The following is a 230,686-nucleotide window of genomic DNA, read 5'->3' on the forward strand; positions in this document are numbered from 1 at the left end:
GGGCTGACAATACCGTCAGCAGTCGTATCGATAGGGCGAGCATCGTCTTTTAGTTCACGAGTAAAAAAATCATTGAAACTTTCATAGGCATTAAAGCTCTGGCGCTCATACTCGTCCAAACTGACATGATAAGCTTTAGCAAAGCTACGGATAAATGCGCGTTTGACGTAAGGGTGGCGACTTGCGGCTAGACGGCCTGCAACTTTACTTAGCTGCTGCTGCGGGACAAGCTGTTGCAAGGTGGTGAATAAATTCATAATGAGGTTACCAAAGTAAAGTTCAATGTAATAATTAATGGGCAAGTGAATGGCTGCATTTTATCATGGACAGCATGTTATTGTATGAGCATAATCTGTAAGGAGTCAGTAAATGAAAGCGCTTATACAACGAGTGAAGGGTGCGAGTGTCACCATTGATGAACAGTGTGTCGGTACTATTGAGCAAGGTGTGTTGGCATATATTGGTTTGGGTCACGATGATACGCTACAAAGCGCGCAGAGAATGGTCGATAAAATCTTGACTTATCGCATCTTTGAAAATGATGATGATCCTGCCAAATATGGTAAATTAGATAAAAACGTCCAGCAAGTAGCCGGCGGATTACTATTGGTATCACAGTTCACTTTGATGGCAAAAACCGATAAAGGCCGTCGCCCTGACTTCGGTGGTGCAATGGCACCCGATATGGCACAGGCATTGTTCGCACAATTGGTTGCTTATGCCAAAACCCAGCATGCCAATGTGGCCACTGGTCAGTTTGGCGCTGATATGCAGGTCTCAAGTATTAATGATGGGCCGCTGAATTTCTTATTAGAGGTAAAGTAAACAATCGGATTCAATATTAAGGATAAGGCATTTCAAACAAATGTCATTAAGCTGTCATAATTAATCCGTTTAATAGATAAAATATAGCGAGCACCTATCGCCTTTTTTATAAGTTGAGTTTTGTCATCTAACGCTGAGAATACCGTATGTATAATGAGCAAATTTTGATTGTTGAAGATGAACCTGCGATTCGTGAGATGATCGTAATGACACTAGAAATGGCTGGATTTGATAGCTTACAGGCAGCCGATGTGTCAGAGGCGCATCAGCAAGTCGTCGATCATAGGCCTGCGCTTATTTTATTAGATTGGATGCTGCCCGGAGATAAAAGCGGTGTTGATTTTTGCCGTATGCTCAAAAATGATGAGATATTGTCCGAAATCCCCGTCATTATGCTGACGGCCAAAGGTGAAGAAGATAGTAAGGTTCACGGCCTTGATGCGGGTGCTGATGACTATATGACCAAGCCCTTTTCGACACGTGAATTGATATCAAGAATCAAAGCAGTGTTGCGCCGTAGTAGTGCGCTCAGTAGTGATAAGCCTATCGAAATAGGCAATCTAAGCCTAGATACAAAGAGCCAGCGTGTGACAGCCACAGGCAAAGTCATCGAGGTTGGCCCCACTGAGTATCGATTATTAGCATTCTTTATGAGTCACCCAGAGCGTGCTTATACGCGGACCCAACTGCTAGATCAAGTATGGGGTGGCAACGTCTATATTGAAGATAGAACCATTGATGTACATATCAAACGTCTGCGTACATTACTGCGCCCACATGACTGTGATAAGTTGATACAGACGGTTCGTGGTACAGGCTATCGGTTTTCTAGCTTTATTGAACCCAGTTAGTTGACCCTAAAAGTGCCTTGGCAATCGTGGCCCAATATAGCGAATAGTGGTAAGGATAATAAATGAGCAATACTATGCCAATAGACAATAACCAGCAGGGCACGTTAAAGCCAACCTCTCAGAAGCATGCAACGGATCAACTTAAAAAAATCAGCAGCGCCGTACAAGCATTAAAAGATGCGGTGATTTTAATCAATGATGATGATGGTTTGGAGTGGTGGAATCAAGCGGCAGAGGATTTGCTGCTATTGCAAGTAACGGATAAAGGTCAAAGTATTTTTGACTTCATCAGTGCCCCTGAATTCCGTCAATATTATCAGTCTACGACGATACCTAACGATGGTGTTCATATAGAATCATGGCGAGATGCTAAGCGCTATCTAAAGTGTGAAATTACACCGTTTGGTGATGAAAAGCTGCTCATTATTTATGACGTGACACGATTGCATAATTTAGAAGAAATGCGCCGCGATTTTGTCGGGAATGTCTCGCATGAATTGCGGACGCCATTGACCGTAATGATGGGGTATTTAGAAAACTTCTCACATCAGCCAGATATGCCGCCGCATTGGCGTCGTGGTTTTGAGTTGATGACTCAGCAAACAGCTCGCATGAATAGAATTGTAAATGACTTGCTCCTGTTATCTCGCATTGAAATCGAAGAAGCTCATGAGCTGACTTATATTGATATGACCAAGCTGTTGACTCATGTCTATGATGATGCGCAAGCTTACAATCAATCGTATGGTCATACCATTCATTTGCAGATAGATACTTATGACGGGCTACAAGGTTCAGAGATGTACCTAAATAGTGCATTGTCGAATTTGGTGATAAATGCTATTAAATATACCCCAAAAGGTGGCGATATATCCATCAGCTGGACCAAGACATCAGAAGGCTGCAAGTTCGCTGTTGAGGACAATGGCATTGGCATTGCACCGCAGCATATTGAGCGTTTGACGGAGCGTTTTTATCGTATTGATAAAGGCCGTAGTCGTGCCACAGGTGGTACAGGTTTGGGCCTCGCGATTGTAAAACATGTCCTATATCAACATGAGGCAAAATTACAAATTGACTCGGTAGAAGGGGTCGGCTCCACCTTTAGCATGGTATTCCCAGCAGCTTATGTTCGATCTGCTCCTCCGAGTTAAGACCGAAAATATTACTAATTTATAGACGGATAATATGCCCTAATTCTTTTGCAAAAATGGATACGGGTTCACAGCGCTACCATTGATGTATATCCCATAATGGACATGGGGCGGTGTCCCTTTTGCATTGCCACTATCACCAACGTAACCAATGATATCACCAGCATTCACCCAGTTGTTGGGAGCAATATCGGCATAATCTTCTAAATGCGCATAGTAGTGTCCTGCGCCGCCAGGTCCAACGATGACCACCACGCGACCACCCAAATTATTTTCACCTACTTTGCGGACGATACCTTGCGTTGTCGACTGTATCGGTGTGCCTCGCGCTGCAAAAATATCAATACCTTCATGCGAGCGGCCTTGACTACGCGCAGCACCCCAAGTATCCGTTAGATTCTGCTCTGGTAACGGCGAGGGTAGGCTGTCTTCTGTGGGCAGTGCTTGCTGCAATAGACTCAACTGTTGCCATTTTGATACAACGAATGACTGTGTTTGTTGGCTGATACTTGGCAGTAGTTTGTCTAATATAAACAATAGCATCACCAACACAGCAGCTCTAATGAGTACGCTTAGTACACGGCGTAAAAATGTGGGTTTGGCTCGCTGATGTTCATCGACAGGTAGCATAGGTCTCTCTTAAATTTTCTATATTATTGAATACTATATTGTAGAAGTTCTATCCTTTACTTTCTGTATGAGCTTGTTATATTTGGTTTTTATCCCAATAACTATAAATGTAGCAAGCATGTTTTTATTCACTATAACGCTTCTGTTAGGCTATTTCAGCCACTATTGATGATCCATATTCTATGACTGATTTCGACACTGCACTGATTATCGACACCGAAACAGATCAAGGCCGTGATCCACGACCTATTCAAGTTGCGACTATTAATGTGGCGACAGGGTTTGAGTGGATGAAATACTTTAACAGTGGTCGCGCCATATCACCAGTTGTCATCAAGGTACATGGTATTACTGATGAGGATGTGGCTGGACTTGAGCGTTTTGAATTAGACCAATTTGAACTGCCTGAGTATTTGATTGGTCACAACGTACGTTTTGATTGGCGAGTGATTGGTAGCCCCTCTGCCAAGCTGATATGTACGGTGCGGCTGGCGAGGGCAGCCTTTCCAGAATGGAGTGCTTATGGTCAGTCCAAGTGTATCGAGCAGTTATTGGGGAAGTCTGAAGCAAGTAGAATGACGGTGGCTGCTCATGATGCACTAGGTGATGCACGCATGTGTTATTTGCTGTATCAGGCTTGCTGCGAACGTCTAGAGATTGCTCCGACGGATTTTGCAGCGGCGTATGCTATTTCTAATAAAGCGACCCCTGTGAGTAAAATGCCGTTTGGCAAGCATAAGGGCAAGCCCATTAAAGAGGTACCTATCAGCTATGTGAAATGGATGATAGGCAATATTCATAACATGCAGCCGTCGCTTTATTCCGCATTAACCAAGCGTATCAAAGCAGAAGAGAGCGAAAGCTCAGAAAAGTAAATATCCTTCTTAACGTAAATATCCCTCTTAATGCTGCTTACTCAGCCAATCAACTGCCATCTGCCAAAGCTCTGGCGCTTTGGCATTGGTTTTGCTACTAAAATAACGCATGTGACCGATATGATTTAGCCCGAAATCTTTGGGTTCTAAAAAGCGCTTTTCTACTGGCATTTTTGTAAATACGCGAATCATATCATCCATGTTTTTGCTATTGGCAATCTCGTCATCGCTAAAGCCCAACCAAAGCGCTGGCATGCTCAGTTCATCATAGAAATGCGTGTGTATGCTCTTGCCAAAAGCGGTCTTGATATAGCCTGCACCATTACACCAATCACGCCACTGTCGAGCCACACCGCGCGGTAATGGCTCACCCATGCCAATCTTGTCCGATGGTGTGTAGCCTAGCGTCAAGTTAGTGAGTGGGATAAAGGCATCCATAAAGCCCATTGCTTTGAGCTTATATGGCATATTCATGTTTTTGATACGTCCTGATGAGCAGGCAACGTTGAATACGGATTTGATAGCCTTATAATTTGGCATCAAACCAATGAGCTGACCGCCTGCGCTATGACCAATCAGATGATAAGTCGCGTCAGAAAACTCATCTTGTAAAGCATCAAGGACGGCTGGCATGTCATGGCGACCCCAGCTAATCAGAGACGCATCACATTTAGATAACTCAGAAGAAAGCGATTCGCCAATGCCTTCATTCTCAAACGTCAGTACCCCAAAGCCATGCTCTGCTAAGTAGGTCGCAAAGCTATGGTAAAACTGGCGTTTGATACCAGTGGCTGGCGCTATCATAATCGCTGTTTTTATTGTTTCTGCAGGGCGATAAACGGTCGCTACTAATGCCTTATTACGGTCTGTCATGATGCTCAGAGAGTAAACCTCTATTTGAGAGTCAGTATTTATTTGATTATTGATAGGGCTATTTTCCATGGTTTGGCCTTAGGATGTTTTATCGTTTTTATAAGTGCGTTTGATGAGTAAATAAGAGCTAACCGTCTCGGGCATGTAGTCATTGCGTAGTGATAAATCGTTGCTGATATCTGACAGGGTTGCTTATGTTAAAATAAATCTTAGTGAGGAAGGCACTCGAAGATGACTTCCAAGTTCTATTTTTTTTATTTTAAATGCTATTATCTATCAAGGTTTTCATACAAATCTATTTTTGACTTGAGGGTATGCCCCAGTATACATACACTTTTTAATAACTAAATTTTTAATCAATAGACATTCAATAAAAACAATCGATGTAACATTAAGGAAGCTATATGCAAATGAAGATTAACAACGATACGTATGAAGTTATCACTAGCCAAGACATCACTAACATTGAGCAAGCAGTGAATAAATCAGCATTGACGATGCCATTAGTGGCAGTGTATTGCGGTTCGCGTCTCGGTAATAAAGAAGTTTACGAGCAAGCAGCACGCGAGCTGGGTCGTGCGTTAGCAGATAACGGTATGGGTTTGGTCTACGGTGGCGCTAGTATCGGGCTGATGGGTGCCGTTGCAGATGAAGTGATCAAGGGCGGTGCACAAGCGATTGGAGTGATTCCAACCTTTATGCTCAAACATGAGATTGCTCATGAACAGCTAACTTGTCTACACTTGACCGATACCATGCACACCCGAAAAACAGTGATGGCAGAGTATGCGGATGCATTTATCACACTGCCTGGTGGTCTTGGTACATTAGAAGAAATCATGGAGATTGCTACTTGGCGTCAGCTATATCAGCATGAAAAGCCGATGATCATCCTCAATATCAATGGTTTTTATGATCGTATGATTGAACATTTAAAATATACTACTGACCAAGGTTTTATGAAGCAAGAAGATCTTGAGCGTTTGGTGGTGTGCAATACCATTGATGAAGCCATTGACCTATTAAAAACCGTAGTAACCATCGATAGTGCTGTCGATACAGAAAAAATGGCTGGTAATTAAGTTCGAGCCTATGCGGTATTTAGCTTGTAATCGATTCAAGTTATAAATAGCACAAAGCAATCAAGCGTAGATGCATAAAAAAAGAGAGAGTGGCTAATAATATGCCACTCTCTCTTTTTTTACTCAATTTTTAAATAGCCAATGATAAAGCTTAAGATAAGCCTGATACCATATCTCATTTATATGTATATGAGATTGACTATACCGTATCTAAGTCCTTCTTAGGAATACTATGGTTCACGCCCGCCATCGCTATGGGAAAGCCACGTTCTTCAGCCAAACTACGAGCGACTCTATCAATAGTCATACTATCGTTATGTACTAAATAAGACCACTCATGAGCATCACGGTTTCGATTCGCAGGCGTATCAGAATTAACCAAGCCAAGTTTGGTCAGCTCGTCAACGATTTGATCAGCAGCGATTAGAGTCGATGACGCTTTGACGTTTTCAGCACGCGCATAACGTATATTGGAATACAGGCTCACATCAGCGACTCGCAAGGTGTCATCTTGCCCGGGTATTTGCTGACCACCATATAGCGCATTACCAACTGTACGCGCGCTATGAAATGTCGGTACAAACTCAGCCACATAATCAATCGATTGCTGACTGCGTGCTTGTAGCGGTGCCTTGTCCCAGCCATCTTCGATATAGTGCACATATTGTGGTGGCAATTTGGGTTGGGCGCTGTCTTTGCTAGAAGCGACCAATCCGTCGTCAAACAAAGTAATGAATTTACTCATGCCATGTATTTGAAAGTAGCCACCTGGATAAGGGGTCAGCTGTGCCATGCCTTCTGGTGTACCTCGATTACCATAGACGATAATCTCTGGTATCTGTCCACCAGCATTGTCCCAATGCGTAATATAAGAGGATTTAAACTCGACCATGCGAGTCACTTTGACACCGACCATATCGTCGATTACACCAGTACGAAAGCCACAAGCATTGATCAAGTAATCCACTTCGATAGACTCAGTTTGAGGCCTTGATTCAAGGGCTGATTCGAGATTTGATTCGTAACCAGCCGCTTGTTGATAGTCGATACGCCATTTGGTGACATGATGATCCGCGTTTGAGCAGTTTTCGCAGTCGACAGGCATGACTTGCTGTACTTGAGTATCGGTAAAGACATGGGCATGGTCATAATCTGCTAGTGCCAATTGTGCAGAGGCCGCTAAGCGAAATATATTCCAGCCGTACTCTTGTACGACGATTAATGGAAATTTGACTTTGTTCAGATCCAGATATTTAGCGACTGGTATCATCCATTCGTCAACGGTCGTTGGTACAGCAACTTGCTCACGCTCGGACAGCTCAATCAATTGCTCATGGCTATAGAGCTGATAGTAGTCTTCTGGCTCACCCAGTACTTTATTATTGTCATCCTGAGCGATAAGCTCCCGATAGGCATCGGTCAATATATCGAGGCGTGGGAGTAAGTCTTCGGGCAGGCCACCATCTCTTGTCGGCACGGCAAATACGGTTGGACGTACGTCGATGGTGTAAGGATAAAGACGCAAAATATCGATGCATTGTTTTAGTAGGGCGACACAATCCTCGTCAGGTATCTCGCGATATAGATTGCCCCCTGCATGTAGATGACACATCGGCGGGCCATCAATCAGTGATTTGTTTTTTTCAAATAAATACGTCTCAAGTCCTAACGCTGCAAGGCGAATAGCAATAGTTGCTCCGGCCGTACCACCACCTAGAATACCGACGCGTTTGGTAGGATGCGTTTGATTTTTGATAACAGATTGAGTCATTGTCGTTGTTGTATCCTTAATAGCATTCACAGCAAATAGTGCTCGATGTATTCATTAACTATCTTGTGTCTAAATAACTTATAACTGTTGATATGCGTGCAAAGTTGCCAAGTTCAATATGTATATTGGACCGCAATGGTAATATTTTCTATTGTTTAGTAACTCTTAAACTCTATAGCGTTATTTTACGAAAAACTACAACTGATATGATGGCAAATAAGTAAGTGAATACATGAGTTTTGTCAACGAGTAGGTAGGACTGTCTGTCCAGTGCGATGGATTTGTTGGCTTGTTCCGTAGGATATAAGCAGTTTTGTAAAGACCACTCTGTATAAAAACAACTGTCTATATGCCCATGCTATATTGAATAGCTTGAAGTCAGGATTGGGTCATTTTTGCTTTTACTTAAATCACATGTAATCAAAGCACATGTACTCAAGTCGTATGATCGTAAGCAAACTCTAAATAAAATTAACCATGACAATAACAAGGACGTTATCATGAAACGTATGCTCATATTATCGGCGTTGACAGGTGTTTTGACGCTCACTGGTTGTTCAACTTTAAACAATGTAATGGGGAAAGATGGTTCTGGCATGCATGAAGTGCAGGCTACTAATAATAATACGGCACCTATTACGAGCAAAAACGGTATGTTGGTCGATGCGAACAATCACATGACCTTATATACTTTTGATAAAGATGCTATGGGGAAATCAGAATGTGGCGCTGCGTGTTTGTTAGTATGGCCAGCATTTTTAGCACCTGATAATGCGAAAGCCTCAGGTCAGTTTGCTGCATTTCAGCGCGAAGATGGTAAGTATCAATGGTCCATGAATGGTAAGCCTTTGTATTTCTATGCCAATGACACTAAGGTGGGCGACAAAGATGGCGATAACAAGTTAGGTGTTTGGCACATTGTTGAAATGAAATAAACACACTTAACCTTAAGTCAAAAAAAGCAGCCATCATCGTGGCTGCTTTTTTGTTTGCTAATACTTGCTGAGAGTTAGTGAGTCTGCTTATCACACACTTACTAGAGATTCAGTGCCTTCAACTTCCAATACCGTTTCTTTGGTTGGCTCTTTTCTATACAAAGGGAAAAAATCTGAGCTTAAATCGTTTTCAGTAAACCAATTATTCGCAATCAACGCGGCATATTTGGATGAATTGACAACGAGTCTATAGGTTTTAAACAACAGCTCTTGTGAGCTAAATCCTTTTTTGTATTCATATAACGAATCTAGATTGGAGCCTAGGCCACCACCAAGATGGAGTAAGTTATAATTATTTTCTCTACCCCAATTACGAGCAACATGGGTAATAAGTTTAGACGGTTGTAGATGTATATATGCGTTAAGCGTGCCACCGAGATGGAACTGCATAATACCTGACTCTCTACAGATTGTGTATATCGATGAACCAATGGCTTTGCCGTCTTGATAAGCGGTTATTAGTAGTATTCTGTCTTGAAGGTTTTCAAATAAATTGAAAAAATAGTTGTCATCAAAAAAGTAATACTGGCTAGCGTTAACATGTTCCATCGTTTCTTTATAAATGTTTGAGAACACCATGGCGCTTTCTTTGGTTAGGGACTCAATTTTTGTGACAACCTCCATTTTCATGGCTTTTTTAATGCCTCGACGATGACGGTTTTGAGTCTCGCTCCAGTGTTCTTCTTCTGATTTTGTTAAGTCAGACATTAATGTCAGGCCGTGAGTAAGCGCTTTTCCAACGGTAGGCAGCCATTCTTTATTGATGATTGGATGCAGTCGCATGAATAATGACACACAACCTTTTTCAAAGAGAAAAGCTCTTATGCCTTCTAGTATGAGATCGAGCTGGGCATCGGTTAGCGTCTTGTCCATCACAGGACCGCCGTAGCCGTACGTAGAGGTAGCATCCCAATGCTCTGAGTCTATCTCTCGTATGATAATAGGTAAAAACACTTTCTTATCTTTATAGTGAGCGACTATACCTTGAGGCATGCCTTTATCGACGACGGCTGATGCCGCAATCCAGCCAGATAAATGGTATACGTCAAAATGATAGTCTGATATTTGCTTATCCCATTCTTTATCTATATCTATAAAATCAACTTTTATTGTATCCATTTTTCTGCTTCCTCAGTGTTATGTACTATATTCGTAAATTCACATATATGAATATAACAATAAATTTCGAGGTTAACAAGCCTATCAAAAGCTTTTATGCGTTTTATTGAATATATAGTCCAACAATAAAGCCGTTATTTTTATATCAATAAAAAAAGCAGCCATCGAGTGGCTGCTTTTAGCTATTTTGGTAATAGTCTTGGTGCTTATTTTAGTATGCAGATTTAAGTCTAAATCTCATTTTTTGATAGTTTGTGAGTGATAGGTTTTGGTTGAGGATGCTTTAAATTCAATAAACCATACAAGAGTAGTGTGCCCATTGTCACGACCGCTGCTGATAGATATAGACCAGGGTCATAACTTCCATAAATTTTAACAATATAACCGGTACAGACGGGTGCAATGATTTGAGCTGCACCATACGATAACGTCATTGTTCCCATGAATTTAGCAGGATCACTGGGGAAGAATTTACCAGCCATCGTCAATACTAAACTCACACAAGCAATGAAAGTACCGCCAAATAACACTGCACTGATTATGACCGTCGGTAAGCTGTTATTGAGGGCAGGCAATATGATGCCGATTATTTGCACAAGATAAGCGGCGATTAGTGTCCTAAGATAACCAAACCTCCGAGCAATACGATCCCATACAAGTGCAGCTGGGGTAGCAGCTAAACCAATCAATAAAAAGACAAAACCTCCTTGTCCTTGTAAGCCTTTTGTACTCTCTACGATATCGACGATAAAGGTAGAGCTGACTGCATAACCATAACCTGCACAAAAATAAGCCAGCATCATTAATGATTTGAAAGTCTTGCTTGGTGGATTGTCCTTAATCACTTCTTGATTCTTACTGTCGATGGAAGGGTGTGGCATCCATAACCATGCAGGCACAGCAAAAATGATCGCTAACACAGAGAGTGCTAACCACTGCTGTTGCCAATCTGCTGATAGGGCTTGCATTGCCTCAAACAATAACGACGTAATCACAATGCTCAAGCCTGCACCTGCGAAATGAATCCCGAGCTCAGCACGGTGGTTATTCTTTACCAGCCATTTCAATATCAATCCTGAAGCAATAATAAATCCGCCTGAAGCACAGACGCCAGCGAGGAACCTTAATATCGCCCAAGTGGTTATATCTGTGGTCAGAACCATAGCTGCAGAGGTGACTACACTTAAAACAAGGTAAACACGATGTAAGTTATATTTGTAATTCAGATTATGCATGCTCGCAGCAATCAAAACGCCAAACATATAACCCATAAAGTTCGTGCTGGCTAACCACCCGCCACCTAACTCTGTCAAGCCAGCGCCTTCTTGCATGACTGGTAGCAATAGACTATACGAAAATCGAGCAACCCCTACGGTCACTATCAAGCTGCAAATTCCAGCCATGTATACACGGACTTTCGTGAGTTCTATAGACATTTTTATTACTTCATATCGGAAAGTTATTAACAAAGAATACGTGACTCTGTTAATCTTAAAAATTGAATTATCTAGAACAAAGTATTCTCATTATAAGAACTGTTTAATAAGTGAATAAGGATTTTCACATGGAGATTTTGACGTTAAAGACGTTTAAAGCGGTTGTTGATGAAAACGGTATTAAAGGGGCTGCTGAAAAACTGCATACCGTTCAGTCAAATATTACCAACCGTATCAAAAAACTCGAAAGGGAGTTGGATACCAAATTATTCAATATCATTGGTCGAAAGCTGCAATTAACCCCGAGTGGGCGACAGCTGTGCGATTATGCTGATCAAATTTTACAACTAGAGTATCAAGCCACATCGGCTATGCTGCGAAATAAAGACAGTTATGAATTAATAATCGGTATGCCTGAGACATTTGCTGCTGTCCATATGCCATTGGCACTGAAGCAACTGAAGTTAAACCACTCTGAAATCCGTGCCAAAATCTATACAGATACCAGTGATAGGTTGGTCTTGGCGGTTTTAAATAATAAAGTAGACTGTGCGGCAATTGGCAATGCACCCAAACATCAAGATCTGGTGGTGATTCCTGTTGTCAGAGAAGAGCTGATGATGGTGACGCCATTAGATAGTGAGCATGACCCTGTCTTATTCGTACGCGATGAAGGTTGTGGTTACAGGACACAGGCCATTATTTGGCAACAAGAAGCAGGCAGAGGGTGTGATGAGCTAATGCTGATGAGCAGCGCTGACGGTGTATTGGGGTGTGTCGCTGCGGGATTAGGCTACACCATCATTGGTAAAAATATGGTAGTCGGTAGTCGATATGAAAAATCATTGGTCATGACGCCACTCAATCATGGGTCAAAGCAAGTTCAGCTATCGATTGTTTATCGTAAAGACAGCCCTTTGGCATCAGGCGTATTGACGCTAGCCAAATTGCTAACGGAATAATATGGCATGCTATGGTCTATTCACTATATAACTATGATGCAACTACTACGATATTCATCTCACTCACTACTCTAGGGTATCGACTGCTACCGCTTTTACTACCATTGACACACTATCCTTTGGTGTTCTAGAACTAATTGGTCTTTATCAAGATTGTATTGGCATATCATTACAGTCTTAGCGCCCGACTAACTTGCATCGGACGTCGAAAACCGTTAAAATCGCGGTTTGATTTTCCCGCTGGGGAAAGGCTAAGTGAGCAGAGGAATGGTGTTGGGTGCTGGAATAAGCCAGTGATGCAGCTGCCATACTTATAAATGTCCTTAGTGCCTCAGTTACGTATGCCATTGTTGATTTGGCACATCATTTAAGATGTTGCTCAAAAGCACTATACATACATCGGACATAGAGAGTTTATTATGCGTAAAGATATCCATCCTAATTACCAAGAAGTTTTATTCCACGACACTAACGCTGACGTTTTCTTTTTGACTCGTTCAACTGCTAAAACCAAAGCTACTCGTGAATACGAAGGTACAGAATATCCATACTACCCACTTGATATCTCAAGTGCGTCGCATCCATTCTATACTGGCGAACAACGCAAAACTTCTACTGAAGGCCGTGTTGCTAGCTTCAACAAACGCTTTGGTGCGTTTGGTGGCCGTAAGAAAGCTGCTGATACTGACGCTGCAGAATAATTTACACTTATTGTGTAAATATATTTCGCAAAGCAATAAAAAACCGCTGAATATTCAGCGGTTTTTTTTGTTTGAATTTTAGAGTAGTGTTTTTGAAAGGTGAAATTAAGGCAAGCCCTAAGCAGTCGGCGTGTCTAGGACCTGTACTATCAGCTCTGACAACTGCTGTGCCCAATAGCCATACATGAGGCTGCTAGGGTGAAAGCCATCACTGGCAAACATCACGGCGATATCGACAGGTTTGCCATTAAAGTGCTCTTCTATCATCTTTGCAAAGTCAGTGTCCATATAAGTGACACTGTCATGCTCGGCACAGACTTGCTGCAGTATCCTATCCAAAGTAGATGCTTTGGCACCAATAAAATTATTGAGCGGGGTAGGTATTGCAGGCATTTGTGCCATTGGTGGTAGACTTGAAAAAATCAATTCTCGCACACCAAATTTACGCTGAGCAATAGCAATAATCTCTTCAATCTGCTGCTGCCATTTACGCACAGAGACATTGGCAGTGGTGTCATTGACCCCAACACTTAGCACCATGACATCAATCGCTTGGCTAGGAGTGGGTAGGATATAAAGCCGACGCAAGATATCAAAGCTAGTGTGACCCGTAGTTGCTTGCAATGACCATGTCAGCTCATCAAACTGAGTATGAATAGCAGACTGCTGCTGCAGAGCAGGGATCAGCTTGCCTACTAATGCTTCTTGCTGCGTTTGACTACCAACACCAGCGGCGGCCGAGTCACCAACCACCATGACATTTAGCGTTTTTTGGATGCCATCTTTTTGTGTATTAGCAGACAGGGTATTAGTAGATTGGTTTAATTGAACATGACCATATCTCTCACCATGTGGCTCAGGCAAGCGAACCGTGTCACGCTTAATCCTACGACCTTGATAAAGATAAACAGGGGCAAGGAGGACATCTCTTGCCACTGTCGCCATTTTATTACTATTTATCATATTGCTACCATCCAGCACGCTCTCGAATAGTCGTTAGGTTATCTTCAATTAGCAATTGACCATCGACATAAACGTCACGCAACAGGTTTTCTGCATCAGCAGATAAGTCATCGGCTTTGATGGTTTTAAGCTGTCCGTTGCTGTCTTTGACCAAAGCCAATCGACCTTTTTTTGAGCGTTTCGAGCGGCTAGTAATGGGATCTTTATAGATATCTTTCCATGCACCATCGATAGAGATAGAACTGGCTTTCATCGCCCAGCTCATGGTGTCACGGTTGACTTGCTGTAGTAAGCCACCGCCCATACCAAAGGTTACGTTTTCAGCGCTGAAGCCTGCTTTTAGTATGACATCAATAATCTTGGTTAGGCTTTGTGGGCTGATACCATCACCTTGGATGACTCGTACATAATCTGGTAATACCTTATAGCCTTTACTATTGAGGGTCGTACCGAATTTCACTGCCAAGCGCTCTAATGCTTCGCGGACAACTTTGGTAGGCTCGCCACTGTCTGGTCTAATGACCAATGTGCCGCCCATATTTTTTACGTCGTCTTTTAGGCTGCCACCCCAAATATTATCAATGGCATTCCATAAGTCATAACTGTCTGAGACCACTGAAAAGCTTTTACCTTCGCCACCAAACTGTTCAATCATATTGGCAAAGGCTGCTGTCTCACCGTCACGGCCCCATGCAGTCATTGTACTGTGTTCAGCTGCAGGGATAGAAAACGCTGGCATGTCTTTATCCATTTGATACCAGCGACTGGCAGCTACTAGTGCCGTCATTGAGTCAGTGCCCGCAAAGTTCACCAAATGTGCCAAGCTGCCGAGCGCCACAGATTCCTGACTAGATGCACCGCGTGAGCCAAAATCATGCAGTCTGAACGTAAGCGATTCGGTGTTGTCTGCTGATTTTTCTAGCGCTTTACGAATGATGTCTTTGCAATAATGCGAGACACTGGCGACCGTTGATGGATACCAAATAGCACGTAATAGTGCAGTTTCGATATAGCTTGGTAGCCAGTAAAATTCAGGATCGGTATTGATGACTTGGCAGACGACGTTGGACACGGGCACGATGCTGCCTTCGGGTACGGCTTGGATACGTAATGGTAGATAACCATTGTGTTTGTCCACCAAATGCTCCCAACCAGCACGATTGAAAGTCAAGCCGTGCGCTTGAACGACCATTTCGGCTTCGTCGATATCTTGGTGGGTAATAGGGGTGCTCAGGTATTCTTTGATAAAGGCTTGCAGACCAAAAAATACCACATCATAGTCGCCTTTACGCGCTTCAATGTAGCTTGACAGATACTCACTACCGCTTGGGTATTGCACCCAATGTGAGGTTTTATAGCTGTCGCTGTTAAGAATTAAATTATTTAGATTACTGGTATACATCACAGAACTCCTCTGCTTTGAAATGCTGCAGCTGCTTTTATGAAAGAGCAGTTGCAGCGGTGGACCCTTGCCGTCTATCGACTCGGGCGGTGAAAGCTGTTGTACAGAAACGTGTGCAAAAATGATAAATTAGGTTTAAAAATAAAAAACTAAGAAAATAAATTATATAGACTATAGTCGATTATAAGGTTGTAAATCATGTACTAGTCGGTCAACGTTATGTAAATTTACAATCCAACCATCTTGGTAATAATCGCATAGTGGTCTTCGAACATCATGGTGGCATCAAGCTCTGCCAGCGGTAACCAAAAAGCTTTGGCTGCGTCATCGCCACCTTTTACTTTTGGTAGACCTTTTGGGTCATTTTTAAGCTGAAAGTAAAACGCTTGGGTAATCGTACGACCACGTGCCGAGCGATATGGGTCATCAAAGGTATGCTGACTGTGACAAGAGCCACGCAATACTGGCTCAGGAACTTTGAGACGTGTTTCTTCACGCAGCTCACGAATACAAGCATCAAATAAGGTCTCTTTCGGATTTAAGAACCCACCTGGGAGTGCCCACAATCCACGCCCTGGCATACTACGGCGCTCTACCAACAAGATATGTCCAGACTGTACAATCAAAGCATCAGCCGTCATAAATGTAGGCGGATAGGGGGCGGATTCCCACTGTCTTTTATACTTATCAATGAAATCTGCTTCTTCATGCAGTTGATGATAGTCGTCAGTTTTTTTGAAGTCATTCAGCACTTTACGGGTTGATTCAGGCGTGCGCTCGGGTGTCGGCGTGGCACCCATTAGATAGCTATCTCTAATAGGTGTGGCTGACAGATTGTGATAATTGGGTACTGAGACCGAGTCCCAGTTGGGGAATAGCGATAAGTAATACGATGAGCTGTCTTTTGAGTGACCAATCAACCCAATATCGCTCTGCAAGTCACCAGTGACAGACTTGACGCCTGCTTGCACATACTGTAGCCAGCGGGTGTCGTTGTAGAGTGCATCGTCTAGACCCACGCAGTGAATACGTGCTGCTTCCTCTGCTGAGTAGGCGTCTTTAATCATGGCCGCACGCTCAGCGACGCTGAATGGATTGCGTAAGCTACGTGGCAGGTTGGCTGAGCCAATGAGCATAATCACATCATCCGAGCGCTTTAATGCTTCGTCGATGACGGCTTTATGTCCACGATGGAACGGCTGAAAACGCCCAATGAAAACCAAATAACGATAGTGTTTACTGCTTTTCTGATCAGGGGTTTGTATGTCTGAACTTTGCTCTGATAATTCACTCATAGACGCCAATTTCCTACGACTTATATTTCATTGGTAAAAAATTAATAATGCCAATACTGACACAGCCGATGACTCGCTGACAAGTGGAAAGATGTTTGGGATAGTATAACGGTCAATGATGATGTGACGAGTCCAGATAAATACACCCATAATTTTAATGGGAGTGCTTTTCAATCCAAGCAGTCACTGTTGGCTAGATTTCTTTGGCAGCGTTACGGCTAATCATAATGCAGCCATGAGTATAGTCGTCTAAATCACCATGGCTGAGCGCGTATTCACAAAAGACATTGGCAGGATTTTTAAAGTTACTAGGGCGTGTCATCAATTAGCACATTAATACATTTAGTGGCCTTAAAATGGCTAAATTTTGCTAAACATCGTCAGTAATTTTGTCAATATGTTCATATTAACGGCAATTTCTTCCTTGTTTATCTACAATTTTTCTCATTTTAAGCCTCAAAATCTAATTGATGACACACCCTAGCTTGAGTGCTATATCACAAAATTTTTGGCTACATCTCTATACGGACAGCAGCCACGGTTTTATGGTTTAGCATGTTCTCAAGATTTATCCAAACGGCATGATAGCCAAATCCACCAGCGACCATCTCTTGCTTAGCGTGTTCAATAGACCATTCTTGTTCAATGATTCTATACATAGCGATAATCAGTCCCGTACGGTCAGCACCATGATAGCAATGTACCAGTACGTTCTTATTTTGTGCCTGTAAATCTTTTATCGTATTTAAGGCTTTAGCGATTTCTTTTGGAGTAACATACCACGATTTAAGCGGTTGATTATATAAGTCTAAGGACGTCTCATTAACAATATCAGCTAGTAATTTTTCATCATCATTTCGATCAAAAAAGCGTAAATTAAGGATAGCGTCAATACGATTGGCTTTAAGTAAAGGGATATCAGCTGCACGTAACTGCTCACTTCGAAACAGTAGCTTATCAACTTGATATAAATTGGTCGCCTTATTAATCAAGACTGCATTTTGCGGTAAGGATGGGGGAGCCTTAAGTTGCGTAGCAGCAGTTGACTGGCAGCCGATCATCAGGCTAGTTAGACTCATAGAGCCTGCGACTAATATTGACTTGTAACGCTGTTGCCAGCGATGGTTATGGTCTAAGACAGCTTTGTTCGACCTAGTGCTCAAAAGCTGGTTCATAAGCATAATTCTCATACCATTAGTTTTGATTGGTTATCATTCTACCGCTACAGACTATTTGATAGCCATTATCAGCCATAATAGTTTCAACCCTTGCAGTTGTTGTACATAATAAAGCGCTCATTATAGTAAGTGGCTAAGTGGCATAGCAACTATTGAGTATGACGCTCAATCCAGTCGGTCACCGTTGGCCAAATCTCTTTTGCAGCGTTACGGCTGATCATAATGCGGCTATGATTATAGTCGTCTAAATCACCATGGCTGAGCGCGTATTCGCGAAAGACATTGGCAGGGTTTTTAAAATTATCAAAGAGCATCTGACAACCATGGGTAGGGGAGATAAAGTTGTCCCCTCTAGCACTGATGGCATAGACGGGTATCGTAATATTCGGCATCTGTTGTCGATAGTCTAAAGGCTCGTTGTCAGTGGCAGTTGTATCAGTGCTCGCTTGATTAACAATACTTACATTAAATGCACTTTCATTAAACGTGCTTTGTTTTATGAAACTACTTTTAAAGTTTTTTTGTAGATTCCAGTCGTACCACTGATTCATCGTATAGTAACTTTCGTCACAAGCGCCCATCTTTAATTTTCTGGCCGGAATACTGCCAAGCATTCGCGTGAGTATCTTGGCTGCAATAATTTTCGCATGACTGATAGGCTTTGACGCTGCACCATAAGCTTGGCAGGCGAACATACTGATGCTGTTTATTTTATCGATATAGCGTGGGTTTTGAACTAAAAACATAATTAATCCAATACCGCCGCCACTGTGAGTAATACAATGCACATTATCGAATGTTAATTCGTCAAAAAAATAGCGGAAAGTCGCTTCATAGTCATAAGTAGCCACCGTCTCGAAATTGAATTTTTTTTTTGGCATTGAGCTGTCACCATGACCGCGCCACTCCATGATATAGCAGTGATGTCCAAGGTCAGCTAGATATTCAGCAATTTTTAAGCAAGTTTGTTTGTCCGAAAAGGTCCCGTGAGTCAAAAATATATTTTGAGGTTTTATAATAGGCAAGCTATTTTCTAACGGGTTGGCTATCGTACTGTTTTCTAGAGTATCAACTACTTTCCAAACGGCAATTTTCTCATCATCCTTGGTAGTTATTAGGTGCAACGTCCGTGTCATCATAAAAATAATCCTATCCGAAATATACGTAATATTTGTACAAGGCAATCAAAAGCTACCATGCTCATAAAGCCAGTGCACAAAGTTATTCAAACTATCAATACTACGTCAAAACTAAATGACTTGCTCAGACGAGATGTGAACGGTATCGCATAGCGAAAATGCTGAGTATGCTTGATAAATGGTATAGCTGTCTTTATATAGAGAATAGCTTGGCAGCCAACACAACTATTAAACATGTTTATTTTTCATTGTCTGAATATTGAGTTACTTTGCCAGTAGGTAGCATCATTAAAAAAACCAATGACAACCATTTGCAGCGGCCACCGTTCAATTCACAGTAGCGTGGTCGGAATTGATGCTTGATTCAGGTATAATGAGTGCTATAGATGAATTAAACTTTATACTCATGGCGGGCAGCGTCATACAATAATAAATCTCAAATATTGCTAGCCTGCATATTTTATACAAGCCGTAAAAATTTTAAACATTCAAATTCACGACACAGTAGCCATAATAGATATAGCGTTTGTGTCATAACGCATAGGAAACATTATGAGTGAGCATGACCAAGTTGATAGCCCAGTAGCGCCATCAGCAGACTATGAATCAGCGCTAGATACTGATCAGACTGAAGCAAAAAGCAATATTACGATCACTGAGTCAGCCCAAGGGTACTTAGCGGATTTGTTATCTAAGCAAGATACAGATGGTATCGGTGTACGTATTTTCGTTGAGCATCCAGGTACACCACGTGCAGAGTGCTGTATGGCGTACAACCAGCCAGGCGAAGAAGACAGCGCTGATCTACGTTTTACGTATGACAGCTTCTCTGCATTTATCGAAGCGGCGTCAGTACCTTATTTAGAAGATGCAGTCATCGATTATAATAAAGACCGTTTCGGTGGTCAGCTGACTTTCCGTGCACCAAACTCTAAAGTACCAAAGGTAGGTGCGGATGCCAGTGTGGAAGAGCGCATCAACTACGTATTGCAGTCAGAGATTAATCCAGGTCTAGCAGCGCATGGCGGTGACGTACAGTTGCTGGAGCTGATTGACGAAGAAGGCGTTGGTCTTACAGCCGTATTGAAATTTGGTGGTGGTTGCCAAGGGTGCTCAGCTGTTGATATGACTTTGCGTCAAGGTGTTGAAGTGCAGCTTAAGCAGCAAATACCAGAATTAACCCAAGTCATTGATGAGACAGATCATACTCGTACTGAAAACGCTTATTACAAATAAAAGTCTAGCTGCAAGTTGTAGACTTAAGTGCTAGCGAAGAGTTATTTTAATTAAAAAGCCAAGTTTTGATGAACTTGGCTTTTTTTATTGCTATGATTTGGTAGATTGTTTTTTAGCTGAATTTTCAGTGGTAGATTGTTGATTAATAATTTGTTGATTAGTCATTTATTGATTAATAGCTTTTATCGAAATAAAGGAATATATAATGAGTGACGGACAAGCAGACCAGCAAACAGCACAAAAATCAGAGACCCCTCAACGTCTTGAAACTTTAGCAATTCATGCGGGTTATAGCGTTGAGCCAACGACCAAAGCGGTCGCAGTACCTATCTATCACACCAGCTCGTATGCCTTTGATAATACTCAGCATGGCGCAGACTTGTTTGATTTAAAGGTCGCAGGTAATATTTATACCCGTATCATGAACCCGACCAATGCAGTTTTAGAGGAGCGCGTCGCAGCGCTAGAAGGTGGTATCGGTGCACTTGCCGTCGCATCTGGTATGGCTGCCATCACTTATGCAATTCAGACCATCTGTGAAGCGGGTGACAATATCGTTGCTGTGTCGACCTTATATGGTGGTACTTATAATTTATTTGCCCATGCATTGCCGCGTCAAGGTATCGAAGTACGCTTCTTTGACCACAAAAACCCTGAAGCGATTCGTGATTTAATTGATGATAAAACTAAGATGGTCTTCGCAGAAAGTATCGGTAATCCATTGGGTAACATCGTGGATATTCAAGCACTAAGTGATATTGCTCACGAATACGGCGTACCAGTCGTGATTGATAGTACAGTTGCGACACCTGCGCTATGTCGTCCTTTTGAGTTTGGTGCAGATATCGTCATTCATTCGTTGACCAAATACATGAGCGGTACAGGTACTTCGATTGGTGGCGCAATTGTCGATAGTGGTAAATTCGCATGGGGTGATTATCCTGAGCGTTTTCCATTATTAAACACACCAGATCATAGCTATCACGGTGTGAACTTTGTCAAAGACGTGGGCGCAGCGGCATTTATCGCTCGTGCTCGTGTGGCACCGCTGCGTAATACTGGCGCGGCACTTAGCCCATTGAATGCTTTTAGTATTTTACAAGGCTTGCAGACACTGGGTTTACGTATGGAGCGACATGTACAGAACGCCCAAGCCGTTGCGGAATATCTAAGTGACCATGAGAAAGTTGCCTGGGTGAAATATGCGGGTTTACCGGATCACCCTGAGCATGAGCTTGCTAAAAAGTATATGAAAGGCACGCCATCTGCTATTTTGACCTTTGGGGTTAAAGGTGGTTTGGAAGCAGGTGCGCGCTTTATCGATGCGCTGCAACTGATTACGCGTTTGGTCAATATCGGTGATGCCAAATCACTAGCCTGCCATCCAGCGACGACCACGCATCGCCAGTTGAATGAGCAAGAGTTAGAGAATGCTGGTGTCAGTACTGATATGGTACGACTGTCGATTGGTATCGAACACATTGAAGATATCAAAGCAGATTTAGAGCAGGCACTAGCTTCAGCTTAATACTCTAAGACTCTCATTGAACTGAGTAACTTGCTTATTGAGTGACAAACAAAAAGCCCATAGCGAATTCGCTATGGGCTTTTCTTATTAGCATCAAAAACGTCTATTTATATCACGCTGATAATACACGCTGAGCAATATCTCTATAATCTTGTGAATCTAATCTTGGTCCAAATTGCTGGATAACTTGTGCTGATATTTCGCTGGCAAGTCGACCACATTCTGGCAAGCTATAATGCTGCGATAATGCATACAAGAATGCACCTGAATAGTTATCACCTGCACCATTGGTATCTATAACGTTTGCTACCACAGGTGTAGCAACTTCATAAATTTCAATCTCTGATTTGTCGTCAAGTTTATGGGCGATAGTCGCACCATTAGGGCCATCTGTCACTACTGCTGTGTGACAGTACTCAAGTAGCGCACGTGCGGCGGCTTTGACTTGTTTTTTATCCGTAAATAGCTTGGCTTCTTCGCTATTACAGAATATTACTCCAACTTTATTGCCTAGCATATTGAGTAAGCCGTCTTTGGCAAATTGCACCACCGCAGGATCAGCAAAGCTCACCGCGATTTTCGCATTATGAATACCAGCTTGTTGACGTAATTGAGTCATCGCGGGTTGGATGCTCTCAGACATCGCCAGATATCCTTCTAGATATAGCCAGTCTGCTTGCGTCAACGCATCAAAATCGACATTGTCGGCGACAATCTCACTTGAGGTGCCAAGATAAGTCTGCATGGTACGCTCGCCATCTTCGGTGACGGCAACCACACATGTGCCGGTCACACCGCCTGCATGGATAGATTTATCAGAGGTTGCGACACCTGCTTCGTGCAAGTCTCTGAGGTAAAACGCTCCTTGATCATCATCACCGACACGGCACGCATAAAAAGGCTTACCACCTAGACTGGCAAAGGTATACATCGCATTAGCAGCTGAGCCACCGCCTGCTTGTTTTGACGGGTCAATGTTAGCAAGTTTAAAATACGCGAGTAATTGTTGTTGTTCTTCGATACCAGCCAGCGTCATATGACCTTTGGTCAGTTCTGTCTCATCTAATGCTGCATCAGACAGCACATATTCGTGATCAACCAACGCATTCCCTATCGCCATTACATCGTACATTGCTTACTTCTCCTCAATTAAGTGATAAACGCACATTTTTATATTTAAAAGCTATTCAGCCTGTAGTTCAAGTAGGCGTTGATATAGCGCATTCTTTTTGACGCCTGTGATATCAGCGCCTAATGCCGCGGCTTTTTTGACCGATAAATCCTCTAACAGTCTTTGCAATAATTTGTCATGGATAATGATATCGTCTGAATCCTGAGCGACATTCACGCCGGCGACCACTACGACTATTTCACCGCGTTGTTGATTGTCATCTGCTTTGACAAACTCCACCAACTCGCCAAGTGTACTCTTACGTACTGTCTCAAAGGTTTTGGTTAATTCACGGCAAAACGCGACTTCGCGATCTGCACCAAATATCGTTGCCATATCTTCTAAGCTAGTGATAATACGATGCGGTGCTTCATAAAATATCAACGTCTCAGTACGTGAGTTTAGGGTAGCGAGCTGTTTTTGACGACCATGTGTTTTTGCTGGCAAAAAACCAATAAAGCTAAAGCGATCTGATGGCAATCCTGCGACTGACAGTGCAGCGATGGCAGCAGAGGCACCAACGATAGGGGATACGGCGACGCCAGCAGCATGTGCTGCTTGTACCAATTGATAACCTGGGTCGCTGACTAATGGCGTGCCAGCATCGCTAATCAAAGCGACCGAATAACCTTGCTCAATCATCTCAATAATCTTTGGTGTTTGAATCGCGCTATTGTGCTCATGATATGCCCACAGTTTATTGTGGCCTTTTTGCTTTGAGGTGGTATCCGTATCGTCTACAGCGCTGTTTTCATTATGATTAGGAAATGCTGTTTTTGCATCGTCGGTTTTGCTGCCTTTGGTATCAATACCAAAGTGTGACAGCAGCTTACCTGAGGTACGGGTGTCTTCACAGGCAATGATGGCGACTTGCTTTAGGACATCAATTGCATGCGGCGTCATATCGCTCATATTACCAATCGGCGTGGCAACGATATATAGACAAGCTGGCATCGCGGTAGGGCTAGACATGAAAACCTCGGAGTATTAAAAGCGGGAATGAAAATATAATGTGGCACGGTTGCCCATATCATCATCTATTGTATTTTTCAGTCAAATAATGAGTGAGTAAATATCTATCAATGACATAGCTAGGGCGTGCGAAAGTGGTTAGTTTAGCATGATGTGCTATGATAATTCTGAAATGTTAACCAGACCAATCGACATCATGGCGAACCATAAACCTTTGACACTCACTTCACCAAAACAGCGCCAAGGCAGCCTGTTTGAGCAGCACGCGTGTGAGTTTTTACTGGCACAAGGATTAAGGCTGATTACGCAAAATTGGCAGCAGCCAAAAGTGGGCGAGCTAGATTTGGTCATGATGGAAATAGGACAGGCGTGGTCAACGTTGGTATTCATCGAAGTTCGCCAACGCAAGCAGTCAGAATTTGGCGATGCAGCCATTAGCGTGACAGCGAGTAAGCAACGCAAAGTTATCAATACCGCTCGCTATTTTTTGCAGCAGCATCCTGAATATAGCGATTATGAATGCCGGTTTGATGTGATTGCTTATAATACGGCTAGCAATGTAAGCCAAACAAGCCAGCAGGTAGACATTCAACCAGAATGGTTTCAGGGTGCCTTTGTGGCAGATGCATGGTGACAATATATAGAAGCGGTAGGGCATCAGACTATCGTTACTAAAAACATAACCGCCACCAGCAAAAATTCAGTAAAGTAGCTATGTTATAAGTAGCTGTATTACAAGTTGTTATAAGCAGCTATGTTAAAAGCCGCTAGATAAAAATCGCTCAACCCATTAAATTTATATAATTGTCACAATCATGTTCTAAGAGGTAAATCATGACACGGATGCATCTGCGCACTGCTATTTTTGGCTCATCACATCGTACAGCGATTGGCATGATATTGCTGTCGAGTATCGCTGTTACTGGCTGCACGACCAACTACCTGACCAATAGCACAGAAGGCACGTATGGCGTGCCGATGACAGAGCGCACTATTCCGCAGCGTCTGCTTGATCGCAGTATCGAACACACTGCCAAAATCAACGTCTATGGCTTACAAGAAAATCTACAACAAACCAGCCGTATGGACATTGATAGCTTCAACAGTGAAGTGCTATTGACAGGTGAAGTACCTACTGAAGCCATCAAAACAGAAATAGAAAAAGTCGTCAGCTCTATGCCTGATGTACGCCGCGTTTATAACGAATTGAACGTCAGTGCCTCAAAAGGTTATAGCTCTACCGTGCAGGATGGTTATATCACTTCCAAACTGTTAGCAAAAGTGGCCGCTAGTGATGGTGTTAGTTCTTCACAGATTAAGGCAGTGAGCGATAACGGTGTGGTTTATATTATGGGACGTATGACCCCCACTCAACAGAGTAATCTCATTGATATTGCCAACACTACGGTCGGTGTGACGGAACTGGTATTGCTTACGACGGTTGTAGACGATAGAGGGGTGAAGATAAACGAAGACGACATTATGACTGACAACAATTTGGGCAATGCTGATTCAGTGCCAGTCGTTGAAGGCGCTGTTGCTAACATTGATAGTACTCGTACAGCAACGCCAGTTATAGTGACAGAAGAGGGCACAACAGGTGAGCAGCCACAGTCTAGTCCTTATATCGATCTGTATCAGGGACAGTAGTAGCCATCGCCATTATTTACGAATCAGAATTTATGAATCAGATAGATAAGTGATGGCTGTTAAGTGATTGGATTTTAATGACAAGAAGACTAAACAGTACTAACAGGAAAAACACGATAAATCCTTAGTGAACCAGTAATATATAGACAGTCAGCAATATAACAGCCCGCCAAATAATAAATGGTACTCTTAATAAATAATGGTAATTTTAGTGAATGATATTTTATAAAGAGGCTGTGATAGTGCTCATCATTGTTTATAAATATAAGAGGGATACTGGTAAATGAAGAATTTAGAGAAACACGCACAACAGAGCGCAAACAGCCATAGCAATACATTCAATGAACAAGCCTCTAATAGCAAAGCGTCTTATAAAAAGCCACGCACGCTCAAATTTACAGGTGCGGGATTAACCGCAGTGCTAGCAATAGGTGGTATCACGCTAGCATCACAGAGTGCACAAGCTGTATCCCCGCTAGCTATCGTCAATGGCATTACATCGAGTGGTGGTGTTGGCGTTAGTAAAGACATCCTCTACGGTGATGAGCCCTCACAAGATTTAGATATTTATTATCCCAAGCCTTTGGCACAAGCAATGAAAGCCCAGACCGCGATTAACGATACTTATCCGATGGTCGTGTTCGTCTATGGTGGATCATGGGAAAACGGTACCAAAGAAGACTATGCTTTCGTTGGTAAGAGTCTGGCGCGAGCAGGCTACGTGACCGCAGTGATTAACTATCGGAAGGCACCCGAACACCCATATCCTGATTATGTAAAAGATACGGCAAAAGCGATTGCATGGAGCTATGACAATGCCAAAAGCCTGCATGCAGATCCTCAGCGTATGGCTGTCATGGGACAATCGGCTGGTGCGTTTAATGCTGTAGCAGCAGTGTCTAATGAAGACTTTTTAGCACCTTATGGTATCAAACCAAAAGATATCAAAGCAGTTGTTGGCATCGCAGGTCCTTATAGTTATGATTTTAGGAAGTTTGATAGCGCCACTGCTTTTCCTGCTGATGCTACTCCTGACCAAGTCATGCCCGACAGACAGTTAAAAGGTGAGCAGCCACCTTATCTATTATTGACTGCTGAAAATGACAAGATTGTCTATGATACCAATACCATTAATATGACCAAAGCACTTAAAAATTATGGCGCAAGAGTTGAAAACGGTGTTATCGAAGGCGCAAGCCATGCCACTAGTATCGGTGCGATGGCACCACCATTGCGTTGGTTGAACGATGTGCGCTCGCAAGTGCTGACATATTTGGATAAAGAGCTGAAATAGCTCATTCTCTGACTATAACTCTACAAAAGGTTAGTATCACTATTTACAAGTACCACTGTTTATAAGTGACATTGCTTAAGTATCAAAAAATAAATCCTCAACTGGCATAGCGCTCGTTGGGGATTTTTATTGTGTAGGGCGTGTCATCAATTAGCACATTAATACATTTAGTGGTCTTAAAACGGTTGAATTTATTAATACTATAATAAAACCTGTCAATTCAATGCGCTATTCCCTTATGATAGAAAACAGACATTATCGAATATATAGTAAAAACGAAAAGTTCTAAGACAACGTTTAAAGCGGTGAAACACCCACTGAACCCAAAGGACGATTATCATGACTATATTTATGCGACCACTCAAGATTGCACTACTAAGCTTAACGTTAGCAGTACCTTCATTAGCATTTGCCATCGGTGGCAATGATCCTGTTCCAGGAATTGATATTATCATTAAAAAAAATCCTGGCTCAAAACCTATTGCTAATATATCGTTAACTGATTCAGAGATGAGTCAATACAATGCGCTCAAAGAGAGTGATCGTCCTGTTTATTTAAGCAAGGTTATAGTGCCAAAGTTAGAGCAGGTCAATAAAAAATACAATTATGATATTAAATGGGATGACATTATCGAAAAAGGTGTTAATCAAGATTGGTGCACACCAGAACGATGCAATATGAAGACGAGAGTCGTCATACAGCTTGAGATTCCAAAGAGCTTGAGTCAATCTGATGTTAAGTTTAGCTTGGCGAGTCAGTCAGATACCCTGATAGAAAAACGTACCATAAGGCGAGTTACTCAAATGGAAAGACGTTAAAATTTTGGTATATCATTTAGCCTCTTTTATCGTCCAAGCAACCATTACGATGACTGTTTGGGCAGTGCTATTTATAGTCAGTGCTTATAGCCGATGCGCGACAGCAGGCTGAAAGCGCCTGATATTGTATCCAGTCTATGTAAAATTGATGATATGTATATGTCATGTGCGCTTATACACAGACAGTGCTGTAAGATGTTCAAACTCTTGTTATAATGTTGCCATTCAAATAATACCCATTTATATAAGACAGGATATTTTATGAGCATGAACGCTGACGATTTGATTGCATTTTTACAGACTCACTTTCCAGACGCTTTTATTCAAGCAGCCAATCAAGGCAATAAGTTTGATGTGCGTGTGGTTGATGCCAGTTTTGAGGGCAAGCGTGCCGTTCAACGTCAACAAGCAATTTATGCATTGGTCAATGATAAGATTGCGAATGGCGATATTCATGCGCTCAATATTCAAGCATTAACGCCTGCTGAATGGGATATCCAGTCAAAAGGCTAAACCATTATATATATGATTGAACATTTTAAACTAACCATTTAGGTGGTTGGTTATAAGTTCAATTTTCACCATTTTTTACACTCATCGCTAGGTTGTCACTTCTATGGATCAATTTTTAATCACTGGTAGTAGTCGTATCGCAGGGGAAGTTACTATCTCAGGCGCCAAAAATGCCGCGTTGCCGTTACTTGCGGCTATGATATTAGCCGAGACTCCAACGACATTACACAATGTGCCATCGCTACAAGATGTGCGCACATTGATTGAATTGATTGGCGGCATGGGTATCAAAATCCAAAAACAGGGCGATACTGTTACGTGCGATACCAAAGATATCGATAATTTTTATGCACCGTATGATTTGGTTAAAACCATGCGTGCCTCAATTTTGGTATTAGGCCCATTGCTGGCACGTTTTGGTGAAGCAGAAGTGTCATTGCCAGGCGGTTGTGCCATTGGTTCACGCCCTGTCGATCAGCATCTAAAAGCTTTTGAGGCGATGGGTGCTACGATTAGCGTAGAGAATGGTTATGTCATAGCACAGGCACCAAAAGGTGGCAGGCTAATAGGTTGTAACTTCTCATTTGATATGATTACCGTAGGCGGTACTGAAAACGTAATCATGGCAGCAGCACTTGCCAAAGGGACGACCGTTTTAGGTAATTGTGCTCTAGAGCCAGAAGTGGTTGATTTGGCCAATATGCTGGTCGCGATGGGCGCTAAAATAAGCGGTATAGGTACATCAGTCATGACCATTGAAGGTGTCGAACGCTTACATGGTTGTGAGTATTCAGTTGTACCAGATCGTATCGAGACAGGTTCTTACCTTGCTGGCGCGTTGATGACTCGCGGTGATGTATTGACCAAAAATACATCTGCATTACTATTAACACCAGTGTTAGAAAAATTTGAAGCCATGGGCGCCGTGATTACTACTGGTGATGATTGGATTCGTGCGCAGATGATGGGTCGTCCAAAGGCTGTTGATATTCGCACCCAACCACATCCAGGTTTTCCGACTGATATGCAGGCGCAATTGATGGCAATTAGCTGTCTTGCGGATGGCACGAGTACTTTTATCGAAAATATCTTTGAAAATCGCTATATGCATGTTCCTGAGCTTAATCGTTTAGGCGCCTCTATTCAGGTTGATGGTCATACCGCTGTGGTAAAAGGTGTTGAAAAATTTACTGCTGCACCAGTAATGGCGACTGATTTGCGTGCTTCTATGTCATTGGTCATGGCGGCGGCGACTGCTGAAGGCGAAAGCTTAATCGACCGTATTTACCATATTGATCGTGGCTACGAAGACGTTGAAAATAAATTGCGCGCGCTAGGTGTGAATATCGAACGTACTAATACTAACGATTAATATTAACTGGCTTATCCAGCATCAGTCCATCCATTACGGATGTGATTGGTGTTAGCACGAAAAGCTTAGTAATATATAACTAAAAGTCCCTTTCAGTGGGGCTGTCAACTGTACATGGATACGATGTCATTATGACTGAAGCAACCAAAGCCTTACCAATCAGCGATGTATTAAACGAAGTAAACGATGAGTTTTCAGGCTTAACATTGGCGTTATCAAAAGGCCGTATTCTAGAAGAAACCATGCCACTGCTACGCGCAGCTGGTGTTGAGTTGTTAGAAGACCCTGAAGCCTCACGCAAGCTTATTTTCCCAACCTCAAATCCTAATGTACGTGTATTGATTTTGCGTGCCAGCGATGTGCCGACTTATGTAGAACACGGTGCAGCTGATTTTGGTGTGGCAGGTAAAGACGTCTTGCTTGAGCATGGTGCCAATCATGTTTATGAGTTGTTGGATTTGCAAATTGCTCAATGTAAGCTGATGACCGCTGGCGTAAAAGACGCGCCACTGCCAAATCGCCGCCTACGTATCGCCACCAAATACGTCAATGTGGCACGTGCCTACTTTGCAAGCCAAGGTCAGCAAGTCGATGTGATTAAGCTATATGGCTCGATGGAACTTGCCCCATTGGTCGGCCTAGGCGATTTGATTGTGGATGTGGTCGATACTGGCAATACCTTACGTGCGAATGGGCTTGAAGCTCGTGATCACATTTGTGATGTCTCATCTCGTCTTATCGTCAATCAAGTCAGCTATAAGCGTAAATTCGCGCTACTTGAGCCGATTTTAGATAGCTTTAAAAACAGTATTGCTAGTGCATCGTAAGCCACTGGCAATCATTGGTAATATAAAGCATGGTTATGCAAATTTTTAAACCAGTTTAGTGCTCTATGATAGATATAGCGTGCTAAACTGGTTTTTTCATCTTTGCTTGTCAGAGAATAAAAGCCCAGTATAATCTGATGTATAAGTCATCAAATTATTGTTAATATTTAATACACGCTACCATTACATTATTAATTTCAGCCATAGGATTAGGTCATGCGCCAACTAAGTACTCAAGATGCCGATTTTGACAGTCAATTAACAGAGCTGCTTGCTTTTGAAACCGTTAATGATGCCGACTTGTTGAAGACCGTTGATGACATCATCGCGCAAGTACGCCATGAGGGCGATAGTGTGGTGCTAGCCTTGACTCAGCAATTTGATCAGCATCCAGCGACGACGATGCAAGAGCTAGAGCTATCCAAAGAATCACTTGCTGAGGCATTTGCCAATCTTGATGAGACCGTCAAGACGGCATTGACGACAGCGGCCACACGGGTACAGACATTTCATGAACGCCAAGTACAAGAGACGTGGCAATATGAAGATGAGCTAGGCAATCGTCTAGGCCAAAAAGTCACACCGCTTGATCGTGTGGGTATCTATGTCCCTGGTGGACTTGCCTCTTATCCATCGTCAGTACTGATGAACGCCATTCCTGCCAAAGTAGCAGGCGTCGCCGAAGTCATCATGGTCGTGCCAGCACCCAAAGGTGTACTAAACCCATTGGTATTGGCAGCAGCGCATTTGGCACAGGTTGATCGTGTCTTTACTATTGGTGGCGCACAAGCTGTGGCCGCATTGGCCTATGGCACCGCGACGATTCCAGCAGTGGATAAAATTACGGGGCCGGGCAATAAGTATGTGGCAGCCGCCAAACGTGCAGTATTCGGTCAAGTCGGCATCGATATGATTGCGGGTCCCTCTGAAGTATTGGTTTATGCAGAGGGTGAAGCGCAAGATCGTGCAGATTGGTTGGCGATGGATTTATTGTCACAAGCTGAGCATGACCGTATTGCCCAAGCTATTTTTGTGACGACCAGTGAAGAGCAGCTAGCTGAAGTTGCGGCTGAGATCGAAAAAGCATTGGCAGAATTACCAAAAGCTGATATCGCTCGTGATTCATTGCAAAACCGTGGCGCGCTTATCTTAGTTAAAGACCGTCAGGAAGGTATTGCCGTGATTAATCGGGTGGCACCTGAGCATTTAGAGTTGTCAGTAGATAATCCTGATGAGCTGCTCAATGACATTCGTCACGCTGGCGCGATCTTTATGGGTCGTCATACTCCTGAAGCGATTGGTGACTACTGTGCAGGTCCTAACCATGTGTTACCAACTTCAGGCACGGCTCGCTTTTCTTCACCGCTGGGTGTCTATGACTTCCAAAAGAAATCATCTATTATTTATTGTAGTGAAGCAGGCAGTAAGCCGTTGGCCGAAACAGCAGATATTTTAGCGCAGCGTGAGGACTTAGATGCCCATGCGCGCTCAGCTCGTTATCGTTATCAGTAATATATTTTGAATACTGTAAAATTTAATTTTGTCATCTTTTTTAATAATTTTTGTGGCTAATAGTAGGATAACTTATGAGTGAATTAAAGATAGACACGAGACTTTGGTCATCTAAAGCACGAAATTTGTCACCTTATACACCAGGTGAGCAGCCGCAACACGACAATTTATGCAAATTAAACACCAATGAAAACCCATTTCCACCTTCTCCAAAAGTAGGGGAAGCCATCGCTAAAGTGTTGGAGCGTCAAGCAGATGATTTGCGCTTGTATCCAGCACCTGAGTCTGATGAGTTACGTAGTGCATTGGCAGGATTATATAACCTCGATGTCAATCAAGTATTCGTCGGTAATGGCTCAGATGAAGTATTGGCATTGGTGTTTGCCAGCTTTTTCCTAAAAGAGCGTCCTGTTTTAGCACCTGATATTAGTTATAGTTTCTATCCGGTATACGCGCATACCTTTGGTATCGAGCTGGTACAAATCGCCTTAGATGCTGATTTTAGTATCAGCCCAGATGCGTATCGTCAGCCCTGTAGCGGTATCATTATCGCCAATCCTAATGCCCCAACTGGATTGCTACTATCACTTGCGGATATCAGCAAATTAGCGAGTGAGCATTCTAATTCAGTGATCGTGATTGATGAAGCTTATATTGACTTTGCACAGATAGAAGCGGATAGCTCAGATACTACTGTCTCAGCCATAAGCTTAATCAATGATTATGACAATATTCTTGTGACGCAGACTTTTTCAAAGTCTCGCTCGCTCGCTGGATTGCGTGTCGGTATGGCCTTCGGTAATGCCTCATTGATTGAAGCATTGACCCGTATGAAAAACAGCTTTAATAGCTATCCATTAGACAAGTTAGCGCAAGCGGGTGCGACTGCCAGTGTTTTAGATGTTGAATATTTTGAGCAAACGCGTCAGCAGGTTATTGACCTGCGTGAGTCAATCACAGCAGATCTAGTAGCCTTGGATTATAAAGTGCTGCCGTCACATGCCAACTTTGTATTTGTGCGTCCAAAAGAGGGCAACGCGAGTGCTGTGGCCAGTGCGTTACGTGAGCAAGGCATTATTGTTCGTCATTTTGACAAACCGCGCATCAATGATTATTTGCGTATTACGGTTGGTACTGCAGAGCAGAATGAGCGTTTGATCAATGCATTAACTACGCTGCGAGCGATGAGCATATAGATGAAAAATCTGAATGTGATTCGTAATCGACCATTGATTTGTACTATTGATCACGTTTTCAATGAGCTGGAATGTGAGAAACTCATTGAAAAAAGTGAAGTGCAGCAGTATGAACAGGCACAAATTACGGTCGGCAACGATCAGTTTCGAACAGATACGAGTGTCCGAAATAATGACCGTATCATATTTGATGATGCTGACTTAGCAAAAGAACTCTTTGACCAAGTAGCGTGTTATTTGCCAAAAACATGGGATGAAGGTTTATGGGAGTTGTCGGGGCTGAATGAGCGTTTTCGTTATTATCGTTATGGCGAAGGCCAAACGTTCAAACCACACTTTGATGGTGCTTATGAGCAAGGTAAGTTTCATAAAAGCTTCTTAACGCTATTGTTTTATTTGAATGACGACTTCGAAGGTGGCGAGACAAAATTTTATCAATGGCAAGGTGGTTGGTATAATAATGATACGCCAACTTATATTGTTACACCGAAAAAAGGCCAAGCATTATTGTTTGCACATCTACAGCTTCATGAAGGTGCACCAGTGATATCAGGTGTTAAATATGTGTTACGAACGGATGTCATGTATCGAGCAATATGTCTTTAATAAATGATTTAATAACATTACATGCTGATACTGAAGTTGCTGTGGATTGACTAATCGTCCCTGTTGTATTAATACCGAATAATAAAAGTAAAGCCTGCCAACATTGTGTTGAGCAGTCTTTATTTTTTACTTCTTAAAACAATATCTATAGTCAAAGAAGTCTAAAGTGGATACAAGGCAGCCGACCGAAGATTGTACAAGTAGTACATTTAGGGAGGGTAACGCTGGAGCCATTTAGTGGTTTTCTGACTATCATTCTATTTTCTCAGATTCTCTTGGGCAAGAACTGATAGCAAATTACCCACTTTATCCAAACATTCTTGGTATTCAGCATCGCAGTCAGAAGCGATAGTAATACCACCTCCAGCCCATAAGCTGATGTGTTTTTCTCTATTCAAATCGTTATGTGATGAAGCGTTGGCTTGCAGCGTACGAATCAGTACATTCCATTGACCACTGCCATCAAAATTCATATAGCCCATGGTGCCACAATACGCGCCACGCGGTGTTGTCTCTAATTCAGCGATAATCTCAACAGCACGTTTTTTTGGTGTGCCAGTGATGGAACCTGCGGGCAAACTGCCAAACAATACTGCCAACGGATGGGTATTTTCTTTGAGCTCAGCAGTGATAGTGCTGACCATGTGATGTACATTGCTAAAGCTTTCTATTGCAAATAACTGTGGTACTTTTACGCTACCAATTTTGGCATATTTGCCCAAATCGTTACGCAATAAATCGACAATCATGACATTTTCAGCACGATCTTTTTCACTATCACTGAGTTGGTTTTTATAGCGGTTGTCTTGTTCGCTCGTTGCACCACGCGGCATCGTACCTTTGATAGGTTTAGTAATGATGTGATGTTTGCCAGTGTTGGTATTTTTTTTGAAGGTAAAAAACAGTTCAGGTGAGCAGCTTAATAATTCAAACGAATTCGTAAGTATATCAGGAGCGTTTAGACTGTCATTCATGCTATTAACTGACAAGTATCCTGCAAAGGGCGCCTGAGTATTACGATATAGCATAGGCAAATAATCAATCAAATTAGATGTCGATTGGACATTGCTTGCCTTATGAGAGAGCTGACCATGCCATTCTTGCGTCAGATTGATTTGATAGCAGTCGCCTTGTTTCAGATAGTCCTGAGTGCGGTCAAATGCTTGCTGATAATCATGCTTGCCCCATCGTGCTTGCAATATTAAAGGAGCAGGTTTTGATGATTCAAGGTATTTTTGACTCAGACATGTGTCAGACAACGTTTTATCTAGTCTGTCTAGATATGAGATAAGCGCTACGACAGCTTTATCGCTCAACTCATCATCAATAGTTTTATCTGAGCTGTTAGATGTTGTATTAACAGTTAACTGCCAACCAGTTTTGCTATTTTCTTTAGGTGACAGATAAATATCGTAATGACCCAATACCGCACAAGGCTGTGCTGCCAGTTCAATATTGGCAGCTGGACTTAGCTCATGAGCCGCAATGTCATAACCGATAAAACCTATTAGGCCATGATGGTACTTAGGGTTTTCATGGATATCAGTTGTCGATGTTCTGTCATAATCATTAGTCTCATAAGCTTGACTATAAGTCGTTAAGCTGTTTTGCCATTCCGCATAGCTCATATAGGCCGTTGTTGTGGCATTACTATTATCAGCATCGTTAGTCGTTTCAATATCACGGCACTGTCGAATAACTTTATAAGTAGCCAGTGGCGTATCAGGTAATTGATTATTAGTAGTATTAAAATAGACAGACCAGCTCATTTTAGGAAGTAAGCCAATAACAGGCCGTCCATCGTTATTTAGCCAAACCAGCTGCCAATTTGCTTTAGCATCTTGTGCTAGCAGATAACGCTGTAAATGCGGCATTAATTCTGCGGCAGGCAGCTCACCAAAACGCCAGCTAGGATTAGTAGCTGGCGATAGGGCAGAATCAGTCTTCTCAGTAGTCTTGTGATTTTTTTCGTGCATCGGTTACGCGTCGAACTTTTTGATGATTAGCGTTGCGTTCGTACCACCAAAGCCAAAGCTGTTACTCATAAGTGTCTCAAGTTTCGTTTCACGCATTTGGGCGACGATATCAAAGCCTTCAGCAGCAGGGTCTAATTCTTCGATATTGATACTTGGTGCGATAAAGCCTTCTTGTAGCATCAGTAAGCAGTAGATTAACTCTTGTGCGCCAACTGCACCTAAGCTATGACCAGTCATCGATTTGGTTGAGCTGATAGCAGGGACTTTACTGACATCACCACCGAACACTTTAGCAATTGCTTTAAGCTCAGTGATGTCACCTAAAGGCGTGCTGGTACCATGAGTGTTGATATAGTCGACGCTCTCTAATCCAGCCTCGGCTAATGCTTGCTGCATACAACGTACGGCGCCTTCACCGCTTGGCGCAACCATTTCAGCACCATCAGAGCTAGCACCATAGCCAACAATTTCAGCCAAGATATTAGCACCGCGCGCTTGTGCATGCTCTAAACTTTCTACGACGACCATCGCGCCACCCGCTGCAATCACAAAGCCATCACGGTCTTTGTCATACGCGCGCGAGGATTGTTTAGGCGTGTCATTATATTGAGTACTCATCGCACCCATTGCATCAAACATACAAGACTGGGTCCAATGCTCAGCTTCACTACCACCTGCTAGGACGACATCGGCTTTGCCTAGTTGAATAAGCTCAGCAGCATGACCGATACAATGCGTAGAAGTCGCACAAGCAGAGGAGATAGAGTAGGAGATACCGTGGATTTTTAGACCTGTTGCGAGCGCTGCTGATACTGAGCTGCCCATAGTCTTAGGTACTGCCATTGCACCAACACCGCGCAGACCTTTTTCACGCATGGCGTCGACAGCAGCGACTACATTTTCTGTTGAAGCGCCACCAGAGCTGGCAACCACACCAACGCGTGGGTTTTGGCTAATAACATCAAGTGACAATCCAGATTGTTTGATGGCATCTAACGCACTAACATAAGCATAGAGACTGGCATCACTAAAAAACCTTTTAAGCTTACGGTCGATAGCAGACGTGTCCAGTACTGATTTATCAATACTACCACTTACCTGTGACTTAAACTCATGCTCAGCATAAGAGTCATTGAACGTAATACCAGACTGTCCTTGCTTAAGAGCAGCAGTAACAGTGGCTAAATCATGTCCGATACAAGAGACAATCCCTGCTCCAGTGATAACAACGCGGCGCATATTCTATTCCTTATAAATAACGATTTTTTGATAATTACTGTTAATAAATTATTTCTAATAACCGTTTTTAATATCTACTTCTATTATTTGATCTCAAACGTACCACTCTCTTATAACCACAATGTGTCAAAATAGTGTGTTAAAGAATATGTTAAAGAAAGCGTATTTTTGACTATCAAATGCTTTTGTTGCAGCTATAATTGCTGTCATAATTAAATGATGTATGGTCTACCTATACTGTCTAGATGTACTGTATAAAGGGTATTTTATAAATCCGAGTACAACTGTACTGTGAATTATGGCATATGATAACGTATCAGGCGTCCAAAATCTTTGTACAAGTGCAAAATAACGACAAAATAGCACTTAAGGTTAGTGGTTATCCAAAAACTAAATACATAAAAGGTAGTATGAATAGGGCAGTCGTCGATACATCGACCAGAGACATATGAGGCTGTGCTTGAATATAACTGAACAAATAAACTTTAACATAGCATCAACTATCGATTAAGTTATACTTTTAGATACAAAGTTTGTAATGGCGATAACATTGTTCGCACTGACACTGAATATAGTCATTCGATAAGATAGCATATCAATTATAAGTAAAAATCTATTACTATAAAATCAATCACCACATTAAGGACATCACGATGGCAAAGCGTAGCATTCTTTCTAAAAGCATTAAAACAGTTGGCTCTCTGACCCGTAATAATCTAGAGCGCATGGGTGCAATCATTGACGGTGTCAACGCCAAGACAAGCAAGCCGCGTCAATACAAAGCGGTCAATTTGGGCGACGAAGATTATCAGCAAGACTTGTTTCGTGAGCAAACACTTAAAGCAACTCAGCAATTGCTAGGGCCACGTTTTGCTACTTATGGCAAATATGCCAAAAAAGTAGTGCCAAACAGTTTTTTTCAGACAACCGTTGATGGTGCTTTTGCGCAAATAGCAAAGCTTGCGTCTAACTGGAGTCAGATTGATTTGCCTAGTGAGCATCGTTTTGCCAATATCGCTAGTTTAGATGACGAAGAGCGTTACGCATTAGCTACTGATATCGCCAATCAAAACCGCGCACTTGCGACAATAGGTGGTTTGACAGGTTTAGCAGGTCTGCCCGGATTGCTAGCTGATACGTTGTGGTTGTTACTAGTATCATTACGTACCGTCTATCAATTGGCGGCAGTTTACAACAAACCACTGACAGGCAGCCAAGGTATTAAGATGGCTTATGAATTGCTATCAAATGCTGACCTAAGCAAGATGCAAGAAAAACAAGCATTGCTTGCTGGTATTGGTATCGGCAAAGGCTTGCTTGATAATGCACAAAATAGTGGTTTGCATAACGAGCTCAAAAACCTAGGCCTAAAAAACAAAAACGTTAATTTTTATGCAGAACAAGTTGATAATATCGCCAGTCAGGTTGGCATTGATTTGGATCAAATCAACTTATCATGGGTACGCCGTTTCTTACCAGCCACAGCGGTCGTCATTGGCATGCACTATAACAGCCAGTTAATTGATGAAGTAATCGGCGTGGCTCAAGCGACTTTCGCACCAGAAGCGAAGCTGGCAAATCGTGCAATTACGGATGATAGCAGTAGCGAAGCAAAAGTAGATAAGTCTGCTAGTAGCGATGATCAAGAAGGTACTGATAACCATACCAAAGATAGCACTACTGAAGATAAGGATGGCACAGATGAGAAGGATGAATCATCTAATAGCTCGTCAAGCGCCGCAACAGATAAGTCTGCTGATAAGCAAAGTAAATAAAGACAATTTGAACATCTCTCTATTTTTTAGTTTTCTATATAAGGTTGCGTTTATAAGTCATTATAGGCCAATCGCTAATTATTAATATTGGTGGTATTATATTTTGACTCTTGAAAATTTAGATAATATCGCCATTTACTTACCATAGATGTCCATTTATCATCAAACATCTTATTCAGACCACATGTGATATTGTTTTTATGCCACGTTTAGTGACTTATTTTCTAGTTGGCTTTTAATTAAAGGCAGCTAAGTGGGTACAGCAACAGGCTGAATGCATATCTATCAAATGTTGTAAAGTACAATCACTCATAAGTGGTTGAAATAGCAGCAACAACTCTTTATAATACACTGTCCTAAAAATGGGTGCTCCGAAAATCTGTCATTAACGTCAGATGGATGGTGCGTTACCCCATTTTTTTGTTTTATACCAAACGGGAGAAGGATGCCTCATGGCAACAACTAACCAATTGATTCGTAAAGGTCGCAAAACCATCAAGGAAAAGTCAAAAGTTCCTGCGTTGGAAGCGTGCCCACAGCGTCGCGGCGTATGCACTCGTGTATATACTACGACTCCTAAAAAACCCAACTCAGCCATGCGTAAAGTATGTCGTGTACGTTTGACTTCAGGCTATGAAGTATCAAGCTACATCGGCGGCGAAGGTCATAACCTACAAGAGCACAGTGTTGTTCTTATCCGTGGTGGTCGTGTAAAAGATCTACCAGGTGTACGTTATCACACCGTTCGTGGTGCATTGGATTGCGCAGGCGTTAAAGACCGTAAGCAAGGTCGTTCTAAATATGGTGCTAAGAAGCCTAAAGTTTAATAACTAATCGTTATTAGATAAGATTTTTTATACCAAACATTAACTGTGCATGGGTCTGGTGTTGACAGTATTATTAAATTAGTAATTCACTGTTAAAACATACCGCCGTGCAGTAAGGCTGACTGACAACTCGATATAACGCCACCTGATTAATAACTGGTGCGAGATTGTGAATGTCAGACACTCCTGAAGACAAGGAAATTTATTATGCCAAGACGTCGCGTCGTTGCTACCCGTGAGATCCTACCGGATCCTAAGTTTGGTAGCCAAACTGTTGCAAAATTCATCAACCATGTAATGAGTCATGGTAAAAAATCTACTGCTGAGCGTATCGTTTATGGTGCACTTGAAACAGTAAGCGAAAAACGTAAAATCGAAGATCCAGTATCTTTCTTCGAAGACGTTTTAGAAAATGTACGTCCAATGGTAGAAGTAAAAGCTCGCCGTGTTGGTGGTGCAACCTACCAAGTACCAATGGAAGTACGCCCCTCCCGTCGTACTGCATTGGCTATGCGTTGGATAGCTGAAGCTGCTGCTAAGCGTTCTGAGAAATCAATGGCTTTGCGTTTAGCAGGCGAATTGAATGATGCTGCTGATGGCAAAGGCGCTGCTATGAAAAAGCGTGACGAAGTTCACCGCATGGCAGATGCTAACAAAGCATTCTCTCATTACCGCTTCTAAGCTACTGTTTACTAGTAGCTTTAGACTGGTCGGCTAAAGTCAGCCAGTCTTACACTGTTATTTATTCTATTGATTGCCGCCATCATTTATTTAGTTGCCAATAGTCAAAAGCTATTTACGACTAAGATGGCGGACATCTATCAAGATGCTTCTCTAAAAAGACACTATTTAACTATTAACTAGGTTTAACGAGAGAGTATCCCAAATTTGATACCACACTATTCTTAGTATTTGCTCTTTTTTTGTCCGTATTAGGCTTAATAATCAGTAAGTAATATTACGAAGCTGTCCGCTTTGTCATAGAGTATGAGGTAGAGACACAATACATTATTATATACACGACTTTTCCTAGGAAAACACTATGGCTCGTAAAACTCCCCTAAAACGCTATCGCAATATTGGTATCTCAGCGCACATCGATGCTGGTAAGACAACCACTACCGAACGTGTTTTATTCTATACCGGTGTTAGCCACAAAATTGGCGAAGTACATGATGGCGCAGCCACCATGGACTGGATGGAGCAAGAACAAGAGCGTGGTATTACTATCACCTCAGCGGCAACTACTTGCTTTTGGTCAGGTATGGCAAAACAGTTTGATGAACATCGTATCAATATCATTGACACCCCAGGTCACGTTGACTTCACGATTGAAGTTGAACGTTCTATGCGTGTACTTGATGGCGCTTGCATGGTTTACTGTGCAGTAGGCGGCGTTCAGCCACAGTCTGAGACTGTTTGGCGTCAGGCGAACAAATATAAAGTTCCACGTCTTGCATTCGTAAACAAAATGGATCGCGTTGGTGCTGATTTCTATCGTGTAATCGAGCAAATCAAAACTCGTCTTGGCGGCAAGCCAGTACCATTGGTTATCCCAATTGGTAAAGAAGAAGATTTTGAAGGTGTTATCGATCTAGTAACCATGAAAGCTATCTATTGGGACGAAGCGTCTCAAGGCATGGAATACGACGAGCGCGATATTCCAACTGAACTACAAGACAAAGCCGCAGAATATCGCGAGTATCTAGTAGAAAGTGCTGCTGAAGCAAACGAAGAGCTCATGAATGAGTATCTAGAAAACGGTGAATTGACTGTAGATCAAATTAACAGCGCTATCCGTGATTTGACTATTGACAACCAAATCATCCCATTGCTTTGTGGTACTGCCTTTAAGAACAAAGGTGTACAGAAGATGTTGGATGCGGTTATTCAGTATCTTCCAGCACCAATGGATGTACCTGCTATCCGCGGTATCCTTGATGACAAAGATGAGTCAGAAGGCTTCCGTGAAGCATCTGATGATGTACCGTTCTCAGCTTTAGCATTCAAAATCATGAATGACAAATTCGTTGGTAACTTAACCTTCGTTCGTGTTTATTCAGGTGTTTTGACTCAGGGCAGCAGTGTATATAACCCAGTTAAGATGAAGCGTGAGCGCGTTGGCCGTATCGTACAGATGATGGCTAACTCTCAAGAAGAGTTACAAGAAATTCGTACTGGTGATATCGCTGCATTGGTTGGTATGAAAGACGTAACTACTGGTGATACGCTATGTGATGAGCAAAATGTTATCACGCTTGAGCGCATGGAATTCCCAGATCCAGTTATCAGCCTAGCGGTTGAACCTAAGACCAAAGCTGACCAAGAAAGAATGTCAATTGCTCTAGGTCGTTTGGCTAAAGAAGATCCATCGTTCCGTGTACACACTGACGAAGAATCTGGTCAGACAATCATCAGTGGTATGGGTGAGCTGCATTTAGAAATTCTTGTTGACCGTATGAAGCGTGAATTCAACGTTGAAGCTAACATCGGTGCACCACAGGTTGCTTATCGTGAAACGATTCGTAACACTGTTGAACAAGAAGGCAAATTCGTACGTCAAACAGGTGGTCGTGGTAAGTTCGGTCATGTTTGGTTACGTCTTGAGCCACTTGATCCAGCTGGCGATACTGAGTATGAATTCGCTGAAGAAGTTGTTGGTGGTACTGTACCAAAAGAATTCCATGGTGCCGTTGATAAAGGTATCCAAGAGCGCATGAAAAACGGCGTACTTGCTGGTTACCCAGTAGTTGGCGTAAAAGCGACTTTGTATGATGGTTCTTATCATGATGTCGATTCTGATGAATTGTCATTCAAGATGGCTGGTTCTATGGCCTTCAGAAAAGGTTTCATGGCAGCTGACCCAGCACTACTTGAGCCAGTAATGAAAGTAGAAGTTGAAACGCCTGAAGATTATATGGGCGACATCATGGGCGATCTTAGCCGTCGTCGTGGTTTAGTACAGGGTATGGAAGACTTACCTGGCGGTACTAAACAGATTCGTGCTGAAGTACCATTAGCGGAAATGTTTGGTTATGCCACGCAAATGCGCTCAATGTCACAAGGCCGTGCTACTTATTCAATGGAATTCCAAAAGTACGCTGAGATTCCAAAATCAGTTGCTGCTGAAATCATCTCTAAGTTCAACAATAAAGATGATGACGAGTAAGTAAAAATTTATTAAAGATGGCAATATAGCTAATATCATTATATCGTCATCGAAAAATACGCCAATAACTTGTTAAAAGACTTGTTATTGGCTGTTATTTTCTTATAATATCTGCACATTAGTATGTGTGATTTTTTAACAATTATCTTAATGAGGTCAAGATTGCCTTAGTTGTCGTATTTATACGAGCCAAGCATTTGATCCCAAAAAAAGAGGAAATACCCATGGCAAAGGCCAAGTTTGAACGTCTAAAACCGCATGTCAACGTTGGTACCATCGGACACGTTGACCACGGTAAAACAACCCTAACAGCTGCTATCGCAACTGTAGCTGCAATCACTTCAGGTGGCGAAGCCAAAGACTACGCGTCTATTGACTCAGCCCCAGAAGAAAAAGCACGTGGTATCACCATCAACACCTCACACGTAGAATATGACACAGATGCACGTCACTATGCTCACGTAGATTGCCCAGGTCACGCCGATTATGTTAAAAACATGATCACTGGTGCTGCCCAGATGGACGGCGCAATCCTAGTAGTATCTGCAACTGACGGCCCTATGCCACAAACACGTGAGCACATCTTGCTTTCACGTCAGGTTGGCGTACCGTACATCATCGTATTCATGAACAAATGTGATGTTGTTGATGACGAAGAATTGCTAGAACTAGTAGAAATGGAAGTACGTGAATTACTTTCTGACTACGACTTCCCAGGTGATGACACTCCAATCATCCATGGTTCAGCGACTGAAGCCCTAAAAGGCTCACAAGAAAAATATGGCCAACCAGCTGTCGTAGAACTATTGAAAGTTCTAGACACCTACATCCCAGAGCCAGAGCGTGACGTTGACAAAGCATTCCTAATGCCAATCGAAGACGTATTCTCAATCTCAGGTCGTGGTACCGTTGTAACTGGCCGTGTTGAGTCTGGTATCGTACGCGTTGGCGACGAAATCGAAATCGTTGGTATCCGTGACACTCAAAAAACCACCTGTACTGGTGTAGAGATGTTCCGTAAACTGCTTGACGAAGGTCGTGCAGGCGAAAACTGTGGCGTACTACTACGTGGTACTAAGCGTGAAGACGTACAACGTGGCCAAGTACTTGCTAAGCCAGGTTCAATCACTCCTCACACCAAGTTTGACGCTGAAGTATATGTGTTGAGCAAAGAAGAGGGTGGTCGTCACACACCATTCCTAAACGGCTATCGTCCACAGTTCTACTTCCGTACTACTGACGTAACTGGCGCAATCCAATTACAAGACGGTACTGAAATGGTAATGCCTGGTGATAACGTTGAGATGGGCGTAGAGCTTATCCACCCAATCGCTATGGACAAAGGTCTTCGCTTCGCTATTCGTGAAGGCGGCCGTACTGTAGGCGCTGGTGTTGTTGCTAACGTTAACGTTTAATACTGATCCTAGTATTTAACGCGTTAGTCAAAAGCCGTTCTCTTTATTGAGAACGGCTTTTTTTATGGGGGTTTATAACTCAAGAAAAGTTATGGATTTAGCTATATATAGACATACTCATTATAGTATTAAGATCCTAAATAAAGCCTATTGCTTACAGGGTCAATTTATTTCTATTCTAGACTATTGTAATCTGCAGTATAGCTTGATATATTAACGCAGCTTCTTATCAGGTACTCAGATTATCAGCCTAATTAAACGGTCAGTTAATGGAGTAGTTATACTGAATAAGAGAAAACTAGGTAAAAGTAACAATTTTACCGCTAAAGGCTTGCATTTTATGCTCAATATTGTATAATGCTGTCCTTTACACCCATAGGCGATTGGCTCAATTGGTAGAGCATCGGTCTCCAAAACCGAGGGTTGTAGGTTCGAGTCCTACATCGCCTGCCATCTTCTTATCACATCTTTGTTGTACCCCACCATCTCCGAAGCGAGTTCTTTATGAGCAATAATCAAGATAACCTCGAGACTAAGTTATCTGATGCCAAGGCGGTTGCTGGTGGAATGCTGTCTAAAGATAAGCACATCTCAGCGGTCAATACTTCTGCTGTTGAAGTTGCTAAGACTGGCTCAATCAAAGATTTGATCTTGTGGCTATTTGCTGCAGCAGTTTTAATTAGCGCGACTCTAGTCAACCAGTATTTACCTGGCTATTGGCAACCTGCCAATGATGTTTGGGTACGTATTAGTATCATTGTCGCTCTTATTGTATTTGCATTAGTATGCTTGGCATTAACGCATCAAGGCCGCGCTTTTAAAATATTATTAAAAGATGCCGCTGTTGAGCTACGCCGAGTAACATGGCCAGGTAAAGACGAAACCTTTCAATACACATGGCAAGTTATTGTCGTGATTGGTATTGCTGGGCTTTTTGTTTGGCTGTTAGATAATTTTTTCAATTGGTTCGTTGGCATATTTATCGGTTAAATGTTTGAAGTTGAGCAGACTATCGTGTATTACGATTCGCTCTAACTTAAATATTGTAACTCAACATTTTACTTATAACGATTAGGAGCGTGACATGCGTTGGTATATTGTCCAAGCGTTTTCAGGATATGAAAAGCAAGTACAGCGTTCATTAACTGATCGTATCAATCGTAGTGACTTCGCTGAATCATTCGGTGACGTATTGGTTCCTACTGAAGAAGTCGTCGAAATGAAAGACGGCAAAAAGCGTAAGAGTGAGCGTAAATTCTTTCCAGGATATGTTTTGATCCAAATGGAAATGAATGACAATACTTGGCACATCGTTAAAGAGTGTCCACGTATTATGGGTTTCATCGGCGGTACGCCTGAAACACCAGCGCCGATTACGCAAGTAGAAGCAGATCGTATCTTAAATCGTTTGAATCAGACTGAAACCGATCCACGTCCTAAAACGCTATTTGAGCCGGGCGAAGAGTTATTGGTTATCGATGGTCCATTCACTGACTTTAAAGGTATGGTGGAAAAAGTCGATTACGAAAAGTCTAAACTACATTTGACAGTAAACGTATTTAATCGACCGACTCAGGTTGAGCTTGAGTTTAGTAAAGTTGAGAAGCTAGACTAAACCCACAAAAATTCATCAACCGGGGAGCTTTTAGTCAATAAGCTTATATAGCATATTGATTTAGCGTTATTACCCATTTAGGAGAGTATCATGGCTAAGAAGATTGATGGTTACATCAAACTGCAAGTGCCTGCAGGCAAAGCAAATCCTTCACCACCGATTGGTCCAGCATTGGGTCAAAAAGGCGTGAACATCATGGCGTTCTGTAAAGAATTTAACGCTGCGACCTCAAACCAAGAGCCGGGTCTACCGATTCCTACTGAGATCACTGTATACAGCGATAAGTCTTTTACCTTCATCATGAAGTCACCACCAGCTTCATACTTACTACGTAAGGCTGCTGGTGTTGCTAAAGGTTCAGGTACACCTAACACTGCTAAAGTCGGTAAAGTTGACCGTGCACAGTTAGAAGAAATCGTTAAGACCAAAGATAAAGATCTAACTGCAGCTGACCTTGACGCTGCTGTTCGTACCATCGCTGGTACTGCACGTTCAATGGGTATTACCGTGGAGGGTGTGTAAATGAGCAAGCTAACCAAACGTCAAAAAGAAATTCAAAGCCGTGTTGATAACGAAAAACAATACACTATGGAAGAAGCCGTTCAAATCTTAAATGATTTGCCTGCGCTAAAATTCAAAGAGTCTATTGATATCGCAGTAAACTTGGGCGTTGACCCACGTAAATCTGATCAAGTGGTTCGTGGCGCTACCAACCTACCTGCTGGTACTGGTAAAACCAAACGCGTTGCTGTATTCGCTCAAGGCGCTGCTGCTGAAGCCGCTAAAGAAGCTGGTGCTGACATCGTTGGTTTTGAAGACCTAGCAGAATCAATCAAAGCCGGTAACATGGACTTTGATATCGTTATTGCTGCTCCTGATGCAATGCGTGTTGTTGGTCAATTAGGTACTATCCTAGGTCCACGTGGCCTAATGCCTAACCCGAAAGTTGGTACAGTAACGCCAAACGTTGCTGAAGCTGTGAAAAATGCTAAAGCTGGTCAAGCACAGTATCGTGTAGACAAAGCAGGTATTATTCATACTACTATTGGTCAAGTTGGTTTCACTGCTGAGCAAGTTATTCAAAATGCTGAAGCACTAATCACAGATCTAAAACGTGCTAAGCCTGCTACTTCTAAAGGTACTTTCATTAAGAAAATCACCTTGTCTAGTACTATGGGTCCAGGTATCACTATTGATGCTGTTCCTTATCGCACTGCTAAATAATTAAGTATTCACTCTTCAAATATTATTGAATAATGAGTACAAACAAATTCTAAAAAATTAGGTCAGCGTAGCATATGCTACGCTGTCTAAGACCGTAGGTAGAGAGTGGTTTAGCGTCATAGATAGCAATTTTCGAATGGTTAAATATGATAACAAGCTGCTTTTTTTAATCGGCTACAGATGAAAATCTCAGTTGTCCTACGCAGACGGTGATCCACCCAGTTGTTGATAAGAGCCGATAGTTCAATCTATCACTTGATGTCATTCTGATAACGGTGCCGTAATCAGTCGTTACTAATAAAATCTATTGCTATAGAGTTTAGAAGTAACGTGTCGTATCAAGTCAGTCTAATTTAGTCGTTTAATAATTGAAAACTTCGGTTTTTAAGAATTAAAATACTGAGCAGATTGATAAGATTAAAGGAGTCAACTTATGGCATTAACGCTAGAGCAAAAACAACAAGTTGTGGCTGAAGTGTCTGAAGTTGCTGCTAATGCTTACTCAGCAGTAGCTGCCGAATATCATGGTATTGGTGTTGCAAAGCTTACTAAGCTACGCGAACAAGCCCGTGAAAAAGGCGTTGTTTTGAAAGTGGTAAAAAATACACTAGCAAGACGCGCTTTTGAAGGCACTAAGTTTGAGAGCATGTCAGACCGTATGACTGGTCCACTACTTTTGGCTTTCTCTATGGAAGACTTGGGTTCTGCTGCTAGAGTCGTTTTCGACTTCAGCAAAGAAAACAAAGCTTTAGAGACCAAATTGGTATCAGTTGGTGGTGTTGTTTATGGTCCAGAAGAGCTAGAGCGCGTATCGAAGCTACCAACTCGCGACGAAGCACTCTCTATCTTGATGGCTACTATGAATGCACCAGTGACCAAGCTTGTCCAGACTATGAACGCAGTTCCTGGCAAGTTCGTTCGCACTGTCGCAGCAATCAAAGACGCAAAAGAAGCTGCTTAATTGCTTGTTTTAACGTAACTTTGACATCGTTGATTGCACTATATTGCCAACACTATTTGAAAATTTGGCAAGCAATCCAAGCGATATTAAAATCAATTAATTTTTATCAGATAACGGAGAGTTCTCATGGCACTATCTAAAGATGATGTGTTAAACGCAATCGCTGAAATGTCAGTAATGGATATCGTTGAATTAATCAGCGCTATGGAAGAAAAATTCGGCGTAACAGCTGCTGTTGCTGCTGCACCTGCTGCTGCTGGCCCTGCTGCTGCTGCTGCTGAAGAAAAAGACGAGTTTGACGTAGTTCTTGCCAGCTTTGGCGAGAAGAAAGTTGGCGTAATTAAAGCCGTACGTGAAGCTACTGGTCTTGGCCTGAAAGAAGCGAAAGATTTGGTTGAAAGCGCTCCAGCTCCAATCAAAGAAGGCGTTAACAAAGCTGAAGCTGAAGAGTTGAAAAAGAAACTTGAAGAAGCTGGCGCAACTGTTGAACTAAAATAAGTTTAACAGCTGTACGAAAAAAAGCTGGTAATGCCTTGCATTGCCAGCTTTTTTTTACTATAATTCGTAGCTTGACCTTTTGTGTCTGCCAACATACGTATGCAACAACACGGTGGATACCCATCAAAAGGACAGACGATATACATGCAAGCACACATGCCAGTTATTAAAATCAGTTAATATGAGCTAAACGTCCGTAGATGTTTGGCATTTTTTTGTGTCTGCATGCTTTCCTATTAACACTATAGTTTATACTGATTCTGAAAGTTATAGTTACCCCGATTATTGTTATTTCTGAAAAGCTATTGATCTTAGGTTATCCATATAGAATGATTTTACTGTCAGTATGTAGGCTCGTAGACGGTATATATCAGCGACGATAACAGTTTTGATGATGAATTTTAAACCGCAGTACAAGATATTTTAAATGTATTTGTAAATTGAGCCATAAGGGCAATGTATTGTAGATTATATGATATTGAAATTGTCAGTTTGAGTAGGCATATAGACTGACCTAGATACCAATTCCAAGATTGAATGAAGTGTGCTAAATAAGTATTGATTAGTAAAGTAGTAGTTGACCAAAAGACATGAACTGAACACGAACACCCGTTTTATATTATCGTTTACGTCGCCAAGATACATAATATCTATGCATCATGGCCTCGATTTTAATTTGTTTCCACGTTTACTGTAAGGACTCTCGATGGCATATTCTTATACTGAAAAAAAGCGTATTCGCAAAAGTTTTGCTGAATTGCCCACTGTGATGGACATTCCCTACTTATTGTCTATTCAAGTAGATTCTTACGAGCAATTTTTGCAAGAGCACAAAAAGCCAAAAGCTCGTGAGAATACTGGTTTGCAAGCTGCGTATTCCTCTATTTTCCCAATTGAGAGTCACTCTGGTAATGCTGAGTTACAATTTGTTGAGTACTATTTAGGCACGCCTGAATTTGATGAGCGTGAGTGTATCTTACGTGGTTCAACATTTGCTGCGCCGATGCGTGTCAAAATTCGTTTGATCATCAAAGACAAAGATAGCAAAGATAAAGACAGCAAAGCTGCGATCAAAGATATCCGTGAGCAAAGCGTCTATATGGGCGAAATGCCATTAATGACTGCTAACGGTACCTTTATTATCAATGGTACAGAGCGTGTTATCGTATCACAGCTACATCGCTCACCTGGTGTATTCTTTGACCATGATAAAGGTAAGTCGCATTCAAGTGGTAAAGTGCTTTACAACGCACGTATCATTCCTTACCGTGGTTCATGGTTAGATTTTGAATTTGATGCAAAAGATTTAGTATTTGCTCGTATTGACCGTCGTCGTAAGCTACTTGCTTCAATCATTCTACGTGCACTAGGTCTGACCACTTCTGAAATCTTAGATCTTTTCTTTGATAAAGTAGCTGTGTATAAAGGCGAAGAGACGTTTGAGATTGATCTGGTTGCTGATCGCTTGCGCGGTGAGATGGCTCAGTTTGATATCGTGTCGCCTGAAGGTGACGTTATCGTAGAGCAGGGCAAACGTATCAATGCACGTCGTATCCGTCAGCTAGAAGAAGCTGGTATGACGAAAATTGCTGTGCCTGATGAATATTTATATGAGCGTATCTTAGCTGAAGATATCGTGGTTAATGATGAAGTTATCGCTCGTGCTAACACCTTAATTGATCATGAATTATTGGTTAAATTGAGTGCATTTGAAGCCAGCGAATCTATCAAAGAATTCAGCATTCTGTTCACTAACGATATCGATCAGGGTAGTTATATTGCTGACACGCTACGTGCTGATAGCACATCAAGCCGTGAAGAAGCATTGATCGAAATCTATAAAGTGATGCGTCCAGGTGAGCCACCAACGGTCGAAACTGCTGAAAAACTGTTCGAAAGCATGTTCTTCAATGCAGATCGTTATGACTTGTCAAACGTCGGCCGCATGAAGTTTAACCGTCGTCTAGGGTTAGATTTTGATAATACAGATGATCCAGATATTCAGCGCGCACGTAGTGTCCTGACCAATGCTGACATCGTGAATGTATTAAAAGAATTGATTGAGATTCGTAACGGTCGCGGTGAAGTCGATGATATCGATCACTTAGGTAACCGTCGTATTCGTTCTGTAGGCGAAATGGCAGAAAACCAGTTCCGTGTTGGTCTAGTACGTGTTGAGCGTGCGGTCAAAGAGCGTTTGAGCTCAGCGGAATCTGATAACTTGTCACCACAAGATTTGATTAACTCAAAGCCTGTTGCGGCTGCGGTTAAAGAATTCTTTGGTTCAAGCCAGTTGTCACAATTTATGGATCAGAACAACCCGTTGTCTGAAGTTACCCATAAACGCCGTGTATCAGCACTAGGACCTGGTGGTCTGACTCGTGAACGTGCAGGCTTTGAAGTACGTGACGTACATGATACCCATTATGGCCGTGTATGCCCGATTGAGACTCCTGAAGGTCCAAACATTGGTCTTATTAACTCATTGGCAACTTTTGCTAAAACCAACAGCTTTGGCTTCTTAGAAACGCCATATCGCCGTGTGGTTGACGGCAAAGTAACGGATATCATTGAATATCTATCAGCCATTGAAGAAGTCGGTACTGTCATTGCACAGGCTGACTCACCATTGACTGAAGATGGTGCACTAAGTGACGAGATGGTCAGTGTACGTAGCTATGGTGAATTCGTCCGTATGCCGCCAGAAAAAGTGACGCATATGGATGTGTCGCCAAGTCAGGTAGTATCGGTCGCAGCAGGTTTGATTCCGTTCCTAGAGCATGATGATGCTAACCGTGCCTTGATGGGCTCGAACATGCAGCGTCAGGCTGTTCCTACGCTACGTGCTGATAAGCCGTTAGTAGGTACTGGCATGGAGCGCTATGTTGCTCGTGATTCTGGTGTTTGTGTGATCGCTAAGCGTGGCGGTGTGATTGAAGATGTTGATGCATCACGTATCGTTGTTCGTGTAAACGAAGACGAGATGACTGCTGGTGAAGCGGGTATCGATATTTATAACTTAGTCAAATACACGCGCTCTAACCAAAACACTTGTATCAACCAACGTATCATCGTTAACCAAGGTGACGAGATTGCTTTGGGTGATATCTTGGCTGATGGTCCGTCAACGGATCTTGGTGAGCTAGCACTAGGTCAGAACATCCGCATCGCATTTATGCCGTGGAATGGTTACAACTTCGAAGATTCGATCTTGCTATCTGAGAAAGTGGTTAAAGAAGATCGTTTTACCACCATTCATATTCAAGAATTGACTTGTGTGGCGCGTGATACCAAATTGGGTACAGAAGAGATTACTGCTGATATTCCAAACGTTGGTGAAGCGGCATTATCAAGTCTTGACGAAGCAGGTATCGTCTATATCGGTGCTGAAGTTGACGCTGGTGATATCTTAGTTGGTAAAGTGACGCCAAAAGGTGAAACGCAACTAACGCCAGAAGAGAAATTGCTCCGGGCTATCTTTGGTGAAAAAGCAGCTGATGTAAAAGACACGTCTTTACGTGTTCCTACATCAAGCAAAGGTACGGTTATCGACGTACAAGTCTTTACTCGTGATGGTGTCGAGAAAGATGCACGTGCAAAAGCGATTGAAAAATCACAGCTTGATAGCTATCGTAAAGATTTAAAAGAAGAGCTACGTATCTTCGAAGAAGCAGCACGTGGTCGTATTGGTAATCTATTAGATGGCCAAAAAGTCAGTGGTGGTTCTGGTCTAAAAGCCGGTACGGTTATGGCCTTGGCTGATATGAAAGATATGAGCCTTGAGACCTTGCTTGATATTCAGCCAGTTGAAGAAGAAATCTCTGAGCGTCTAACGCAAATCGCTGAGTACTTAGTTGATAAGCAAAAAGACATCGATGTTAAATTTGCTGAGAAAAAACGCAAATTGACCGCTGGTGATGATTTACAACATGGTGTTCAAAAAATCGTTAAAGTTTATCTAGCGGTTAAGCGTCGTATTCAGCCTGGCGATAAAATGGCTGGTCGTCATGGTAACAAAGGTGTGGTATCACGCATCATGCCAGTCGAAGATATGCCTTATGATGAACATGGTAATACCGTTGACATCGTATTGAACCCGCTTGGTGTACCATCTCGTATGAACATCGGTCAGGTTCTAGAGACACATTTGGGTATGGCAGCCAAAGGTTTGGGCGAGAAAATCGATGGTATGCTCAAATCGCAAGCAGCGATCAAAGAGCTACGTGGTTTCTTGGACAAAATCTATAACCAAGTAGGCGGCGAGCAAGTTGATCTTGATAGCTTGAGTGATGATGACATCATGGCATTATCAGATAATCTACGCGGCGGTGTACCAATGGGTACTGCAGTGTTTGATGGTGCAAGAGAAAGCCAAGTCAAAGACTTGCTAGAGCTTGCTGGTATGGACCGTGATGGTCAGCAGACATTGTATGATGGTCGTACTGGTCAGAAGTTTGACCGTAAAGTGACCGTTGGTTATATGTACATGCTCAAACTTAACCATTTGGTTGATGACAAAATGCATGCACGTTCTACCGGTTCTTACTCACTAGTTACGCAGCAGCCATTGGGCGGTAAAGCTCAGTTTGGTGGTCAGCGCTTCGGTGAGATGGAAGTCTGGGCACTAGAAGCTTATGGCGCGACTTACACGTTGCAGGAAATGCTGACTGTGAAGTCGGATGACGTTGAAGGCCGTACACGTATGTATAAAAACATCGTTGATGGTGAGCAGTATATGGATCCAGGTATGCCTGAATCGTTCAACGTACTGACCAAAGAAATCAAATCATTGGGTATTAATATTGAGTTAAAGCAAACCCATTAAGCACGGCTGACTGAGGCTACCTTTAACATAGCTTCAGTTAATTATTATCCTTAGTGGTCAATCTAAAAGCAGTACGCGCATAGCTGCTGCTTTTAGTGATTTGTCTCAACCCTATTCATTGCCTTCATTCATCTTATTTGCGTCAACTATACGCTATCAGATGATTATAAAGATAACGGAGAAGCAACTTGAAAGATTTACTCGATATCATGCAAAGCCCTACCGGCAACGGTAACCAAGAGTTTGATAGCATTCAAATTACTTTAGCCTCACCTGACGTCATCAAGTCATGGTCACATGGCGAAGTGAAAAAGCCTGAAACTATTAACTATCGTACGTTCAAGCCTGAACGTGATGGTCTTTTTTGTGCCAAAATCTTTGGCCCAGTAAAAGATTTTGAGTGCTTGTGTGGTAAGTATAAGCGCCGTAAGTTCCAAGGCGTTATCTGTGAAAAATGTGGCGTAGAAGTTACGACTGCTAAAGTTCGTCGTGACCGTATGGGCCACATTGACTTGGCTAGCCCAGTTGCACATATTTGGTTCTTAAAATCATTACCAAGCCGCATCGGTCTATTGTTAGACATGACGCTACGTGATATCGAACGCGTTCTATATTTTGAAAGCTACATCGTCACTGAGCCTGGTCTAACCAGTTTAGAAAGATATCAGTTGCTTGATGATGAAGATTACTTCAAAGCCCTTGAAGAGTTTGGTGACGAGTTCACTGCTAAAATGGGTGCTGAAGCCGTTCAAGACCTATTAAAAGATATCGATTTAGATATCGAGATTGATGAGCTGCGCGAAGCAATTCCGCAAACAGGTTCTGAAACTAAGCTTAAAAAGATGTCTAAGCGTCTTAAGCTATTAGAAGCATTCCGTGATTCTAATAACAAGCCTGAGTGGATGGTAATGAACATCTTGCCAGTACTACCACCAGATTTGCGTCCACTAGTACCACTAGAAGGTGGCCGTTTTGCGACTTCGGATCTAAACGATTTATATCGCCGTGTTATCAACCGTAACAACCGTCTAAAGCGTCTGCTTGAGCTTAGTGCACCTGATATCATCGTACGTAACGAAAAACGTATGTTGCAAGAGTCAGTTGATGCATTGTTAGACAACGGTCGTCGCGGTCGTGCAATCACTGGTAGTAATAAGCGTCCATTGAAATCTTTGGCAGATATGATCAAAGGTAAGCAAGGTCGTTTCCGTCAAAACTTACTTGGTAAGCGTGTCGATTACTCTGGTCGTTCGGTTATCGTTGTAGGTCCAACACTACGTCTACATCAGTGTGGCCTACCGAAGAAAATGGCACTTGAGCTATTCAAGCCATTTACTTATAACAAGCTATTGTCTCATGGTTTGGCAACAACGATTAAAGCTGCCAAAAAGATGGTAGAGCGTGAAGAGCCACAAGTGTGGGATATGCTGGCCATGGTTATCCGTGAGCATCCAGTGCTTCTTAACCGTGCACCAACGCTTCACCGTTTGGGTCTACAGGCATTTGAGCCAGTACTTATCGAAGGTAAAGCAATTCAATTGCATCCGCTCGTTTGTACCGCGTTTAACGCTGATTTTGATGGTGACCAAATGGCCGTTCACGTGCCATTGACGCTAGAAGCACAGTTAGAATCACGTGCACTAATGATGTCTACCAACAACATCTTGTCACCTGCGAACGGTGATCCAATCATCGTACCATCACAGGATGTTGTATTGGGCTTGTATTACATCAGTCGCTCGTCTATTAATGCTAAAGGCGAGAGCATGGTTTTTGCTACCGTCAATGAAGCATTGCGTGCGATTGGTTCAAATGATCTACATGTAAATGCTAAAATCAAAGTGCGTGTCACTGAGACGCATATTGATGAAGAGGGTAACCAAACCAAAGAAATCAGTATTAAAGATACGGTTGCTGGTCGTTTACTTATCTGGAACATCATGCCTAAAGGTATGACGTTTGATGAATGTAACCAAGAAATGACGAAGAAAAACATCTCTCGTCTGATTAACTCTTGCTACCGTAAAGTAGGCGTTAAAGAAAGTGTTATGTTTGCTGACCAATTAATGTATCTTGGTTTTGCTCAAGCGACATTGTCTGGCGTGTCTATTGGTATCGATGACATGGTCATCCCACCATTGAAGAAGCAAATCATCGAAGTAGCAGAAGGCGAAGTTCGCGAAATCGAAGATCAATTCGAGCAAGGCTTTGTAACTGCTGGTGAGCGTTATAACAAAGTAGTTGATATCTGGTCACGTACCAATGACAAAGTCGCTAAGGCGATGATGGATAACTTGGCAACAGATAAGATCTTGAATGCCAAAGGTGAAGAAGAAGAGCAGAAGTCATTCAACTCTATCTTTATCATGTCAGATTCTGGTGCTCGTGGTAGTGCGGCACAGATTCGTCAGTTAGCAGGTATGCGTGGTTTGATGGCTAAGCCAGATGGCTCAATCATCGAAACCCCAATTAAAGCTAACTTCCGTGAAGGTTTGACCGTACTACAGTATTTCATCTCAACTCACGGTGCACGTAAAGGTCTAGCGGATACGGCATTGAAAACGGCTAACTCAGGTTACCTGACTCGTCGTTTGGTTGATGTGGCACAAGATTTAGTTATCACCACTGATGACTGTGGTACTGAGCAAGGCTTGCTCATGAAACCACATATTCAAGGTGGCGAAATCATTGAGAAGTTGGGTGAGCTAGTACTTGGTCGTGTCACTGCACGTGATGTGAATTATAACGATGATGCTGATAAAGTATTGATTCCAGCAGGTACGTTGATCGATGAGCATTGGGTCAATGTGCTTGACGAAAACGCTATCGATGATATCTGGGTACGTTCAGTTATTACTTGTAATGTCGAGCACGGTGTTTGTTCACAGTGTTATGGTCGTGATTTGGCTCGTGGTCATAAAGTGAACATCGGCGAGTCAGTTGGTGTTATGGCTGCTCAGTCTATCGGTGAACCTGGTACTCAGTTAACCATGCGTACATTCCACGTGGGTGGGGCTGCAAGCTCTGCATCTGTGGACAATAGCATCTCTGTACGTAATGCTGGTCAAGCGCATTTCGAAAACATGAAAACCGTTCAACATACAGATGGCCATTTGGTTATCGTATCGCGTTCAGCTGAAATTGCATTGACTGATGATCTTGGCCGTGAGCGTGAACGTTATAAAGTACCTTATGGTTCTAGCGTTCTTGTGAAACACGAAGATCAGGTTGAAGGCGGTCAGACCATCGCTAAATGGGATCCGCACACGCATCCAATTATCACAGAATTTGCTGGTACAGCACGCTTCAGTGACATCACTGATGGTATGACTGCAACAGTGAAAGTTGATGATGCGACTGGTATGAGCTCATTTGAGATTCTAGCTACTCGTGACCGTTCAAGCTCAGCAAAAGACTTACGTCCTGCTATTATCTTGAATACTGATGAAGGTAAAGAAGTCGTTTACTTCCTGCCTGCTGAAACTATCATTCGCGTTAGCGATGGTGAAAAAGTAGCAGCTGGTTCGATCCTAGGTCGTGTGCCACAAGCATCATCAGGAACTAAAGATATTACCGGTGGTCTACCACGTGTTGCGGATCTATTCGAAGCACGTCGTCCAAAAGACCATGCGATCATGGCAGAAATGACAGGTGTCGTAAGCTTTGGTAAAGAGACTAAAGGTAAGAATCGCTTCATCATCACCAATGAAGATGGTGAGATTCATGAAGAGCTAATCCCGAAATGGCGTCAAATCAACGTCTTTGAAAACGAGACAGTAGCACGTGGTGAAGTTATCGCTGATGGTCCACAAAACCCGCACGATATCTTGCGTCTGAAAGGACAAACGGCACTTGCTGATTATATCGTTAACGAAGTACAGGACGTTTATCGTCTGCAGGGTGTAAAAATCAACGATAAGCACATCGAAGTTATCATTCGCCAGATGTTGCGTAAAGTTGAAATCACTGACGGCGGCGATTCAAACCACTTTAAAGGTGATCAAGCAGAGTATGCTGATATCAAAGCATTGAATGAAAAACTGGAAGCGGAAGATAAATTCCCAGTACAGTTTGAGCGTCAATTATTAGGTATTACTAAAGCAAGTCTGGCAACAGAAAGCTTTATCTCAGCTGCGTCATTCCAGGAAACGACACGTGTACTAACTGCGGCTGCCGTTACTGGTAAAGTGGATGAGTTGCGTGGCCTGAAAGAAAACGTCGTTGTTGGTCGCTTGATTCCCGCAGGTACTGGTCTTGCTTATCACAAAGCACGTAAAGAGAAGGCAGATCAAAAGCTACAAGATAAGGATCTTAATGCAGCGTTTGACATGACTGCTAGCACTGATAGTAAAGACTTTGCTAGCTTTGATGAAGCCTTTGCACAAGAGCTGAACCAAGATAACTAGTAGTATTAGACATCTTTGATTCGTTATTAACTTAATAAAAAAGCCAGCCTAAGTTGCTGGCTTTTTTACGTTTATAGATAAGTAAGGCAATGAGAATAATGCGTCTAAGGCTATATCTGGTCAGCTAATAAGTCTTAATATAGCGCCGCTATTTTTTAGCTGATATACTTTCTAGCAAGATTGCTCCAGTTATAGTCGGTGAACTACTAAATCGCTACGGCGTTACCCTCCATAGATGTACTACTTGTACAATCTGCAGTCGGCTGCCTTGTACCCATTTTAGAGTTCTTTGACTATAGTAGTACACTCAAGAAGTCATATCATAAGTGGTGTCTCTTTTCACTGGTCATATTTATGATTAATATAAGGATAAGTAGAAAATGGCAGGTAAAACCCGCGTTGCCAAGTATCAAGCTGATCGAACCAATCAAAAACTTTATTTTTGCCGTCTCTCTTGCCAATCAGCAGGAAGTATCAACGATAAGCAGTTGTATCAAGCACATTGTGAGACTGCTATTTTTCATTTATACGGAGCTTTTCTTGCATTTACTCAAGAGCTTGGTTATTTCTACAGCTTAAATATACCCGCACCAACATTGTTAGATATTGAACAAGCCTTGAGTGAACGTACGCAAGTATCTCCTGAGATTCAGCGTCTCCAGCAGTTACAGCAGCAAGGATTTTTGGCCAATATAGAGCGTGCCTATCAGCGCTGTCTTTATGCGGTACCACCAGATACAGTCGTTGATGAACAATTAAGCAATGACACGAAGCAGTCGTCGGATCTTATTGTTAATGTGGTTACTTTATCGAACCAATGGTTACCAGATGAATCGACAATACGCGAATGGCGTCAGCAGTTTTTAGAGTTGATTGAACAGCTTCGTGCTGGAATGGTTGAGTTTTAGAAAATCTACCAGTAGGGTGGTGTAAGTTTGGTGTTGATAGAAAAGCTGACTGATAAGCTTCGTGAAGTAAGACATCATTGCTATAATTTCCAGACATAAAAAAGCCTGTTTAGAATTGTCTAAACAGGCTTTTTTATGTTCAACACGCCCTAGTATTTTAGATAGTTTACTCTGGCATCGGTGGAAGCGTTTCAACTGGTGTCACCGAGAGAGGGTTTTGCGGTACGACATCATTATTACGGCGATTCTCTGATCTTGAGTTATTTGATTCTGCAGCAGGTTCAGGTGACAATTGCGTCCGCTGTTGTGTTTGCGTAGAAACTGGTTTCTCAGATGTATTGTCGTCTGCCTTACTCGTTCTTGCCGTTTTTTTCTTTTGTCTGGTAGATGTAAAACCTTTATCATTAGGCACCCACTGACGAGGTGTATCTTTAAGCTGGGCTTTCATAAAATCCATCCAAACAGGTAATGCTGCTACACCACCGTATTCGTGACGACCCATAGTCGTTGGTTGATCAAATCCCATCCATACAACCGTTGCATTGGTAGGGTGGAAGCCTGCAAACCAAGCATCTTTAGCATCGTTAGTAGTACCTGTTTTTCCGCCAATATCATCGCGTCCTAGTGCTTTTGCACGTACTGCTGTACCACGCTGAACAACATCACGTAAAATATCTGCCATATCAAAAGCAACTCTTGGTTTCAATATTCGAGGAGCTTGTTTGGCCAATGCATACTGAACCGCAGGTGCTTTTAAGCGATCCGCTTGTGGGCTAGCATCATAGACACTTAAGTCGATGGCTTTATCATTTTGTTCAGTATCTTCTACATCTTGTTCTGCAACAATTACTTCGCTGTTGGCCGCTTTGCTCTCGTCTTCAATCGACTGATTATAATTTTCGATTGACTCTTTATTACGCTTTTCGAGATCTTTATTGAAGCATTTGGCACATGCTTGTTGTGGGTTCGCCTGAAATAATAGGTTATTACTATAATTATAGATTTGTTCGATAAAATAGGGTTGTACACGATGGCCACCATTAGCAAAAGTTGCATAGGCAGTTGCCATCTGTAAGGGTGTTGCTTGCCCTGCACCCAGTGCTAACGATAAAGTGGTTGGGAGTTTCTCTTTATCAAGGCCGAACTGATCTAATAGACTGCGGGTATCTGCGATACCAATGGCTTGTAATAGACGAATAGATACTAAGTTACGAGACAAATAAAGGCCACGGCGTAGAGTGATATCACCTAGGAAGCGTTGATCAGAGTTTTTAGGTTTCCATTCACCGACTTGAATAGGACTATCTGAAACAATAGTATCAGGACGATAGCCTTTTTCTAGAGCCGCTGTATAGACCAGTGGTTTAATCGTTGAGCCTGGTTGACGCCAACCTTGTAAAGCTCGGTTAAACTTGCTGTGATTAAAATCGAAGCCACCCACTAAGGCATTAACAGCACCAGTCGCCGGATTCAATGAAACGAGACTACTTTGTATCTTAGGTACTTGTGCCAGCTGCCAATTGCCATTGCTAGTTGGAATCAGGCGAATAATATCATTCTTACTTACTATTTGGCTGGCATTGCTAGGAGCATAGCCAATACGATTAGCAGAGATGTATTTGCTTGCCCAGCGCATGCCTGACCAGTTAACGGTTACATTCTCACCTGAAGGCATGACGGCATCAAAACTACGAGAGTTTACCTTGGTTACTTTGGCGGGGGACATATTGCTATAGCGACGGAAGTTTTCTAGCGGTTCATCATTCGCTTCAGCACCTCTCCACCCATGGCGATGATCGTAAGCAACGAGACCTTTGAGGACTGCCGCTTCCGCATCTGTTTGTGCTTTACTATCAACCGTAAGACGCACACGCCAGCCACTTTGCATGACTTGTTTACCATAGCGCTGAACTAAAGTAGAGCGCGTCATTTCTGCCAAATAGGGCATATTGACGTCCAGCTTCTCTTTATAAAGGTTAATACCGATAGGCGAGGCGACTGCTTCATCACGCTGTGCTTTAGTAATATAACCTAACTCATGCATGCGCCCGATAATCCAGTTACGGCGAGTTAATGCACGTTCAGGATTGGCCACAGGGTTGTATTTAGAAGGTGCTTTTGGCAGACCAGCTAACATTGCCGTCTCAGCAATAGTGAGATTATCTAGTGATTTACTATAATATTTTTTGGCAGCGGCACGGACACCGTAGGAACCCTCACCTAAATAAATTTTGTTGACATAAAGTGTCAGAATGTCATTTTTGCTTAGCTCGTCTTCAATCTTACGCGCTAAGAACAGTTCAGTTAACTTACGATTTAAGGTGCGCTCTGAACTTAAAAAATAGTTTTTGGCAACCTGCATCGTGATGGTAGAACCACCTGTTTGACTATTATCATCTGTGACTGCTTCAGTTACAGCACGGCCTAAACCTTTGATGCTAATACCACTATGTTGAAAAAAAGAGGCATCTTCTGCTGCTAGAAAGGCATGAGTAAGGTCTTCAGGAATATCTTCAAAAGTAATCGGTAGTGATAAGCGATTGCCATACTGACCAATTAGTTTGTCATCACTACTATATATTTGTAGTGGCATTTCTAACTTCGCCGTCTTAATCTCTTGAGTGCTAGGCAACGTTGGCGATAAATACATCGCCATACCGTAAAAACCGATAGGCACAGCAAGGGCTAAGATAACTGCTAATGCTAAACAGGCGACAAAAAGCCCTACCAAAAAATGAATGAGTCGGGCGGTAGCATTTTTTTTGATCATAAGAAGACTTATCAATTAAAATTTGCAACAGATAATGTATTATACCTTGAACAAAATAGGCAGGTCATAATAAATGTGTAAGTTAGACTGAATAACTTATTTAAATGCTTGAATCTATCTATTAAGTAAAGTATTGTATTCAATTATTACAAATAACTATCAGATTGTACACTTAATATAAGGTATAGAGTTTGTGAGGCTATTTACTTCCAAAAGTCAACATTTGATTGGTGTGGATATCTGTGCCACTTCAGTGAAGTTGGTTGACATACAGCGCCAACAAGGCATGTTTCATCTAAAATCTTATGGCATTGAGAGACTGCCGGAAGGTGTAGTCGTCGATAAACTTCTCTTAGATACGGAAGCGGTTGGTAATACGATTACCAGCTTAGCTAAACGTTGCCATGTTACTGGTGCTGACGCTGCTACTGCGGTCTCAGGATCAGCTGTGATTACCAAAATCATTGACATGGATGCCACGTTAAACGATGTTGAGCGTGAAGCTCAAATACGTTTAGATGCTGATCAATACGTGCCTTATCCGTTAGAAGACGTTAACTTGGACTTTGAAGTTTTAGGTCCTTCTTTGGCAAGTGATGAGATGGTGCAAGTGCTACTTGCCGCATCTCGCTCGGAAAATGTTGACCAACGAGTTGACGCATTAACCTTTGGTGGCTTGAAAACTAAGGTTATGGATATCGAGTCTCACGCCATTGAACGTGCTTTTGGGCTTATGGTAGATAACTTACCAAGTAACCCAGAACTGGTTGCATTGGTTGACATTGGGCATAATCAAACGACTCTATATGTCGCTAAAAATGGCGAATTCATATACAGTCGTGAGCAGTTGTTTGGTGGTGTTCAGTTGACAGAAGCGATACAAAATCGTTATGGACTATCTGCTGAAGAAGCCGCGATTAGTAAGCGTGAGCGTACATTACCTGACGATTACTACCTCGATGTGCTGACGCCTTTTATGGAAAATACCATTCAGCAAATCACTCGCTCATTACAGTTTTATTTCTCCTCAAGTCAATATAGTAGTATTGATCATGTAGTGTTAGCTGGTGGCAGCAGCTCTATCGCTGGTCTTGCAGGTATGGCACAACAAAAACTGGGTGTGACGGTTAGTATTGCTAATCCTTTTGCCAATATGACTATTGCGCCAAATATTGACAATGAGCAATTAACAATTGATGCACCAAGCTTAATGGCCGCGTGCGGTCTTGCGTTAAGGAGCTTCGACTAATGGCTCGTATTAACCTCTTACCCTGGCGACAAGAAGAACGCGAACGTCGCAACAAAGAATTTATAACGTTGGTAGTTGCGGTAATTTTGCTTAGCCTATTGGCTGCATTTGCTTCATGGAGCTACTTTAACAATGCACTTGCTGAGCAGCGTGATGCGAATGCCTTGATAGAACAAGAAAACGTTCTTTTGGATACGGCATTGGTTGAAATTGATAGCTTAGAACAGCGCCGTGAAGATATCATCTCACGTATGCAGGTTATTCAGGACTTACAAGGACGACGTCCTGTACCTGTACGTCTATGGGACGATCTTGCTAAAGCTATGCCGCCTGCGCTTTATTTAAACAATCTAAAACGTGAAGGTGACACACTTACTTTAACAGGTCGTGCTGATAACCCTTATGTTGTGTCAAGATTGATTCTAAATCTTGATAATAGTAAGTGGATGGGTGATTCTGCAGTGAGCAACATTCAACAGAATATTAGCGCTTATGAATCCGCACCAGTGCTTAACAATACAGTCGCTAGTGGTGAGAGCTCTCGTCCTGTTTATCCTGAAGACAGCTATGTTCAGTTTGTGGTAACGACTAAAGTTCAGTCGGAGACCGCCGCACCTGATGATGCCAGTACTGGGCCTGGAGGTGAGTTATGAAACTTAGCCGTAAAAAAAGCCTAATCAAAACCAAAAAAACTGCCTCGAAATCAAAGAAACAGTTTGATTTACAGGAGTTTCGTCGCAGTTTCGAATCGTTAGATTCAGACAACTACGGCAGCTGGCCGCTACCCGTAAAAGTCACGGTAATTGGTCTTATCATTACGCTTATAGCAGCATTGTCATGGTCGCTACCGATTAGTAGCAAAATTGATGAGATAACCGCTGCTGAAAGCCAACAAAATACGTTGCTTGAGAGCTACCGTGAAAAAGAATCACGTGCGCGTCATTTAGAAGCGTATAAAGCACAAGTTGTTCAAATGGAAACAGAATTCAATACTTTATTGGACCAATTACCAAAAGATACTCGTGTGTCAGAGTTGGTAGAGGGTATCAATATGACGGGTGTTGGCAGCAATATACGCTTCCAAGATATTTCTGTAGAACCTGAAATTGAGAATGAATTCTTTATTGAGCAGCCTATTCGTATTGCAGCTTTAGGTGAGTTTCATCAGTTTGGTAGCTTTATCAGTGGTCTTGCAGCGCTACCACGAATCATTACGATGCACGATTTCGAAGTCAGCAATCCGAAGCCAACCTTAGATGTCTTACCAGAACTTAATTTGGTACTGAACACAAAGACGTATCGCTCGAAAGAAGCTGATCCTGAGGCTGTTGATCCTGTCGCTACTACTGATAATGCTGGAGGCAACTAATGATTATTCAAAAACTGCCTATGCTACTGGCTTTAGGCGTTACTGTTCTATTAATGACAGGATGTGCTGATCGTATTGGTATGGCAGAGCAGGCAATGGCGGACATCCGTAATCAGCCCGCAAAGCCCATCGATCCACCGCCTAAAGCTGAGCTTGTAGAAGATTTTGTCTATAGCGCCAGTGCACAGCGTAGCCCATTTTTGCCACCTAGTCTGGTCAATACACAAGGTCCTAGCACTTCTATCGATGGTGTTCGTCCTGATATTACCAGAGTAAAAGAGCCACTTGAGCAATATGAATTGTCACAACTGGTCTTTCGCGGCGTCGTTGTTTCACCTGAAGGTCAGCGATATGCGTTAATACAACGCCCTGATGGTTCAGTAGCGAGCGTTAAAGTAGGTGATTATCTTGGAGTAAATGACGGCCGTATTGTTGAAATCACGCCGACTCAGATTAACTTGATTGAAATTGTGCCAGACAGCCGCGCAGGGTTTGTTGAAAAACCCCAGTCGCTGGTTTCCCCTATAAGCTAAGTCGGCAGATTTTTGAGGAATAAATAATGACAGTACGCAATAACAAGGTAATGATGATGAGCAACCGCGTAACTTCTGCTTTTGCCATTTCAGCATTGGCAATCAGCATGGTAGCAGTGAGTAACAGTGCCTATGCTGCACAGCGCATTAATAATGTCTCTGTGGTACAAACTGCTCCAGCAGTGACGCAAATACGTTTAGGCTTTGCAGGTGTGCCAGTATTGCCTGCAGCCTATCAGCTTGATGATCCTAGCCGCTTGGTACTAGATTTTGAACAAGTGCAAAATGGACTTGCAAGCCGCTTTAGCGAATATAATATCGGTATGGTAAATGATGTCACTACCTTAAGTAGTGACAGTACCACGCGCCTTATTATAGGTCTAAAACAGACAGGCACTTATACGACGACGATTGACGGTAATGATTTAGTATTGACCATTACTGATCCTAGCCGTTCGGTGAGGACCAATGACCCTGTTCAAGACGTACTTAATAATACAATCACCACGACACCGATTGTAGAAACGAGTAGCGCATATACCTCTGTTGATACAACTAATAAGACTGTGGCTAAAAATCAAGTACCAGCCGATACGATGGTTGTTAGAGTTAATCCACTGCTAAGTCCACAACTTGCTGCTTCGCAAGTAAGAACGCAATATAGCTATGATGGTTTGAGTGCGGTTGATTTTGCAGCAGGAAAGGATGGTGGTGGTAACATCAGTATCGCCCTGACTAATGAGGCCATTCCAGTTGATGTACAGCGCCAAGGCAATAAATTGGTAGTAAACCTAACTGGTAGTACAGTGCCTAGAAACTTATTACGCCGTTTAAATATTAATAGCGGTCTTGTTAATAGTATTGATACTAGGAATCAAGGTCAAAATGGTGTCATTACCATTAATATGATTGAAGATTATGAGTATCAAGCCTATCAGTCGGGCAATCAATTAAATATTAGCATCAATAAGCCTGCGCTGTTACGTGAGCCGACGCTTGAAGAGCGAGTATATAGTGGTGAACCTTTGTCTATGGAGTTCCAAGACGTTGAGATTCGCAGTGTCTTAGATATCCTAGCTCAGTTTACTGAAATGAACATTGTGGCTAATGATTCAGTCTCTGGCAATATCACTTTGCGCCTTATCAACGTACCGTGGGATCAAGCGCTTGATATCATCTTAAAAAGTAAGAATCTAGGTAAGCGTGAAAATGGCAATGTCATCTTGGTAGCGCCTGCCACTGAACTGGCTGAGCAAGAAGCGAAAGAGCTTGAAGCACAGCAAGCGGTTGAGTCATATTCGCCACTGCGTACTGAATACATTCGTTTAAGCTATGCCAAAGCGCAAGACGTTTTGACGCTGATCTCTCAAGGTAGTGGCTCATCAGGTGGTAGCAATACTGGCAACTCTAGTGATAGTAATAGTCTATTGTCTAACCGTGGCACAGTAACGGTTGATAGCCGTACCAATACTTTAATTATCAAAGATGTGGCTGATAGTATTGAAAACATTCATAAACTGATTGCAAAGATTGATGTTCCAGTTCGTCAAGTCATGATTGAAGCGCGTATTGTCAGTGCTTCGGATAGTTTCAGTAAAGAGATTGGTGTAAGTTGGGGTATCTTGTCTGATGGTGCCGCTAATAACAGCAGCTTATTGGTTGGTGGTAGCGATCAAACCTTATGGGACCTCAGAGATTTTGATACAGATAGCGACACTGGTGGGGTAACATACGATATCACTCGCCCTGATAACTTGAACGTTGATCTTGGGGTTTCCAACCCTGCTGGTAGTATTGCGTTTGGTCTTCTTGGTTTATCAGGCTATACGCTTGATCTTGAACTATCAGCCATGCAAGCAGATAATCGTGGTGAAGTGATTTCTACACCTAAGATTTTGACCGCAGACAAGCAAACGGCCAAAATCTCTTCTGGTACGCAAATTGCCTATCAAGAAGCATCGGCAAGTGGTGCGACCACAACTAGCTTTATAGAAGCTGCACTTAGTTTAGAGGCGACACCGAACATCACACCTGATGGCAAAATCAGTCTAAACTTAAACATCAAAAATGGCTCGCCAACGGTTTATAATGGCGCCGTGGCCATTTCTGAAGATTCTATCACGACCAATATCATCGTAGAAGATGGTCAAACAGTTGTACTTGGTGGTGTCTTCAAAAACCGTATCGCTGACGGTGTGGAAAAAGTACCATTCTTAGGTGATCTACCTTATGTTGGTCGTTTATTCCGCAAAGATACCCGTAGTAACGAAAAAGAAGAATTACTGATTTTCATCACGACTAAACTGATTAATGATGGTGTTAGTCGTTTAGATTAATGATAATATTAGATGTGTAAAGCAAAATTAATACTGTGTTATCTCACAAAAGAAAAAAGCAAGCCTAAGAGCTTGCTTTTTTCTTGCCCTATTTTTACTATTAGCCAAGTTTGACTGGTAATAATAAAGCCTCATTACTAGCCAGAATATCGATGACGTTGTATGATAGCTAATTTAACTGAGTAAGTATTATGGTTGAGGAATTGCCATCGGTGTTTTTAGTAGGACCGATGGGAGCAGGTAAGACGACTATCGGTAAATTGCTTGCTAAGCAGTTAGGTCGCACCTTTGTAGATAGTGATTGGTATGTTGAATCGCAAACAGGCGCTGATATTGCTTGGATATTTGCTAAAGAAGGTGAGGCAGGCTTTCGTGAGCGTGAGACACGGGCTATCGATGAGCTGACCCAAAAAAACCAAATCGTATTAGCGACTGGTGGCGGTGCCGTTATGTGTGCTGAAAATAGAGCGTTTTTACAGCAACGCGGTATTGTGGTTTATTTAAATGCGCCCGTTGATGTGCAGATGGCTCGTACTGCTAAAGATAAATCACGCCCATTACTACAGCAGCCTAATCCTAGAAAAATACTGCAAGACTTATATAGCAAACGCGATCCACTATATCGTCAAGTCGCCCATATTATTATGCCAACCGGACATACTTATCCCCGTCATATGGTCAGTCAGCTCTTACAGCAATTAGCGTCGTTTAATAACTCTGCGACGATAACGCCAGAACATAACGAAAATGAATCATAAGTCATAAGAAACCAATAGCACCTAAATTATGATTACTCACATTTAGCGATTTTCATCTCATTAACAATGCTTAAGGAGTGTTGGCAATGCCACTGTTTCATAATGGTTTGACCGTTCATACGCAAAGTCATGACTATCCAATTGTCATTACTGAAAACACTGCGATAGATAATAGCAGCATGGCAAAACAGGTAGCGCCATATATTAGTGGCCGCCAAGTACTGATTGTCACCAATGAGACGGTGGCGCCTTTGTATCTAAGTGCGTTAGAAGAAGCGTTGACAGAGCAGTTTAAGGTTAGAGTCTGTGTACTGCCAGATGGTGAGCAATATAAAAATCAAGCCAGTATCAACCAAATTTATGATGCATTGATGGCAGAGCATTTCAATCGAGACGTCACGCTTATTGCGTTGGGTGGTGGCGTCGTTGGTGACATGACAGGTTTTGCTGCAGCAAGCTTTATGCGTGGGGTGAATTTCATCCAGATTCCAACGACGCTTTTGTCGCAAGTGGATTCAAGTGTGGGTGGCAAGACGGGTATCAATCATCCTCAGGGTAAGAATATGATTGGCGCTTTTTGGCAGCCACAAATGGTGCTTGCTGATATGAGTACGCTCAAAACTTTGCCTGCTCGTGAGCTATCAGCAGGGTTGGCTGAGGTCATCAAATATGCACTCATTATGGATGAGACATTTTTGACCTGGCTTGAGGAAAACTTACCTGCAATGATGGCATTAGATTTGGCTGTACTTGGCGAGGCGGTCAAGCGTTGTTGTCAGTATAAAGCGGACGTGGTTGCACAAGATGAGAGAGAGTCCGGTGTGCGTGCGTTGTTGAACTTTGGTCATACCTTTGGTCATGTGATTGAAACGCATCAAGGCTATGGTAATTGGTTGCATGGTGAGGCTGTTGCTGCAGGTATGTTACAAGCTGCCGAGCTGTCACAAAAAATTGGCTGGTTAACGGTCGAGGAAGTCGCTCGTATTAAACGTATTTTAACATTGGCAAATTTACCCACTACCGCACCACCTATTGATACACAGACTGCTTTAAATCTGATGGGGCATGATAAAAAAGTGAAACAAGGACAAATTCGCCTTATTTTGTTAAAATCACTGGGTAAGGCTGTATTGACCGATGATTTTGATGCCCAGCTTCTGACAGAAGTGTTATCGCAATCGAGCGTATAATGTATCAAAAAATCAGCTTTCATAAGTGCATACTGAAATTAAGCGCTTATAAGAGCTGATTCACAGTAATACTAATGACCTGTGCATCTATTTAATGCAGTCAATTTTATTTTTACCAAGGATATTCCCATGGCAGCATCAAGACCGACGCCGCGTAGCGCTAGCCAATCTTATCGACGTCAAGCATTGATCTGGCTTGTAGTCACTTTGTTATTAGGCGTGCTAACGGCTCTGATTTGGATGTTTAGTCAAACGCCAGCGATGGGTGCCAAAATTGAAAATGCTCCAATATCCGCACCAGAAACACTGAGTACTGAGCTTGAGCAACCTTTAAAAATTGAATCGTTGCATGAGCTAGATACGGATGTACAGCCACTCAGTTTTGATGCAGCGATTCAAGACTTGCGTAATTATCCCGATGAATTCAAAGACAAGGGGTATTTGCTGGCCAATAAAGGTAAATGGACTGTGCAGGTGATGAATGTCGCTGAAAATGATGTGATTATTAGTTATCTAGAAGGTCGCAAAGACCGTAGTAAATTCGCTTATTTCCGTTATCTCGATGATGAAAAGCAAATGCGTTATATGCTGACTTATGGACTGATGAGCAGCCCGCAGGAAGCGGTTGGAGCAGCCAAGCTTATCGACTTTAGATTGCCTGCTGATGTGCGTGTGTTACCAGAAGAAATCAATCGATATGTTGGTATTATCGATAACTACACGCGTGCTGATCCAATGAAAGATTTGAGCACCAAACGCACCCGCTCTATTGATTTAGAACCGACTAAGCGTGAAGTACCAGTGCGTCAGAAAAAACCAGTTGCTGAGACCGCAGAAAGCAACACAAATGGCAATGAAAGCATTCGTCAGTCAGCGGATACTTCTGACACCTTGTCTGTTAATGAGCAGCGTACTGTGGTGAACGAAGAGCAATCATCGTCTGTTACGACGACGAAAGATGATGGTGCTACTAGCAAAGCTGAGCAGGATAACAAAAAGCCTGCATCAGGTGCTGACGCCACTCCTCCAAAACCTCCAGTAGTGCCAACACCGAAACCACCAACTGCTACGCCAAAGTCACCAGTAGTACCAGCAGCTAAGACGCCGAGTACGGCTAATAGCGCAAATTCTAGTAACACAACTGCTAATGCCAACACTCCTAAAAATGGTAATGACAGCATAAAGGCACTGATAGAAGCCAAAAGTAATTAATATTTTATTATCCTTATAATTTAAAAACCCACTAACGAATAATTAGTGGGTTTTTTATGGCGCGCCATATAGCATTTTATTAACATCAAAAAGAAGGGTTTTGATGGGATAAGCTCAAATTAATTATTTCAGCCAAACATGGTAATAGCTACTTTACATTAAGTTTTGCACACGGTTTTTAGTTGTCTTATAACCAATAGTAATAAGTTCTCTTACAAAATATGGTTGATGAATCCGTAGAAAAGACTAGATTTTTTGGTCATCATTAACTAATATAACTGTGGGCGACGTTCTGTATAGTTATCGTAAAAACTACTTATTTAACAGTCAATTAGTAAAATCCCACTATTTATAAAATAGGTTACTAATTATTTTGGCTCAAGCGCTGCTACTTGTTATGCATATTCAAGCGATCACAAGTGTAGCAACCTCTCTTATTGTCACCCTTTATTAGGGTTGATAACGCGCTTGAATACAGAGCGTCAGATATTCAAGATTAATCAAATGCATTGTTATTAACTATTCAGCTAATTGGTTTTAAGTGCTGGACGGGGTTTAATAACAAGCGATACTCAAGATAACGATATGACGTTATTGGTAACTAGGTAATTGGTATACAGGGCAGTACTTTCTCTCGCTGCCAACGGCAATTACTTACTATCTATTAAGACGCTAATTATTTATTGAGACAGATGCTATCCGTTAAAAGAGTCGAAGGTTTGACACTCTTAACGCATTATGTCTATGAGCGTTGCATCATTTATTGAATCCGATATACGAATATTAACTATCAGCCCGTTCTGCTTACGGGGACTAGCTTATGTGCCGCATTGGATGTATAGGCAACCCGTTTACTCAAAAGGACCAGCTATGTCAATGATCTCCTCGCAAACTCACCTGGCTACGCCAGATGACTTTTCTGATAACTGTGGTTTTGGTTTGATTGCTCATATTGAAGGGCAAGCCAGTCATGATTTGGTAAAAACAGCTATTCATAGTCTAAGCTGTATGACGCACCGTGGCGGTGTTGCTGCTGATGGTAAAACTGGTGATGGTTGTGGTTTATTACTGGCCACGCCTACTGAGTTTTTTAGAAAGATTGCTGCTGAGCAACAATTAGCAATCACCGAAAACTTTGCCGTTGGTATGGTATTCGTCAATTTAGATGAGGCTAAAGCCAAGCATAGCCAGCAAGTGCTAAGTGATGAGATTGCAGCACAAGGATTAGAGGTGGCTGGCTGGCGCGATGTGCCGCTTGACCTTAGTATCGTTGGTGAGATTGGCCGTGAGACATTACCGGATTTCAAGCAGATATTCGTCAATGCCCCTGATGATTTGGCTGCGGATGACTTTAACCGTAAGCTGTTTGTGGCACGTAAAAAAGCAGAACAGCAACTGATTGATGACGAATTATTCTATGTTTGTTCATTGAGCTGTCAGACTATTATCTATAAAGGTTTGGTGATGCCATCAGACTTGCCAGCGTTCTTTTTAGATTTGCAAGATGCACGTTTGGCGTCACATATTGTGGTGTTCCATCAACGTTTTTCGACCAATACTTTACCGCGTTGGCCATTAGCACAACCATTCCGTTATCTCGCTCACAATGGTGAATTGAATACCATCACCGGTAACCGTAACTGGTCTGAAGCCCGTACGCCAAAGTTAAAATCAGACAAACTGCCTAACTTGAATGAATTGACACCGTTGGTAAATAGCAGTGGTTCTGATTCATCAAGTTTAGATAACATGCTTGAAGTGCTTATGTCAGGTGGCATGAACTTGTTCCATGCGATGTCGATACTTGTACCGCCAGCGTGGCAGAACGTCGATAGCATGGATATGGACTTGCGCGCCTTTTATGAGTTCTATTCGCAGCATATGGAAGCGTGGGATGGCCCTGCTGGTCTGGTTATTCAAGATGGACGCTATGCCGTCTGTATGCTTGATAGAAACGGCCTACGTCCGTCACGTTGGGTAACGACTAAAAATGGCTATATCACTGTCGCCTCTGAAGTTGGCGTTTGGGATTATGACCCTAAAGATGTGCTAGCAAAAGGGCGCGTTGGCCCAGGTCAGATGTTGGTCATTGATACGCTAACAGGTCAGATTTTAGATACTAGAGCCATTGCTACCTTGCTCAAAAAAGCGCATCCATATCGTAAATGGTTACGCGAAGAAGCGACTCGTATCCGTGATGACGAACGCCTAGAAGAAGAGTTAGCAGCGCAATCATGTCGTGGTGATCAGCTAAAAATATTGCAAAAGATGTATCACATCACCAATGAAGAGCGTACTGAAATCATTCGTCCCAACGCCGAAAATGGTCAAGAGCCAGTTGGTTCGATGGGTGATGATACGCCAATGGCAGTGCTCTCACAGCAGATTCGTCATGTCGGTGACTTTTTCCGTCAGCAGTTCGCGCAGGTGACCAATCCACCCATTGATCCATTACGTGAATCCATTGTCATGTCGCTACAGACTTGTTTGGGTGCTGAGACCAATGTGTTTGCACCATCAGCGCGAGATGCTCATCGCATTATCTTATCATCGCCAGTACTGTCAGCCAGCAAGATGCAGCAGCTTGAAACCTTGGATGACCCAGCGTTCAAGATGGCTCGTATTGATCTAAACTACGATCGCACTCTAGAGTTATCAGAAGCCATCACCGCTATTTGTGAGCAAGTGGCAACTACTATTCGTGCTGGTAATACTTTAATCGTGTTGTCTGACAGAGACATCGATGCGGATAAAGTACCAGCCAATGCCATCATGGTAACGGGTGCCGTGCATCATTATCTCATTGGTCAAGGTATCCGTACCGATGCTAACTTAATCATTGAAACAGGTCTGGCTCGTGACTCGCATCAAGTAGCAGTATTAATCGGCTTTGGTGCGACCTGCGTGTATCCATACTTGGCTTATGATGTCATCGATGATTTGGTGGCAACTGGTGAGCTGCTCGGCGATCCGATTCAGGCACGGGTTAATTTCCGTAAAGGCTTGGATAAGGGATTGCTAAAAATCTTATCAAAAATGGGTATCTCTACCATTGTTTCTTACCGTGCTGCTCAGTTGTTTGAAGCAGTTGGACTCTCTGAAGAAGTCGTCAGCTTATGTTTCAAAGGTGTGCAAAGCCGTATTAAAGGCGCTACTTTTGCTGACTTGGCCGCGGATCAAGCACAATTAGCAGCCAATGCCTTTAAGCGTCGTGCACCGCTCGATCAAGGTGGTTTGCTCAAGTTTGTCTTTAATAAAGAGTACCATGCCTTTAATCCAGACGTGATCAACAGTCTACATACAGCGGTACGCACTGGTGACTACGAAAACTACCGCCGCTATGCGGATTTGGTCAATAGCCGTCCAGTCGCCACTTTACGTGATTTATTAAAGTTAAAAACTGACAATTCTATCGATGTAAATGATGTCGAAGATATCTCCAAAATCCTGACGCGTTTTGACTCCGCTGGCATGTCACTAGGAGCGTTGTCACCTGAAGCGCATGAATCAATTGCCATGGCAATGAATACCATCGGTGGTCGCTCAAATTCTGGTGAGGGTGGTGAAGACCCAGTACGTTACGGCACGTTGCGTAACTCAAAAATCAAGCAAATCGCTTCTGGTCGTTTTGGGGTAACACCTGCGTATCTACGCTCAGCAGAAGTCATGCAGATTAAAGTCGCTCAGGGTGCTAAGCCGGGCGAGGGTGGTCAGCTACCTGGTGGTAAAGTTAACGCCTTGATTGCACGCTTGCGTTATTCAGTGCCGGGCGTCACATTGATTTCACCGCCGCCGCATCATGATATTTATTCTATCGAAGATTTGGCGCAGCTGATTTTTGATTTGAAACAAGTCAATCCTGATGCCTTGGTCTCTGTGAAGCTGGTATCCCGTCCGGGCGTTGGAACTATCGCCACAGGCGTGGCAAAAGCCTATGCTGACCTAATTACCATCTCAGGCTATGATGGCGGCACAGCAGCCTCTCCGCTGTCCTCTATCCATCATGCAGGCTCACCATGGGAGCTAGGTCTGGCAGAGACTCACCAGTCGCTACGGGTCAATGGACTACGAGATAAAGTACGTGTGCAAACCGATGGTGGTCTAAAGACAGGACTTGATGTGGTCAAAGCAGCCATTCTTGGCGCAGAAAGCTTTGGGTTTGGTACTACGCCGATGATTGCGGTTGGTTGTAAGTATCTACGTATCTGTCACCTGAACAACTGCCCAACAGGTGTTGCTACTCAAAAAGCCAAGTTACGCGATGAGCATTTCATTGGTGAAGCTGAGATGTTGATTAACTTCTTCAAATTTGTGGCGACCGAAACTCGTGAGTGGTTAGCGGCACTTGGTGTCAGTAGTATGGAAGAGTTGGTCGGGCGTACTGACTTACTTGAAGTGCTAGAAGGCAATACTGACAAGCAGCGCCATCTTGATTTGACACCGTTATTGTTTAGCCATCCAGCGAGTGCTGGTAAAGCACAAACCTGTCAAGTAGAGCGCAACGAGCCATTTGATAAAGGTTTGCTAGCTGAACAAATGGTTAGCGATATGCTACTCAATATTCGTCAAGGAATAGGCGGTGATTATAGCTATTATGTTGGTAACTGTGATCGCTCTATCGGTGCCCGTATTTCTGGTGAAATTGCACAGGTATGGGGTAATCTCGGCATGAGTGACATGCCAGTGAGATTGCATCTGACTGGTACTGCAGGGCAGAGTTTGGGTGTTTGGAACGCAGGTGGTCTAAATATTGAGCTCGAAGGCGATGCCAATGACTATGTCGGTAAAGGCATGGCAGGCGGTGAGATTGTCATTTATCCACCAAAAGACTCAGTCTTTACAGCGCAAGATACCGCCATCATTGGTAATACCTGTCTATATGGTGCAACAGGTGGTAAGTTGTATGCAGCGGGTACGGCAGGCGAGCGCTTTGGTGTTCGTAACTCTGGCGCGCATGCTGTCATCGAAGGCACTGGCGATCATTGCTGTGAATATATGACAGGTGGCATTGTCACCATCCTTGGACGTACAGGCCTTAACTTTGGGGCTGGTATGACGGGCGGTTTTGCTTATGTACTAGATATGGATGGCGATTTCTTTGACCGCTGCAACCATGAGCTGATCGATCTTAACCGTATTTCGAGTGAGCAAACTGAGGAACATCGCATCCACTTGCAACAAGTGATTGAAACGCATGTAGCTAAAACAGGCAGTGCATGGGGTCAGACGATATTAGATGACTTTGAACACTATGTTCGTAAGTTTTACTTGGTAAAACCAAAAGCGGCGAACATTGCAAGCCTTCTTAAAACGACAATGGCTGATCCGCAATAGTGTGATTGCCGATATATTTTAAGATACGTTTTAACTCATAAGTTTTAAGCAGGTAAGTGACAGCAATGATATTCATATCTTATATGTCAAATGAATCAGTCATCAAAGGCTGTCACCGCCCACTATAGAGAGATAGCATCATGGCAAAACGCTTAGAAAATAGTTTTCAGTTTTTAGATGTACCACGTCTTGAGCCAACCAAAAAAGACATCGCAACCCGTTCGACAGAGTTTGTCGAAATTTATAAACCATTTGAAAATGAAGCGGTGGCACAGCAGTCGCATCGTTGTCTTGAGTGCGGAAACCCGTACTGTGAATGGAAATGCCCAGTACATAATTATATTCCTAACTGGCTGAAACTGGCGACGGAAGGGCAGATATTTCAAGCTGCTGAGTTATGTCACCGTACCAACACGTTGCCTGAGGTATGTGGACGCGTCTGTCCACAGGATCGCTTGTGTGAAGGTGCCTGTACCTTGAACGATGGCTTTGGGGCTGTGACGATTGGCAATGTAGAAAAATACATCAATGACACAGCGTTTGCCCTTGGCTGGCGTCCAGATATGTCTGATGTGGTTTGGACAGACAAAAAAGTCGCGATCATTGGTGCAGGGCCAGCGGGTCTCGGTTGTGCAGATATCCTAGTAAGAAACGGTGTGAAGCCAGTTGTATTCGATAAGCGTCCTGAAATTGGTGGCTTGCTTACCTTTGGTATTCCAGAATTTAAAATGGAAAAAGATGTCATGCGCAATCGCCGCGTCATCTTTGAAGGCATGGGGATGGAGTTCCGTCTTGAGACAGAAATCGGTACTGATATCAGCATTGACGAGCTATTAAGCGAATACGATGCCGTGTTTATGGGTATGGGCACTTATACTTATATGCGTGGCGGTTTTGCGGGTGAAGAGCTAGAAGGCGTATATGATGCGCTAGATTACCTGATTGCCAATGTGAATCGCTGTAATGATTGGGAAAAGAACCCTGAAGAGTATATCGATTTTAAAGGCAAAAAAGTGGTCGTGCTAGGCGGCGGAGATACAGCGATGGACTGTAACCGTACCAGTATTCGTCAAGGTGCTGAAAAAGTGGTTTGTGCGTATCGCCGTGATGAAGAAAATATGCCAGGCTCACGCCGTGAAGTGGTCAACGCTCGTGAAGAAGGCGTTGAGTTCTTATTTAACCGTCAGCCAACTGAAATTATTGGCTTGAACGGTAAAGTCAACGGGGTGAAGGTCGTTACTACGCATCTGGGTGCACCAGACAACCGTGGTCGTCAACGTCCTGAACCGATTCCTAATTCAGAAGAAATCATCCCTTGTGATGCGGTTATTATGGCATTCGGCTTCCGTCCTAGCCCTGCTGATTGGTTTGAAACGCAGCAAGTCTCAATGGATAGCTCAGGTCGAGTATTGGCAGCAGAAAAGCAAACCTTTAAATTCCAAACCAACAATCCTAAAATATTTGCAGGTGGTGATATGGTGCGCGGTTCTGACCTAGTCGTGACCGCTATTTGGGAAGGTCGTGAGGCTGCTGAAGGTATATTGGATTTCTTGGAAGTCTAGGACACATCTTAACTGGCTTTATCTAAATTCAGTTAGATATCAGTAAACTCTGAACGTGAACGTCTTTTGTCTTTCGATAGGCAAGAGGCGTTTTTTTGATTATTACTTTGTAAATAGAGTCGCGGCTGCTAGCATGTCCGTTAGTAACTTATGGTTTTTATCATTTGTCTTGTCTATCCACTAAAAAGAGTAACCTTGCGTGAAATCAATCCTTTGGCAGCGTGTGTCTGCTCCGTTTGTTGAGCCTTACGTCCGTTATCAATATGCAGATATTTTGCATGCCATACGCTTAGGTGTGGCTGTAATATTGGCTTTACTAGTCAATGTTCTTACTGGTTTTCCCCATGGTGAATGGACGACCATCACCGTATTCATCATTTTAGGTCTATTGCAGTATCAAGGTGCTATTTATACCAAGGCTAAAGAGCGGATACTTGGTACGCTATTGGGTATTGTCGCCGCTTTTAGTATTCTGTGGTTTAGCGACAGTGTGAATGCATGGACATGGGTTTACTATGCACTGATTGGTTTAGTGAGTGGCTTCATCGGTTATTTAGCAGTCAGAAAGCTTGGTTATACAGGTCTGCTGACTGGTATCACGATGTTGATGATTGTCTCAAATTTGGGACAAAGTAATATGAGTCAAGACGGAATTTATCGTGCGCTGAATATCTTATTAGGTACGGGCGTTTCGGTAGCCGTGACACTTATCTTGCCACTGAAATCGACGTTGATGTGGCGATTTCTATTGAGCAGTAACCTCGATGCCTGTAGCAACTTGTATGCTGGTGTGGGCAAGCATATTGATGACGCGACTGAGGACACGCCAGACAACGTGAATATAAAGCCTAACTCCGTTGTCTTTCCTGATGACGGTGTACCTGTAAATCAGACGTTGGTCAACGCGTTACAACAGATTAATAAGCGTCTGTTAGCTGTTCGCCCGCATATCGCGGCGACTGCCAGTGAGTCAGGCATTAACAAGACAACGCTGGAGACCATTCAACGTACTCACCGTAATATCATCGGCACCATTGATTTGTTGTTGAGTGCCGCTCCACGTTTGGCAAACATTGAAATCGATGATGACAATCATATCTTATTGATACATTATCAGAGTGAACTGACACAAGCCATGCAGCACATAGCAGCAGTATTGCGTAGTCCCAGTGATGAAGTGTTCCGACCCATTACTCGTATTGCCGTTTCAGAATATCCAAGTGTCAAGCATCTAGCGTTTGAATGGCAAGGGTACTTTTGGTTGACTCAAACGTTACAGACTCAACTACAGCAGATGAGTGAGTTGTTACAAACAACTAAGCCACAATGGTATGCAGCATCTGGGCTTGGCTATCAACGCCGTGAGCAGCGTAGAATGAAAGAGCAGGGCGGCGAGGGAGACCTGCATTTATAACGCAAAAAAACGCTGACTATCTAAAGTCAGCGTTTTTTTGTCTTATTTATCTTTTCGATCTTCAGAACGAAATCGCGACTAACGTCCCGTTTTTAGCTTATCCCAATACTGCTGATAAAGCTGCAAGGCATCATCACCGACATCTTCTTGAAACTCAGCTTTGGCCAGTACTTCTTGAGGAGGGTAGATAGTAGGGTTGTTCTTCACATCATCTGGCATCATTTCACGTGCTGCAATATTTGGTGAAGCATAACCAATCTCTTCGCTGACGATTTTAGAGTTTTCAGGGCGTAATAGGTAGTCGATGAATTTATGCGCGGCATCAACGTGTTTGGCATTTTTTGGAATGACAAAGTTGTCCATCCATAAGATTGCGCCTTCGCTAGGATATTTATAAACCAAGCTGGTTAGACCTTCGTCATTGGCGATTACCGCTTCGCCATTCCAAGTCATACCCACTGAGGTTTCACCCTCCATATATGGCATACGTGAGGCATCTGAGTTAAAGGTTTTCACATTTGGCATTATGGTCGTGAGCTTATTATAAGCTGCTTCAATCTCTTTAGGATCGGTGCTGTTGCCCGAGTAGCCAAGCGTGAGTAGTGCCATACCAAACACTTCGCGCATGTCATTCATCAGCATGACTTGACCTTTGAACTCAGGACGCCATAAGTCATTCCAACTATTTACAGTAGCAGGATCGACGCTATCACCATTAATCGCTAGACCAGTGCTGCCCCACATATAAGGGATAGAGTACTTGTTCTCTGGGTCTACTTTGGTATTGGTAAATGACGTATCTAGATTTTTAAAGTTGCTCAATTTAGATTTATCGAGCTCTTGTAATAGCCCTTCTTTTGCCATTTTTTCGACATAATACGTCGATGGAATAGCCAAATCATATTGGCTAGAGTCATCGAGAAGTTTCAGCTTGGCATACATCGCTTCGTTAGAATCAAAAGTGGTGTAATTTACCGAAATGCCAGTCTCTTCTTCAAAACCATCAAGAATTTCTTGTGGCATATACTCTGACCAGTTGTATAAGTTAAGCGTCTCATTGCTCGCAGCGGTACTGCCATCAGCAGCGGCATTGTCAGAGTTGCTACAGCTAGCAAGTACAAAGCCAACAGCCATGGTTAATAGTGCTTTTGGTACGATACGGCCAATACGAGCCGACATGCTCGATGACGAACGGGGTGATGAACAGGTCAAAATATCTCTCCTAAACAAAGAATGATGCCAATCAGTGAAAAGTACTGATTGATAAATGCTACTTAATATAGATAGTTACACTATTATGGCTATTTGTTTCAGTGATTTAAAGGGCAATTAAGGCAATCGATGCGAGTCGCTGTGATGAAGTGCTAATTTTCCGTCAATAATAGAGGCTTGATACGAGATATAGGGTTAGGTTTGCTCAGCCTAATGACGATATATAATCATGCTATGATAAGTGCGAATTTGTAATGACTGTGCCATAAAACCTCTTCTCATGGCGCGCTACATAATAATAAAGGATGTAACCTCATGACTCAGAACCACTCAGCAGATGCAGCGATTCCAATGCTTCTCAAAGACAAAGTTGCTATTGTCACAGGTGCTAGCCGTGGTCTTGGCGCACAAATCGCTAAACAGATGGCCGCAGCAGGGGCCAATGTGTGTGTCAATTACCTGAATAGTAAAGATGCTGCCGAAGCAGTAGTGGCTGATATTAGGGCCAAAGGCGGGCAAGCTTTTGCTTATCAAGGGGATGTGACTGACGCAATCCAAATGCAAGCAATGGCAGCGGCAGTGATTGGGCATTTCGGTGCGATTGATATATTGGTGAATAATGCCTTACCGAGTTACCAGTTCAATCCAAGCGCTGCGTACACCAGTATAGAAACGGTGAACTGGTCGCACTTCTCTCAGCAGATGGATGGCATCGTTAAGGGTGCAGTCAATACGGTGCAAGCGGTATTGCCACAGATGAAAGCGCAGAAAATGGGCAAGATTATCAATATTTCAACCAACCTTGTCTATAATCCGGTGGTTACTTATTACGACTATACCACTGCTAAATCAGCGATAATCGGGCTGACACGTAACTTAGCATCTGAACTGGGGCAGTATGGTATCCGTGTCAATCTGCTGGCAGGCGGACTCTTAAAGACGACTGATGCGAGTAGCTTGACCACAGAAGAGGTATTTGATTATATTGCAACGACTACACCATTACGTCAAGCGACCTCAGTAGCTGACTTTGCCAATTCTGTACTGCTAATGGCGTCTGACTTGAGTGCAGCCATCACAGGGCAATCCATCGCTGTTGACGGTGGCTTGACGATGCCTTAACGTTTAATTAGATTTTTAGAAGGGACAAAATGAATATTCGTCAAGGTGTTGGAGTCGTCACTGCTACGCTAGTTATAGTTGCATTTATGACGTTTCTCAACTCTGGCTCACCGACATCTATGATGTATTGGCCTGTTGAGACTTATATGGGTCTGACATTTACGATTGGCTGGTTGAGTGGTGTACCCAACTGGCTAGCTTACGTGCTAGCAGCAGTAGTGCTTATTCTTATCGTTGTAGGGTTTTATAAAATTGGTAGCTGGGTTTATGGTTTGGTAGCAGGTAAGCAGTAGATGTTCTAAAAGCCTTTCGCAAAAGAACGTCATTAAAAAACCCTTGTCAGTATCTGGCAAGGGTCTTTTAATGATTCTAGAAAGTATTCTTACGACGCTGTTTTCAACTGATCAAGTACCGTTTGTATGCCGTATTCTTCAATCGTTCCAGTGACGAAATCAGCACGTTCTATCAGCGCGGGTTGCGCATCGCCCATCGCCACGGCAAACCCGACCAGATCAAACATCTCTAGGTCGTTCATACCATCACCAAATGCCATGCACTCGCTTGTATCTACATCATAGTATTTGCACACATCTTTAATACCTCGTGCTTTGGATGCTTCTATTGGCAATATATCGGCGCCAATATGATGCCAATGTACCAGTTTTAAATCGTATTGAGCAAAGTCAATGTCTTGCATTTTGTCTTCTTGACTATTAAAGAAAACAGAACATTGATACACCGTATTTGATTTATAGTAATCAGGGGCAACGATAGAGTTGGGCGTGATGGCATTGAACTCACGCAAACGCTCGTTTTCACCTGACCAAGCGATATGAGTCGCTGAGTCAAATTTATGAATAAAGTCACCCTTTAGACACAGGTTTGCAATTTTATCCGTTTGTTCTGCGGACAGCGGGTAATGGCTAATTCGGCCACTATTGTCGAAGCTATATTGTCCATTCATACAAATAATGGCATCCAACACATTTGACTCTAGCAACGCTAAGATATCATCTGGCAATATTGCTTTGGAGCGCCCCGTTGATATCACTAGCTTGATATCAGTCTCAGCAAGCTGCTTCAACGTCGCTTGGTTATGCTCAGCGATAATACCGTTGCGGCTGAGCGTATCATCGATATCAAAAAATATGATTTTGGGCATAGGTATGGGGGTGCTCTGAGCCATAATTTCTGTGGCCGTTTTATCTTCAACAAACATGATGATCCTATTATTTTTTATTCAGGGGTCAGTGACCTAAATACTACTATAACCACGTGAAGGAAGACCATAGCTATAAGGTAACGTACCCATAGATGATCTTGCTTGGTGAGCTGAGATAGGTCTACTATTCTGAATCTTATTTCTTTTTAATTCAAAGGATTAACAAAACTCTTTAAAAGATACAATCAACTTAACAATAATTATCTATTATAAAGTTATCATTAATTATGTTTTACAGGTTTTATGATTGATCAAAGAATGACATTTCTTGTCTGCGCTAATACACCAACTGTCTAAAGGAATGCTTATGAAAGTTTTTACCTTAAAAAAAGTGGTCGCCCTAAGTGCACTCGCTTTGTCTACCAGTACCTTTGCGATGGATGTCACGTTCAATGATAAGACGTGGAATGCTGATCACATACCTGAAGGTCAACAGTGCCTAGATTACGGTGGCAAAAGCCCAGCCACGCCGAGTATGACGGTCTCAAACATTCCTGATGGAGCTGATAGCTTAGTCTTTGTCTACAACGACGTGAGTAACAAACGTATGCAAAAGGGCGGGCATGGAATTGTCAGCTACGCATTGTCAGAGGGCAAAACCAGTGTCGAGGTGCCACGCGTGTTTGGTCACACTTATGAAGTGCCAGTTGGTGTAGAGATGGTGGCTGAATACCGTAGCCGTCAGGGCGATATCCGCGGCGCATACAAGCCACCCTGTTCAGGCGGTAAAGATCATTTGTATACGATAGATGTGCAGTCATGGCAGGGCGATATGATGACTGCTGAGACGACAATTGAGATGGGTCGGTATTAGTCGATTGGGCACTTTAGTCAGCGTAAAAAGCCGTCTAAGTAGTGTGTAGGCGGCTTTTTCATGGTAGTAAGCTAAGCGCCATCTATCTATAAGATGTGCTAGCTTAGTGAATAGGCGACGATTGGCCTGATACTTGCAGCATTTGACGCAATCCATAAGTGTGGGTCAGTCGTATGTTAGGGTAGGGGCAGGACTATAGGAAAATACAGATTAGACATTATAGTTATTAGAATAATGATATTGCACTGGTTGTGTCTAGTTTTATAGTACAATTGTACTCTGATAGATGCCGGTATATTATCTCACTAAAATCTCATGTCATCACAGAACCAAGTTATCACAGAACCAAGTCATGGTAGATTATAAAGAGTCATTGGAAGCTAAAAATATTATTGATTGTATTTTATTTTAAAGTATCTCTCAATTTGGATTAATTTTTTATAAATGGATTTTCTTATGCATATAACGACAAGCCAACCTCCAGAAAATAGAAAAAGACATGGCGAGCATATTCTTATCCATATGACATATATCGCCAAAAATGTCGACCTAGATTCGGGAATTGAGCTGACTCGCGCACTTGAGTATTGGCGCAGATATTTTGAAGAAAATAATATAGTTTCAGCCTTAGTTATTAGTGAAGGTTATTTCGTTCAAAGTTTTCAAGGAACAAGGCCTGCTATCAATACTGCTTTAGAAAAAATACTTGACGAGCATTCAAGCATCTTTCCTAATATTGTTAATATAGAGGAAATAGAATCGCGTCAATGGAATGGGTTTTTAGTCAAACATCTAACATCAAGCATTGAAGATGAAGAGTATGCTCTAAAAAGCTTCTCGGCAGGTTCTGACTACAATCCCTATCTCATGAAAAGTACTCAGATTGAAAGCTTTTTGAAGGCAGTGTTTGAAGATGCTGAATCCAATAAATTTTAAATGCGTTGCATTTGCTTCCTAGATATTTATTTCTTAAGTATTGATCTCTTAGGACAGTCACTTATTATAGCTATACTAAAAAAGCCGTCTATATATGTGTGTAGGCGGCTTTTTAGTGATTCCTATTTTTGTCGTATCATTTTAAGGTGTAGACGATAAGAAACGGGTCAATTACCAAGAGTTTTATTGATTACACCTTATAATAGAGTGTATATTAATTTATATAACTATTATATAAATGGATTTTCTTATGCACATAACGACAAGTCAAACTTCAGAAAATAGAAAAAGACATGGCGAGCATGTTCTGATTAGCCTAACGTATATCGGTAAAAACATCGAAATGAAAACAGGTATAGAATTGACTCGTGCTCTTGAGCAGTGGCGAAGATACTTTGAGGAAAGTGGGTTAGTTGCAGCGCTTGTGATCAATGACGGTTATTTTGTTCAAAATATTCAAGGTTCAAGACCGGCCGTCAATACTGCTCTAGCGAAGATAATTGATGAGCATTTCAAGATTCTCCCTAATATTGTTAAGCTGGAGGAAATAGAAGCGCTTCGGTGGGATGGGTTTGTAACCAAACACCTGACGGAAAGTGTCGAAGATGAGGAATATGCCCTAAAAAGCTTTTCAGCGGGTTCTGACTTCAATCCTTATCTAATGAAAAGCACTCAGATTGAAAGCTTTTTGAAGGTGATTTTTGAAGACAGTTAATTCAGAAAATTGTAAGCGCGTAGCATGCGCTCAGTATAAAGGCCATCTGCTCTAACCAGCATAAAAAAGCCGCCTATAAAGTGTCTTTTGATTTAGATAAATTTTTTATAAATAAGGTTTCTTATGCATATCGCTACTAGCCAACCTTCAGAAAATAGAAAAAGACATGGCGAGCATATTATTCTCAGCCTAACGTATATTGGCAAAAATAGTGACAGTAATAATGGAATAGAATTGGCTCGCCTTCTTGAGCAATGGCGAAGAAACAATGAAAAAAGTGGTGTAACCTCAGCGCTTGTGGTTAATGACAATTACTTCATTCAAAATATCGAAGGTCCAAGACCTCTTATCAATGAAATATTAGTAAAATTGATCAATGAATATTCTCACCTAGGACCTCATCTCAGTATGGTTGAAGAAGTAGAAGTACGTAGATGGGACGGGTTTTTATTAAAATATTTAACATCAAGCGTAGAAGACGAAGAATATACCCTAAAAAGCTTCTCAGCAGGTGCTGACTTCAATCCTTATCTAATGAAAAGTACTCAGATTACAAGTTTTTTGAAAGCGATCTTTGCGGATACCTAATCCAATAAGTCTTAGATGATTTATCTATTCTGATTAGCGTAAAAAAGCCACCTATACATTACATTGTATAGGCGGCTTTTTTTGTTTTCGATATCTCATATTTATAGATTTTAAAATTAAATATTTTAATTCTACATATGTTGTGTATTATCATCTGAGGCATTTGCTATTTGAATAACTTAAACGGATTGTATTTATGAAAAAACTGTCTCTATTGCTAATAACGCTTTTAGGATCATCAATCGTATTAAATGGTTGCGCGACTACTGCTCTTTCAGATTATACTAAAAGTGACAACACGAAAGATCACAAAAAAAACATCTTATCTGAGAGTGTTATTGCAGTGGGATATCCTAATAAGCCAATACAGGGCTATGAGGACGCTATGATTTTGGCAGGTAAAAACTATAGCTTTTTAGTGCAACCTGTAGTCTCTGTTGACACCTCGTCAGATCTATTTAAGAGAATTTTCACACAAGTGGATTTAGGCTCATTATATATCGATACTAATCCCTCATATTCAAATCAAGATGTGCAGAAAAAGACACAGGCTGACTCTAATAAGTTAGTTCTCGATGTAAAAAGCGATGAATCAAATCAGATTAAAAACGTACCAGCAAATATCGGCTTAATCTATGCTAAGCCAATTAATGTGCTAAAGCTTAACGAGCAATCACAATTAGAACGTTTCGGTTTTGAATGCAAAACGGCCATTGTCGCTGAACAACCAAATTTAATTTGTCAGCGTGCAGTAAACATTAAATTGACGGTAGCTTCTGCAGTACAGAATATTAACGAAGTGAATTATAAGCTAAAGCAGCCTTTGAATATTCAGCTGAATTATAAGTGGAAAACCAGTAGCAATGCTAATAAGTTTGGCGTAGTACTTTTACCTGTTGCCATGGCAGTAGATATAGTGACGTTTCCTGTTCAACTGTTAGGTGCTGGCATTGCTGTTGGAGCGATAGCAGCAGCATATAGTCAATGCGATAGTAGTTGCTTTTAGTCAGTATTGAGATAGGATTGATATGAAGATACTGAGCCCAGCAATTTTTAAACAGGTAGTATTAATTTACTATGATAGTTACTTGTTCTAACTCTCATCAAAAAGCCGTCTATACGTTTGTGTAGACGGTTTTTTAGTAAGGAGAGTTGTAGGGTGCGTTCCACGCATCTTTTTGAATTTTGTTTGTATAATCAGTACGTGAAACTTATCCTACATTAGCTAACCAGCCCTACGTACTAAAAGCATAGCTATGTTTGTTGCTATAATTTAACCAACTACTTTACCCAATTCGTAAATAGGTAGATAAAGAGCAACAATGGTCAAAGGAATAAGAATAATAGCCAAAAATAAGAGAAAAAATACGATGATAGCTTGCCATCTTTTTGACTGTTCCGACAAGTAAACCAAGGGTATTGGGATCAAAGATAATCCTAGCCAGTATTTATGAGTACTTAATACTATTTTAGTAAAGACTGGTATATCAACACCAAAGCTTCTATATAATTCTTCAAAAGTGGGGATGACGAAAATTCCTGCAAGTGCACAGAATAAAAATAAAAAAGATACAACTATCGCTAAAAATTTCATATAGTCACTAATAATTTAAGTCGTAGGTCGCGTCCAGTGTGCAATTTTTTTAATGTTAATCTTATCAGTGCGTGGAAAGCACCCTACGCGCTTATTTTACCCCGAAAAAACCGACTTCATATCCTGCTTGACGCAAAACTTTCGTACCTTTTACGCTTAAGACAATAAGTGTAATAAGGTTGATGAATGGAACAAATAAAAGTACGACGACTAAAACCTTGATACCGACAGAATAATCCAGCCCTGTACAAAGACGATAAGCACCGTAAATTGCAGCAGCAGTTACCAGCAGAGAGAACACAATGACGATAACACCAAGTTCAGGCGTACTGCGTTGTGACACACCTACCAAAAAATTGGCTACAATCGAATAAATAACAATTTTTTGTCCAGAAGCGATATCTTCTACGTTCATAGTATAGGCCTACACCGTTCAATAACCCAAATTATTAGCGAACTATTGTAGCCTAGTACAAGATGATGTTTATATTATTTTCACCAATAGTTAGCGTTAGCCCTCTCAAAATACCTATCCGATTAATTCACGATAACAGAGTGGTTATTGTTACCGTGAGTCATATCAGACAAATCAGTAACGCTACCCAACCTCAACACTCGTCACATTCTGAAAGCCTCTTGGCAATTGACCACCGCGATTGCCGCGCACACCCGTATAGTTAGCCAAGTCATTTGGTTTTAGCGTCACATGTCGCTTGCCAGCGGTGATGACTAAACTGTCTTGCTGACTGAGTGGCGTGACTGTAAGCACTTCTTCGCCCTCTTTTAACTTGATAAGTTTGTTACCTTTACCGCGCGCCTGTTCAGGCAAATCATCAAGAGCAAATATCAGTAAATATCCCGCATTGGTGGTGACGGCGACGTGATCAGGTGCCACACTTGTATTGCTATTTTCACCATCAGTATTAGCGGTCGAATCTACTGGCGCATCGATACGCGCAACAGGGAGCAAGCGACTATCAGCTGCTAGGTTAATGATGTTTTTACCCGCTTTTTGATTGCTATCAAGATTACCAACGGTATTGATAAAACCATAACCTGCGGAACTGGCGAGTATAATACGTTGATCGTCAGCACCCGTTAATAGCTGCTCAAAGCTGGCACCTGCTGGCGGTTTTAGCACACTGGTCAGCGGGTCGCCTTGACCACGCGCCGATGCGAGATTGTGCGCGTCAATGCTATAGCTGCGACCAGTGCTGTCGAGCACGTAGATTTTTTCATTGGATTTACCGCGCACGTGCGCTTGATAGCTATCACCTGAGCGATAACTCATACCAGCAGCATCGACATCATGACCTTTGGCAGCACGAATCCAGCCCGCTTTCGATAGAATAGCGGTGACAGGCTCGCTTGGTACGAGGTCAGACTCTTTTAGTGCTTGCGCTTCTTCGCGTTCTGCCAATGGTGATACGCGCTCATTGCCGTGCTCTTTCATATCGGCTGTGAGCTCATCGATCATCAGATTGGTTAGACTGTCTGGATTGTCTAAGTATTCTTGAATGATGGCACGTTCGGCAGCCAGTTCATCCTGCTCGCGGCGCAGCTCAATCTCTTCTAACTTCGCCAATTGGCGCAGACGAATATCCAAGATAGCATTGGCTTGAATGTCCGTTAGATCATAGTCCTGCATCAACGTCGCTTTTGGATCTTCCTCTTCACGAATGATGCGAATCACTTCATCAATATTAAGATAAGCAATCAGCAAGCCTGCCAAGATATGTAAGCGCTTATCGATTTTATCGAGGCGATATTGCAAGCGGCGTGTGACCACTGAACGGCGACAGATGAGCCATTCTTCTAATATTTCTTTTAGGTTTTTGACCTGTGGTTTACCGTTTAGGCCAATCATATTCATATTGACGCGGTAATTACTCTCAAGCTCCGTACTAGCAAACAGATGGCTCATGACGCGAGCAACATCGACTCGGGTTGATTTTAGCTCAAGCACGATACGACAGGCATTTTCGTGATCTGACTCATCATGAATATCGGTAATCCAAGGCAGCTTTTTATCGGTCATGAGCTTGGCGATTTGCTCTTGGATTTTGTTGCCTGAAACTTGATAAGGCAGTGCATCGATGATGACGAGGTTTTTCTCTTTAGGATCGACGTGGAAGGTCGCGCGCATCTTATAGCTACCGCGGCCCGTTTCATACATCGCTTGCAAGTCTTTTTTGCTGGTAATGATTTCAGCAGGGGTTGGTAGATCAGGTGCTGGTATTGACTGGGTAAGCTGCTTGACCGACAGTTCAGGATTTTTGAGCAATCGAATAGCCGCACGTACGACTTCATTAAGGTTATGCGGTGGAATGTCTGTTGCCATACCGACTGCGATACCTGTTGTACCGTTTAATAGTATGTTAGGCAGGCGGGCAGGTAGGGTGGTTGGCTCTTGCATCGTACCGTCAAAGTTATCTTGCCAATCGACTGTACCTTGACCTAACTCTGCCAGTAACGTATTGGCATAAGCAGACATTTTGGCTTCGGTATAACGCATCGCCGCAAAGGATTTTGGATCATCAGGGCTACCCCAGTTACCTTGGCCTGTGATGAGCGGATAGCGATAGCTGAACGGCTGCGCCATGAGCACCATCGCTTCATAACAAGCGCTGTCACCATGTGGATGGTATTTACCCAAGACGTCACCGACTGTACGTGCCGATTTTTTGGCTTTGGCAGTAGATTTTAGCCCCAACTCGCTCATGGCATAGACGATGCGGCGCTGTACTGGTTTAAGTCCATCAGCGATATTTGGCAGTGCCCGATCCATGATGACGTACATCGCATAGTTGAGATAGGCTTGCTCAGTGAACTCTGCGACTGAGCGAGTATCCATCGGTTCAGTGGGAATGATTGGGGCAATCGTATTATCAATAACATCAGACATAAAATAGGATTCACTTATCAGTTTTAATAGGTATAGATAATTGGTTCAAGCGTACAAATAGGATAGTGCTATCGTAAAGGAAATTGGCAGAATTAAAAAGGTATAAGTCAGAATAGACGACAGGTCGTGACGCGCTTCATTGGGTTTCTGTATAGCATTTTGGTTGATAGCTTTTACAAAACAGGTGAAGTATAGTTAATTCAACTTTTGATCACTGTGTTGTCTTTGAAAATTTTGTCATCTGTCTATTATACGGAGTAGTTACTATGTTATCTGCGTCATCTGTCTATCCATCAAGTGCGTTATCGCGTGCGTGCACTTATCATTTAACCAAGCACACGCTGCTGTTGGGTATTATCGCCAGTGTTGGATTGAGTGCTTGTAGCTCACAGCAGACAGTATCTAAGCAGATAGCACCCAAGCCGATGGTAGAAACCTCAAGTAGTACTACGATGAAAAAACCACGCCTTGCAGTTGCGACATCAAATACGTCACTAGTCTCTGAGATGAGAGCTCCTGACCCTTTCCTAATACTGAGAAGCACAGCATCACCATCACCATCTTCAATATCACCACCTATGGTCAGACCTGAACCCATCAGCGCCGAACCAGAGGCAAATGATAATTATCAAAAGAACGATGCAAATCCTGTACATCGCACGACGGATATGGCGGTCTCTACTTTGTCTATCGATACCGATACGGGCAGCTATGCCAATGTGCGCCGCTATCTAAATGAAGGGCAGTTGCCACCCGTTGATGCGGTACGGGTAGAAGAGTTGATTAACTATTTTAATTATCAATTTGATGATGGTAAACGCCTCGGTAATGCGCCATTTGTGGTCGCAACTGAAGTGGTGGATTCGCCTTGGGATAGAGCAGATCAAGATAATAAGATTGTCAAAGTAGGCATTAAAGCTGTGGAGAACAGCTGGTCTAATAAAAGTGCCAATCAAATTATGCCTGCAGCTAACCTAGTGATTTTGGTAGATGTATCAGGCTCTATGTCATCGCGTGATAAGCTGCCGTTGGTACAGTCATCGCTTAAACTATTGATGGAGCAAATGCGCGCTCAAGACAGCATCAGTATCGTTACTTATTCGGGCAGCACCAGTGTGGCATTGCCTGCGACCAGTGGTGATCAAAAAGCAAAAATACTCGCCGCGATTGAGAGCTTGAGTGCCTCAGGTTCCACTAACGGAGAAGACGCGTTAAAACTGGCTTATCGCCAAGCTGAGCAAGCGATGAAGAAAGACGGTATCAATCGTATCATGATGCTGACCGATGGCGATTTTAATGTCGGTATCAGCGATGTCGATGATATGCTGGATTTGGTCAAATCCAATCGTGAGCGTGGTATCTCACTCTCTACGGTTGGTTTTGGTCGTGGTAATCTTAATGACCATATGATGGAGCAAATGGCGGACAACGGCAATGGTAATTACAGCTATATCGACAGTCTGACTGAGGCCAAAAAAGTTTTTGGTGATGAGTTGGCTGCGACCTTTAATATGGTCGCCAAAGATGTAAAAGTACAAGTCGAGTTCAACCCTGATGTCGTGAGTGAATGGCGTTTGATTGGCTATGAAAACCGTGTGCTTAACGAGCAAGACTTTAATAATGATAAAGTCGATGCAGGCGAGCTAGGTGCAGGTAAAGCGGTTATCGCACTATTTGAAGTCACGCCTAAAGGACAAAAAGGTCTATACAGTGATCGTCGTTATACTGACAGCAATGCCACTGTCAAGGTAAACAGCAAACAGCAAGCCAATGAGCTTGGTTATCTAAAAATTCGTTATAAAGCGCCTACAGGTGATACGTCTAAACTGCTTAGTCAACCAATTAATAATGACAGTCACTCTCTGGACAAAGCCAACGCTGATACTCAGTTTGCAATGGCGGTGGCAGGTTTTGGTCAACGCTTAACTCAAAGTGAGTACATTAATGAGTGGCAATATAATGACAGCAGCAAGCTGGCGACAAGCAGTTTTGCCCGTCAGCTAAGCAGTGATAAGGACGGCACTCGCCGTAACTTTGTGACTTTAACAGAACTGGCTAGCGCCCTTGACAGTACAAAGTAATGAACGGGTAACAAACCATAGGGTTTCTATGGATGAATGTTCGCCAATAGAATGCTAAAAACTGATTGGTTTTAAAAGTTAAATAATTGATATAAAACATTTTATTTTCCGTCAAGCCTGTTTGCGAACTCAAGCACCAATCTTTTGTATTGAGTAGTTTGTACAAAGTGTGTATGTTAATAAACAAAGGGCTATTTACCGCTATATTGTTTGCTCAGCACTGTACGATTACGCCGTAGCCTTTGCTTACCACCGTAATGGTCAGCAAAGGCTTGGCATTTCGTATGTTTATCACACTGTGATTAGTATACGCTGACGGTAATGTACTATTACTAGGAGAAAAAAGATTATGGAAAATCAAGTAAATTTTACCCGTCGTGATGATAAAGTTTGGCTAAAAACATATGAAGAGCTTGGGCTGAATTACAACATTGAAATGCCAGCTGACGATACCTCACTCATTGATGTTTTTGAAAAAAGCTTTGCGGATAATAGTGACAAGACTGCCTATATTTGCATGGGTTCATCATTAAGTTTTAAAGAAGTGGATCTATACAGTCGCCAGATGGCTGCCTATCTACAGTCGTTAGGACTGGTCAAAGGTGACAAAGTTGCGGTCATGATGCCCAATATTTTGCAATTGCCAATTTCTGTCATTGCAGTACTGCGTGCAGGTTTCACCCTAGTCAACGTCAACCCGTTATATACCACCAGAGAGCTTGAGCATCAACTGACCGATTCAGACGCCAAAGTGCTGATCATGGTCGAAAACTTTGCCAAAACCTATCAAGACATCGGCCGTAGTCTAGTCGACAAGGTCGTGATTACAGGTATGGGCGATTTGATGGGTACGCTCAAAGGATTCATGGTCAATACGGTCGTTCGCCATGTGAAAAAAATGGTGCCTGCCTATAGTATTAGCAACAGCATCACCTTCAAAAGTGCGCTGAGTCATAGCGCTGCGAGTAAATATAAACGCCCAAGCAATATCACGCTCGATGACATCGCCGTCCTACAATATACCGGTGGTACGACCGGTGTGGCAAAAGGCGCGATGCTAACGCACAAAAACTTAGTGGCAAATTTAATTCAGTCCAATACCTTTTTGGGCACTGCTTTTGATGATTTCGATCAAAGAGGTGAGCAGCCTGTCATTATGACAGCATTGCCGATGTATCATATTTTCTCATTTACTGTGTGCGGTATGTTTGGTCTATATCGCGGTTGTGTGGTGCTATTAGTACCAAACCCACGTGATCTTGATAGCTTATTAAAAGCATATAAAGCCAATCCACCAGCCTTCTTCCCAGCAGTCAACACGTTGTTCAACGCGCTTGCCAATAACGAAGAATTTATCGCGATGGATCATAGCAAGCTGCGTCAATCAATGGGCGGCGGCATGGCAGTACTGAGTCCAACCGCTGAAAAATGGCGCCAAGTAACGGGTAATATCATTATCCAAGGTTATGGATTGTCTGAAACAGCACCGGTAGCGACTTCTAATCCTAGCAATAGCAAAACATTCACAGGTACTATTGGTGTACCGATGCCAGCGACTGATGTTGCCATCTTAGATGATGCTGGTAATGAAGTAGAGCTTGGTGAGCGCGGTGAGATTAGTGTTCGTGGCCCACAGGTTATGAAAGGCTACTGGAATCGCGAAGATGCTACCGCCGAAGTGATGACCGCAGACGGATTCTTCCGTACGGGCGACATTGGTATCATGGCTGACAATGGATATGTGACCATCGTTGATCGTAAAAAAGACATGATTTTGGTTTCTGGTTTTAACGTTTATCCTAACGAAGTTGAAGAAGTTATGGCGGGTCACCCTAAAATTCTAGAGTGCGGTGTCATTGGTATCAGTGATGAAAAGAGCGGCGAGACTCCTAAGATTTATGTCGTGCGCAACGATCCTAGCCTGACCGCTGAAGAAGTACTGGCTTATGGTAAAGAAAACCTAACTGGTTACAAGCGTCCTCGTCATGTTGAGTTTATCGATGAATTGCCAAAATCTAACGTGGGTAAAATCCTACGTAAAGATTTGCGATTGCTTGAAGAAAAGAACCATGGCTAATTGATTGATACTCAATACTCGAAAGCTAGTTATGAGTGCTTGCAAAGACTCAATGCTCACACAGACTTAGTGTTCATAACTAATCGTAATACAGAGTAGGGTCACCACTAAAAATGATAAGATTGCGTATATGCTATCTTGTCATTTTTTTACGTCTATTTTGTCTTTAAGATGTCGCTGGGGTGAGTCTTCATTGCAAAGCAGTAATCAAATAATAGATATTAAAGTCAAAATAAAACAATGACGCCGACAATATCGAGATATTCATCAGCTATTCGATACGGTTTGGCGAAACCTAGCCACCATTAGCCTAGTCATCGTTAGACTGGATAGATAGTCATCGATTGAGTTGAGAGCAGGACTTAGTATAGATAGAGAATTTTTGGCAAAACTGCTATAGTGCTCATCAGCGTATAGTTATATTTAACTATAATACGATATGATTTTTGCTCTATATTCCTTGTAAAATCAATATTGTAGGTGTGAATGTTAATTTATCCTTGTTGAGTTATTACACCACTTATCATGGACCTAATACTGCGCTTTGATTTACAAATCTTGTGAATAACGAATGCTATTACCTTATCATCGTTTCTTATTCACAAGTTTTGCTGTCATTGATCAACCACAAAATAATGGTGTTTCCATTAGATTATTCTACGTTTTTAACGGCAACATTTAGGAAAAGTTATGACCGACAGTACCAATAAAAAGACCACAAACAATAATGCTGCGACTAATAATAACGACAGCGCATTTCCTACTATGCCGATGATACCGAGTGATAGTCCATGGTTAGGTACTTATGAGCGCTATGGTATTGCGGCTACTATCGATATGCCGGATGATAATACTTCTTTACTAGAGGTGTTCGAGCGTAATTTTAGCCGTTACGGCCAAAAGCCTGCTTATATCTGTATGGGTGCATCGATTACCTTTAAGCAATTGGATTTGTTTAGTCGTCAAATTGCCAGCTACTTACAGTCGTTAGGATTGGTCAAGGGTGACAAAGTTGGGGTGATGATGCCTAACCTCCTGCAGTATCCAGTGGTTGCATTGGGTATCATCCGTGCAGGTATGGTGCTGGTCAACGTCAACCCTTTATACACGAGCCGCGAGTTATCACATCAGCTGCATGATAGTGGTACGAAAGCTTTGTTCATCGTAGAGAATTTTGCAAAAACGTATCAAGAAGCAGAAGATAAAGGTCAAGTCGAGCACGTCATCGTTTGTAAGATTGGCGATATGCTAGGCACGATCAAAGGAGCAGTGGTCAACCTCGTTGCGCGCCATATCAAAAAAATGATTCCTGCTTATAGCTTGCCAGAGAGTGTGAGCTTCAAGCATGCATTAAATGCTGTTTCTGCTAGTAAATATAAACGTCCTGATTTGAATTTAGGTGACGTGGCATTGTTGCAATATACGGGTGGGACTACAGGTGTGGCTAAAGGGGCGATGCTGTCACATGGTAACTTAGTGGCTAACATGCTACAGATTAGTGCGTTGATGAACAGTGCATTTGACGATGATGCTGATGCCGACGAGGTTATCTTGACGGCGTTACCGCTCTATCATGTGTTCTCATTTATGGTTTGCGGTATGTATGGCATGTACCAAGGCTATGCGGGTTTGCTTATCCCGAACCCACGTGATCTCGATGGCTTGATCAAAGAGATGGGCAAATATAAACCCTCATTTATCCCTGCGGTAAATACGTTATTCAACGGCTTGGTGCACAAAGACAGCTTTGCGGATTTAGACTTTTCTAATCTAAAGGCCTCTATCGGTGGTGGTATGTCGGTACTGCCAAGCGTGGCAAAAGAGTGGCATAAAATCACAGGTTTGCCTATCGTCGAGGGTTATGGTCTGTCTGAAACCTCGCCAGTGGTTGCTTTTAACCCAATGACCATTGCTGAATTCACAGGCAAGATTGGTATTCCTGCTTCTAGCACAGATGTCATACTGATTGACGATGATGAAAAAGAAGTCGCTCTGGGTGACCGTGGCGAGATTTGTGTCAAAGGCCCGCAGGTGATGATTGGGTATCAAAACCGTCCAGACGAAACAGCGGAAACCTTTACTGCCAATGGTTATCTAAAAACCGGTGATATCGGTATCATGGATGAAAAAGGCTTTATTAAAATTGTTGACCGCAAAAAAGATATGATTTTGGTCTCTGGTTTTAACGTCTACCCGAATGAGATCGAAGAAGCCATGAGCGAGCATCCAGCAGTGGTTGAGTGCGGTGCGATTGGTGTTCCTAACGAAAATCGCGGTGAAGAGCCAAAGTTATTTGTGGTCAAAAAAGGTGAAGTGACAGAGCAAGAGTTACTCGATTTTGGCAAAAAGCAACTGACTGGCTACAAGCGTCCGCGTAGCATCCAGTTCGTTGATGAATTACCAAAATCAAACGTGGGTAAAATCCTGCGTAAAGAATTGCGTAAGATAGAAGGTTTAGAATAAATTTAACACCAAACTTTACTGAAGCAGCGGCGTAATAGCGTGAGTGAATCTTGCTATTGCGCCGCTGTCACGTTAGGATATCTCCATATTTGCGTCTACTAAGGCACGTAGTCGCTATTTGTATTCGAGTTATATTCCTGTATGTCAATTTTTATGAATTTTTATGAATTGATATGCAATTAATAAATATACGATAATAAATACTGCTCTGCCATGTAGCAACAACCTTTTATTTTATGACCATTTTTATCACCCTGCTTTTCAAACATTGTACTAGGAATTTTTATGCGTAATGACAATCGTGAGCTTGACCAACTTCGCTCTATCAGCTTTGAGCGCCATTATACTAAGCATGCCGAAGGGTCAGTGTTAGTGAGCTTTGGCGATACCAAAGTACTATGTACTGCTAGCGTCGAATCTGGCGTACCACGCTGGTTGAAAGGCAAAGGCAAAGGCTGGATTACCGCTGAATATGGTATGTTGCCACGTGCGACCAATACCCGTAATCAACGTGAAGCGGCACGCGGCAAGCAGTCAGGTCGTACCCAAGAGATTCAGCGTTTAATCGGTCGTAGCTTACGTGCGATGATTGACTTGAGTAAGTTGGGTGAAAACACCATTTATCTTGACTGTGACGTACTGCAAGCTGATGGTGGTACTCGTACCGCTAGCGTGACTGGTGCAGCGATTGCCCTTATTGACGCATTAGAGACCGTTCAAAAAGCCAAAAAACTAAAAGCAGATCCATTGATTGGTTTAGTTGCTGCTGTGTCTGTCGGTATGAAAGATGGGGAAGCGTATCTAGATTTGAATTATGAAGAAGACTCTAGCTGCGATACCGATTTGAACGTCGTTATGACTCAAAAAGGCGAGTTTATCGAGCTGCAAGGTACTGCGGAAGAGAAACCATTCACTCGCGCTCAAGCTGATGACATGCTGATTCTTGCCGAAAAAGGTATTGCCGAATTGATTAAAATGCAGCAAACCGCTTTAGGCTGGTAGTCTGCTTTTGATCTATTATAAACGGTGCTAATTTTTTAACACTACGACGAGCTCTGACAGATAGTTGGTTTTTAATAGCCCGCTATCTGTTGCCAAATAGATATCTCGCAACAGGTAATGATGTATGCTTAAGTTGACCGAAGATGGCGCCAAAATCACCTTACAAGGTCAGTCCCAAACGACTGATAACGGTATGTTTTGGTTTGGCTCTTCCTTATTGGTCGGGGCAGTGGCGGTCGCCTTTGCAATGAGTGTGCTACCTGAGCGCTTGGCTATCGGTGCTTTGGCGTTATTGATTATTGGCAGTTTTATTTTTAACCGCCAACGGCAAAAACAAAAAAAGTCCGTCGCTAGTGTTATCAGTGGCGGCACACTGTGGGTGCGTGCGGGTGAGTTGGTACATGACAATAATGGTAAGCGTGAGCATATCCACTTGGTCGATGGTGATACAGCAAAACTCGTTGGCGAACAGTTACAGATAGTTGATTCTAGCGATGCCTGTAAATACCATATTAATGGCTTTGATAGTGTCCAAGAAGCGACTGCTGCCAAAGCCATTTTGCAAGGGCAAGCGTTGTCCAAGCGCCATGTTAATATTAAGATGAGTGATAATTAGTACATATAGTCAAAGAAACATAAAACCGATACGATTATATTATGGTGCTACTGGTACAAATTTTACTTGCTTGCTGTATTCACAGAGGCTGCGAAAAATTTATCCCAGCAGCACTGTAGCGATTTAAAAATACTTTGACTATAGCTATAATTTTAAAAACAAGACACGCACTAGAGTAGCCAACCTTATCGAGGAGGTGAGACCCTACGGCCTTGTTTATTAATAAACCATGTTTGGTCGCCTTTTTTGACCGCTGCGACACCATCATGGAAATCCTCTGCCTTGTCATAGATGTTTTTGATTACTAGCTTTCCTGAGATATCAATATAACCCCATTTATCCTCTTTTTCGACCGCTGATAGACCATCACTGAATGGTGATATGTTCTTATACACTATAGCAGTTATTAGCTGTTTTTCTTTGTTGGCTAGGCCTTGCAGACGATCATGCTCAACTAACAATAGTCCGTTGGGTGACATCCCTACATAAGTATAATTTTCAGATAAATATATCTCACCAGATGAGTCAATAACGCCTTCATGGCCATCTTTTACTATAAAGCCAAAGCCATTTGAAGAACAGCAGCCGAGTGCTTCATATTCAGGCTTTATCAAGATATTTCCTTGACGGTCTATCAGTCCATATTTATCATTCTTTTTGATCTCTCTGACGCCTGATTCGTTATATGGAGAGCCGAGTTCGTCGTATTCTGCCGCTAATACGACTTCTCCTTGACTATTGATGAGGCCTAGTTTTTGGTTTTTTTCGACCTCTATCAATCCTTGTTCATCACTCCAACCAATTGCGTCGTATGTGACAGGTGTGATTATCTTACCTGCTGCATTAGCAAGACCATAAAGATTGTCGTTTCTCAATTCATAAGTGTCTTCATTGAAAGTATCGATGTCGTCATAATTAGCAGATAGAACGACAGTCCCTTTGTTATTCAAAAAGCCATACTTGCCGTCTTTTTTAAATTGTTGAAGTCCTGTCTCATCTTTATAAAATCTAGGTAACTTATCAAACTCAAAAGGCTTTAGAACCTTACCCGTTGCATCCATCAAGCCCCATTTATCTTGTTTTTTTACCTTTAGTACCGTAGGGTTGTATGAAAACATCTTAATATCTTGATATTCAACTGGAGTTAATAACCTTCCCGAAGCGCTGGTTAGTCCATAGCGATTGCCTATAGCGACTTTTCCATAATTAGAATTATCACAACAAAATAACCTGTCATATTTTGCAGGCAAAATGATATTTCCTTCATTGTCTATCAAGCCTTTTTTTTGCTGCTTTGCCATCAATACCTGATTTTGATCATCATCTAGACTGCCGATCCAATCATATTCTACTGGTAATACAACTTTTCCTGAAATATCAGCGACACCATATTTGTTACCTTGCTTAAGACGAAAGTATTGGTTGGGATAAAACTGAAGGTTGTCATAAATCATGGGCAACACTTGTTTGCCTTGTATAGTAATGGCACCTACCTTATCGGCATGAGCCACAGCGATTAGATCATCGTTTATAGAACGCATTCTATCAAACGTATAATCCGTTAGCGCTCTCCCTTCTGCGTCTACCAATGCCCATAAGGCATTATCGAGTGTCGCAATTGCTATATTACTCGCTGTTAAACAGGTTACCTGTATGGTATTGGCAACCTGAGGCTTAATACATTCATCATTGGCATAAGTCATCGATGATGCTATCAAAAGTCCAACGACAATTGGTGTCTTAATAGTGAACATCAGTATTTCCAAATTTTTATTTATTTGAAAAGATAATAACCCAACTTAATTTGAATAGTAAGTAGTGAGTCAAAACTTCTTATGTCGTGTTTAATATTTAAATATTTCGAATGATACTTGCAACTTTTCGTCTAAATAGTTTATAAGTAGGGTTGGAAATTCATCCACTACTATTTTTATGCTGTCATTTATATTTTATTGACAAGGAGTTAGTCATGTCGCGTTTGCCTATGTCTATGTCGTCGTCGGTTACAGCGTCGTGCAGTCTTTTATTATTGACCTTTGGTTTGGTTGGCCCAGCTCACGCAGATAGTATGAGCACACTGATCGCTCAAAAATCTACTCAATCAACGAGTAATACTTCTTATCGCTATCCAGATGTATCTCGTCAAACGCCTACAGTACTACCTGCATTTTTATCTGGTGATTATGACAATATCGATAGTGAGTATTTACCGCTATTGAGTAGTGCGGAGACCCAAAGTAGTCTGGCCGCACGTGAAGTAGTCAGTACTGCACGCAAGATGGCCCTAAACGAGCGTACTATCATTCAAGGTGGCTGCTGGGACTACTTAAATGCTGTATTTAATCGGGCAGGGGTGACGCGCGATACCATTCACAAAGGCACTTATGGTCAAGGCCCTTATGCCAATAGTGGAGAGATTGAGGTTGGAGATTGGCTCTATTATATCAATCATGGCTATAATAACGTTGAGCACAGTGGACTGTTCGTGGGCTGGGTCGATGAGCGTGCCAAGCAAGCGCTAATATTAAGTTATGCGGGAGAAAACCGCCGTGAGCCAGCTCGTTACCGTGTTTATGACTTGAGTAATGTTTATCAAATCATGCGCCCTAGTGTTTAATATTTAACGTTTGATACCAACTTCAGAAATAGGGTCAGCGGTTTCAGAGTTGTTCAAGCTACTAGAGATAATAGGTCAAAAAAAGCGTCCGTCACTGATAAAGTGGCGGACGCTTTTAGTTTGTGGGTATCAATTATTCTGCTAGTGTCGGCGCTAATTTCAGAAAGGTTTTACCACAACTAAGATGACGATAAATATCAACGCAAACACTGGTATTTCATTAAACCAGCGCCAAAACTTATGAGATTTATAATGTGGGTTATCAATCAGTTTTTTGCGATATAGCCCGCATGCACCATGATAGCCAGATAGTAATACCACTAGCAAGAGCTTAACGTGCAGCCAACCTTGAGTTTTATACACGTCCCAACCCAGACCTAACATCCATAGACCAAAGACCCATGTCGCTATCATCGATGGCGTCATAATGCCACGATACAGCTTACGCTCCATAATGGTAAAGCGTTCTTGGCTGATAGTGTCATCACTCATCGCATGATAGACAAACAGGCGCGGCAAGTAGAAAATTGCCGCAAACCAGCAAACCATAGAAATAATATGTGCCGCTTTAATCCAGTTAAAATAATCTGCCATTACTTAATCTCTTGTTATCAGCCATTTGAAATGAGGACACACCCTAGGCTTATTTTCATATGCTTGTTATAAGGGCTAATGGATGACACAGCCCAAACGCAAGTGCAATGCAGATTATTGATGAACACTAACTGCACACCTTCAAACTAGTCAGCCAATACGACTTGTGTTTGATGACCATTCATCGCGTCCATTACAGGCAATACTTTAGGAGCTCTTGGTGCAGCAAACTGCTTTGTTAGGCCAAGTTCACGCATGAGTCTGTCATCGCCTGATTGACTGGCATTTCCAGTTGTCAGCAGTTTATCGCCATAAAAGAACGAGTTGGCACCTGCCATAAAGGCCAAGGCTTGTTCAGAGTCAGAGAGGCTTTCGCGGCCAGCAGATAGACGCACATAGCTGGTCGGGCAGCAAATACGCGCCACGGCAATGGTACGAATCCATTCAAGTACAGACAGCTGACCTTCGGCAAGTACTTTGTCGCCGATGGGTGTGCCGGCGATAGGTACGAGCAAGTTGACTGGGATTGACTCTGGCGCTTTTGGCATTTTTAGCAGTTCGTGTACCCAATCGATACGGTCATCACGGCTCTCGCCCATACCAACGATATTACCGCTACAGACATTGATGCCTGAGTTGCGCACATTGTCTATCGTATTTAATCGCTCGTCATAGCTGCGCGTGCTGACGACTTGTTCATAATAGCTGCGTGAGGTATCTAGATTATGATTATAGTAGTCTAATCCGGCATCCGCCAACTGCGTTGCTTGATTGGTATCTAACATACCAAGCGTCATACAGGTCTCAAGCCCCAATGCCTTAACTTCTTTAACTAACTCAACCACGTAAGGCATGTCTTTTGCACTTGGGTGTTTCCATGCCGCACCCATGCAGAAGCGTGACGAGCCACTGTTTTTAGCACGTTTAGCAGCAGCAATGACTTTGTCCACTTCTATGCGTTTCTCTGCTTGTAGTTTGGTGGTATCGCGATGATGACCTGATTGTGAGCAGTAGCCGCAATCTTCAGGGCAGTTACCTGTTTTGATAGAGAGCAAGGTGCTGATTTGTACTTCATTGGCAGTAAAGTTCGCCCGATGTATCGTTTGTGCTTGCAACAACAAATCCATCAAAGGCAAATCAAACAGTGCGGCGATTTCTTCGCGGCTATGCTTATGTGGCGTTGGTTGGTTGGCATCGGTGGCTAAACTGGCCAAAAAATCATCGCTACTGTTTTGATGATTGAGTGTCTCAGTGTGGCTATCGGCATTGGGTTCTGAGATGTTAAGTAATCCTGCCATGAGATAAATCCTTTTATAACGGTATTGGGTACATCTAAATGTTTTTGTATTTTTAAAATAATAAAAAAGGCTGCGATATAGTATACCGTAACCTTTTTAGAAAATCAGAGTGCTGCTAAATAGTATTTATATTGAATACAATAAAGTAGGTCAATAGTAACTATTTGATGATCAGTTTGCTATTTAACGTTCTAATTATTTGTATCTGGTTATTTACCCAGTTTGTGCTTGGCAACACCAATCCAATGGTTTGCAAAGTTTTGTGCTTTATAAGCGTAAGGCTTTGCTTTGTCCAGATAAGGTTTGCACTCTTCTGGCACCGCTGGAACGATATGCTTGGCAAGCTTATTAAACCACATCATGAGGCTGTAGTCGCCCTCGATGCTTAAATTTCCTTCTTGAACCGCTGTCATAAAGGCTGGAAGGTTACCTTTGGTCAATAGCTTAACACCAGTCATAGAGTCTTTAAAGTTGATAGTCAGGTCTGCTGCTTTTGCATGACCACTATATTGGTTGAAGCTCCCATTATCAAAGACAAAATAACGGGCGATGTCCGCTTCGGTGCTGGCAAGCTCAATCGTGACATTACGATCAGCGAATAGCTTTTGGACAGCGTCATCGTCGCTATCAGCTAGCATAGATAAACGGTAACCGATCACAGCCAATAACACGTCTAAAGGATCAGACTTAATATCTAGAACAGGAATAGTAAACATAATCGAACTCCTAAAAATGAGACGCAAAATAATGCGTACTTTATAACAATTTTTGCGACAAATATATAATTACATTATAAACGATGGATAGGTTGTTATTCTTTAGGAGTTACGTAGAGAGCGTTAAGTATCTTGTAACATTCGATGACGTCAGCATGATTGATACAGGATTGTCTGCATTAGTGAAAGCGCGGTTGGTAGTCATCATCGTAGACAGGCGTATGTTCGATATAACGTGCAGCCTCTAACTCACGTTGTAGCTGAACCGATTGACTGACATCCTCATAACGTAGCGCCCGATACAAGACCCAAGCCGCTAAAGGCAGCCAGCTGATACCCATGGCGATGATATAGCTGTGCCAGTCTGATAATTCTGACAGCATCAGCCAACTTGATAGTATGCTGTGAATGACTTCTACGCCTAGCCAATATGCCATACCGCCAAATAGATATAATAGCAGCCAGCGCTGTGACGAGAAGGCGAGTGCCGCTATTATCACTGCCAATAAGCCGTAACCAAGTAAAGCCGCATTGCTCCATGCCGCTATGTCGATAAAAGAAAATATAGTTAGTAACATCATTCATCTCGCTATTCATAAGGTGAATTCCAATAAGACCATTATGAAAGTTTGCGAGGCAAAGCTAAAGAGGGTAAAGGCGAGTTTGCGACAACCGATGACGTTTGGTTTTTTAGCATATTTTGATGATTTTCTATTGCAGATTTTGAGAGTAAGCGCCGTAAGGATCGGCGCTTATTCTTAGAGAGGAATAAGAGGTTTTTTAATTAATAGCGACTAAACGTTGTTATTAATGATGGTTGTTACGCTTGCCCCACCACGATAATAATGACACTAACACAGCACCTAATAACATCAATCCTAAGGTACTTATCCAGTGAGGACCAGTAGGGTAGTGCCATGGCATGACGTTGTTTATTGCTTCGTTATCTAGGGTGTTCAAGATATCTACTTTCCACGGCCATATCTTCATCAAAGAGCCAGCGATAAAGCCGGTGAGCAATGCTAGCGTTGCTTGATAGTAGCGAGCCAATAGCCATTTTAATGCGTGAGTGAACAGTAAAAGTCCAGTGACCATACCCGCCATAAGCGTAAAAATAACCGTAAAGTTCAGGGTATGCACGGCTTCTAATACCGTGTCATAAGCACCCAATAATAATAGGATAAAGGAGCCTGATATACCCGGTAATATCATGGCGCAAATCGCGATTGCCCCTGCAAAAAACAAATAAGGCAAGCTTGGCGTGGTGGTGAGTAATGGCAAACTGCTGATAACCATGGCACTGACGAGACCGACGCCAAATAAGACAATACGTCCTATATTCCAACGCTTAATTTCAGTTAATAATATAAATATGGTTGCAACGACCAATCCAAAGAAGAACGACCAAATCAGCAGTGGTTGATTGTCTAGCAAGTACTTAATCATGCCAGCCAAAGTAGCAAAGCTGGTGGCGATACCTAATAACAGGAATAATAAAAATGTCGCATCGACCTGTCGCCACACCGCAAGCAAACCTTTGATACCACCTTCCTTTCGGAATGTCTGCCAGAGCTTGGGGCCAATACTGCCAAGCGCATTAATCAATCGCTCATAAATACCAGCAATCAGCGCAATAGTACCACCAGAGACGCCAGGTACGATATCGGCTGCACCCATCGCCATTCCTTTGATATAAACGCCTAACAGCTGTTTTGGGTTGTCAGTAGTAACACTGCCATCTAATGGTTGCGGTGCTGACGACTCGCTTGGTTTGGATGATTGGGGTGCCGTCATGGACAGTCCTTGATTGATTTAAAATAAGCGTTGAAAGTGAGTGATAGTAGTTAGACTAAAGTGTCGTTAGACTAAAATATAGTTAGACCAAAGTAATGCTCAGGCAGTAATATTCAAATGGTTTTATTAAAATAGCACTATGACCAGTGGCAACAAAATATAAAAGCTAGAAGTATAAAAGCCAGATCAATGACAAAGACATTAACCTAGCTTTTTATACGATTGCGAGCATTTAGCATTTATTTAGTAGGGGCAAGTGCTGGATAACCAAGGGCATAAAGCGTGCCTTCAAGACCGGTCACATTTACTGCGGCATCAGCACGTGCTTGGACGATAGGTTTTGCGTGATAGGCAACCCCTAGATCAGCGATGGCCATCATCGGCAAATCATTAGCACCGTCACCAATACAGACCACTTGTGACATATCGATGCTTAAGCGCTCTGCCGTGTGTTCGACGATGGCGGCTTTTTTGGCACCATTGACGATAGGTAATTGCACGTGGCCCGTCACCATGCCTTCGTCAATATCTAAAAAGTTGGCGTGAACTTCGTCAATACCCAACTGCTCTGCGATATAGCGAGCAAAATAGGTAAATCCGCCTGATACCAATACGGTGTGATAACCCAATGCTTTGAGCGCACTGATCGTGGTGCGTGCGCCTACCGATAAGGTTAAGCGGCTACAAATATCATCCAGTACGTCAATTGGAATGTCTTTTAATAGTGCCACACGCTTGGCAAAAGATTCGTCAAAATCGATCTCACCGCGCATCGCCGATTCAGTGATGGCGGCAACTTCTTCACCGATACCTGCTGTTTTGGCAAGCTCGACGATGACTTCTTGCTCGATTAAGGTGGAGTCCATATCGAAGCAGGCAAGTTTATGAGTACGCAGCATATGACCGACAGATAAAATATGGCAATCAACGACATTCAAATTATCCGTACTGTCAGCACTGCTCGTACTCTTATACGCTTCAGCCAAATCATGGCGCAAGCGTCTGGTCAGCTGCTCATCAATGATGTGAGCGGCAGCGGTTTTTTTGGCGGGATGCATGAGCGTATCGGTGACCGGCACCAGCAGATAGCGGAATACTTGTGTCTGTGTAAAAGGAAGGCGCTGTGCATTTCCATCTGTTGGTTCTGTATCAGAGACAGTGATATTCACAAAACTTGCATCGGTATCTTCAGCGACAGTGACCAGATGCCAGTTCGGCTGCTCATCGACCCAAGACTGCACATATTGATGAATATCAAGGGTTGATACTTTGGTCGGTAGCACCACAATTAGTGCAAAAACGGGTAGGGACTGTAGCGCGTCAAAATCCTGTATATCAGTACCATCAGGTAGGAGCGAGGCAATTGAGTCAACGGCTTGTTGCCATGCTTTGCTGTCTTTTGGTAACGAATAAGATGTATTGTTTGGCATGGCTTAATTGTCCCTTGTATGCTCGTATAAGATTGGGAATAATAGCAGCTTTCCTCGGCAGCGCCTATAGATGACATGCAAAGTATCACGGTTAACTAAAAAGGGCTGTACCAGACAGAAAAGCGTTTGAAATTGAATGTTATTATTATGACAAATTTATAAAGCTGCTAACGCTATAAGGTTTATTATGGTGATATAGTAGATAGGATAAGCGAGCTGTATTTATGATAATGTGTTTAGTCATAAAAAGTCTACTATGCGGTCGTTTATCCTATAGTCCTTCCACTATAAAAGTATGACAGCGTTAACCTCGATTGAAGTATCGCATATACATCTACACTCGGTTGACTCGTACTTCTTTTAAATTGAATCGACTATAAGTGATGGTTTACCCAGATATACGTTATAAAGACACGCGTTACAAAAAGATGCCTGCATTACCGTTTTTTAAAATAGCCAAAAAATGAGCAATAGCCTTGTTTTTTAATTTCTTTTATCCAAAAAAGTTTAACATATCATGACGTATTTAGCGCCGCGGCAAGGGTTGTTTGCCATTATTCTTCTGGTTAGTTTTTGTTTGCAGACTCTATTGTTGGTTATCAGCACCGATCAACAGTTGAGCAACAGTCGTGCGTTAAAAGGCGAGCAGATGGTTGCTCAGCTGATTGATGAGGCAAGGTTGTCTTTAGAAAATAAAGACCGTGTCAGTCTAAGCGTGATTGCCAATCGCTATACCAGCGAGCAAGACGTGACGAAGATCTTGATTACAGACAATAACGACGATATCTTGGTGCCAGTCGGCAATGCGCCTATGCAGCAAGGTGATACGATTCGTCAAATTGCTACCAACGGCGATGCTGTGATTGGTAGTGTGGCACTGACATTAAAGGACATTAGCAAAGGTGAGATTATCGCCATGCAATGGCCATTTGTCATCGGTACTATGTTATTGCACTTATTGCTTTGGTTAATTTACGGCTATCTTGCCCGTCCTACCAAAGAGCAAATCAACGCCCTCAGTCGTGATATCCAAGATTTGCACCGTGAGCAGTATATGCAAATTGATCAGCGCAGCCGTAACCACGAGCGCCGCTCAGCTGACCGTCAAACAAACGATCTCCAAGAAAATAACTCTCAAACAATGGGCAGCTTGGGTGAAGACGGCGCAGAGCATAAGCCAGCTGACCTTCGTAAGTTTGATATAAACAGTGAAGTTAACCAGTATTTAAGAACACAACAGAATCAAAGTGCGGCGAGCGATACCGCTCATTCTAGTACGACTATTGATGATGCGGCAGATGACCAAGTAGCAAATCTAGCAGCGGAAAGCACGCAAGATGAAATGAGCGGCAGTAGTACGCATAAATCTAATAGCGCTTCACGATTGTCTGCCACACGAGCATTTGACAGCGTGAGAGTACAGATTGTATTCCATGACGAGTTCAATATGCTTGAGCGTCTTGCACCTGCCCAGCGCTTGCCTTATTTGGCATTATGCACTCAGCTGTTGAACCAAGCAGCGACTGAGCTACTCAAACAGCCATTGTTGCTAGGTGTCAGCATGATAAATGAGCCTAAGTTCGATGACAGCGGTGCGAGTGTGCTATTAAAGGCTGATAACAGCCATGCCAAAGTGGCGTTAGCAGGCGTGATGCTTGGTAAGCTATATTTAATGCTTAATAAGATTATCCATGACAAGCATATTGAGCTGTCGCGCTTTGCATTACCTGCCAAAGCGGGTGTCAGTGATGATGCACAAAGTGATGCAATGACGCAATTGCTGCACAGCGTTGGCAAAAAAGAGCAGATGCTGATCTTGTTACCGAATGCTGGACTCAAGCAAATCAGCCATCATGTACAAGTACAGAGTATCATGCGCCCAACCACCGTTTATGAGCGTGAATGTGCCGTATTCGATGGTGGGAATGATTCAATGATTCAACGCTTGGCTGACGTCCGAAATTCGGTACTGATGATTGAAAATGAAGACGAATCACATACTTAATAGTATCTGTGTAATGATGTTTCATTAGCGGCAATTGTTTTTGTTTTTATGTACACAATTGTCTGTTATATTGACTGCGTCATTATCTTGGTATTATAGGCGAAATAGGCCATAGTGATAAAAAGCATTGACAACGTTCAGTAGAGACTTTATAAGGCATATATATATTAATGTATTCTTAATACCTTTGCCAAAAATGATAGGAGTTTGTCATGAGTGACGCTGATATTGACAACGATTTTGATGATGATTTCATCGATGATGATGATGCAAAGATGGTGGAAGAGGCTGAGACGAGTGTACGTACGCGCTTAAGCAGTCTTGAAAAACGTCGTCTAATCGATAATTTGTTAGAAGAAAAACGGTTGGCTAAAGAGCTAAAAGACGATTTAGATGACATCGATAACTTCGATGAAGATGGCGATGACTGGGATGATGACGACTTTTAAATTTTAGAATAAAGGTCTCACACAATATAAGAAAATTCAGTCGTTTAAGCCGACTAAAGCCACGTAATAATGGCTCATTGCCTAATAGTATTAGGTTGATGATATCTTATTTATTACTTTTCTATAGTAGCTAGCAGTCTATTCTATGCAGTAATTCTGACTTTATAATGGTTGTTTGAATGTTTATTCGAATGACCTTTATCCTCAAATTATCACTGATTTTGCACGTAACTGAACGTTTATTGCGCATTTATTAAGACTGTCGCAATCCACCTTTCAAGGACAATTACACCATGAGTAACCAATTAAGTTTTGACGAATTACTAGACTATATGGACAATCAAGAGAGCCAGTTTGTGCTCGACAGTGTCGCTGCGCATGGTTTTTTGACGGCGACAGTCATTGGTCGTCCATTGCCTAACTGGATGGATGCATTGTTTGAAGGCCACACTAGTGAGATTCCAGAAAACGTGATCGATGGCATCACACGCTGGCGTGATTCGATCATCGCTGAGTTAAAAAACGAGACGCCTATCGAGCTACCGTTTGGTGAAGACGCTGGTGATGAAGAAGTAGCCGTTGACTTTTCAGATGACTCAGATATCGTTGCTTGGTCAATCGGCTTTGTCGATGCGATGTATGGTGATGAAGCCAGTGATTGGTTTGAAGATGAAGAAACCGCGGAAGACGTAGCGGTTTTGACCTTACCAATGATCGTATTGAGCGGTATTGATGACGAAGATCCAGAGCTTGCTGAGATGCGTAAAGATGAAGATAAGCTGGTGCAAATGGCCAATAGCATTGAAGGCAATTTGACTGAGCTGTTTTTGTTGTTTCATACCAACGATTAATATTTTTGTATTTAATAAGCAGTACTATCAATAGCGCTGCTTATTATATTCCATGCAGTTTTATACCTCTTTAACTCACTGATAAGGTCGTAACATGACTGTACAGCTCTCTAATCTTGAACACTTACCTAATTATCAAATCACCGAGCGTTTAGATGTGGTGTACGGCAGTACGGTACGCTCAAAGCACGTCGGTAAAGACTTGTTTGCTGGACTAAAAAACATCGTCGGTGGTGAGCTGACAGCTTATACCGAGCTGTTAGAAGAGTCGCGTCAAGAAGCGATAGACCGCATGATTGTTAAGGCAGAATCTTTGGGTGCTGATGCAGTCGTTGGTTTGCGTTTTTCGACCTCTAGCATCGCGCAGGGAGCTTCTGAGCTATTTGTTTATGGTACTGCTGTCAAAGCAATACCGATGCCGCAGCAATCACCTCAAAACCCGCCAAGCGATTCTCATTATCAAACGGGTCAATCGCATCACTCAGGTCAACACCCAAGCACGCAAACCCCACCATCAGAACCTACTGATGAGTTGCCACGTTTCAATCCTTTTGGTTAGATAACCGAATCTTAAAGCATTGATGCTTTTGTATGATAAGAGACGTGCCATGAACAACTCCCTTACCCAATTCCTCATCAACTATGCACCGTTTGTTCTGTTATTCGCGGCTGGTTGGTTTTTTGGCACGCGTCACGAGCGTCAGCATTTGGCACAATTGAGCATCGATGAGCAAGCACTGAGTCATATCATTGTGTCAAGCGAACGCTTTTATCGTCCTAATATTGCGGCTAATAGTCAGGGTGAGTTGGTACTGGGTAGTGTGGTGATTGGTCAAGATTACTTCAAAATGATTATCGCCCGTGTCTTAAGTATCTTTGGTAAAAACCTGACCACCTACGAGACGTTATTAGATCGCGCCCGTCGTGAGGCTATCGTACGGATGCGTACCGAGGCCAATGCTAAAGGTTGTAATCATATTTATGGTCTACGCCTTGAGGTGACTAACGTCAATCAACTAGGCAGCATGGTAGAAGCCATCGCCTATGGTACGGCAGTCATCAGTACTGACCGTCACTAAAGCCCTGCCAATCTAAGATATATTCTTAATCTTACCTTCCTTTTTATCCCCAAAATAATCACTTGTCTTAGGGTGTGTCCTCATTTTAAAAATGATGATCAAAATAAGGTAAATTGCAGTCAAACGAGGAAAATAGCACAGATAATATCGGGATATTAACCAGATATTTGACGATGTTTGGCAAAATTTAGCTATTTTTAGCCCATTTAGAGGGCACTCGTTTGAATTGAGGACACACCCTAGTTATCCTTGCGTTGCTATCAATGTCTAACAAGAAATCATAGAGGGTCGACTATATTATGCTTGAACTTTTCTTCTGGGGCTTCCTGCTACTTTTACAGATTGTTTTTGGGCTATTGATATTTTATGGTGTGTTTAAAGTGATGCTCTGGTCTAGTCGTACAAAGCTTTCAAAGCGTACTTCAAGCTCATCTGCTGGAGATGACATCAACAACAGTAACAGTAATCATAGCGGATATAGCAGCAATGATTCTTGTGGTGACAGCGGTGGCGATGGCGGCGGGTGTGATTGATTCTTTTCTTAGCGGCAAATCTGCTCGTTTTAAGCCTAACAATATAAATAAGGCTATACCTTAAAGTTTTCCTATACTTTTATATGGCGAATATCCTACGTTTGAATACTGACTGGTGAGTAGTTGAATAAAATAGATAAAGCTGCCTTTACAACGATATACTTTATGTTACCGCTCTATTACGATTACTGAATATATGTGAAAGATGGCATGGAATGCTGTCAAGTAATGTTGTCATACAAAACATTGATAACGTCGATGGCTTTTACCCAAAATCTCAGCAGGATTGGCTGATTAAGCATCACAAAGTTGTCATAAAACTGCCTATGTAAGGGCTCTATCTACAAGGATGTAGTTATGGAAGGTGTGGAGTTAGTCACGTTTGTAAATTCAAAAGTCATTCCCATTGGTATCTTTTTGATCATGATGGGGATGGGTCTATCCTTAGTTACCAATGACTTTAAAAGAGTCGTCAAATACCCCAAAGCAGTCGCAATAGGACTCACTAATCAGCTGATCTTCTTACCATTGGTTGGTTTTGCTTTGGCAACCTCGATGTCCCTAGAACCTGAATATGCCGTTGGGGTTATGTTACTGGTGCTTTGTCCTGGCGGCACCACATCCAACCTATTCACTTATCTGGCCAAAGGTGACGTCGCACTGTCGGTCACCATGACCGCTATTGCAAGCGTCATTACCGTGTTTACCATTCCTATCGTCCTCAGTTTTTCGCTCGTGTACTTCATGGGCGCGGGTAGTGAGTTTCAGTTGCCAGTGGTTAAAACCATGGTCAGCTTGATTGCTCTAACTATCTTACCTGTGAGCGTTGGTATGCTGATCAAACGCTATGCGCCTACGGTTGCAGATAAAACACAGGTCATGGTTTCTCGTTTTGGCGTGATATTCCTGAGCTTCTTGGTTCTATTCTTAAGCTATGTGCAAAAAGACATCATCGTAGAAGCCTTGATAGCCACTGGCCCTGTATCATTGATATTGAACGTGTCAACGATGGCGCTTGGTTATTACACCAGTAAATGGTTTGGTCTGAATCCAGCACAAAGAAGATCGATTACCATGGAAGTCGGTCTGCAGAACAGTACGCTTTCGATGTTTATGGCATTGACACTATTGGCCAATTACAAAATGTCGCTGACGCCAGCTATTTATACGCTAATCATGTTCTTAACCGCAGGTATTATGGTGAGAGTATTCAGTGCGCAACACAATAAGGCGAAGCAAACTGAAATAGACAGTAGTGTGATGGCAGCACGCAGACTTTAAACTTAAGACTATAAATCACTCAATCGTCTTTTAATTGACTGAACCCCATAACTGGCTTGATGTTTCAACGCTTGTTATGGGGTTTTTGCATTTATGGCGACTATATTTCATTACATACAATCTATAGAACATAGCGCAAGACAGGGTTAATAATAGAGCTTAACGATGACGTATATCTACTCTTTCTTTAGCATTGGCTGTCTGCTCTTTTACTTTTTCAATTTCAAACAAGAACGTGCGGTTTTTCAGTACTGCGACAAACACCACGCCACCGACCGTATTGCCCACCAGTACCACTGCCAAGAAGACTAAATAGCGCCATAGGCTGACGGTATTGCCGTACAGTAACGCTGAAAATACTTCGATATTACCTACGATACTGTGATGTAAACCCAAAAATCCGATACTGCCCGTAATGATGGTAACTAAGACAATGCGGCTCAGTGTATCGCGTGCCGAGGTCACAAGCCATGCCGTCACGCCCATCATCCAACCTGCCAATACTGCACTACCAAATATCACCCACCATTCAAATCCTAAGACATGCTTGGCATACGCGTCAATGTCGCTGACGCTGAACAACTGCATGTTCAAACCGAGGCCAATCATTAACGCAGCAAATAAACAACCACCAACGACGTTACCAGCGATCACGATGCCCCATAGACGTAGCAACTTAGTTAACGGTTCAATACCGTTGAGTACTGGTAGACTTAAGAGGGATGTTTGTTCGGTAAACAATAGTGACTGACCAATGACAACGATAATAAAGCCGATGGGGTAAAGTAACGAGGCGAGTACGAGGGCGTATTCACTGGGTAGTACTCTGCTAAGGAGCGCAAAAGCCGATAAAATCATAAAGAAGCTAATACCAATCTCAAGCCCAGCGGTAAAAGCACTGGTGAATAGTGAGCCAAGCGAGCGCTCAAAGGTTTCTTTGGCATCCATGACTTGCTCAACTAAGATACTGGCATAGCTTTTTGCATGACTCAAATTGTCATCATTGGCGACTTTTTTGATGGTTTCTTTGTCTTCGTCACTGATTTCTTCTGGCAGATCATTATCTTTGAGGTCTTCAGTGACGTTTGTCTCATTGGTGTTCTCATTATTATTGTCATTAGCTTTGCCATTGGGACTGCTTTCTTGAGATTCTTTTTGACTATTTTCTTGATGGTCTTCTTTATGACTGTCATCAGCCAAGTGCTCATAATCTGTAGATGAGGTCTGCAAGTCTTTCTGATGTTCAGTATGACTATCAATATCTTGGGGCACGGTAAACTCACTGGTTAGAAGATAATAGTTTTGCTATATAAGAGGTATCGAACGTAGAGGCAGAAACTATATTGAGACAGAAGCTATATTCTATCGTACGACGATCGCTGATTATGTTTAGCATTGAGCCGATTGCTGTTGTTAATTGTTTAATAATTTGCTCAAAAACTGTCTTCAGGCTTTATAAATTGCCTTACCATCTAACAAAATCTGCCTATCTGCGTTAAAATCACTCTATTCATGATTTTCCTAATTTTTATATTCGCTTTAATTCAATTAACTTTGATCACATTCAATCAATAAAAGATAATGCCATTATGAGTAACCACAACCTAACCGCCTCTATCCAAGCGGCCTTAAGCCAACTTGAAAACGCCTATAACCCTGCGGAAGTCGAAGCAGGCATGTATCAGGGCTGGGAAGAAAGCGGCTATTTTCAGCCGACTTTTGACAAAGACGAGTCATTTTCTATCGCGTTGCCGCCACCAAACGTCACTGGCTCACTACACATGGGTCATGGTTTTAACAACGCGATCATGGATGCGCTCACGCGTTATCACCGCATGGATGGTGACAATACGCTGTGGCAGCCAGGTACGGATCATGCTGGTATCGCCACCCAAATGGTCGTTGAGCGTCGTTTAGAGGCGCAAGGTATCAAGCGCCGTGATATGACGCGTGAAGACTTCATCGATAAAGTATGGGAATGGAAAGAAGAGTCGGGCGGCAATATCACCAGCCAAATTCGCCGTTTGGGCAGCTCGGTTGATTGGTCGCGTGAGCGCTTTACCATGGATGATGGCCTGTCCAATGCGGTAAAAGAAGTGTTCGTACGCCTGTTCGACGATGGACTTATCTATCGTGGTAAGCGTTTGGTCAACTGGGATCCAAAATTCCAAACCGCATTATCTGATTTAGAAGTAGAAAACCACGATGAAAAAGGCAGCTTGTGGCATTTCCGCTATCATTTCACGGATAAAGATTTAACGACCCAAGATGGTAAAAACTATCTGGTCGTCGCCACCACACGTCCTGAGACTTTACTCGGTGATACGGCTGTCGCAGTCAATCCTAGCGATGAGCGTTATGCACACCTAGTTGGCAAAACCATTACTTTGCCAATCACGGGTCGCGTCGTGCCTATCGTCGCTGATGATTATGTCGAAAAAGACTTCGGTACAGGTTGTGTCAAAATCACCCCAGCGCATGATTTTAACGATTATGAATTGGGTCGTCGTCACAGCTTGCCATTGATTAATATTCTCGATGAGCGCGCCAATATCCTACCAGCGATGGAAGTCTATCCTGATCTGCAGACGCGTGAGCCAGAGCTAGAAACCACGCCAAGCGAGTACGCAGGACTTGAGCGTTTTGCCGCTCGTAAGTTCCTTGTAGCGCAAGCAGGCGAGCAGGGCTGGCTAGAAGACATCGAAGACTACGCACTAAAAGCTCCGCGTGCTGAGCGTGGCGGCACGATCGTTGAGCCGTGGTTGACCGATCAATGGTATGTCGCTGTTAAAGAGCTTGCCAAGCCTGCGATTGACGCGGTAGAAGACGGCAGCATTGAGTTCGTCCCTGCGCAGTACAAAAACATGTATATGTCATGGATGACCGATCTGCAAGATTGGTGTATCAGCCGTCAGCTCTGGTGGGGACATCGTATCCCTGCATGGTATGACGATGCGACGGGTGAAATCTATGTCGCCCGTGACGAAGCCGAAGTACGTAGCAAGTATAGTCTCAGCGATGATGTCGTGTTACGCCAAGACAATGACGTGCTCGATACATGGTTCAGCTCTGGTCTATGGACGTTCAGTACGCTTGACTGGGCAGACGTTAACGCTGATCCACGCGTGATGGACACCTTTCACCCAACCAGCGTGCTCGTGACAGGTTTTGACATTATCTTCTTTTGGGTGGCTCGCATGATCATGATGACCATGCACTTCGTGAAAAACGAAGACGGCACGCCGCAAGTACCGTTTAAGACCGTCTATGTGCATGGTCTGGTACGTGATGGCAATGGTCAAAAAATGTCAAAATCGAAAGGTAACGTTTTAGATCCAATTGACCTGATCGACGGTATTGATCTAGAAGCATTGGTAGAAAAGCGCACCAGCAATATGATGAATCCAAAAGATGCGGCCAAAATCGAAAAACAAACGCGTAAAGAATTCCCAGAAGGCATCCCAGCCTTTGGTACGGATGCATTGCGCTTTACCTTTACATCCTTAGCTAGTACCGGTCGCGATATTAACTTTGATCTAAAGCGTGTCGAGGGCTATCGTAATTTCTGTAATAAAATTTGGAACGCCAGCCGTTTCGTACTCATGAACTGTGTTGATAGCGAAGGCAATGCCAAGCCTATCGACCAAGCGGCGAATCCTGAGGTTTGGGAGTTGCCAGAAAAATGGATCATGAGTCGTCTGAACTCTACCGTTGCTGATATCCATCAGCATTTCGCTCAGTATCGTCTCGATATGGTCAGCCAAGATATCTATGAGTTCATCTGGAATGAGTACTGTGATTGGTACGTTGAGCTTGCCAAAGCCAGTCTAAACGATGACTCGGTATCGGACGAACGTAAAGCGCAAATCCGCTATGTACTGCTGCACGTGCTAGAGACGGCGTTACGCTTTAGCCATCCAATCATGCCGTATCTGACCGAGCAAATCTGGCAGACGGTTGCACCGCTACTGGGTCGTAAAAACACGGACAGCATCGTGGTCGCTGACTATCCAAAAACGGATGATGCACAAATCAGTGAGCAGGTAGAAGCGGATATGGCGTGGCTACAGGAGCTAATTGCTAGCGTCCGTAACATCCGTGGTGAGATGAAACTGGGCAATGCGGTACGTCTGCCAGTGCTACTACAAAATATCTCCGCTGATGAAGATGCGCGTCTGTCACGTATCAAAAACCAGTTCAAAGCGCTTGCCAAAGTCGAGAGCTTAGAGATCGTCAAAGAAGGCGATGAAGTACCGTTGTCATCATCAAGTATGGTCGGTCAGCTACGGGTACTCGTACCGATGAAAGGTCTGATTGATCCTACGGCTGAGCTAGCACGCTTAGGTAAGTCGTATGATAAGTTGAAAGGTCAATCTGAAGGTATCGCTCGTAAGCTTGGTAATGAAGGTTTTGTCAGTAAAGCACCTATAGAAGTAGTCGATGCGGAAAAGGCGAAACTGGCTGAGCTAGAAGGGCAGTTGACCGCGATGACGGCACAGATGGAAGAGTTAAAGAACCTGTAATTGCTATGACAATAGCTGTATGAATAAAAAACGCCATCACAACTGTGATGGCGTTTTTTATTGTCAGGATGACGGCCAGTAAGATGTCTACTTGATGGACGTAAGATATAGTCAAAGAAATCTAAAACAGCTACAAGGCAGCCGACCGCAGATTATACATATAGTACCTCTAGGGAGGGTAACACCGTAGCGGTTTAGTAGTTCGCTGACTATATCTGAAATCAACTAACGTCGTCCAAACGTACACTGTTAAAGAGTAGTAATACGTTAGTAGCCAAATAGGAATGACTACTCAGCGTTAAGGGGTGTATATTGCATGCTGTTTTTTTATTTTTGAGTTCACTTTACCCATTTGATTTATTTGAAACATTATTTTGAGGGATATTATGTTAGCTGCTTATCGAGATGATACGTTTTTTCTTAGTCGAGCGTTACCTGTACTGGTTGCTTTAGCGGCTATTTATGGACTGTTGTCGCTGCTGTCTATTCCGATCAATGCTGTGGTGTTGGCCATTGTACTCATGGTTGTATTCTGTCTTATCAAGATTCCTGTTGCGGTTTCTTTGGTATCAGCGGCTTTGCTAGGTGGTCTGCATGCACAAATGGCGTTTCCAGATATCTTGCAAGTATTGAATGACAACTTACTCAGTGGTGCGCAGGTAGGTATGACTTATATCATGGTCGGTGCATTTGCCGTTGCACTGTCGAGGAGTGGTGTGCTTGATTGGGTGGCGCAGAAAATGGCTCGTAGCCTAAATCGTGAAGGTGCTCATGTACGCAAACAGGTTAAATGGATGCTGTTTATACTGTTCATTGTCGCCTCATTACTCTCACAAAACTTGATTCCAGTACATATTGCTTTTATTCCAGTACTTATCCCGCCATTACTTGGATTGATGAATCGTCTGCAAATTGACCGTCGTGCCATCGCTTGTATTCTGGCTTGTGGTATCAGTGCGTCTTATCTATTATTACCGTTTGGCTTTGGTGCGATTTATCTCAATGAAATTTTATTAGAAAATTTTAATACGGTGGGTGCAGCATCTGGGTTTGTTGCCACAACGAGTATGGCGCCTAAAGCGATGTTTTTTCCAGTGATGGGTATTTTGGCTGGCATGCTGGTTGCTGTCTTTATCACGTATCGTAAGCCACGCGCTTATATCGAATCACAAAAACAAGAAATATCAGCATTTACCGATCAAGAAAAAATAGAAATAGGGTTACAGCCTTTGCTATTTACCGCATTGGCAGTGATAGTGGTATTACTGTTCCAAATGTATTTTGACTCATTGTTTATTGGCGCAATGATAGGATTTATGATTCTTGGCTTCTCTGGTATTTATCGTTGGCGGGCTCAGGATGATGTATTTACTCAAGGCGTTCGATTAATGGCTGAAATCGCCGTGATTATTACTGTTGCCTCCAGTTTCGGTGCGGTATTAACGGCCACAGGTGACATCGATCCATTAGTTGCTTCTGCTACTCAGATTTTAGGTGACAATAAGCTGTTCGGTGCTGCAATGATGCTAATCGTGGGTTTATTTATCACTATTGGTTTTGGTGATTCATTTGCCTCTGTACCGATTTTGGCGCCGATTTATATTCCATTATGCGTAGCGCTTGGTTTTTCTCCATTAGCGACACTGGCTATGCTTGGTGCGTCTGCGGCATTGGGTGATGCGGGTTCGCCTGCGTCTACACTTACGCTTGGTGCGACTGCTGGTTTAAATGCTGATGGACAGCATGACCATATTAAAGACAGTGTGATTCCGACTTTCTTCCATGCCAATATTGGTATGCTGCTATTTACTTTGGTCGCTGTGGTATGGCTGTTAGGCTAAACTGGCTGAGTGTGAAGGGCAGTTGATGGCAATGACGGCGCAGACGGAGCAGTTGAAAGCGTTGTAATTAGTATAAAAGTATCTGTATAAATAAAAAACGCCGTCACAATTGTGATGGCGTTTTTTATTGTCTATTAGGTAATTATCAGACAAGATAGACTATAAGCATTCCACTATAGAAGTATGACAGCGTTAACCTCGCTTGAAGTATTTGATATACATCTGCACTCGGTTGCCTTGTACTACTTTCAAATTGAATCGACTATACTATTTCTAAAGTCATAGAATAATTTTTATTTGGGGGTTAGTTTAGTGAATAAACATATTAAAAGCTATTTAAAAGAATTTATAACAATGGATAAACCTCAGTACGCCGTAATGTTGAAAGGCGATTGGGGTTCAGGTAAAACACATTTTATTAAAAATTTTATTGAAAATGATAAGAACAACAAATATGTATATGTGAGTCTTTTTGGCTTGAAAAGTACAGAAGCTATTGATGAGGCAATATTTGATGAGCTACATCCTGTGCTGAGCTCTGCACCAGTTAAAGTTTTAAATACTGTCTTTAAAAGTGCACTGAAACTTGGGTTGAAAGTTGACGTAGATTCAGAAAATACGAAATTAAACTCAGTAAATGCTAATATAAATTTGGATGGAGTCTTAGATTATTTCTCAAAAAAGAACAGTAAGAAAAATATTATTTTCGTTTTTGATGACTTGGAGAGGACTCTACTAGACTATACGGAGGTCTTGGGTTATATAAATAGTATGGTAGAGACTTCAGGTTTAACCGTAATTATTATCGCTAACGAAGATAAGATAACCGATAGTGTGTTTAGTGACTTCAAAGAAAAAACTATAAACAAAACGTATAAGCTAGTTGCAAATAATAATGAGGTTTTTTCAGAAATAGTTAATAGATATAGTATTTTAAATAATCATGTAGAAGGTATTAGAAATATCTTTGATAAATCAGGTAATAATAATTTTAGAGTTTTAACTCAGGTGATTGACAATTATAAGTATTTTGTAAAATATATTCCGCCTAGATTCAAAAAAATTCAGTTTTTATGGAGAATCTAGTTCATCAGTATTTCATATATTCTTTTACATATAAGATAGCTGGTAATTTAGAAAATATTTCAGATATATTAAAGTCTTTTTATAATAAATATCAATTATTCAAATCTGAAACTTGGAAAGATATCGTAGAGAATAATATAATAAATAAAGATGAATTGATAAAAACTATTCAGGAATTATATTTTTTTAAGAAGGAAGTGGTTAAGCCCTCTTGGAGGGAACTTTGGGATTATGATCATCTTAATAAAAACACTTTCTATAAAAATCTAGAATCTATGCAGACAGATTTTTTAAATTTTAAATATAATAATCCACTTATTCTACTACATGTTGTTAGTTTGCTTATAACCTTCTCAAAAGTGGGTATTAAAACAGTTATCAGTGTTGAGGAAGTTAGAGACATAACGTGTGAGTATATAAAAAGCCATACTAATGAAGAATGGAATAGAAAGAATAGAGAAGACCGGATTTTTAACTCTACAGGCTTAGCATACATAAATGATGATGACACTGATTTTAAGGATGTTTCAAGACTAGTAAATAGCAAAATAGATGAGATTGTTGCGGAATATAAAGTATATGCAGAGAGGGAAGATAGAGAGGATTTAGTCAACATGATAGAATCTGGAGATTTTTTGAATTTAATAAATATTATTGACAAAAAATATTCTACTGTAGCCTGTTTTCATAATTTCGATCCTGAGGTGATATTCCAAAAATTAATAGAAGATGATAGTAGGATTTTTGGTTTTTCTATGGTAATAAATCATCGATATCCTGATAACCATACTATGAATGGTAGACCTATATCATTTTATAGATTAGAGGAGTTGTTTTTTTTACAAGCTTTATCTACACATATCCAAGATTATCTTAAAAAGGATGACAGAGATGATTTTATAGCATTGAAGCTGAAAACATTAATCGATCTACTAGAGAAGAAAATGAAATATTTAGAAGAAATTAAAAGGAAATATACTAATTGAGGTATTAGTAATCATTATAGAAATAAGTGTTTTTTATTATTTGATGGTTGTTAGTTTGTAACTATTAAAATTGGATTGTATAAATCCCCTCTACCAAAAATAATAAAAAACCGTTATCGCTACATGCTGTTAGCGGTTTTTTAATATCAGTAATTAGTCTATTATTTCTAAAGGAATAAAAATATAACGTAAGGAACACTATGAATCATCTTACCGTCGGACAACGTGCGCCTTTAAGTAACCTTGCTATTGACGATACCGTACCAATCACGCTCAAATTCACTCGCCAAAGTCCAATAGAGATGGACATCAGCTGCTTTGCCTTAGATGCAGCGGGCAAACTGATCAATGATGATTACATGGTGTTTTATAATCAGCCGACCTCACCATGCGGGCAAATCAAGCTCACCCATTACGAGTCGCAGCCAACAGCGAGTAAAGGCATTCAAGCCGAATTTGAAGTGAATTTATCCAAACTGGCTGCGAATATAGACAGCTTGTTTTTTGTGTTATCAGCCGACACGCCGCTCAATCAAATTCAATCGTTAGAGATTGGCATTTGGCAGCAGTCACAAAAGGTACAGGCAGAGTATCAAGCAGCAGACTTTGCCCAGCAGCAGGCCAGTATGTTGATGCAACTTTACCGTAAAGGTGGGGTTTGGCGAGTATCTAACGTCGCACAAGGCTTTAATGGTGGACTTGCTGCCATCGTGCAGCATTTCGGTGGCGATGTAGAAGAGAGTAGCCCGCAAGCAGCAGCCGTAACCGCAGCGCCAGTTCAAGCAAAACCATCGTTAGAAAAGGTCATGCTAGACAAAGCCCCAAAACTCGTCAATCTGGCCAAAAAAGCCACCATATCGCTTGAGAAACGCCAATTGCAGCAATTAACCGCAAAGGTAGCGTTGGTGTTAGACGCCTCAGGCTCAATGAACAGACAGTACAAAAAAGGCCGCGTGCAAGAAGTGGTCAACCGCATATTGCCATTGGCAGTGAGCTTCGATGACGACCAAGCGCTAGATTGCTGGGCGTTTGCCCGAGATCCGCAGTATTTGGGCGAGATTGGGCTGAGTAACTATGACGGTTTTATTGACAACGCTCATGGCGGCTGGCGCAAATGGGCACTTGGTCCACGTGTGAATAACGAAGCAGAGGTCATGAAAGCCGTGACGGAGTTTTATCAAAAGGATGGCTTGGATGTGCCTGTCTACGTGTTATTTATCAGTGATGGCGGGGTGAATGACAATCGCGGTATCACGAGAGTCATGACGGAAGCCGCGAAACTACCGATATTTTGGCAGTTCGTGGGCTTGGGTGGTCGTGGTTATGGCATCCTAAAAAAACTAGATGACATGGCAGGGCGCGTGATTGATAATTGCGACTTTTTTGAACTAGATGATTTGGATGACATTAGCGAAGAAGCCTTATATGAAAATATGCTAGAAGAGTTTCCAAGCTGGCTAAAAGAAGCCAAGCAGCTTGGGATAGTGACGAGCGGTAACTAATAATCAGTCGATAAACACCTAGAACTAATAAACAGTCGATAAATACCTAGATAGGTATCCATAAAGGTAACGCAAGAGATAGGTTTGGTCGTTTATTTACCCATCATTAACCAAACCTACCTATTTATAGCAAAAACCTCGCAAAAATAGTCTTGTATCGCTTTCGGTGGTATTGCATGCTTACTTACTTACCTATATAGGTAGCTATCTTATAAATAAGTAGCTGCTTGCCTTTATCGCCGTATCGTCTAAAAACATGACTTCTATGACTCAATCAAAAAAAACGTTTTATCACCGTCCCAAGACCAATCAATCGAAGAGCCCCACCGTACGTTGGCTTTTTTTGACGTTAGGCTGGCTATTTTTTGTGTTGGGAATAGTGGGGGCGTTACTACCAGTGATGCCCACCGCGCCGTTTATATTGCTGGCGGCAGGGTGCTGGGCACGTAGCTCAAGGCGTTTTCATTTTTGGCTGATCAATCATAAGTTCTTTGGGAAGTTTGTCCGTGATTGGGAAAATAATCATGCAGTGCCTTACTATGCCAAGTGGTTAGCGACGATAATGATGGCAATATCGACGTCTATGTTATTTTATCGTTTGCCTGCCGATATGATGTGGATGGCATGGGCGGTAGCGGTGGTCTGTAGTGGGGTAGCGGTGTATTTGTTCCGTTTACCAAATGCCTAAAAAACAGTGAAAATAGGTCAAAAAACAGCGAAAAAAGGCCTCCAGTTACACGAAATCTCAGATAAGACTTGCGAAATCAGGATGTTCCCCTTATAATACGCCCAAGCTTAAGAGCAGTTCTGCACCAAATCATTACCTCGTAGTATTAGTTATAATCCTTCGTTTTAATATTTATCGTTCAGTAGCTATTTGCAAGCGTTACCGGTCACTAGGCCATTAATAAATTAAAAAGTAGGATTATCAATATGTCAGATACTCAAAAAGGTACAGTTAAGTGGTTCAACGAAGCTAAAGGCTTTGGTTTTATCGCTCCAGAAACTGGCGCAGACGTTTTTGCTCATTACAGCGAAATCACTGGTTCAGGCTTCAAAACTTTAGCTGAAGGCCAAGAAGTTGAGTTCACTGTAACTCAAGGTCAAAAAGGCCCACAAGCACATAACATCGTTGCTATCTAATTTGTCTTTATAGACAGATAGATGAATAGATGTAAAAAAAGCGAACCTTCGGGTTCGTTTTTTTACGTCTGTCATTTGATATGAGCCGTTAAATTTCACATGGCTTTGAATTCAAAGTATAGAATCAAAAATGCCTACATACTATTTCGATAGTTGTAGGCATTTTTGTTTTTATGGAGTGTGCTGAATTATGAGTTATCAGGGCGAGAGAAAAGAGGCTATTAAATAGAGCTAATACCAATATTAATCAGACCACCGCCAATGATTAACCAAGCAAACATAATAGCCCCCAAGATGAGTGGTTTAACGCCAGCTTGTTTAATCGCGCTCAGATGAGTCGTCAACCCCAGTGCAAACATCGCCATCGTCAGCAAAACATCATCAAACTTGACCATACTTCGCTCAAAGCTGTCAGACATCGGTACCCATGTGTGCAATACAACGATAAGAATAAAAATAAAGGCGAACCATGGCACATTGACTTGTTTGATGCGGTCTACAAATGACAATGTCTCGCCATGACTATCATTGTCACCCTTGGTTAAAGCAAAAGATAAAATCAGTAGAAAAGGGGCGAGCATCATGACGCGTATCATTTTGGTCACGACAGCTGTATTACCGACATCAGGATTGATCGTGTTACCTGCGACCACGACTTGTGCCACTTCGTGTATGGTCGAGCCAGTATAAATGCCGTATTGCTGAGCATTTAGCCAAGGCTGCAACCAGCCAAGATGATATAAAAATGGATATAGCAGCATCGCAATAGTACCGAAGACGACGACGGTTGCCACAGCGATAGTGACTTTATGTGCTTCTGCTTTGACCACTGGCTCTGCGGCAATGACTGCGGCGGCTCCGCAAATGCTCGCGCCTGAACCAATCAATAAAGTCGTTTTTTTATCGACTTTTAGCCATCTCGTACCCAGCCAATAGGTCAATAAAAAGGTCGATGTCAGTACCAAAGCATCTGTCATAATCGCCGGCATACCCACGCTAGCTACTTGTGTCATCGTCAGCTTAAACCCATAAAATATAATGGCTAAGCGCAAGATTTGACCTTTGGCAAAGCATACACCAGCATTTAGCTGCTCGGCGAAATTAGGATATACAGTATTGCCCAACAGCATACCGAGCAAAATCGCTAATGTTAAAGAGGACAATCCGACGATGCGCCCGTTCGACCAAGTGTCTAGACCAGTATTGAGCCATAAACAAAATAAGCTACCGACCAGCACCACGACCAATCCTGCTAAGTGCCGATTGCTTGGGAAATAGTTGGTCACTGTTTTGGTTAAGGCATTCATGACAGGTTGTCCTATTGTCATTAATCAAAATAAGCATAAGCTTATGAATGGACAGTATAAGATAAGCTGATTTATAATAAAAACAGATTAATAAGATATAAACTATCGATTTTTTAGGTTAATGCTAATGGTTCAAGATTGATAGTAAAAATATTGAGATTGAAACAAGATGGGTATAGCGAATAAAACAGGCTAAAAACTGACATAAGGCATCATGAACTAATGAAAAAAGCGATGCAGACGCTACCGAAGATTACGCTAAAGCAATTGGCGGTATTTGTGAGTATTTATCAGACAGGCAGCACCAGCCGTGCCGGTGAAGAGCTGCATTTATCACAGTCAGCGGTCAGTAGCGCGCTGACTGAGCTGGAGTCTAGACTACAGATGCCGCTATTTGAGCGCGTTGGACGTCGGCTCAATCAGCATCCCAATGCTCATCCCATTTATGTGCAAGCGCAAGCGATATTGGGACAGTCATTGACGCTTGAGCATTATCATAAGCACCAAGCAGGGCAAATTCATATTGGCGCGAGTACCACCATAGGCAACTATGTATTGCCACCGCTGCTGGCTAAGTTATACAAAGCATTGCCAGATGCGAGTGTGAACACTTATATTGCCAATACTCAAGAAGTGGTCGCTGAGGTTGAGCAACTCAACATTGATATTGCCTTAGTAGAAGGGATGCCGCGTCCGACAGATATGAAGGCCATTGAGCAGCGAGAATGGCGAACGGATACGTTAATGATCTTTGCCAAGCGTGACAGTCAGTGGCTGATAGATATCGCGGCCTATAATGATGCGGATAACTGTTACGAGCTTAGTATCGAACAACTGGCACGATTACCATTATTGGTGCGAGAGGCAGGCTCAGGTACGCGGCAGATCATCGATGAGAAGTTGCTAAAGCATTTACCCGATGCGGAGGTGATTATGGCGATTCAACAGTCAGAAGCCATCAAAAACATGGTCAGTGCCGATATTGGACTGGGTTGTCTGTCGCAGCATGTGATTGAGACGGAGCTGGCGGCGGGTACATTAGTACAAGTGACTGTGGCAGGAATTGATCTGTCGCGGACATGGTGGCTAGTCTGGCACAAAGCTCGCCATCAAAGCCCTATTTGGCAGACTTTCATTGATATTTTGACATCAGAGTAAGGGTCAAAGCGTTAAAGACAGACAATAAAAAGCGTTCCATAGTAATTTTCTATGAAACGCTTTATTAGAGGCTATTTTGATACAAGTTATCTAACTTAGTTCTCGTCACTTGATCTTTGTCATATAAGTTATTTTGTGACAGGCTTATCCAGTCTGACCACCAAGCTATCACAAGGCACGTTCGGTAGGATATTATCTGCCGTAGCGCCACTTAACCAAGCGACAATGCCATGGCGTTCGTGACGACCAATGACCAATAAATCCACATCGTGTTTATGGCAGTAATTGACGATACCTTCGCTGTTTGAGATAGCAGTGGTTACCTCAGAATTGACGGCATTTAACTGGTTGCGTTCCAAAAATTCTGCCAATTTAGCGCGGGCTTCTTGGCAACGTTCGTCATCAATCTCATCATATAAGCTTGAGGCGGGCACCAGCTCATAGCCAAAACCAACCATCGTATCTTTGACAATATGCAATACCGATAACTTAGAGCCAGGACGATTATCGACGATACGTTTGGCCTTTTGGGCGACCACGTCAGCATCAGATAATAAGTCGGTAACCAGTAATATATGTTGATAACTCATGAGATTTTCCTCGTAGCAGATAGTCTTAACTATAGCACTACCCATGCCCGCTGTTAAGTAAGCGTTGGCTATCTTTTTCTGAATAATCGATTACTGTGTTACAGGCTGGTCAAGCTTCACCACTAGGCTGTCGCAAGGCACGTTTGGTAGTATGTTGTCTGCAGTCGCCCCGACTAACCAAGCGGCAATACCACGTCGCTCGTGGCGTCCGATAATGAGTAAATCGACAGCTTTTTCTTGGCAGTAATTGACAATGCCTTTGCTATTGGATATAGCGGCAGTTACCTCAGCGTCGACTGCACTCAGCTCATTGCGCTCCAAGAACTGTGCTAGATTTGCTCGAGCTTCTTGCCAGTGTTCGCCATCGACATCACCTGACAGACTAGAGGCAGGAACCAACTCAAACCCAAAGCGTACCATATCATCCTCAACGATATGTAAGACTGTCAGTTTGGCTTCAGGAGAGCCTGCAAGGATGCGTTTGGCTTTTAGGGCAACCTTATCAGCATCGGACAATAAGTCTGTGACCAATAAAACATGTTGGTAGCTCATTAGATGTTCCTATTAATAGTTAACTTCATAGTAACAGTGGCGACTGGCTTTGTTAAGGGTTAAATCCATTATTTAATTGTGGTAATGATTGAGTGCTGTTGTATGATTTTAACCACAAAGGTTTTAACCATAAAAGTCTGAGGCAAAAAGGTTTGAGCCAAAAAGGCTTTAATAGAAAAGAGAGCTAAGCCAACCGAGTGCCAATTTATATGGAATACTCTGAGCAAGGTTAATGCTGTCACTAGTCTATAGAGAATTGACTGTATTATTGCCAGATGTATGGCTTGACTTATGACAGTGCAAACCCCATCTACTTCCGTTAGGCAAATTCTTTTTAATTTATACAGGCGTATCGCTGTCATTTGAGATGATGTATTGATACCTGCCATTAAATTTGAATATTACTCATAGGTTAATCACAATAATACTCACAATATTTTATATGAATAGCATATAAAAACGACCCTACGATAAGTATGACATTCACTAGTTATCTATTGTTTACCCTGATTTTATTTATCGCTACTGGCTAGATTTGGTCATAAATAGCATATTATTCTAAATAAAATAGGGCAATCCATAAGGAAAATTATGACCGACACGTTATTTAATGCTGACCTAACTTTGCATCCTGCATTTGAGCTGCTAGAGCATCGCCATATTGATGCGCTCTCGATGGACGTATTGATAAGCCAACACGTCAAAACAGGCGCCATGCATTATCACTTGGCGCATCCTAGTGACGAAAATGCCTTTTTGGTTGGTTTTCGCACACAGCCGATGGATTCAAAAGGGGAAGCCCATGTGTTAGAGCACGTGGCGCTATGTGGCTCTGAAAAATTTCCTGTCCGTGATCCTTTTTTCTCAATGATTAAACGTTCGCTCAATACCTTTATGAATGCGATGACCGCCGCTGATTGGACGGCTTATCCGTATGCAACGCAAAACAAAAACGACTATTTCAACTTGCTTGCTGTCTATCTTGATGCCTCGTTTTTTCCTAATATTCATCCGCTCGACTTTGCTCAAGAAGGCATTCGTGTTGAGTTAGATGAAAATGACAAGCCGCAGTTCAAAGGTATTGTCTTTAACGAGATGAAGGGCGCAATGAGCGGTGAGATTGACCAGTTATATCATACGGTCGCTCATCATTTGTTCCCAACGACGACGTATCACTATAATTCAGGCGGTGATCCTGCTGATATTCCTGATTTGACGCACACTGAGCTGGTTGAGTTTCATCAAAGTCATTATCACCCATCAAACAGCGTGATTATGAGCTTTGGTAATATTCCAGTTGCTGAAACGCAAGCTAAAATTCATGACGATGCCTTAACTCAGTTTGAAGCGGGCAAAAAGCACGTATCACGTCCAGAGCAGCGTTTGTCTGCACCTGTTAGTGCGGTAGATACTTATACGGCTGACGAAGCAGGCCCTGATCAAACCCATCATGTCGTGGCGTGGTTATTACCATCGATTACTGATCCCAAGCAGCGTTTGGCATTACGTCTATTAGAAGGCGTATTGGTTGAGCATGCTGGCTCGCTGCTGCGTGCCTATCTTGACAGCCATCCACTGGGTAAAGCGCCAAGTCCACTATTGGGACTCGATGACAGTCATTACGAGATGGTCTTTTATACAGGTTTACGCGGTTCAAACCCTGAACATGCAGAAGCAGTAGAACAGGGCATTCTTGATTTGCTCACAGAAGTGGCCAGCTCGCCAGTCGATGACGAAACCATCGAAACTATTTTGCACCAGATCGAGATTGATCAGCGTCATATCGGCGGTGATAGCATTCCTTACGGTCTGAACTTGATGCTAGAAGGTTTTAGTACGGCCATTCATGATGGTAATCCTATTGATGTGTGGGAAGTTGATGAGCATTTGCAGTGGCTGCGTGAGCAAGTAAAAGATGCGCAATGGCTACCGAATTTAATCAAAACCCATCTGTTAGACAATCAGCATCGTGTCCGCGTCACACTGACACCGGATAGTGAAAAGACCGCCCGTCTTGCTGCCGCTGAACAGACGCGTCTAGACACTATCGCGATGGATCTGACCGCTGATGATAAAGCTATTTTAAAGCAACAAGCCTTAGATTTGGCCGCACGTCAAGCCGCGCCAGATGATTTAAGCTTATTGCCAAAGGTAGGTCTAGAAGACGTACCAACGGATATCAGCTTTAAAGAAGGCGTCCAAAAACAGGTGCGCTTGAGCGGGCAAGATAGCACTTTATTTGAATATGAAGCAGGTACTAACGGCATCTATTACTATCAAGTCATCATCCCGTTGACCGATGCGATTGGTAATGCGAATGCAGATGAGCTGCCAGTCAATGACGTGATTAATCATCCATTACTGCCTATCTATTTAAGTCTGTTGTCAGAGTTAGGGACGGACACGCTCAGTGCTCATGAAATGCAAGCCAAGCAGGCAGCGCATTCTTCTGGTGTGACCGCTCGTATTAGCCAACGTACCAATGTTGATGATAGCCAAGCGATTAGCAGTTATTTTGTTGTGGCAACGCGTGCGCTGAATCGTAAGCCTGAAGCGATTGATTTGCTCAAAGAAGTGATGGAGCACAGTATCTTCTCTGAGCATGACCGTATCAAAGAAATCTTGCAGCAGCGTCAAGCAGGTTGGCAGTCAAACCTAGCAGGATCTGGTCATTCATACGCTATGCAAACGGCCAGTCGTGGTATGAGTCGCCAAGCGCAGTTGGAATATGTGCGCAGCGGTCTGCCAGCATTGAATGCGCTAAAGGACTTCTTAACGCATGCCAGTACGGATGATGCACAGTGGGATAAATTGGCAACTAGCTTGATGGATTTACATCAACGTCTCATCAGCTTGCCTAAGCACGCCGTTATCATCTGTGAAGCTGAGCAAAGCGAACGCTTAAGCGGCTTGATTGTCGATAGTTGGAAAGACAGCCAAGCGCCAAAGATTGCCGAGCAGATCCGCAGTTCTGAGAATAGCATTGAAGACAGTATCCCGAGCGAGTTTGCAGACTTGCAACTTGATACAGCGCTGAACGGTGAGAAAGACACAGCCAAAGCACTAGAAAGTGGCGACGATGTGAAAAACGACGTGCTCGATGTTGAGGATTTGGCTTGGCTAGTACCAACCAACGTCTATCATAATGCCAGTGCTTATACCGTTCCAGCAGCCGACCATCCTGACACGGCAGCATTGATGGTATTGGCGCCTTATTTACGCAACGGCTATCTACACAGTGCCATTCGTGAGCGCGGTGGTGCTTATGGTGGTGGTGCTGGTTATGATGCCAATGCGTGTGCGTTTAAATTCTTTAGCTACCGTGATCCGCAGTGTGCTGAGACCTTTGCTCATTTTGATGCCAGTATCGAATGGCTATTAAATGAACCTCAGACCGACGAGCAGTTAGAAGAAGCCATCTTGGGTATTATCTCAGGTATGGATAAGCCAGGCTCTCCAGCTGGTGAGGCTGTCAAAGCCTGCTTTGCTGACTTACATCATCGCGGTGTCGATTGGCAGCGTAAAATGCGTGCGTCAATATTGGCAGTGACGGTTGCTGATTTACAGCGCGTTGCCAAGCAATATCTGCAAGGCCAGGAGCATGTACGTGCAGTATTAGCGCCTTATGATAAAGAAGAAGCTGTTAAAAATCTTGGCTTTAACGTTTGTAAAATAAAGAGCTAATATCGCTTTTTATATAAGAAATCTTTAAATAAAAGCCAAATTTCGGAATTAAGTATTAAATAAGCAGACAATACTAAATTATTGTCTGCTTTTATTTTGTCTGCAAATAATTTAAGATGGAGAAATTTTGTATTAGCAGTTAATTAATAGGAATCGACTTGGCAAATAAACCCATCATAGAAGTGACTGAGTACACTAACTCTTATAAAAGCTTGTTAGGGTATGCTGTTTTTTATGCACTGAGCTATGTGCTGTTGACGTATGTCTTAAATCAACTCAACTTTATAGTGGGCGGTGTGCTTTTAACCGTTGCTATCATTGCTGTGCTAAATATGGCAGTGACGTTTTTATTTCGTAAGCATCAACATCGAGGGTTGGACAAGGCTGAATGTGGTCGTATAGCCGTTCTCTCTGTGCTGATGATTACCGCTGTATCAGTGGTTATGTTTGTACTAAATATGAATGTACTTATAACAAGTATGGACATCAATATCACATGGGTAGACATTCATAATAGTGGTATGCATAAAGTGATGGCAGTGGTGGGAATTGTTACCTTAATTATTCATTATGCCGTCATCTTTTATAGTTTGTGGTACATGCAAAGGTTTTGGAAGACATGATAAGTTTTGCAAGGCGATTAAAATGTTAGGCAATAAAAAGCCGCTATTTCTATTCGAGATAGCGGTTTTTTTAACAGATAGATTGGTCGTTGAGCCGACGTTTAAAAACGTTTGATACTTTGATCTTTGCCGATATGATCTTGATGTACAGGAAAGTCAGCATGATCATCGAAATTTTTACGGTCTTCAAAATAGCTTTTTAGAGTGCGACGTATGGCTTCAAAAGCGATCTCATCCCATGGAATATCTTCTTCAGCAAACAAAGCAGAGTCGAGACTTTCAGATCCAATCCCATAAGCACCATCTTTGAGGTCAGCTAAATAAATAGAGTATATTTGCCCGATATCAGGAATATCATATAGGCAATATAAGTGTGGATTGATAACGACCGCTTCAGCCTCTTCATAGCTCTCACGTGCAGCACCCTCTGCCATGGTCTCCCCATTTTCCATAAAACCTGCCGGTAAAGTCCATAAGCCGTATTGAGGCTCAATGGCACGGCGACATAGCAACACTCGGTTTTTATGTACGACAAGTGAACCACAAATAACCTTTGGGTTTTCGTAATGAATATAGTTGCAGTTTGGGCATACCAAGCGCGGTATATTATCTGTGGGTGGTATCTTTCGTTCTGCTTTATGACCGCATTGGAGACAATAGCTCATATCAACTGCCTTGTATAATGATAGTAGGAATAAAAAAATAGATAAGAAAAAGATGTCATTATTTTAAGAATTATCATTCTTATTGTAGGCTGATAGCCTATCTTGTTTTCATTTATGGCCAATCCGTTTATGGTTAAACCATTTATAGCCAAACTGTTTTACATTGGCTAGATCATCGAGTTCACCACTATTAGCATTCGGCTGTCTTCTATTTAAACTGTTTAGACGTGTTTATAGTCGCCGTGCTTCAGTCTAAGATAACACAAATTTTGTCGTACGAGCAGTGCTCGTAAAAACAGCCCGTTTAGAGCTGATTAATTTTGATACGCTTACTCTGTACTTGCGAGTGCACTAGATAAGGAGTCGCGGTCACATAAAGCATGTGCAGTGATAGGGTATACTGCGCTAATATCGTAAAAGAGATAACCTTCTTGTAATGATTATGAATACTGATAAAAATATAGGGCGATTACAATGTTACTTCCCCCACAGTCTGTGAGTTTGGATGAATTTTCAGTCGCTGTGCCAACCTTTATTCGTTATCCCACGCTCAGAAAGCTGGCTGAGCGGGTGCAACGTGAAACTTTAAATACCGTTACTAGTGCAACAATGCCTGACTCTTATCAGGGTTCTCACAGTGCTCGTCTTTTAGACAGTTTGTATCAAACACCGATTGCAGATGCCTCAGTATTGGTAGCCATTACTCATGAGCGTCACCCTAAGTTGCTACTGACGCTTCGGGCTGCGCACATGAACAGTCATGCGGGTGAGGTGTCTTGTGTGGGCGGTAAACATGATCAGGGCGATGGCAATAATGTGATCACAGCTTTACGTGAAGCCTGTGAAGAGACGGCACTACCGTCTAATAAAGTCCAGCTGATCGGCCAACTGCCTATCCAGATCTCTAAAAGTGGCATGAGTGTCAGGCCTATCGTTGCGCTCATTGCGCCCGATCTGATATTAGTACCAGAACCTGGCGAAATCTCACGCATTTTTTGGGCGGATTTTGAGTCGTTAGTCACTCAGCCTACTGTAGAGTATGCTGTGGAATATGCGATGCAAGATGAAAAAGCGACCATCCTCACGCCCAGCTGGCAAGTGGATGGTGAGACGGTATGGGGTCTCACAGGTCGAGTGATTGCTAGCTTATTAGAGACGGGCTTTGATCGACAGCTTGAATGGTATTACCGTATACAAGACACGCGGTTATAGTCAACCTTCTATAAATTGGCTACGGTGTCAGTCTGACTTAGTCTACTAGCTGTAGTACTTTCACTCGGCTTACTTATATCCAAATTATATTGAACCGATTATTTACTTATAGTAGTCATCATTTTTCTTTAGCCACCAATTCATATTATCTTGGCGCTTGAATCGGAAGGCTTCTAGTTTTTTAGCAATGGTTTGATTGTGCTGCCGTGCTGTATCTAGTGCAAATAAAATAGGTACTGAAGACAAGATGCCAAAACGTATCTTAGATTTCGGTAAATCTAGCCCATCACCAATATCATCGCCAACCAACGTACGTGTCACGCTGGCATTGACCATTTCAACGAAGCGTCCACGTCTATTGTCCTCACCCATAAGCTGGCGTGGTAAGTCATGTAGCGCTTTTGCCAGTGGCTGTCCCATCTTAAAATCAAGCTGTTGTATAGAGAGATAGGTATAGAGCCACTCCCAACAGGCGGCCTCATCTTTTGGCAAGCGATCCAAATCAACGCCCATCCAGTAGCTGGCCAGATTCCATAAATGTAAAATCCCTTCTGCTTCTTCGGTGCTGATACGCGCGCCCAACAGTCGCAGCCCGCGCATAATCAATAATGAGAACTGCAAATGGGTGGCAATCATATCGGTTTGATTGATAGGGATGCCCCAATAGTCAGTATTCCAACTGCCATCAGGATTACGGTGCTGATCTACTTCTGCTATGACGCCATTGGCAGCATTGCCTTTACCTTTCAGCAGGTTTTGACGTACTAAGGTATGAATTTGACGCACCTTGATAGACTGTCGCCAGCCTTCAGAGCCAATAGCTAATACTTCATCAATAGGTTTCTGGTCATTGCTCATGCTTGACTGTGGATGTTCAGAGACAGCCAGTATGTAGGCATAGGTGCGCATCAAACGTGGTAGGGCATCGTGCATCAATGCGCCAGTCTGAATCAGTGGTAAAGACAGAGCAGGGATGCTATAGCCTGCCATCAATGCGACATTACGTAATAGCCAAATGAGCATGAGTGGATAACGGCGATAGGCGACTGCACCGATTTGCGCCAACTTGGGATCGAACCAATCAGGATGGCTGCCAAACTGCGCCGTTAACGTATTGAATGCTGGGTTCTGTGTGAGGTCACTATCTGCTTTTTCGTCGATAATGAGTTGCTGCAACGGCTTCGCAAAACGAATACCATCAGTAGCCAACGCATCTGCTAGCGGGTCGCCAATATCATAGCCTGCGACTATTTCATCTAATAGGTCTTGCGAGATGACGAAGTTTTTGGGTAATAAATAACGTTTGACGCGCTTTAGGACTTGTAGGTCGCTGTGGTCATCAATAGCGGTGGTACGCCCATGACGTAGATAAGATTTCGCTGAAGGCTGCTTATGAGGTGAGGTGCTATCAGTCGCTGTTTTATTTATATCGATTGAATCCATATTCATCAAGTGCCGTTATAGTTAGACTTTCTCATTATGCCCTAATGTCTATTCATCTGATTTAATGAGTCTAGTTGCATTTGCGTGTTATCGATACGGCGTTTGGTTTGGCGTCGCTCATCAGCGAGCAATAGTAAACGTGCGCGCGCCTCTTTTTCGTTGGCAAAGCCTAGCATTGCACCACCTTCCAACTTATCGAATTCTTCTTGGTACTCTTCTAACAGTCTCTTGTCATTGTCTAGTTGATTCTCTAGATTATAGTAATCTAAACCGCGCTGATTGGCTTGTTGTAGATTGCTCGCTATGGCGACTGGACAGACATTATTGAGCTTACGCCCACGTCTACCAAGGTTATAGGCGTTATCAGTGATGCAGTATTGTTTGAGCCCTAACTGGCGACCGCGCTCCCATGCTTGATAGTCAGGAGCCACGCTGGCCTTGGCACAGGCTTTGGCATGTGATGCTAAGCGGTCCGATTGATAACCTGCAACACCATCATTATAGCCAATAGCCTGCCAGTCGCCGATGAGGCATTCTTGTTTAGAGAGAGTGGCACATCCTGATAGTAAGGAAATACTACCAATGATAGCTATACTTGACGAGAGTCGCTGTATAAATCGTCGCATCCTTGTCTCCTATAGCGATGAGCCTGAATGAAAACATCCTGAAGTCAGAATGTTTTTAAGCAGAAAATCCTTAAGCCAAAAAACTCTTAAGCCAAAAAACTCTTAAGCCAAAATACCTTGAAGGCTTGGGTAATGAGCCACTTATTCGCTGTATCGCTCTTAAGTGGCTTACCTTATCATCAATGCGGACGAGTCAAATCAACTGACGTACCACTTACATTGTCTTTCAAGCTGACTTTGAGCATGATGTAACCGGCAATACCTGAAACGATTGAACCCATGATAATACCTAAGCGCTCATCGAACATGGCAGTGTCGCCAGCGAATGCTAAGCCACCGATGAATAAACTCATGGTAAAGCCCACACCGCATAGTAAAGCAGCGCCGTAAACTTGCTTATAGTTCATGCCTCTAGGCATCGTTGAGATACCAAGTTTAAAGATTAACCAGCACATGACCATCACACCAACTTGCTTACCGATGAATAGACCAGCAGCGATACCCAGCGGGACAGAGTGGAACAATTCCGCCAATCCTGCACCTTTGAGTGATATGCCTGAGTTGGCAAATGCAAATAATGGCAAGATACCAAAGGCAACGGTATTATGTAGATCGTGCTCTAACTCCTCAAGCGGAGAATGCTCAGGATCAGTACGGTCAAACATAGGAATAAATAGTGCTAAGACCACACCAGCCAAGGTGGCATGAATACCAGACTTGAGTACTGCGACCCACATAATCACACCGATGAGTAGATAAGGCGTGATACTAGTGACATTGCGGCGATTAAGAATATATAAGAAAGGCAGACATAACGCTGCTAATGCCAATGACTGTAATGACAAATCACTAGTATAAAATAAAGCGATAATCAAAATCGCACCGATATCATCAAAGATAGCAATCGATACTAAGAATACTTTTAGGGAGTTGGGTACACGGTTACCTAGCAAGCTCAAGATACCAAGCGCAAACGCAATATCTGTGGCCGCAGGGATCGCCCATCCTTTCCAAAACTCAGGCTCATTATAGTTAAAGAGTAAGTAAACGATGGCAGGGGCAATCATGCCGCCCAATGCCGCACCAGCGGGTAGTATGATTTGTTTGACGTTGGATAGCTCACCAATTAAGACTTCGCGTTTGAGCTCAAGGCCGACTAAGAAAAAGAAAATCGCCATCAGACCATCGTTGATCCAGTGATGCGCGTCTTTAGCGATAGCAAATTCACCGATTTGGATAGCAACAGGGGCATGGATAAAGCCTTCATACCACGTATTAAGAGGGGAGTTAGCAATAATCATTGCAGCAATCGCAGCCAATGCTAAGACGATACCGCCTGCCGCCTCAAACTCAAAAAACGCCTTAATCCTTCGTATTGCCATATCATCCTCATTTGCTAAATACAATTTACTAAATAGTTCAATAACTTCAAATATCTATACTACTGCTCTCAACGATATAGTAGCCAGACAAGAACAGTTTCTCATACTCTTATTAATATACACAACAAAATACGTCAATCAAAAACTATTAGCTCAGCATATTAGTAATAGCGATGCGACAAAGTTGAGGTCATAGATAAAAATACAGCCAGTCGATACAATCTTTAGTCAGACTGTTTTTATCTTGTGTATTTGGTAAGTGGTTAGACAAATTTAACAGACTTTGCCATGTTTTTGGTTTTTTTTAGCCCTTTATCTCTATAATGGGCGACATTAGCAAAATCAATAGCTACCCTAAAAGCTACTTCAACAGCAACTTTAATAACAGTATCAATAACAATATTAATAGAAATGCTAATAGCAGTATTTTAAATCTAATTCCCAGAGCCGATTTGTAGGGCTTTCTTTTTTATTATAAATTTTGCAGGTCAGAGTCATGGACTTATCACTTTCATTAGAAGTCATTTTAATGCTTACGGCTGTGGCAGCGTTGGCAGGGTTTATTGATGCCATCGCGGGCGGCGGCGGTTTACTGACCATACCAGCCATGTTACTTGCTAATATCCCGCCAGTACTCACGCTAGGCACCAATAAGCTGCAGGCTGCATCAGGTGCGCTTGCAGCGTCTATTACGATGATTCGAAAAGGTGTCGTAAAGCCGCAACGTATAAAAGTAGGTATTATTGCTGCTTTTATTGGTTCCGTTATCGGTACGATTGCCGTTCAGATGTCGCCACCGGATTTGCTCGAAAAGCTGATTCCGTTTTTGATTGCCGCTATTGGTATCTATACATTGTTTGCACCTAGACTGGGTGAGGTAGAAGCGGCACCGCGTATATCCGAAAGTAAATGGCAAAAAGTCGTTGCACCAATCATTGGTTTTTATGATGGCTATATTGGGCCAGGCACTGGTATGTTTTTTGCGCTTGGTAATGTGGCATTGCGCGGTCGCCAGATTATAGAAGCGACAGGTGCCGCAAAAGTATTGAACCTATCCACCAATGTAGGCTCGCTAATCTTCTTTATCATAGGCGGTAATGTCTTGTGGAAAGTAGGGCTGGCGATGATGGTTGGACAAACGATAGGAGCGTACTTTGGCTCTCACATGGTGGTCAAGGGCGGTAGCAAGCTGATTCGTCCGATGATCGTGGTGGTGTGTTTGGCGATGATTACTAAATACGTATTTGGCTAATTAGTTGTTGGTTTTACTGATTATTGATTATAAAAAAACCTCAGCCAATTTTGACTGAGGTTTTTATTTTATGGACGTCTCTTTAGCAAGCGTGGTTAGCTGCGACGATCGACATCATCGTACTCGCTACCCATGATGCCATCACTAAAGACTTCTGAGAATTCGCGCTCATTGTCTTCATCAATATGACCGTCAAATACGTCTTTGGCACCAGCATTAGGGTCGTTATAAATGGCTACATCCATTTTACCTTCTGATTTTGCTACGATAGCTGTCACAGCAGCATCACCACCAACGTTCACAGCAGTACGTAGCATGTCTAGGATACGATCCACACCTAAGATTAAGCCAATACCTTCGATAGGTAAGCCAACTTGTGCAAATACCATCGATAGCATGATCAGACCAACACCCGGTACACCAGCGGTACCGACAGAGGCCAATACGGACATTAAGATAACAGTTAAGTATTCGGTCACACCCAAATCAATACCATAAATATTGGCAATGAAAATGGTCGCTGTACCCTGCATGATTGCCGTACCATCCATGTTGATGGTGGCACCAAAAGGAACGGTAAACGAGGCAACAGAGTTATTGACACCCATACGCTTAGTAACGGTACGTAAGGTAATAGGAATCGTTGCGTTCGAGCTTGAGGTGCTGAATGCAAAAATCTGTACTTCACGCATTTTTGCCAAAAAGGTTTTGATTGATAAGCCTGAAGCGACTTTTAGGACAATCATCATGGTGATAAAGAAATGGAACGCCAATGAGCCGATCAATACAGCCACATAACCAAGCAATGACCAAATCAAATCTAAGCCAAGCTCTGCCATGGCTTTAGTCAATAGTGCAAAGACACCATAAGGTGCTAGGTTCATAATGATAGTCACCATCTTTAAGATGACTTCATTGATGAGCTCTAAACTTTTAACCAAGCCTTTGGCAGGCTTGCCAACCATCAAGATACTGACACCAATCAAAATCGCAAAGAAAATGATGGATAACATATCGCCATTGGCCATCGCGCTGATGGGGTTTGATGGAATAATATTAGAGAATACATCAAGCAAAGGTGGCGCTGATGCGGCTTCAAAGGTAGCATCTGTACCAATGTCCATACCTTTACCAATACCAAACAGGATGCCAAGTCCAATCGCCGTTGCAATAGCAAGTGCGGTGGTGAACATGTAGATCATAAAGGTTTTGGTACCAATACGACCAAGCAGACGAATATCACCAATACCGCACACACCGCAAATCAATGAGATAAGTACTAGCGGTACAACCAACATTTTGAGTGAGTTAACAAATAGCTTGCCAATAATAGCGAGAAAGCCGTTTGTAATGTAGGTATTAACAAAACCGCCTTCAGCGTTTAGTCCTGAATAGTTTATAAACAAACCCAGTATGATACCGAGCGCCATGGCAACCATGATCTTGCCCGTCAGTCCCATATTTTTCCACATAACCTCTATCCTTTTGTGTACAACGTCCAATAGCAGGTATGATAATAAATCAATGCGTAAATGATTGCTATTTCTACACCCGATCTTGCTACGTCTATAAATTTTGATTGGTCATTTTATGTCAGGCTCTCAAACAATATAAAATAATTGTTAAGGTTACTGCAACATTTTTTTATGATTCAGCCGAGATAAACCCAATGGTAAAGCTGCTTATAAGGCTACCCACGATTTGAAGTGAGCAGATAATACTGCTTTTTTCCACTAATGATAAGCAAAAGTTTTTGTTTGTAACCAAAAAAAAGACTGCCCAAATTGGACAGTCTTTTTAAATCAAACAATAGTTATGTGGTATTTAATATTTCTACGTCTTGAACGCGGTCACATTTATATATTGCTGTGTTTATACATTATCGCTTTCATCACGACGCAGACCATCTCGCCACTTGCTCTCGGATGTAGATGGTTCCTCCACACTATCTTCTACCTGTGAGTTTTCAGTGCTATCCAGATTATTGGATTTTTGTACGTTGTCATTCGCGATTTCTAAATGGTCAGATTTGTCATCGCTATCTAAGTTGTCAGAATTTTCAGCATTGTATTTATTGAGACGATGGTTATTACTCATGCGTTCGCTTAAATGCGATTCTGCATCACGGTATCGAGGATCCAGTGCTTCTGTCTCAGGGTCAGAGTCTTCAAAGTCGGTTTGTGCTTGTACTTCTTCCACAGTATCTTGCTCAGCAACCATCTCGACATCACCGTCAATCTCATAGCCATGATCAGGGTTGGCATCCCCTGTTGGTTTATCGGTACTGGTAGAAATATCGGTATCAGCAGAAGTGTTTAAGTCATCATCTAGAACATCGTTATCAGTCGCAATGCCATTTCTGGCTTGTGCTGCACTTTTTAGTTGTGCATAGTCAGTCAGTTGCTGTACAGCGTTGTCGAGGCTATGTGGATTGGCACGTTCTTGCACATTTGATAGATCTTCATCGAACACATCGGTCAACAACGAGTCGAAGCGTATGGCATTGTATTGAATGAGCACTTCAGCTTCTTCTTCAGTGATGTCCTCATTTTGACTGGCATGCACAACATGATCTTCAAAGGTAAGACCTTCAAAACTGTCTTTGTGTTCTGCCTTTTTAAACTTCTGCCATAACGGTTCGATGCTGGTCAAGGTCTGATACGCATGCTCCATACGCCCAGTCACATCGTCTTCTTCGGTCGTGTAGTAGACCATGGTTTTTAGATAATCACGGAAAGGGTTGGCCTCAAAGTCATCCATAAAGACATCACCCAACTGGCGTTTGAGTTCATCACTTGGCGGCGTAAAAATACGACCAGTTGGGAAAGTCACAAAGCTGACCAATTTGGCTGCCATACGATTTGGAAAATTATCAAAGAATGATAAAAAGGCTTCTTGAATAGTGTATAGGCTATTTTGCAAGGCAACTTCAGCATGTAAGCGCTCAGACTTTGATTTGGTGCCATGTTCATAAAACTGCAAAATAGCCGTTGCGATAAATAAATGACTATGAATATCAGCCAAGCGACCAGAGAGCATTTCTTTGCGTTTTAAGTCACCAGCCAACAATCCCAACGCCATATCGGCCGTTAAGGCAAAGCCCGCGCTTAGGCGGTTAATATGTTTGTAGTAGGGACGGGTAAAGCTGTCTGCAAAATTTGGGGCATTATTGCTACCCCCGACATAACCTGCGACGAAGGCTTTTGCGCCACGATTGAAGGTATAACCCAAATGTCTAAAGAAAAGCGTATCGAATTTTCGAGTCGCCCCTTCTTTATCTTTGCTTTGTAGCAGTTGTAACTCATCAAATAGATACGGATGGCAGCGCATGGCACCTTGACCAAAGATCATCAATGAGCGGGTCAATATGTTTGCACCCTCAACCGTGATAGAGACCGGAATAGCCTGATACGGCGTCGCCAAAAAGTTACGTGGCCCCATCTGTACCGCGCGTCCACCAACGACATCCATACCGTCGTTGATCACACTGCGCATGGTTTCGGTGGCGTAGTATTTCGCCATGGCCGTCATGACTGACGGCGTACCACCTTGATTCAATCCGCATGTAACGAGATGGCGAAACGCTTCTAGCATATAAGTATTGCTGGCCATACGGCTGGTGGCGTCTTGTACGCCTTCGAACTTACCGACAGAGATTTTAAACTGCTCACGAACCTTGGCAAAAGCACCAACAGACAGATACGTCATCTCACTGGCTGAGGTTGATAATGCAGGGAGAGAGATGCCTCGACCAACGCCCAAGCATTCCATCAGCATGCGCCAACCGCGACCAGCGTTTTCGACACCGCCGATGATGTAATCTAATGGGATGAAGACATCTTTGCCATCGACTGTACCATTCATAAATGGCGAGCCGATTGGGTTATGACGTGGCCCTGTGATGACGCCTTGATGGCTGGCAGGAATGAGTGCACAGGTAATACCGTAATCGGTTTTTTCAGAATCTCCGAGCAGGCCTTCTGGGTCATGCATTTTGAATGCTAAGCCCACAACTGTGGCGATAGGTGCCAACGTAATCCAACGCTTTGAGAAATTCATCCGTAGGCCGAGTACTTGCTCACCTTCATGCATGCCGTAGCAGACTACACCTGTATCAGGAATAGCACCTGCATCTGAGCCCGCTTCAGGACCCGTTAGACCAAAGCAAGGTACTTCCTCACCTTTGGCAAGACCGGGTAACCAGCGTTGTTTTTGCTCATCCGTACCATAATGCATCAACAGCTCACCAGGGCCGAGCGAGTTTGGCACCATACAGGTTACAGCGGCTGTAGGAGAGCGAGAGGCGATTTTGCTCATGATACGGCTTTGCGCATACGAGCTAAAGTCTAGACCACCAAATTCTTTAGGAATAATCAGACCTAAGAAGCCATTGGCTTTAATAAATTGCCACGCCTCAGGCGACAGGTCTTTATCTTCATGCTGAATTTTCCACTCATCAAGCATGGCACACAGCACTTCTACTTCATTGTCTATAAAGCTTTGTTCTTCTTCTGACAGTTCTGGATACGGATAATTGGCAAAAGCATCCCAGTTAGGCGCACCCATAAATAGCTCTTTTTCCCACCAGCTTGTGCCTGCATCAAGTGCCTCACGTTCGGTATCACTCATGCTCGGCATCGCGCCGCCCAATGCTTTATAGACAGGCTTGGTAATCAGTGACTGACGAAGAGGAGCAACGAGTAATATTAAGCATAGCAGTGCTATCGGCACACCTAATATAAGTGACCATGGACTGATAACGGCAGTAACGATAACGGTAACAAGGGCAGTAACGCTGCCAGTAACACGTGACAGGGACAACAAAAAGATGGCCAAAACCATGGCTAATTGAATGATGATTGCCAAAATAAATAAGCCAATTGCCATGACTGTCTCCTTTGTAACGCTGAACCAAAAGCGTGAGAAATGTAGGTATAAAAATAGTCGAATCTATATAGTTGTTATTTTTCGGACGTTTAGTGGTCTTATAGCTAGGTTAAGCCAGCTACCAATAATTGGCTTTGAAGTCCAATTAGGAAAAGACAAATAAAAGATAAAGATAGCCCTCAATATGAAACAGTTGTAGGCGACTATCAACGGTTAAAATGCTACGCTGTGTCGATAATATGTATCAAGCTGCATAAAGTATATAGCTAGTGCGACCAAAGACCAAATAAGTCAGATAAAACTACCCAAAAGGCGCCAAACAGCTTTCGGCATAGGATAGAGTATCGTTACGTCCGACGATAATATGATCGATTAAAGATATGTCTAATAAATCACAGGCTTTTTTTAGCTCATAGGTGAGTAAGTTATCAGCTGTCGATGGCTTGGAGTCGGTATGAGGATGATTGTGTGCGATGATTAATTGGCTGGCTGCATGACTCAACGCGTGGCGTAGTACGTGCTTCATGCAGACGGAGCACGATGAGATGCCGCCTGTGAATAGTATCTCAAAATTTAACAGGTTGAGTGCATTGTCCAAACAAAGAACGGCAAAAACTTCACGATGCTCACCGCGTAATTGGGTGCTGATATAATCTTTGACTGCTTGAGAGCGCCCGAGTGCTTGGCCAGTTTTGAGTTGGCTGTCCAAATAGCGCGTACCCATCTCAAGCGAGGCTAATATCTGTGAGTATTTTGCAGGGCCGATACCATGACAGGCTAGGACGATGTCTTGCGGGGCTGCCAAGAGTTCTGCTAAGCTACCAAACTGCTCGATTAAATGACGAGCCAGCTCAATCGCTGACTGTGATTGAGTGCCTGTACGTAGAAATATGGCTAATATCTCTGCATCGGACAAATGAGCCGCACCAAACTTCAACAACTTCTCACGTGGTCTGTCATCTTCATGCCAGTCTTTAATCGCCATTATCACTCCTTGAAAATGGATTGCTGCTAAAGATATTTGGTAAATATCGAAATTCTTACCCAACTTATCTCATAATTGTTACTATAAGCGCAATTTTATCTTTCAACTTTTTTATTGTTGCCATGCTTATGTCTAATATTGTGCTTGCTATCACTGGCGGTATCGCCGCTTATAAATCTGCTATATTTGCTCGCTTATTAATCAAAGCGGGCTTTAATGTGCGCGTCATTATGACCACAGGTGCACAGGCCTTTATCACACCGCTGACACTGCAGGCCTTGACTGGTAATGAGGTGCATATCTCACTACTGGATGAGCAAGCAGAAGCAGGGATGGGGCATATTGAATTGGCTAAATGGGCAGATTTAATCGTCATTGCACCAGCCTCGGCCAATACGCTCGCACGTCTTGCGATGGGTATGGCGGATGATCTGCTGACCACAGTTTGTCTTGCTACTACCGCACCTGTCATTGTCGCCCCTGCGATGAATCAGCAGATGTGGGCGCATCCAGCGGTAAACCTCAATGTGCAAACGCTGGGCGACATGAATTATCATGTGATACAGCCTGCAAGCGGTGAACAGGCTTGTGGTGATGTGGGCGCAGGGCGACTACCTGAGCCTGAGGAGCTATTGGCCGAAGTATTATTATTCAATGCCATGCAAACGACACCGCAACTACTTGCAGGCAAGCGAGTGGTGATTACCGCTGGACCGACAGTAGAAGCAATCGATCCGGTTCGCTATTTGTCCAATCACTCTACCGGAAAAATGGGTTTTGCTTTGGCGCGTGCTTGTGTGGCTGCCGGTGCCGAGGTGATTTTGATTACAGGTGGTAAAGTAGCACTGCCTACACCGCTTAAAGTCACGCGTATAGATGTTTTATCTGCGCAAGAGATGCTGACTGCCGCGCAACAATGTGTGGATGGTACACATAGCGAGCTACAATACATATCTGAAGACGAGCATGACCACGACCATGATCATCATGACCACTCACATTCACATGACCACCACGGTGATTGCGATTGTGGGGACGAGCAGGATGTTGTCACGACTAGCACCGATGATAATGTAAGAGTCGCTGATATCTTTATTGCGACGGCTGCTGTTGCTGATTATCGTACGGAAGAGGCAGCTCCGCAAAAAATCAAAAAAACGCAAGATGCAATGATGCTAAATCTGGTTAAAAATCCTGATATTTTGGCGACTATTTCTCTTGCTCATCCAGAATTGTTTGTCGTTGGTTTTGCCGCAGAGACCCAAGATGTCGAGCACTATGCTCGTGGTAAACTTATTTCCAAAAACTTAGATTTGATTGCTTGCAATGATGTCTCACGGGCTGATATTGGCTTTGCTAGTGACGATAATGCTATGCAGGTGTTCTTTTCAGAGCGTTATGAGAATGATAGCGTCATGCTTGAAAAAGCAAGCAAAGATAAGATTGCTGAGCAATTGGCTAGCATCATCGGTGAAACAGTGTGGCAGCGCCATAATAGCTAAGATATGCGTTCAATCTGAATAAGACAGTATGTGATGCACCAAAACAAAACTGGCTAAGTCCACATCGAATGGCATTAAGGACAGGTAATATGAAAATATTATCTGTCCTTAGTTGCTTTACTTGACTAAGTTTTATTGCTTTTTTATCGCCATTATTGAAATTAGGGCAGGCCTTAGTGCTGTCGCTATAAATGTAAATATAAAGCCGCGAGTGGTATGACATATGATGGAAATGGCGGGTAACGATAGCACGCAGATGCTAATACTGACTTTGATTTTTGCAATGGCATCGCTGCTGCATGGTATTAGCGGGCTAGGCGTAACGTTGGTGACGACCACAGCTCTTGCGAGCATTTACCCGTTACCACACGCAATTGTGTTGGTTATTTTCCCCTCTATACTACTCAATGCGATGACTTGGTTGTCTGGTGGTGGTCGTACAATTTGGCAAAACTTTACTTATTATGGCAGGCGTTATTGGCTGCTGGCATTGACTAGCTTACTTGGCAGTATATTGGGTGCCAAGTTATTGCTATGGATAGATAGTGCTTATATTCTATTGACACTGGCAGCGGTTATTGCCTTCTATGTCATCAGTAGTTTACTTGGCAAACAAATACGTCTACCAGATACTAAGCCTGTGCTGATTATGGTTGGTTTTAGCGCCGGCGTTATTGGCGGTGCGACCAATGCCATGTCGACCATCTTGATGATGTACCTGCTGTCTGCTAGCGATGATAAAAACACCATCGCGAAAGTTGGTAATATGTGTTATTTCTTAGGTAAAGTTGCCCAAATTATCGTACTGCGTGAACCAATTATGGCGTTGAGTAGTGGGGAGTGGCAGCTGATTACTTTGCTTAGTGTAATATCTATCGTCACTCTTTTGGTTGGTATTCGCCTGCGTCGTTACTTACCGCAAGCTCGTTTTCGTCAGCTTATTTTATTGATTGTCACGGTGCTTGGTATTCGTGTGGGCTGGCAGGGTATTACGGCACTTTTGTAGTAGCCAACTCTTTAAGTTGGCATAGGTGCGGTTTACTTACCAAAGAATATCTGCTGCGCCAGACGGAAAGTATTGCAGTGCGCTTCAACCACATCTCCGATATCTTCTGAATAGCCGCCACCCATCACGATAGCAACAGGGATGTTGGCGGTTTTTGCTTGCTGCAACACATATTCATCACGCGCTTTGCAACCCTCCATCGTCAAGCCAAGTTTGCCCAACTTATCGGTAGCGAGCACATCGACAGCAGACTGATAGAAAATCATGTCGGGTGCAAACTCTTTTATCAAGCGCGGTAGCGTATCCTTTAATATCTGTAAATACTCGGCATCACCTGTATCGTTATCTAGCTCAATATCTAAGTCTGATACTTGCTTGCGAAAAGGATAGTTCTTTGCACCATGCATACTGAACACAAAAACGCGTGGCTCGTCTGCCATGATGCTAGCGTTACCATTACCTTGGTGCACGTCTAAATCAACCACCAAAACCTTTTGTGCCAATCCGCGATCTAATAATAAATTGCTAGCAATACAGACATCGTTAAAGACACAAAACCCTTCACCATGATCGGCAAACGCATGATGCGTGCCACCTGCGACATTCATGGCCACGCCAAATTGCTGTGCATATAATGCGCATTCATAGGTCGCATGGGCAATATAACGACCACGCTCTACCAGCTCGGGTGTCATGTCAAAGCCGATAGCACGTGCTTCTTTTCGTGGTAACGTTTGCGTTTTCAGTTGATACCAGTAGTCATACGTATGGGTGGTCAAAATCTCGTCTTCACTTAAGCGTGCAGGCGCAAAAAAATTATCGGTCGTGATAGTCCCTTCGGCCACTAAGCGCTCAGGAATCATGGTGTACTTCTGCATAGGGAAGCGATGCTTTTCAGGCACTGAGTAACGAAAGATATCAGAGTAGGCAATTTTTAGCATAGGACAATGGTTTTCTAAACGGGTGAGTGGACAGTTAGGTAAATAGCTACGGGTTCATTGCACAAACTGCGTGGGCAAAAAGAACGTGCGAGCGTCTGCTTGTTGGTGTAGCTCTGCAAGTAACGTTTGCATATCCTCTGCAGGATCTTGATTATTGATCAAATCACTAAACAACTCATGAGCGACAGTGGTCATAGCAACCACGCTTTGTAGTAAGTGTTCGATCAGTGCTTTGTCGATATCAACTGCTTCGACATCGATGGCGGTTTTATAGCGTATTTCTCCGTCATTGACATCCATCTCCAAGTTACCAATCATCATATTGTAATTGATTTGTGTGATTAGTAGCATCGCAGCGCTTTGGTGGCTCTCTGGGATTGAAAATGGCAAAATACCATAGATCGCCAGCAGCTTGTTTTTCTCCTGCCAGCGAAACAGATAAGCACAGATTAGTTGTTTGTGACGCATCGAAAAAGACAAATGATGTGATTGCTGGTCATCATTGGCTTTCGGGCGGTGATAAGTATAGTGCCATTTTTTGGTATTAAGATACTGTTTCAGACAGTCGATAATAAGTATGTCAGATTGCTCGGGTTGCTCTTTATCTAAGCTTAAAGCATCAGTTTGTATATGCTCACTTTCATTTTCAGTGGGAGAGTCAGAGTTGCTCTTATTCTCATTATGATTATGCGAGTCACTATGGTCATGTAAGCCACTAGTCTCTCTGCTACTTATATCATCATTGCGCACATCAGTATCAGCAACAGCCTGCGGTGCAGCAGCAGTCAATAACTGTTTGAGTTTTTGCCATAAGCTGCGTTTAGTCGTTTGGCTCATAATGTATGTTGCTGATCAATAAGTGAATGATAATGGTGTCCGCTGTATAACCCAAAATGTTGAGTTACTCGTTATTGAGTGCCAACCCTTCTTTGATATGCGATTGTGCATAAAACGCTTCTAACATCTGACGAATATGTGCCACAAACCATGGACTATCAAGCGCATCGTGTACGACAGGCAGTAGCATCGTACTAAACTGTGTCATGGCTTGCTCATCAATATGCAAACTGGCTGCAACGGTCGCAATTGTGTCTGTTTGATGATTGTCATACCAAGTATCGATGCTTGCTGCTGCTAGTGTATGCAAATAAGGCGACACGCGCAGGCGGTTATAGCTTTGCTGAATACTGGCTTCGATATGATCAATACTACTGTTGTCAGGCTCGTCACGTAGATAAGTTTGCAAATGACTGACAGGCTGCTCTTTGATGCGCGCCCAACCAGTGACTAATAGCCTTGCCACTTCTTCATTTGACAGATGTGCTTGTGCATTGGCTTCTGCGCGACGTGTTAAATCCTTAATATTGCGGTGTAAATAGGCTTGCAGTTTTTCGTCAAGATTTCTGTTGGTCGCTTTTTCAAAAGAGCTGCGTCCCAGTTTCATCAACTTACCCACACCACCCGCTTTATCTAGCGTGCTTTCCATAAAGTCGTTAATCGCGTGATATAGCGTTTGGGTCAGTAAATCTGCAAAGGTTTCATTGCCAACTAGCGTGTGAATGAGGATATTGCGCTGCTGCTCATGGCTGCCTACATAGGTGGCTAGCGTCTCAACCTGTGTATCATCTACTAGCTCAGATAATGGCACGTTATCATTGACTGGATGATAAATAACCGTGTGCAAGATGTCACGGATATCCTTACGCATCACCGCCGTCATGGGCTGACTCAGTAGCCAGTCACTCATCAAATGCTGCAAGTTATCACGGCTGATGTATTTGTTAAGTGGTTGTGCGCCAAACCATTGCCAAGCTTCCATACTCAGTGGCTCAGCCTGCTGGCGTAACCATTGCTGCATAAAATCAACTTGGGCGTCGATTAAGCTATTAATGGTAAACGTCGACGTGTTTGTTTCTAAGTCTAGGTTTTGGTTATCTTTTGAAGTCTGCATAGGTTTTGAGGTCATAGTAATCGACAATTTGTTATACTGAGTGTTTGTGGTAAGCATAAAGTATTATGCCATGAACATCGTATTGGTTTGTGATGAATATTAATGGCTGCTAGATAAATAACGAGAGGTTTTGATGACAGCTTTGGATACGCCTTTACTGGTGCTTGATGGCTTGACGGTCCAGCGCGGTGAAATACCTTTGTGTGAAGCCGTCTCTCTCAATTTATCTGCTGGTAGCATCTGTCATTTAGTTGGTGCGAACGGTACAGGTAAAACAACGTTACTGATGCAGCTGGCTGGATTATTGCCAGTGATTACTGGTGAGGTTGTTTATCAGGGAGCTGTGACTCTGCCTATTCAACCTCTATATGTCTCGCACCAGCTGGGTATTCATCCAAATCTCACCGTCGCGCAAAATCTAACATTTCTACTGAATTTATATGGTATCACACCAAGTGTCACTGATATCGATGATGCGCTCGCTTGGGTAGGATTACAAGGGTTTGAGACCGTTAGCTCAAGTCATTTATCTGCTGGGCAGACCCGCCGTATTACCCTCGCAAGATTATATCTATTAACACCTGATATCACACCTTTGTGGTTACTTGATGAGCCTTTTACTGCGCTTGATGTCGATATGGTGGTACGAATGGAAGACAGGTTAAGTGACTTTGCCAATGCTGGCGGCTCAATATTAATGACCAGTCATCAGGCCGTTGGTGTTGCCAACCAAGTGCTTGATTTGTCAGATTATATGGTATGAATACGATAGCTATAACAAGTGTGATAGCTCCAATAAGTGCGGTAACTATAAGTAGTGTAAGTAAAAGGACGGATAATGACAGACAGTCCCGTACAAACAACAGATAAAGGCTCGAACGTTATCGCATCTGCTGTGCGCGGCATCAGTTTTATGCAGTTATGGCGTCGTGAATGGCAAGTGAAGCAGCAAGGAGCAGTGCAGTGGTTGTATCCTTTAGTACTGTTTCTGGTCATTATTACGTTGTTTCCGCTAGCAGTAGGTAGCGAGCCTGCGTTATTGCAGCGCCTCGGTGTGTCTGCCGTATGGATTGCCGCTCTGTTGTCATTAGTAATGGGCGTTGATGGATTATTTAAGCCTGCGCTTGATAATGGCACGCTTGCACAGTTGGTCGTCGCCAACGCTTCATTGCCACTATGGGTATTGATACGTTTGGTGATTCATTGGATTTTTAGTAGTGGCATTGTGGCGGCGCTCAGCTTGCTTGCCGTACCATTGTTTCAGCTCAGTTGGTTTGAGGCGTGGATACTAATGGCCTCTATTGTGACGGGTAGCCCCATGCTGTTGATGCTGTCAGCAGTTGCCAGTAGTTTGACTCTATCATTGAAAAATGGCGCGGTGCTCGTGCCATTAATCGCCTTGCCGATGCAGTTGCCGGTATTGATTTTTGCGACTGGTGCCGTTGATTTATTCGCTTCTGGTTTGAATGGCTTGCCTATTTTAGCGTTGTTATTAGCAGGCAGTATTATTTCGGTTTTGATTATGCCGTGGGTAATTGCGATGACCTTAAAAATGGCGTGGCTTAATTAAAAGTCAAGTAGGATGCATCAACAGTCCTCATAAAAAACCTTTATATTAACAGCCTGTTGAAAACGGGTAATTTTGCTATAATAGCCAACTTAATACGCAAACAATCACTTGTAGATTCTATCCAGTGTTTAACGCCAGCAGGTTCATAGATAATAGCGCCCATAGTGTGCTGTGTCCGTTATGACCAAAGAGCTGCGCAAATAGGTTTATCCCCATGCCCAACCTGAATAACGTCTCATCTCCTAGCCTGTGGCAGCGCATTTGGCAAGGCTTTTTGACCACTGTGGGTACCAAGGAGTTTTTCCGTATCTTTGGACCTTGGGTTAAGTGGTTGGCCATATTAGCCAGTATTTGCCTGCTGATAGGTAGTGTTTGGGGGCTTGCTTTTGCACCACCTGACTATTTGCAGGGCAATAGCTACCGCATTATCTTTATCCACGTACCAGCTGCTGGTCTTGCGATTTCTATTTATTTTGCGCTCGCTATATTGGGGGCAATATACTTAGTCTGGAAGATTAAGACGGCCAGTTTGGTGGCTCAGGCGATTGCTCCCATAGGCTTCTTGCTCTGTATTATTAGCTTGATTACAGGCTCTATTTGGGCAAAACCCACTTGGGGTACTTATTGGGTCTGGGATGCACGCTTAACGTCTATGCTGATTTTAGCATTCCTATATGCTGGTGTCATGGCACTGTTTGCAGCCTTTGAGCATACTGCCAATCGCGGCAAAGCGGCAGCCATTTTATCGATTGTTGGTGCCGTGAACTTACCGATTATCAAGTACTCAGTACAGTGGTGGAATACATTGCATCAGGGTTCAACTTTTAGTTTGACCTCAGCGCCAAAGATGTCGGCGGATATGTGGATGCCATTGCTATTGATGGTAATTGGTAGCTATTTACTGGTGGCAACGTTAGCGATTTATCGTACCAATACTTTGATATTGTATCGTGACCAAGGCAAAGCATGGGTGAAAGAATACATCCGTGGTCAACATAAATAACGGCTAGGAAACGATTATGCAGCCCTATTTTTATAGCGTATCTGAGTTCATTGCCATGGGTAAGCATGGTGTTTTTGTTTGGTCATGTTGGGCTATTACGGTTGGCGCGATGCTGATTTTTATTGCTTATAGTCGCCGCCAGAGACAAGCCCTTATCAAGCAGCTGACAATTCAGCAAGCACGTCAGGCACAGCGTACGACTAAAGCAACACCATCTGCAACCAAGCAATCTCGTTAAAAAACATTTCGATATCATGACTTTAGTGCATAAATGGTCAGTGAGCCATTTATCAATGGGTAACATCATACCTCACTATAAGGCCTATTGATTTGTCCGAAAAATGCTACCATATAGCCGTTAGAAGAGTACGATTAGAAAGACATTTTTAGAAAGTTTTTCTAATGGTAGTTTCTTCAAATTTTTCTGTTTTATAGATTGATTATGGTTTGTAAAACAGCGACTCATCAATGAGGTAGTGGTATGAATGCAGTTCGTCGCAAAAAACTGATGTGGGTTATGTTTACGCTTGCAGGAGCCGCAATAGCCGTGGTGCTGGTGCTGTATGCTATTGGGCAACAGACGGACTACTACTTTGATGCGACCGCCATAGCGAAAGGTGAGGCGCCACAAGATAAGCGCATTCGTGCGGGCGGTATGGTGGTCGCAGGTAGCGTACAGCGTGCAGCAGACAATCCACTGAATGTTGAGTTTGCGATTACTGATTTTGAATCAACCGTTCCAGTGACTTATCAAGGTATTTTGCCAGATTTATTCGCTGAAAACTCAGGTGTGGTTGCCACTGGCAAAATGCAAGGCGATACTTTTGTGGCTGGTGAAGTATTGGCAAAGCATGATGAAAATTATATGCCTCCAGAAGTGGCCAAATCAATGAAAGAGAACAATCGTAGCGGTGCCGTACCATCTTCTGAGCAATACAATCCTGCTGAAAAGATTCATGAGACTAATACGCTGCAGCAGTAATACAGTTATTCCACTATAAAAGTATTACTGCGTTAACCTCGCTTGAAGTATTTGATATACATCTACGCTCGGTTGCCTTGTACTACTTTTAAATTGAATCGGCTATATTTGAACAAATTTAATCAAAAAAAAGAGCCGCTAAAATCAATTAGCGGCTCTTTTTTTATACGGGTTTTAGAGTATATCCTGATTAAGTATTTGCTCGTTTAAATTTAGAATACGCTCTAATATGACGAAATATTAGTCATCCCATACAGGGCTATAGTCAGGATGTTCGATTTTGCGACCATCGCTACTAGCTAAGTTGCCAATCTTTTCTAATTCTTCAGCACTCAATTGCACATTGAGGGCATCTAAGTTGCCTTGTAAATGGTCAGGGTTTGCAGTCTTCGGAATGGCGACACGATGCTTATCTGACAAAATCCAAGCCAATGATATCTGCGCTGGTGTCACATTATGCTTATCTGCAATTTCTTTGATGGTATCGTTATCAAATACATCACCACGCGCGAGCGGTGAGTAGGCTTCTAATAAAATATGGTGATTGTTCAAAAAAGTCTGCAAAGTGTTTTGCTTGATGAACGGATGAAACTCAACCTGATTGACCACAATTGGTACGTCAGCATACTTTTTAGCTTCAATAATGTTAGCGATATTAAAGTTAGATACACCGATGTGACGCGTTAAGCCGTGTTTCTGTAGTTCACACAATGCAGGAATGGTTTCAGACAGTGGTACACGATCATCAGGCCAGTGTAACAGCAGTAAATCGACGTAATCAGTATCCAAATCTTCTAAAGAGCGCTTAGCCGCTGCGATTAGTTTTTCTGGTTGAAACTTCATATCGTCAGGAAATATCTTCGTGGTCAAAAAGAACTTATCGCGAGCCACACCAGATTGTTTGATACCTTGTCCAACTTCTTTTTCATTGCCGTAAGCCTGAGCAGTATCAATATGCTCGTAACCCATCTCTAACGCTTGTTTGACGACGTCGATGCAATCTTGTCCGGTTGATTGCCATGTGCCAAGACCGAGTACAGGAATGTTTGCTTGTCCAGCGGTACGAATTTTATAATTTTTAACGCTCATATTATTATCCTTATAGTTTATTATTTAATTTATCAGTAATAGTTATATTTAATTTTGCCTAGTAACTATTAAGCTTATCTACTATAAGAAAAATTTGTGTGAAGTGAAAGAGCGAGTGACGGTTTCCTACAAAGGACTAACAGGTTGTAACGTCATTTTCACTATATAGGTCATTCTGCTATAAAAGTATTACTGCGTTAATCTTGTTTAATCTCCCACTTCTAGTACTTTCACTGGGCTTCGTTATATCCAAATTATGTTGGATAGACTACGAGTAATTGTTTGCCGTTCATAAAATTGAGACCAAAAAAAGCCCATCATTCGTGAATAATGGGCTTTTACTACTTAAGCTTAAAAATGGTTTATTTAGAGCAACCATTTTTGAGTGTTAGTCTACTTACTGAGCAGCTGCTTCAGCTTCAGCAGGTGCAGCGGCGTCAGTGTGCGCACCATGATCAGCGCCCCAGATTTTTGGATATTTATAACCTGGGAAAGTGTCATGAGCGTACTTTTTGAAAGCTTCTGAATTATAAGCGTTGGTTACGTCTTCAACCCATTTTTTGCCAGTATCAGCAGACTTAATCGCTGACCAGTTGACATAAGAGAAGCTTGGCTCTTGGAATAGAGCTTCAGTTAGCTTGATACCCGCATCCGTTGCATAGTTACCGTTAATAACGGCAAAGTCAACTTCATCACGGGCGCGTGGCAACTGAGCTGCTTCTAATTCAATGATATCGATATCGTATTTACTGTTATCAGCGATATCAGCTTTTGATGCAGTCAATGGATCGATGTTGTCTTTTAGGGTAATCCAACCAAGATCATTCATCATAACCAAAGCACGTGCAAAGTTACTTGGATCGTTTGGTGCAGAGACACTCATGCCTTTGAAAGCAGCGTCAAGCGTGTTCTTTTTACCTGAGTAAATACCAAGCGGAGCCGTTGGTACTTGGAATGCTTCTACTAGATCAAGATTGTTTTCTTTTTTGAAATTATCAAGATAAGGCTTGTGCTGGAAAATATTGATATCCAAATCACCTTCAGCCAATGCAAGGTTAGGGCGTACATAGTCAGTAAAGGCAATCAGTTCAACTTCATAGCCTTGAGCTTCAAGTGAGCCTTTTACTTGGTTACGTACCATATCGGCAAAGTCACCTTCAGTAGTACCGATAATGATTTTTGTATGCTCAGGATCGATATCACTAGCAGCAGTTTCTGCAGTTGATCCTTCAGTCACAGGCTCTTGGGTCGCTTCTGGTGCTGATGAATTGCTACAGCCAACTAACACTAGGCCTGATACACCAACAGCGGCAAATGCAGTCGCCAACTGACGGCTGATATCTGTTAATTTCATGGAACTTCCTTAATAAGAGGTATGGGATAAAGGGTTAAGTAATGACCATTAAAAAAGCAACATTATCAATAGTAATGCTGCTGAGTTAACGACTGTTAATTTAGTAACAAAATTAAAGGGTCTCAGTAACAAAGTCAAGCGTTTTGCTTAGTATGAATCGGCATCAAGCCTTGAGTATTATTCATATAAGCATTGTCTTACTTGGTTTTGTTTTTTATTGGAACCGTTTCTAGCGTTTATCCAAGCGAGTGGCCAACCAGTTACCAGAGGCCTGAATCGAGATGACCATTATCGACAATACGATAACGATAAAAATCATCACTTCAGTTTGATAACGATAATAGCCATAACGAATGGCCAAATCACCCAGACCGCCACCACCAATCATACCTGCAGCTGCTGAATAAGAGAGCAGGCTAATACAAAGTATAGTCACGGACAATACCAGTCCTGATCGTGCTTCATTGAGCAAAACTTTGATGATGGTCAGAGGACGTGCGCCCATCGATTCAGTGGCTTCAATAATACCGCGCGGCACTTCACGTAAGTTTTGCTCGACCAAACGGGCAAAGTAAAACGAACCCGCGATAGCGAGTACTAATGATGCGGCAATAGGGCCAATACCAGTACCTACAATGGCTTTGGTAAAAGGGCTCATGGCAATCATTAGAATCACAAAAGGGAAAGCGCGCATAAAGTTGGTGATACCACCAAGCACACCATACAATGTCTTATTTTGCAAAAACTGTCGATCACTGGACAAAAATAAGAATATGCCAAACAGACCACCAATGACAATGGCGACTGTTGTAGAAATACCAAGCATAATAAAGGTATCGATAAAGGCACTTATAATTTCTTTGCGTAGTACCAACAATTTATCTATCGAGGCGGATAATTCACTACCAGTTAACATGTTTTTTCTCCTGCCTCATTAGTCTTCGTGCACTAAGCCTTGGCCAATAGGGGTGGTTGCCTGAATCAGACCGTCTTTGACATCTGCAACTTCTAGTAGTTGTCCTTGATGTAGCAATGCGGCGCGATCGCAGAGTCTACGAATGACACTCATCTCATGAGTCACAATGACAATGGTGACACCAAGTTGCTCATTGATATCACGTAAGCATGTCAGCAAACTACGGGTCGTCGCAGGATCTAGCGCACTGGTTGGTTCATCGGCCAACAGTACTTTTGGACTGGGTGCGATTGCGCGGGCGATACCAACACGCTGCTTTTGTCCACCTGATAGCTGGGCAGGGTAGTGGCCAGCACGATCGGTTAAGTCAACGATTGCTAGACAATCCATAACGCGTTTATGAATGTCTCGACTTGGATAACCAGAGATTTTTAAGTTAAATGCCACGTTATCAAAAACAGTTTGATTAGACATCAGGTTAAACTGCTGAAAAATCATACCAATATTATGACGTGCGATACGCAGCTCACTGGCAGATAACGTTGTTAAGTCAGTACCATCGATGATGACTTGACCAGAATCTGGGCGTTCCAGCATATTAATCAGACGCAATAAGGTTGATTTACCGGCACCGGAGTATCCCATTAGGCCGAATATTTCGCCTTGTTGGATAGTGAGAGATGTCGGCTCAACGGCAGTAAACCAATGCGGTTTGCCGTTTTTGTCCTTGATTGATCGGTCGCTTAAGAAGCTTTTGGTCACATCGTTTAAGACAATCATGTCATTCATGGAGGGCTCAAAATTCAATAATATTTTAATAGTCATGAACGTGTTGTTTCGCTTCCACTACTGTGTAAGAAGCCAATTAAAAAACAACCGTTAACAACCCTATAATAAGGGGCGCTAATATAGCATATTATCAAGCACTTTGGATATGCACATCCGTGACAGGCTTATGACTAATAGCTATTAGTAGTGAGAACTTTGAGGAAATGAGAGAGTAGTGAAGGCGTGATAGGAAATGTGCATCTGATAGCACGATTAACTAATCATGCTGGTGGTAATGCGGATCATGCTCGACTGGTATGATGACTAAAAACCGAGTATGGCCATTCAGGGTATCAGTGAGAATACGGCCTTGGTGGGCAGTGACAATTTGCGACACTAGAGACAAGCCTAGTCCAGAGCCTTTGTTTTTTTGCTGCAAACGTACAAACGGACTGAATACTTCTTCACGTTTGTCTTCAGGAATACCTGTACCTTCGTCAATCACTGCCAGCACTGCATATTTCGGTAATGGGCGTACAGGTTCCGCTTTGGCTTTCTTTATATGCTTGGCAAATAGACTTTCTTTGCGTGGTGAACTCTGAGTTTCAACGGCATTTTGATCATTATCTTTAGAGTCATTCTGCATGCTAGTTTTGGTGTTATTTTTCGAGATGCCAGAATCAATAGATGCCTTATTCGTTTTTTGACCGTCTTTTGCATGAATACTTGTATCGCTATCAGTAGACACCTCAGTATCGGGGACGATTCTCCAAATAACTTTTTTGATTCTGTCGGTCAAATCATTGGTAAAGCTATAATAGTCGGCAATCAATGAAGATTCGCTGCTGGTCTCAACTGTGTCGCTGAGATTTGTTGAATTTTTAGTAATATCAGCATCAGTCTGTTTACCGTTAACATTGTCTTCTATAAGAGTAACACTAGCCTCTAGGTTTTCGTCATCAGTATCTGGCGTAATGCTTGTACCATTTTTATAGATAGGCGGTGCTGGTAATATATCTTTGGTATCTGTTATTTCCGACTTGCTCTTATCGATAGTATTCAACGAATCATCTAAATCTGAAGCGTTGTGAGCGCCATTTTCGCTGACATCGATGGGTGCATCATAAGATTCGAAATCAGAGCTACCATAATCAGCAAAGCTGTTGCATAACACGGTTTGTAGTAGATAGTCAGGAACGTTATCAGCTTCATCGATCGTTTGAACACCGTACAGCAATACAGTCACTGGCGGTTTGCCATGTAACATTGCATTGGTTAGTAAGTTGCGGATTAAGTGAGTCAACATCGATGACTGGCCATCAATGACGATGTGCTCACCAATTAGAGTGGCTTCAGGATAATGCTGGCGTTCTTGATTGACTAAGTCGTATAAATCTAAATGCTCAACTTGTTGCAGGGCATGACCAGCATCTAAACGGCTGACTAGTAATATACTCTCTACTAAATCATTAAGTCCTGATAAGTCGCGATTGATTGCATGAGCACGCTTATCAAATTTTGCTTTGGTATCGGTTGGTAGCGCACCAGTCAGCATGTCCATCATTTCGATTTGCAGGCGAATACGCGTAATGGGCGTACGTAGCTCATGAGAGGCATGTGCCAATAGTAAATTATTAGCATCGATAAGATGTTCGATTTTTTGTGCAGCTTGGTTAAATCCGCGTGCCAATGAAGCAATCTCATCGTTACCACGAGCATTCACTCGTACCGTAAAGTCACCATCACCCAATTGAGTCATCTGTTGGCTCATCTGATTGATACGCCAAGTAATGGTTCGAGCAATCCACCATAAGACACCTGCCATAATGAATAGCAGCAATAGCGTGCCTGTGAATAAATTCAGGGCAGCAGAGAGTACGGGTTTTTTTGGTGGCAAGCGTGATTCATATAACAGTGTATAGCCAGTAGCGCTATAGACTTGAGCTTGCTTGGTAGGAGACGTTTCTGCAAATGAAGGGAAAACACGAGATAACAAAGAAGGCGGTTCTGGCAGCTCTAGCGGTAGGTCACTGTTGTCTGTCTGCATGAGCAACCGACCTTGGCTGTCATATAGGCCCATCTTAGCTTGCAACGACTCATCAAAGATATCGAAGCTTTTTTTGACCACTGCCAACATAAAGCGAGACTGTAAGCGATTATCTCGGCTGATGGAAGTATTTAGTTCGTGCAGGAACGGGTCTATCTGTCCCAAAATTTGTGTGGCGAGTACTTCTGAGCGAATACCTGCATCTTTATCATGCACAAGTTGCGTCAACAGCACCATAGCCACTGCAAATAAGATAAGTGCCATCATGACACTAGCAAACAACTTGGCAAATACGGAACGAAAACCCAACTGCTGCATTAAACCATCTCTATTATTGGACGCTTATATCGATGCATCCTGTTGATTTTGTAAAACTGAATCAACAGGATGGTTGTTTTCTCGATCCGTCAGCTGTTTTCTATGATCAAACCTGATCAGTGGCAAATTGATAACCAACACCGCGTACCGTGATGATACGTTTTGGCTGGCGTGGATTGTCTTCAATTAGAGCTCTCAAGCGTGAGATATGAACGTCAATGGCACGATCGATATTGTCTGAGCTATCATCGTTTGGCATGGCTTGCCAAAGCTGCTCACGATTCAGTACTTTACCAGAATGTGTGGCAAAATAATGCAACAATTGGAACTGATGCGTCGTCAAACGTACAGCTTCATCATCGATAGTTACTTCATGGCTATCAGGGAATACGCTCAAACGGCCAAAAGTCAAACTGTCTGACTGGCTATCTGCTTGATTCGGTTGCTCGTGACGACGAATGACAGCACGAATACGTGCTAGCAGTTCACGCGGTTCAAAAGGCTTAGAGATATAGTCATCAGCACCCATCTCAAGACCTAACACGCGATCGGTTGTATCACCTTTCGCTGTCAGCATGATGATTGGCACTTTGTTGGTCATGTTGTTTTTGTTGCCGCGAATTTTTTGACATACCTGCATACCATCCATATCGGGTAGCATCAAATCAAGAACAACCAAGTCAATATCACGCTCTTTGGTGTCTAATAATTCAAGACCTTCTTGACCAAGACCTGCATGATGCACATCATAATAGTTCATGGTTAAATAATCGCTGATCAATTCAGCTAAATCAGGATCATCTTCAATCAATAAAATTTGCTTACTCATGGGTTATCCTCTAGTTGTTGTTATGGTTTATCAAAAGTTTAATCTGCTTTGATATTTTAATCATGACAAATACATCAATGATTTTAATTTCTAAAGCATTCAAACCATTAAGCCTCTAAGGTTTCAAAATTTCTTTCAGAAGTAATTGCTTTAAGAAGTAAAAAGTATCTAGCCAATAATTATTAGCGATTTATAATACTATCTATAGTACCGCTATATTGCCTAATTAGGCTGTTACAAAACAAGAGAGGCTTTGTTAATATTTCTACACAATGTAACTGTCGGTATGAATGACTACGAAACATTGACCTTTTTACCGTCAGAATCAAGCGGCAAATCAGCCAAACAAATCAGACTGTCATTGCTAATACCTGCAATCAAATATTGTTCTGTCGAGGGGTTGTACTCGACTACCTCAATAGGATATCGCTTTAAATGCTGATCTTGTCCGATAATCCAGACATTAGCCGTCAGTGGCTTGAGTGGTTTATATGGTGGCGATTGCAACTCTGTCAAGTCGACATCGTGTAGCGCGCGCTTCGGCACAATAGTACCTACATCTATCTGACCATAATTGACTCGCCCGGTTACTTGCATATTTGGTAATAACTGCTTACGACTGACCTCATTGTCAATAACATCAACATTGACCATAAGTCTTTTCGGTTGACTGGTCGCAGTCAGCTTACTGATTTGTCCCGTAAATTTTTCTAAGATATTTTCAGCAGTAAAATTGACAGTCTGACCTACCGACAGTTGGGGTTCAGCTTGAATAGGTAGCATAGCAGTAAAGTGTAATTTAGTCTCATCACTAAATTTCAGGAGTGGCATTCGAGCTTCTAACTTTTGACCCGCTTTTGCATACAGGTTTTCTACACGTCCTGAAAAGCTTGCACGGATAGTAATCAGTTTATATTGAGGCTTTGAACTCTCTATACCCTTACTACTATTAACCTCATCATCACTTGAGCTAGCTATAGCTGTATTTGTCGTCAATGGATCTGTGCCATCAGATAAAGCCTTCTTAATGGTTGTATCATTGTTTACTGCAGGTTGATTGGGTTTAGCGTTTGCGCTGGCATCTTGAGCATTAGTCTGTTTGGCAACATCAGTACCAATTTGCACCTCAGTGTCTTGATCAGGCTTACCTGAATCTGCCGCTGTATCGTCTGATGTATTAGATGAGTTGACCGTTTTACTTTCTGTTTCCAATCGTCTGACAATGAGTAGTGGTGTGCCTTTTTCTACCCATTGGCCTTTAGTAATCAAGAACTCTTCTACATTGATAGGATGTACTGTCACAAATTGGGTCTGCTTAATAGGTTCAATATTGCCTTGTAAACCAAGGCTAGGCTGGTAACGTGAAGGTTTTATACTCAATATATGATCAGGTGTAATGGTTACACTATCATCGGTAATGACAACGGGAGTATCTATTGCCGGATTGTTTTCAGTGGCCACTGGATCATCGGTAGGCGCTGGCGGCTGACAGGCAGCAATGAGTAAAGCACTCAATACATAGCTGCTGTTTTTTAAAATTTTGGAAACTGTCATCGCGTTCACCATAGTAGTTATCATTTTATTATATAGTGAATTACAGTGCGGTGAAACGGCTGCTAAACACTTACCTCATTTTATAAATATGCGATGACCAGACCTAATAATGTTAAAAATAGCAAATATAGCTAGCAAAAAAATGCTCTACATTACTGGTCAGTTTGTATATTGACTCGATTATGACTAGAAAAGGATCGATAATTGTGCTAAAAACGAATCTGATAAAGCATATTGATACATTTATAGAACAAAGGAAGATTATTCAGCAATATTTCCATCGTTTCTATATAATGTAGAAATATCATAAAGTTGTCGACTATTTTGATTTGAACTATCTCTATTTAGATAACAATTCAAACGGTTAGTGAGGAAGTGCTTTACATGATACAAAAAGAGCCCTACTTTAATTAGTGATAATGAAAGTTGTATGGTTCACCTAAAAAGCTTATTTTTTGGCTCATTTTTTTAAGTTTATTAATAAAAAAGTGCGTATAGTAACTCATGTTGACAGCATGTTTGATAGGCCGATACTGACAGATAGTAGGTTCGCTGTCATAACACATGGTAATACAAATTTAGCTGTTCGTATCAATCCGATAATAAGTGATATGACACGTTGAAATTTTGTATTGATCGATAGAATTACGAACAAATAGTCGTTTATAGGACAGTGATAATGGAAAATGATTTTAATGGTTTGAAAGTAATGGTTATTGATGATTCAAAAACCATTCGTCGTACCGCCGAAACCTTACTTCAAAAAGCGGGCTGCGAAGTCGTGACTGCTATTGACGGCTTTGATGCTTTAGCAAAGATTGTTGATAATAACCCAGATATTATTTTTGTCGATATTATGATGCCACGTTTAGATGGTTATCAGACTTGTGCTTTGATAAAAAACAACCCTGACTACGCTAATAAACCAGTCATTATGCTGTCTTCCAAAGACGGCTTATTTGATAAAGCACGTGGTCGTATTGTTGGTTCTGATGAGTATCTGACTAAGCCGTTTAGTAAAGATGAGCTGTTTGAGGCAATCAACCAGTACCGCTAAAACAGTAAGTGTCAGTGTCAGTAATAAAGTATGTACATCTGCAAATATAAAGTTTCGTCTAGGCTTATTGTTGGTATGATTTATGCATGTTTTTGTAGGTTGGGTTATAAAGTCAAAATACTTAACATGAGTGACAATTAATAATAATTGCTCAATATTTCACAACAACTGCTAAAAAAGTGATTTTGCCACTTATCTCTGGCAAATGACTTTTACTCTAGTTGTCTCAATAATATAACAACATATCCTCTTGGATATTTTCGAAAATAAAGGAAATTCCCATGACTACCGTTTTAGTCATTGACGACTCGCCATCTGAGATGGCGAAATTTCGCGATATGCTTGCTAGACATAACTTTCAAGTATTAGAGGCGACAAATGGTGAGCAAGGCTGTCAAATGGCAGTTGATCACTTACCAGATGTCATCTTGATGGATGTAGTGATGCCTGAGATGAATGGCTTCCAAGCCACTCGAAAAATTACTCGTGGTAAAACGACTGCTCATATCCCTGTAATTATGATCAGTACTAAAAATCAAGAAACAGATAGAGTTTGGGGAAAGCGTCAAGGCGCTAAAGAGTATATAGCCAAACCAGTTGATGAAAATAGCTTGGTTAATATCATTCGCAAAGTAATGGAGTAGCTTGTGGCTTCCAAAGGGTTTATTGAGCTTCTGCGTTTAGCAGATTTGGCACGCGCGCGCAAAAGTGGTCGCCGCGGTGGACAAGAGTATGATTGGCAAGGTGTGGTGTTTGAGATTGGTGGACAGCGTTTGGTTGCACCGATGGGTCAGGTATCAGAAGTATTAGCCATGCCAGAGTATACCAGCTTGCCTTTAGTAAAACCTTGGATGCTGGGCATCGCTAATATTCGTGGACGTCTACTACCAATAACTGATTTGTCTCGGTTTCTACAGGTTCCTAGTGGCTTAACACAAATGAGCCAACGTAAAGTTATTGTCATTGATCATGACAATCTCTTTTCAGGACTGGTAGTAGACCAAGTTATTGGTATCGAACAATTTACGCATGACCAGTACCGTGCAGAGGCAATTGAATCTAGTTCGCCTTTTGCACCGTATAATCATGGTAAGTTCTTTAAAAATGAACAAGATTGGTATGTCTTTATGCCCAGTTTACTCGCACAAGACTTACAATATACCGATGCTGCAATATAGCTATCGATAACAGATATTTGACTGTTAAGGCTATGATCAAGTAATAGCGCACGACACAGTTAGATATCAGCATTCACACAGGCTTTGTTAATCACTATTGTTTTATAACAATAAGATTGTCAAAGTCAGTCACGATAAGACTTTGATGATTGTTTTAAAGGAATACGCACGATGAGTGATGTTATAAATAAACCTGTAGCTGGTACATCCAATGCAACAGCGGGTGGTGCAAACGCTAATAGTGAGTGGAAACTATTATTAGTGCTTTTTGTTTCGATAAGTGTGGCTTGTCTGATTTGGTTGGTAAACTCCTTATCATCAGTGAGTCAGTATTTTTCTGACTTTACTCAGTCAGTTGTTTTGCCTGTCGTCGTGTTCGTGATAGGGGTGTTAGGGATAATTTTTGCTCTGTACCAATTACTTAAACATCGTGGTGGCTCGGAAAGATTACTTATCGAAAAAGAAACATTACGTCGTCGCCAAGAAGCAGAAGCAGAGTCTGAGCGCGCGCGTCAAATCCAAGAAGAAAACGAGCGTAACCAGGTTGCTATTCTGCGTTTACTTGATGAGTTGGGTGATTTGGCAGAAGGTGATTTGACGGTCAATGCAACCGTATCAGAAGATTTTACTGGCGCAATTGCTGACTCAGTAAACTTTGCAATTGACCAACTTCGTCAGTTAGTACTGGTTATTAACAACACTGCTGATCGTGTCTCGCAATCTTCAGATCAAACGCAGATGAATGCAGTTGAGCTTGCTGAGGCATCTGAACATCAAGCACAAGAAATTGCTGGTGTGTCAGCGGCCATTAATGAGATGACAATCTCGATTGACCAAGTTTCAAATAACGCTTCAGAATCTGCGACTGTTGCTCAGCGCTCAGTTGCCATTGCTTATAATGGGGCAGAAGTTGTACAGCGCTCTATTGAGGGTATGAACGTTATTCGTGATCAGATTCAAGAGACGTCAAAACGTATCAAACGTCTTGGTGAATCTTCGCAAGAGATTGGTGATATCGTTAGTTTGATTAATGATATTGCTGACCAAACCAACGTTTTGGCATTGAACGCCGCTATTCAGGCATCGATGGCTGGTGAAGCAGGTCGAGGCTTTGCGGTTGTTGCTGATGAGGTACAGCGTCTTGCTGAGCGTTCAGCTAATGCAACCAAACAGATTGAAACACTGGTAAAAACCATTCAGGCAGATACCAACGAAGCTGTTGTGTCGATGGAGTCGACAACCTCTGAAGTTGTACGCGGTGCGCGATTGGCAAAAGATGCTGGTGAAGCACTAGAAGAAGTCCAGAGCGTTTCTAACACGTTGGCTGATTTGATTCAAAACATCTCAAATGCTGCAATACAGCAGGCTGAGTCTGCTGGGCATATCTCTCATACCATGAATATCATTCAAGATATTACTTCACAAACCTCCTCTGGTACGATGGCAACTGCACGATCTATTGGTGAGCTGAGTGAAATGGCTGCAGCACTACAAGAATCAGTAACAGGTTTTAAAGTACTAAGTGATGATGAGTTATTAGATAACGAGCAAGCATTATCAGAAAATGTATGATGATAAGTTTGAACACTATAAGTTAAGCCTTAGGGGCTTTACAGTATTTTTATTAATATGTTAATTATATTGCTATGCAGATAATAATGGTTTGCAGCAGCAATTATAGCGGGTGACATGAATAAATTTATTCAGATAGACAGCCATGCTAACAAGCACATTAAGCCAATACTAGTTGAGGCCTCTTCGCAGAACAATAGCTTTGATGTGCAGCAATGGCGACGATACATAGAACAAGAAATTGGTTTTGTGCTACCAGATGTTCAGTTGCAGTGGTTAATCAATGCGATTGACCACACTGCATCGTCGTATGGGTTGACTGCTAAAACTCTATGGCATCGGCTGCCAACAAATAATGAGATGCGTCAACAGCTATTAGATAACGTACTGATTCATGAAAGTCGATTTTTTCGTTATATACCTTCTATCAATTTCGTCACAGAGTATGCGGTACAGCATCAGCGAGCACAGTTAACTGCTACCAATACTGATAATAGTGCTGAACGTAATTCTGATGAGTTATTTCGCATTTGGAGTGTTGGCTGTGCAAGTGGGCAAGAAGTTTGGTCCTTAGCAATGAGCTTAACCTCAGAGAAGTTGGAAAATTATACGATACTGGGTACAGACATTAGTCATCAAGCCATTAAGCGAGCGCAGTCAGGACAGTATGATCAGCGGCAGAAGTCGTTAATCCCAGACAGTTGCCAGCAGTTTATCCAGCCATTGTGTGCTAATAGTGCGATTAGAAAACCAAATTTTTGTGATTCAACTATCACTAAAGAAATGATAGCAAGCAATCAAGCACACTGGCAAATAGTGCCGAGCTTAGAACAATATGCTAGCTTTGCTTTACATAATATTATCAAACAAAAACCACCCACTCCACATCTCCAAAATGTAATCATTTGCCAGAATATGTTGCTGTACTTCCGCAAGTTTGATCAGCGCGATATTTTAGCAAGGTTATCAGAGCAGTGTGCATTGGGTGGTTATATTATATTGGCTCCAGGTGAGGCGCTATTTTGGCGTCCTTCAAATATGCGCCGTATTGCGCACCCACAGGTTAATGTGTGGCAAAAAATTAATGCCTAAATTAGTGCTTAGACGAGTTAGGATGACCCTATGAAAAACCAGCCCAATGACATAGTGACGCTCGAGTGGTTATTGCCGCTATTTAATCAGCAACTATCACAGATATCTGATGGCTGGCAACTAGTCGATGACAGTATTAATCACGAGCAGATGGTGAAAAACTACCATCAAGTTGGCGGCGCGCTAACAATGATTCGCCTACCTCTGTTAGCAGATCTTGCCAATAAGCTGAGTTTATTGGTAGAGGCAAGTGGTCACGATGGTATTTCTATTAATAACAGTCGTATCGGTCAGTTTGCTCATAGATTATTAGAGCGTGAGCTGAATCAGTATATGCGTACTACTAGTCACAACACGACGCTGATTAATAATGCTGATAATAACCTTACACGCGCACTATCAGAGCTAGGCATAGCGACAGAGTCCCTAGAGATGCTTGCAGCTAGCCAGAATGAAGGCTTAGGCAGTCATACTACCGATGAAAATATCATTAATAATATTAAAGTGGTATTTCCAGAAAGTAGAATGACCACAAATCTAGAAAATCATCATTACCAACAGTTATTATTGGTTTGGCGACAGCAAGTACAAGCGTTATTGGTGGCCAATACCAATGAATCTCCTTTATTAAAAGTATTAGGCAGAGTTAGTCAATATTTATGGCAAACCTCTCAGCATGAAGATGAGCAACGTCTTTGGTATCTAACAGACTTATGGCTCAACGATCTTGTAAATAATGAGACATCACTACCTGAAAACTATGCTCCACTGTTGGGTCAGTTGGATCAAGTGATAGAATTTTATGCGGAGCAAACCGAACTCTCGTCGAACGCTATTAGAAGCTTGATTATCAGAGTATATATCGAATTAAGCAATCTTACACAAAATAGCAAAAGCACTCAGTCCATACTAAATAATTTGCCGCACAGTGCGGTTACTGTATCGCATTTTTTACCGCGCATACTCAATGAGCTTGAAACACTTATTTTTAATCTGGATAACCCAGACACAATTTTAGACCCTCTACAAAAAATACAGCATCAACTCGAGAGTCGAGGTTGGATATATTATGTCGCACAAGTAGAGTCTATTCTGGTAAATCTAGAGCACGCACTGTCATCCGAAACAGGGTTTGCACAAGAGCAATGGCAAATCGAGCGTCAGCTTCAAGAACTATATAATGCGCTCTATAATACCGAACAGACGATATCTCTAAAAATCGGAGATGCCGCCACTTTTGTCACTATACCTGATGATATCGATACACAAGCTGAAAATAATCAGGTTGTGAATGCTACCGATGGTAACTTGCGTGAGCTTCGCATTGCAGTAGAAGATGTCAAGCAAAGCTTTCATGAATATGTACAACGTCAAGATATTCATTTGCTGCCTACGGCTACTGATTTTTCTAAGATTGGTGATGCTTTTGTTGATATGGGTTTGCCAGAAATTCGTGAAACCATCAATGCGCTATCCAACGTGTTTACACAGTTGGCAGCTCATGAAATTGCAACGCTTAGTTGGGACGTCACTCAGGCATTGGCTGAGGGATTGACATCTATTGAGCTACTACTAGACTATCTTGCGCAGCAGGTTTTTGATCAAAAGTTATTGACTCAGGCATATGAGTACACTCTTAAAGCCACAGGTCTGCTTAATGACTATATTGCCGCACCAAGCACCGTCAAAGAGACTTTTCTTACTCGAAAGCAAGCCGCAACTAATGTAATTCGTTACGATGATAGTGGTGAGTTGGCTCCTACTACTGCTAAGTCTATTCATGCTGAATCTTTGACTGATACCAGTGTTGATGATGTTCTTTTGCAAGAGAAAGATGGTGTCGAGAGTAATAGTCTAGAGAGTGAGTTATTAACGAAAGCTCGCACGCAAGTTCAGCCCGATAACTTCGAGATGGATGCGGATATTCGTGACATCTTCATTGAAGAGGCGATTGAAGTCATCGCTGATTTAGATGACTTTCTACCTATTTGGCAGCAGGATGCACAAGATTTAACACCACTAACTGAAGTGCGTAGGGGTTTCCATACTTTAAAAGGCTCAGGCCGTATGGTAGGTGCTTTTAGTATCAGTGAGATGGCTTGGTCAATCGAAAAATTGCTCAATCGTCTTTTAGATAAGACACTGCCTGTCACTGATAATGTTGTAGATTTAGTCATTGAAACAGCAAAAAAATTGCCTGCATTAGTCACAGATTTTGAAGCACAGAAATCACCGAGTTTTGACCCTGCTGTTACTGTTCTACAGAGTCATAATTTAATGGCGCAGCAACCCATGAATGCTGGGTTAAGCATGTCTGAGCCTGTTGAAGCCGAGTTGATAGTTACTCCCGATACGATTTGTGACTCTCAAACGACAGATGATAAAGATGAAAGCGGACATATAGCTGCTTCATTATCTGATATCGAGATTCCTGCAGTACTCGTACCATTCATGCAAGCTCCAGATCAGCTCGCAGCTGATGCTAACGATGCAGACCCTGATATTAAAGAGATATTTATAGAAGAAGCCAATGAAGTGCTGGCTGAAATTGTACCTTTATATGAAAATTGGCGTCTATCACAAAGTGACTTAAGCGGGTTGACAGATATTCGTCGCGGTTTCCATACCTTAAAAGGCTCAGGCCGCATGGTAGGTGCCAATTATACTGCTGAGTTGGCTTGGGCAATAGAAAACATGCTCAATCGAATCTTAGATAACAGTATTGCCATTTCAGAAGATATGAGTCAGCTTATTGCAGATGTGTTAGCTGCTTATCCTTCAATGCTAATCGTGTTTGAAAATGACAGTCAAGATTACCCAGCGACGTTACCACTTTGGATTGCTTGCGCCAATGCTTATAGTAAGCAGCATGGTGATGAGTTCAGCTATTCTGCTTTACATCAGAATGACATAGTATCTAATGGGTCCGATCTTGAAAGTACTCAAGCATCACTGTTGTCGTCTGAGCTAGGTGAGGCCAATCTTGTCCATGATAATAGCAACAAAGAAATGGATGCTACGCTGCAAACGATTAACTCTGTTAATGAAATGATAGCAGAAGCATCTATTATCATCGTGCCTCAAAGCGATGAAGAGAAAGAGTTTTTTGAGATTTTTATCGACGAAGCAGAAGAGTTATTACAGGAAATAGATCAATTCGTTGATGAGCATCAAGATGAGCCTCATATTGAAGTCACGGATGATATTGTACGTGCATTCCATACTCTGAGAGGTGCTTCTGGCTCTAGTGCTCTTGCGGCTATTAGTGAAGTAAGTGCGACCATAGAGCATAGTTTAGAGTTGTTACAGCAAAAAGATAAAGCCATGAATGCTCAGCATTTAGAGGCATTAGCAAAGTCATCTACGCTCATGGATGGTTATTTGAACAGTTACAAGCAAAATGTTCAACCAAAAAACATATTAATAGAAGACGTACAAAGCCAACAAGATCTAGCCTCATTACAGGCGATGCTTGGTAAACAACATGTCGCTAGTGATACTGAGTTGATGTCTGATAATAAACCGACGATAGAGCAATTATTAGATGATAATATTGATGAATTGTTAGATGCTCAGTGGGAGTTAGATGATGCGCTGAACCAAGCTGAAACAGCCAATATTCAGAAATATATAGATCAGCAAGTCTCACAAATAAAATATTTAACCAATAAAGCACAACCATTTCCCAAGTTCATCTCAATTCTTGATGAGTTGGGTAACACTTATAGCTATCTAAACGATAATCCTGAAAAAGCAAGAGATAAGGACATTCAAGCTATTTTGCATACTGGTCATGCTCAGTTGGTTGGTTTGTTTGATGCACTAGCGGGTAGTACCTCGTTGAAGGTAGACCAGAAAGTTCTGGCTAATCTACAAAGTATCTACCACGCGGATAACGGCAGTGAAGATGAGGATGTTTTCGCGGTTCGAGCCATCTCGTCATCTGATCTAGAACTTGAGTCTATCGATACTGATGCTGAGCTATTAGAAATATTTTTAGAAGAAGCGCAAGAGCTAGACGCTGCTTTAGATGAGAGCTTTAACAAGTGGCGAGCAGATATTAGCAATGTCAATGCTCTAAAAGTTTTGCAACGTCATCTGCACACTATTAAAGGTGGGGCACGGATGGCGGGCATTCGCAGTATTGGTGATCTGACCCACGAAGCTGAAAGTGTTTATGAAGCATTTGTAGAAAACAGACGAGTACCGACAGCTCAATGGCTCGACATTATGCAAATGGTGCAGGACACAATGTCATTGCAAGTCATGCATATCGTGAGCTATAAAAAATCATTTTTTGCATCAGAGCTTATTGAGCAGTTACAACAGCTTCTAAAAGCACGAGTCTTGCCAGAAATGGTAGAGTTAATCATACCTGTACCAAAAAATCATTTTGAACCTGAGGCGCAAAGTAAGGTTGTCAGCAGTACGCATAGTAAAGATGATGTACTAGATAGCTCAAGCTTAGATAGAATGATTAAACAGTCATGGGCTAATGGTTTACCAGACCCTGATATATTAGCGGTATTTTTAGAAGAAGCAGAAGCCCTTACCAATCGCAATAAGTATCTGCAATTATTTTTAGAAAACACGGACAATAGAACAGCATTACAAGCGTTACAGCGTGACTTGCATACTATCAAAGGTGGTGCACGAATGGTCACTGCTACTGGTATTGCAGATTTGTCTCATGAGATGGAGTCTGTCTATCAAGACTTTATAGACAACCGCCGCCCTGCCACCAAAAAAGTATTGGAATTACTAGTTGCCAGCCATGATTGGCTGGCTGATGCGGTGTCTATTCTTAGACATCATGTCAATCCGCCAACGCCTGCGTTACTCATTGAGGCATTACAGCAATTTAGCAAAAATCCTGATAGTTTAAAGCAAGTACCTAAAGAGTCTCTACAGTCTCAACGTGAAGCAATCTTGATCGCTAAAGAAAATCGAGATTCACAATATTTGGCAAAAGATATTAGTGAAATGCCATCTATGATCCTCAGTACAAGCGAAGAAGATCAGAGTGCCAGCAACAATGAAATGATTCGTATCTCAGGTGGTTTGATTGAGCATATGATTAACTTGTCTGGTGAGTCAGCCATTAACCGTGCTCGTATCGACATGGGCATGAGTAGCTTGACTAACAGCATCGAAGATATGGGTATTACGGTGCAGCGATTGGCTGATCAGTTACGCCGAATGGAAATCGAACTTGAAGCACAAATTTTATCTCAAATAGATGATGAGTTGATTCAAAACGAAGACTTTGATCCTCTTGAGATGGATCAGTACTCTTCTCTAAATCAATTATCAAAATCTTTGACAGAGTCAGCGTCGGATTTAATTGATATTAATCATACGTTATTAGAAAAGACACGTGATAGCGAAAGCCTACTATTGCAATTATCACGGACACAAACTGAACTACAAGACGGTCTTATGAACTCGCGTATGGTGCCATTTACGCATCTGACACCACGTCTTGAACGTATTGTACGCCAAACTGCGAATGAGCTTAATAAATCTGTTGAGCTAACGATCATTAATGCTGATGATGAGATGGATAGAACCATCCTCGAGCGTATGACTTCACCACTTGAGCATATGCTACGTAATGCTGTCGATCATGGTATCGAAAATACCTCGACACGTCTCAGAGCAGGTAAGGAACGTAGTGGGCATATTACTCTCGAAGTCAGTCGAGAAGGCGGTGAAATTGTCATTCAGTTAACGGATGATGGTCGCGGAATCGACGTAGAAGCCGTTCGTAATAAAGCTATTTCTCAAGGGCTCATTGATGCTGGTGATACCAGTCTAACCGACCTTGATATCATGCAATACATCTTTAATGCTGGATTAAGTACCAGTAAACAAGTGACGCAGATTTCTGGACGCGGCGTAGGCATGGATGTAGTGATTAGTGAAATCCGTCAGTTAGGCGGTTCTGTGTCAGTTGTCTCAGAGCTCGGTAAAGGGTCTCGTTTTACGATGCGCCTACCGCTTACGGTTGCTGTATCTGATGCTTTGGTTGTGCGTGCAGCAGATCGTTATTATGCGATACCACTGGTACAGATTGAGCGCGTGGTTCGCGTTAATCCAGAAAAGCTGTACGACTACTACCAATCTGGTGATTCAACGTTAAATTTTGAAAATGTTGACTATCGGGTACGCTACTTGAATGAGATTTTGTCGGGCAATAAACTGAACGAGTTGGTTGTCAATACCAATACAAGTTTACCACTCATTATTATTAAGAACCGTACTGGACAGAATATCGCGTTGCAAGTTGATCAGATTGCAGGATCACGTATTGAGGTAGTCGTAAAACCTTTAGGGCAACAACTATCACATCTATCAGGTATCTCAGCTGCTACTATTATGGGTGATGGCTCGGTGATGTTAATTTTGGATCTGATCGCTTTAATGCGAAATGCACAGATGACTCAAAATATACCGCAACCTATCGACTTTAAACGAAGTGGTTTAGAGGCTAAGTCTACTATCTTAGTAGTCGATGACTCAGTCACCGTACGCAAAGTAACATCACGCTTCTTAGAACGTCAAGGATTCAATGTAGCGCTTGCGAAAGATGGTGTTGATGCGATTGAGATATTACAAGATATGATACCAGACATGATATTGTTAGATATTGAGATGCCACGTATGGATGGGTTTGAGGTGGCTACCCAAGTCAGATATAGCAAGCGCTTACAGCATATCCCAATTATTATGATTACCTCGCGTACTGGTGAAAAGCATCGCGAGCGTGCACTAGAGATTGGTGTGAATGATTACATGGGTAAGCCTTTCCAAGAACAAGTACTACTCAATAAAATCCAGCACATACTGGGTCAGAGGGTCAGTCTAACTCATGAAGGATAATACAGGTGTTTTGGCACTGAGGAATAAAAAAAAGAATGATATTAAGGTGATGGTCGTGGCAGAAGACCATCATCAGCGTATGGCATTTTCGGATACTGTCCGCAGCTGTGGTTTTACTCTAGTTGGGTGTATGTCACGGGCGCAGTTGCAAGCAAAAACTGTACTCTCTGATGTGGTCATTGATATCTGGCTGATAGATAGTGACTACGATGATAATATTGTGACTGCAACGACCGTATCTAAACCTGCTGCAGTACTGGTAGGCTTTAGTCAGGCACCTTATCTCAATGAAGCCACGCAGTATGCAAAATGGCAGCGTAAGCTAAAACGTAAGCTTGCACAAATGCTTGAACTACCTATGCTAATAGATGCACCAGTTCATAAGCATGATAGTACTGATACCGATTGGCATTATGTGGTTTTTTTGGGCGCCTCTATGGGTGGTCCAAGTGCGATCAAAGAGTTTCTAGACAATTTGTCAGCCTCGCTGCCAGTTTGTATCTTATTGGCACATCATTTTAATGTAACCATGATAGATACCTTACCACGCATTCTAAATCGTCATAACGATTGGCAATGTCAGGTCATTACTTCTTCGCAGCGTTTGCGAGCCGGTCAGTGTCTCATAGCACCTATTGATAAACAAATTGTCTGTGACTCGACAGGTCGAGTCATACTGTTAGAGCAAGCTTGGGAAGGTGAGTATAAACCTGCCATCGGTCAAATCCTGAAGAACACCAGTGACGTTTATGGTAGTGATCTTATTAACATCATATTTTCAGGTATGGGTAATGATGGGTCTCAATATCTTGATCTCATTCAAGATAACAATAGCCAACTTTGGGTGCAAGACCCTAGTATGAGTGCCTGTCCTAGTCAGCCTCAGGCCATTATCGATTCAGGATATTGCGGTTTTATTGGTAGTCCGACAGATTTGGCACAAAAACTGACAGACTATATTGGCGAAAGAGCCGTCAAAGCCTCTTCACCCTAACTTATTGTGAGTGATGTATGAAACAAATTTTGAAACATTCGTTTGAAGCTGTGAGCTTGTTGACCACTACCAACGGGATGCTTGACGTTACTATTGTTCCTGCATTCAACCAGCCTGATTGGTTGATTCCAAGTAGTCTGATTTTGAGTGTGGATGAGCATGATGAACGTACATCAATTTATGATTGGCAAGAGCAAGAAGTTGCCGTGTTTCATTTGCTACCACAAGATGAGGCAGTAGATAAAATAATCGTACTAGAAGGTAATACCTCAGAGCATCGTTTAGCGTTGCAAACGGCAGGTGAGCTACACCAATTACAAGTACGTATTTCAGATGTTAAAGATATAGAAGTACCTGAAAATTTCGATAAAACAAACATCAACGAAACAGCAGTACCCTTTAATGAAAACGTTATGCTATCCTACCTTTTTCAGACCGTTATGATTGAGGACAAAGTCTATTTAGTACCAGACTTAGACAAAATTGCTCATCAGTTGGTTGATGTAAGCAGCTAGATTCGCTTCTATTTTTCATTCATTTACTATGAATTGAATGTTTAAATCATCTCAATGGCTTTTGAATGCTAAATGAGTAGCTGTTTTTATCTATATTGCTGATGACAGACAACTAGTAATGAAGGTGATAGGGTAGCTCATGAGTAATACGAATTCGAAGTGGTCAGTCAGTAGTCGAATTTTTCACTGGATCAGTGCAGTTTTATTATTGATTACGTGGATAATGATGCTGTTAAATAATAATCTTGATAGTAATATTTATATTGGGCTGCACAAAGCTTTTGGCGTTAGTTTATTGTTTTGGATGATAGCACGAGTGATTAATCGTGTATTTACTAAAGCACCACCACCTATATCGATGCCAAAATGGCAGTTATTATTGTCTCACTTGTCGCATTTTGGACTATATGCTTTGCTGATAGCAATGCCAACGGTTGGTTTGCTGATGACGGTCTATGGTGGTCGACCTGTTGATATTTTTGGCTTGTTCCAAATCCCTGTATTTGTCACGCCAGACAGAACTTTGGCTCGTTTCTATAACAACCTGCATACGGACGTTATCTGGCAAGCTATTATTGCCTTTACGGCTGTCCATATTAGCGCAGCTTTATATCATCAGTTTGTCAAAAAAGACAATCTTATAGCACGTATGAAATAGTCAATTATAGAATAGCTGTGTGTTAAAAAAAATTCTGTGTGTTATCAAAAGTAATGTCATGACTTAAACCAAAAAAAGCCCTCGGTAATATTACCGAGAGCTTTTTTGAAATCCAGCATAAAAGCATCAATTGAAACTCTCTGCTGTTATATGTCAATTCAATTCAATTTAAAAGTAGTACAAGGTAACCGAGCGTAGATGTATGTTTAATACTTCAAGCGAGGTTAACGCAGTAATATTTTCATAGCGGAATGACGATAGCTTTACTTTTTGTGCTCAGGCAAGCTGATATTCATCTCTAGTACGTCTAGGCTATCTTCAGAACGATGATTGATATTGACATCATCAATCTGCACGCCATTGACATACTTATTAACCACTTCTAAAATTTCACGCTTCATTTTTTCGATACGATCAGCAGTGAGACGGTTATTTAAGCGATTTTCACTAGCAACAATAACCTTAAGGCGTTCAGTCGCCAAATTAGCGCTACCTGCTGTGCCATTGCTGTCATCAGTACCAAATAGGCTACTCCAAAATCCTTTTTTCTTAGTCATCATTAACCCCCAAACCAGCGCTGTAATAAACTTTTCTTCTTCACGTCAAGATGACGGAGTGGACGCTCTTCACCCAAGAAACGGGCGACAATATCATCATAACACTGACCAGCAACCGAGTCAGTATAATGGATGACAGGCTCGCCATGGTTAGATGCTTCAAGCACAGCATGGCTCTCAGGAACAACACCAAGCAAAGGCACTTTTAGAATATCATTAGAAATCGTATCGATATCCATCATCTCATTAGCCGCTGCACGTTCAGGATTATAACGAGTAATAATCAAGTGCTCACGTACAGAGCCTTGGTTTTCCTCAACCTTTTTGGTCTGACTTTGCAAAATACCAATAATACGATCCGAGTCACGTACTGAAGAAATCTCAGGGTTGGTGACGATGATCGCTTCATCAGCATGATACATAGCCAACTGAGCACCGCGTTCAATACCAGCAGGTGAATCGCAAATAATATAGTCGAACTGTTTAGACAGCTCAGCCATGATCTCTGCCACACCTTCATCTGTCAGCGCGTCTTTGTCACGCGTTTGACTGGCAGGTAGGATGAACAGGTTTTCAAGCTGTTTGTCTTTAACCAGCGCTTGAGACAAACGTGCATTGCCGTTAATAACGTCAACAAAGTCATAAACAATTCGGTTCTCACAACCCATGATCAAGTCTAGATTACGTAGACCCACATCAAAATCGATAACGACTGTTTTATAGCCACGCAATGCTAAACCAGCGGCAAAAGAGGCACTTGTTGTGGTTTTGCCCACACCGCCTTTACCTGAAGTGATTACAACTATCTTCGCCACAATGGCACACTCCTATGAATCAATGGGATATCTTTATATAAATAGCGCAATTATATATTACATTTATAGCATATATGCACTACCTGCGAAGCTAGCCTAGCATAAATAAACAAAAATTTATAGCGAGTCTGCACTAAAGCAGGGAAACTGCTCATATATAGGCTACAAGGTAATATTGCCTAAAATTTATTAGCCAATACTGCCTATGATGAATAATAAAATAAACACTCATGAAAGGTACAAATAGTGGCATAGTCAGTGATTCATCATAGAACAGTTTTGTTAAATAAACTTACTATAGTATTTGAGAGTTTATTTAAAAGCTATTCAAATTAGGTATCACTTATCACCGTAAACACCAAGCCTTTACCTTCTACAAATCTTACTTGTACGGCTTTATCAACGACATGGGGCGGTAAGTTATCTCGTAAGCAATAAGTACCTGCAACTGATACCAGTGAAGGATTGAAAACCTGACAAAAAATGCGAGCATCTTTGTCACCCGTAGCACCTGCAACCAAACGCCCTTGAGCACGGCCATAGACATGTAGGCTATTGTCCGTAATCGCTTCAGCACCGCTATTGACACTGTTGGTCAAAATCAAGTCGCCACCGACGTGATTGAGACTTTGTCCTGAGCGTAGCATTTGGTCATAGATTAGGCTAGTGATATGATCATCACTTGCTAGTGACTCTGTTGATGTATCAGATATGGTTGTCTCAGTAATGGGTTCGTTGACAGCAGTCGCAGGGTCATTATTGACTGAGTCTGTTTTACTGTCTTCTGGGGCTTTACTCACTGGAATAGCGGGCTTTTTAGTGGGTACGATACGCTCGATACGTTTGCCGTCGGCTGGGAAAATCGCCAACCGTTGCGCACGCGCTTGAGAATCCATCATACCCGTGACTACGCCGATGGGCTGTAGACCACATGACCACAACAGTTCCACTAATACTGACAAATCTTGTTCGACTTCACTATCAATAAGAATGGGAATGTTGCTAGATTTGTTGCTAAAAGTCTCATTAAGCTGTGATTCAATAGCGCTCAAATCATTTGTATTGAACTGCAAACGTGAAAAGGTCAGCATCTTGCCATAAAATGCCAGTGCTGGCGTTGGTGCGGCGTTCGAGGTCTGGTTGTCACTATCTAAAACTGTCATATATAAATCCTCAAAAATTCATTCTATCGCTGTGTTCACGGTGCTGTTTTTATTATGGAGCCATACTGTTTTGTGCTATGACTTTAATCTATGTTATGACTCTGCCAAACTATTTTATCATCGAAGCATATTATTAGCAGTAGGGCTTATAGGTTAAGCATGTCTTGGTGTTTCCACTGTTGCACTTTCACCTGCGCTTCAAACTCAGTCAAACTGTCTTCAATGATACTCGAAATCAAAGTATCTAGCGCTGTATTATCCGTATTTATTTGTGCAACACCACGGGCAATCGCGACCATTAATGAGTCGAGAAGCTTAGGGTCAAGAAGACGTTGATTCAGTGCGTAAACGACGTTTTCACCTATATTATGCCCAACATGTTGCAACTGCGATTCAATCAAACTGCCAGCGATAGGAATCATGCGTAGATAACGACGTAGTTCAGGCGTATTGGCCAAGCCTTCTTCAATGGCATTTCCTACCTCAGCGGCTAAGATACTGCCACCACCTGATGCTGCCGTCAATTCCTGCAATTTTGGTGTCAGCTCGGTACGTAGTAAAGACAACAACACCGCTTCGATTTCATCACGATTTCGTGAAATCGTCGATTCAATAAATGATTTGTGCGCTTCAGGGTCGGTCAGCTCTTGCCGAAAGTTTTGGATGGTTGTCAAGATGACACGGTCCGATAACTCTTCTAACAGTAAGTCGATATAGAACTTGATGCGATTAATCCACGGCTGCGGCAGCACTTGGTAGCCAAGCTGGTATAAGCGTCGTCCGATGACCACTGCTCGAAACAAACGTAAAGCGCGTAGTTGCGGAAAGCAACCTAATACTTCATACCAGTGTACAAAGGGAAAAAAGAACCAGCGGTAGTAGGCTTTTTCTTTAATAGCAATCATCCAACGCAGGAATAGCTCAACGATTAAGAATATCGTAAAGAACCCACCAGCAGTACGCAAAGGATCATGCAAGGTGGTTTGATACCAACTGAGAGCCTCACCAATGGTCAGCCATCCTGCGATATGAGCACTAAAATTACTCATTAAAATAGCATCAATACTAATCAATAAGAGATCAATGCTGATGATGATCATCATTACGATGTCGTAAGTCAGCTTTAGGCGATTTGGCTTGGGGCGATTTGGTCGTGACGGCTTATTATCCGACTGATTAGGGGATTGGTCCGGTAATGACGCTGAGTCTAGCGGCGGGCTAGTAGTAGGAGAGGCGGGCACAGTCAAACCTTATAAATAATAAATGGCATAAGAAGTAAGCGGCTTAGCGAGGGCGTGTCATCAACTAGATTGTGAAGCTTAAAATGAGAAAAATTGTAGATAAACAAGGAAGAAATTGCCATTAATATGAACATATTGGCAAAATTACTAACGATGTTTATCAAAATTTAGCCATTTTAAGACCACTAAGTGAATTAATGTGCTAATTGATGATACGCCCTAATATAGCGTTATAAAAGTCGCTATTATTTAGAAAGTCATACGCTCATGACTGTTCACATTATCAATGAATAGGGCTAAAAAACAACCCATCTTTGATTATAATTAAGCATTACTATTTAAGAGTTATCATTTAAGGTCAGTGTTTAAAAAAATAGTGATTAATCTTGATACTGATATGCGCTAAATAAGGTTACCGTTTGGTTTTTATTTTCCTAATGGTTTTAAGTATCTTTGATTTTGGGATTGGTGTCGAAATCAGCCAGCATATTGGTAATGAGTTGGTCTTTTTCGTGCCATATCTGCTCAACCCAATCGAACATTTGCGCCTTTACAGCATCATCATTTTCGTAGCCACCGTTTTTGATACCAGCAAATAATGAATCAGGTATCTCGATGTATCTGACATCGACTCCCAAGCGTTTGATATTGCCTTTCCACAGATCACTATAGGTCGGTACACCATCGGGATAAACAATCGTCATATCGAGCATGCCATCGATATCTTCACCCAGTGCGTTAATTGCTAATGATAGGCCACCCGCTCTTGGTTTTAACAGGTGAGTATAGGGTGACTGCTGCTTAGCGTGTTTGGCTTTGGCGAAGCGCGTGCCTTCTAGGTAATTTAATAAGGTAAACGGCTTGTCTTTTAATAGTGCACAGGCGCGTTTGGCCTCTTCGATGTCTTTGCCTTTTAGTGCAGGATTTTTCGCAACAGCCTCTTTGGAATGTCGGCGCATCATTGGAAAATCTAAAAAGTAAAAAGCTTGACCAACAATGGGGATATAGATTAATTCAAACTTGGTAAAGAACCGTGTCAGCGGCAGGCGTTTTTCGCTAATGTACTGCACGATACTGGTATCGACCCAAGACTGATGATTGCTGACCAGTAAATATTTGCCATTGATATGAACATCATCGGGTAAGTTAATACGCCAATCTTTACGCGGCAACATGTTATCGATTAAAGCATTGTTACTACTGATCCAATGAGTGGCAATTTTTATCACGGCTTTATCTGCAATAGAAGCACCAGTAATAATTTTCCCAACGCCCATCAACCATAGAGGAATACTACCACCGAAACTATTGGCTGCGATAACACCAGTTGCCGTCGCAAGTGAGATTGCTTTTGCTAATTTAGGCGTGCGTTTGTGTATTTTTTTAATAGTGGAGGTCAGTCGCATGCTAATCCTTTTAGGTCAGTCTCATTGGTCTATAAGTTGTTCATAGTTTTATTGGTAATACTTTCGTCAGATACGCTTAAAAAGGTAAATAAAGTTAAAAATTTCGACGAATATGGGTGTTTATTTAGCAAGGTTGTTTATATTTTTGGCTCTGAGTATTGCTGCAGCGTAATTCTAGCAGAAACAAATCATAGTGTACGAATACAAACGTGACTTGTGATAACACCTTATAGTCAGTAGCAAAAGGTCTCATGTTGATGGCTAGAATCATGAAAAGTTAGTCTTCACTTCTCGTACATAGTTGTGACAAAATATTACACATAGTTAGACTGCAATTGCCATAATGATGAAGAGTGCATGTAAGTACATAGCGTCAACTAATAAACAATATTTATAAAAAGCACAATTTTTTAAACTTAAGAGGGAATATTATGCGTAATACATTAATGATTGCAGCAGTAGCATCAGGTTTAGTTCTTAGCGGTTGTGTTACTGATCCAACTACTGGGCAACAAAGTTTGAATAAAACAACGCTTGGAGGTTTAGCTGGTGCACTTGGTGGTGCCGCTATCTCTAAAGCGACTGGTGGCGATGAGACTGGTCGTGATGCTGCTATTGGCGCAGCTTTAGGTGCTGGTGTTGGTTACTATATGGATCGTCAAGCCAAGCAGCTTGAGCAGCAAATGGCTGGTACTGGTGTAACTGTTGAACAAAACCCAACAACTGGTAACATCGATCTAGTAATGCCAGGTAGCATCACATTCTCTTTTGACAATTCAACACTAAGCTCATCTTTCAAGCCAACGCTTGATAAGCTTGCTACTACCATGAACCAGTATAATCAAAACACGATTACTATCGCAGGTCACACTGATAGCCAAGGTTCAGATTCTTACAACATGGGTCTATCACGTGATCGTGCTTACTCAGTTGCTAACTATCTAACGGCTCGCGGTGTTGCTTCTAACCGTGTTAATGTTGTTGCTTATGGTGAATCACGTCCAGTAGCTGATAACAGCACTGACTATGGTCGTCAGCAAAACCGCCGTGTTGAGCTAACTGTTAATGCGCCACAGAGCGTAAACTAATTAATAGTTCTATATAACGATTGTTTATATAATCATTATAAGTGCTAACGTTATTCATAAAAAAGATCAGCGATAAGCTGGTCTTTTTTTGTGGATTTAATTTGATGATTTGATGTGTTTTTTAGACTATAAAGTATCGATAGCATGAAACCAGCATAGTAGGTAGGCGCTTAAATAGTGCTTTCAATATGATTACTTTTACAGCTCAAAGGCTAGTGAAAGACCAGTTCAAAATTAAATATTGATAATGATTATCAATACTACTATAATTTGTAAAGTTTTCTTAATGTTTTAATACTATATGTTTTAGTTATGCATAATAAAAAATCTATGCATGGATAAACTAGCTTGCCGTAACATGCACTAATATCATTGATGCTCTTTCATCAAAACCAATTTTTTTGCTATATTCTGAGGATATGTATGACGATTACTACCGTAATGAGCCGCAAGACTTTACCAACTACTTTAGCTGCTGCGCTTGCAGGGTTGTTATTGGTGTCAGGTTGTACCAAGCAAACCGAAGAAAATACTGATACTAGTGCGGATACTCAAACAGAAGTACAAAACGCAGAAGCTACTGACAATACGGATCTATCAGCTGCTGATAAAGCGCACAATGACAGACTGATCAGTAGTTATGCAAATATGGCACACGCTGCGTACAAAGACTCGCTAGATACGGCTAAATTGTTGCAAACTGCAGTAGAAACATACGTAGCAACACCAACTCAAGAAAACCTTGATGCGGCAAAAGCTGCTTATAAAGCCGCTCGCCAACCGTACTCACAAACTGAGATTTTCCGTTTTGACGAAGGTTTTGTGACTGCAAATGACAAACGTGCCATTGGTAGCATCGATGGTTGGGAAGGACAAATGAACGCTTGGCCACTTGACGAAGCATTGATTGATTATGTCAGTGACAGCTATGAAGGCGAGTACAACAGTCAAGATAATATCATCAATAGCGATACTATTACGGTTGGTAGCATCAATCAAGATACCAGCACTATTACGCCTGAGCTGTTAGCAGAGATGAATGAGATTGGTGGTAGTGAAGCCAATGTGACGACTGGCTACCATGCCATCGAATTTATGCTATGGGGTCAAGATACCAATGGCGTTAACGAAGGTGCCGGTAATCGCCCTGTGACTGACTATGCAACAGAAGCAGGTCAATGTACCAGTGGTGATACTGTCAATGATGATGCTAGTATATGTGAGCGTCGCGGCGAGTTTTTGACATCTGCTACGCAGTTGCTAGTAGACGATTTAACCGCGATGGAAGCCGAGTGGCAGCCTGAGAGCGAAAACACCTTGCGTAGCGATCTGATGGCACGTAAATATGACAATGGTCTACGCCAGATTATGTATCAAATGGGCAGCCTAGCATTGGGTGAGCTTGCCTCTGAGCGTATGCAGGTTGCTTTCGTTACTGGCTCTACCGAAGATGAGCATGAGTGCTTCAGTGACTTAACACATCTAAGCTATGCCAATAATGCTCGCGGCATTCAAAATGTCTTTAACGGTAACTACAAGACAGTCGCTGGTAAAACGGTTGGCGGTTATGGCCTAAAAGACTACCTCGTTGATACTGATAACAAAGCGGCTGCTGATCAATTGGTTACAGAATTTGCTAAAGTAGAAGCTGCCTTTAACGTGATTGTTGAAAAAGGCGAAAAAGAAGGTATCAAAATTGATCAAATGATTGCTACTGCAGGTCAAGTAAGCAAGCAAGGTATCTCTGCTGAAGAACAAAACGTTCGCCGTGGATGGGTTGAGGCTGGTATCACTAGTTTACAAGAGCTGACCGTTGGTATCGAAAATGCTGCAAAAGCAGTGGGTATCGATAATTTAGACGCTGATGCAGGTTCGCAATTTTAAGTTGAGGGCTATACATTCTCAGCATGTCAGAAGCCCAACGGTATTTGTTTATAATGCCTGATAAGTCGCTATAAGCTAGGGCATGTCCTCAATTCAATCGATAGTTATCTAAATGGGTTAAAAATGGCTAAATCTTGCCAAACAGCGTCAAATAGCTGACTAATATCTCGATATTATCTGCGCTATTTTCCTTGTTTGACTGCAATTTATCTCATTTTTATTACCATTTTTAAAATGAGGACGCGCCCTAATGAGAATTATTTTCCTAGCAAAATAATTTAGGTATAATACGCACGTTGTCGACCAAGTTGGCAACGTGTTTTTTTGCCGTATTAAAATAGCTTGAGAGGTCGGTGTCTAGCTGTGCCTTATCGACTAAAAGTGAAGAACTTTATAGCCCGCGATTTTAATGGTTCTATGCTAGAACTAAGGTACCTTTTCTATGAACACCGCAAATTCTATGAACACCGCAAATGTCTTAAAAATCAAAAAACCTGCCTCATTTTATTCTTCTTTTATCAATAAAAACGTACCGTCAAAACTGACAATTGGTATTTTCTGTGCGCTGTCTCTCAGTGCTTGTCAGCCGAATGACAGTACGTCTGATGGTTCTGATGAACAAGCTGCAGTAGAAAATGGTGAAAACCAGGCAGTCGCTCCTGAGCGTATTGAGACGATAGAAACGCTCGCTGGCGTGCCAATGCAGCAGTTAGCAAGTTTTGACCCACAAGAGATCAAACAGGGCGGTGATACTGGTATCAGTATTAGTAGTGCAGAGAGTTACTCGAAGCCTTCATCCAATCTGACGGCATCACGTAAAGGCTCGTTTTTTATTGGTAATGCGTTCTTTAAGCAGCCGTGGGTCATCGCACCTGCTAGTACAGACAGTCGTGATGGTCTGGGCGCATTATTTAATGTTGCTGCTTGTCAGTCCTGTCATGTAAAAGACGGGCGTGGTCATGCGCCTATGAACGCCGATGATGATGCCGATAGCTTGCTTATTCGTCTGGCTATGCCTGCGACGACTGATGAGCAGCGTCAACAGTTACGGGATTCTTTGATCGAAAAAGTAGTGCATCCCATGTATGGTGGTCAGCTTCAGGATCGTGGCATCCAAGGTGTGCCTGCTGAAGCTAGGATATCTGTACAGTGGACAGATAAGCCAGTCACTTTCGCTGATGGCTACGTCGAAACGTTACGTGCACCTACTTTTAACCTAACCCAACCTGGTTACGGTAAATTAGATGATGAATTGATGGTATCACCGCGTGTGGCTCTACCTATGATTGGGCTTGGGCTACTGGAGCAGATTCCAGATGAGGCTATCAAGAATCAAGCTATGAAGTCAAAAGGTGATATTAGCGGAAAATTCAACTGGGTTATGGATCCGCAAACGGGTAAAAATGCACTCGGACGTTTTGGTTGGAAAGCGGGACAAACCAAGCTGATTACCCAAAACCAAAGTGCCTTTAATGAAGACATGGGGCTAACGTCAAATATCCGCCCTAATGAGTCTTGTATGCCGACGCAAACCGCTTGTCTGAATGCGACGACGGGTGCTGATGAGCAAGGTAACGGTAAACCACCTGTTGAAGTTAATGATGACGTGGCAAAGTTTGTAGAGTTTTATACTCGTAACCTAGCGGTTCCAAATCGCCGTGATGCGGATATTGAATTGGTCTTGGCTGGCAAAAAACGCTTTTATGACATTGGCTGCCAGAGCTGTCATACACCAAGATATCAGTTGCCAAAAACTGACGATGATCGTCTTGAGCAGCATGGACAAGTGATTTATCCTTATACCGATCTGCTGATACATGATATGGGTGATGATCTTGCTGACCGTACGATTGCTGGCAAGCTACCACCAAAAGAGGCGCAAGTTGAATTTTTGGCCAATTCTTATGAATGGCGTACCCCTGCGTTATGGGGTGTGGGTCTTGCTCAGATTGTGGATCCACAAGCGACGTTTTTGCATGATGGTCGTGCTCGCACCTTGATGGAAGCCGTTCTATGGCATGGTGGAGAGTCTGAAAAACAACAGAAAGAAGTACTTAAACTCGATAAACAAGGGCGTGCTGAATTAAATGCGTTCTTAAAATCATTATAAAAGCGCGGTTGTTTATTTACATTTAATACCTAAATAGGGCAGATATTAATAAAATAATCTGCCCTATTACAGATACAACGATTGAAATAATTACTCATATAAATACCGAGAAACCTATGAAAATAAACCATGCTTTGGCAATGGCGTTATCTGCATTAAGCGCTGGATTGCTAATCAGCTGTGTTAAGCCTGCTGATGACAATAAAGCACCAGAGACGGACAGCCAAGAAGTTGCGCAAGACAGCGCTGCTGCTAGCAGTCCAGCAGAAGAGAATGGTGATATCACTGCTAAGATTAATGCAGTAGACATCAGCACTGATACCGAAACCGCTTATCTGACCCATGTGGTTGATGACATTGTCATTCCAGCATATGCTGATGTGGCCAAGCAAAGCGACCTACTGCATGATTTGGCACAAACGCATTGCCAGTCAGGACCAGTCAGTGGTGAGGAACTACAAGCGCTGCGCGATCAATGGCTTGTTTTAGCACAAGCATGGGCGGGCGCTGAGATGATTAACTTTGGTCCTGCGACTGCCAGCATGAGTAATCTATATATCAATTACTATCCTGACGAACGTGGCTTGGTACATAGTGGCGTTGCAGATCTCATCACTGCCAACCCGCAGCTGACCGCTGAGCAACTCGCTAACGAAAGTGCGATTGTTCAAGGTGTCCCAGGACTAGAAGAAGCACTATATGCGAATGACAGTTTAGACGCTGGTCAATGTGCTTATGTCATCAGTGCAAGCAGTGCGTTGAGCACGCGCCTAAAAGAAATTGAAAAAAACTGGCAGCAGAATTCAACGCAGTTATTGGCAATCGATAAAGTAGCTGACAGTGACCAAGGACTGAACCAATGGTTCAACTCTTTGCTATCGTTGGTCGAAACCATGAAGTCTAACGCCATCGATCAACCATTGGGTCTAACTGGTAAAGCGAAAGGTCATCTACCTGCTGCTACTGCCGCACAAAGTCGCGCGATTATCAATGCGAAGCTTGCGACATTGAATAAAGTGCTGACTGATCCAGTATTGACCGAAATACTAAACAGTAATAACGACAGCGAAGTGGGTAATAATTTATCAACCGAACTGGCTGAAACCACCACGCTACTGGCGCAAATGCCAGAGGATTTGGCGACGGCAGATAAAGACTCGCAGCAAGCGTTGTATGATCATCTAACGACGATAACTCGCCTCATTAAACGTCAATTGATTCCAACACTTGGTATTCGTGTCGGATTTAATAGCACAGATGGTGATTAAGCGATGCAGACACAGGGTGATACAGTAAAAGAAGCTACCGAAATAGACGCTACTGAAATAAACAGTATCAAGCGCTTAAGCCTATTAGATAGATGCTTTAAGCCAGAAGTGCTGAAAACGTCGGCATTGACAGCGCTTAGTACGGCAGCGTTGGTTGGAATACACCATCGCTATCGTAAGCAGCGCTATCCATCTGCGCGTTTGCAAGACTATGTGGTCGGACTAGGTACGCAGTTCCAGTCACTGTCGTTACAGGTGTCATCACAGCTATCATTACTGACGTCACCCCAGTTAGCCGCTACGCAGCACTTATCAAGGCTACAGTACGCCTATCAGCAGACTACCAATGCTTGGCATCAGGCTTATCAAAGCTACCCATCGAGCATGGATTATGATGGCGATAGTTGTGTTGATAGCCAAGTTGATAGTGCTGATGTGGTTGCAGATTTTTCTACAGTTCATACCACCACCATGCTAGCACGCCCCGTATGTTGGGTGAGTGGTGTCGCATCAATGCCACAGTCAGCCGCTTTAACGAGCGATGAGGAAAGCATCGATGGCTATGGGGTAGTCGGCATCGATACAGATCGCCAAATTGTGTGGCAAACGACCATGCCAGAGCGTGTGCACGATATTGTCGTTCAGCCAGTGTTGTCTGACTCTCATAGCCAAGCAACTCGTGATGTCGTCGTCATGGGTCGCCGTCCCAGTGAAAAGTTTTGGGTATTGAATACGGCAAATGGTCAAGTAAAGCATGCTATCGAAGCGTCTGTCGATCGTCATTTTTATGGTCATGCTTGCTACAGTTTGGACGGTACGTTGCTGTATGTCACCGAAAATAATACGGTTGATTTAGCGGGTAAAGTTGGTATTTATGATATCAATCAAGGCTATCAAAAAATTGCAGAGTTTGACTCACATGGCATCGGTCCACATGAGCTAATTATGCATCCAGATGGCGAGACGCTTGTTATCGCGAATGGTGGTATTAAGACTGAGCAAGCCTCTCGTGAAGAGCTAAATTTAGATACCATGCGACCATCGCTGGTGTATCTGAACCGTCATGACGGCACATTGCTTGAACAGGTCCTTCCTGAGCATAATCAGATGAGCGTCCGCCATTTAGCCATGCATGACGATGGTACGGTGATGATTGGTATCCAGTTCCAAGGTGAGAGGCATATTAATGTGCCATTAGTGCTCACACATAAGCGCGGTGATACTGATTTTGAGCCGCTTACGATGCCGAATAATCAATGGCAACGCTTTCATCAGTATATCGCCAGTGTGGCGGTCGATAGTGAGCGCAATCTATTATGCGTAACGACACCTATTGGTGGATGTGCGGCTATTTATGATTTAACGACTCGTGCGCTGATTGATACAGTAAGTTTGCCAGATTGCGCAGGGGCATCGGTATCATCTCGTGATAGTTATAACGAGTCTAACGGGCATAATGCGCAGTTATCAGACAATCAACTACTAGGTTTTATCGTTAGCGATGGTCAAGGGCAGCTGACAACTTTGAATGTGGCTCAAGCGGCAAACCAAGCAGATGAACAATTAGATGAGACAATGGCGTTAGCTGATCGAATTATTCAAGACAGCAAGCGACATAAGATGTCTTTTGATAATCACTTGCAGGCATTGTTGTGATAAATGAGAAAGGCAGGGGATAACGATGGCGCTACAGGATACGACATCGTCATCAATACTCGCCAAGCAACAACTGGCACAAGCAGGCATTGAGCTACAGGTTACTAAAAAACGTGTCAAAAATATTAATTTTCGTCTGAAACCTTACCTATTGATGGTCTCTGTGCCAGTATCTATGAGTGCTGCACAGATTGCACAGGCTGTTGCTCAGCGTGTATCGTGGGCAGTGGCTAACCATGCACAAGTATTGGAACAATATAAGCGTAAACAGCACACCTTAACCGAATCCTCAACTGCCAATAGCCCGCTATTATTATGGGGCATAGCACAGTCCTTTACACTCAGCCCTGATGACACAATCACCTATTATCGGAAACAACTCTCCGACGTTATCCCTTCTTTGTTTGACAAATGGCAACCCATCGTTGGTGCCCGTGCCAATGAAATACGCCTAAAAAAAATGCATACACGCTGGGGCAGCTGCAATACGCGTGTGCGTCGTGTCTGGTTATCTGTCTATCTTCCCGCTTATCCCATTGAATGCACCGAATATGTCATCGTTCACGAGCTATGTCATTTGCATCATGCCAACCATAGTTCTGCATTTTGGCAGACAGTAGCGACAGCGATGCCAGATTATCAACATTGGCATAATATGCTGGCAGGTAAAACGGGACAGCTAGATTAAAGATATACGTCAGAAAATAAATAAGGCTGATATGATAGATGCGAACGGTGCGTTTTATGCCGTTGTAATTGTTTGTGTTTCAATGATTAAACCAAATAGATAAGGATGTCATATGGAGAGTGTCAATCAGGCTGATTTTTGGCAACAGCGTTATGAGCAAGACAGTATCGGTTGGGATATGGGAGAGGTATCACCACCGCTCAAAGCTTATATTGATCAATTACCTGAATCTGCGAAAGGTCAGACGATTTTAGTACCGGGTGCGGGTAATGCATACGAGGTAGGTTATCTACATGAGCAAGGTTTTACCAATGTTACCTTGGTTGATTTTGCACCTGCCCCGATTGAAGCATTTTCTGAGCGTTATCCTGACTTTCCAACTGAGCATTTAATCTGTGCAGACTTCTTTGGTTTATCACCTGAGCAACATCAGTTTGATTGGGTGCTTGAGCAGACGTTTTTTTGTGCGATAAATCCAGCACGCCGAGATGAGTATGTCGAGCAAATGGCTGCGTTGTTAAAGCCTAAAGGTAAGCTGATCGGCTTGCTGTTTGATAGAGATTTTGGGCGACAAGAACCGCCGTTCGGTGGCACAAAAGAAGAATACCAACAGCGTTTTGAAAGTCTTTTCGATATTGAAACGATGAAGCCGAGCTATAACTCGCACCCTGCACGGCAGGGTAGTGAGCTATTCGTTAAGCTGCGAGTGAAGTAGCGAATTAATCTCGCGCTTGATATTATCCCGAGCTTGCGTTTCTGACTGCTCATAGTAATGGTCAGTCAGATAGAGTTTGGGATGCGCTAATAATCCTTTTAAGACTTCCGTTCGTCCAACGCAGTAATCTGCCATTGAAACATGCAAATATTCTTGGCGTACCGCTTTGGCATATTTCTCATATGCCGACCACGAGGCACCCAAAATACTTAAATCCATATCCAATAAATATGCTGCATCGTTATATTGATCATGGTCTACCAAAGCATCGATATTTTCAATCTTATGGCTAGCAGTCATCATAATCAGGGCATATATATGTTGGCATTGTTCAGCATTTAAATAAGGCCTTAACACCTCTACCGCAAATTCTGCACTTTTTAGCTCATTGTCTGAGTGTGTCGGCTCATATATTACATCATGATAATACATTGCCAATGCGATAATATCTGGCTCATTAAGGTGGTGCTTAATTTGTTTGAACTGTCCAAATAACTGCTGAATATGATCGAGCGTATGATAAGCACGCTGGTGTTCGCTATAACGCACAGAGATATCTTGCCAGAGTGCTTGCGCATTTTCTGGCGTGATATCACCACTGATAGCAGATAAATGAAAATAAAAACGATTGCCCAGCTCAGTGTGCATTTGCGACAACTCGTTCATATTTACCCTTCATAATCTACTATTTATGCTTTATTAGCCGCATCTTCAAAAGCTTGCTTGAATACTTTGCCAAGCAGATTGACATCATCGACACGGGCATAATTCAGACGGGTGACAAAGGCAATATGGCGATGAGGGCCTTGCTCAGCTAATGGCACCGCAACGGCATTTTGGTTTTGTAGATGAAGCTGATCTAATGCCATCTCTGGTACCAACGTTGTGCCCATATTGGCAAGTGCCATTTGAATAAGTGTGTTCAAACTGGCATCTGAAAAGCTTGATTTCATCTGTGCACGATCAAAATGACAGACAGAGAGCGTCTGGTCGGTCAAGCAATGCCCTTCGCCAAGCAGCATGAGATTGGCAGTTGCTAGCTCATCTGCATTGATGGTTTCAAGCTTGGCATGCACGTCCTCTTTTGGGAATACGGCAAAGAAATCTTCGCTCCAAAACTCAAAGCTATGTAGCCCGTCTACCGCATAAGGTAATGCAATAATAGCAGTATCGATATGACCGTAACGTACTTGCTCTAGCAAGCGCTCTGTCTGTTGCTCAACGATGGTCATGCGAAACTCTGGATGGTGAGTTCGCAGGGCAGGCAATACTTTCGGTAGCAGGTATGGCGCAATCGTTGGAATGATGCCGACGGTCATCGGATATGCAAGCGGCGATTGATGGCTGTGGGCACGTGTGGTCAAATCACTAACTTCAGAAAATACTCGCTGTGCCCGCGTTAGAATGTCCTCGCCAATAGGAGTAATCAATACTTGCTTATTGTTACGCTCAAAAATCTGTGTATCCAACTGCTTTTCTAACTCGGCAATACCCAAGCTCAGCGCAGACTGAGAGATGTTACAGTCTTCCGCTGCACGTTTAAAATGACGGTGTTTGGCCACTGCTAAGGCAAACTCAAGCTGACGTAAAGTAATCATAAAACCTCTCTATTAATGGGCTTTTAACAGGGTACACTGTGGTGACTTATTTGGTGTATCCGTTCGATATCTGACCTTGGTGTCACCTTAATGTAATCTATGTGTTATATAGTCAATGACGTATCACGCACTGATGATAAAAAATAGAGATAATAGTTTAACAAGTTTAATAAAACAAAACATCACATTAAAAACTTTTAACTGGATTAACGATAGAATTCGCGTATAGTTTGTCAGGTAGCCCAAAGTACTAAAGGCTTAACAGAAACATCCATACCAAAAAATTCCAATTAACTTAACTATAAAGGAGCCAATCATGGCGTCTATCATCAATCAAGAAATCCCAGAATTTTCAGCAGATGCGTATGTAAACGGTGAGTTCAAAACCATCACTTCAGAAGACGTAAAAGGCAGCTGGGCTATTTTCTTATTCTACCCAGCCGACTTTACTTTTGTTTGCCCAACTGAACTTGAAGACATGGCAGCTCATTATGACGAGCTAAAAGGCCTAGGCGTAGAAGTATACTCAGTATCAACTGACACTCATTTCACGCATAAAGCATGGCATGATTCTTCAGACGCGATCGGTAAAGTACAGTATCCAATGATCGGCGATCCTACTGGTAAAATCACTCGTGGCTTCAACGTTATGATCGAAGAAGCTGGTCTAGCTGAACGTGGTACGTTCTTAGTAGATCCAGATGGCTTGATTCAAGTTGCTGAAATCCATGCTGGCGGTATCGGCCGTAGTGCAAAAGACATGTTACGTAAAGTGAAAGCAGCACAGTACGTTCGTGAAAACGACGGCGAAGTTTGCCCAGCAGCTTGGGAAGCTGGTCAAGAAACGCTAAAACCAAGTCTTGATCTTGTTGGTAAAATCTAAGTAATGGCTTAATCAGTCAAATCATTTAGATATTCGTAGTGTTAGATATAGAGTTATTAGCTATATCAATGCTATAAATAAAGACCCCATCAGCATAAGTTGATGGGGTCTTTTTATGTCGTTTACTAATCAGTATTTTTAATGCTTAATCATAAATTAAGCATTAAGCATGAGATTGTAATTTGTTTTTATCGATTATTTTATAAATCTCATCTTTTAGTTGCAGCTTTCGCCGCTTCATTTGTTCTATTTCTTCATCACGGCTAGCATGCTTTACCAAATCTTTTTCCAGATGATTAATCTGTTGATCAAGCTGAGTATGCTCATCAAAAATACTGGCAAAATGGCTGTCTTTTTGCCTAAGTTCAGTAATAACATCTCGGTTGTCTTGCAAAGTATCAGTCTTTCTCATGTGTTCATCCTTGTTATGAAGCGCAAGCTAACAATAAGCATCCGCGCATTGTCGTTATGATTTTGAGACTTGATTTTTATTAAGCCAAAACGCTCACTCAATATTGATAAGGCTTAATACCAGCAGAGAGGCCTCATGGTAAACCTATGAAAAAGCCAATCTGTTACGAGACAAATAAGAATTTTTCTTATCGGCCTTACTTGATTGTAGCGAAAAAACAACCTCTATACTATGATAATTAGTCTGCACGTGAATTAATATTTAATTTTAAATAATGATTTATGATTGGTTTTATAAAACATAAAGTTTGAGTTTCTCAGCTTGCCCAAATCCTCCGAACCTATGATAATAGAGACATCAAAGGGCATAAGCTTATTGCCTATAATATTTTAGACAACATTATTAATACTAAATAATCCATATTTGAACGCGCAATACAACAGTTGCCGTTACATATCCAGTAATGAAGAGGAACAAACATGATAGATCAAGGTTTATTAGACGCGATTAAGAGCTACAGTGAAAACATGACTCGTCCTATTACTTTTGTATTGGGTAGCGGTGAGCATAGTAAGCGTGCCGAGTTGATTGATTTTTTGACTAAAATCGCTGGTACGACGGATAAAATCAATTTTGATGCGACAGCGAATGATGACAGTTTGCCAAGCCCAATCAGTTTTAAAGTAGTCGGTCATATCAATGGCGCACTAACAGATACGGGTATCGTCTTTAGCGGTATCCCAGGCGGTCATGAATTTACCTCATTGATTTTGGCAATTTTGCAAGCGGGTGGTCATACGCTAAAATTGGATGAAGGTATCCAGAAGTTAATCAAGCGTTTTAATAAGCCCTTACAGTTCCAAACCTATGTATCGCTGTCGTGCCATAGCTGCCCAGAAGTGGTCCAAGCGTTAAACCAATTTGCGCTACTGAATGACGATATCAGCAATGAGATGATCGATGGTGCATTGTTCCAAGAGCAGGTAGAAGCGAACAACATCCAAGGTGTACCAGCGGTATTCTTAAACGGTAAGCCGTTTGCTAATGGTTTGATTGACACTGCTAAATTGATCGGAAAATTGCAAGAGCAGTTTCCTGATTTATTGTCAGAAGTAGAAGACGATGCTGATCAGCTAGAGCAGCAAGACGTGACTATCATCGGTGCAGGTCCTGCAGGGGTGGCAGCCGCGATTTACACCGCTCGTAAAGGCCTCAAAGTCACCATGGTTGCTGATCGTATCGGTGGTCAGGTCAAAGACACGCAAGACATCGAAAACTTGATTTCAGTACCATTAACCAACGGTACGGACTTATCAAACAACTTTGTTAAGCATCTGCACGAATACAACATCACGCTAAAAGAACACGTGAGCGTGAAAGAAATCAGTGAAACTGAAGATGAGAACTACCGTATTCATCTGAATACTGGTGAGATGTTTGAGACTCGTAGTATTATCCTAGCGACTGGTGCTCAATGGCGTAAGCTTGGCGTACCGGGCGAAGACGAGAATATCGGTAAAGGCGTAGCGTTCTGTGCTCACTGTGATGGACCTTTCTTCAAAGGTAAAGATGTATCGGTCGTTGGTGGTGGTAACTCTGGTATTGAAGCCGCGATTGATTTATCAGGTATCGTAAAACATGTCACGGTATTTGAGTTTGCTGATGATTTAAAAGCGGATCAGGTGCTCATCAACAAGGCCAAAGAAAAAGCCAATATTGACATCATTACTAGCGCGGCGACTAAAGAGATCAAAGCCACAGACGGTAAAGTTAGCTCTATTGTGTATGAAGACCGTAATTCGGGTGACACCAAAGAATTAGATTTGGCAGCAGTGTTTGTACAAATTGGCCTAGTACCGAATACTGGATTTATCAAAGGTTTTGTTGATTTGAACCGTTTCGGTGAGGTTGAAATTGATGAGCGCTGTCGCACAGATCGCAAAGGTATCTTTGCTTGTGGTGATGTCACAACCGTTCCATTTAAGCAGATCAACATTGCGATGGGTGAGGGTAGTAAAGCAGCACTGTCAGCGTTTGAATATTTGGTCATGCAATAAGCTGTTCAGACCTAAACCGTAAAGTACTAATGTTAGTCTAAGAAGCCACCTCTTTTGAGGTGGTTTTTTGTTATGATATCCAAACAAATATAAGGTTATATGAAGGCACTTAGATAATGGATGACTCCATGCATCAATATACGATAAAAGATTTAGCTGAATTTATGCAGGCTGCCCGAGAGGATAAGGACCAAAAGCCATTTATATTTATTACTGGTGCAGGATGTTCTGTCAAAGCAGGCATACCTTTAGCTGAAAAAATTGTATCAGAATTGAATGAACAGTTTGCTTTGGAATTAAAACCTTTATCTGATGAAGACCGTAGGGATTATGGTAAGTGCATGGGACGTCTTGAGACATCTAAACGTCGTAGATACCTACAAGAATATATTGGGAAAGCAAAAATAAACTGGTCTCATATAGCTTTGGCTTGCTTGATAAAAGAAGGTTATGTTCGTCGTGTACTGACATTTAACTTTGATAATCTATTGGCGCGTAGCTGTGGATTGCTTGGGCAATACCCACCGACTTACGACTTTACTGCTGCTAATCTAAACCTGCACCGTTTGATTGATGATCCTGCTATCGTACATCTTCATGGACAGGGCCACGGATTTGTCCAATTAAATACAGATTCTGAGACAGAAGCACATGCGACACGGCTCAAAGAATTCGTTGGTCATACTTTGAGTGAGTCACCAACATTGTTCATTGGCTATAGTGGTGAGAATGATGCATTTCTACCACAAGTTGAAGAGCAGTTCAGTGATCAGCATCGGCTGTTTTGGGTTGATATGGGTGATCAAGCGCCAGAACATCTGCAACAGAAACTTTTAACTTCTAGCTTGGCGCATTATATGAGCTGCGAAAATGGTGCAGATCTATTTCTTATTCAGTTGGCACAGAAGTTAGGCTGCTTTCCACCTACAATCTTTGCAGATCCTTATCAGCACTTGCTAAATGAGCTAGATGAGATAGCAGATTATCCAATGCCAAAGGAAGATCTGTCAGAAGATAAGAAGGAAAATCGATCAATTCGCTCCAATACTAGTACGCAAGATATTTTACTAGGAACTAAAAATAAGCTTAAAGAAGTGCAGCAGCAGGATAAAGAAGGAGAAACTGACTTTTTGCAAGAGTATTTACAGAATGATTATGAGAAAATTATAAGGAAATTAGAAGATAAAAAATCTTTAAATTTTCAGCAATCACTGTGGTTGGCGCGTGCTTATTTTGGCTCGGCACTACAAGAAACCAGTGCGGAAAAACAAGTTAGTATATATGAAAAATTAATTAGTAGATTTGAAGAAAATACTGAGTTAAACATACGAGAGCAAGTGGCTAAAGCACTTGTAAATAAAGCTCTTGTGCTAGAAGGTATCGATCAATTACATAATGCAATTGAAGTTTATGATGAGGCTATAGCAAAGTTTGGTGAAAGCAATGAGCTTGGTTTGCAAGAATTCATGGCTATAGCATTGGTAAATAAGGGAGTTGCATTAGGAAATCTTAAACAGTCAGAAAATGCAATTAAAGCATATAATGAGGCTATAGAAAAGTTTGGTGAGAGGAATGAAATTAGCTTGCAAGAACCATTGACGATAGCAATTAATAATATAGGCTATTCAAAGCTAATGGTGGCAAAAAAGCAATGGCAAAATACGAGTGTTGCAAGAGAGTATTTACATCAAGCATTAAAAGACTTCTCGAAAGCTTTAATAAAGTCTTCAAGGGATCATCATGCTACGATTTTGGGCAATGTGGCTTACACAGAGTTTTTACAAGGAAACATGGTTGATTCTGAAAGTCATTTACGCGAAGCACTACAGCAGGGCAGGCAGCCTTTCTATGATGAAACAATAAAAGATCTTGCTAAAGATCCTATAGATCTTGATAATGATTTTAAAGATTTGTTAGAAAAAGTCTGGAATGAGATAAACGAATAGAAGTATAAGTATGACGTTCTATACTATTAAAAAACGCCTATCCAATATCTGGACGGGCGTTTTTTTATGTCTACTATAATCAGTTTTTATTCCTAATCAACGCAATAACTGGGAGCGCAATCACATACATTAGCACACCATATACCGCCGCAGGTAACGCGATGGCAGGCAGGCCAACGGCTGTTCCCATAATGATAGGTGCTAAAGTAATCGCAGTCGTACTGTTTTGAATACTCGTCTCTATTGAGATGGTTTTGGTATCAAACCAGCTTAGCTTTAATAATTTAGAGGTCAAAATACTAAATATAAATAAAGCCATAATGATAAGGACAAGCTCAAGTCCCATTGATGTCAACTGTGATTTTAACAACTCCCAGTTAGAAGCGATGGCAGCGAAGACTATCAATACGAAGAAGATACTGGCCAAGCCATTTAGAATGCTACTTCTGCGCACCATAAAATCGGTGAATTTATAGCGAGCGAGCATACCAAGGGTAACCGGTAACGTCGTCAAGAGAAACATGACAGCGCCGATCTTTACTGCGCTAATAGAGCCTGTTTGGTCTTGCATAAAGTGGTTAAAAGCTAAGGTGATTAGAATAGGCAAGGTAATGACAGATAACAGGCTGACCACGCCAGTGAGAGCGACTGACAGCGCGACATTGCCTTTGGCATAATAGGTGAGCATGTTACTAGTGACGCCGCCTGGACAAAAGCTAATCAGCATAATACCAAACGCGATTTCTGGTGGTGGTGCCATTACTAAAATCACTGCTAAAGCAATCAAAGGCACGAATATAACTTGATTGACGAGGCCTACAAAAAAAGCTTTGGGGTAATTGACGATAACCTTAAAGTCACTGGGTTTTAGCCCTGTTCCTAAGGTAAACATAATGTAGGCAAGAGCCAGTGGGAGTAAAGCCAGAGCAGTACCGCTCATAAAACATTCCTTGTTGAATTAAAAGCCATATTAAAATGGCTTTTTAAATAGATCACATTCCTTGTGTCTCTATCATCTTAAGTGTTATTAAAAATTTAGTAAACCTTTCACCTAAAGTTTGATGTGGGTTGGATTCAGTTTTACTCCGCCAATGCCCCAACCAATGAGACTATCTGGCCTGCTTCATCTTCTTCAATGATACGAGTCTCTGTAAGCGCAGCTTTTCGCCATGCTTGTATATGAGGGTTATTTAGCATTGTCTCGCAGTACTGCTTGGTCATTGGTTTTAACTTTACGCTTGAGGCCTCCGCATAAGTCTGCAAGCGTAGAACCACAGGGGCAAAAAACGCATCGGCAGCCGTAAATTGACCAAACAGATAGCTGTCTGTTGAGCGACTTTTTAAACAATCTGCAAAGATATCTTCTATACGAGCGATGTCACTCAAACATGCAGCACTTGGCTGTATTTTCGCAGTGGCTCTGATATTCATCGGCATCTCACTACGAATACCCATCAGCCCTGAATGCATCTCAGCGACGATACTCTGACAATAGGCGCTATTTATTCTGTGGCTATTATCATCAGTAGTGTCAGCGTCAGATTTGCCTAATCCGGTCCAGATATCTATATCTGTCAGGTAATCATTGGCATGAATGGCAATCGCTAAAGTGTCCCAGACCGTCACCTTATCATCACCTTGACCATACACTAAAACGGGCACTTTACCTGTTGGCGCATACTCATTGAGAATAGGTGTCGCGGATGGATGAAGCAACTCAATCAGCTGTTCATCGAAATCAATACCAAAAGCCTGAAGCAATAGCCAAGCCCGTAATGACCACGACGAATAGTTCTTATTACCGATAATGAGTAGAGGTTTTTGCATAATAAAATCCTTTTAAGCAGTATTAAGTAGAGTTTTATTATGTCTTTAATATTGAAAATTGACCAGTCTATCATTCAAGTAATAATTGAAAAAAACGCCCATCCAAATGTTGGACGGGCGTAATTATTAATTATCTGTAATGATTGTCTTAATTCATCAATCAACGAATTAGTCGTCTAACAAATCCATTTGCTTGGCTGCTTCATAAATACCATTTGAGCGGTTACCCGTACGGCAGAATATCAGCATTGGCTGTTCAGCTTGATTAAAAAAGTCAGCAAACGTTTCGACGTGCGTTTGATTTAGCTCATTACCTGCAAAAGAAATTTCTTTATAAGCAAGTCCTGCTTCTTTCGCAGCGGCTTCAATATCAGCGCTGGTCGGTTGATTTGGTTCTTCACCATCTGGACGGTTATTGATGATGGTTTTGAAGCCGTTTTCAGCAATCATCGGTACTTGGTCAGGGGTGATTTGTCCAGTAAAACTAACTTGATGGCTCATAGGAGCTCCTTGTTATTTTTTATATGAAAGAGTGACGTGTTTGGTCTATAACGACTGTACTAAGCCTAAGCTGAATGCGCAAAATTCTAAAGATGAGCTATGTAAACATCGTAACAGTTTTTATAAATACAACGGTTTTTATGAATCCAACAATTCTATAGCAGACCTTGCATTAAGGCACTTTGATACAGCAGTTTGGCGCGCGCACCAGTACCACAGAACATAAGTATAGGTTTGGGCATAGAGTGATAAAAGTCAGCAAACTGTTCGACAGTCAGCATGCTCAAGCGCTCATCATCAAATGGTAGGTGATGATAGGTCAAATTGGCTTGAGCAGTTGCACTGGCAAAGTCACAGCTATTCGGCTGCGTTTCTGTCTCAGCATCAGGACGAATATTGAGCACAGAGCGGTAGCCAAGCTCAGCAATTTTGAGACATTGGCTTGGATAGATTTGCTTATAAATAGTGATGTTATCGGTCATAAGTCGCTTCGGTTACGGATATAAAAAGGCATTTGAAGATAGAGGTATAGCTAGATGCCGCTTCTCTATAGTATGTTTGATGACTAGCATAACACAGCTTTTATCATAGCTATATCTTGCCACAGACAATAATGGCTATTGATTTAGTCTATAAGCGTTGGTTCATATATCCTTTAGCGCATCTACTGCATCCATCGTACTTAAATAAACATGCCCTGAGAGGTCGGTGATCACAGGGGTATTTTCAATGATATCCATGACAGGCCCTTTAATGAAGCTAAAATTTAGGTGCTTATCCTGAATCAGCAGCTCTTTATTTAAGCTGATGAGCATCTCTTGTCCAGTCAAATCAATGTGATTGACGGCTGACATGATAAGGACGATCTCGTACGCTTGCGGGTATTGTTGGGTGGCATGTATCACGCGGCGGTGCACGGATTCACTATTACCAAAAAACAAGCTTTCATCGACACGTAACATCAATAAGTGACTAAATGTCAGCACATCATGACGATTGATATTGCGAAAATGCCCCGTGCCAGCTAGCTGTCCGACGATGGCCACATGTGGTTTGCTCGATTGCCAAATCAGGCTAGCAAAAGACACCATAAGACCAATGACTAGGCCCGTATTTAGCCCAAATATCAGCACGCCTACAAACGCCGCCATAAAGCTAGCAGCATCCAGACGGTCTCGTTGCCATGCTGACTTCAATGTCGTCATATCAATGAGGCCGATAATAGAGGCCATGATGGTTGCGCCTAATATCGCATAGGGCAGTGGCGCTAGCACGTTGCCAAAAGCAATCAAAGCCGCAATCATTACCAGCACCGTTACCAAACTGGCAACAGGCGTTTTGGCCCCTGAGTCAGCATTAATAGCAGTGCGAGAAAATCCGCCAGCGACTGCAAAGCTTTGAAAGAACCCACCTGCAATATTGGCAAAGCCAAGTCCAGTCAGTTCGCGGTTGGCATTGAAGCTCTCACCGCGCAGACGGGCATAATTGCTAGCGACTGAACTGCTTGAGACAAATACAATCAGCGCCATCAGCCCTGCGCTAGGCAGTAGGTTGAGGGCGACATCGAAGTTGGGTACATAAGGAAAGGTAAAGGTCGGTAGCCCTTGCGGAATACTACCAATCGTTGCCACACCGCTTGTGGTCCAATGCAAGCTCATACTCATGACAATCGCAATGCCGAGCAGAATAAGCGGAAATAAGCGCTCTGCCCATTTGGCATAGATAGAGGGCAACCAAGATTTCCATACCCATTGGCTGCCGTAACGATTGGCAACCAAAAGCGCAAAAGCGATCACACCAATGAGTAAGGTGAGCGGATGCAGCTGACGAGCATACAGTTGCATACTGGATAAATAACCGAATAAGCCATTTCCTGCTATGGGAATAGCCGTTAGGTATTTCAGCTGACTGATAAAGATAAGTACCGCGGCACCACTGATAAAGCCAGCAGAAACCCCGCGACTGATAAACTGCATGATCCAGCCAAGCTTTAGCCACCCAGCTAGCGATAACATTGCCCCAACCATCAATGATAGCAAGCTGGCCATCAACACATATTGTTGAGCACCTTCTGCTGCATAAGGATGCAGACTACTGGCGGTCATAATCGCAGTGATAGCGACAGGCCCCACTGCTTGAATATTACTCGAGCCTATCCATGCATAGACCATAACGGGCACGATAGCAGCGTACAGGCCATAAACAGGTGGCAGACCTGCTAGCACCGCATAGCCTAAGCTTTGCGGAATCACGAGCACACCAACGACCAATCCTGCGATGACGTCAGTCGGCAGCGCAGACAGCTTGTATTGACGTAACCAAGCGGGAATTAGACGAGTGGCAATAGAAAGCATAGCAATACGTCATCATAATAAAAAGTTAGGGTGTGTTGAACGTTATTACAGCCGATTATTAAGCGGATAATCTATCCGTCTGTTTTGGCACAAAAGCGTTGGTAAAGGAGATCTAGAACCGCTAAAGCATCGTCACTGGCAATACTATAGTAGATTTGCTTACCTTCACGGCGTGTCGAGACCAGCTCGTCTTTACGTAGGATGCCCAACTGCTGTGACAAGCTTGGTTGTCCAACACCGACTAAGCTTTCAAGTTCACTGACGCAATACTCTCCTTGAGTTAGCTGACATAGCAGTAACAGTCGATCAGGATGCGAGAGTGACTTTAATAGCTGGCTGGCTTGCATCGAAGCTTGTTTCATTTGCTCAGCAAGGTCTTTAGGTGCAGACTCTGTCTCACTAGGTGATATAGGGTCGCTCGGGCTAGTTGTAGATGTGCTCAATGCTGAAGGTTTCAGAGCGAGCTCCTTATATTAAGTATAAATAGTAGGTTATAGCATTTATAGATAAACGTGATTAATTATCAATGATACATGAGTCTTTATCAAGTTATATTTATTTACATTATATAAATTTATAAAATGTATAATAACTGCTATGTTAGTATGCACAGTCAATTGATATGTCGCTGCAGATACGAGCGCATATTATACTTAAGAATTTATTAAAAACTAAAATATTCATAGAAATACAAAGAGGCAGCCATGCAAGTCCATTCATTCTTACATAGCGATACAGAAACCTATACTCACGTACTGGCAGATGTCCAGAAGCAAGTATGTGCCATCGTCGATCCCGTATTAGACTTTGATGCCAAGTCAGGACGTACTGGTACTACGAGTGTCGATGAAGTGATTGAGTTTGTCCGTGAGCATGGCTGGGAGCTGGTCTATATTATAGAGACCCATGCCCATGCAGATCATATCTCAGGAGCCGCACACGTCAAAGAGTTGCTAGGTGGTCAGCTCGTCATAGGGCAGCATATCACCGAAGTACAAAAAACATTCAAGCAAATCTTTAATTTCGATACCAGTTTTCGCACCGATGCCAGTCAGTTTGATATTTTGACAGATGATGGCGAGACTTTGGCGCTTGGCGATATTACTATTACGGTCATGTATGTGCCGGGTCACACGCGAGCTGACATGGCGTATGTTGCTGCTGATGATGAAAAGACAGTGGTCTTCGTCGGAGATACTTTGTTTGCGCCAGATGTGGGTACGGCTCGCTGTGATTTCCCAGGTGGAGATGCCAAAACCTTGTATCATTCAATCAAAAGGCTGCTAGCACTCCCTGAAGATACGATGATGTATCTGTGTCATGATTATCCAAGTAAGGGTCGAAAACACTGTCCAAGCACTACTGTGGCAGCGCAAAAACTGGGTAATATCCACGTAAAAGAGGGGATTAATGAAGCCGAGTTTGTAGAAATGCGTGAGCGCCGTGATGCTACGCTTGATATGCCGCGATTAATTATTCCTTCGGTACAAGTTAATATTGATGCAGGTCATTTTCCAGAGCCGGAAGACAATGGTATCCGTTATCTGAAAGTACCGATTAACGCCCTTGGTAAATAAAAAAACGGTGTAGTAAGTAAAAGTTGTTACCCCGTGCAGCACGATGCAAGTATCGTATGCTAGATATCTATAATAATGTTAATCTGTAGATTGTCCGCTATATAGAAGCTCGGTATAGCTACCTGCAAGCGCTAAGTTCGGCGATAACTGGAGAGAGCAATGAACCCTTATGAACGTTTTTTATTGCCCAAGCTGATCGATGTCGCTTGTAGTGCGGGTAATGTGATGAAAGCGCGGTCTAAAATTGTTCCTCAAGCGATAGGTGAAGTACTCGAAGTTGGAATTGGTAGTGGTTTGAATCTACCGTTTTATGATGCCAAACGAGTCTCTTCTATTGTTGGTATCGACCCAGCGGCTCAGATGCAGACACTCGCACGTAAGCGGGCGAGTGACATTAGCATTCCAGTTGAAGTGATAGCCGTGGATGTCCAAGGCATTCACGCTGATACGGATCGATTTAATACGATTGTGATGACCTTTACCTTATGTAGTATCGACGATCCGGTATCGGCACTTCAAGAAATGGCACGAGTGCTAAAACCTGATGGTCGCTTGCTATTTTGTGAGCATGGCTTAGCACCAGATCTTTCTGTCGAGCGTTGGCAGCATCGATTGACACCTTTTTGGAAACCTATAGCAGGAGGGTGTCATTTAGATCGCGATATTCCAGCACTGATTAGAGCAGGTGGTTTTGCCATCGACGAGTTAAGCGAAGCATACTTGCCAGGTCCACGACCGATGAGCTACGTGTATAGTGGTGTGGCAAAGCAAGTGCTGTAGAGAGTGACTATAAACCATCATCATAAAGTTGTTTGTATAATCTATCCAAGCCGAACTATTAAGACAATAGAATAATTAGAATAGGAATCAAATCATGAATGAGCAAAGTTTTCATCTAGTCTGCCCACATTGCCAAGCAACCAACCGTATCCCTGCTGCACGGCTTAGCGCTGAAGCAAAATGTGGTAAATGTGGTCAGCCACTACTGACGGCAAGCCCTCACGAGTTGAATGCGCAAACGGTCAGCAAGTTCATTCAAAAGAATGAGGTATTGACCATCGTTGATTTTTGGGCGAGTTGGTGCCAGCCTTGTATTATGATGGCACCACAATTCAAAGTGGCTGCCAGTCAGTTGCCGCAAGTAGTTTTTGCAAAGATACAAACGGATAAATACGAGCAAGCATCAGCCCCTTATAACATCCGTAGTTTGCCGACTATGGTTGCCTTTAGAGGCGGTAAAGAAATCGCGCGGCAGTCGGGCGCACTGCCCAGTGACCAAATAATCCAGTGGGTGCGAAGCTTAAGCGTTTAAGCTTCAGAGAAGTTTACAGTCGTGATGATGAGTCATAAAAAAGCCAATACGTTGATTGCGTATTGGCTTTTTTAATCACAATAATCGTCTAACATTATGGGTACTCGAAGCTATCGAATATAGCTCATCTTATTTAAATGCTACTCACCATAAATCTTGATACCGTTGACGAAGCTACAGCGTTGGATACGTGCAGACTGTACGATTGCATCACTCTCGCCATAGAGACGTGATAACTTGGCATCGCGTGCTTGAGTACTGTTGCTTTTGCCAAGACCAAAGCTGATGTTAGGAGAGATACCCCAACGCCCTGCAGAAATTCCAACACCCACACCTGAGGCAGATAAGCTTGACTGCTCATTACGTGCTGCGTCTGCATAGCGATTAACACGAGTATATTCTTGGCTGAGTGCTTGGCAATCATAGCTTTGATAGGTGCTTGGCGGCACATACTGCGGTGTGACATTACCTGTAGAAGCACAGCCTGAGAGCCCCAAAATACCAGCTGTGGCTAGTAACGTCGCTGTAGTAAGAGTTTTCATGATGGCTCCATTAGGCTAAATTATTGTCTTTGTATATATTCAAGATAGCAAAAATAATGTGATTAAGATATTGAAAGTCCCTCGATTATCCAATATTTTGCCTCTGAGTAGTCTTACTATATGTGCAACTTTAGTACGGCAGACGGATTAAAATAAGTTGCCAGGCTTTGTAAAGGCCAGTACCACAATACCAAGATACGCGATACCCGCAATGACAATACCCGCTTTTCTTTGAGCAGGTGTTGCATGATTCTTAAATGCTTTTACACTAGCGCTAATAGCAGTGAAGAGCAAAATTATTTTGGCAAAAGCCCATTGGACAGGGGCATTGACACTCATTAGCTGCATGAGCATCACTGCGCCTGATACGATAATGAGCGCATAGAGAATATGAGATGCTATCTTCACCGCACGTGGCGCTCGTCTATTAGAGCTTAATACCAAATAACTCTGGTATATAAATAGCACAATGATCAGTAATGCCATTAGCATATGTAAATGTTTCATTGAATATGGTTTTCCTTAAATTTGCATTGGTCCGCTTGTTTATAGCATTCAATTATTATATGAAAACATGTGATCTAAACAACAACATTCTAAGCTTTGTTTTGTCCAGCGCATAACGGGCTATCAGGGCTTTGGCCTTGCCACTCGACGGGCGTATAAGCATGAATGGCTAGGGCATGTACTTGACCACCTTGTGAGGTCAGTAGTGCATTAACCAGTCCATATACGAGCTGATGGCGTGCGACCAAGCGTTTGCCTTCAAAAGCATTACTGACAATAGTGAGCTTAAAATGGCTTTCTTTACCATCGAAATAACCAGCATGATTCATTGACTCATTGACCAGTTCTAGATGTTGTGACTGCAGAACTTGTAGCTCTGCATGAAGCGCATCAGCAGTCGGTGTGGTAGTCATAACAATCCTTCCATATGTTTTGCTTAATAATATTTAGCAATGTGTTGATTATATATTGTGCACATTATAGCAGACACAATTATCTAGACTGAGTGCTCTTGAAATGCGTAGACAAATCAATCGTTCTTACTTGCCAAGTATAGGGCGAACAAATATAACTATCAGTAATAACGCGATTAATAGCGATACGCTCAATTACCAAACTCAATAGTTATTATCATTTCTTACTAAAATTGTCATTTCTCACTAAAAATGAAAAGAGCAGAGCACAATACTTCATGTGCACTCTGCTCTTATAATCTATAAATATTGGCTCAAAACGTGACATCTACCAATAAGTTTTGATTAACGGCGGGCTTGTTGATACAGCGGCGTTACTTTAGGCATCAATGCCTGTAATTGAGAAATACGACTGCTACTAGATGGGTGAGTGCTTAAGAATTGTGGTGGCTCGCCTTCGCTTGCCTTCTGCATTTTTTGCCATAAGCTAACGGCTGCCTGTGGATTGTAGCCTGCACGTGCCATCAGCTCAAGACCGATTTGGTCAGCTTCAGACTCTTGAGTACGACTATGAGGTAGGCTCAAACCTAAATTGCCAGCAGTACCTGCTAACTCAGCCTGTCCTTGTGATAAGCCAAATATGCTAGCAGCCACACCGATACTTGTTTGCGTTGCATATTCACGCGACAGACGCTCACGTGAGTGTTCACGTAGCGCATGCGACATCTCATGCCCCATAATCGCTGCAATCTCATCGTCAGTTAGGTTCAAGCGGTCGATAATACCTGAATAAAACATAATCTTACCACCAGGTACAACGAAGGCGTTTAGTTCGTCAGATTGGATAGTATGCACTTCCCAGTCCCACGCTGCCGCATCTGTACGGTAAGTGCCAACCTGACCGATTAAACGATTAGCGATAATCTTTAGGCGATTAAGCTGAGCTGTATTTTTATCCAGTACGCCCTTTGATTTGGCTTCTTTCAGCGTATTCGCGTAGCTTTCCGCTGATAACTGAAGGACTTGCTCACTAGAAACTAATAGCAGCTGCTGACGGTTGACACCAACGGCACCCGTGTTGGTCGTGCTAGTACAGCCTGCTAAAGTCAGTGTGGACAGTGACACTGCCATCACGGTAGTGGTCATTAGCTTTTTCATAAAAAAATCCTCGCTGTAAATGATAAAAGTAAAAGTTGTACAAAGTATATATCTATAAAATAGGTCAAATGATAATTCTTAGCTGATATGTGGACAGCACTTATTACTCTATTTATCTGTCTTAATAGTAAAATTTTACCCGAACCGGCATTGCCCATAAGTATAATAATGTTAATAGGCTAAAACCAATGTAGAAACAGTAACAACACAACGTATGATTGTAAGTGGAATATCATCAAATCTTGATTGCTCTGCTACCATATCGACTTTGCTATACTTATTATCTCTACTTGGTTTATTTGTATCGAACACCTTAAGCTTTGACTGTGGTCATATGCAGTAGAGTGAAATATGTTTTTAAGATTTATTTATAAAAAGTGGCGATGCATTACGAAAATAGAAGTTTGGCTGATGGGCATAGGCGTGATTAAACATAGTTCATGACAACGGCACATAATATTTTCATCACTAGTGAAAATAATGATTACTTCAGTAAATGAGATACTTATTATTAAATCAATTACTTATAGGTAAACTCTCTAGAAATAGAGACTTAAAGTGAAAGTATTGGAAATAAATATGAAAAAAGGTGTTGACACACTCAGGAATTTTGATAGAATAGCCAGCCTATCGAGACGGAGTTGTTGTTAACAACACTACAATTCGATAATCAGCGGGAATAGCTCAGTGGTAGAGCATAACCTTGCCAAGGTTGGGGTCGAGAGTTCGAATCTCTTTTCCCGCTCCAAATATGGCTTGAAAAAGCACTAAATCCTCACTTCTTATCATAAGAAGTGAGGATTTTTTTATGGATAAAATTTGGTCGAGACTAATCAAAGACAACCACTCATTCGCACCCAAAGAGTCTGGCCGATGAACCAATAGAAGTACGGAGTACTAATAAAAAGCTAGCAACCAGTCACGCGCGTGGCCACAGACGAAACCAGTAAACTCTTAAATATCTCAAACCAACCTGCATCATAAGGGCGCATCATGCCTCCAAGAATCCTCACCCATATCTCTCCTCAGCAAGCCTTCATCATATCAGCCATCGTCATCGTCATCATGGGTGTTACCATGATTGGTTTTGGTTGGGTGCCGCATCTCTCCTTGATACTCGCTATCTGTGTCCTACTAGGCATTGGCGCCTTTAAAGGACTGAGCTTTGATGACATGCAAGCACAAATGGCCTCAGGCATCATGCGCGGTATCGGTGCCATCTACCTCTTCTTCTTCATTGGTCTGATGGTCGCCGCACTAATGATGTCAGGTGCCATACCTACTCTTATGTACTTTGGCTTTCAACTCATATCACCAGAGTATTATTACATCTCTGCCTTTGTGTTGACCTCTATTATTGGTATTGCACTGGGTAGTAGTTTGACTACAGCGGCAACGCTTGGTGTGGCGTTTATTGGCATGAGTAATGCCTTTGATGCCAATGTCGCGATTGCGGCTGGTGCCGTCGTCTCAGGAGTGTTCTTTGGCGATAAGATGTCACCTTTATCTGATACTTGTACCATTGCCTCATCCGTTGTCGGTATTGATCTGTTTGAGCATATTCGCAACATGATGTACACCACCGTTCCTGCTTGGATACTCACGGTTATCTTGTTTTGGATGTTCTCAGGTCAGACAGCGGGTTCTGATCTTAGTCAGGTGACTATTCTCCAAGCACAGCTGATCGACAGTGGCTTGGTACAAAACTATGCGGTATTACCGTTTGTGGTGTTGGTCGGACTGGCGGTCTTTCGAGTTAATGCTATCTATACGATTATCTGTACTATTGCTGTGGCGCTCATTATCACTTATATACACAGTAGTCCAAGCTTTGGACAATTAGGTGGATATCTGTTTGCAGGGTATGCACCGGCTGAGTCATTAGAGCTGGGTGAAGTAGGGGGCATGCTGTCACGTGGCGGTGTACAAAGTATGTTCTTTACACAGGCGATTGTGATATTGGCACTCAGTCTTGGCGGGTTACTCACGGCATTGGGTGTGTTACCAGCATTGCTATCAGGTATCAAGGACACATTAACGACGTCAGGACGGGCGATCTTTGCGGCGGCGATGTCAGCACTTAGTATTAATGTGCTTATCGGTGAGCAGTATTTAAGTATTTTACTGTCAGGGACGGCTTTTCGTTCGACGTTTGAGCGTTTGAATTTACATCCAAAGAATCTATCTCGTACGATTGAGGATGCGGGGACGGTGATTAATCCATTGGTGCCTTGGAGTGTGTGTGGGGTGTTTATCAGTCAGGCATTAGGGGTGCCGGTGTTGGATTATCTGCCTTATGCATTTTTCTGTTATTTGTCGTTACTATTAACGCTGCTTTTTGGCTTTACGGGAGTGACTATTAGTCGTCGTTTGGATTAGGTGAGCCATTATTGAATACAACCTTTTTCTAAATGAAAGTATTTCATTCAATTCTTACCAATAGACTTTCAAAGATTGGTAGTAATTCCCTCAAGAGAAGTACTCAAAATATTATCCTTTCTTATTATTGGCATAAATTAACGCATCAATCGTGTTTATGCCAAGCCATAAAGTTGTGACAATCAGGTTTTTCTATTTCTTCTTATTTAAAGACTTTTACTTGGTTGTGAATATTTCTAATAAACGTGCTTTTAGGTTTAATATGTGTGTATAATAAAATCTACTAATTAATGTTAATTTTTGTAATAAGTATGGTGTGTCATTTCTGCTAATAAGAATTAGTTATTGATGTATTACTGCCATAGATGTCTCAAAATTTAATAGTTGCCTTAAAGCAGTCTAACGGCTAAGTTAGTTAACTAGTAATTGGAATTTAGTTTAGTATTGTTAAGTAACGAATGTATTTCATCGATTAAATTACTTTATTGAACCACAACCACATGGATAGGGAAGAATATGTCAAATATTAATGAGTCTTTACAAGAGTTAATGAGCCTTGATGGCGCTATGGGCGGCTGTATCGTCGACTATATGTCAGGCATGGTACTGGGTATGACTGGTGGCGGTGTTGATCTAGAGCTTGCTGCTGCAGGCAACTCACAAGTGGTCAAAGCGAAAGTCGCTACCATGAAGTCACTTGATATCAAAGGTGAGATTGACGATATCTTAATCACGTTAGAGTCACAACTACACATCATCCGTCCTGCCTCTAAGCATGAAGATTTGTTTATCTATTTGGTGCTTGATAAGGCTAAAGCCAATCTTGCATTAGCACGTCGTAAAGTACAGTCAGTGGAAAACAATCTAGAACTATAATTTGGTTGGCAATATTCAACCTAATGAATGCTGATCGATATGTTCTTGTTGCTTTTACTTTATTGAAGATTATGAGCAACAAGATCATATTCGTTATATAAACCTATTGCATAACGAATGTGATCTTTATGTCCGACAATGAGTTAACTGATCCTTAGATGTCTTATTAAATGGTGGTAAAATGAAATGTATTGCATACGTTAGCAGAGCACCTATCAGCAGAGCGTCAATTCGTGAACATAGTGTTCGTATGCCTACAGGGTTATCAGAGATTATTAGTGCCTCTCGTGAGCATAACCCAAAGTCGCAAATCACTGGGATCGTCTCTTATCGTGAAGGTCAGTATTTCCAAGTATTAGAAGGGCCAAATTTTGAAGTAGACAAACTCATGGCCAAAATAGCCGCCGATCCTAGGCACGAAGATATTTGGGCTTTTTTGGACGTAGATATTATTGAACGTAGCTTTCCCAATTGGGGTGTTAGCGTATTCAACTTTGTAGACCAAGGTGTTTTCTTTAGTACCTTTGTAGAGAACCATAGAATCATTTTCAATAACTTTGATGACTATCAAAAAAAACGTATTAAGCCTTTTATTGATATAGATAAAATCGACACAGTTCCTGATGAATACTATCAAGGTAAGAACTTGCGATTATTGTCATGGCCTGATTTGAATAATGAAAGTAATCCTCAAATGATTATGAGTCTATGCATCAAGTTGACCAAAAAACCGTATCCATTTAACTTTTTGGCAGATAGTGGCGAATTTGGCACACCTCAGCAAGTCACACAAATTGTCAGAGAGTTTGAACGATCAGGCATATTAAGCGTCACAGAAGCTGAGCCATTAGTAGAGAAAGTAGTGGTCAGTGAGAAAAAGCCTAATAAATTTTATGGCGCGATCAAAAAATTCTTAGGAATGAGGTAAAAAATTGAACTATCAGAAGCTAGCTATCATTGGTGAAGTGGGTGCCGGAAAAACTCAATTGGTCCAAACACTGAGTGAAATCAGTCCTATCGAGACAGAAGCGAAGTCTAGTATCGATATCGGTAAAGAGTACACCACAGTCGGCATTGATTACGGACGGATCACACTGTCGGATGACATGGCTTTAGGCATCTATGGCGTACCAGGACAAGAACGTTTTTCCTTTTTATGGGAATTCGTCAACCAGTCTCTGTGGGGACTACTCATATTGATTCGCTATGGTGAAACCCCTGATTATGCCAATATGGATAAACTGCTCACCTTCTTCGAACCAGAGAAAAACGAAACCACCTGTGTCATTGCCATCACCCACTGTGAAGATGCTGATAAGGAGAGTCTATCAGCACTTGGTCAAGAAATAAGAATCATGTTGATGCAGCACAATGTAGTGGCCCCCGTGATTAACACCGATCCTAGAAGTAGAGAGTCCGCTGTGTCTCTTTTATCCTTATTCAACACTCTTAATAACCAAGACTGATGTTAGGTATGACTATGTCAAATGAAAAATCACCAGCGAAACTCGCATTACTAAGCCACATCAAAACTTTATGTGATGCTAATAGAGAAATTATATTGGTCAGCCTCTGTACCACAGATGGCTTTCCTATCAGCTGCTTCTCAGTCAGCGAGCTTAGCAACCAAGCGGATAAGTTTGCAGCGATGAGCAGCACACTGTCTTCACTAAGTGATTCGTCTGCAAAGCAAATGAAGCAAGGCGAATGCAATATTGCGATTGTTGAAGCCACTTCTGGGAATATACTATTCGTCAAAACAGACTACATTGGTAAGCCTTGTGTGTTGACGGTGGTTGCCCACAATAAGATGGCATTAGCTGAAGCACGATATAAGACCAAGAAATTGATTGGGGAAATCTCTGCTATTAGAGAGTAGGGTGATTTGTCTGTGAAGACAAATGCGGTCGCATAGCTATTGTAGCTACTCTGGTATTTATCGAATTCAAAGATCAAAATAGAAAGCGCCACTCAACAATCAGTTGAGGGGCGCTTTTTTTATGATTTAGATGTTTAAATTGAAAATCAGAGAATAAACATAAGTCATAAATAATATACTTGAAAAAAGATATTAAAAATATATTCGATAAAGTGAATTAATTAAATGGCTCGATTGAAAGGGAAGTAAAGGAGCATAATAATTAAATAAAACACACTTTTATTGAAAACATAAAATACGATAGATAATAAGATTTTTTTATTATGAATGATTTTTTAAATAGTGATATTGATTATCTTTTAGATTTGAAATGCTATCTATATTAGAGCCCTTGTAACAAGGGTTCATTAGTTTCCATCAATCATAATTAAAAAGATAAGCTATTATTTGTCTAAGGATTCTATTCAATTATTGACTGTGTATTTTTGATTATTTGAATGAAATAATCCAGTGAATCGAAACGTAAATAAGAATTATTTTAAATTAAAAGTTATAAAACCTTTGGGTTTTTTGTTTTTCTTACCCAATGGCAGTTATTTGGTTATGAACGGTTAACTGACTGTGATTTATTTTCTAATATATAGAGTATAATGGAATCTACCAAGTGATATTAGTTTTCTTAATAAATACAGTACATTATCTGTACTAAGAAACACACTTGGTTATTGATGTTCTATTATTATGAACATCTCACAAATTAGCATTACTTTATTGAACCACAACCAAGTAGATAGGAATAAGAATGTCAAATATCAATGAGTCTTTACAAGAATTAATGAGCCTTGATGGCGCTATGGGCGGCTGTATCGTCGACTATATGTCAGGCATGGTACTGGGTATGACTGGTGGCGGTGTTGATCTAGAGCTTGCTGCTGCAGGCAACTCACAAGTGGTCAAAGCGAAAGTCGCTACAATGAAGTCACTTGATATCAAAGGTGAAATCGAGGATATGCTAATTACGTTGGAATCTCAGATACATATCCTTCGTCCTACTCATAATCACGAAGATCTGTTCATTTACTTGGTGCTTGATAAATCAAAAGCCAACCTTGCACTAGCACGTCGTAAAGTGCAAACAGTAGATAAAAATATAGAAATATAATTTGGTTGGCAATATTTAAGCCAACGAATAGTTTATCAAAACACTCTTGTTGCTTTTACTTTATTTAAAAGCATCAGCAACAAGATTATATTCGTTATGTAATCGTCTTACATAACGAATGTGATCTCTGTATACAACAATGATTTCACTAAACTGGATGTCTTATTAAATGGTGGCAAAATGAAATGTATTGCATACGTCAGTAAAGCGCCAGTTCGTGATCATAGTGTTCGTATGCCTACGGGGTTATCAGAGATTATTAGTGCCTCTCGTGAACATAACCCAAAGTCGCAAATCACTGGGATCATCTCTTATCGTGAAGGTCAGTATTTCCAAGTATTAGAAGGTCCGCATCTTGAAGTAGACAAACTCATGGCTAAGATAGCCGCCGATCCTAGGCATGAAGATATTTGGGTTTTTCTGAACGTACGCGTTGCTCAACGTAGTTTTTCCAATTGGGGCGTTAACGTATTTGACTTCGTTGACCAAGGCCCTCTTTTTGATGCTTTTGTTGAAAAAAATAGCCCTACCTTAAATAATTTTGATGACTATCAAAAAAAACGTATTAAGCCTTTCATTGATATAGAAAAATCTGACACAGTTCCTGATGAATACTATCAAGGTAAGAACTTGCGATTATTGTCATGGCCTGATTTGAATAATGAAAGTAATCCTCAAATGATTATGAGTCTATGCATCAAGTTGACCAAAAAACCGTATCCATTTAACTTTTTGGCAGATAGTGGCGAATTTGGCACACCTCAGCAAGTCACACAAATTGTCAGAGAGTTTGAACGATCAGGCATATTAAGCGTCACAGAAGCTGAGCCATTAGTAGAGAAAGTAGTGGTCAGTGAGAAAAAGCCTAATAAATTTTATGGCGCGATCAAAAAATTCTTAGGAATGAGGTAAAAAATTGAACTATCAGAAGCTAGCTATCATTGGTGAAGTGGGTGCCGGAAAAACTCAATTGGTCCAAACACTGAGTGAAATCAGTCCTATCGAGACAGAAGCGAAGTCTAGTATCGATATCGGTAAAGAGTACACCACAGTCGGCATTGATTACGGACGGATCACACTGTCGGATGACATGGCTTTAGGCATCTATGGCGTACCAGGACAAGAACGTTTTTCCTTTTTATGGGAATTCGTCAACCAGTCTCTGTGGGGACTACTCATATTGATTCGCTATGGTGAAACCCCTGATTATGCCAATATGGATAAACTGCTCACCTTCTTCGAACCAGAGAAAAACGAAACCACCTGTGTCATTGCCATCACCCACTGTGAAGATGCTGATAAGGAGAGTCTATCAGCACTTGGTCAAGAAATAAGAATCATGTTGATGCAGCACAATGTAGTGGCCCCCGTGATTAACACCGATCCTAGAAGTAGAGAGTCCGCTGTGTCTCTTTTATCCTTATTCAACACTCTTAATAACCAAGACTGATGTTAGGTATGACTATGTCAAATGAAAAATCACCAGCGAAACTCGCATTACTAAGCCACATCAAAACTTTATGTGATGCTAATAGAGAAATTATATTGGTCAGCCTCTGTACCACAGATGGCTTTCCTATCAGCTGCTTCTCAGTCAGCGAGCTTAGCAACCAAGCGGATAAGTTTGCAGCGATGAGCAGCACACTGTCTTCACTAAGTGATTCGTCTGCAAAGCAAATGAAGCAAGGCGAATGCAATATTGCGATTGTTGAAGCCACTTCTGGGAATATACTATTCGTCAAAACAGACTACATTGGTAAGCCTTGTGTGTTGACGGTGGTTGCCCACAATAAGATGGCATTAGCTGAAGCACGATATAAGACCAAGAAATTGATTGGGGAAATCTCTGCTATTAGAGAGTAGGGTGATTTGTCTGTGAAGACAAATGCGGTCGCATAGCTATTGTAGCTACTCTGGTATTTATCGAATTCAAAGATCAAAATAGAAAGCGCCACTCAACAATCAGTTGAGGGGCGCTTTTTTTTGTGATTTAGATGTTGGTATTAATATATTTTCAAGCAGCATTGTAAATTATAGCTAATAAGTGAACATTACCCTCACTTTAATTTATACCTTGTTTGGAATTATTTCGGCGATGAGATATGTCTAATAATGGATATATAATATTTCTCTGTTTTATATGTCAGACGGCAGTTATTTTGTCATGACTGGTTAGTCCAAAATAATCTCCCTTATAATACATAGAGTATAATGCGAACTACTAAGTTATGTTAGTTTTTTTAATGAATGAGATTCATTATCTTTGCTGAAAGACATACTTCGTTATTGATGTTTCTTGATCAAAAACATCTCACAATTTTAGCGTTACTTTATTGAACCACAACCAAGTAGATAGGAAAAAAATGTCAAATATCAATGAGTCTTTACAAGAGTTAATGAATCTTGATGGTGCTATGGGTGCCTGTGTTGTTGATTACATGTCAGGTATGGTATTAGGTATGACTGGTAATGGTGGCAGTATAGATTTAGAGCTTGCTGCAGCTGGCAATGCACAAGTAGTAAAAGCGAAAGTCGCTACAATGAGATCACTTGGTATCAAAGGTGAAATTGACGATATGTTAATCACGTTAGAGTCTCAAATACATATCATTCGTCCTACACATAACCATGAAGATTTGTTTATTTACTTGGTGCTTGATAAATCAAAAGCCAACCTTGCACTAGCACGTCGTAAAGTACAAGGGATAGAAAGCAAGCTAGAAATATAATTTGATTGGTAGTATTTAAATCGATGCATATTTGGTAGATATCTATTGTGGTCTTATTAAACAGGCTAGCAATAGGACTATGTGTATTACGAGAATTTAGACAGAAAAAGCGCCACTCAACAATCAGTTGGGTGGCGCTTTTTTTATAGCTTTAGATATTGAGATTGAAAACGATGGATCTAGCTAGCTATTCTTACGTTGCATCAAACTATTGGCGACCCATGCTGGCCCAATTAGTAAAAACTGTAAGTCTTTAAAGAATGATGGTTTCTCTCCTTCGATTTTATGGCCGATAAACTGTCCAATCCAAGCGACGATAAAGATACCCGCCCACACTTTAAACCCCCACGGTAAGAACGCCATAACAGACAAGCAAATTAAGATAAATATGCCCATTGCTAAAAACAATGGCGTGGATAAACGTATGTAGAACAATAATACCAAGGCACTAAGTACCAAGGTAAACCATACAGATAGCGACATTCCGACGCCTAGCAGACTGACAAATATAGTAGGGACACACAACCAATGGATTTTTTTGTTGACTAGGTTTTGATGACTAATAGAGTACTCGCTGAGCCACTGCTCAAGTGTGCGTTTCGACATTCTCTGCTGCTTAACACGAGCCATACCAACCTCCTTGTTAGTAATTAATAGGATGAATTGATACTGGCTACCAGTTCAGGTGCCAATAACATTCGTAGTATCAGTTTTAGCATTAATTATGCCAATCTACCATGCTATCCAATAGACGGCACAGTCAGAAATTATGATGCTATAGTCAAATCCTCTATAAATTGGATACGGTGTCAGTCTTGCTTAGTCTACTACTCGTAGCACTTTCATTTACCTTCCTTGTATCCAAATCATATTGAACTGACTCTAGCAACATTGTGATCAATACAGCTGACCATATTCTTTTGCTTTTCATTTTGAATGTCTCAGTGTTAATTCAATGCTGAAAAACTAACCTTGTTCGCTACGATGCCATTCATAGAGACCGATAAAGGCATTTATTTGATAGATCATAGTTTGGATAGCAAAAATATAGTTACCAGACATTAAGTTGACGATGAGCCAGACGAAATTCACGATAATCCATAGCCACCAGTTAAATGAATACCGCAAAATCATCGCGGCTTGTGCAGTAATTGAAAGTACAAAGGCAATAACATTAATCCAAAAGAAAGAAATAAACCCTAGAAACAGGCTGCTATCATCTTCTACCACTGCATAACCATAGCTTGCTAATAAGTTATTTACCGTGGGAAACAGTGCAAGTCCAATGATGATGAAGGCAGCGGTAATCAACCAAACGGCTTTGTTAGCAGCCTTTGGTATCATGTCACCATCAGGATCAGTATGCTTTGACCAATAAAAAATACCGTAGACATGGGTGAAAAAGTTAAAGAGCGGCGCAAGCATTAGACCAACTGCGCCAGACGTTGCTTGTACGACCACTTCGCCCGCAGTCGCTGCCATGCCTAGACCATTACCCATGACGTTTTTTCGGAATGACAGTGAGACAACACAGACCAAACCAACAAAAGACACGCCTAAATAAAACATATCGAGAGAGGCATGGTCTGTGGTGAGCCAAAAGCCAGTGGATAGGGCAACCACTCCGCAAATGAACCAAGTAACAATCCATTGCATTGCCCATTTTCCGGTGATGTTGTCTAATAGCTGAATACGCATAAGGCTTCTTTCCTAAAATGAGAGTTGGTCGCCGCATAGTGATTGATACTGTTACTTTTCATTTTACGGATTTTTACCGTAGATGTATTGATCAATAAATAGCACCGCTTGTTGATAGCGCGCATCGTAGTCTGGCTCATCAATCATATATGGCTTGATATGATGGCGCGCAAATATAACGACCAGTCGTTGCTCAAAACGCCCTCGTGCTTCAGGTGTACCCAAAGAGCGCATACCATCATCAACCCACGGTGTATTATTATCTAGCATGATAGTGTGGTCTAAGCGGAACTCATCGATACAAGCAGCCACAAACGGGTGCGTGCAATTTTCATATTCTTCACAGAACGCCTGTGTGGTGACAAAATCTGTGTCAACGATGGTGATAGGGGCGGTGGCATTCGCTGTCGCCTCTCGGATAGCTTGAGCATGGTGTAGGGCAATGGGTCCGTAATCCTTATATTGCAATCCAACCTCGCTACCTCCCAAATCCGTGCCGACATACAGCCGCCCCATTTCTAATGCAAAACTGGCACCATAATAATTAGCAAGCTTATGTATTAAGGTTGTTTTGCCTGAGCTTTCACCACCGACAATAGCAACGGTCTTAGTATAGTCGCCACGAGCTTGTGGATGAATGGCTGACCAATGCGCTACCGGATCACGAGCAATCGCATAAGAGTCAAATTCAGGCTGTAGTGGCGTAGTGACCACTCGCAAAAGCAGCTGGTCTTGTACATCGCCTTGCGTGAGTGGATGGTTCTCTGCAATGAACAATACAGCATCTGTTGGCAAGTCGAGCACATTAGCCAAACGCTGTAATTTGGCATTGCTAGCTAGGATATCGATAGTGACATCATCATTGGCGCTGACATCTTCATTAGCATTGTAGAGGTGCTCATGCAACGGTAGCTCAATCTCGTGAGTCGTATGGATATGAATAAATGGTAAGTCAGCACATGCCATCTGTAGCCAACGTGCTTTGTCTTGTAAGGTAATCGTGAAATTTGGATGCGGTGATGGGTGTGCCATAATGACGATATGCAACGTCTTTGCCTGTCCTGCCGCATACAAAATACTACGCATCTGCCCCAAATGGAGAGGTTCAAAATGTCCAATCATTAATCCAGTGTCGTACATAGTTATCCTTACCTGTGCCTCATCTTGGCTTTATATTTATTTTGTTTTTATGACTTGTACCGACTGATATAAGTTTGACTATATAAAGGTTTTGGTTGATTTGCAGGTAGGTTATTGTAAACACAAGTTTGATGCAGAATTTTATATAGATTATTCGTCTTTCTAAAAGATAATTAGTGACCAGTTTTTTGCTAAATTAGCTAGGTTTTAATGGTTCTACTACTACATAAATAATGCTTATCTATCTGATAGCATTAAAAAATACTGAGCAGATGAATTATTAGCGTAAGGTTTTAGCAATAAACCTAGCTTTGAAACATTTTGAAATAATTATTTAAAATCAGGGGTTTAGATGCCCTTATGACAGATTAGGGCAAGCTTAGGTAGCATAAACTCACAAAGTACTGCTACATCTTCAACAGATGGGAACTGAATAGTTGATATACTTATTCGTAAGTCAAGAGGGCTAAATAGCACTTTGATTGAATATAGCAAATAAGTATAAAGAAATATAAGAAAACATAAATAATAGAGAGGTATCTGATTTGGCTAAGTTAGCGAAATTACATCGCTCACAGAACAACCGTATGATAGCAGGAGTGATGGGCGGCGTTGCAGAATATGTCGGTTGGTCACCAACTTGGGTGAGAGTGCTATTCGTAATTATTTCATCGTTGAGTGCAGCAGTACCAGGCATCTTAATATATATTATTTTATGGATAATAATGCCCAAAGCAACCAGTGAATCGTATCAGTAAATTATCTTGAAGATTTAAAGCTATACTTTGAAAATCAAAGTTTAACTAAAAAATAAAAAGCCTGATCAATCAGGATACCAAAGACATACTTTTCCTCCTGCCCAGATGCTCGCGCATCTGGGTATTTTTTTATCTATTGCTTTGATGACGCTTATGGCTTCAGTTTGATTATAAATGAGCCATATAATAGGATTTTTATCGCTGAGATATAAATTTAGTTAAGGTAAATATGGATAAAATAGTCAATTTTTAGTAAGGTGAGCAGACAAATAGAGTCGTTGCCGAATAGGCTGTACGAGTGCTATCAACGTTTTATTTATTAATACTAATTCCATAGTGATTTTATTATGACATCCCAAGCGAAAAACTCTCAACCGATGACTTTTCAAGATTTGATTTTAACCTTACAAAACTATTGGGCCGACAAAGGCTGCGTTATCTTGCAGCCTTATGATATGGAAGTTGGCGCAGGTACTTTCCACACGGCGACCTTTTTACGTTCGTTAGGCCCTGAGCGTTGGAATGCTGCCTATGTACAGCCGTCTCGTCGTCCTACTGATGGGCGTTATGGTGACAACCCAAACCGCTTGCAGCATTATTATCAATTTCAAGTCGTGTTAAAGCCGAATCCACCTAATATCCAAGAGCTATATCTAGACTCGCTAAGAGCCATTGGTATCGATCCGTTGGTGCATGATGTGCGTTTCGTCGAAGACAACTGGGAGTCACCAACGCTAGGTGCGTGGGGTCTTGGTTGGGAGATTTGGCTCAACGGTATGGAAGTGACGCAGTTTACCTACTTCCAGCAAGTCGGCGGCATTGAGTGTTTCCCAGTGACTGGCGAAATCACTTATGGTCTTGAGCGCTTGGCGATGTATGTGCAAGGCGTCGATAGCGTATACGACTTGGTGTGGGCAGATGGTGAATTTGGTCGTGTGACTTATGGCGATGTCTTTCATCAAAACGAAGTAGAACAATCTACCTATAACTTTGAGCACGCTGATGTGCCAATGATGGGTCAGATGTTCGATTTCTATGAGCAGCAAGCGGATAAGTTGGTTGCTGAAGGTTTGCCGCTACCAGCCTATGAGATGGTGCTAAAAGCTTCGCATGCCTTTAACTTACTTGATGCTCGTGGTGCCATTTCAGTGACCGAACGTCAGCGCTTTATCTTACGTGTGCGTACGCTTGCTCGTAAGGTTGCCATTGGTTATGTCGAAGCACGTGCGAAATTAGGCTTCCCATTGGCTGATGAAGAACACCGTCAGGCAGCGCTTGATAAGTACTTGCCAAAAGAAGATGTGGCAACTGAAAACACAAATGACAGTCAAACTGCTAATAACAACCAAACTACTAATAACAATAAATAGGAGCATCCCATGAGTACTATTCTATTTGAACTGGGGTGTGAAGAGCTACCTCCAAAAAGCCTAAAGCCACTACGTGACGCGCTACAAGCGAGTGTTATTGAGCAGTTGAACGAAGCAGAAATCAGTTTCGATAGTATTAAAGCCTTTGCCGCGCCGCGCCGTTTAGCGCTTCAAATTCAGGGTATTGGTGATAAGCAGCCGGATCGCAGTGAGCAAAAACGCGGTCCAGCGATTAAAGCTGCCTTTGATGCCGATGGCAATCCAACACGTGCAGCGATGGGTTTTGCCAAAGGTTTGGGTATTGAAGCCAGTGAGCTGATAACGATTAACACCGATAAAGGTGATTATGTCGGTTATGAGCAAACCATTCAGGGTCAAGCGACCACTGAACTGCTGCCAGCTATTTTTCAAACGGCGCTTGATAAGCTACCGATTGCCAAGCGTATGCGCTCAGGCGCTAGCCGTAATGAGTTCGTCCGTCCGGTACAGTGGGCAGTATTGATGCAAGACAGCGCTGTCATCGACGCCACTATCCAAGGTCATCAGACGGGTACGCAAACTCGTGGTCATCGCTTCCACAGCCCTGACTACCATAATATTGCTCATGCCAATGACTATGAAGAATTACTAAGTGGTTTAAAAGTAGTTGCTGATTTTGACAAGCGTCAAATGCTGATCAAAAATCAAGTCAAAGCATTGGCTGATGAAGTCAACTCAGATGCCATCGTACCGCAGGCATTGTTAGATGAAGTCACTGCATTGGTTGATTTCCCTATTGCGCTAAGAGCAAGCTTTGAAGCGCGCTTCTTGCAAGTGCCACAAGAAGCACTTATCTCTACCATGCAAGCTGATCAAAAGTATTTTTGCCTGACGGATAAAACTGGCAAATTGCAGCCTTACTTTATCTTTATTACCAATATTGAGTCAAAAGACCCGAACCAAATCATTGAAGGTAATGAAAAGGTTGTGCGTCCACGTTTGGCTGATGCAGAGTTTTTCTTCTTACAAGATCAAAAGCAGCCGTTATTTGCGTTGACAGAAAGTCTCAAAAACCGTGTATTCCAAGATAAATTGGGTACGATTTGGGAGAAGTCTGAGCGTATAGCCAAGCTTGCTGCATTCATCGCGGCCTTGATGCAACAGCAAGGTCAGCAGATTAGTATCGATGAAACGGTACGGGCAGGTATTTTGTCCAAAGCAGATTTGGCAAGTTCATTGGTTGGTGAGTATCCAGAGTTACAAGGTATCGCTGGTACTTATTATGCGCGCTTAAATAATGAGCCTGAAGCCGTAGCCGCCAGTTTAGAAGAGCAGTATTTGCCTAAATTCAGTGGTGATGTATTGCCACAAACGCCGATTGGTATTTGCTTAGCATTAGCGGATCGTTTGGACACGCTCGTTGGTATTTTTGCGATTGATCAAGCACCAACTGGCTCAAAAGATCCGTTCAGCTTACGTCGCTCAGCCATTGGTATTTTGCGTATTCTCATCGAAAAACAGTTACCGATTAACTTGGTAGCACTCGTTGAGCAGGCAATTAAGAACTACACTACAGAGGAAGGCAGCAAGATTGCCAAAATGGGCGATACCTTTACCCAAGTTATGGCGTTCTTGAACTCGCGCTATCGTGCCATGTATACCGAGCAAGGTGTGAGCGTTGACACCATCCAAGCCGTACAAGCGATTAACCCGCACATGCCGCTAGATTTTGATCAGCGTATTCGTGCAGTGCAAGCATTTAGCGAGTTGTCACAAGCGTCAATGCTAGCCGATTCGAACAAACGCGTTGCTAACATTTTGGCCAAGTCAGAAGTGAGCGTGGCTGATAATGTTGATGAGACGTTATTGTCTGAGCCTGCTGAGCAGAGTCTATATGCGAGTGTGCAGCAAGCACAAACGGCGGTACAACCATTACTCGAGCAGGCTGACTATACGCAAGTATTGCAAACGCTTGCCAGTCTAGACGAGCCATTGACACAGTTCTTTGATAATGTGATGGTCAATAGTGAAGATGTTGCGCTGAAGAACAATCGCTTAGCATTGCTAAAACAGGTTCGCGCCTTGTTTTTAACCGTAGCGGATATCAGCGAGTTGCAGTTATAGTTCTGCTAACACATAATCGTTAATTTTGATGCAAAAACCTGGTCTATCGTGGCCAGGTTTTTCTGTTATAGAACAGCGTCATTAATTGACACGATTATTTAGTGAATTTATTCAGAAATTCAGCGTAATCAGTAATTAAACTGCAAAGGCATTGTGTTATCGCTATTATTGACGGTAAAATTTATATTATTAAAACGTGTTGAATAGTCATTAGCTTATTAGCTCTTTTTATTCCTCGCATGAAACTATATTCGAAGGAGCACTGCCGTGTTTGCCGTTATTATTGTTATCCTCATTATTTGGGCATCGATGTGGGCTTTTTATAGGTTTATGTACCCACGAGCACCCAAAAGCATGATGCCAAAAAAAGGTGACGTCACCACACCGCGCCAGTGTAATTTTTGTGGCAATAGTCTGGCAGAATATCGCGGTGTACTCGAGACCTTTCGGGCTACGCCAAGTTTGGCTGACAATAGCGACAGTGTTATAAAAACCGATCAAGACTTATTTTTTTGCAATTATGAGCATCAAGCCGACTTTCATGCCGGTAAGACTTATGATGCCGATGACTAAATAGATAGATTTTGTTTCAAGCATAAAAAAGCGCTTAGCTTGAGTTGGCTAGGCGCTTATCTTTTTAATAAAGTGCTATTCGCTTACAGAATGGACTGTGCGTCTTTCATGATCTTATTCAGTAGAGCTTCAGATTGCTTGTCTTGTTGTAAGCGGTCTTCGCTAGTTCTCTGATTGGCATGGATTTTCTCGTACAAGCTCAGGCAACACAGTACCAATAGGCTTTCTTGACTAAGACTTGGTGCATCTCTCTTGAGGTCTAGCGCATAGTTGTTAATATAAGAGACGGCTGAATGGAGCTCTTCTTGCTCATGTACAGGGCAGTAGATAGGGTAGTTGACGCCAGCAATGGCAATATCGACCTTTTTGATTTGTGGTTCAGCGACTTTAGGTGCTTTCGCATTAGGCTGAGCAGAGGTATTCGGTATAATTGAAGCCGCTGTGGCGACATTCTTTGGTTGTTGTGCAGTATTCTGCGTTTGGTTATTTGGCAGCTGTTTTTCTATCGGTTTTTTGTGGTCATCGGTCATGATAAATCCTACAATATTTGGTCAGTAAGGTGAGTAATATCAGATATTACTGTTATGAGCTTGGCTTAATTTATAAGAAGCAATGAGTCGTTATTATAAAAAATTTCGCTTAGTTATTAGCCTTCTACTTGGTCAATATGGGTTAAGCGTTTTAGTACTACTTGTGTGCGCTCAGCTGCCAATTGATTCTTTTTCTGTAGTTCACTGTTTTGTTGTTTGATGTCGCTATACTGCTGCTTTAATTCATTATTATGCTGTTGTAGCTCGCTGTTTTGTTGTTGTAATTGGTCGATCTGTTTTTGCAGCTTGTCTTGCTCTTCACCAATCATATGATGCGCTTCTGCAAGGCTTTGGTAGCGTTTGTCGAGATCGCCTAGTTGTTTTTTAGTACCGTCACGTTCTGTATAGCTAGTCTTGAGCTTGGTTCTCAGCACCGTAAGCTCTTGTGGATCAGCAACAGGATGTTGTTTAAGGCTGCTAAGTTCAGCACTGACAAGCTGATACTGTTTTTTTATGTCGAGTACCATTTTTTCTAAGATTCTAAGTTGATCATACATAGTCAGTTTTTATCCTTCACAAGTAAGCGTAAATGAATTTTGTTCTCTGCGTTTAATAATGCCATAGGTGACCGCATAATATCTATATCAACAAAGTAATTACAAGTATTAGGCTTAGTCTTTTTATTTTTTATGGTCCACCGTCGCATCAATGATGTTGCGTGGGGGCTGTTTTTGTATTTTAAGTAATAATCAATCACTAGGACATCTATTATGAATGACAATATCTCTGGCTGGAACACTTGGCTGACCGCTTTTGATGACTGGACTGACGTATCTATCAGCGAAGTACATGGCCTGATGACTGGACTCATGACTGCTTGTAATGCGCCTGATGAAGCTGTATGGGCTCAAGTCTTTGAAGAGTTAAGCTTTGGAGCATTACCAGAGCCTGCATTGACGTTACTAGCCGAAGAAGCGGAAGATATCGTGTTTCAGCTGAAGGATAAAGATGATGCTTACTCTTATATGCCGCTGATACCTGATGATGAACATGACTTGTACGAGCGCGTGATGGCGTTGAAACAGTGGGCCAATGGTTTTATGACTGGCTTTGGTATCACGGATTGCAGTATTAGCGCTGATGAAAACGAGATGCTATCGGATTTGGCGAAGATTGGTGGTATTCGCTTAGAGGAAGACGAAATATTCGAAGGTGGCGAAGAGTCTTATCTGTATATTTATGAGTTTGCCCGTATGGTGCCAGTCAGTTTTGCGACCCGTAAGCGTAAAGCAGTCAAAGACATCGCTTTAATTTCTGGACTTGCTATCGATGCCAAGACGACAAAAGAGCTACAAGCAGAAGGTAAATTACCAAAGCCGATGCCGCCAGTTATTGATATTATGAATCAAAACAACCCTTCATAAGGCGAGTATTGCGTATCATAATAAGGATGTTTTATGAGCATAAATAACCATACGGATAGTGACAGTCAAGCCATAGATACGGTCACTTATCCGGCAAACAGCATTGATTGGCTGACCCGCCTCATTGCTTTTGATACCGTCAGTCGTCACTCAAATTTAGCACTCATTGAAGATGTGCAAGCGTATTGTGAGCAATTAGGTCTGACAGTCGACTTGACCTTTAATGATGCTAAAAACAAAGCCAATCTATTCGTGACAGTACCGGCAGGAGAGAACGCTGACCAACTGAATCATGGTCTCGTGCTCTCTGGTCATACGGATGTTGTCCCAGTCGATGGTCAAGAGTGGACGTCAGACCCATTCACTGCGATGGTACGTGGCGATAAGCTCTATGGACGCGGTGCTTGCGATATGAAAGGATTTATCGGCTGTGTGTTGACGCTCTTACCACAAGCGGTGAAACTGTCTAACACAGGCCAGCTACGTCGTCCCTTGCATTTGGCTGTGTCATTCGATGAAGAGGTCGGCTGTTTGGGCGCACCACTCATATTGGCAGACATAAAAGCCCGTGGTATTACTCCTGATTATTGTATCGTTGGTGAGCCAACCAATATGGCGATGGTCGTCGCGCACAAAGGTATTTCTATTTATCGCTGCCGCGTGCACGGTAAGTCTGCGCATTCGTCATTAACGGCGCAAGGGGTTAATGCCATTAGCTATGCCAGTCGTTTGATTGGTTATGTCGATGAGCTAGCGGAAGAGATAAGTCATCGCGATGATACTCTTAGCGATGGGGACGCGATGTTTGATGTGCCTTATTCGACCTTGTCTGTAGGTACCATACAAGGTGGCACCGCGACCAATATCGTCCCTAATCTGTGTGAGTTTACTTTTGATTATCGTAATCTGCCACACATGACACAGGATGATATCCTGATACCCATTCAAGCAAAGGTCACAGAGCTAAGTGCTCAAATGCAGGCACGAGCACCAGAGACTGGTATTGAGCTAATACAAGCAGTAGGCGTACCAGCAATGACTGACAGTGATAGTGCTGAGCTGCAATCCTTAATCGCTGCGCTGACGAATGATGAGCAACGTCATAAAGTAGCTTACGCGACGGAAGGCGGGCAGTTTACCAATGCTGGCATTCCAACGATTATCTGCGGCCCTGGTAGTATCGAACAGGCGCACAAGGTAGACGAGTATGTTGAGCTGAGCGAGATTGTACGCTGTGATGAGTTTTTGCAAAAGCTGCTAGATAGTTGCACGGTCAATTAGTAGATTGAGAAGCAAGTGACTGTTTTTTTTATCTAACTTTTCATCTAACGTTTTATCTAAGTTGGCATAAAATACACCGTCTTTATGGCGGTGTTCACTTTTTAGCGGTTTCATATTGCTGCGATAAATTTTTTATAAACAATAAAGTAGGGGTCGGTTGATGTCTTGGCATCTGTTTGCGGTATTTTTTGCAAGTACGTTTTTTATATCAGCGACCCCTGGTCCGAACATGCTGCTAGCGTTCCAGTATGGCATGAACTATGGCGTCAAGCGGACATTATGGACGCTAGCAGGGTTAAGCCTTGGGCTATTTATATTACTCCTCTCGACCCTGCTTGGCCTCGATGTGATCAGTCGCCAGTCACCTTGGTTACTGACGGCTATCAAAGCAGTTGGCGCGGCGTATTTAATCTATCTAGGTATCAGCTCATGGCGTGATGCGGGTGATGGTAGTTTAATGAAAGACGCTCGCGAAATGAGTGAAGAAGTCGCTTCGGAATATCCTGCGTCTGAAAGTAACAGTGAAAGCATTGCTAATACACCGCAGCCACGTTCTCTCTCTAGCGCGGCAGTCAAAGTATCTCCAAGCAATACGACCTTATTCCGTACGGGTGTGTGGGTATCGCTATCTAATCCTAAGGCCATCCTGTTCTTTGCGGCATTTTTCCCGAAGTTTATCAATTTTAGTGCGCCACTATGGCCGCAATATATCTTATTAACCATAGGGTTGTTTTTGAGTGAGACAATTTGGCAGATTATTTATACCTTAGGTGGTAAAAAGCTGGCAAGTTGGCTAGATGTCGGTCATCGCTTAGCTTGGCTCAATCGTGGTTGCGGAGTGATATTTATCCTTATTGCCGCTGCTTTATTGGCTGAAGTTATTAGTAGTTTTATGGTATAAATAATTATCCATGATTGTTTTAAATCACTATTTTATTAGGTGGTTTTTTTATTACATTCATTGTTTAGTATTTTTTAAATTAAAAGTTGACATTTATTTTTAAACCGTTATTATTGGCGCATTGATTTATATCGCTTATCTTTTATAAGTGATAAGTCATTCCAATTAACCTGCTATTGTCGCCCTGACATTGGCCATAACCTATGGAGGAATCATCGTGTCCTATTTAACTATCAAGACGTTTTTAAAGATTGAATGTGTAAACTACCTGACAGCAATGACAACTTCGAATAGGTTTGGCTGAATCTATATACAAGCTATTGAGTGATATACTATTTATTGATATCAACGCATAGTCTTCTGTATCTACTTGCGCTATCCCTCTTCTAAGTCTACTGTGCCAAAATCGCTCTGCGATTGTGCTAAGCAATATTGCGCTTGCTGTTATCTGTCTACCTAACATTTTTCTTTACCATTATTGCTAATGAGGCGATTCACGCTGTTGTTTAGTGTATACCTTCCTGCGTGCATAATATTTATGCTCTCAATTTTGGTACGGTAAAACCTTTCTTTAAAACGTCCATCATAAATTAACCATGCATTTTTATTGATTTTTTTAATTAATAAAAAACGGTATTTTATTGTCTTTATTTTATGATTTATTAACCTATGTGCTTATTAAACGTATTGTTTAATGGAGGCGGATAGGTAATTTCTAAAAATTACAATAGTCAAAATAAAAATATTTCGCATGGTTGTTAAAAAAATAAAATGGAAACAACAAGTAATGAGCATTAAATTAATATTAAATGAAAATCGTAAGCACGGCGTACCAGTCAAAATTTATACCTCGGACGTTGAGCAAGGTGCGATGCAGCAACTACGCAACTTAGCCCAGTTAGAGTTTGTGCACTCACATATTGCAGTGATGCCCGATGTGCACGTTGGCAAAGGCGTAACAGTCGGCAGTGTGATTCCGACCAAGTCCGCCATTATTCCTGCCACAGTCGGTGTGGATATTGGCTGCGGTATGAACGCGGTGCGTTTGTCCCTGACGGCGAGTGATTTGCCTGACAGCTTAAAATCACTGCGGTCGATCGTTGAACAGCAAGTACCTGTTGGTTTCAACATGCACAAACAAATCCAAGCCAAGAATTCAACGCTTGATCCACTAGGCAAACGCCTAAAACCGATTACTGATAAGCATCCAGGTTTGCTCAAAATGCTCAGAGGTTTTGAGCGTACATGGGCAAAGCAGTTGGGAACACTCGGCGGTGGCAATCATTTCATTGAGCTGTGCTTGGATGAGAACAATGATGTCTGGGTCATGCTGCATTCTGGCAGCCGCGGCATTGGTAACTGTATCGGCCAGTACTTTATTAACCTTGCCAAAAAAGAACGTCAATCGCGCTTCGGCCATGTGCCAGATCGAGATTTGTCTTACTTTGCCGAAGGGTCTGATAGTTTTGCTGATTATGTCGAAGCAGTGGGCTGGGCGCAGGACTACGCGCTTGAAAACCGTCGTGAGATGATGCGTTTAGTCATTAAGTCATTGCAGTCGCCACAAGCAGGATTGCCACGATTTCAGCTGACCAAAGAAGCCATCAATTGTCATCATAACTATGTCAATGAAGAGGTGCATTTCGGCGAGCAAGTCTATGTGACCCGTAAAGGCGCAATCAGTGCTTATGCAGGTGAGCTTGGGATTATCCCAGGTTCTATGGGCGCAAAATCCTTTATTGTACGTGGTCTGGGCGCAGCGGAGTCGTTTTGCTCATGTTCACATGGGGCAGGGCGACAGATGAGCCGAGGTAAGGCCATGCGAGCGTTCACTATCGATGAGCTAAAAGCGCAGACGGATGGTGTCGAATGTCGCAAAGATAAAGGCGTCATCGATGAAATACCTGGCGCGTATAAAGACATCGATGAAGTAATGGCCAATCAAACGGATTTGGTCGAAGTGGTGCATACGCTGAAACAGGTCATGTGTATTAAAGGTTAGAGAGTCTAACAATGTATGCGTATGAACGCTTTTTAAGCACTATATCAACCTGATAAATTGCAATAGATAGGGGAGGGATTTATGGTAACCGTCCAAATTGAAAGTCACAATAGTTTACCAGCCTTAGAGTTATTAGCTTTATATAAAGGACAGCATATCGATCACTTGGAGGTTCGATGTGATAAGGCAGTCACAACTCAATATACACATTTACTGAAAGAGATAGCATCGATAACGCAATTAACTGTATGGAGCCCTATGACTCGAACGGCTTTGCGTGATTGCTTTTCAATTGGAAGTTTAGAGATATTGAATTTATTTGAGTTAGTGTTGCCAGGTAAGGTCATCGATACTTCTAAAGCAACGAATTTGAGGGTGGTGAATATTAGTTTCCCATCAAAAATTGATATGCGTATTTTTGCAAGATTGCCCAATTTAACTGAAATGATAACGCATGGTACAGATTTCTCAA

Annotated in this window: 197 protein-coding genes, 2 tRNA genes and 1 pseudogene (2 of these 200 running past the window's edge); 127 read left to right on the top strand and 73 right to left on the bottom strand. The window is 42.2% G+C overall.

Features of this window, described 5'->3' with window-relative positions:
• On the bottom strand, positions 1-257 hold the beginning of the coding sequence (gene asd, locus JMW61_RS05815) for an archaetidylserine decarboxylase (protein WP_201549916.1). Its footprint begins 580 nt before the window's first position; only the first 257 of its 837 coding nucleotides appear in the window; the start codon lies at positions 255-257; its stop codon lies off the left edge, out of view.
• Between the two features lie 112 nt (positions 258-369).
• Between asd and dtd the strand changes: the two genes are divergently transcribed.
• The 3 genes from dtd to phoR all read left to right on the top strand — a co-directional run bounded on the left by dtd (position 370) and on the right by phoR (position 2,830).
• Positions 370-825, top strand: coding sequence for a D-aminoacyl-tRNA deacylase (gene dtd, locus JMW61_RS05820; protein WP_201549917.1), 456 nt, complete (start codon positions 370-372; stop codon positions 823-825).
• Between the two features lie 146 nt (positions 826-971).
• Entirely contained in the window at positions 972-1,676 is a 705-nt protein-coding gene (gene phoB / locus JMW61_RS05825) for a phosphate regulon transcriptional regulator PhoB (RefSeq protein WP_197102499.1), read from the top strand.
• Between the two features lie 62 nt (positions 1,677-1,738).
• On the top strand, positions 1,739-2,830 hold the full coding sequence (gene phoR, locus JMW61_RS05830; protein ID WP_227687367.1) for a phosphate regulon sensor histidine kinase PhoR: 1,092 nt from the start codon (positions 1,739-1,741) through the stop codon (positions 2,828-2,830).
• 39 nt (positions 2,831-2,869) lie between these two features.
• Here phoR and JMW61_RS05835 read toward each other — a convergent pair whose 3' ends face one another.
• Positions 2,870-3,460: a M23 family metallopeptidase gene (locus JMW61_RS05835; RefSeq protein WP_201549918.1), complete on the bottom strand. Its 591-nt coding sequence runs from the start codon at positions 3,458-3,460 to the stop codon at positions 2,870-2,872.
• 182 nt (positions 3,461-3,642) lie between these two features.
• On the opposite strand from JMW61_RS05835, the gene JMW61_RS05840 reads away from it, so the two are divergent.
• Positions 3,643-4,335: a putative quorum-sensing-regulated virulence factor gene (locus tag JMW61_RS05840; protein ID WP_201549919.1), complete on the top strand. Its 693-nt coding sequence runs from the start codon at positions 3,643-3,645 to the stop codon at positions 4,333-4,335.
• Positions 4,336-4,362: 27 nt separating this feature from the next.
• On the opposite strand, the gene JMW61_RS05845 is transcribed toward JMW61_RS05840, so the two are convergent.
• Complete coding sequence (locus tag JMW61_RS05845) at positions 4,363-5,277, bottom strand: alpha/beta hydrolase family protein (RefSeq protein WP_201549920.1); 915 nt, start codon at positions 5,275-5,277, stop codon at positions 4,363-4,365.
• 335 nt (positions 5,278-5,612) lie between these two features.
• Here JMW61_RS05845 and JMW61_RS05850 point away from each other — a divergent pair, with 335 nt between their 5' ends.
• A complete protein-coding gene (locus JMW61_RS05850; RefSeq protein ID WP_201549921.1) occupies positions 5,613-6,290 on the top strand; it encodes an LOG family protein in 678 nt (225 codons plus the stop codon).
• Between the two features lie 199 nt (positions 6,291-6,489).
• On the opposite strand, the gene JMW61_RS05855 is transcribed toward JMW61_RS05850, so the two are convergent.
• Positions 6,490-8,061 (bottom strand): FAD-dependent oxidoreductase, encoded by a 1,572-nt coding sequence (locus JMW61_RS05855; protein ID WP_201549922.1) that lies wholly within the window; start codon positions 8,059-8,061, stop codon positions 6,490-6,492.
• Positions 8,062-8,561: 500 nt separating this feature from the next.
• Between JMW61_RS05855 and JMW61_RS05860 the strand changes: the two genes are divergently transcribed.
• Positions 8,562-8,996: a COG4315 family predicted lipoprotein gene (locus JMW61_RS05860; protein ID WP_201549923.1), complete on the top strand. Its 435-nt coding sequence runs from the start codon at positions 8,562-8,564 to the stop codon at positions 8,994-8,996.
• A gap of 90 nt (positions 8,997-9,086) precedes the next feature.
• Here JMW61_RS05860 and JMW61_RS05865 read toward each other — a convergent pair whose 3' ends face one another.
• Together JMW61_RS05865 and JMW61_RS05870 are read right to left on the bottom strand one after the other, a co-directional pair.
• Positions 9,087-10,175 (bottom strand): GNAT family N-acetyltransferase, encoded by a 1,089-nt coding sequence (locus tag JMW61_RS05865; protein WP_201549924.1) that lies wholly within the window; start codon positions 10,173-10,175, stop codon positions 9,087-9,089.
• Positions 10,176-10,405: 230 nt separating this feature from the next.
• Positions 10,406-11,611, bottom strand: coding sequence for a YbfB/YjiJ family MFS transporter (locus JMW61_RS05870; protein WP_201549925.1), 1,206 nt, complete (start codon positions 11,609-11,611; stop codon positions 10,406-10,408).
• 128 nt (positions 11,612-11,739) lie between these two features.
• Here JMW61_RS05870 and JMW61_RS05875 point away from each other — a divergent pair, with 128 nt between their 5' ends.
• Both JMW61_RS05875 and JMW61_RS05880 read left to right on the top strand, forming a co-directional pair.
• The gene (locus JMW61_RS05875) at positions 11,740-12,573 is read left to right on the top strand and encodes a LysR family transcriptional regulator (protein WP_197218532.1); all 834 of its coding nucleotides are present in this window, start codon (positions 11,740-11,742) and stop codon (positions 12,571-12,573) included.
• A gap of 419 nt (positions 12,574-12,992) precedes the next feature.
• Positions 12,993-13,274 (top strand): type B 50S ribosomal protein L31, encoded by a 282-nt coding sequence (locus tag JMW61_RS05880; RefSeq protein WP_110924187.1) that lies wholly within the window; start codon positions 12,993-12,995, stop codon positions 13,272-13,274.
• A 117-nt stretch (positions 13,275-13,391) separates the two neighbouring features.
• On the opposite strand, the gene JMW61_RS05885 is transcribed toward JMW61_RS05880, so the two are convergent.
• The 6 genes from JMW61_RS05885 to JMW61_RS05905 all read right to left on the bottom strand — a co-directional run bounded on the left by JMW61_RS05885 (position 13,392) and on the right by JMW61_RS05905 (position 19,251).
• Positions 13,392-14,237, bottom strand: coding sequence for an SGNH/GDSL hydrolase family protein (locus JMW61_RS05885; RefSeq protein WP_227687368.1), 846 nt, complete (start codon positions 14,235-14,237; stop codon positions 13,392-13,394).
• 4 nt (positions 14,238-14,241) lie between these two features.
• Positions 14,242-15,639 (bottom strand): nicotinate phosphoribosyltransferase, encoded by a 1,398-nt coding sequence (locus JMW61_RS05890; RefSeq protein WP_201549926.1) that lies wholly within the window; start codon positions 15,637-15,639, stop codon positions 14,242-14,244.
• A 227-nt stretch (positions 15,640-15,866) separates the two neighbouring features.
• Complete coding sequence (locus JMW61_RS05895) at positions 15,867-16,934, bottom strand: bifunctional nicotinamide-nucleotide adenylyltransferase/Nudix hydroxylase (protein ID WP_201549927.1); 1,068 nt, start codon at positions 16,932-16,934, stop codon at positions 15,867-15,869.
• 193 nt (positions 16,935-17,127) lie between these two features.
• Complete coding sequence (locus tag JMW61_RS14340) at positions 17,128-17,256, bottom strand: hypothetical protein (RefSeq protein WP_265090103.1); 129 nt, start codon at positions 17,254-17,256, stop codon at positions 17,128-17,130.
• A 190-nt stretch (positions 17,257-17,446) separates the two neighbouring features.
• Positions 17,447-18,109 carry a dual specificity protein phosphatase family protein gene (locus tag JMW61_RS05900; RefSeq protein WP_201549928.1) on the bottom strand — a complete coding sequence of 221 codons (663 nt, stop codon included), beginning with the start codon at positions 18,107-18,109 and terminating at the stop codon, positions 17,447-17,449.
• Positions 18,110-18,261: 152 nt separating this feature from the next.
• On the bottom strand, positions 18,262-19,251 hold the full coding sequence (locus JMW61_RS05905; RefSeq protein WP_201549929.1) for an alpha/beta fold hydrolase: 990 nt from the start codon (positions 19,249-19,251) through the stop codon (positions 18,262-18,264).
• A 552-nt stretch (positions 19,252-19,803) separates the two neighbouring features.
• Here JMW61_RS05905 and nfuA point away from each other — a divergent pair.
• Entirely contained in the window at positions 19,804-20,487 is a 684-nt protein-coding gene (nfuA, locus tag JMW61_RS05910; RefSeq protein ID WP_110924191.1) for a Fe-S biogenesis protein NfuA, read from the top strand.
• A 205-nt stretch (positions 20,488-20,692) separates the two neighbouring features.
• The gene (locus JMW61_RS05915) at positions 20,693-22,015 is read left to right on the top strand and encodes an O-acetylhomoserine aminocarboxypropyltransferase/cysteine synthase family protein (protein WP_201549930.1); all 1,323 of its coding nucleotides are present in this window, start codon (positions 20,693-20,695) and stop codon (positions 22,013-22,015) included.
• A gap of 112 nt (positions 22,016-22,127) precedes the next feature.
• On the opposite strand, the gene JMW61_RS05920 is transcribed toward JMW61_RS05915, so the two are convergent.
• Both JMW61_RS05920 and rsmI read right to left on the bottom strand, forming a co-directional pair.
• The gene (locus tag JMW61_RS05920; protein WP_201549931.1) at positions 22,128-23,147 is read right to left on the bottom strand and encodes an adenosine kinase; all 1,020 of its coding nucleotides are present in this window, start codon (positions 23,145-23,147) and stop codon (positions 22,128-22,130) included.
• A gap of 51 nt (positions 23,148-23,198) precedes the next feature.
• Positions 23,199-24,158 (bottom strand): 16S rRNA (cytidine(1402)-2'-O)-methyltransferase, encoded by a 960-nt coding sequence (rsmI, locus tag JMW61_RS05925; protein ID WP_201549932.1) that lies wholly within the window; start codon positions 24,156-24,158, stop codon positions 23,199-23,201.
• A gap of 148 nt (positions 24,159-24,306) precedes the next feature.
• Between rsmI and JMW61_RS05930 the strand changes: the two genes are divergently transcribed.
• From JMW61_RS05930 to JMW61_RS05975, 10 genes are all read left to right on the top strand, one after another.
• A complete protein-coding gene (locus tag JMW61_RS05930) occupies positions 24,307-24,792 on the top strand; it encodes a YraN family protein (RefSeq protein ID WP_197135167.1) in 486 nt (161 codons plus the stop codon).
• Positions 24,793-24,992: 200 nt separating this feature from the next.
• Positions 24,993-25,808 (top strand): BON domain-containing protein, encoded by an 816-nt coding sequence (locus JMW61_RS05935; protein WP_201549933.1) that lies wholly within the window; start codon positions 24,993-24,995, stop codon positions 25,806-25,808.
• A gap of 283 nt (positions 25,809-26,091) precedes the next feature.
• Entirely contained in the window at positions 26,092-27,102 is a 1,011-nt protein-coding gene (locus JMW61_RS05940; protein ID WP_201549934.1) for an alpha/beta hydrolase, read from the top strand.
• A gap of 339 nt (positions 27,103-27,441) precedes the next feature.
• Entirely contained in the window at positions 27,442-27,921 is a 480-nt protein-coding gene (locus tag JMW61_RS05945) for a hypothetical protein (protein WP_201549935.1), read from the top strand.
• Between the two features lie 267 nt (positions 27,922-28,188).
• Positions 28,189-28,434 (top strand): BolA family protein, encoded by a 246-nt coding sequence (locus tag JMW61_RS05950; RefSeq protein WP_455233762.1) that lies wholly within the window; start codon positions 28,189-28,191, stop codon positions 28,432-28,434.
• 103 nt (positions 28,435-28,537) lie between these two features.
• On the top strand, positions 28,538-29,806 hold the full coding sequence (gene murA, locus JMW61_RS05955; protein WP_201549937.1) for a UDP-N-acetylglucosamine 1-carboxyvinyltransferase: 1,269 nt from the start codon (positions 28,538-28,540) through the stop codon (positions 29,804-29,806).
• Between the two features lie 131 nt (positions 29,807-29,937).
• Positions 29,938-30,633, top strand: a complete 696-nt coding sequence (gene hisG / locus JMW61_RS05960) for an ATP phosphoribosyltransferase (RefSeq protein ID WP_201549938.1) — start codon at positions 29,938-29,940, stop codon at positions 30,631-30,633.
• Positions 30,634-30,849: 216 nt separating this feature from the next.
• Positions 30,850-32,145, top strand: coding sequence for a histidinol dehydrogenase (hisD, locus tag JMW61_RS05965; RefSeq protein WP_201549939.1), 1,296 nt, complete (start codon positions 30,850-30,852; stop codon positions 32,143-32,145).
• Positions 32,146-32,219: 74 nt separating this feature from the next.
• Positions 32,220-33,341, top strand: coding sequence for a histidinol-phosphate transaminase (hisC, locus tag JMW61_RS05970; protein WP_201549940.1), 1,122 nt, complete (start codon positions 32,220-32,222; stop codon positions 33,339-33,341).
• The gene (locus JMW61_RS05975) at positions 33,342-33,947 is read left to right on the top strand and encodes a prolyl hydroxylase family protein (RefSeq protein WP_201549941.1); all 606 of its coding nucleotides are present in this window, start codon (positions 33,342-33,344) and stop codon (positions 33,945-33,947) included.
• A 257-nt stretch (positions 33,948-34,204) separates the two neighbouring features.
• Here the strand turns inward: JMW61_RS05975 and JMW61_RS05980 are convergent, their stop codons facing one another.
• Positions 34,205-35,923, bottom strand: coding sequence for an anthranilate synthase component I family protein (locus tag JMW61_RS05980; RefSeq protein WP_201549942.1), 1,719 nt, complete (start codon positions 35,921-35,923; stop codon positions 34,205-34,207).
• 3 nt (positions 35,924-35,926) lie between these two features.
• Positions 35,927-37,162 carry a beta-ketoacyl-ACP synthase II gene (locus JMW61_RS05985; RefSeq protein ID WP_201549943.1) on the bottom strand — a complete coding sequence of 412 codons (1,236 nt, stop codon included), beginning with the start codon at positions 37,160-37,162 and terminating at the stop codon, positions 35,927-35,929.
• Between the two features lie 653 nt (positions 37,163-37,815).
• Here JMW61_RS05985 and JMW61_RS05990 point away from each other — a divergent pair.
• The 15 genes from JMW61_RS05990 to JMW61_RS06060 all read left to right on the top strand — a co-directional run bounded on the left by JMW61_RS05990 (position 37,816) and on the right by JMW61_RS06060 (position 58,785).
• The gene (locus JMW61_RS05990) at positions 37,816-38,937 is read left to right on the top strand and encodes an EcsC family protein (protein WP_201549944.1); all 1,122 of its coding nucleotides are present in this window, start codon (positions 37,816-37,818) and stop codon (positions 38,935-38,937) included.
• 452 nt (positions 38,938-39,389) lie between these two features.
• Positions 39,390-39,764: a 30S ribosomal protein S12 gene (gene rpsL, locus JMW61_RS05995; RefSeq protein ID WP_011281154.1), complete on the top strand. Its 375-nt coding sequence runs from the start codon at positions 39,390-39,392 to the stop codon at positions 39,762-39,764.
• A 207-nt stretch (positions 39,765-39,971) separates the two neighbouring features.
• Complete coding sequence (gene rpsG / locus JMW61_RS06000) at positions 39,972-40,445, top strand: 30S ribosomal protein S7 (protein ID WP_110924207.1); 474 nt, start codon at positions 39,972-39,974, stop codon at positions 40,443-40,445.
• A gap of 361 nt (positions 40,446-40,806) precedes the next feature.
• Positions 40,807-42,933: an elongation factor G gene (gene fusA / locus JMW61_RS06005; protein WP_194198271.1), complete on the top strand. Its 2,127-nt coding sequence runs from the start codon at positions 40,807-40,809 to the stop codon at positions 42,931-42,933.
• 224 nt (positions 42,934-43,157) lie between these two features.
• Positions 43,158-44,348: an elongation factor Tu gene (gene tuf / locus JMW61_RS06010; RefSeq protein WP_197135298.1), complete on the top strand. Its 1,191-nt coding sequence runs from the start codon at positions 43,158-43,160 to the stop codon at positions 44,346-44,348.
• Between the two features lie 377 nt (positions 44,349-44,725).
• A tRNA-Trp gene (locus tag JMW61_RS06015) sits at positions 44,726-44,801 on the top strand.
• A gap of 51 nt (positions 44,802-44,852) precedes the next feature.
• Entirely contained in the window at positions 44,853-45,338 is a 486-nt protein-coding gene (secE, locus tag JMW61_RS06020; protein WP_201549945.1) for a preprotein translocase subunit SecE, read from the top strand.
• Between the two features lie 94 nt (positions 45,339-45,432).
• On the top strand, positions 45,433-45,963 hold the full coding sequence (gene nusG / locus JMW61_RS06025) for a transcription termination/antitermination protein NusG (RefSeq protein ID WP_110924116.1): 531 nt from the start codon (positions 45,433-45,435) through the stop codon (positions 45,961-45,963).
• A 90-nt stretch (positions 45,964-46,053) separates the two neighbouring features.
• Complete coding sequence (gene rplK, locus JMW61_RS06030) at positions 46,054-46,485, top strand: 50S ribosomal protein L11 (RefSeq protein WP_110924115.1); 432 nt, start codon at positions 46,054-46,056, stop codon at positions 46,483-46,485.
• Positions 46,486-47,187, top strand: coding sequence for a 50S ribosomal protein L1 (rplA, locus tag JMW61_RS06035; RefSeq protein WP_110924114.1), 702 nt, complete (start codon positions 46,486-46,488; stop codon positions 47,185-47,187). It abuts the gene before it with no gap.
• Positions 47,188-47,620: 433 nt separating this feature from the next.
• Positions 47,621-48,148 carry a 50S ribosomal protein L10 gene (gene rplJ, locus JMW61_RS06040; RefSeq protein WP_110924113.1) on the top strand — a complete coding sequence of 176 codons (528 nt, stop codon included), beginning with the start codon at positions 47,621-47,623 and terminating at the stop codon, positions 48,146-48,148.
• 126 nt (positions 48,149-48,274) lie between these two features.
• Entirely contained in the window at positions 48,275-48,646 is a 372-nt protein-coding gene (gene rplL / locus JMW61_RS06045; RefSeq protein ID WP_011514491.1) for a 50S ribosomal protein L7/L12, read from the top strand.
• A 706-nt stretch (positions 48,647-49,352) separates the two neighbouring features.
• Positions 49,353-53,471, top strand: coding sequence for a DNA-directed RNA polymerase subunit beta (rpoB, locus tag JMW61_RS06050; RefSeq protein WP_110924112.1), 4,119 nt, complete (start codon positions 49,353-49,355; stop codon positions 53,469-53,471).
• 188 nt (positions 53,472-53,659) lie between these two features.
• A complete protein-coding gene (gene rpoC / locus JMW61_RS06055; RefSeq protein ID WP_110924111.1) occupies positions 53,660-57,877 on the top strand; it encodes a DNA-directed RNA polymerase subunit beta' in 4,218 nt (1,405 codons plus the stop codon).
• A gap of 380 nt (positions 57,878-58,257) precedes the next feature.
• Positions 58,258-58,785 (top strand): DUF6586 family protein, encoded by a 528-nt coding sequence (locus tag JMW61_RS06060; protein WP_201549946.1) that lies wholly within the window; start codon positions 58,258-58,260, stop codon positions 58,783-58,785.
• A gap of 166 nt (positions 58,786-58,951) precedes the next feature.
• Here the strand turns inward: JMW61_RS06060 and JMW61_RS06065 are convergent, their stop codons facing one another.
• A complete protein-coding gene (locus tag JMW61_RS06065) occupies positions 58,952-61,555 on the bottom strand; it encodes a penicillin-binding protein 1A (RefSeq protein ID WP_201549947.1) in 2,604 nt (867 codons plus the stop codon).
• Between the two features lie 193 nt (positions 61,556-61,748).
• On the opposite strand from JMW61_RS06065, the gene JMW61_RS06070 reads away from it, so the two are divergent.
• From JMW61_RS06070 to JMW61_RS06120, 11 genes are all read left to right on the top strand, one after another.
• Positions 61,749-62,804, top strand: coding sequence for a pilus assembly protein PilM (locus JMW61_RS06070; protein ID WP_201549948.1), 1,056 nt, complete (start codon positions 61,749-61,751; stop codon positions 62,802-62,804).
• A complete protein-coding gene (locus JMW61_RS06075) occupies positions 62,804-63,457 on the top strand; it encodes a PilN domain-containing protein (protein WP_201549949.1) in 654 nt (217 codons plus the stop codon). The genes JMW61_RS06070 and JMW61_RS06075 overlap by 1 nt, the downstream gene beginning before the upstream one ends.
• Positions 63,454-64,173 (top strand): type IV pilus inner membrane component PilO, encoded by a 720-nt coding sequence (gene pilO, locus JMW61_RS06080; protein WP_201549950.1) that lies wholly within the window; start codon positions 63,454-63,456, stop codon positions 64,171-64,173. Before JMW61_RS06075 ends, pilO begins: the two co-directional genes overlap by 4 nt.
• Complete coding sequence (locus JMW61_RS06085; protein WP_201549951.1) at positions 64,173-64,706, top strand: pilus assembly protein PilP; 534 nt, start codon at positions 64,173-64,175, stop codon at positions 64,704-64,706. Before pilO ends, JMW61_RS06085 begins: the two co-directional genes overlap by 1 nt.
• A gap of 26 nt (positions 64,707-64,732) precedes the next feature.
• Positions 64,733-67,042, top strand: a complete 2,310-nt coding sequence (gene pilQ / locus JMW61_RS06090) for a type IV pilus secretin PilQ (protein ID WP_201549952.1) — start codon at positions 64,733-64,735, stop codon at positions 67,040-67,042.
• 191 nt (positions 67,043-67,233) lie between these two features.
• Positions 67,234-67,800, top strand: a complete 567-nt coding sequence (gene aroK / locus JMW61_RS06095) for a shikimate kinase AroK (RefSeq protein WP_197102250.1) — start codon at positions 67,234-67,236, stop codon at positions 67,798-67,800.
• An 86-nt stretch (positions 67,801-67,886) separates the two neighbouring features.
• On the top strand, positions 67,887-68,990 hold the full coding sequence (gene aroB, locus JMW61_RS06100; RefSeq protein WP_201549953.1) for a 3-dehydroquinate synthase: 1,104 nt from the start codon (positions 67,887-67,889) through the stop codon (positions 68,988-68,990).
• A 129-nt stretch (positions 68,991-69,119) separates the two neighbouring features.
• Complete coding sequence (locus JMW61_RS06105) at positions 69,120-70,202, top strand: hypothetical protein (protein WP_201549954.1); 1,083 nt, start codon at positions 69,120-69,122, stop codon at positions 70,200-70,202.
• A gap of 834 nt (positions 70,203-71,036) precedes the next feature.
• Positions 71,037-75,536, top strand: a complete 4,500-nt coding sequence (gene gltB / locus JMW61_RS06110) for a glutamate synthase large subunit (protein WP_406947824.1) — start codon at positions 71,037-71,039, stop codon at positions 75,534-75,536.
• 140 nt (positions 75,537-75,676) lie between these two features.
• Positions 75,677-77,098, top strand: coding sequence for a glutamate synthase subunit beta (locus JMW61_RS06115; RefSeq protein WP_197134980.1), 1,422 nt, complete (start codon positions 75,677-75,679; stop codon positions 77,096-77,098).
• Between the two features lie 199 nt (positions 77,099-77,297).
• Positions 77,298-78,512 carry an FUSC family protein gene (locus JMW61_RS06120; protein WP_201549956.1) on the top strand — a complete coding sequence of 405 codons (1,215 nt, stop codon included), beginning with the start codon at positions 77,298-77,300 and terminating at the stop codon, positions 78,510-78,512.
• A gap of 78 nt (positions 78,513-78,590) precedes the next feature.
• Here JMW61_RS06120 and JMW61_RS06125 read toward each other — a convergent pair whose 3' ends face one another.
• Positions 78,591-79,724 (bottom strand): ABC transporter substrate-binding protein, encoded by a 1,134-nt coding sequence (locus tag JMW61_RS06125; protein ID WP_265090104.1) that lies wholly within the window; start codon positions 79,722-79,724, stop codon positions 78,591-78,593.
• A gap of 315 nt (positions 79,725-80,039) precedes the next feature.
• Between JMW61_RS06125 and JMW61_RS06130 the strand changes: the two genes are divergently transcribed.
• Positions 80,040-80,846, top strand: coding sequence for a 3-oxoacyl-ACP reductase (locus tag JMW61_RS06130; protein WP_227687369.1), 807 nt, complete (start codon positions 80,040-80,042; stop codon positions 80,844-80,846).
• 29 nt (positions 80,847-80,875) lie between these two features.
• Complete coding sequence (locus JMW61_RS06135; RefSeq protein ID WP_201549957.1) at positions 80,876-81,139, top strand: hypothetical protein; 264 nt, start codon at positions 80,876-80,878, stop codon at positions 81,137-81,139.
• 89 nt (positions 81,140-81,228) lie between these two features.
• Here the strand turns inward: JMW61_RS06135 and JMW61_RS06140 are convergent, their stop codons facing one another.
• On the bottom strand, positions 81,229-82,065 hold the full coding sequence (locus JMW61_RS06140; protein ID WP_201549958.1) for an HAD family hydrolase: 837 nt from the start codon (positions 82,063-82,065) through the stop codon (positions 81,229-81,231).
• 310 nt (positions 82,066-82,375) lie between these two features.
• Between JMW61_RS06140 and JMW61_RS06145 the strand changes: the two genes are divergently transcribed.
• The 5 genes from JMW61_RS06145 to JMW61_RS06165 all read left to right on the top strand — a co-directional run bounded on the left by JMW61_RS06145 (position 82,376) and on the right by JMW61_RS06165 (position 86,127).
• Positions 82,376-82,882: a hypothetical protein gene (locus JMW61_RS06145; RefSeq protein ID WP_201549959.1), complete on the top strand. Its 507-nt coding sequence runs from the start codon at positions 82,376-82,378 to the stop codon at positions 82,880-82,882.
• Positions 82,883-83,338: 456 nt separating this feature from the next.
• Positions 83,339-83,818 carry a BLUF domain-containing protein gene (locus tag JMW61_RS06150; protein ID WP_201549960.1) on the top strand — a complete coding sequence of 160 codons (480 nt, stop codon included), beginning with the start codon at positions 83,339-83,341 and terminating at the stop codon, positions 83,816-83,818.
• 250 nt (positions 83,819-84,068) lie between these two features.
• Positions 84,069-84,533 (top strand): BLUF domain-containing protein, encoded by a 465-nt coding sequence (locus JMW61_RS06155; protein ID WP_201549961.1) that lies wholly within the window; start codon positions 84,069-84,071, stop codon positions 84,531-84,533.
• 123 nt (positions 84,534-84,656) lie between these two features.
• Positions 84,657-85,121, top strand: a complete 465-nt coding sequence (locus JMW61_RS06160) for a BLUF domain-containing protein (RefSeq protein ID WP_201549962.1) — start codon at positions 84,657-84,659, stop codon at positions 85,119-85,121.
• A gap of 196 nt (positions 85,122-85,317) precedes the next feature.
• Positions 85,318-86,127: a hypothetical protein gene (locus JMW61_RS06165; RefSeq protein ID WP_201549963.1), complete on the top strand. Its 810-nt coding sequence runs from the start codon at positions 85,318-85,320 to the stop codon at positions 86,125-86,127.
• A 267-nt stretch (positions 86,128-86,394) separates the two neighbouring features.
• On the opposite strand, the gene JMW61_RS06170 is transcribed toward JMW61_RS06165, so the two are convergent.
• From JMW61_RS06170 to parC, 3 genes are all read right to left on the bottom strand, one after another.
• Positions 86,395-86,715, bottom strand: a complete 321-nt coding sequence (locus JMW61_RS06170; protein ID WP_201549964.1) for a hypothetical protein — start codon at positions 86,713-86,715, stop codon at positions 86,395-86,397.
• 91 nt (positions 86,716-86,806) lie between these two features.
• Positions 86,807-87,130 (bottom strand): hypothetical protein, encoded by a 324-nt coding sequence (locus JMW61_RS06175; protein WP_201549965.1) that lies wholly within the window; start codon positions 87,128-87,130, stop codon positions 86,807-86,809.
• A 183-nt stretch (positions 87,131-87,313) separates the two neighbouring features.
• Entirely contained in the window at positions 87,314-89,620 is a 2,307-nt protein-coding gene (parC, locus tag JMW61_RS06180; protein ID WP_201549966.1) for a DNA topoisomerase IV subunit A, read from the bottom strand.
• Between the two features lie 266 nt (positions 89,621-89,886).
• Between parC and JMW61_RS06185 the strand changes: the two genes are divergently transcribed.
• The 5 genes from JMW61_RS06185 to JMW61_RS06205 all read left to right on the top strand — a co-directional run bounded on the left by JMW61_RS06185 (position 89,887) and on the right by JMW61_RS06205 (position 97,859).
• Positions 89,887-91,701 carry a vWA domain-containing protein gene (locus JMW61_RS06185; protein ID WP_201549967.1) on the top strand — a complete coding sequence of 605 codons (1,815 nt, stop codon included), beginning with the start codon at positions 89,887-89,889 and terminating at the stop codon, positions 91,699-91,701.
• A gap of 349 nt (positions 91,702-92,050) precedes the next feature.
• Entirely contained in the window at positions 92,051-93,778 is a 1,728-nt protein-coding gene (locus JMW61_RS06190; RefSeq protein WP_197218160.1) for an AMP-binding protein, read from the top strand.
• Between the two features lie 690 nt (positions 93,779-94,468).
• The gene (locus JMW61_RS06195; RefSeq protein WP_110924084.1) at positions 94,469-96,241 is read left to right on the top strand and encodes an AMP-binding protein; all 1,773 of its coding nucleotides are present in this window, start codon (positions 94,469-94,471) and stop codon (positions 96,239-96,241) included.
• A gap of 285 nt (positions 96,242-96,526) precedes the next feature.
• On the top strand, positions 96,527-97,243 hold the full coding sequence (rph, locus tag JMW61_RS06200) for a ribonuclease PH (RefSeq protein ID WP_110924083.1): 717 nt from the start codon (positions 96,527-96,529) through the stop codon (positions 97,241-97,243).
• Positions 97,244-97,367: 124 nt separating this feature from the next.
• Entirely contained in the window at positions 97,368-97,859 is a 492-nt protein-coding gene (locus tag JMW61_RS06205) for a hypothetical protein (protein ID WP_201549968.1), read from the top strand.
• Positions 97,860-98,044: 185 nt separating this feature from the next.
• On the opposite strand, the gene JMW61_RS06210 is transcribed toward JMW61_RS06205, so the two are convergent.
• The gene (locus tag JMW61_RS06210; RefSeq protein ID WP_201549969.1) at positions 98,045-99,613 is read right to left on the bottom strand and encodes a WG repeat-containing protein; all 1,569 of its coding nucleotides are present in this window, start codon (positions 99,611-99,613) and stop codon (positions 98,045-98,047) included.
• Positions 99,614-99,828: 215 nt separating this feature from the next.
• Between JMW61_RS06210 and JMW61_RS06215 the strand changes: the two genes are divergently transcribed.
• On the top strand, positions 99,829-100,476 hold the full coding sequence (locus JMW61_RS06215; protein WP_201549970.1) for a hypothetical protein: 648 nt from the start codon (positions 99,829-99,831) through the stop codon (positions 100,474-100,476).
• Between the two features lie 159 nt (positions 100,477-100,635).
• Here the strand turns inward: JMW61_RS06215 and hemJ are convergent, their stop codons facing one another.
• From hemJ to serB, 6 genes are all read right to left on the bottom strand, one after another.
• Positions 100,636-101,070, bottom strand: a complete 435-nt coding sequence (gene hemJ / locus JMW61_RS06220) for a protoporphyrinogen oxidase HemJ (protein ID WP_197218164.1) — start codon at positions 101,068-101,070, stop codon at positions 100,636-100,638.
• 146 nt (positions 101,071-101,216) lie between these two features.
• Entirely contained in the window at positions 101,217-102,368 is a 1,152-nt protein-coding gene (gene bioB / locus JMW61_RS06225) for a biotin synthase BioB (RefSeq protein ID WP_201549971.1), read from the bottom strand.
• Between the two features lie 209 nt (positions 102,369-102,577).
• Positions 102,578-103,084: an SCP2 sterol-binding domain-containing protein gene (locus JMW61_RS06230; RefSeq protein WP_197218166.1), complete on the bottom strand. Its 507-nt coding sequence runs from the start codon at positions 103,082-103,084 to the stop codon at positions 102,578-102,580.
• Positions 103,085-103,263: 179 nt separating this feature from the next.
• Complete coding sequence (gene aciT / locus JMW61_RS06235) at positions 103,264-103,665, bottom strand: AciT family ciprofloxacin tolerance protein (RefSeq protein WP_227681489.1); 402 nt, start codon at positions 103,663-103,665, stop codon at positions 103,264-103,266.
• Between the two features lie 226 nt (positions 103,666-103,891).
• Positions 103,892-104,878 carry a DUF368 domain-containing protein gene (locus JMW61_RS06240; protein WP_201549972.1) on the bottom strand — a complete coding sequence of 329 codons (987 nt, stop codon included), beginning with the start codon at positions 104,876-104,878 and terminating at the stop codon, positions 103,892-103,894.
• 239 nt (positions 104,879-105,117) lie between these two features.
• A complete protein-coding gene (gene serB / locus JMW61_RS06245) occupies positions 105,118-106,308 on the bottom strand; it encodes a phosphoserine phosphatase SerB (protein WP_201549973.1) in 1,191 nt (396 codons plus the stop codon).
• Between the two features lie 517 nt (positions 106,309-106,825).
• On the opposite strand from serB, the gene JMW61_RS06250 reads away from it, so the two are divergent.
• The 7 genes from JMW61_RS06250 to JMW61_RS06280 all read left to right on the top strand — a co-directional run bounded on the left by JMW61_RS06250 (position 106,826) and on the right by JMW61_RS06280 (position 112,506).
• Positions 106,826-108,313, top strand: coding sequence for a hypothetical protein (locus tag JMW61_RS06250; protein WP_201549974.1), 1,488 nt, complete (start codon positions 106,826-106,828; stop codon positions 108,311-108,313).
• 212 nt (positions 108,314-108,525) lie between these two features.
• Complete coding sequence (locus JMW61_RS06255; RefSeq protein ID WP_110924075.1) at positions 108,526-108,762, top strand: PA3496 family putative envelope integrity protein; 237 nt, start codon at positions 108,526-108,528, stop codon at positions 108,760-108,762.
• A 293-nt stretch (positions 108,763-109,055) separates the two neighbouring features.
• A complete protein-coding gene (locus JMW61_RS06260; protein ID WP_110924074.1) occupies positions 109,056-109,613 on the top strand; it encodes a YecA/YgfB family protein in 558 nt (185 codons plus the stop codon).
• Positions 109,614-109,707: 94 nt separating this feature from the next.
• The gene (locus JMW61_RS06265) at positions 109,708-110,172 is read left to right on the top strand and encodes a YbjQ family protein (protein WP_201549975.1); all 465 of its coding nucleotides are present in this window, start codon (positions 109,708-109,710) and stop codon (positions 110,170-110,172) included.
• Between the two features lie 49 nt (positions 110,173-110,221).
• On the top strand, positions 110,222-110,692 hold the full coding sequence (locus JMW61_RS06270; protein ID WP_110924071.1) for a YbjQ family protein: 471 nt from the start codon (positions 110,222-110,224) through the stop codon (positions 110,690-110,692).
• Positions 110,693-110,991: 299 nt separating this feature from the next.
• Entirely contained in the window at positions 110,992-111,225 is a 234-nt protein-coding gene (locus JMW61_RS06275; protein WP_201549976.1) for a hypothetical protein, read from the top strand.
• A 357-nt stretch (positions 111,226-111,582) separates the two neighbouring features.
• Complete coding sequence (locus tag JMW61_RS06280) at positions 111,583-112,506, top strand: bile acid:sodium symporter family protein (protein WP_110924069.1); 924 nt, start codon at positions 111,583-111,585, stop codon at positions 112,504-112,506.
• 159 nt (positions 112,507-112,665) lie between these two features.
• On the opposite strand, the gene JMW61_RS06285 is transcribed toward JMW61_RS06280, so the two are convergent.
• On the bottom strand, positions 112,666-113,778 hold the full coding sequence (locus tag JMW61_RS06285) for a formate/nitrite transporter family protein (protein ID WP_227687370.1): 1,113 nt from the start codon (positions 113,776-113,778) through the stop codon (positions 112,666-112,668).
• Between the two features lie 317 nt (positions 113,779-114,095).
• On the opposite strand from JMW61_RS06285, the gene JMW61_RS06290 reads away from it, so the two are divergent.
• The 7 genes from JMW61_RS06290 to JMW61_RS06320 all read left to right on the top strand — a co-directional run bounded on the left by JMW61_RS06290 (position 114,096) and on the right by JMW61_RS06320 (position 123,587).
• Complete coding sequence (locus tag JMW61_RS06290) at positions 114,096-117,029, top strand: valine--tRNA ligase (RefSeq protein ID WP_201549977.1); 2,934 nt, start codon at positions 114,096-114,098, stop codon at positions 117,027-117,029.
• A 386-nt stretch (positions 117,030-117,415) separates the two neighbouring features.
• The gene (locus JMW61_RS06295; protein ID WP_201549978.1) at positions 117,416-118,870 is read left to right on the top strand and encodes a Na+/H+ antiporter family protein; all 1,455 of its coding nucleotides are present in this window, start codon (positions 117,416-117,418) and stop codon (positions 118,868-118,870) included.
• A 312-nt stretch (positions 118,871-119,182) separates the two neighbouring features.
• Positions 119,183-119,956 (top strand): P-loop NTPase fold protein, encoded by a 774-nt coding sequence (locus JMW61_RS06300; RefSeq protein WP_227687371.1) that lies wholly within the window; start codon positions 119,183-119,185, stop codon positions 119,954-119,956.
• Complete coding sequence (locus JMW61_RS06305) at positions 119,944-120,942, top strand: hypothetical protein (protein WP_201549980.1); 999 nt, start codon at positions 119,944-119,946, stop codon at positions 120,940-120,942. The genes JMW61_RS06300 and JMW61_RS06305 overlap by 13 nt, the downstream gene beginning before the upstream one ends.
• A 200-nt stretch (positions 120,943-121,142) precedes the next feature.
• Positions 121,143-122,444, top strand: coding sequence for a VWA domain-containing protein (locus JMW61_RS06310; protein ID WP_201549981.1), 1,302 nt, complete (start codon positions 121,143-121,145; stop codon positions 122,442-122,444).
• A gap of 265 nt (positions 122,445-122,709) precedes the next feature.
• Positions 122,710-123,132 (top strand): YbaN family protein, encoded by a 423-nt coding sequence (locus tag JMW61_RS06315; protein WP_197102199.1) that lies wholly within the window; start codon positions 122,710-122,712, stop codon positions 123,130-123,132.
• A gap of 245 nt (positions 123,133-123,377) precedes the next feature.
• Positions 123,378-123,587 (top strand): cold-shock protein, encoded by a 210-nt coding sequence (locus tag JMW61_RS06320; RefSeq protein WP_010201661.1) that lies wholly within the window; start codon positions 123,378-123,380, stop codon positions 123,585-123,587.
• 221 nt (positions 123,588-123,808) lie between these two features.
• Here JMW61_RS06320 and JMW61_RS06325 read toward each other — a convergent pair whose 3' ends face one another.
• Positions 123,809-124,894: a YeiH family protein gene (locus JMW61_RS06325; protein WP_201549982.1), complete on the bottom strand. Its 1,086-nt coding sequence runs from the start codon at positions 124,892-124,894 to the stop codon at positions 123,809-123,811.
• Positions 124,895-125,116: 222 nt separating this feature from the next.
• On the opposite strand from JMW61_RS06325, the gene JMW61_RS06330 reads away from it, so the two are divergent.
• Positions 125,117-126,052: a LysR substrate-binding domain-containing protein gene (locus JMW61_RS06330; protein ID WP_201549983.1), complete on the top strand. Its 936-nt coding sequence runs from the start codon at positions 125,117-125,119 to the stop codon at positions 126,050-126,052.
• A 128-nt stretch (positions 126,053-126,180) separates the two neighbouring features.
• On the opposite strand, the gene JMW61_RS06335 is transcribed toward JMW61_RS06330, so the two are convergent.
• The gene (locus JMW61_RS06335; protein WP_197102196.1) at positions 126,181-126,642 is read right to left on the bottom strand and encodes a universal stress protein; all 462 of its coding nucleotides are present in this window, start codon (positions 126,640-126,642) and stop codon (positions 126,181-126,183) included.
• Positions 126,643-126,732: 90 nt separating this feature from the next.
• A complete protein-coding gene (locus tag JMW61_RS06340; RefSeq protein WP_110924060.1) occupies positions 126,733-127,194 on the bottom strand; it encodes a universal stress protein in 462 nt (153 codons plus the stop codon).
• Between the two features lie 591 nt (positions 127,195-127,785).
• On the opposite strand from JMW61_RS06340, the gene JMW61_RS06345 reads away from it, so the two are divergent.
• Together JMW61_RS06345 and JMW61_RS06350 are read left to right on the top strand one after the other, a co-directional pair.
• The gene (locus JMW61_RS06345) at positions 127,786-130,878 is read left to right on the top strand and encodes an insulinase family protein (protein WP_201549984.1); all 3,093 of its coding nucleotides are present in this window, start codon (positions 127,786-127,788) and stop codon (positions 130,876-130,878) included.
• A gap of 158 nt (positions 130,879-131,036) precedes the next feature.
• On the top strand, positions 131,037-131,501 hold the full coding sequence (locus JMW61_RS06350; RefSeq protein ID WP_201549985.1) for a hypothetical protein: 465 nt from the start codon (positions 131,037-131,039) through the stop codon (positions 131,499-131,501).
• A 101-nt stretch (positions 131,502-131,602) separates the two neighbouring features.
• On the opposite strand, the gene JMW61_RS06355 is transcribed toward JMW61_RS06350, so the two are convergent.
• Positions 131,603-132,166 carry an NUDIX hydrolase gene (locus JMW61_RS06355; RefSeq protein WP_201549986.1) on the bottom strand — a complete coding sequence of 188 codons (564 nt, stop codon included), beginning with the start codon at positions 132,164-132,166 and terminating at the stop codon, positions 131,603-131,605.
• 474 nt (positions 132,167-132,640) lie between these two features.
• On the opposite strand from JMW61_RS06355, the gene JMW61_RS06360 reads away from it, so the two are divergent.
• Entirely contained in the window at positions 132,641-133,378 is a 738-nt protein-coding gene (locus JMW61_RS06360; RefSeq protein WP_201549987.1) for an NUDIX hydrolase, read from the top strand.
• Between the two features lie 102 nt (positions 133,379-133,480).
• On the opposite strand, the gene JMW61_RS06365 is transcribed toward JMW61_RS06360, so the two are convergent.
• The 3 genes from JMW61_RS06365 to nhaA all read right to left on the bottom strand — a co-directional run bounded on the left by JMW61_RS06365 (position 133,481) and on the right by nhaA (position 136,829).
• Positions 133,481-134,821 carry an oxygenase MpaB family protein gene (locus JMW61_RS06365; protein ID WP_201550396.1) on the bottom strand — a complete coding sequence of 447 codons (1,341 nt, stop codon included), beginning with the start codon at positions 134,819-134,821 and terminating at the stop codon, positions 133,481-133,483.
• Between the two features lie 41 nt (positions 134,822-134,862).
• Entirely contained in the window at positions 134,863-135,447 is a 585-nt protein-coding gene (locus JMW61_RS06370) for a DUF2799 domain-containing protein (RefSeq protein WP_227687372.1), read from the bottom strand.
• A gap of 179 nt (positions 135,448-135,626) precedes the next feature.
• The gene (gene nhaA, locus JMW61_RS06375) at positions 135,627-136,829 is read right to left on the bottom strand and encodes a Na+/H+ antiporter NhaA (protein ID WP_194198148.1); all 1,203 of its coding nucleotides are present in this window, start codon (positions 136,827-136,829) and stop codon (positions 135,627-135,629) included.
• Between the two features lie 496 nt (positions 136,830-137,325).
• Here nhaA and JMW61_RS06380 point away from each other — a divergent pair, with 496 nt between their 5' ends.
• Positions 137,326-138,081 (top strand): TSUP family transporter, encoded by a 756-nt coding sequence (locus tag JMW61_RS06380; protein WP_110924051.1) that lies wholly within the window; start codon positions 137,326-137,328, stop codon positions 138,079-138,081.
• Between the two features lie 95 nt (positions 138,082-138,176).
• Here JMW61_RS06380 and JMW61_RS06385 read toward each other — a convergent pair whose 3' ends face one another.
• From JMW61_RS06385 to radC, 3 genes are all read right to left on the bottom strand, one after another.
• Entirely contained in the window at positions 138,177-139,553 is a 1,377-nt protein-coding gene (locus JMW61_RS06385; protein ID WP_194198149.1) for a dicarboxylate/amino acid:cation symporter, read from the bottom strand.
• A gap of 400 nt (positions 139,554-139,953) precedes the next feature.
• The gene (locus tag JMW61_RS06390) at positions 139,954-142,968 is read right to left on the bottom strand and encodes an acyl-CoA dehydrogenase (protein ID WP_201549988.1); all 3,015 of its coding nucleotides are present in this window, start codon (positions 142,966-142,968) and stop codon (positions 139,954-139,956) included.
• A 301-nt stretch (positions 142,969-143,269) separates the two neighbouring features.
• Positions 143,270-143,953, bottom strand: coding sequence for a RadC family protein (gene radC, locus JMW61_RS06395; RefSeq protein WP_201549989.1), 684 nt, complete (start codon positions 143,951-143,953; stop codon positions 143,270-143,272).
• A 128-nt stretch (positions 143,954-144,081) separates the two neighbouring features.
• Between radC and coaBC the strand changes: the two genes are divergently transcribed.
• Both coaBC and JMW61_RS06405 read left to right on the top strand, forming a co-directional pair.
• Positions 144,082-145,455 carry a bifunctional phosphopantothenoylcysteine decarboxylase/phosphopantothenate--cysteine ligase CoaBC gene (coaBC, locus tag JMW61_RS06400; protein ID WP_201549990.1) on the top strand — a complete coding sequence of 458 codons (1,374 nt, stop codon included), beginning with the start codon at positions 144,082-144,084 and terminating at the stop codon, positions 145,453-145,455.
• Between the two features lie 223 nt (positions 145,456-145,678).
• Positions 145,679-146,461, top strand: a complete 783-nt coding sequence (locus JMW61_RS06405) for a sulfite exporter TauE/SafE family protein (protein WP_201549991.1) — start codon at positions 145,679-145,681, stop codon at positions 146,459-146,461.
• 32 nt (positions 146,462-146,493) lie between these two features.
• Here JMW61_RS06405 and JMW61_RS06410 read toward each other — a convergent pair whose 3' ends face one another.
• The 3 genes from JMW61_RS06410 to JMW61_RS06420 form a co-directional block, all read right to left on the bottom strand.
• A complete protein-coding gene (locus tag JMW61_RS06410; protein WP_201549992.1) occupies positions 146,494-147,402 on the bottom strand; it encodes a histone deacetylase family protein in 909 nt (302 codons plus the stop codon).
• Between the two features lie 54 nt (positions 147,403-147,456).
• Complete coding sequence (locus JMW61_RS06415; RefSeq protein ID WP_201549993.1) at positions 147,457-148,239, bottom strand: YbjN domain-containing protein; 783 nt, start codon at positions 148,237-148,239, stop codon at positions 147,457-147,459.
• Between the two features lie 64 nt (positions 148,240-148,303).
• Positions 148,304-149,353 (bottom strand): hypothetical protein, encoded by a 1,050-nt coding sequence (locus JMW61_RS06420; protein WP_227687373.1) that lies wholly within the window; start codon positions 149,351-149,353, stop codon positions 148,304-148,306.
• 133 nt (positions 149,354-149,486) lie between these two features.
• Here JMW61_RS06420 and ccmA point away from each other — a divergent pair, with 133 nt between their 5' ends.
• The 5 genes from ccmA (at position 149,487) to ccmE (ending at position 152,908) form a co-directional block, all read left to right on the top strand.
• A complete protein-coding gene (gene ccmA / locus JMW61_RS06425) occupies positions 149,487-150,116 on the top strand; it encodes a heme ABC exporter ATP-binding protein CcmA (protein WP_201549994.1) in 630 nt (209 codons plus the stop codon).
• Positions 150,117-150,266: 150 nt separating this feature from the next.
• A complete protein-coding gene (locus JMW61_RS06430) occupies positions 150,267-150,923 on the top strand; it encodes a heme exporter protein CcmB (protein WP_110924123.1) in 657 nt (218 codons plus the stop codon).
• A 214-nt stretch (positions 150,924-151,137) separates the two neighbouring features.
• Entirely contained in the window at positions 151,138-151,926 is a 789-nt protein-coding gene (gene ccmC / locus JMW61_RS06435; RefSeq protein WP_110924043.1) for a heme ABC transporter permease CcmC, read from the top strand.
• Positions 151,927-151,942: 16 nt separating this feature from the next.
• On the top strand, positions 151,943-152,164 hold the full coding sequence (gene ccmD, locus JMW61_RS06440) for a heme exporter protein CcmD (protein WP_201549995.1): 222 nt from the start codon (positions 151,943-151,945) through the stop codon (positions 152,162-152,164).
• A gap of 243 nt (positions 152,165-152,407) precedes the next feature.
• Positions 152,408-152,908, top strand: a complete 501-nt coding sequence (gene ccmE, locus JMW61_RS06445) for a cytochrome c maturation protein CcmE (RefSeq protein WP_201549996.1) — start codon at positions 152,408-152,410, stop codon at positions 152,906-152,908.
• 240 nt (positions 152,909-153,148) lie between these two features.
• Here the strand turns inward: ccmE and JMW61_RS06450 are convergent, their stop codons facing one another.
• The 7 genes from JMW61_RS06450 to JMW61_RS06480 form a co-directional block, all read right to left on the bottom strand.
• A complete protein-coding gene (locus JMW61_RS06450) occupies positions 153,149-153,997 on the bottom strand; it encodes an aldo/keto reductase (protein WP_201549997.1) in 849 nt (282 codons plus the stop codon).
• 397 nt (positions 153,998-154,394) lie between these two features.
• Positions 154,395-155,351 (bottom strand): MetQ/NlpA family ABC transporter substrate-binding protein, encoded by a 957-nt coding sequence (locus JMW61_RS06455; protein ID WP_201549998.1) that lies wholly within the window; start codon positions 155,349-155,351, stop codon positions 154,395-154,397.
• Between the two features lie 229 nt (positions 155,352-155,580).
• Positions 155,581-156,267 (bottom strand): methionine ABC transporter permease, encoded by a 687-nt coding sequence (locus JMW61_RS06460; protein ID WP_110924038.1) that lies wholly within the window; start codon positions 156,265-156,267, stop codon positions 155,581-155,583.
• 18 nt (positions 156,268-156,285) lie between these two features.
• Positions 156,286-157,056, bottom strand: a complete 771-nt coding sequence (locus JMW61_RS06465; RefSeq protein ID WP_201549999.1) for a methionine ABC transporter ATP-binding protein — start codon at positions 157,054-157,056, stop codon at positions 156,286-156,288.
• A 256-nt stretch (positions 157,057-157,312) separates the two neighbouring features.
• Complete coding sequence (locus tag JMW61_RS06470) at positions 157,313-159,400, bottom strand: sensor histidine kinase (RefSeq protein WP_201550000.1); 2,088 nt, start codon at positions 159,398-159,400, stop codon at positions 157,313-157,315.
• Positions 159,401-159,506: 106 nt separating this feature from the next.
• The gene (locus tag JMW61_RS06475) at positions 159,507-160,229 is read right to left on the bottom strand and encodes a response regulator transcription factor (protein ID WP_110924036.1); all 723 of its coding nucleotides are present in this window, start codon (positions 160,227-160,229) and stop codon (positions 159,507-159,509) included.
• A 294-nt stretch (positions 160,230-160,523) separates the two neighbouring features.
• On the bottom strand, positions 160,524-161,783 hold the full coding sequence (locus JMW61_RS06480; RefSeq protein ID WP_201550001.1) for an efflux RND transporter periplasmic adaptor subunit: 1,260 nt from the start codon (positions 161,781-161,783) through the stop codon (positions 160,524-160,526).
• A gap of 679 nt (positions 161,784-162,462) precedes the next feature.
• On the opposite strand from JMW61_RS06480, the gene pilG reads away from it, so the two are divergent.
• The 9 genes and pseudogenes from pilG (at position 162,463) to JMW61_RS06525 (ending at position 175,731) form a co-directional block, all read left to right on the top strand.
• On the top strand, positions 162,463-162,840 hold the full coding sequence (pilG, locus tag JMW61_RS06485) for a twitching motility response regulator PilG (RefSeq protein ID WP_110924035.1): 378 nt from the start codon (positions 162,463-162,465) through the stop codon (positions 162,838-162,840).
• Between the two features lie 281 nt (positions 162,841-163,121).
• Positions 163,122-163,484: a response regulator gene (locus JMW61_RS06490; protein WP_110924034.1), complete on the top strand. Its 363-nt coding sequence runs from the start codon at positions 163,122-163,124 to the stop codon at positions 163,482-163,484.
• Between the two features lie 3 nt (positions 163,485-163,487).
• A complete protein-coding gene (locus JMW61_RS06495; RefSeq protein ID WP_110924033.1) occupies positions 163,488-164,018 on the top strand; it encodes a chemotaxis protein CheW in 531 nt (176 codons plus the stop codon).
• A gap of 525 nt (positions 164,019-164,543) precedes the next feature.
• A pseudogene (locus JMW61_RS06500) lies at positions 164,544-165,590 on the top strand (methyl-accepting chemotaxis protein); the annotation flags it as partial.
• Positions 165,591-165,707: 117 nt separating this feature from the next.
• The gene (locus JMW61_RS06505) at positions 165,708-166,682 is read left to right on the top strand and encodes a CheR family methyltransferase (RefSeq protein ID WP_201550003.1); all 975 of its coding nucleotides are present in this window, start codon (positions 165,708-165,710) and stop codon (positions 166,680-166,682) included.
• 30 nt (positions 166,683-166,712) lie between these two features.
• A complete protein-coding gene (locus tag JMW61_RS06510) occupies positions 166,713-173,564 on the top strand; it encodes an Hpt domain-containing protein (protein WP_201550004.1) in 6,852 nt (2,283 codons plus the stop codon).
• Positions 173,554-174,558: a chemotaxis protein CheB gene (locus JMW61_RS06515; protein ID WP_197102165.1), complete on the top strand. Its 1,005-nt coding sequence runs from the start codon at positions 173,554-173,556 to the stop codon at positions 174,556-174,558. Before JMW61_RS06510 ends, JMW61_RS06515 begins: the two co-directional genes overlap by 11 nt.
• Positions 174,559-174,575: 17 nt before the next feature.
• Positions 174,576-175,073, top strand: coding sequence for a hypothetical protein (locus JMW61_RS06520; RefSeq protein ID WP_201550005.1), 498 nt, complete (start codon positions 174,576-174,578; stop codon positions 175,071-175,073).
• Between the two features lie 139 nt (positions 175,074-175,212).
• The gene (locus JMW61_RS06525) at positions 175,213-175,731 is read left to right on the top strand and encodes a cytochrome b (RefSeq protein ID WP_197102163.1); all 519 of its coding nucleotides are present in this window, start codon (positions 175,213-175,215) and stop codon (positions 175,729-175,731) included.
• Between the two features lie 263 nt (positions 175,732-175,994).
• Here the strand turns inward: JMW61_RS06525 and minE are convergent, their stop codons facing one another.
• From minE to JMW61_RS06550, 5 genes are all read right to left on the bottom strand, one after another.
• Positions 175,995-176,288: a cell division topological specificity factor MinE gene (gene minE / locus JMW61_RS06530; RefSeq protein ID WP_110924026.1), complete on the bottom strand. Its 294-nt coding sequence runs from the start codon at positions 176,286-176,288 to the stop codon at positions 175,995-175,997.
• 2 nt (positions 176,289-176,290) lie between these two features.
• Positions 176,291-177,103 (bottom strand): septum site-determining protein MinD, encoded by an 813-nt coding sequence (gene minD, locus JMW61_RS06535; protein WP_110924025.1) that lies wholly within the window; start codon positions 177,101-177,103, stop codon positions 176,291-176,293.
• A gap of 332 nt (positions 177,104-177,435) precedes the next feature.
• The gene (gene minC / locus JMW61_RS06540) at positions 177,436-178,266 is read right to left on the bottom strand and encodes a septum site-determining protein MinC (protein WP_201550006.1); all 831 of its coding nucleotides are present in this window, start codon (positions 178,264-178,266) and stop codon (positions 177,436-177,438) included.
• A 146-nt stretch (positions 178,267-178,412) separates the two neighbouring features.
• Entirely contained in the window at positions 178,413-179,507 is a 1,095-nt protein-coding gene (locus JMW61_RS06545) for a hypothetical protein (RefSeq protein WP_201550007.1), read from the bottom strand.
• 443 nt (positions 179,508-179,950) lie between these two features.
• Positions 179,951-180,913: an acyltransferase gene (locus JMW61_RS06550; RefSeq protein WP_201550008.1), complete on the bottom strand. Its 963-nt coding sequence runs from the start codon at positions 180,911-180,913 to the stop codon at positions 179,951-179,953.
• A gap of 431 nt (positions 180,914-181,344) precedes the next feature.
• Between JMW61_RS06550 and JMW61_RS06555 the strand changes: the two genes are divergently transcribed.
• The 7 genes from JMW61_RS06555 to JMW61_RS06585 all read left to right on the top strand — a co-directional run bounded on the left by JMW61_RS06555 (position 181,345) and on the right by JMW61_RS06585 (position 190,322).
• Complete coding sequence (locus JMW61_RS06555; RefSeq protein WP_110924021.1) at positions 181,345-182,001, top strand: OmpA family protein; 657 nt, start codon at positions 181,345-181,347, stop codon at positions 181,999-182,001.
• Between the two features lie 423 nt (positions 182,002-182,424).
• Positions 182,425-183,885 carry an imelysin family protein gene (locus JMW61_RS06560; protein ID WP_201550009.1) on the top strand — a complete coding sequence of 487 codons (1,461 nt, stop codon included), beginning with the start codon at positions 182,425-182,427 and terminating at the stop codon, positions 183,883-183,885.
• Between the two features lie 442 nt (positions 183,886-184,327).
• Complete coding sequence (locus JMW61_RS06565) at positions 184,328-185,995, top strand: di-heme oxidoreductase family protein (protein ID WP_227687374.1); 1,668 nt, start codon at positions 184,328-184,330, stop codon at positions 185,993-185,995.
• 116 nt (positions 185,996-186,111) lie between these two features.
• Positions 186,112-187,263 carry an imelysin family protein gene (locus JMW61_RS06570; protein WP_201550010.1) on the top strand — a complete coding sequence of 384 codons (1,152 nt, stop codon included), beginning with the start codon at positions 186,112-186,114 and terminating at the stop codon, positions 187,261-187,263.
• A 3-nt stretch (positions 187,264-187,266) separates the two neighbouring features.
• Positions 187,267-188,919 carry a DUF1513 domain-containing protein gene (locus JMW61_RS06575; RefSeq protein ID WP_201550011.1) on the top strand — a complete coding sequence of 551 codons (1,653 nt, stop codon included), beginning with the start codon at positions 187,267-187,269 and terminating at the stop codon, positions 188,917-188,919.
• A 25-nt stretch (positions 188,920-188,944) separates the two neighbouring features.
• Complete coding sequence (locus JMW61_RS06580) at positions 188,945-189,607, top strand: M48 family metallopeptidase (protein ID WP_201550012.1); 663 nt, start codon at positions 188,945-188,947, stop codon at positions 189,605-189,607.
• Between the two features lie 112 nt (positions 189,608-189,719).
• Positions 189,720-190,322 carry a methyltransferase domain-containing protein gene (locus JMW61_RS06585; protein WP_201550013.1) on the top strand — a complete coding sequence of 201 codons (603 nt, stop codon included), beginning with the start codon at positions 189,720-189,722 and terminating at the stop codon, positions 190,320-190,322.
• Here JMW61_RS06585 and JMW61_RS06590 read toward each other — a convergent pair.
• Both JMW61_RS06590 and JMW61_RS06595 read right to left on the bottom strand, forming a co-directional pair.
• On the bottom strand, positions 190,296-190,988 hold the full coding sequence (locus JMW61_RS06590) for an HD domain-containing protein (RefSeq protein ID WP_201550014.1): 693 nt from the start codon (positions 190,986-190,988) through the stop codon (positions 190,296-190,298). The two genes, JMW61_RS06585 and JMW61_RS06590, sit on opposite strands and share 27 nt — an antisense overlap.
• Before the next feature lie 23 nt (positions 190,989-191,011).
• Positions 191,012-191,920: a hydrogen peroxide-inducible genes activator gene (locus tag JMW61_RS06595; protein ID WP_201550015.1), complete on the bottom strand. Its 909-nt coding sequence runs from the start codon at positions 191,918-191,920 to the stop codon at positions 191,012-191,014.
• A 316-nt stretch (positions 191,921-192,236) separates the two neighbouring features.
• Between JMW61_RS06595 and ahpC the strand changes: the two genes are divergently transcribed.
• Positions 192,237-192,803 (top strand): alkyl hydroperoxide reductase subunit C, encoded by a 567-nt coding sequence (gene ahpC, locus JMW61_RS06600; RefSeq protein WP_197102143.1) that lies wholly within the window; start codon positions 192,237-192,239, stop codon positions 192,801-192,803.
• Between the two features lie 163 nt (positions 192,804-192,966).
• On the opposite strand, the gene JMW61_RS06605 is transcribed toward ahpC, so the two are convergent.
• Positions 192,967-193,215, bottom strand: coding sequence for a YdcH family protein (locus tag JMW61_RS06605; protein WP_197102141.1), 249 nt, complete (start codon positions 193,213-193,215; stop codon positions 192,967-192,969).
• A gap of 479 nt (positions 193,216-193,694) precedes the next feature.
• On the opposite strand from JMW61_RS06605, the gene ahpF reads away from it, so the two are divergent.
• Positions 193,695-195,272 (top strand): alkyl hydroperoxide reductase subunit F, encoded by a 1,578-nt coding sequence (ahpF, locus tag JMW61_RS06610; protein WP_201550016.1) that lies wholly within the window; start codon positions 193,695-193,697, stop codon positions 195,270-195,272.
• Positions 195,273-195,388: 116 nt separating this feature from the next.
• Positions 195,389-197,218, top strand: coding sequence for an SIR2 family protein (locus tag JMW61_RS06615; protein WP_201550017.1), 1,830 nt, complete (start codon positions 195,389-195,391; stop codon positions 197,216-197,218).
• 79 nt (positions 197,219-197,297) lie between these two features.
• Here the strand turns inward: JMW61_RS06615 and JMW61_RS06620 are convergent, their stop codons facing one another.
• The 6 genes from JMW61_RS06620 to JMW61_RS06645 form a co-directional block, all read right to left on the bottom strand.
• Entirely contained in the window at positions 197,298-198,158 is an 861-nt protein-coding gene (locus tag JMW61_RS06620) for a bile acid:sodium symporter family protein (protein ID WP_201550018.1), read from the bottom strand.
• Positions 198,159-198,298: 140 nt separating this feature from the next.
• A complete protein-coding gene (locus JMW61_RS06625; protein WP_201550019.1) occupies positions 198,299-199,045 on the bottom strand; it encodes a glutathione S-transferase family protein in 747 nt (248 codons plus the stop codon).
• A 168-nt stretch (positions 199,046-199,213) separates the two neighbouring features.
• Entirely contained in the window at positions 199,214-199,546 is a 333-nt protein-coding gene (locus JMW61_RS06630; RefSeq protein WP_110924009.1) for a TIGR01244 family sulfur transferase, read from the bottom strand.
• Positions 199,547-199,701: 155 nt separating this feature from the next.
• A complete protein-coding gene (locus JMW61_RS06635; RefSeq protein WP_201550020.1) occupies positions 199,702-200,028 on the bottom strand; it encodes a beta-lactamase hydrolase domain-containing protein in 327 nt (108 codons plus the stop codon).
• A 162-nt stretch (positions 200,029-200,190) separates the two neighbouring features.
• Complete coding sequence (locus JMW61_RS06640) at positions 200,191-201,900, bottom strand: SulP family inorganic anion transporter (RefSeq protein WP_201550021.1); 1,710 nt, start codon at positions 201,898-201,900, stop codon at positions 200,191-200,193.
• 71 nt (positions 201,901-201,971) lie between these two features.
• Positions 201,972-202,343 (bottom strand): ArsR/SmtB family transcription factor, encoded by a 372-nt coding sequence (locus JMW61_RS06645; protein WP_406947810.1) that lies wholly within the window; start codon positions 202,341-202,343, stop codon positions 201,972-201,974.
• Between the two features lie 261 nt (positions 202,344-202,604).
• On the opposite strand from JMW61_RS06645, the gene JMW61_RS06650 reads away from it, so the two are divergent.
• The 3 genes from JMW61_RS06650 to trxC all read left to right on the top strand — a co-directional run bounded on the left by JMW61_RS06650 (position 202,605) and on the right by trxC (position 204,789).
• Positions 202,605-203,477, top strand: a complete 873-nt coding sequence (locus JMW61_RS06650) for an MBL fold metallo-hydrolase (RefSeq protein WP_201550022.1) — start codon at positions 202,605-202,607, stop codon at positions 203,475-203,477.
• A gap of 159 nt (positions 203,478-203,636) precedes the next feature.
• Positions 203,637-204,257: a class I SAM-dependent methyltransferase gene (locus JMW61_RS06655; protein WP_201550023.1), complete on the top strand. Its 621-nt coding sequence runs from the start codon at positions 203,637-203,639 to the stop codon at positions 204,255-204,257.
• A 94-nt stretch (positions 204,258-204,351) separates the two neighbouring features.
• A complete protein-coding gene (gene trxC, locus JMW61_RS06660) occupies positions 204,352-204,789 on the top strand; it encodes a thioredoxin TrxC (RefSeq protein WP_201550024.1) in 438 nt (145 codons plus the stop codon).
• 140 nt (positions 204,790-204,929) lie between these two features.
• Here the strand turns inward: trxC and JMW61_RS06665 are convergent, their stop codons facing one another.
• The 4 genes from JMW61_RS06665 to JMW61_RS06680 all read right to left on the bottom strand — a co-directional run bounded on the left by JMW61_RS06665 (position 204,930) and on the right by JMW61_RS06680 (position 207,409).
• The gene (locus JMW61_RS06665) at positions 204,930-205,331 is read right to left on the bottom strand and encodes a hypothetical protein (RefSeq protein ID WP_197218241.1); all 402 of its coding nucleotides are present in this window, start codon (positions 205,329-205,331) and stop codon (positions 204,930-204,932) included.
• 147 nt (positions 205,332-205,478) lie between these two features.
• Positions 205,479-205,838, bottom strand: coding sequence for a SirB2 family protein (locus JMW61_RS06670; protein WP_201550025.1), 360 nt, complete (start codon positions 205,836-205,838; stop codon positions 205,479-205,481).
• A gap of 89 nt (positions 205,839-205,927) precedes the next feature.
• Entirely contained in the window at positions 205,928-206,251 is a 324-nt protein-coding gene (locus JMW61_RS06675) for a BolA family protein (RefSeq protein WP_201550026.1), read from the bottom strand.
• Between the two features lie 345 nt (positions 206,252-206,596).
• Entirely contained in the window at positions 206,597-207,409 is an 813-nt protein-coding gene (locus tag JMW61_RS06680; RefSeq protein WP_201550027.1) for a M48 family metallopeptidase, read from the bottom strand.
• A gap of 673 nt (positions 207,410-208,082) precedes the next feature.
• Here JMW61_RS06680 and JMW61_RS06685 point away from each other — a divergent pair.
• From JMW61_RS06685 to JMW61_RS06735, 11 genes are all read left to right on the top strand, one after another.
• Positions 208,083-208,157, top strand: a tRNA-Gly gene (locus tag JMW61_RS06685).
• A 245-nt stretch (positions 208,158-208,402) separates the two neighbouring features.
• Positions 208,403-209,788 carry a Na+/H+ antiporter NhaC family protein gene (locus JMW61_RS06690; RefSeq protein WP_201550028.1) on the top strand — a complete coding sequence of 462 codons (1,386 nt, stop codon included), beginning with the start codon at positions 208,403-208,405 and terminating at the stop codon, positions 209,786-209,788.
• Positions 209,789-210,304: 516 nt separating this feature from the next.
• Positions 210,305-210,664 carry a hypothetical protein gene (locus tag JMW61_RS06695; RefSeq protein WP_110924444.1) on the top strand — a complete coding sequence of 120 codons (360 nt, stop codon included), beginning with the start codon at positions 210,305-210,307 and terminating at the stop codon, positions 210,662-210,664.
• A 181-nt stretch (positions 210,665-210,845) separates the two neighbouring features.
• Positions 210,846-211,592, top strand: a complete 747-nt coding sequence (locus JMW61_RS06700; RefSeq protein ID WP_201550029.1) for a BLUF domain-containing protein — start codon at positions 210,846-210,848, stop codon at positions 211,590-211,592.
• Positions 211,593-211,596: 4 nt separating this feature from the next.
• Complete coding sequence (locus JMW61_RS06705) at positions 211,597-212,130, top strand: GTP-binding protein (protein WP_197102980.1); 534 nt, start codon at positions 211,597-211,599, stop codon at positions 212,128-212,130.
• A gap of 14 nt (positions 212,131-212,144) precedes the next feature.
• Entirely contained in the window at positions 212,145-212,543 is a 399-nt protein-coding gene (locus JMW61_RS06710) for a roadblock/LC7 domain-containing protein (protein WP_201550030.1), read from the top strand.
• Between the two features lie 802 nt (positions 212,544-213,345).
• Positions 213,346-213,705, top strand: a complete 360-nt coding sequence (locus JMW61_RS06715; protein ID WP_201550031.1) for a hypothetical protein — start codon at positions 213,346-213,348, stop codon at positions 213,703-213,705.
• 180 nt (positions 213,706-213,885) lie between these two features.
• The gene (locus JMW61_RS06720; RefSeq protein WP_201550032.1) at positions 213,886-214,617 is read left to right on the top strand and encodes a BLUF domain-containing protein; all 732 of its coding nucleotides are present in this window, start codon (positions 213,886-213,888) and stop codon (positions 214,615-214,617) included.
• 4 nt (positions 214,618-214,621) lie between these two features.
• Positions 214,622-215,155 (top strand): GTP-binding protein, encoded by a 534-nt coding sequence (locus JMW61_RS06725; RefSeq protein ID WP_197102980.1) that lies wholly within the window; start codon positions 214,622-214,624, stop codon positions 215,153-215,155.
• Positions 215,156-215,169: 14 nt separating this feature from the next.
• Positions 215,170-215,568, top strand: coding sequence for a roadblock/LC7 domain-containing protein (locus JMW61_RS06730; protein ID WP_201550030.1), 399 nt, complete (start codon positions 215,170-215,172; stop codon positions 215,566-215,568).
• 500 nt (positions 215,569-216,068) lie between these two features.
• Positions 216,069-216,434 carry a hypothetical protein gene (locus tag JMW61_RS06735; protein WP_110923327.1) on the top strand — a complete coding sequence of 122 codons (366 nt, stop codon included), beginning with the start codon at positions 216,069-216,071 and terminating at the stop codon, positions 216,432-216,434.
• Positions 216,435-216,617: 183 nt separating this feature from the next.
• Here JMW61_RS06735 and JMW61_RS06740 read toward each other — a convergent pair whose 3' ends face one another.
• From JMW61_RS06740 to nadR, 3 genes are all read right to left on the bottom strand, one after another.
• The gene (locus JMW61_RS06740) at positions 216,618-217,064 is read right to left on the bottom strand and encodes an Mpo1 family 2-hydroxy fatty acid dioxygenase (protein ID WP_110923326.1); all 447 of its coding nucleotides are present in this window, start codon (positions 217,062-217,064) and stop codon (positions 216,618-216,620) included.
• Between the two features lie 336 nt (positions 217,065-217,400).
• Entirely contained in the window at positions 217,401-218,132 is a 732-nt protein-coding gene (pnuC, locus tag JMW61_RS06745; RefSeq protein WP_110923325.1) for a nicotinamide riboside transporter PnuC, read from the bottom strand.
• Between the two features lie 63 nt (positions 218,133-218,195).
• Complete coding sequence (gene nadR, locus JMW61_RS06750; RefSeq protein ID WP_201550033.1) at positions 218,196-219,272, bottom strand: multifunctional transcriptional regulator/nicotinamide-nucleotide adenylyltransferase/ribosylnicotinamide kinase NadR; 1,077 nt, start codon at positions 219,270-219,272, stop codon at positions 218,196-218,198.
• A gap of 545 nt (positions 219,273-219,817) precedes the next feature.
• Between nadR and JMW61_RS06755 the strand changes: the two genes are divergently transcribed.
• The 4 genes from JMW61_RS06755 to JMW61_RS06770 all read left to right on the top strand — a co-directional run bounded on the left by JMW61_RS06755 (position 219,818) and on the right by JMW61_RS06770 (position 224,076).
• Entirely contained in the window at positions 219,818-220,030 is a 213-nt protein-coding gene (locus JMW61_RS06755; protein ID WP_110923323.1) for a PspC domain-containing protein, read from the top strand.
• A gap of 377 nt (positions 220,031-220,407) precedes the next feature.
• Positions 220,408-221,400: a glycine--tRNA ligase subunit alpha gene (gene glyQ / locus JMW61_RS06760; RefSeq protein ID WP_110923349.1), complete on the top strand. Its 993-nt coding sequence runs from the start codon at positions 220,408-220,410 to the stop codon at positions 221,398-221,400.
• Between the two features lie 9 nt (positions 221,401-221,409).
• Positions 221,410-223,503: a glycine--tRNA ligase subunit beta gene (glyS, locus tag JMW61_RS06765; RefSeq protein WP_201550034.1), complete on the top strand. Its 2,094-nt coding sequence runs from the start codon at positions 221,410-221,412 to the stop codon at positions 223,501-223,503.
• A gap of 267 nt (positions 223,504-223,770) precedes the next feature.
• A complete protein-coding gene (locus tag JMW61_RS06770) occupies positions 223,771-224,076 on the top strand; it encodes a hypothetical protein (protein WP_227687375.1) in 306 nt (101 codons plus the stop codon).
• Positions 224,077-224,159: 83 nt separating this feature from the next.
• Here JMW61_RS06770 and zapA read toward each other — a convergent pair whose 3' ends face one another.
• A complete protein-coding gene (gene zapA, locus JMW61_RS06775; RefSeq protein WP_201550035.1) occupies positions 224,160-224,606 on the bottom strand; it encodes a cell division protein ZapA in 447 nt (148 codons plus the stop codon).
• A gap of 116 nt (positions 224,607-224,722) precedes the next feature.
• Positions 224,723-225,163: a hypothetical protein gene (locus JMW61_RS06780; protein WP_194197634.1), complete on the bottom strand. Its 441-nt coding sequence runs from the start codon at positions 225,161-225,163 to the stop codon at positions 224,723-224,725.
• A gap of 213 nt (positions 225,164-225,376) precedes the next feature.
• On the opposite strand from JMW61_RS06780, the gene JMW61_RS06785 reads away from it, so the two are divergent.
• The 5 genes from JMW61_RS06785 to JMW61_RS06805 all read left to right on the top strand — a co-directional run.
• Positions 225,377-226,030: a UPF0149 family protein gene (locus JMW61_RS06785; protein ID WP_201550036.1), complete on the top strand. Its 654-nt coding sequence runs from the start codon at positions 225,377-225,379 to the stop codon at positions 226,028-226,030.
• Between the two features lie 33 nt (positions 226,031-226,063).
• Positions 226,064-227,311 carry an acetylornithine deacetylase gene (argE, locus tag JMW61_RS06790; RefSeq protein WP_201550037.1) on the top strand — a complete coding sequence of 416 codons (1,248 nt, stop codon included), beginning with the start codon at positions 226,064-226,066 and terminating at the stop codon, positions 227,309-227,311.
• A gap of 160 nt (positions 227,312-227,471) precedes the next feature.
• Positions 227,472-228,212 carry a LysE family translocator gene (locus tag JMW61_RS06795; protein ID WP_201550038.1) on the top strand — a complete coding sequence of 247 codons (741 nt, stop codon included), beginning with the start codon at positions 227,472-227,474 and terminating at the stop codon, positions 228,210-228,212.
• A gap of 787 nt (positions 228,213-228,999) precedes the next feature.
• Positions 229,000-230,214, top strand: coding sequence for an RtcB family protein (locus tag JMW61_RS06800; protein WP_201550039.1), 1,215 nt, complete (start codon positions 229,000-229,002; stop codon positions 230,212-230,214).
• 81 nt (positions 230,215-230,295) lie between these two features.
• Positions 230,296-230,686 carry the beginning of a leucine-rich repeat domain-containing protein gene (locus tag JMW61_RS06805; protein WP_201550040.1) on the top strand. Its footprint extends 446 nt past the window's final position, so only the first 391 of its 837 coding nucleotides appear in the window; it begins with the start codon at positions 230,296-230,298; its stop codon lies off the right edge, out of view.

The sequence above is a fragment of the Psychrobacter fjordensis genome, assembly GCF_904845995.1.
Lineage (GTDB): Bacteria > Pseudomonadota > Gammaproteobacteria > Pseudomonadales > Moraxellaceae > Psychrobacter > Psychrobacter fjordensis.

Excerpts from the sequence above, each read along its gene's own strand:
- dtd (WP_201549917.1), top strand. The coding sequence starts at position 370 with ATGAAAGCGCTTATACAACGAGTGAAGGGTGCGAGTGTCACCATTGAT.
- phoB (WP_197102499.1), top strand. The coding sequence starts at position 972 with ATGTATAATGAGCAAATTTTGATTGTTGAAGATGAACCTGCGATTCGT.
- phoR (WP_227687367.1), top strand. The coding sequence starts at position 1,739 with ATGAGCAATACTATGCCAATAGACAATAACCAGCAGGGCACGTTAAAG.
- JMW61_RS05835 (WP_201549918.1), bottom strand. The coding sequence starts at position 3,460 with ATGCTACCTGTCGATGAACATCAGCGAGCCAAACCCACATTTTTACGC.
- JMW61_RS05840 (WP_201549919.1), top strand. The coding sequence starts at position 3,643 with ATGACTGATTTCGACACTGCACTGATTATCGACACCGAAACAGATCAA.
- JMW61_RS05845 (WP_201549920.1), bottom strand. The coding sequence starts at position 5,277 with ATGGAAAATAGCCCTATCAATAATCAAATAAATACTGACTCTCAAATA.
- JMW61_RS05850 (WP_201549921.1), top strand. The coding sequence starts at position 5,613 with ATGCAAATGAAGATTAACAACGATACGTATGAAGTTATCACTAGCCAA.
- JMW61_RS05855 (WP_201549922.1), bottom strand. The coding sequence starts at position 8,061 with ATGACTCAATCTGTTATCAAAAATCAAACGCATCCTACCAAACGCGTC.
- JMW61_RS05860 (WP_201549923.1), top strand. The coding sequence starts at position 8,562 with ATGAAACGTATGCTCATATTATCGGCGTTGACAGGTGTTTTGACGCTC.
- JMW61_RS05865 (WP_201549924.1), bottom strand. The coding sequence starts at position 10,175 with ATGGATACAATAAAAGTTGATTTTATAGATATAGATAAAGAATGGGAT.
- JMW61_RS05870 (WP_201549925.1), bottom strand. The coding sequence starts at position 11,611 with ATGTCTATAGAACTCACGAAAGTCCGTGTATACATGGCTGGAATTTGC.
- JMW61_RS05875 (WP_197218532.1), top strand. The coding sequence starts at position 11,740 with ATGGAGATTTTGACGTTAAAGACGTTTAAAGCGGTTGTTGATGAAAAC.
- JMW61_RS05880 (WP_110924187.1), top strand. The coding sequence starts at position 12,993 with ATGCGTAAAGATATCCATCCTAATTACCAAGAAGTTTTATTCCACGAC.
- JMW61_RS05885 (WP_227687368.1), bottom strand. The coding sequence starts at position 14,237 with ATGATAAATAGTAATAAAATGGCGACAGTGGCAAGAGATGTCCTCCTT.
- JMW61_RS05890 (WP_201549926.1), bottom strand. The coding sequence starts at position 15,639 with ATGTATACCAGTAATCTAAATAATTTAATTCTTAACAGCGACAGCTAT.
- JMW61_RS05895 (WP_201549927.1), bottom strand. The coding sequence starts at position 16,934 with ATGAGTGAATTATCAGAGCAAAGTTCAGACATACAAACCCCTGATCAG.
- JMW61_RS14340 (WP_265090103.1), bottom strand. The coding sequence starts at position 17,256 with ATGACACGCCCTAGTAACTTTAAAAATCCTGCCAATGTCTTTTGTGAA.
- JMW61_RS05900 (WP_201549928.1), bottom strand. The coding sequence starts at position 18,109 with ATGAACCAGCTTTTGAGCACTAGGTCGAACAAAGCTGTCTTAGACCAT.
- JMW61_RS05905 (WP_201549929.1), bottom strand. The coding sequence starts at position 19,251 with ATGATGACACGGACGTTGCACCTAATAACTACCAAGGATGATGAGAAA.
- nfuA (WP_110924191.1), top strand. The coding sequence starts at position 19,804 with ATGAGTGAGCATGACCAAGTTGATAGCCCAGTAGCGCCATCAGCAGAC.
- JMW61_RS05915 (WP_201549930.1), top strand. The coding sequence starts at position 20,693 with ATGAGTGACGGACAAGCAGACCAGCAAACAGCACAAAAATCAGAGACC.
- JMW61_RS05920 (WP_201549931.1), bottom strand. The coding sequence starts at position 23,147 with ATGTACGATGTAATGGCGATAGGGAATGCGTTGGTTGATCACGAATAT.
- rsmI (WP_201549932.1), bottom strand. The coding sequence starts at position 24,158 with ATGTCTAGCCCTACCGCGATGCCAGCTTGTCTATATATCGTTGCCACG.
- JMW61_RS05930 (WP_197135167.1), top strand. The coding sequence starts at position 24,307 with ATGATGTGCTATGATAATTCTGAAATGTTAACCAGACCAATCGACATC.
- JMW61_RS05935 (WP_201549933.1), top strand. The coding sequence starts at position 24,993 with ATGACACGGATGCATCTGCGCACTGCTATTTTTGGCTCATCACATCGT.
- JMW61_RS05940 (WP_201549934.1), top strand. The coding sequence starts at position 26,092 with ATGAAGAATTTAGAGAAACACGCACAACAGAGCGCAAACAGCCATAGC.
- JMW61_RS05945 (WP_201549935.1), top strand. The coding sequence starts at position 27,442 with ATGACTATATTTATGCGACCACTCAAGATTGCACTACTAAGCTTAACG.
- JMW61_RS05950 (WP_455233762.1), top strand. The coding sequence starts at position 28,189 with ATGAACGCTGACGATTTGATTGCATTTTTACAGACTCACTTTCCAGAC.
- murA (WP_201549937.1), top strand. The coding sequence starts at position 28,538 with ATGGATCAATTTTTAATCACTGGTAGTAGTCGTATCGCAGGGGAAGTT.
- hisG (WP_201549938.1), top strand. The coding sequence starts at position 29,938 with ATGACTGAAGCAACCAAAGCCTTACCAATCAGCGATGTATTAAACGAA.
- hisD (WP_201549939.1), top strand. The coding sequence starts at position 30,850 with ATGCGCCAACTAAGTACTCAAGATGCCGATTTTGACAGTCAATTAACA.
- hisC (WP_201549940.1), top strand. The coding sequence starts at position 32,220 with ATGAGTGAATTAAAGATAGACACGAGACTTTGGTCATCTAAAGCACGA.
- JMW61_RS05975 (WP_201549941.1), top strand. The coding sequence starts at position 33,342 with ATGAAAAATCTGAATGTGATTCGTAATCGACCATTGATTTGTACTATT.
- JMW61_RS05980 (WP_201549942.1), bottom strand. The coding sequence starts at position 35,923 with ATGCACGAAAAAAATCACAAGACTACTGAGAAGACTGATTCTGCCCTA.
- JMW61_RS05985 (WP_201549943.1), bottom strand. The coding sequence starts at position 37,162 with ATGCGCCGCGTTGTTATCACTGGAGCAGGGATTGTCTCTTGTATCGGA.
- JMW61_RS05990 (WP_201549944.1), top strand. The coding sequence starts at position 37,816 with ATGGCAAAGCGTAGCATTCTTTCTAAAAGCATTAAAACAGTTGGCTCT.
- rpsL (WP_011281154.1), top strand. The coding sequence starts at position 39,390 with ATGGCAACAACTAACCAATTGATTCGTAAAGGTCGCAAAACCATCAAG.
- rpsG (WP_110924207.1), top strand. The coding sequence starts at position 39,972 with ATGCCAAGACGTCGCGTCGTTGCTACCCGTGAGATCCTACCGGATCCT.
- fusA (WP_194198271.1), top strand. The coding sequence starts at position 40,807 with ATGGCTCGTAAAACTCCCCTAAAACGCTATCGCAATATTGGTATCTCA.
- tuf (WP_197135298.1), top strand. The coding sequence starts at position 43,158 with ATGGCAAAGGCCAAGTTTGAACGTCTAAAACCGCATGTCAACGTTGGT.
- secE (WP_201549945.1), top strand. The coding sequence starts at position 44,853 with ATGAGCAATAATCAAGATAACCTCGAGACTAAGTTATCTGATGCCAAG.
- nusG (WP_110924116.1), top strand. The coding sequence starts at position 45,433 with ATGCGTTGGTATATTGTCCAAGCGTTTTCAGGATATGAAAAGCAAGTA.
- rplK (WP_110924115.1), top strand. The coding sequence starts at position 46,054 with ATGGCTAAGAAGATTGATGGTTACATCAAACTGCAAGTGCCTGCAGGC.
- rplA (WP_110924114.1), top strand. The coding sequence starts at position 46,486 with ATGAGCAAGCTAACCAAACGTCAAAAAGAAATTCAAAGCCGTGTTGAT.
- rplJ (WP_110924113.1), top strand. The coding sequence starts at position 47,621 with ATGGCATTAACGCTAGAGCAAAAACAACAAGTTGTGGCTGAAGTGTCT.
- rplL (WP_011514491.1), top strand. The coding sequence starts at position 48,275 with ATGGCACTATCTAAAGATGATGTGTTAAACGCAATCGCTGAAATGTCA.
- rpoB (WP_110924112.1), top strand. The coding sequence starts at position 49,353 with ATGGCATATTCTTATACTGAAAAAAAGCGTATTCGCAAAAGTTTTGCT.
- JMW61_RS06060 (WP_201549946.1), top strand. The coding sequence starts at position 58,258 with ATGGCAGGTAAAACCCGCGTTGCCAAGTATCAAGCTGATCGAACCAAT.
- JMW61_RS06065 (WP_201549947.1), bottom strand. The coding sequence starts at position 61,555 with ATGATCAAAAAAAATGCTACCGCCCGACTCATTCATTTTTTGGTAGGG.
- JMW61_RS06075 (WP_201549949.1), top strand. The coding sequence starts at position 62,804 with ATGGCTCGTATTAACCTCTTACCCTGGCGACAAGAAGAACGCGAACGT.
- pilO (WP_201549950.1), top strand. The coding sequence starts at position 63,454 with ATGAAACTTAGCCGTAAAAAAAGCCTAATCAAAACCAAAAAAACTGCC.
- JMW61_RS06085 (WP_201549951.1), top strand. The coding sequence starts at position 64,173 with ATGATTATTCAAAAACTGCCTATGCTACTGGCTTTAGGCGTTACTGTT.
- pilQ (WP_201549952.1), top strand. The coding sequence starts at position 64,733 with ATGACAGTACGCAATAACAAGGTAATGATGATGAGCAACCGCGTAACT.
- aroK (WP_197102250.1), top strand. The coding sequence starts at position 67,234 with ATGGTTGAGGAATTGCCATCGGTGTTTTTAGTAGGACCGATGGGAGCA.
- aroB (WP_201549953.1), top strand. The coding sequence starts at position 67,887 with ATGCCACTGTTTCATAATGGTTTGACCGTTCATACGCAAAGTCATGAC.
- JMW61_RS06105 (WP_201549954.1), top strand. The coding sequence starts at position 69,120 with ATGGCAGCATCAAGACCGACGCCGCGTAGCGCTAGCCAATCTTATCGA.
- gltB (WP_406947824.1), top strand. The coding sequence starts at position 71,037 with ATGTATAGGCAACCCGTTTACTCAAAAGGACCAGCTATGTCAATGATC.
- JMW61_RS06115 (WP_197134980.1), top strand. The coding sequence starts at position 75,677 with ATGGCAAAACGCTTAGAAAATAGTTTTCAGTTTTTAGATGTACCACGT.
- JMW61_RS06130 (WP_227687369.1), top strand. The coding sequence starts at position 80,040 with ATGACTCAGAACCACTCAGCAGATGCAGCGATTCCAATGCTTCTCAAA.
- JMW61_RS06135 (WP_201549957.1), top strand. The coding sequence starts at position 80,876 with ATGAATATTCGTCAAGGTGTTGGAGTCGTCACTGCTACGCTAGTTATA.
- JMW61_RS06140 (WP_201549958.1), bottom strand. The coding sequence starts at position 82,065 with ATGTTTGTTGAAGATAAAACGGCCACAGAAATTATGGCTCAGAGCACC.
- JMW61_RS06145 (WP_201549959.1), top strand. The coding sequence starts at position 82,376 with ATGAAAGTTTTTACCTTAAAAAAAGTGGTCGCCCTAAGTGCACTCGCT.
- JMW61_RS06150 (WP_201549960.1), top strand. The coding sequence starts at position 83,339 with ATGCATATAACGACAAGCCAACCTCCAGAAAATAGAAAAAGACATGGC.
- JMW61_RS06155 (WP_201549961.1), top strand. The coding sequence starts at position 84,069 with ATGCACATAACGACAAGTCAAACTTCAGAAAATAGAAAAAGACATGGC.
- JMW61_RS06160 (WP_201549962.1), top strand. The coding sequence starts at position 84,657 with ATGCATATCGCTACTAGCCAACCTTCAGAAAATAGAAAAAGACATGGC.
- JMW61_RS06165 (WP_201549963.1), top strand. The coding sequence starts at position 85,318 with ATGAAAAAACTGTCTCTATTGCTAATAACGCTTTTAGGATCATCAATC.
- JMW61_RS06170 (WP_201549964.1), bottom strand. The coding sequence starts at position 86,715 with ATGAAATTTTTAGCGATAGTTGTATCTTTTTTATTTTTATTCTGTGCA.
- JMW61_RS06175 (WP_201549965.1), bottom strand. The coding sequence starts at position 87,130 with ATGAACGTAGAAGATATCGCTTCTGGACAAAAAATTGTTATTTATTCG.
- parC (WP_201549966.1), bottom strand. The coding sequence starts at position 89,620 with ATGTCTGATGTTATTGATAATACGATTGCCCCAATCATTCCCACTGAA.
- JMW61_RS06185 (WP_201549967.1), top strand. The coding sequence starts at position 89,887 with ATGTTATCTGCGTCATCTGTCTATCCATCAAGTGCGTTATCGCGTGCG.
- JMW61_RS06190 (WP_197218160.1), top strand. The coding sequence starts at position 92,051 with ATGGAAAATCAAGTAAATTTTACCCGTCGTGATGATAAAGTTTGGCTA.
- JMW61_RS06195 (WP_110924084.1), top strand. The coding sequence starts at position 94,469 with ATGACCGACAGTACCAATAAAAAGACCACAAACAATAATGCTGCGACT.
- rph (WP_110924083.1), top strand. The coding sequence starts at position 96,527 with ATGCGTAATGACAATCGTGAGCTTGACCAACTTCGCTCTATCAGCTTT.
- JMW61_RS06205 (WP_201549968.1), top strand. The coding sequence starts at position 97,368 with ATGCTTAAGTTGACCGAAGATGGCGCCAAAATCACCTTACAAGGTCAG.
- JMW61_RS06210 (WP_201549969.1), bottom strand. The coding sequence starts at position 99,613 with ATGTTCACTATTAAGACACCAATTGTCGTTGGACTTTTGATAGCATCA.
- JMW61_RS06215 (WP_201549970.1), top strand. The coding sequence starts at position 99,829 with ATGTCGCGTTTGCCTATGTCTATGTCGTCGTCGGTTACAGCGTCGTGC.
- hemJ (WP_197218164.1), bottom strand. The coding sequence starts at position 101,070 with ATGGCAGATTATTTTAACTGGATTAAAGCGGCACATATTATTTCTATG.
- bioB (WP_201549971.1), bottom strand. The coding sequence starts at position 102,368 with ATGGCAGGATTACTTAACATCTCAGAACCCAATGCCGATAGCCACACT.
- JMW61_RS06230 (WP_197218166.1), bottom strand. The coding sequence starts at position 103,084 with ATGTTTACTATTCCTGTTCTAGATATTAAGTCTGATCCTTTAGACGTG.
- aciT (WP_227681489.1), bottom strand. The coding sequence starts at position 103,665 with ATGATGTTACTAACTATATTTTCTTTTATCGACATAGCGGCATGGAGC.
- JMW61_RS06240 (WP_201549972.1), bottom strand. The coding sequence starts at position 104,878 with ATGACGGCACCCCAATCATCCAAACCAAGCGAGTCGTCAGCACCGCAA.
- serB (WP_201549973.1), bottom strand. The coding sequence starts at position 106,308 with ATGCCAAACAATACATCTTATTCGTTACCAAAAGACAGCAAAGCATGG.
- JMW61_RS06250 (WP_201549974.1), top strand. The coding sequence starts at position 106,826 with ATGACGTATTTAGCGCCGCGGCAAGGGTTGTTTGCCATTATTCTTCTG.
- JMW61_RS06255 (WP_110924075.1), top strand. The coding sequence starts at position 108,526 with ATGAGTGACGCTGATATTGACAACGATTTTGATGATGATTTCATCGAT.
- JMW61_RS06260 (WP_110924074.1), top strand. The coding sequence starts at position 109,056 with ATGAGTAACCAATTAAGTTTTGACGAATTACTAGACTATATGGACAAT.
- JMW61_RS06265 (WP_201549975.1), top strand. The coding sequence starts at position 109,708 with ATGACTGTACAGCTCTCTAATCTTGAACACTTACCTAATTATCAAATC.
- JMW61_RS06270 (WP_110924071.1), top strand. The coding sequence starts at position 110,222 with ATGAACAACTCCCTTACCCAATTCCTCATCAACTATGCACCGTTTGTT.
- JMW61_RS06275 (WP_201549976.1), top strand. The coding sequence starts at position 110,992 with ATGCTTGAACTTTTCTTCTGGGGCTTCCTGCTACTTTTACAGATTGTT.
- JMW61_RS06280 (WP_110924069.1), top strand. The coding sequence starts at position 111,583 with ATGGAAGGTGTGGAGTTAGTCACGTTTGTAAATTCAAAAGTCATTCCC.
- JMW61_RS06290 (WP_201549977.1), top strand. The coding sequence starts at position 114,096 with ATGAGTAACCACAACCTAACCGCCTCTATCCAAGCGGCCTTAAGCCAA.
- JMW61_RS06295 (WP_201549978.1), top strand. The coding sequence starts at position 117,416 with ATGTTAGCTGCTTATCGAGATGATACGTTTTTTCTTAGTCGAGCGTTA.
- JMW61_RS06305 (WP_201549980.1), top strand. The coding sequence starts at position 119,944 with ATGGAGAATCTAGTTCATCAGTATTTCATATATTCTTTTACATATAAG.
- JMW61_RS06310 (WP_201549981.1), top strand. The coding sequence starts at position 121,143 with ATGAATCATCTTACCGTCGGACAACGTGCGCCTTTAAGTAACCTTGCT.
- JMW61_RS06315 (WP_197102199.1), top strand. The coding sequence starts at position 122,710 with ATGACTCAATCAAAAAAAACGTTTTATCACCGTCCCAAGACCAATCAA.
- JMW61_RS06320 (WP_010201661.1), top strand. The coding sequence starts at position 123,378 with ATGTCAGATACTCAAAAAGGTACAGTTAAGTGGTTCAACGAAGCTAAA.
- JMW61_RS06325 (WP_201549982.1), bottom strand. The coding sequence starts at position 124,894 with ATGAATGCCTTAACCAAAACAGTGACCAACTATTTCCCAAGCAATCGG.
- JMW61_RS06330 (WP_201549983.1), top strand. The coding sequence starts at position 125,117 with ATGAAAAAAGCGATGCAGACGCTACCGAAGATTACGCTAAAGCAATTG.
- JMW61_RS06335 (WP_197102196.1), bottom strand. The coding sequence starts at position 126,642 with ATGAGTTATCAACATATATTACTGGTTACCGACTTATTATCTGATGCT.
- JMW61_RS06340 (WP_110924060.1), bottom strand. The coding sequence starts at position 127,194 with ATGAGCTACCAACATGTTTTATTGGTCACAGACTTATTGTCCGATGCT.
- JMW61_RS06345 (WP_201549984.1), top strand. The coding sequence starts at position 127,786 with ATGACCGACACGTTATTTAATGCTGACCTAACTTTGCATCCTGCATTT.
- JMW61_RS06355 (WP_201549986.1), bottom strand. The coding sequence starts at position 132,166 with ATGAGCTATTGTCTCCAATGCGGTCATAAAGCAGAACGAAAGATACCA.
- JMW61_RS06360 (WP_201549987.1), top strand. The coding sequence starts at position 132,641 with ATGTTACTTCCCCCACAGTCTGTGAGTTTGGATGAATTTTCAGTCGCT.
- JMW61_RS06365 (WP_201550396.1), bottom strand. The coding sequence starts at position 134,821 with ATGGATTCAATCGATATAAATAAAACAGCGACTGATAGCACCTCACCT.
- JMW61_RS06370 (WP_227687372.1), bottom strand. The coding sequence starts at position 135,447 with ATGCGACGATTTATACAGCGACTCTCGTCAAGTATAGCTATCATTGGT.
- nhaA (WP_194198148.1), bottom strand. The coding sequence starts at position 136,829 with ATGGCAATACGAAGGATTAAGGCGTTTTTTGAGTTTGAGGCGGCAGGC.
- JMW61_RS06380 (WP_110924051.1), top strand. The coding sequence starts at position 137,326 with ATGGACTTATCACTTTCATTAGAAGTCATTTTAATGCTTACGGCTGTG.
- JMW61_RS06385 (WP_194198149.1), bottom strand. The coding sequence starts at position 139,553 with ATGTGGAAAAATATGGGACTGACGGGCAAGATCATGGTTGCCATGGCG.
- JMW61_RS06390 (WP_201549988.1), bottom strand. The coding sequence starts at position 142,968 with ATGGCAATTGGCTTATTTATTTTGGCAATCATCATTCAATTAGCCATG.
- radC (WP_201549989.1), bottom strand. The coding sequence starts at position 143,953 with ATGGCGATTAAAGACTGGCATGAAGATGACAGACCACGTGAGAAGTTG.
- coaBC (WP_201549990.1), top strand. The coding sequence starts at position 144,082 with ATGTCTAATATTGTGCTTGCTATCACTGGCGGTATCGCCGCTTATAAA.
- JMW61_RS06405 (WP_201549991.1), top strand. The coding sequence starts at position 145,679 with ATGATGGAAATGGCGGGTAACGATAGCACGCAGATGCTAATACTGACT.
- JMW61_RS06410 (WP_201549992.1), bottom strand. The coding sequence starts at position 147,402 with ATGCTAAAAATTGCCTACTCTGATATCTTTCGTTACTCAGTGCCTGAA.
- JMW61_RS06415 (WP_201549993.1), bottom strand. The coding sequence starts at position 148,239 with ATGAGCCAAACGACTAAACGCAGCTTATGGCAAAAACTCAAACAGTTA.
- JMW61_RS06420 (WP_227687373.1), bottom strand. The coding sequence starts at position 149,353 with ATGCAGACTTCAAAAGATAACCAAAACCTAGACTTAGAAACAAACACG.
- ccmA (WP_201549994.1), top strand. The coding sequence starts at position 149,487 with ATGACAGCTTTGGATACGCCTTTACTGGTGCTTGATGGCTTGACGGTC.
- JMW61_RS06430 (WP_110924123.1), top strand. The coding sequence starts at position 150,267 with ATGCAGTTATGGCGTCGTGAATGGCAAGTGAAGCAGCAAGGAGCAGTG.
- ccmC (WP_110924043.1), top strand. The coding sequence starts at position 151,138 with ATGCCCAACCTGAATAACGTCTCATCTCCTAGCCTGTGGCAGCGCATT.
- ccmD (WP_201549995.1), top strand. The coding sequence starts at position 151,943 with ATGCAGCCCTATTTTTATAGCGTATCTGAGTTCATTGCCATGGGTAAG.
- ccmE (WP_201549996.1), top strand. The coding sequence starts at position 152,408 with ATGAATGCAGTTCGTCGCAAAAAACTGATGTGGGTTATGTTTACGCTT.
- JMW61_RS06450 (WP_201549997.1), bottom strand. The coding sequence starts at position 153,997 with ATGAGCGTTAAAAATTATAAAATTCGTACCGCTGGACAAGCAAACATT.
- JMW61_RS06455 (WP_201549998.1), bottom strand. The coding sequence starts at position 155,351 with ATGAAATTAACAGATATCAGCCGTCAGTTGGCGACTGCATTTGCCGCT.
- JMW61_RS06460 (WP_110924038.1), bottom strand. The coding sequence starts at position 156,267 with ATGTTAACTGGTAGTGAATTATCCGCCTCGATAGATAAATTGTTGGTA.
- JMW61_RS06465 (WP_201549999.1), bottom strand. The coding sequence starts at position 157,056 with ATGAATGACATGATTGTCTTAAACGATGTGACCAAAAGCTTCTTAAGC.
- JMW61_RS06470 (WP_201550000.1), bottom strand. The coding sequence starts at position 159,400 with ATGCAGCAGTTGGGTTTTCGTTCCGTATTTGCCAAGTTGTTTGCTAGT.
- JMW61_RS06475 (WP_110924036.1), bottom strand. The coding sequence starts at position 160,229 with ATGAGTAAGCAAATTTTATTGATTGAAGATGATCCTGATTTAGCTGAA.
- JMW61_RS06480 (WP_201550001.1), bottom strand. The coding sequence starts at position 161,783 with ATGACAGTTTCCAAAATTTTAAAAAACAGCAGCTATGTATTGAGTGCT.
- pilG (WP_110924035.1), top strand. The coding sequence starts at position 162,463 with ATGGAAAATGATTTTAATGGTTTGAAAGTAATGGTTATTGATGATTCA.
- JMW61_RS06490 (WP_110924034.1), top strand. The coding sequence starts at position 163,122 with ATGACTACCGTTTTAGTCATTGACGACTCGCCATCTGAGATGGCGAAA.
- JMW61_RS06505 (WP_201550003.1), top strand. The coding sequence starts at position 165,708 with ATGAATAAATTTATTCAGATAGACAGCCATGCTAACAAGCACATTAAG.
- JMW61_RS06510 (WP_201550004.1), top strand. The coding sequence starts at position 166,713 with ATGAAAAACCAGCCCAATGACATAGTGACGCTCGAGTGGTTATTGCCG.
- JMW61_RS06515 (WP_197102165.1), top strand. The coding sequence starts at position 173,554 with ATGAAGGATAATACAGGTGTTTTGGCACTGAGGAATAAAAAAAAGAAT.
- JMW61_RS06520 (WP_201550005.1), top strand. The coding sequence starts at position 174,576 with ATGAAACAAATTTTGAAACATTCGTTTGAAGCTGTGAGCTTGTTGACC.
- JMW61_RS06525 (WP_197102163.1), top strand. The coding sequence starts at position 175,213 with ATGAGTAATACGAATTCGAAGTGGTCAGTCAGTAGTCGAATTTTTCAC.
- minE (WP_110924026.1), bottom strand. The coding sequence starts at position 176,288 with ATGACTAAGAAAAAAGGATTTTGGAGTAGCCTATTTGGTACTGATGAC.
- minC (WP_201550006.1), bottom strand. The coding sequence starts at position 178,266 with ATGACAGTTTTAGATAGTGACAACCAGACCTCGAACGCCGCACCAACG.
- JMW61_RS06550 (WP_201550008.1), bottom strand. The coding sequence starts at position 180,913 with ATGCGACTGACCTCCACTATTAAAAAAATACACAAACGCACGCCTAAA.
- JMW61_RS06555 (WP_110924021.1), top strand. The coding sequence starts at position 181,345 with ATGCGTAATACATTAATGATTGCAGCAGTAGCATCAGGTTTAGTTCTT.
- JMW61_RS06560 (WP_201550009.1), top strand. The coding sequence starts at position 182,425 with ATGACGATTACTACCGTAATGAGCCGCAAGACTTTACCAACTACTTTA.
- JMW61_RS06565 (WP_227687374.1), top strand. The coding sequence starts at position 184,328 with ATGAACACCGCAAATTCTATGAACACCGCAAATGTCTTAAAAATCAAA.
- JMW61_RS06570 (WP_201550010.1), top strand. The coding sequence starts at position 186,112 with ATGAAAATAAACCATGCTTTGGCAATGGCGTTATCTGCATTAAGCGCT.
- JMW61_RS06575 (WP_201550011.1), top strand. The coding sequence starts at position 187,267 with ATGCAGACACAGGGTGATACAGTAAAAGAAGCTACCGAAATAGACGCT.
- JMW61_RS06580 (WP_201550012.1), top strand. The coding sequence starts at position 188,945 with ATGGCGCTACAGGATACGACATCGTCATCAATACTCGCCAAGCAACAA.
- JMW61_RS06585 (WP_201550013.1), top strand. The coding sequence starts at position 189,720 with ATGGAGAGTGTCAATCAGGCTGATTTTTGGCAACAGCGTTATGAGCAA.
- JMW61_RS06590 (WP_201550014.1), bottom strand. The coding sequence starts at position 190,988 with ATGAACGAGTTGTCGCAAATGCACACTGAGCTGGGCAATCGTTTTTAT.
- JMW61_RS06595 (WP_201550015.1), bottom strand. The coding sequence starts at position 191,920 with ATGATTACTTTACGTCAGCTTGAGTTTGCCTTAGCAGTGGCCAAACAC.
- ahpC (WP_197102143.1), top strand. The coding sequence starts at position 192,237 with ATGGCGTCTATCATCAATCAAGAAATCCCAGAATTTTCAGCAGATGCG.
- JMW61_RS06605 (WP_197102141.1), bottom strand. The coding sequence starts at position 193,215 with ATGAGAAAGACTGATACTTTGCAAGACAACCGAGATGTTATTACTGAA.
- ahpF (WP_201550016.1), top strand. The coding sequence starts at position 193,695 with ATGATAGATCAAGGTTTATTAGACGCGATTAAGAGCTACAGTGAAAAC.
- JMW61_RS06615 (WP_201550017.1), top strand. The coding sequence starts at position 195,389 with ATGGATGACTCCATGCATCAATATACGATAAAAGATTTAGCTGAATTT.
- JMW61_RS06620 (WP_201550018.1), bottom strand. The coding sequence starts at position 198,158 with ATGAGCGGTACTGCTCTGGCTTTACTCCCACTGGCTCTTGCCTACATT.
- JMW61_RS06625 (WP_201550019.1), bottom strand. The coding sequence starts at position 199,045 with ATGCAAAAACCTCTACTCATTATCGGTAATAAGAACTATTCGTCGTGG.
- JMW61_RS06630 (WP_110924009.1), bottom strand. The coding sequence starts at position 199,546 with ATGAGCCATCAAGTTAGTTTTACTGGACAAATCACCCCTGACCAAGTA.
- JMW61_RS06635 (WP_201550020.1), bottom strand. The coding sequence starts at position 200,028 with ATGACCGATAACATCACTATTTATAAGCAAATCTATCCAAGCCAATGT.
- JMW61_RS06640 (WP_201550021.1), bottom strand. The coding sequence starts at position 201,900 with ATGCTTTCTATTGCCACTCGTCTAATTCCCGCTTGGTTACGTCAATAC.
- JMW61_RS06650 (WP_201550022.1), top strand. The coding sequence starts at position 202,605 with ATGCAAGTCCATTCATTCTTACATAGCGATACAGAAACCTATACTCAC.
- JMW61_RS06655 (WP_201550023.1), top strand. The coding sequence starts at position 203,637 with ATGAACCCTTATGAACGTTTTTTATTGCCCAAGCTGATCGATGTCGCT.
- trxC (WP_201550024.1), top strand. The coding sequence starts at position 204,352 with ATGAATGAGCAAAGTTTTCATCTAGTCTGCCCACATTGCCAAGCAACC.
- JMW61_RS06665 (WP_197218241.1), bottom strand. The coding sequence starts at position 205,331 with ATGAAAACTCTTACTACAGCGACGTTACTAGCCACAGCTGGTATTTTG.
- JMW61_RS06670 (WP_201550025.1), bottom strand. The coding sequence starts at position 205,838 with ATGAAACATTTACATATGCTAATGGCATTACTGATCATTGTGCTATTT.
- JMW61_RS06675 (WP_201550026.1), bottom strand. The coding sequence starts at position 206,251 with ATGACTACCACACCGACTGCTGATGCGCTTCATGCAGAGCTACAAGTT.
- JMW61_RS06680 (WP_201550027.1), bottom strand. The coding sequence starts at position 207,409 with ATGAAAAAGCTAATGACCACTACCGTGATGGCAGTGTCACTGTCCACA.
- JMW61_RS06690 (WP_201550028.1), top strand. The coding sequence starts at position 208,403 with ATGCCTCCAAGAATCCTCACCCATATCTCTCCTCAGCAAGCCTTCATC.
- JMW61_RS06695 (WP_110924444.1), top strand. The coding sequence starts at position 210,305 with ATGTCAAATATTAATGAGTCTTTACAAGAGTTAATGAGCCTTGATGGC.
- JMW61_RS06700 (WP_201550029.1), top strand. The coding sequence starts at position 210,846 with ATGAAATGTATTGCATACGTTAGCAGAGCACCTATCAGCAGAGCGTCA.
- JMW61_RS06710 (WP_201550030.1), top strand. The coding sequence starts at position 212,145 with ATGTCAAATGAAAAATCACCAGCGAAACTCGCATTACTAAGCCACATC.
- JMW61_RS06715 (WP_201550031.1), top strand. The coding sequence starts at position 213,346 with ATGTCAAATATCAATGAGTCTTTACAAGAATTAATGAGCCTTGATGGC.
- JMW61_RS06720 (WP_201550032.1), top strand. The coding sequence starts at position 213,886 with ATGAAATGTATTGCATACGTCAGTAAAGCGCCAGTTCGTGATCATAGT.
- JMW61_RS06730 (WP_201550030.1), top strand. The coding sequence starts at position 215,170 with ATGTCAAATGAAAAATCACCAGCGAAACTCGCATTACTAAGCCACATC.
- JMW61_RS06735 (WP_110923327.1), top strand. The coding sequence starts at position 216,069 with ATGTCAAATATCAATGAGTCTTTACAAGAGTTAATGAATCTTGATGGT.
- JMW61_RS06740 (WP_110923326.1), bottom strand. The coding sequence starts at position 217,064 with ATGGCTCGTGTTAAGCAGCAGAGAATGTCGAAACGCACACTTGAGCAG.
- pnuC (WP_110923325.1), bottom strand. The coding sequence starts at position 218,132 with ATGCGTATTCAGCTATTAGACAACATCACCGGAAAATGGGCAATGCAA.
- nadR (WP_201550033.1), bottom strand. The coding sequence starts at position 219,272 with ATGTACGACACTGGATTAATGATTGGACATTTTGAACCTCTCCATTTG.
- glyQ (WP_110923349.1), top strand. The coding sequence starts at position 220,408 with ATGACTTTTCAAGATTTGATTTTAACCTTACAAAACTATTGGGCCGAC.
- glyS (WP_201550034.1), top strand. The coding sequence starts at position 221,410 with ATGAGTACTATTCTATTTGAACTGGGGTGTGAAGAGCTACCTCCAAAA.
- zapA (WP_201550035.1), bottom strand. The coding sequence starts at position 224,606 with ATGACCGATGACCACAAAAAACCGATAGAAAAACAGCTGCCAAATAAC.
- JMW61_RS06780 (WP_194197634.1), bottom strand. The coding sequence starts at position 225,163 with ATGTATGATCAACTTAGAATCTTAGAAAAAATGGTACTCGACATAAAA.
- JMW61_RS06785 (WP_201550036.1), top strand. The coding sequence starts at position 225,377 with ATGAATGACAATATCTCTGGCTGGAACACTTGGCTGACCGCTTTTGAT.
- argE (WP_201550037.1), top strand. The coding sequence starts at position 226,064 with ATGAGCATAAATAACCATACGGATAGTGACAGTCAAGCCATAGATACG.
- JMW61_RS06795 (WP_201550038.1), top strand. The coding sequence starts at position 227,472 with ATGTCTTGGCATCTGTTTGCGGTATTTTTTGCAAGTACGTTTTTTATA.
- JMW61_RS06800 (WP_201550039.1), top strand. The coding sequence starts at position 229,000 with ATGAGCATTAAATTAATATTAAATGAAAATCGTAAGCACGGCGTACCA.